At 52.0% G+C, this 230,686-nt stretch carries 176 protein-coding genes and 2 tRNA genes (2 of these 178 only partly in view); 91 read left to right on the forward strand and 87 right to left on the reverse strand.

The window, feature by feature from the left end:
* From ACO064_RS17610 to ACO064_RS17635, 6 genes are all read right to left on the reverse strand, one after another.
* Window positions 1–677, reverse strand: the 5' portion of a protein-coding gene (locus tag ACO064_RS17610) for a hypothetical protein (RefSeq protein WP_421828562.1). It extends 274 nt beyond the left edge of the window; 677 of the gene's 951 nt are visible here — the first part of the coding sequence; the start codon lies at window positions 675–677; its stop codon lies off the left edge, out of view.
* On the reverse strand, window positions 667–2,370 hold the full coding sequence (locus ACO064_RS17615) for a hypothetical protein (protein WP_421828563.1): 1,704 nt from the start codon (window positions 2,368–2,370) through the stop codon (window positions 667–669). The genes ACO064_RS17610 and ACO064_RS17615 overlap by 11 nt, the downstream gene beginning before the upstream one ends.
* Window positions 2,371–2,435: 65 nt before the next feature.
* Window positions 2,436–3,509, reverse strand: coding sequence for an NAD-dependent epimerase/dehydratase family protein (locus tag ACO064_RS17620; RefSeq protein ID WP_114404363.1), 1,074 nt, complete (start codon window positions 3,507–3,509; stop codon window positions 2,436–2,438).
* A gap of 210 nt (window positions 3,510–3,719) precedes the next feature.
* The gene (locus tag ACO064_RS17625) at window positions 3,720–3,950 is read right to left on the reverse strand and encodes a hypothetical protein (protein ID WP_421828564.1); all 231 of its coding nucleotides are present in this window, start codon (window positions 3,948–3,950) and stop codon (window positions 3,720–3,722) included.
* A gap of 428 nt (window positions 3,951–4,378) precedes the next feature.
* Entirely contained in the window at window positions 4,379–6,166 is a 1,788-nt protein-coding gene (locus tag ACO064_RS17630; RefSeq protein WP_421828565.1) for a M3 family oligoendopeptidase, read from the reverse strand.
* A gap of 82 nt (window positions 6,167–6,248) precedes the next feature.
* Window positions 6,249–7,319 (reverse strand): 2Fe-2S iron-sulfur cluster-binding protein, encoded by a 1,071-nt coding sequence (locus ACO064_RS17635; protein WP_421831034.1) that lies wholly within the window; start codon window positions 7,317–7,319, stop codon window positions 6,249–6,251.
* 239 nt (window positions 7,320–7,558) lie between these two features.
* On the opposite strand from ACO064_RS17635, the gene ACO064_RS17640 reads away from it, so the two are divergent.
* Together ACO064_RS17640 and ACO064_RS17645 are read left to right on the forward strand one after the other, a co-directional pair.
* Window positions 7,559–8,668 carry a glycosyltransferase family 4 protein gene (locus tag ACO064_RS17640; protein ID WP_421828566.1) on the forward strand — a complete coding sequence of 370 codons (1,110 nt, stop codon included), beginning with the start codon at window positions 7,559–7,561 and terminating at the stop codon, window positions 8,666–8,668.
* Between the two features lie 593 nt (window positions 8,669–9,261).
* Window positions 9,262–15,621, forward strand: a complete 6,360-nt coding sequence (locus ACO064_RS17645) for a putative Ig domain-containing protein (protein WP_421828567.1) — start codon at window positions 9,262–9,264, stop codon at window positions 15,619–15,621.
* Window positions 15,622–15,724: 103 nt separating this feature from the next.
* On the opposite strand, the gene ACO064_RS17650 is transcribed toward ACO064_RS17645, so the two are convergent.
* Both ACO064_RS17650 and ACO064_RS17655 read right to left on the reverse strand, forming a co-directional pair.
* Window positions 15,725–16,591 (reverse strand): N-acetylglucosamine kinase, encoded by an 867-nt coding sequence (locus ACO064_RS17650; RefSeq protein ID WP_421828568.1) that lies wholly within the window; start codon window positions 16,589–16,591, stop codon window positions 15,725–15,727.
* A 21-nt stretch (window positions 16,592–16,612) separates the two neighbouring features.
* Window positions 16,613–16,867 (reverse strand): cytochrome b5 domain-containing protein, encoded by a 255-nt coding sequence (locus ACO064_RS17655; protein ID WP_138995074.1) that lies wholly within the window; start codon window positions 16,865–16,867, stop codon window positions 16,613–16,615.
* A 128-nt stretch (window positions 16,868–16,995) separates the two neighbouring features.
* Here ACO064_RS17655 and ACO064_RS17660 point away from each other — a divergent pair, with 128 nt between their 5' ends.
* The gene (locus ACO064_RS17660) at window positions 16,996–17,442 is read left to right on the forward strand and encodes a hypothetical protein (RefSeq protein WP_138995073.1); all 447 of its coding nucleotides are present in this window, start codon (window positions 16,996–16,998) and stop codon (window positions 17,440–17,442) included.
* Window positions 17,443–17,534: 92 nt separating this feature from the next.
* On the forward strand, window positions 17,535–18,569 hold the full coding sequence (gene thiL / locus ACO064_RS17665; RefSeq protein WP_138995072.1) for a thiamine-phosphate kinase: 1,035 nt from the start codon (window positions 17,535–17,537) through the stop codon (window positions 18,567–18,569).
* A 109-nt stretch (window positions 18,570–18,678) separates the two neighbouring features.
* Here thiL and ACO064_RS17670 read toward each other — a convergent pair whose 3' ends face one another.
* Complete coding sequence (locus tag ACO064_RS17670) at window positions 18,679–19,752, reverse strand: mannose-1-phosphate guanylyltransferase (RefSeq protein ID WP_421828569.1); 1,074 nt, start codon at window positions 19,750–19,752, stop codon at window positions 18,679–18,681.
* A gap of 429 nt (window positions 19,753–20,181) precedes the next feature.
* On the opposite strand from ACO064_RS17670, the gene ACO064_RS17675 reads away from it, so the two are divergent.
* A complete protein-coding gene (locus ACO064_RS17675; RefSeq protein WP_421828570.1) occupies window positions 20,182–23,202 on the forward strand; it encodes a TonB-dependent receptor in 3,021 nt (1,006 codons plus the stop codon).
* Between the two features lie 54 nt (window positions 23,203–23,256).
* Here ACO064_RS17675 and ACO064_RS17680 read toward each other — a convergent pair whose 3' ends face one another.
* The 8 genes from ACO064_RS17680 to ACO064_RS17715 all read right to left on the reverse strand — a co-directional run bounded on the left by ACO064_RS17680 (window position 23,257) and on the right by ACO064_RS17715 (window position 35,684).
* Window positions 23,257–24,135 (reverse strand): MerR family transcriptional regulator, encoded by an 879-nt coding sequence (locus ACO064_RS17680; protein ID WP_421828571.1) that lies wholly within the window; start codon window positions 24,133–24,135, stop codon window positions 23,257–23,259.
* A 222-nt stretch (window positions 24,136–24,357) separates the two neighbouring features.
* Window positions 24,358–25,005 carry a carotenoid biosynthesis protein gene (locus ACO064_RS17685; protein ID WP_421828572.1) on the reverse strand — a complete coding sequence of 216 codons (648 nt, stop codon included), beginning with the start codon at window positions 25,003–25,005 and terminating at the stop codon, window positions 24,358–24,360.
* 81 nt (window positions 25,006–25,086) lie between these two features.
* Window positions 25,087–25,162: transfer RNA gene (locus ACO064_RS17690), tRNA-His, on the reverse strand.
* Between the two features lie 109 nt (window positions 25,163–25,271).
* On the reverse strand, window positions 25,272–25,880 hold the full coding sequence (locus tag ACO064_RS17695; RefSeq protein ID WP_114404350.1) for a superoxide dismutase: 609 nt from the start codon (window positions 25,878–25,880) through the stop codon (window positions 25,272–25,274).
* A 67-nt stretch (window positions 25,881–25,947) separates the two neighbouring features.
* A complete protein-coding gene (locus tag ACO064_RS17700) occupies window positions 25,948–26,385 on the reverse strand; it encodes a nucleoside deaminase (protein ID WP_150878510.1) in 438 nt (145 codons plus the stop codon).
* 47 nt (window positions 26,386–26,432) lie between these two features.
* Complete coding sequence (locus tag ACO064_RS17705; protein WP_421828573.1) at window positions 26,433–30,827, reverse strand: T9SS type A sorting domain-containing protein; 4,395 nt, start codon at window positions 30,825–30,827, stop codon at window positions 26,433–26,435.
* A 72-nt stretch (window positions 30,828–30,899) separates the two neighbouring features.
* A complete protein-coding gene (locus ACO064_RS17710) occupies window positions 30,900–33,980 on the reverse strand; it encodes a glycoside hydrolase family 3 N-terminal domain-containing protein (protein WP_421828574.1) in 3,081 nt (1,026 codons plus the stop codon).
* An 849-nt stretch (window positions 33,981–34,829) separates the two neighbouring features.
* Window positions 34,830–35,684 (reverse strand): T9SS type A sorting domain-containing protein, encoded by an 855-nt coding sequence (locus tag ACO064_RS17715; protein ID WP_421828575.1) that lies wholly within the window; start codon window positions 35,682–35,684, stop codon window positions 34,830–34,832.
* A gap of 189 nt (window positions 35,685–35,873) precedes the next feature.
* Here ACO064_RS17715 and ACO064_RS17720 point away from each other — a divergent pair, with 189 nt between their 5' ends.
* From ACO064_RS17720 to ACO064_RS17735, 4 genes are all read left to right on the forward strand, one after another.
* Window positions 35,874–37,790 carry a sensor histidine kinase gene (locus ACO064_RS17720; RefSeq protein WP_421828576.1) on the forward strand — a complete coding sequence of 639 codons (1,917 nt, stop codon included), beginning with the start codon at window positions 35,874–35,876 and terminating at the stop codon, window positions 37,788–37,790.
* 107 nt (window positions 37,791–37,897) lie between these two features.
* The gene (locus ACO064_RS17725; protein ID WP_421828577.1) at window positions 37,898–38,578 is read left to right on the forward strand and encodes a response regulator transcription factor; all 681 of its coding nucleotides are present in this window, start codon (window positions 37,898–37,900) and stop codon (window positions 38,576–38,578) included.
* 41 nt (window positions 38,579–38,619) lie between these two features.
* Complete coding sequence (gene hemB / locus ACO064_RS17730) at window positions 38,620–39,606, forward strand: porphobilinogen synthase (RefSeq protein ID WP_114404341.1); 987 nt, start codon at window positions 38,620–38,622, stop codon at window positions 39,604–39,606.
* Window positions 39,603–40,937: a dihydroorotase gene (locus ACO064_RS17735; RefSeq protein ID WP_421828578.1), complete on the forward strand. Its 1,335-nt coding sequence runs from the start codon at window positions 39,603–39,605 to the stop codon at window positions 40,935–40,937. The genes hemB and ACO064_RS17735 overlap by 4 nt, the downstream gene beginning before the upstream one ends.
* A 52-nt stretch (window positions 40,938–40,989) precedes the next feature.
* Here the strand turns inward: ACO064_RS17735 and ACO064_RS17740 are convergent, their stop codons facing one another.
* Entirely contained in the window at window positions 40,990–41,193 is a 204-nt protein-coding gene (locus ACO064_RS17740) for a hypothetical protein (protein ID WP_421828579.1), read from the reverse strand.
* 195 nt (window positions 41,194–41,388) lie between these two features.
* Here ACO064_RS17740 and ACO064_RS17745 point away from each other — a divergent pair, with 195 nt between their 5' ends.
* From ACO064_RS17745 to ACO064_RS17755, 3 genes are all read left to right on the forward strand, one after another.
* Window positions 41,389–42,741, forward strand: a complete 1,353-nt coding sequence (locus tag ACO064_RS17745) for a BatD family protein (protein ID WP_421828580.1) — start codon at window positions 41,389–41,391, stop codon at window positions 42,739–42,741.
* Window positions 42,742–42,839: 98 nt separating this feature from the next.
* Window positions 42,840–43,928: a chorismate synthase gene (gene aroC, locus ACO064_RS17750; RefSeq protein WP_421828581.1), complete on the forward strand. Its 1,089-nt coding sequence runs from the start codon at window positions 42,840–42,842 to the stop codon at window positions 43,926–43,928.
* Window positions 43,929–43,996: 68 nt separating this feature from the next.
* On the forward strand, window positions 43,997–44,974 hold the full coding sequence (locus tag ACO064_RS17755) for an FAD:protein FMN transferase (protein WP_421828582.1): 978 nt from the start codon (window positions 43,997–43,999) through the stop codon (window positions 44,972–44,974).
* Here the strand turns inward: ACO064_RS17755 and ACO064_RS17760 are convergent.
* The 3 genes from ACO064_RS17760 to ACO064_RS17770 form a co-directional block, all read right to left on the reverse strand.
* A complete protein-coding gene (locus ACO064_RS17760; protein ID WP_114404336.1) occupies window positions 44,946–45,338 on the reverse strand; it encodes an ExbD/TolR family protein in 393 nt (130 codons plus the stop codon). The genes ACO064_RS17755 and ACO064_RS17760 overlap by 29 nt on opposite strands.
* A gap of 92 nt (window positions 45,339–45,430) precedes the next feature.
* On the reverse strand, window positions 45,431–46,132 hold the full coding sequence (locus tag ACO064_RS17765) for a MotA/TolQ/ExbB proton channel family protein (protein ID WP_421828583.1): 702 nt from the start codon (window positions 46,130–46,132) through the stop codon (window positions 45,431–45,433).
* A 283-nt stretch (window positions 46,133–46,415) separates the two neighbouring features.
* Window positions 46,416–47,387, reverse strand: coding sequence for a zinc-dependent alcohol dehydrogenase family protein (locus tag ACO064_RS17770; protein ID WP_421828584.1), 972 nt, complete (start codon window positions 47,385–47,387; stop codon window positions 46,416–46,418).
* A gap of 165 nt (window positions 47,388–47,552) precedes the next feature.
* Here ACO064_RS17770 and ACO064_RS17775 point away from each other — a divergent pair, with 165 nt between their 5' ends.
* The 3 genes from ACO064_RS17775 (at window position 47,553) to ACO064_RS17785 (ending at window position 50,934) form a co-directional block, all read left to right on the forward strand.
* A complete protein-coding gene (locus tag ACO064_RS17775) occupies window positions 47,553–48,152 on the forward strand; it encodes a HupE/UreJ family protein (protein WP_421828585.1) in 600 nt (199 codons plus the stop codon).
* A gap of 195 nt (window positions 48,153–48,347) precedes the next feature.
* On the forward strand, window positions 48,348–50,750 hold the full coding sequence (locus tag ACO064_RS17780; protein WP_421828586.1) for a M1 family metallopeptidase: 2,403 nt from the start codon (window positions 48,348–48,350) through the stop codon (window positions 50,748–50,750).
* 110 nt (window positions 50,751–50,860) lie between these two features.
* Window positions 50,861–50,934: transfer RNA gene (locus ACO064_RS17785), tRNA-Pro, on the forward strand.
* Between the two features lie 98 nt (window positions 50,935–51,032).
* Here ACO064_RS17785 and ACO064_RS17790 read toward each other — a convergent pair.
* The 10 genes from ACO064_RS17790 to ACO064_RS17835 all read right to left on the reverse strand — a co-directional run bounded on the left by ACO064_RS17790 (window position 51,033) and on the right by ACO064_RS17835 (window position 62,897).
* The gene (locus ACO064_RS17790) at window positions 51,033–51,569 is read right to left on the reverse strand and encodes a DUF4199 domain-containing protein (protein WP_421828587.1); all 537 of its coding nucleotides are present in this window, start codon (window positions 51,567–51,569) and stop codon (window positions 51,033–51,035) included.
* Between the two features lie 116 nt (window positions 51,570–51,685).
* Complete coding sequence (locus ACO064_RS17795; protein ID WP_421828588.1) at window positions 51,686–52,153, reverse strand: LuxR C-terminal-related transcriptional regulator; 468 nt, start codon at window positions 52,151–52,153, stop codon at window positions 51,686–51,688.
* A gap of 42 nt (window positions 52,154–52,195) precedes the next feature.
* Window positions 52,196–53,575, reverse strand: a complete 1,380-nt coding sequence (locus ACO064_RS17800; protein WP_421828589.1) for an enolase C-terminal domain-like protein — start codon at window positions 53,573–53,575, stop codon at window positions 52,196–52,198.
* Between the two features lie 96 nt (window positions 53,576–53,671).
* On the reverse strand, window positions 53,672–54,544 hold the full coding sequence (locus ACO064_RS17805) for a sugar phosphate isomerase/epimerase family protein (protein ID WP_421828590.1): 873 nt from the start codon (window positions 54,542–54,544) through the stop codon (window positions 53,672–53,674).
* 93 nt (window positions 54,545–54,637) lie between these two features.
* Window positions 54,638–55,420, reverse strand: coding sequence for an SDR family NAD(P)-dependent oxidoreductase (locus tag ACO064_RS17810; RefSeq protein WP_421828591.1), 783 nt, complete (start codon window positions 55,418–55,420; stop codon window positions 54,638–54,640).
* A 178-nt stretch (window positions 55,421–55,598) separates the two neighbouring features.
* Window positions 55,599–57,692, reverse strand: coding sequence for an alpha-glucuronidase family glycosyl hydrolase (locus ACO064_RS17815; RefSeq protein WP_421828592.1), 2,094 nt, complete (start codon window positions 57,690–57,692; stop codon window positions 55,599–55,601).
* 98 nt (window positions 57,693–57,790) lie between these two features.
* Window positions 57,791–59,002 (reverse strand): mannonate dehydratase, encoded by a 1,212-nt coding sequence (uxuA, locus tag ACO064_RS17820; protein ID WP_421828593.1) that lies wholly within the window; start codon window positions 59,000–59,002, stop codon window positions 57,791–57,793.
* A 106-nt stretch (window positions 59,003–59,108) separates the two neighbouring features.
* Window positions 59,109–60,551, reverse strand: a complete 1,443-nt coding sequence (locus ACO064_RS17825) for an acetylxylan esterase (RefSeq protein ID WP_421828594.1) — start codon at window positions 60,549–60,551, stop codon at window positions 59,109–59,111.
* 3 nt (window positions 60,552–60,554) lie between these two features.
* A complete protein-coding gene (locus ACO064_RS17830) occupies window positions 60,555–61,823 on the reverse strand; it encodes a mandelate racemase/muconate lactonizing enzyme family protein (RefSeq protein ID WP_421828595.1) in 1,269 nt (422 codons plus the stop codon).
* A gap of 123 nt (window positions 61,824–61,946) precedes the next feature.
* The gene (locus tag ACO064_RS17835; RefSeq protein ID WP_421831035.1) at window positions 61,947–62,897 is read right to left on the reverse strand and encodes an RraA family protein; all 951 of its coding nucleotides are present in this window, start codon (window positions 62,895–62,897) and stop codon (window positions 61,947–61,949) included.
* A gap of 315 nt (window positions 62,898–63,212) precedes the next feature.
* Here ACO064_RS17835 and ACO064_RS17840 point away from each other — a divergent pair, with 315 nt between their 5' ends.
* The 25 genes from ACO064_RS17840 to ACO064_RS17960 all read left to right on the forward strand — a co-directional run bounded on the left by ACO064_RS17840 (window position 63,213) and on the right by ACO064_RS17960 (window position 88,696).
* Window positions 63,213–63,590 (forward strand): hypothetical protein, encoded by a 378-nt coding sequence (locus tag ACO064_RS17840; protein ID WP_138994959.1) that lies wholly within the window; start codon window positions 63,213–63,215, stop codon window positions 63,588–63,590.
* A gap of 110 nt (window positions 63,591–63,700) precedes the next feature.
* The gene (locus tag ACO064_RS17845) at window positions 63,701–64,876 is read left to right on the forward strand and encodes an MFS transporter (protein ID WP_421828596.1); all 1,176 of its coding nucleotides are present in this window, start codon (window positions 63,701–63,703) and stop codon (window positions 64,874–64,876) included.
* A gap of 547 nt (window positions 64,877–65,423) precedes the next feature.
* The gene (locus ACO064_RS17850) at window positions 65,424–66,257 is read left to right on the forward strand and encodes a MotA/TolQ/ExbB proton channel family protein (RefSeq protein WP_138994957.1); all 834 of its coding nucleotides are present in this window, start codon (window positions 65,424–65,426) and stop codon (window positions 66,255–66,257) included.
* A gap of 43 nt (window positions 66,258–66,300) precedes the next feature.
* Window positions 66,301–66,927, forward strand: a complete 627-nt coding sequence (locus tag ACO064_RS17855; RefSeq protein WP_138994956.1) for an ExbD/TolR family protein — start codon at window positions 66,301–66,303, stop codon at window positions 66,925–66,927.
* A gap of 48 nt (window positions 66,928–66,975) precedes the next feature.
* Window positions 66,976–67,506 carry an ExbD/TolR family protein gene (locus tag ACO064_RS17860; RefSeq protein ID WP_421828597.1) on the forward strand — a complete coding sequence of 177 codons (531 nt, stop codon included), beginning with the start codon at window positions 66,976–66,978 and terminating at the stop codon, window positions 67,504–67,506.
* Between the two features lie 40 nt (window positions 67,507–67,546).
* On the forward strand, window positions 67,547–68,374 hold the full coding sequence (locus tag ACO064_RS17865) for an energy transducer TonB (protein WP_114404319.1): 828 nt from the start codon (window positions 67,547–67,549) through the stop codon (window positions 68,372–68,374).
* 217 nt (window positions 68,375–68,591) lie between these two features.
* The gene (locus ACO064_RS17870) at window positions 68,592–69,524 is read left to right on the forward strand and encodes a PstS family phosphate ABC transporter substrate-binding protein (protein WP_421828598.1); all 933 of its coding nucleotides are present in this window, start codon (window positions 68,592–68,594) and stop codon (window positions 69,522–69,524) included.
* A 95-nt stretch (window positions 69,525–69,619) separates the two neighbouring features.
* Window positions 69,620–71,383, forward strand: coding sequence for a tetratricopeptide repeat protein (locus tag ACO064_RS17875; protein ID WP_421828599.1), 1,764 nt, complete (start codon window positions 69,620–69,622; stop codon window positions 71,381–71,383).
* A 159-nt stretch (window positions 71,384–71,542) separates the two neighbouring features.
* Window positions 71,543–72,133, forward strand: coding sequence for an adenylate kinase (locus ACO064_RS17880; protein ID WP_421828600.1), 591 nt, complete (start codon window positions 71,543–71,545; stop codon window positions 72,131–72,133).
* A gap of 29 nt (window positions 72,134–72,162) precedes the next feature.
* On the forward strand, window positions 72,163–73,164 hold the full coding sequence (gene obgE / locus ACO064_RS17885; protein ID WP_421828601.1) for a GTPase ObgE: 1,002 nt from the start codon (window positions 72,163–72,165) through the stop codon (window positions 73,162–73,164).
* Between the two features lie 102 nt (window positions 73,165–73,266).
* The gene (locus ACO064_RS17890) at window positions 73,267–75,945 is read left to right on the forward strand and encodes a T9SS type A sorting domain-containing protein (RefSeq protein ID WP_421828602.1); all 2,679 of its coding nucleotides are present in this window, start codon (window positions 73,267–73,269) and stop codon (window positions 75,943–75,945) included.
* A 338-nt stretch (window positions 75,946–76,283) separates the two neighbouring features.
* The gene (locus tag ACO064_RS17895) at window positions 76,284–78,278 is read left to right on the forward strand and encodes a sialate O-acetylesterase (protein WP_421828603.1); all 1,995 of its coding nucleotides are present in this window, start codon (window positions 76,284–76,286) and stop codon (window positions 78,276–78,278) included.
* Window positions 78,279–78,420: 142 nt separating this feature from the next.
* On the forward strand, window positions 78,421–78,792 hold the full coding sequence (locus ACO064_RS17900; RefSeq protein ID WP_114404312.1) for an NADH-quinone oxidoreductase subunit A: 372 nt from the start codon (window positions 78,421–78,423) through the stop codon (window positions 78,790–78,792).
* A 56-nt stretch (window positions 78,793–78,848) separates the two neighbouring features.
* Window positions 78,849–79,394: an NADH-quinone oxidoreductase subunit B gene (locus ACO064_RS17905; protein ID WP_114404311.1), complete on the forward strand. Its 546-nt coding sequence runs from the start codon at window positions 78,849–78,851 to the stop codon at window positions 79,392–79,394.
* 139 nt (window positions 79,395–79,533) lie between these two features.
* Window positions 79,534–80,037 (forward strand): NADH-quinone oxidoreductase subunit C, encoded by a 504-nt coding sequence (locus tag ACO064_RS17910; RefSeq protein WP_421828604.1) that lies wholly within the window; start codon window positions 79,534–79,536, stop codon window positions 80,035–80,037.
* 115 nt (window positions 80,038–80,152) lie between these two features.
* Window positions 80,153–81,400, forward strand: a complete 1,248-nt coding sequence (gene nuoD, locus ACO064_RS17915; RefSeq protein ID WP_421828605.1) for an NADH dehydrogenase (quinone) subunit D — start codon at window positions 80,153–80,155, stop codon at window positions 81,398–81,400.
* A gap of 28 nt (window positions 81,401–81,428) precedes the next feature.
* Window positions 81,429–81,869, forward strand: a complete 441-nt coding sequence (locus ACO064_RS17920) for a DUF29 domain-containing protein (protein ID WP_421828606.1) — start codon at window positions 81,429–81,431, stop codon at window positions 81,867–81,869.
* Between the two features lie 6 nt (window positions 81,870–81,875).
* On the forward strand, window positions 81,876–82,373 hold the full coding sequence (nuoE, locus tag ACO064_RS17925; protein ID WP_138994947.1) for a complex I 24 kDa subunit family protein: 498 nt from the start codon (window positions 81,876–81,878) through the stop codon (window positions 82,371–82,373).
* Window positions 82,374–82,421: 48 nt separating this feature from the next.
* Window positions 82,422–83,453, forward strand: coding sequence for a phytanoyl-CoA dioxygenase family protein (locus ACO064_RS17930; protein WP_421828607.1), 1,032 nt, complete (start codon window positions 82,422–82,424; stop codon window positions 83,451–83,453).
* Window positions 83,454–83,502: 49 nt separating this feature from the next.
* Window positions 83,503–84,843 (forward strand): NADH-quinone oxidoreductase subunit NuoF, encoded by a 1,341-nt coding sequence (gene nuoF, locus ACO064_RS17935; protein WP_421828608.1) that lies wholly within the window; start codon window positions 83,503–83,505, stop codon window positions 84,841–84,843.
* An 11-nt stretch (window positions 84,844–84,854) separates the two neighbouring features.
* Window positions 84,855–85,289 carry a DUF29 family protein gene (locus tag ACO064_RS17940; RefSeq protein ID WP_421828609.1) on the forward strand — a complete coding sequence of 145 codons (435 nt, stop codon included), beginning with the start codon at window positions 84,855–84,857 and terminating at the stop codon, window positions 85,287–85,289.
* 3 nt (window positions 85,290–85,292) lie between these two features.
* Window positions 85,293–86,378, forward strand: coding sequence for a 2Fe-2S iron-sulfur cluster-binding protein (locus tag ACO064_RS17945; RefSeq protein ID WP_421828610.1), 1,086 nt, complete (start codon window positions 85,293–85,295; stop codon window positions 86,376–86,378).
* A 57-nt stretch (window positions 86,379–86,435) separates the two neighbouring features.
* The gene (nuoH, locus tag ACO064_RS17950; RefSeq protein WP_421828611.1) at window positions 86,436–87,587 is read left to right on the forward strand and encodes an NADH-quinone oxidoreductase subunit NuoH; all 1,152 of its coding nucleotides are present in this window, start codon (window positions 86,436–86,438) and stop codon (window positions 87,585–87,587) included.
* 16 nt (window positions 87,588–87,603) lie between these two features.
* Window positions 87,604–88,167 carry a NuoI/complex I 23 kDa subunit family protein gene (locus ACO064_RS17955; RefSeq protein ID WP_114404301.1) on the forward strand — a complete coding sequence of 188 codons (564 nt, stop codon included), beginning with the start codon at window positions 87,604–87,606 and terminating at the stop codon, window positions 88,165–88,167.
* A gap of 10 nt (window positions 88,168–88,177) precedes the next feature.
* Complete coding sequence (locus ACO064_RS17960) at window positions 88,178–88,696, forward strand: NADH-quinone oxidoreductase subunit J (RefSeq protein WP_138994943.1); 519 nt, start codon at window positions 88,178–88,180, stop codon at window positions 88,694–88,696.
* Between the two features lie 273 nt (window positions 88,697–88,969).
* Here ACO064_RS17960 and ACO064_RS17965 read toward each other — a convergent pair whose 3' ends face one another.
* From ACO064_RS17965 to ACO064_RS18030, 14 genes are all read right to left on the reverse strand, one after another.
* Window positions 88,970–90,457 carry a capsule assembly Wzi family protein gene (locus ACO064_RS17965; protein WP_421828612.1) on the reverse strand — a complete coding sequence of 496 codons (1,488 nt, stop codon included), beginning with the start codon at window positions 90,455–90,457 and terminating at the stop codon, window positions 88,970–88,972.
* 26 nt (window positions 90,458–90,483) lie between these two features.
* A complete protein-coding gene (locus ACO064_RS17970) occupies window positions 90,484–91,821 on the reverse strand; it encodes a sugar transferase (RefSeq protein WP_421828613.1) in 1,338 nt (445 codons plus the stop codon).
* 304 nt (window positions 91,822–92,125) lie between these two features.
* Window positions 92,126–93,256, reverse strand: a complete 1,131-nt coding sequence (locus tag ACO064_RS17975) for a glycosyltransferase family 4 protein (RefSeq protein ID WP_421828614.1) — start codon at window positions 93,254–93,256, stop codon at window positions 92,126–92,128.
* 71 nt (window positions 93,257–93,327) lie between these two features.
* Window positions 93,328–94,407, reverse strand: a complete 1,080-nt coding sequence (locus tag ACO064_RS17980) for a glycosyltransferase family 4 protein (RefSeq protein WP_421828615.1) — start codon at window positions 94,405–94,407, stop codon at window positions 93,328–93,330.
* 27 nt (window positions 94,408–94,434) lie between these two features.
* Entirely contained in the window at window positions 94,435–95,730 is a 1,296-nt protein-coding gene (locus ACO064_RS17985; protein WP_421828616.1) for an O-antigen ligase family protein, read from the reverse strand.
* Window positions 95,727–96,467 carry a glycosyltransferase family 2 protein gene (locus ACO064_RS17990; RefSeq protein ID WP_421828617.1) on the reverse strand — a complete coding sequence of 247 codons (741 nt, stop codon included), beginning with the start codon at window positions 96,465–96,467 and terminating at the stop codon, window positions 95,727–95,729. Before ACO064_RS17990 ends, ACO064_RS17985 begins: the two co-directional genes overlap by 4 nt.
* Window positions 96,468–96,514: 47 nt before the next feature.
* The gene (locus ACO064_RS17995; RefSeq protein ID WP_421828618.1) at window positions 96,515–97,327 is read right to left on the reverse strand and encodes a hypothetical protein; all 813 of its coding nucleotides are present in this window, start codon (window positions 97,325–97,327) and stop codon (window positions 96,515–96,517) included.
* Between the two features lie 249 nt (window positions 97,328–97,576).
* The gene (locus ACO064_RS18000) at window positions 97,577–98,680 is read right to left on the reverse strand and encodes a glycosyltransferase family 4 protein (RefSeq protein WP_421828619.1); all 1,104 of its coding nucleotides are present in this window, start codon (window positions 98,678–98,680) and stop codon (window positions 97,577–97,579) included.
* Window positions 98,681–98,692: 12 nt separating this feature from the next.
* Window positions 98,693–99,679, reverse strand: a complete 987-nt coding sequence (locus ACO064_RS18005; RefSeq protein ID WP_421828620.1) for a nucleotide-diphospho-sugar transferase — start codon at window positions 99,677–99,679, stop codon at window positions 98,693–98,695.
* Between the two features lie 168 nt (window positions 99,680–99,847).
* Window positions 99,848–100,765, reverse strand: a complete 918-nt coding sequence (locus ACO064_RS18010; RefSeq protein ID WP_421828621.1) for a nucleotide-diphospho-sugar transferase — start codon at window positions 100,763–100,765, stop codon at window positions 99,848–99,850.
* Between the two features lie 232 nt (window positions 100,766–100,997).
* Entirely contained in the window at window positions 100,998–102,341 is a 1,344-nt protein-coding gene (locus ACO064_RS18015; protein ID WP_421828622.1) for a flippase, read from the reverse strand.
* Window positions 102,342–102,354: 13 nt separating this feature from the next.
* Entirely contained in the window at window positions 102,355–103,332 is a 978-nt protein-coding gene (locus ACO064_RS18020; protein WP_114404289.1) for a GDP-mannose 4,6-dehydratase, read from the reverse strand.
* A 95-nt stretch (window positions 103,333–103,427) separates the two neighbouring features.
* Window positions 103,428–104,501: a lipopolysaccharide biosynthesis protein gene (locus ACO064_RS18025; protein ID WP_421828623.1), complete on the reverse strand. Its 1,074-nt coding sequence runs from the start codon at window positions 104,499–104,501 to the stop codon at window positions 103,428–103,430.
* 67 nt (window positions 104,502–104,568) lie between these two features.
* Window positions 104,569–106,914, reverse strand: a complete 2,346-nt coding sequence (locus ACO064_RS18030) for an SLBB domain-containing protein (RefSeq protein ID WP_421828624.1) — start codon at window positions 106,912–106,914, stop codon at window positions 104,569–104,571.
* A gap of 231 nt (window positions 106,915–107,145) precedes the next feature.
* Between ACO064_RS18030 and ACO064_RS18035 the strand changes: the two genes are divergently transcribed.
* The gene (locus ACO064_RS18035; protein WP_421828625.1) at window positions 107,146–107,655 is read left to right on the forward strand and encodes a gamma carbonic anhydrase family protein; all 510 of its coding nucleotides are present in this window, start codon (window positions 107,146–107,148) and stop codon (window positions 107,653–107,655) included.
* 248 nt (window positions 107,656–107,903) lie between these two features.
* Window positions 107,904–108,404 carry a Fur family transcriptional regulator gene (locus ACO064_RS18040; protein WP_421828626.1) on the forward strand — a complete coding sequence of 167 codons (501 nt, stop codon included), beginning with the start codon at window positions 107,904–107,906 and terminating at the stop codon, window positions 108,402–108,404.
* Window positions 108,405–108,422: 18 nt separating this feature from the next.
* Here the strand turns inward: ACO064_RS18040 and ACO064_RS18045 are convergent, their stop codons facing one another.
* A complete protein-coding gene (locus tag ACO064_RS18045) occupies window positions 108,423–109,076 on the reverse strand; it encodes a DedA family protein (protein WP_421828627.1) in 654 nt (217 codons plus the stop codon).
* Window positions 109,077–109,191: 115 nt separating this feature from the next.
* Window positions 109,192–111,075 (reverse strand): ABC-F family ATP-binding cassette domain-containing protein, encoded by a 1,884-nt coding sequence (locus ACO064_RS18050; protein ID WP_421828628.1) that lies wholly within the window; start codon window positions 111,073–111,075, stop codon window positions 109,192–109,194.
* A gap of 234 nt (window positions 111,076–111,309) precedes the next feature.
* Between ACO064_RS18050 and ACO064_RS18055 the strand changes: the two genes are divergently transcribed.
* From ACO064_RS18055 to ACO064_RS18080, 6 genes are all read left to right on the forward strand, one after another.
* Window positions 111,310–112,305 (forward strand): formylglycine-generating enzyme family protein, encoded by a 996-nt coding sequence (locus ACO064_RS18055; protein ID WP_421828629.1) that lies wholly within the window; start codon window positions 111,310–111,312, stop codon window positions 112,303–112,305.
* A 66-nt stretch (window positions 112,306–112,371) separates the two neighbouring features.
* Window positions 112,372–113,697, forward strand: coding sequence for a Gfo/Idh/MocA family protein (locus tag ACO064_RS18060; protein WP_421828630.1), 1,326 nt, complete (start codon window positions 112,372–112,374; stop codon window positions 113,695–113,697).
* A gap of 478 nt (window positions 113,698–114,175) precedes the next feature.
* Window positions 114,176–115,162, forward strand: coding sequence for an FAD:protein FMN transferase (locus tag ACO064_RS18065; RefSeq protein WP_421828631.1), 987 nt, complete (start codon window positions 114,176–114,178; stop codon window positions 115,160–115,162).
* A gap of 85 nt (window positions 115,163–115,247) precedes the next feature.
* On the forward strand, window positions 115,248–116,915 hold the full coding sequence (locus ACO064_RS18070) for a 7TM diverse intracellular signaling domain-containing protein (RefSeq protein ID WP_421828632.1): 1,668 nt from the start codon (window positions 115,248–115,250) through the stop codon (window positions 116,913–116,915).
* Window positions 116,916–117,012: 97 nt separating this feature from the next.
* Window positions 117,013–117,375 (forward strand): hypothetical protein, encoded by a 363-nt coding sequence (locus ACO064_RS18075; RefSeq protein ID WP_421828633.1) that lies wholly within the window; start codon window positions 117,013–117,015, stop codon window positions 117,373–117,375.
* Between the two features lie 64 nt (window positions 117,376–117,439).
* A complete protein-coding gene (locus ACO064_RS18080) occupies window positions 117,440–117,862 on the forward strand; it encodes a nuclear transport factor 2 family protein (RefSeq protein WP_421828634.1) in 423 nt (140 codons plus the stop codon).
* 56 nt (window positions 117,863–117,918) lie between these two features.
* Here ACO064_RS18080 and ACO064_RS18085 read toward each other — a convergent pair whose 3' ends face one another.
* The 13 genes from ACO064_RS18085 to ACO064_RS18145 all read right to left on the reverse strand — a co-directional run bounded on the left by ACO064_RS18085 (window position 117,919) and on the right by ACO064_RS18145 (window position 134,086).
* Window positions 117,919–120,117 (reverse strand): PepSY domain-containing protein, encoded by a 2,199-nt coding sequence (locus ACO064_RS18085; protein ID WP_421828635.1) that lies wholly within the window; start codon window positions 120,115–120,117, stop codon window positions 117,919–117,921.
* A gap of 14 nt (window positions 120,118–120,131) precedes the next feature.
* Window positions 120,132–120,623, reverse strand: coding sequence for a DUF2271 domain-containing protein (locus ACO064_RS18090; RefSeq protein WP_421828636.1), 492 nt, complete (start codon window positions 120,621–120,623; stop codon window positions 120,132–120,134).
* A gap of 1 nt (window position 120,624) precedes the next feature.
* Entirely contained in the window at window positions 120,625–122,097 is a 1,473-nt protein-coding gene (locus tag ACO064_RS18095; protein WP_421828637.1) for an ankyrin repeat domain-containing protein, read from the reverse strand.
* A 161-nt stretch (window positions 122,098–122,258) separates the two neighbouring features.
* Window positions 122,259–123,368: a mechanosensitive ion channel family protein gene (locus ACO064_RS18100; RefSeq protein WP_421828638.1), complete on the reverse strand. Its 1,110-nt coding sequence runs from the start codon at window positions 123,366–123,368 to the stop codon at window positions 122,259–122,261.
* A 98-nt stretch (window positions 123,369–123,466) separates the two neighbouring features.
* A complete protein-coding gene (locus ACO064_RS18105) occupies window positions 123,467–124,060 on the reverse strand; it encodes a GNAT family N-acetyltransferase (RefSeq protein WP_421828639.1) in 594 nt (197 codons plus the stop codon).
* Window positions 124,061–124,072: 12 nt separating this feature from the next.
* Entirely contained in the window at window positions 124,073–124,474 is a 402-nt protein-coding gene (locus tag ACO064_RS18110) for a nuclear transport factor 2 family protein (RefSeq protein WP_421828640.1), read from the reverse strand.
* Window positions 124,475–124,737: 263 nt separating this feature from the next.
* Window positions 124,738–126,186 (reverse strand): DUF1501 domain-containing protein, encoded by a 1,449-nt coding sequence (locus ACO064_RS18115; protein WP_421828641.1) that lies wholly within the window; start codon window positions 126,184–126,186, stop codon window positions 124,738–124,740.
* Between the two features lie 106 nt (window positions 126,187–126,292).
* Window positions 126,293–129,754, reverse strand: coding sequence for a DUF1553 domain-containing protein (locus ACO064_RS18120; RefSeq protein ID WP_421828642.1), 3,462 nt, complete (start codon window positions 129,752–129,754; stop codon window positions 126,293–126,295).
* A gap of 358 nt (window positions 129,755–130,112) precedes the next feature.
* Window positions 130,113–131,624: a c-type cytochrome domain-containing protein gene (locus ACO064_RS18125; protein ID WP_421828643.1), complete on the reverse strand. Its 1,512-nt coding sequence runs from the start codon at window positions 131,622–131,624 to the stop codon at window positions 130,113–130,115.
* Window positions 131,625–131,799: 175 nt separating this feature from the next.
* The gene (locus ACO064_RS18130; protein ID WP_150878665.1) at window positions 131,800–132,867 is read right to left on the reverse strand and encodes a 6-bladed beta-propeller; all 1,068 of its coding nucleotides are present in this window, start codon (window positions 132,865–132,867) and stop codon (window positions 131,800–131,802) included.
* Between the two features lie 51 nt (window positions 132,868–132,918).
* Window positions 132,919–133,146, reverse strand: coding sequence for a hypothetical protein (locus tag ACO064_RS18135; RefSeq protein WP_421828644.1), 228 nt, complete (start codon window positions 133,144–133,146; stop codon window positions 132,919–132,921).
* Between the two features lie 4 nt (window positions 133,147–133,150).
* On the reverse strand, window positions 133,151–133,627 hold the full coding sequence (locus ACO064_RS18140; RefSeq protein WP_421828645.1) for a DUF6932 family protein: 477 nt from the start codon (window positions 133,625–133,627) through the stop codon (window positions 133,151–133,153).
* Window positions 133,628–133,678: 51 nt separating this feature from the next.
* Window positions 133,679–134,086, reverse strand: a complete 408-nt coding sequence (locus ACO064_RS18145) for a contact-dependent growth inhibition system immunity protein (protein ID WP_421828646.1) — start codon at window positions 134,084–134,086, stop codon at window positions 133,679–133,681.
* A gap of 199 nt (window positions 134,087–134,285) precedes the next feature.
* On the opposite strand from ACO064_RS18145, the gene ACO064_RS18150 reads away from it, so the two are divergent.
* The 6 genes from ACO064_RS18150 (at window position 134,286) to ACO064_RS18175 (ending at window position 146,171) form a co-directional block, all read left to right on the forward strand.
* A complete protein-coding gene (locus ACO064_RS18150) occupies window positions 134,286–134,957 on the forward strand; it encodes a sigma-70 family RNA polymerase sigma factor (RefSeq protein WP_421828647.1) in 672 nt (223 codons plus the stop codon).
* A 57-nt stretch (window positions 134,958–135,014) separates the two neighbouring features.
* A complete protein-coding gene (locus ACO064_RS18155; protein ID WP_421828648.1) occupies window positions 135,015–136,016 on the forward strand; it encodes a FecR family protein in 1,002 nt (333 codons plus the stop codon).
* Between the two features lie 28 nt (window positions 136,017–136,044).
* A complete protein-coding gene (locus ACO064_RS18160; RefSeq protein WP_421828649.1) occupies window positions 136,045–139,584 on the forward strand; it encodes a SusC/RagA family TonB-linked outer membrane protein in 3,540 nt (1,179 codons plus the stop codon).
* A 133-nt stretch (window positions 139,585–139,717) separates the two neighbouring features.
* Window positions 139,718–141,277, forward strand: a complete 1,560-nt coding sequence (locus ACO064_RS18165) for a RagB/SusD family nutrient uptake outer membrane protein (protein WP_421828650.1) — start codon at window positions 139,718–139,720, stop codon at window positions 141,275–141,277.
* Window positions 141,278–141,391: 114 nt separating this feature from the next.
* Window positions 141,392–144,595, forward strand: coding sequence for a DUF1553 domain-containing protein (locus ACO064_RS18170; protein ID WP_421828651.1), 3,204 nt, complete (start codon window positions 141,392–141,394; stop codon window positions 144,593–144,595).
* Window positions 144,596–144,725: 130 nt separating this feature from the next.
* The gene (locus ACO064_RS18175; protein WP_421828652.1) at window positions 144,726–146,171 is read left to right on the forward strand and encodes a DUF1501 domain-containing protein; all 1,446 of its coding nucleotides are present in this window, start codon (window positions 144,726–144,728) and stop codon (window positions 146,169–146,171) included.
* 96 nt (window positions 146,172–146,267) lie between these two features.
* Here the strand turns inward: ACO064_RS18175 and ACO064_RS18180 are convergent, their stop codons facing one another.
* The 3 genes from ACO064_RS18180 to ACO064_RS18190 form a co-directional block, all read right to left on the reverse strand.
* The gene (locus ACO064_RS18180; RefSeq protein WP_421828653.1) at window positions 146,268–147,203 is read right to left on the reverse strand and encodes an STING domain-containing protein; all 936 of its coding nucleotides are present in this window, start codon (window positions 147,201–147,203) and stop codon (window positions 146,268–146,270) included.
* Between the two features lie 11 nt (window positions 147,204–147,214).
* Window positions 147,215–148,258, reverse strand: a complete 1,044-nt coding sequence (locus ACO064_RS18185; RefSeq protein ID WP_421828654.1) for a hypothetical protein — start codon at window positions 148,256–148,258, stop codon at window positions 147,215–147,217.
* A 377-nt stretch (window positions 148,259–148,635) separates the two neighbouring features.
* Entirely contained in the window at window positions 148,636–149,115 is a 480-nt protein-coding gene (locus tag ACO064_RS18190) for a hypothetical protein (protein WP_421828655.1), read from the reverse strand.
* Window positions 149,116–149,857: 742 nt separating this feature from the next.
* Between ACO064_RS18190 and ACO064_RS18195 the strand changes: the two genes are divergently transcribed.
* Window positions 149,858–151,000, forward strand: coding sequence for a serine hydrolase domain-containing protein (locus tag ACO064_RS18195; RefSeq protein WP_421828656.1), 1,143 nt, complete (start codon window positions 149,858–149,860; stop codon window positions 150,998–151,000).
* 106 nt (window positions 151,001–151,106) lie between these two features.
* Window positions 151,107–152,492 carry a sulfatase gene (locus ACO064_RS18200; RefSeq protein ID WP_421828657.1) on the forward strand — a complete coding sequence of 462 codons (1,386 nt, stop codon included), beginning with the start codon at window positions 151,107–151,109 and terminating at the stop codon, window positions 152,490–152,492.
* 16 nt (window positions 152,493–152,508) lie between these two features.
* Here the strand turns inward: ACO064_RS18200 and ACO064_RS18205 are convergent, their stop codons facing one another.
* Entirely contained in the window at window positions 152,509–154,095 is a 1,587-nt protein-coding gene (locus ACO064_RS18205) for an N-acyl-D-amino-acid deacylase family protein (RefSeq protein WP_421828658.1), read from the reverse strand.
* 3 nt (window positions 154,096–154,098) lie between these two features.
* Complete coding sequence (locus ACO064_RS18210; RefSeq protein WP_421828659.1) at window positions 154,099–154,707, reverse strand: CbrC family protein; 609 nt, start codon at window positions 154,705–154,707, stop codon at window positions 154,099–154,101.
* Between the two features lie 331 nt (window positions 154,708–155,038).
* Here ACO064_RS18210 and ACO064_RS18215 point away from each other — a divergent pair, with 331 nt between their 5' ends.
* Complete coding sequence (locus tag ACO064_RS18215) at window positions 155,039–155,872, forward strand: class I SAM-dependent methyltransferase (protein ID WP_421828660.1); 834 nt, start codon at window positions 155,039–155,041, stop codon at window positions 155,870–155,872.
* 298 nt (window positions 155,873–156,170) lie between these two features.
* Here ACO064_RS18215 and ACO064_RS18220 read toward each other — a convergent pair whose 3' ends face one another.
* The 3 genes from ACO064_RS18220 to uvrA all read right to left on the reverse strand — a co-directional run bounded on the left by ACO064_RS18220 (window position 156,171) and on the right by uvrA (window position 160,513).
* A complete protein-coding gene (locus ACO064_RS18220; protein ID WP_421828661.1) occupies window positions 156,171–156,896 on the reverse strand; it encodes a YoaK family protein in 726 nt (241 codons plus the stop codon).
* A complete protein-coding gene (locus ACO064_RS18225; RefSeq protein ID WP_421828662.1) occupies window positions 156,889–157,422 on the reverse strand; it encodes a GrpB family protein in 534 nt (177 codons plus the stop codon). Before ACO064_RS18225 ends, ACO064_RS18220 begins: the two co-directional genes overlap by 8 nt.
* A gap of 211 nt (window positions 157,423–157,633) precedes the next feature.
* Window positions 157,634–160,513 carry an excinuclease ABC subunit UvrA gene (uvrA, locus tag ACO064_RS18230; RefSeq protein ID WP_421828663.1) on the reverse strand — a complete coding sequence of 960 codons (2,880 nt, stop codon included), beginning with the start codon at window positions 160,511–160,513 and terminating at the stop codon, window positions 157,634–157,636.
* A 168-nt stretch (window positions 160,514–160,681) separates the two neighbouring features.
* On the opposite strand from uvrA, the gene ACO064_RS18235 reads away from it, so the two are divergent.
* From ACO064_RS18235 to ACO064_RS18275, 9 genes are all read left to right on the forward strand, one after another.
* A complete protein-coding gene (locus tag ACO064_RS18235) occupies window positions 160,682–161,311 on the forward strand; it encodes an MgtC/SapB family protein (RefSeq protein ID WP_421828664.1) in 630 nt (209 codons plus the stop codon).
* Between the two features lie 78 nt (window positions 161,312–161,389).
* Complete coding sequence (locus tag ACO064_RS18240) at window positions 161,390–162,031, forward strand: hypothetical protein (RefSeq protein ID WP_421828665.1); 642 nt, start codon at window positions 161,390–161,392, stop codon at window positions 162,029–162,031.
* Between the two features lie 163 nt (window positions 162,032–162,194).
* On the forward strand, window positions 162,195–162,785 hold the full coding sequence (locus tag ACO064_RS18245; protein WP_421828666.1) for an RNA polymerase sigma factor: 591 nt from the start codon (window positions 162,195–162,197) through the stop codon (window positions 162,783–162,785).
* A gap of 318 nt (window positions 162,786–163,103) precedes the next feature.
* Entirely contained in the window at window positions 163,104–164,246 is a 1,143-nt protein-coding gene (locus ACO064_RS18250; RefSeq protein ID WP_421828667.1) for a FecR family protein, read from the forward strand.
* A 360-nt stretch (window positions 164,247–164,606) separates the two neighbouring features.
* Entirely contained in the window at window positions 164,607–167,966 is a 3,360-nt protein-coding gene (locus ACO064_RS18255) for a TonB-dependent receptor (RefSeq protein WP_421828668.1), read from the forward strand.
* 24 nt (window positions 167,967–167,990) lie between these two features.
* Window positions 167,991–169,433, forward strand: coding sequence for a RagB/SusD family nutrient uptake outer membrane protein (locus ACO064_RS18260; RefSeq protein ID WP_421828669.1), 1,443 nt, complete (start codon window positions 167,991–167,993; stop codon window positions 169,431–169,433).
* 132 nt (window positions 169,434–169,565) lie between these two features.
* Window positions 169,566–171,764 carry an FAD-dependent oxidoreductase gene (locus ACO064_RS18265; RefSeq protein ID WP_421828670.1) on the forward strand — a complete coding sequence of 733 codons (2,199 nt, stop codon included), beginning with the start codon at window positions 169,566–169,568 and terminating at the stop codon, window positions 171,762–171,764.
* 131 nt (window positions 171,765–171,895) lie between these two features.
* Window positions 171,896–173,566 carry an FAD-dependent oxidoreductase gene (locus tag ACO064_RS18270; RefSeq protein ID WP_421828671.1) on the forward strand — a complete coding sequence of 557 codons (1,671 nt, stop codon included), beginning with the start codon at window positions 171,896–171,898 and terminating at the stop codon, window positions 173,564–173,566.
* 24 nt (window positions 173,567–173,590) lie between these two features.
* A complete protein-coding gene (locus tag ACO064_RS18275) occupies window positions 173,591–174,799 on the forward strand; it encodes a sialidase family protein (protein WP_421828672.1) in 1,209 nt (402 codons plus the stop codon).
* 54 nt (window positions 174,800–174,853) lie between these two features.
* On the opposite strand, the gene ACO064_RS18280 is transcribed toward ACO064_RS18275, so the two are convergent.
* Window positions 174,854–175,270: a helix-turn-helix domain-containing protein gene (locus ACO064_RS18280; RefSeq protein WP_421828673.1), complete on the reverse strand. Its 417-nt coding sequence runs from the start codon at window positions 175,268–175,270 to the stop codon at window positions 174,854–174,856.
* A 202-nt stretch (window positions 175,271–175,472) separates the two neighbouring features.
* Window positions 175,473–175,940, reverse strand: a complete 468-nt coding sequence (locus tag ACO064_RS18285; RefSeq protein ID WP_421828674.1) for a hypothetical protein — start codon at window positions 175,938–175,940, stop codon at window positions 175,473–175,475.
* A gap of 612 nt (window positions 175,941–176,552) precedes the next feature.
* On the opposite strand from ACO064_RS18285, the gene ACO064_RS18290 reads away from it, so the two are divergent.
* The 7 genes from ACO064_RS18290 (at window position 176,553) to ACO064_RS18320 (ending at window position 182,019) form a co-directional block, all read left to right on the forward strand.
* Complete coding sequence (locus tag ACO064_RS18290) at window positions 176,553–177,353, forward strand: SMP-30/gluconolactonase/LRE family protein (RefSeq protein WP_421828675.1); 801 nt, start codon at window positions 176,553–176,555, stop codon at window positions 177,351–177,353.
* Between the two features lie 216 nt (window positions 177,354–177,569).
* The gene (locus ACO064_RS18295) at window positions 177,570–178,139 is read left to right on the forward strand and encodes an RNA polymerase sigma factor (RefSeq protein WP_421828676.1); all 570 of its coding nucleotides are present in this window, start codon (window positions 177,570–177,572) and stop codon (window positions 178,137–178,139) included.
* Between the two features lies 1 nt (window position 178,140).
* Complete coding sequence (locus ACO064_RS18300) at window positions 178,141–178,740, forward strand: hypothetical protein (RefSeq protein WP_421828677.1); 600 nt, start codon at window positions 178,141–178,143, stop codon at window positions 178,738–178,740.
* The gene (locus ACO064_RS18305; RefSeq protein ID WP_421828678.1) at window positions 178,737–179,639 is read left to right on the forward strand and encodes a hypothetical protein; all 903 of its coding nucleotides are present in this window, start codon (window positions 178,737–178,739) and stop codon (window positions 179,637–179,639) included. The genes ACO064_RS18300 and ACO064_RS18305 overlap by 4 nt, the downstream gene beginning before the upstream one ends.
* A 47-nt stretch (window positions 179,640–179,686) precedes the next feature.
* Window positions 179,687–180,400: a hypothetical protein gene (locus ACO064_RS18310; RefSeq protein ID WP_421828679.1), complete on the forward strand. Its 714-nt coding sequence runs from the start codon at window positions 179,687–179,689 to the stop codon at window positions 180,398–180,400.
* A 23-nt stretch (window positions 180,401–180,423) separates the two neighbouring features.
* A complete protein-coding gene (locus tag ACO064_RS18315; RefSeq protein ID WP_421828680.1) occupies window positions 180,424–181,185 on the forward strand; it encodes a hypothetical protein in 762 nt (253 codons plus the stop codon).
* Between the two features lie 21 nt (window positions 181,186–181,206).
* On the forward strand, window positions 181,207–182,019 hold the full coding sequence (locus ACO064_RS18320; protein WP_421828681.1) for a hypothetical protein: 813 nt from the start codon (window positions 181,207–181,209) through the stop codon (window positions 182,017–182,019).
* A 299-nt stretch (window positions 182,020–182,318) separates the two neighbouring features.
* Here ACO064_RS18320 and ACO064_RS18325 read toward each other — a convergent pair whose 3' ends face one another.
* Together ACO064_RS18325 and ACO064_RS18330 are read right to left on the reverse strand one after the other, a co-directional pair.
* Complete coding sequence (locus tag ACO064_RS18325; protein ID WP_421828682.1) at window positions 182,319–183,620, reverse strand: RagB/SusD family nutrient uptake outer membrane protein; 1,302 nt, start codon at window positions 183,618–183,620, stop codon at window positions 182,319–182,321.
* A 63-nt stretch (window positions 183,621–183,683) separates the two neighbouring features.
* On the reverse strand, window positions 183,684–186,731 hold the full coding sequence (locus ACO064_RS18330) for a SusC/RagA family TonB-linked outer membrane protein (protein WP_421828683.1): 3,048 nt from the start codon (window positions 186,729–186,731) through the stop codon (window positions 183,684–183,686).
* Between the two features lie 221 nt (window positions 186,732–186,952).
* Here ACO064_RS18330 and ACO064_RS18335 point away from each other — a divergent pair, with 221 nt between their 5' ends.
* Together ACO064_RS18335 and ACO064_RS18340 are read left to right on the forward strand one after the other, a co-directional pair.
* Window positions 186,953–187,378, forward strand: a complete 426-nt coding sequence (locus ACO064_RS18335; RefSeq protein ID WP_421828684.1) for an ABA4-like family protein — start codon at window positions 186,953–186,955, stop codon at window positions 187,376–187,378.
* Between the two features lie 18 nt (window positions 187,379–187,396).
* Window positions 187,397–188,251 carry a TraB/GumN family protein gene (locus ACO064_RS18340; protein ID WP_421828685.1) on the forward strand — a complete coding sequence of 285 codons (855 nt, stop codon included), beginning with the start codon at window positions 187,397–187,399 and terminating at the stop codon, window positions 188,249–188,251.
* Here ACO064_RS18340 and ACO064_RS18345 read toward each other — a convergent pair whose 3' ends face one another.
* Window positions 188,252–189,457 carry a hypothetical protein gene (locus ACO064_RS18345; protein WP_421828686.1) on the reverse strand — a complete coding sequence of 402 codons (1,206 nt, stop codon included), beginning with the start codon at window positions 189,455–189,457 and terminating at the stop codon, window positions 188,252–188,254.
* A 139-nt stretch (window positions 189,458–189,596) separates the two neighbouring features.
* Here ACO064_RS18345 and ACO064_RS18350 point away from each other — a divergent pair, with 139 nt between their 5' ends.
* From ACO064_RS18350 to ACO064_RS18365, 4 genes are all read left to right on the forward strand, one after another.
* Complete coding sequence (locus ACO064_RS18350) at window positions 189,597–190,226, forward strand: thymidine kinase (protein ID WP_421828687.1); 630 nt, start codon at window positions 189,597–189,599, stop codon at window positions 190,224–190,226.
* Between the two features lie 88 nt (window positions 190,227–190,314).
* Window positions 190,315–192,561 (forward strand): ligand-binding sensor domain-containing protein, encoded by a 2,247-nt coding sequence (locus tag ACO064_RS18355; RefSeq protein WP_421828688.1) that lies wholly within the window; start codon window positions 190,315–190,317, stop codon window positions 192,559–192,561.
* Window positions 192,562–192,589: 28 nt separating this feature from the next.
* Window positions 192,590–193,225 (forward strand): uridine kinase family protein, encoded by a 636-nt coding sequence (locus ACO064_RS18360; RefSeq protein ID WP_421828689.1) that lies wholly within the window; start codon window positions 192,590–192,592, stop codon window positions 193,223–193,225.
* Between the two features lie 46 nt (window positions 193,226–193,271).
* Window positions 193,272–194,201, forward strand: coding sequence for an alpha/beta hydrolase (locus ACO064_RS18365; RefSeq protein ID WP_421828690.1), 930 nt, complete (start codon window positions 193,272–193,274; stop codon window positions 194,199–194,201).
* Window positions 194,202–194,299: 98 nt separating this feature from the next.
* Here the strand turns inward: ACO064_RS18365 and ACO064_RS18370 are convergent, their stop codons facing one another.
* The 4 genes from ACO064_RS18370 to nuoL form a co-directional block, all read right to left on the reverse strand.
* Entirely contained in the window at window positions 194,300–195,454 is a 1,155-nt protein-coding gene (locus ACO064_RS18370; protein WP_421828691.1) for an acyltransferase family protein, read from the reverse strand.
* Between the two features lie 59 nt (window positions 195,455–195,513).
* Complete coding sequence (locus tag ACO064_RS18375; protein ID WP_421828692.1) at window positions 195,514–196,419, reverse strand: prohibitin family protein; 906 nt, start codon at window positions 196,417–196,419, stop codon at window positions 195,514–195,516.
* Between the two features lie 205 nt (window positions 196,420–196,624).
* On the reverse strand, window positions 196,625–198,286 hold the full coding sequence (locus ACO064_RS18380; protein WP_421828693.1) for a complex I subunit 4 family protein: 1,662 nt from the start codon (window positions 198,284–198,286) through the stop codon (window positions 196,625–196,627).
* A gap of 35 nt (window positions 198,287–198,321) precedes the next feature.
* On the reverse strand, window positions 198,322–200,226 hold the full coding sequence (nuoL, locus tag ACO064_RS18385; RefSeq protein ID WP_421828694.1) for an NADH-quinone oxidoreductase subunit L: 1,905 nt from the start codon (window positions 200,224–200,226) through the stop codon (window positions 198,322–198,324).
* A gap of 256 nt (window positions 200,227–200,482) precedes the next feature.
* Between nuoL and ACO064_RS18390 the strand changes: the two genes are divergently transcribed.
* Window positions 200,483–201,358, forward strand: a complete 876-nt coding sequence (locus tag ACO064_RS18390) for a phytanoyl-CoA dioxygenase family protein (protein WP_421828695.1) — start codon at window positions 200,483–200,485, stop codon at window positions 201,356–201,358.
* A 63-nt stretch (window positions 201,359–201,421) separates the two neighbouring features.
* On the opposite strand, the gene ACO064_RS18395 is transcribed toward ACO064_RS18390, so the two are convergent.
* The gene (locus tag ACO064_RS18395; RefSeq protein WP_421828696.1) at window positions 201,422–203,872 is read right to left on the reverse strand and encodes a TonB-dependent receptor domain-containing protein; all 2,451 of its coding nucleotides are present in this window, start codon (window positions 203,870–203,872) and stop codon (window positions 201,422–201,424) included.
* Window positions 203,873–203,967: 95 nt separating this feature from the next.
* Window positions 203,968–204,783: a helix-turn-helix domain-containing protein gene (locus tag ACO064_RS18400; protein WP_421828697.1), complete on the reverse strand. Its 816-nt coding sequence runs from the start codon at window positions 204,781–204,783 to the stop codon at window positions 203,968–203,970.
* 190 nt (window positions 204,784–204,973) lie between these two features.
* On the opposite strand from ACO064_RS18400, the gene ACO064_RS18405 reads away from it, so the two are divergent.
* The 6 genes from ACO064_RS18405 (at window position 204,974) to ACO064_RS18430 (ending at window position 214,181) form a co-directional block, all read left to right on the forward strand.
* Window positions 204,974–206,296: a Gfo/Idh/MocA family protein gene (locus ACO064_RS18405; protein ID WP_421828698.1), complete on the forward strand. Its 1,323-nt coding sequence runs from the start codon at window positions 204,974–204,976 to the stop codon at window positions 206,294–206,296.
* Window positions 206,297–206,558: 262 nt separating this feature from the next.
* Entirely contained in the window at window positions 206,559–207,569 is a 1,011-nt protein-coding gene (locus ACO064_RS18410; RefSeq protein WP_421828699.1) for a T9SS type A sorting domain-containing protein, read from the forward strand.
* 313 nt (window positions 207,570–207,882) lie between these two features.
* On the forward strand, window positions 207,883–208,221 hold the full coding sequence (locus ACO064_RS18415) for a PadR family transcriptional regulator (RefSeq protein ID WP_114408301.1): 339 nt from the start codon (window positions 207,883–207,885) through the stop codon (window positions 208,219–208,221).
* Window positions 208,218–210,881: an ABC transporter permease gene (locus ACO064_RS18420; protein ID WP_421828700.1), complete on the forward strand. Its 2,664-nt coding sequence runs from the start codon at window positions 208,218–208,220 to the stop codon at window positions 210,879–210,881. The genes ACO064_RS18415 and ACO064_RS18420 overlap by 4 nt, the downstream gene beginning before the upstream one ends.
* A 111-nt stretch (window positions 210,882–210,992) precedes the next feature.
* On the forward strand, window positions 210,993–213,695 hold the full coding sequence (locus ACO064_RS18425; protein WP_421828701.1) for an ABC transporter permease: 2,703 nt from the start codon (window positions 210,993–210,995) through the stop codon (window positions 213,693–213,695).
* A gap of 111 nt (window positions 213,696–213,806) precedes the next feature.
* Window positions 213,807–214,181: a permease prefix domain 2-containing transporter gene (locus ACO064_RS18430; protein ID WP_421828702.1), complete on the forward strand. Its 375-nt coding sequence runs from the start codon at window positions 213,807–213,809 to the stop codon at window positions 214,179–214,181.
* Here ACO064_RS18430 and ACO064_RS18435 read toward each other — a convergent pair.
* The gene (locus ACO064_RS18435) at window positions 214,171–215,049 is read right to left on the reverse strand and encodes an IS982 family transposase (RefSeq protein ID WP_421826662.1); all 879 of its coding nucleotides are present in this window, start codon (window positions 215,047–215,049) and stop codon (window positions 214,171–214,173) included. The two genes, ACO064_RS18430 and ACO064_RS18435, sit on opposite strands and share 11 nt — an antisense overlap.
* A gap of 72 nt (window positions 215,050–215,121) precedes the next feature.
* Between ACO064_RS18435 and ACO064_RS18440 the strand changes: the two genes are divergently transcribed.
* Window positions 215,122–217,365, forward strand: coding sequence for an ABC transporter permease (locus ACO064_RS18440; RefSeq protein ID WP_421828703.1), 2,244 nt, complete (start codon window positions 215,122–215,124; stop codon window positions 217,363–217,365).
* Between the two features lie 193 nt (window positions 217,366–217,558).
* Here the strand turns inward: ACO064_RS18440 and ACO064_RS18445 are convergent, their stop codons facing one another.
* On the reverse strand, window positions 217,559–220,069 hold the full coding sequence (locus tag ACO064_RS18445; protein ID WP_421831036.1) for an ABC transporter permease: 2,511 nt from the start codon (window positions 220,067–220,069) through the stop codon (window positions 217,559–217,561).
* A 65-nt stretch (window positions 220,070–220,134) separates the two neighbouring features.
* On the reverse strand, window positions 220,135–220,833 hold the full coding sequence (locus ACO064_RS18450) for an ABC transporter ATP-binding protein (protein WP_138994553.1): 699 nt from the start codon (window positions 220,831–220,833) through the stop codon (window positions 220,135–220,137).
* 183 nt (window positions 220,834–221,016) lie between these two features.
* Here ACO064_RS18450 and ACO064_RS18455 point away from each other — a divergent pair, with 183 nt between their 5' ends.
* The 3 genes from ACO064_RS18455 (at window position 221,017) to ACO064_RS18465 (ending at window position 224,688) form a co-directional block, all read left to right on the forward strand.
* On the forward strand, window positions 221,017–221,709 hold the full coding sequence (locus ACO064_RS18455) for an arylesterase (RefSeq protein ID WP_421828704.1): 693 nt from the start codon (window positions 221,017–221,019) through the stop codon (window positions 221,707–221,709).
* 89 nt (window positions 221,710–221,798) lie between these two features.
* On the forward strand, window positions 221,799–223,073 hold the full coding sequence (locus ACO064_RS18460) for a dicarboxylate/amino acid:cation symporter (protein WP_421828705.1): 1,275 nt from the start codon (window positions 221,799–221,801) through the stop codon (window positions 223,071–223,073).
* Between the two features lie 373 nt (window positions 223,074–223,446).
* Window positions 223,447–224,688, forward strand: coding sequence for a serine hydrolase domain-containing protein (locus tag ACO064_RS18465; protein ID WP_421828706.1), 1,242 nt, complete (start codon window positions 223,447–223,449; stop codon window positions 224,686–224,688).
* Window positions 224,689–224,697: 9 nt separating this feature from the next.
* Here the strand turns inward: ACO064_RS18465 and nadB are convergent, their stop codons facing one another.
* The 5 genes from nadB to nadC all read right to left on the reverse strand — a co-directional run bounded on the left by nadB (window position 224,698) and on the right by nadC (window position 230,424).
* Window positions 224,698–226,281 carry an L-aspartate oxidase gene (nadB, locus tag ACO064_RS18470; RefSeq protein ID WP_421828707.1) on the reverse strand — a complete coding sequence of 528 codons (1,584 nt, stop codon included), beginning with the start codon at window positions 226,279–226,281 and terminating at the stop codon, window positions 224,698–224,700.
* A gap of 2 nt (window positions 226,282–226,283) precedes the next feature.
* Window positions 226,284–227,036 carry a hypothetical protein gene (locus ACO064_RS18475; RefSeq protein ID WP_421828708.1) on the reverse strand — a complete coding sequence of 251 codons (753 nt, stop codon included), beginning with the start codon at window positions 227,034–227,036 and terminating at the stop codon, window positions 226,284–226,286.
* Window positions 227,037–227,039: 3 nt separating this feature from the next.
* A complete protein-coding gene (locus tag ACO064_RS18480) occupies window positions 227,040–228,407 on the reverse strand; it encodes an AAA family ATPase (RefSeq protein WP_421828709.1) in 1,368 nt (455 codons plus the stop codon).
* Window positions 228,408–228,468: 61 nt separating this feature from the next.
* Window positions 228,469–229,392, reverse strand: a complete 924-nt coding sequence (gene nadA / locus ACO064_RS18485) for a quinolinate synthase NadA (RefSeq protein WP_421831037.1) — start codon at window positions 229,390–229,392, stop codon at window positions 228,469–228,471.
* A 198-nt stretch (window positions 229,393–229,590) separates the two neighbouring features.
* Window positions 229,591–230,424, reverse strand: a complete 834-nt coding sequence (gene nadC, locus ACO064_RS18490; RefSeq protein ID WP_421828710.1) for a carboxylating nicotinate-nucleotide diphosphorylase — start codon at window positions 230,422–230,424, stop codon at window positions 229,591–229,593.
* Window positions 230,425–230,549: 125 nt separating this feature from the next.
* Here nadC and ACO064_RS18495 point away from each other — a divergent pair, with 125 nt between their 5' ends.
* A protein-coding gene (locus ACO064_RS18495; protein WP_421828711.1) for a hypothetical protein crosses the window boundary here: on the forward strand, window positions 230,550–230,686 show its start. Its footprint extends 238 nt past the window's final position; 137 of the gene's 375 nt are visible here — the first part of the coding sequence; its start codon is at window positions 230,550–230,552; the stop codon falls past the right edge of the window.

Raw genomic sequence — 230,686 nt, forward strand, 5'->3', positions numbered from 1 at the left:
AAATCCCCGTCTTTAATCACCGCCGGGCGACCAATGGCGTCCGTAAATTCATTGTACCCGATGCAGGTGATGCCGGTGCGTTCCCACGTAATCCCGTCTTTCGACTCGGCGTATTTCACGTTGTAAAACGGTTCCGGGTGGCCGTTGATGATTTCGATTTTGGTACACGACAGGTACCACATCCGCCAGCGTTCGGTTCCGTCGGCCTCCGTTTCGACCATCACACACGGCTGCGCAATCCAGACCTGATCGTAAATCGAACGGTCGAGCAGCGGCCCGTCGTAGGCCCGTTCAAACGTAAGGCCACCGTCGCGGCTGATGGCCAGGCCAATGCCGAGCCGATACCAGGCGGTTTCGCTTTTGTTCCAGCCGGTATAATACAGCCAGATTTCGTCACCCCGTTTGATAAACCACGAAGGCATCGCGCCGGTTTCGTCAAACATGCCGACGGCGCCTTTGCTCAGGCACGGTTTGTCGTGAACATACAACACCTTCGACAGATCGTTGGCGTCCAGTTCGACAAACGATGTAGACGAAGAGCGGTTTTCGTCGCGGGTGGCAAAATAAACCCGCAGCCGTTCGTCGCTGATCGGGTAAGCAAAGGGAACCTGCGCGTGGGTGCGGCTAAACGGAAGCTGTCCGTCAGTTTTGTAAATCAGTCCTTTTTTAATCCACATGGGTGTTGGTAGTTGAGATCGGTTGTTGGTAACGATCGGCGCGGACGTAAATGCGTGTTTTGTCCAGATCACCGGCCAGGCGGTAATGCGCGGCCACGAAATCCCGTAAGGCCGGGAACGATTCATGACCCTGCGTCGCCCGGTCGTTCAGCCAGAGCGATTGCCCGACGGCATCGACAAAAACCGGCGGCATGGAACGGCGCAGATCCGCGACGTAACGTTTGCGGTAGATGTCGCGCATCGGATGGTCGAAAACGCAGCGGATGGTGTGGTTTTCGTTTACGCCCTGCGGCATTTGCGCTTCGACGTAATACTTGCACATCCAGCCCCAAACCGCCAGCCTTTCGCCGGGTTTGGCATAATCCAGAATTTTCCGGGTAACCACCGACTGGGGCATTTTCCGGCTATTCTGCACGCAGGCATTGAATGGCGTTCGGTTTATGGCCCAGCTTATGTAGCGAACACCGTACGGAATCAAGGCTGCAGCCAGCACAACGGCGGCAATGCGGGGAGCGACCCACGGGCGGTTGCTGACGGAATGGCGGATTTCGCTCAGAAACCAGCCGTTCAGCAGGCCGATGGGACCGATCAGAAAAAGCAAATAATGGGTGTATTCCGAACCGGTTCGGGTAATGGCAATGAATGTAAAACCGATCAGCAGGAGCAAAAAAGCCCAGATTTTCCAGGTATTGATGAGCCGAAACCGTTTTCGAATCAGGAAGGCCAGAAACGTGATGCCCAAAAGCACGGAAAGCCAGACGAACCAGTTGAATTCTTCAATTTTTTGGAAAAAAGCCGGCAACCGCAGCAAATGCGCCCAGGCTTGTCCATCGCCACCGCCGTAATTGAAATTGGCGATGATGTAAAACGTGATCATGTCGTCAAAAACGCCCGTCAGGGACGTTAAAGCCACAACAAGCAACGGAAAAGTCATCCCTCCCAGCACCAGCCCGACAAGCCGGGCGGTTTTTTGGCGAACCGTTAAATTCTGGCGCGTCAGCACGTCGATGGCGACGAACAAACCCACGCAGAACATCATCGGAACCGCCTGGAGTTTTCCGAACGGAACCATCCCGGCCACCAGCCCCACCAGAAAAATCCGGCTTTGCGACGGAACGGATTGTTGCTGTAGACTCGCATACCAGAAGTACAACAGGCCCAACAAAAAGATGGGCAGGTGCTCGCTGCTGTAATGTACCAGATCGGCGTTCTGGGTCATGGCCAGCAGAATGAGGGAAGGCAGCAGAGCCCAGCGGGCCACGTCTTTGCCAAACCAGCGTTCCAGCGTCCGGAACAGCAGCCCGAGGGTGGCCAGAATCAGAATCAGGCCGGTGATGCGGGCGGCAATATAGTCGAAAGTGAAGCCCAGCCAGCCAGGAATCAGCAGCAAATAACTATCCAATGGTCCACCGGTTGTACCGTCGACCGAGCGCCAGAAAACCGGGTCGACACTCAGCGTCAGTCCCTGGGCAATGATCTGGCTTTCGTCGGGATTCAGTTCCTGATTAAAAACCACCACCGGTAACCGCATAAAGACCACAGAACCCAGCGCCAGCACCAAAAACAAAGTCCGGCTTTGCCAGACCGTATTCGGACGTAGCCAGGCCGGACCAATTGCCAGAGCGCCGGTCAGCCAGAGCAAACCGTAGCCAATTCCGAGAAATACGATGGGGTTTGAGTCAAAACTGAGCATACCTTCCGAACTAAAAAGGTCAGCCGCCCGCAGGTGGCTGACCTTTGCCTTGCTTTCAGAATACGTTAGATCTGAACCTGCAAACGCTTCACCATGCTGTCGTGCATTTGCACCAGCGTTTGACGCAGATCATATTCCCAGTTCCAGTCGGGGTAATGGCTCTTGAATTTGGAGAGATCGGATACATACCAGATGTGATCGCCGATGCGGTTGGTTTCCGAGTAGCTGAAGTTCATCTTGTTCCCGGAGATTTCTTCGCACAAAACCCGTGCTTCCAGCATCGAGCAGTTGGCGTGACGGCCACCACCGGCGTTGTAGACTTCGCCCGGGCGGGGATTCTGGTAAAAATGCCAAAACATGTTCACCAGGTCATGGCTGTGAATGTTGTCGCGAACCTGCTTGCCCTTGTAGCCAAAAATGGTGTAGTGGTTGCCGGTGATGGCGCACTTCATCAGGTACGACAGGAAGCCGTGCAACTGCGCCCCCGAGTGGTTCGGGCCGGTCAGACAGCCACCCCGGAAGACAGCGGTTTTCATGCCGAAATACCGGCCGTATTCTTGCACCAGAATGTCGGCAGCCACTTTCGACGCGCCGAACAGCGAGTGTTTGGTGTGGTCGATGGACATGTGCTCATCGATACCGTTGGCAAAATACGGGTGGTTTTCGTCAATTTCCCAGCGGGTTTCGGTTTCCACCAGCGGCAGGTAATTCGGATTATCGCCGTATACTTTATTGGTAGACGTGAAGATAAAAACCGCATCGGGGCAGTGCAGGCGGTTCATTTCCAGCATGTTCAGCGTGCCGTTGGCATTTACGCTGAAATCGGTGAACGGCTCGCGGGCGGCCCAGTCGTGGCTGGGTTGGGCAGCCGCGTGAACGATCAGTTTGATATCCGTGCCGTATTCCTGAAAGATGGGCTCGAGTTCTTCGACTTTGCGGATATCGGCTTTATAATGGCGGTAGTTGGTATACGAATCTTTCAGACGGTCGCGGTTCCAATCGGTCGAACCATCCGTACCGAAGAAATACTGTCGGAGGTTGTTATCGACGCCGATTACCAAATCGAATTTTTCTGAGAAAAAGGCAACTGATTCACTTCCGATGAGCCCGGCAGAACCTGTAACTAATGCAATATTCATATCGCTTCTTGACTAAATAAGGTTGGATACATTAAAAAAATACTATTCTTTACTCGAAATCGGGTGTAAAGTAAATCAAAAAAAGTATAATAGTCTATACCGCAGGATAAAACCGGAGGGCGAACAAAAAGCGATGCAATGACTTCATGAAGCCTTTACATCGCCTGTATCGTCTCGTCTATTTCTTTTTGCTAGGGCAGCCTCACTCGATTACTTCGCGAACAGTTTCTGACGAATCTTGTTCGTGCGGTCGGCCAATTCGGGCCGTGAAGCATATTTATACGTCGTTTGAACGGCGGCCGAATCCAGTCCGGGGCCATAAACGTATTTATCGCCATCCCGGAAATCCTTCTGACGAATGGTATTATATTTCTGGTAATCGCAGGAAGTCAGCGAACCAACCACCAGCAGGAATACTCCTATATTCAAAAGACCTTTCATACAAACGGTTTCAAAATTCAGTACAAAATTATAGACTACCGGCCAATTCGCCAATAATACTTCAAATTTTTATCATTCCGGTCTTCGCCCCGTTCCCCTAATTGTTTTAAACTAGATAACCACCGAAGTTGATGTTTATCAGCCCACTGCTTTAGCGGTGGGTAAATTGAAGTGAAACCAAATCATTCCAAAACCGTTTTAACGGTTTTGCCGGGCCATGAAACCGTTAAAACGGTTCCGCTAGCAGGGGGGTACTTTTCGCTTTACCCACCGCTAAACGGGGTCGCCTGAGCGGCAGTGGGCTAATAAGCCAAAATATGAATCTGGCGTTTATTCAGTTTAAATCAATTAGGGGACTCGGACGCACCTTATCCAGATCTAAAAGTCCCCTTCAGGCCGGGTCGACGCTTCGGGAACGCGGTAAAGGATCAGTCCTTCAACCGCTCAATTTCGTCCCAGACAAACCGGATCAGTCGTCCGATGTGCGCTTCCGAGAAGTCGAACGGCACATCAGCCGCCCGGTAAATGTCGCGGATGGGCGCGGTGTAGCCCAATTTCAGTGCGTTCATGTAGCCCTGTAATCCCTTTTGCGGGTTCTGCCGGAAATTCATCCAGACGCCGATGGCTCCCAGTTGCGCAATCCCATATTCGATGTAATAAAACGGCACTTCGTACAGATGCAACTGCTTTTGCCAGCTATAGGCTTCGTAGTTCTCCAGCCCATCCCAGCTCGTGATCGTATCCGAAAACTCTTCGAAAATACGTACCCAGGCGGTTTTGCGCGCGTCGACGGTCGCAGCCGGGTGGGCCGCCGTTTCATACACCCAATGCTGAAATTTGTCGATGGTGGCCACCCACGGCAGCGTTTCAACGATGGACTCCAGGTGCTGGATTTTGGCCCGTTTCAGGTCTTCGGGATTCTCAAAAAATACGTCCCAGTAATCCATCGTCAGCAATTCCATCGACATCGACGCCAGTTCGGCCACTTCCATCGGCGGATTGCGGAACGGTTTCAGCGGCAGATCGCGGGTCAGAAACGAATGCACGGCGTGGCCGCCTTCGTGTACCATCGTCACCAGATCGCGGAGGCTCGAGGTCGCATTCATAAAAATGAACGGCACGCCGATTTCTTCCAGCGGATAATTGTACCCGCCTGGTGCCTTGCCTTTCCGCGATTCCAGATCCAGATGGCCCATGGCCTTCATAATCCGCAGGCAGTCACTGAAGTAAGAACCGCCCACAGCGGCATCAAGCCGGTTGAAACAGGTGATGGTTTTGTTCAGTAGCTCATTACCGGTTTCAAACGGTTTCAACGCCGGTAAACCGTCGGGATCGACTTTGGCATCCCACGGGCGCAGCACCTCGAAAGATGCATCGGCTTTGGCCAGCTTCTCTTTCCGTTCCAGAGCGAGCTGATCGAGCAGCGGCACCACGGCCTTTGAAACCGACGCGTGAAAATCGAAGCAATCCTGCGGGGTGTAGTCGAAACGGCCCATCGCGGCAAACATATAGTCGCGAAAATTGGCAAAACCGGCGTTGACGGCCACATGATGGCGTAAGTCGCGCAGCCGGGTGTACAGTTCGTCGAGCTGGTCTTTGTCCTGATACCGCCGTTCCTGAATTTTCAGCCATACTTCCTCACACAGGGCGCGATCGGGCGATTGGAGTAAGGTGCCAGCTTGCGGCAGCGTGATTTCCTCCGAAACACCCTCAGCATTGTTCACCTGAATGGTCATCGCTCCGACCAGAGCGCCGTATTTGCGCTGCTCGGTCTGAATTTCGGTTTGCAGCGGAATATTCTCGTCGCGGAAAATTTCGATGGCCTTTTTCATGCCGCGCAGGGCAATGTCGAAGCCTTTTTCCCGCAACTCGACCAGATACGGACTTTCGACGGTGCGTTTATCCAGCGTGTTTTCGTAGGCGGATAGCTGCGGCTGAATTTCGGTAATGAAAAAATTGAACTGGTTGATCAAATCGGCGTCGGACGTATCGCAGGTCATCCGGATATACCGCCAGGCAAAATTTTCGGACAGATACGATTCCAGTTCACTGCGATCGGCCAGCCATTGGCGCAGTTCGTCGGCGTTGTTGAGGGGGCGCTCCACCAGGTTGTCATACAGCGGTTTCACCTCGTCCCACGTTTTTAGAACAAATTCTTCACCAATAAACGGCCGGTTCGGGCGCGTTGGCAGGGTTAATGTCGGTTCCATATTCATACAATTACTGACAGGTTTCGCAAAGGAAAGCAGCGACTCTGCTTCACTTTTTTAACTTCGCTTATCTCCGCGAAACTTTTTTTTATTCAATTTCAATCACAACATCGTGGGTCATCGGATGGGCCACACAGGTCAGAATATACCCGGCTTTCAGTTCGGATTCGGCCAAACCGTCTTCTTCGTCCAGGTGTACTTTGCCCGACAGGCAGCGCCCCATGCAGGCCGTACACATGCCTGCCTGGCACGAATAGGGCAGGTCGATGTCCAGTTCCAGCGCGGCTTCGAGGATTGTTTGGTGTGGTTCGACAATAAACTTGTATTCACTGCCTTCGTATAAAACGGTAACTTCCGGTTTCGACGACGACGGATTGACCGGTTCGGCCTCCACCACCTCGCCGTGGGTTTCGTGCGGAGCCGTGGCGAAGCTCTCCTTGTGAACCTGATCGGTCGGAACGCCCAGCAGTTTTAGGGCTCCGCGGGCTTCGTCCATCAGGCCGTCGGGGCCACAAATATAGTATTCAGCCCGTCGCTTGGCCTCAGCGGGGAGTTCTTCAAGCAGTTTCAGAATCGCCGACTGGTTCAGGCGGCCTTCCAGACCGGCCCAGTTGCTTTCCGGCTGACTGAGTATGTAAGTGATTCGAAACCGCCCGCCCGATCGCTGCGCCAGTTCGTTCAGTTCTTTTTCGAAAATAATCGACTGGCGGTTGCGATTGCCGTAGAGCAGCCAGAGTTGGGTCTGCGGTTCGACGTGCAAAATCGATTTGGCCATCGAAATCAGGGGTGTGATGCCACTTCCGGCTCCGATCAGAATGATCTGACGGCGGTTTTTGGGGTCTAGTTTCGGAACGAAAGTCCCCAGCGGTTCGAGCGTTTCGAGGACATCGCCGGGTTTGGCGTTGTCGCACAGGTAATTGGAAACCGCACCACCCGGCAGGCGCTTGATGGTAACAGCCAGCGACACATCGGTGTGCGGTGAACTGGACATCGAGTAGGAGCGACGCACTTTTTGACCTTCGAAAGGCAAAATAAATGTCAGGTATTGACCGGGTTGATACCGGACCTCTTCATTGATGGGATGCCAGAAATGGATGGTAACAGCGTCCGGTGTTTGCCGAACAACCTCTTTTACTTTCAAAAAATAACGATTTGCCATAATTCCAATATCGCCGGGGCGATTTCTCTTCATTCATTTAGTGGCGGTGAGTAAGCAGCACTGGAAATCATTCCGGACACTGTCGGCCGACGAAGCCGCAATATACTATTGAATTGCCAATCCGTCTGGGTAACAAATTGTAGTTGATTCAGGTTTGCCGTTCTTTACGCCAAATTTCAATTCGCATCGCTTTTATAATTATTTAGGCAGATATTCGCAGCCGAAGTTCCGTTCGATCCATGAAAAAAATACTATTCTTTACGCCCTACGGGTCTTTTACCGGCTCAGAAGTTGTGTTGTGGACGTATCTGCAAAATTATGACCGGCAGCAGATCCAATCGGCTTTGTATAGTGAACAACGCGGACCCCTTACGGCGCAATTACCGGCTGATATTCCGTTGTTTACCTCGCCATTCAACCGCGGTTTTGCCCGGAAAGTGTATTCGAAAGTGACCCACGCGATGGGGGTGAAAGTGTACGAAAACAACATTCGGCGTCTTCAGGAGCAGTATAAAGCGGACTACTGGTACCTGAATACCGTGCTGATGTTTCCGCTTTCGAAGCTGGCCGAGCAGTTGGGCGTGAAGGTCATTTCACAGATTCACGAACTGCATTCGTCCTTTGAATCCATTTCCTACGACGAAATGGCCCATTCCATGACGTATTCGGATCTGGTCATTGGCGTCACGCAGCAGATTTGCGAGCTGGCGACGGTGATGGGGGCCAAACGGACGGCTTTGCTGTATCCGATTGTCGATTTGAGCAAAAAGAACATATCGATGGAACGCGTGGAAGCACTCCGGAAAAAGCTGAACATCCAGCCGGGGGCTTTCGTCTGGACGATGGTCGGAACGCGCATTTACCGGAAAGGCGTCGATATTTTCCCATTCATTGCCCAGGCACTCGCCGACCAGCCCTGCCATTTCATCTGGATGGGCAATTCGAAGCCGACCGGTTTGAATTACCTGGTCGATAGCCAGATCAAAGCGCTGAACCTGCCCAACATGAGTTTTGTCGACGTGCAGACCGACGATTATTATAATTACCTGCAACTCGCCGACGGGCTGGTGATGACGTCCCGCGAGGAACCGTTTGGTAAGATCATGACCGAAGCTGCATCGCTCGGAAAACCGCTGGTGGCGCCCAACGCCGGAGGGGCCAGAGAGTTTATTGTGCCGGGCATGGGCGAACTGATCGACTACCCAACGCCCGACCAGTTCCGGAAAGCCATGCTGACGGTGATGACCAACCCGGACTCGTATGAGCCGGACCTGCTGATCGAAAAAAGCCACCAGTTTGATGCGTCCATTCAGGTAAAAAAATGGGAACAGGCCATTTTAGCCCTTTGAAAGACCGGTTTTACTTCGAAAAATGTTACCACTTACTAACATTCTGTTAACTTGAAGTAACCATTTTTGCTACCGCATAATAAATTCAGGCACGGTCTGCACAATTTTTGCGGGCCTTATTCGCTACACCTTTTGAAGAATTTGTCAGATTACGGCAAATTCAATATCTGCATGCTCTTGTGTATCAAGTATCCAACTTTCATCCATTCATTTATTCATGCTGTGACGTATGCAGCGACAAGGATGGTTCCGTCGTCATTCCCGGCGTTCAAATACATTGGAATGATTTTTGTCTTTCGTAATAATCAAAACCAAGTTACAGCCAGCTAAACGATAGCTGGTCTGGTAATCAAATCAACTCATTCGGTCAATGCGTACAGAGATTTGCTCTCGTTGAAATCGACAGACCGAACTTAGCCATTGATGAGTACGAATCGTGAGAATACGTGGATTTCCCCCGTATCTAAGATTTTTTGTATCCTTATCAAGCTGAAAAATTAAGTGAAACATAGCCCATCGCACTGATGATCAGGAATTTGACTTTAATCTTTACTTGTTTTTTGTTGCTTTTCGGATTGGTGTACACGAACGCAATGGCGAATGACGGAACTGAGCCGTCGGCCCGTCCGGCTTCAGCACCCAAAATCCCGGAACGCCAGCGTTACCTGGCCATTGTGGTTTTCAACTACGAAACCGACCCGTCGAAAGACGATGAAATAATTGAAAATGCGGGCCGGATGGGCTGTAATGCCGCCGAAATTTCCGTACACTGGGACAAGGTGTATACCAGCCGCAACAGCGCTCCCAACTGGCGGGTTGTCGATTCTCACGTCAATACGGCACTTCGGATGGGCATGAAGGTCGCCATCCGGATTCACCTGGCCCGCGAACCACAATCGCTCGGCGGATTCTATTCCAATTCTGAAGCCATGGTGGCCGCCGACAACACGGTCATGAATTTTGGGGGGGCTGTTCAGTTTAGTTTTGCCCACCAGCCCACGCTTGAACTCGCCAAGGATTTTGTTCGGCAGGTGGCGCAGCATTACCAGTATCTGCAGGATCAGGATCAACTGCTGTTTATGTCGGCCACCGCTTCCCCAATTCAGGAAGCGGAATATTCGCCCCGGAACCAACGCGGAGACTCGACCTACCCCATTCCCTTCGACTACAGCGAGCCCATGAAACAGGGGTTCCGGCAGTGGTTACAGGGGCGGTTTTCGCTCGATGCGTTAAACCGGCGCTGGGGAAGTGACTTCAGCCGCTGGGACGCGGTTACGCCAACGCCCTACAACCAGAGTGACCCCTACATCTCATTTGGCCGCGGACGCTGGGGGGAAGACTGGTACGTTTTCCGTCACCTCATGCTGAAGCGGTTTCTGGATGAAACGACGCGGACCATCAAAGAAGTAAACGGATCGATTCAGGTGGTTAACCAGCACGGTTGCGTCTGGGATCGCCAGAGCGGGTTGCGGTCGACGTTCGCTTTCAAAAATCTGGGTCAGAACTCGGATGGCCTTAAAATCAACGATGGACCCGACTACAATCACCGCTTTTCGATTGATGTGGCCCGGAGCAATGTTCGGCCGGGAGCCTGGATCTGTAATGAAGTGGATGGAATGTACCAGGCCAGTGTGCCGGTTTCACGTTTTTATGATCAGGTGGCCGAAAGTTTCGAACACGGTGCCCGGATGGTCACGCTTGCTAACTTTGCGGGCTGGGACGCCCGCCCGGCACTGAACCAGGTAATTCAGCAGGTCGTTAGCCGGGGATTGCTCACGCAGCCGGTTACGCAGGTACAACCCGCCAGCAGCACCAGCTACAAACTGTCATCGATGGTTAGAGACGACGTCTCCGACCCCGAGGGCCGCGCTGGTGACCAGTGGTCGAGGCAATATTTTCAGAACGGACGCCGGGCCGTTAACATCACCATCAACGAAGACTGGCTGGAAGACAATGCCAACCAGGATCCGCGCGTTCGGCAGACCATTCCGAACCAGACGGCTTACGTAGAAAAACCGTTTGAATTCAGCATTCCGCCGTCCACCTTCGAAGATCCGGACGGTTCGATCACTAAAGTAGAAGTTACCTCCGGCTTGCCCGCCCTGGGGCTGTCGGCCAACGGCGTCACGATTTCGGGAACGCCCAACGGCACGGGTACGATCACGGTGACGGTTCGGGCTATTGATAATAAGAATTCGCCGGTAACGACGCAGTTCCAGATTACCGTGCAGGGGCCGAATGCCAACCAGGCACCGGTGGTTTCGCAACCGATTCAGGACCGTACGGCGCTCGTTGGGCTGGACTATTCGTTCCGGATTCCGGACGAAACGTTTAAGGACCCGGATGGCCGGATTGTCAGTGTCAATGTATCGGATCTGCCGGGCGGACTTTCCTACAACGCCGAAACGCTGACGATCAGCGGAAAACCGACCAACGAAGGCGTTTCGACCATTACGCTCAAAGCCACCGACGACAAAGGAACCAGCGTTTCGACGAGTTTCAAACTGACCATTACCAAACAGGACGACGTCAATAAAGCACCGGTGGTCAGCCGAACCATTCCGGCCCAGACCGCCACCGTTGGCCAGAGTTTTAACTACACCATTCCGAACGAAACCTTCACCGATCCGGATGGCCAGATTACGAGCCTGGAAGTGTCGGGACTGACCAACGGCTTTGCGTACGAAGCCGATAGCCGAACCATTAAAGGGACACCGGTTACGGCCGGTACGGTTACGGTGAAAGTGAAAGCCAACGATAACAAGGGGGCCAGTGTAACGACCGAATTCCGGCTGACCATCAACAACGGCAGTTCGACGTCTCAACTGGTGATTCTGGAGCCAACCATGGATTGCGTGACCGGCGAAATCAAATTCCGGACGAGCGGGGGCGATGGCACGGCGGTTGAGTTCCGGGCTGCCGGTATTACGGAATGGACGGGCAACAGCACTTTCACCGTAGCGCCCTGGCTCCGGAATGGCTCTACCCTCGATATTCAGGCCCGTCAGAGTGGCAAAGAGGTGAGATTTACCTACACAACGCCCTGCAAAGGCTATGAGCCGCCAACGGTTGCCAAACCGATCAGCGACCAGTCGTATCCGATCGGCCAGTTTCTGATTCTGAAAATTCCGACGGAAACCTTTCAGACCTCAACAACCGTCGTGATGGCGGCCGGTGCTTTACCCGAAGGACTGGCATTTGATAAAAACACCCGGGCCATTTCGGGCACCCCAACCAAAGCCGGTGCAACCACCGTGACCATTACGGTTACCGACGAGCGGGGCGGCAAGGCTGAAGATGCTTTTGTGATCACCATTCGGGAGAATGCCTCCCAGCCCCTGGTGATGATTGCGCCCACGCTGAACTGCCAGACGGGACGAATCACGCTCCGCACGGAAGGCGGAAACGGGAGCGCCCTGACCTATTCGATCCCGGGTTTTGCCGACTGGAACACCAATCCGACGTTTACGCTCGCGGCTAATCAATTGAGCGGAACGGAACTCCGGTTGCTGGCTCGCCAGGGCGACCGTGAAGTGAGTTATACCTACACGACGACCTGTTCACCACCGGGTTCGTCGACGTTGGCCGACCAGACCATTTACGTGGGAGAAGCGTATTCGTATGCCCTGCCCGATGCCGGTGCCGGTGTTAGCTATGTGGTTAACGGACTACCGGATGGGTTGACATACAATGCGGCAAACCGGATCATCTCGGGTTCGCCTGCCAAAACCGGTGCGACGCGTCTGACCATCAAGGCTACGGATGACAAAGGAACCGAAATGGGATCGCTGGCTTTCAATCTGCTGGTCATTGCCCGACCGACCAATCCGACAAATGGGAGTTTTGAGGGCTACCTGGATGTGGTGAATTGTGTGAACATCGCGGGCTGGGTGTGGGATGCCAACCAGCCGAATACGCCCCTGACGATTGAGTTTTTGGTGGGCAGCACGCTGGAATCCGCCAAACTGGTCGGAACCACGGTTGCCAGCCTGTTCCGTCAGGATTTGAAAGACAGTGGCAAAGGCAACGGCAACCACGGCTATCGCTGGGATGTTCCGGAAGATCTGAAGAATAACCAGACTTATTCGATCTGGGCGCGGGTTCAGGGAACGACCTATTTGCTAAAAGGCTCACCCAAGACGCTAACCTGCACCGGTACGTCAACGCCGACGGATCCAACGACCAATCAACCGCCGGTGGCACCGAGTCTATCGACCTTAACCGCTGCGGCTAACGTGGCTTACCTGACGATTTTGCCGGTATTCATCGACGCCGGACCACTGACGTATGAATTGACGGGAATACCAGCGGGTTTACAATTTGATCGCCAGACCCGGGGATTTGGTGGAACCCCGACGGCTCCCGGAGTTTACAAGCTGACGTATACGGCAACGGATAGCCAGGGTGCTAAAACCAGCATTGAGATTACGCTGACGGTTACCGGTTCGGGTGGAAACACGCCTACAACGCCAACGACTCCAACCACACCAACGAACCCGGTGACGGGTAATTTCGAAGGATTTCTGGATGTGGTGAGCTGTGCGAACATCGCGGGCTGGGTCTGGGATGCCAACCTGCCCAATGCGCCCCTGACGATCGAGTTCCTGGTGGGCAGTACGCTGGAATCGGCCAAACTGGTCGGAACCACCGTGGCAAACCTGTTTCGTCAGGATTTGAAAGACAAAGGGAAAGGCAACGGAAGCCACGGCTACCTCTGGAATACGGCCGATGAACTGAAAAATAACCAGACCTACTCGGTTTGGGGCCGGATCCAGGGAACAACCTATTTGCTGAAAGGGTCACCCAAGACATTGACCTGCGCCGGCAATCCGACCACGCCAACCACACCCACCACACCGGCTACCAATCAGCCCCCGGTTGCGCCGACTCTGTCGAGTTTAACCGCTACCGTCAATACCGCGTATGTAACGCAGTTGCCGGTTTTCACCGATCCCGAGGGAAGCACGCTGACGTATGAATTGACGGGAATACCAGCGGGTTTGCAATTTGATCGCCAGACCCGGGGAGTAGGGGGTACCCCGACTACCGCCGGCAGCTACAAATTGACCTACACGGCTACCGATAATCAGAACGCCAAAACCAGCATCGAGATCACGCTGACGGTCAATCCAGCCGCCACCACGCCAACGACTCCGACCACGCCCACCAGCCCGGTGAGCGGAAACTTTGAAGGCTATCTGGATCTGGTGGGTTGTCAGAACATTTCCGGCTGGGTTTGGGACGCCAACCGGCCCAACACACCCCTGGTTCTTGAATTTCTGGTGGGCAGCACGCTGGAATCCGCCAAACTGGTAGGCACCTCCGAAGCGAGCGTGTTCCGTCAGGATTTGAAAGACAATGGCAAAGGAAACGGCAGCCACGGCTACCTCTGGAATACGGCCGATGAACTGAAAAATAACCAGACTTACTCGGTTTGGGCGCGGGTTCAGGGAACCACGTATCTGCTGAAAGGTTCGCCCAAGACCCTGACCTGCACCGGCAATACGACCCCAACCACGCCGACTACCAATCAACCCCCGGTGGCACCAGCCCCGCTGAGTTTGACGGCTACGGTGAATATCGCCTATTTGACGCAGTTGCCGGTTTTCACCGATCCGGAAGGAAACACGCTGACCTATGCGCTGAGCGGCCAACCGGCTGGATTGTCGTTCGATGTGAACAGCCGGGGCCTGAGCGGCACCCCGACCACCGCCGGTAGCTACAAACTGACCTACACGGCTACCGATAATCAGAATGCCAAAACCAGCATCGAGATTACGCTGACGGTCAATCCGGCCGCGACTACACCCACCACCCCGACCAGCCCGGCTCTGGTTGTGCTGGCACCGGACTACGATTGCCAAACCGGCCGAATCACGTTCCGCACCAGCGGGGGTGACAACACGCTGATCGAATACCGGGCCGTTGGTGTGACCGACTGGACGACGACCTCGACCCACACGCTTTACCTCACCATGCGGAAGGGAAGCACGTTCGATATTGAAGCCCGGCAAAGCCAGAAAGTGGTTAAATACACCTACACTACGGCCTGCGCCGACGGCAAAAGCCCCATCAGCGACCAGATCATCACCAAAGGGCTGTTCCACACGTTCACGCTGCCGGAAGCGGGAGCCGGGGTTCAGCTTGAGGTGACCGGTTTGCCGGATGGCATTACCTACAACGCGGCCAACCGGACTTCGAGCGGAAAACCGCAAACGGCCGGGGAGTTTATCGTAACGGTAAAAAGCACCGGAACCGACCAGAAAAGCAGCAGCATTACGTTCAAACTCACGGTTCGGGAGCCTCAGTTAACGGTTCAGTTGATGAAAGCCGGCAACGCAGCATCCCGCCAGGTTATTCAGGAGTTGCTCAACAACAGCTCGATCGGGATTGCCAACTTGCCGGATCGGGTCAATTTCTTCTGTACCTCGAACGTGCCGGTGGGCAGTATTTCCTTCGAATTGACGGGTACTTCGCAGAACAACTACGTTGATAACCAGACACCGTTTGGCCTCTTCGGCGACGACGACGGTTTTAAACCGCAGACTGGTGCTTACGTGCTTCGGCTGGCAGCTTTCACGGGTGCCAATGGCAGCGGGGAAACGATTATTACCAAAAACATCGCCTTCTCGTTCGTACCGGGCGGTGGCCGGATCGCCGTTCAGAGCATCACAGACAATGCCGAAACCGAAGGTGACGCGTGGCTGGTGTATCCCAACCCGGTTCGGGAAGAAATCAACCTGACCCTGCCGTCTTCCGAGCCAGCTCCTTACCGGTTTTCGCTCTCGTCAACAACCGGAAACCAGTGGGAGTTGCAGGATAATACGATCAATACTGTTCAGCGCAAGGCCGTTCTCAACGTCAAAACGCTGCAACTGCCGACCGGTTTGTATTTCCTGCGGGTCGACGATGGCAACGGGGTGTTGAAAGTGATCAAGGTTTTGAAGCAGTAGATTGAGAAGAAAGACGGTAGACAAGAGAGAAAAGATTACAAAATACAAAAGCGACTGATTTTCAGTCGCTTTTGTATTTTGTAGCAAGCGGTTTTGAGCAACTTTACTTTTCGGATAACAGCGACGCGGCATCCTGGTGATAGAGCGTCAAACCGGCGATGGGTGTTTCCAGAATGTGCCGAACGGTCAGACCTTTGTCATTGGCCACCTGCCGCAGAATATCGCTGTAATAAAAGGCCACCGAGCCGACGAAATGAATGGGCAGGGTTTTGGCATCGGCAAATTTGCGGATGTAGGTGTCGAAAAACAGGCTGAAGGCGTCGTAAACCATCTGATACGCGACTGGATGACTCCGGTTGTCGAACAGAAATTTGGAGAAGGACGCAAAATACCGGTTCGGAAAAGGTTGTTTATACGCGTGATCCAAAACCGTCAACCGGTCGACTTTGGGGTATCGTTTCCGGAATTTTTCCGCTAATTCGGGCGGGAGCTGGTCGTGGAGATACCGGACCACCAGCGTTTTGCCCAGATACCCGCCACTGCCTTCGTCGCCCAGCCAGAACGCCAGCGAACCGCTCAGTTGCACAATGTCGCGTCCGTCGTAGAGGCAGGCATTGGAGCCGGTTCCGAGGATGCAGGCAATCCCGGCGTTGTGGTGACACAGGGCGCGGGCTGCTCCCAGCAAATCGCTGCTGACCTGCACGTTCTGCACATCCGGAAAAACCGCCCGAATGGCCTTCTCGACCACCCCGCACGATTCTTCGCTGTTGCAGCCGGTTCCGTAATAAAAAACGTCCGTCACCGTTTCTTGAATGGTTGGTAACAAACTGGTTTGCAGTTCGGCAGCAATGGCGGCACTGTCCTGGTAATAGGGATTAAAGCCAATGGTGCGGGCCTGGTCTACCCGGCCGGTGGTGTCGATGGTTCGCCAATCGGTTTTGGTGGAGCCGCTGTCTGCGATGAGGATCATATTCGGACTGTGAGTTGCTGGTTAACTGATTAATTTTCCGACCGGTTTGAAACGCCCAAACACCCATTCACCGTGGGGCGCATCGGGCAGTTCGTCGGTAAGATCCTGACCGGCCCAGTGTTCGTAATGTTTTCCGTTTCGCCAGAGCCGACTTGGCGATACGTCGTAAATAATACCCTGATACGCACACCAGATTTCGTCGCGGTCGGAGCCGTTTCGGAGCGCGAGTTGCGAGCGGGTGTATTCTTTCAGCGTGTCCTCTTTGCCAACATTCATGGACTTCTAAACAGTTCAGTCGGCAAAAATGCAACTTTACCGAGAAGTTTATACAGGGATTTCGCAAAAACACTTAACTTTAACCGCTTACTAATGAACACAGTCGCGTCTTTAAATTTTTACGTTTTATGAAAAAAACTACACCAATCGCCTTTGTTGCCGTGTTGACCTTGTTTGCGGTTTTAACCGGCTGCAACAAAGACAAGACGACCCCGCTTTCGGACCGGATCAAGAAAAACTGGACGGCGCAAAAAGTGGAGGAAAACAACGTGGTGGTTTATACCAAAGGCGGAACCAGCAATGTCAAGCCGGGCTATTCGCAATATTCGCTGGATTTGAGCAACCCGCCAACCGTGGTGATCAAGCAGGTCGATGGGTTTACATCGACCGGGCAATACGAATTGCAGGGAGACACCAAGCTCATTCTGAAAAGCCTGAGCCCAGCACCAACCGATGGCCCAACTATTGAATTCAACATCGGCACGGCCACCGAAACCTCCCTGGAACTGACCCGGACGACGGCAGACCGCAAAACCGGCGGAACCACCAACAAGTATACCCTGGCCAATCCATAGATCATTACCTTCCCGCTTGGTATCAAGCGGGAATTGCTCCGTATATTTCGCCGTTTTCGAACCGAAAGCGGCTTTTTTGCTTTAGTATCTGTATGAATACACGAACCGAACTGGATTCTTTGGGCGAAATTGCCCTGATCGATCGCATCAACCGGGCATTTGGGCAAACCGCCCAGCCCGAAACCGTACGCGGAATTGGCGACGATGCGGCCGTGATCGATACCGGCGGACCGGATTACTGGCTCCTTTCTACCGACATGCTGCTGGAAGGCGTTCATTTCGATCTGGCCTATACGCCCCTGAAACACCTGGGATTCAAAGCCGTTGCGGTCAACGTATCCGACATTGCCGCCATGAACGGAATCCCTCTGCAAATCACGGTGAGTGTGGCCCTCAGCAACCGGTTTTCGGTCGAAGCCGTGGAGGAGTTATACGAAGGAATCAAAGCCGCCTGCGAAGCCTATCAGGTCGATTTGATTGGGGGCGACACCACCTCCTCGCGCTCGGGACTGGTTATTTCGGTAACCGTAACGGGCCGGGTAGAACGGGATAAAATCACCTACCGCAATACCGCCCAGCCCAACGACGTCATCTGCGTGACGGGCGATCTGGGAGCGGCCTTCTGCGGATTGCAGTTATTGGAACGGGAAAAGCAGGTTTTTCTGGCCGATCCCACCATGCAGCCCGAAATCAGCGAAGACAAATCGTATGTGCTGGAACGGCAGCTTCGGCCTTCCGCACGCACCGACATTGTGTATGAACTCCGGGATCTGGGTGTAGTGCCAACGGCCATGATCGACGTGTCGGACGGCCTGGCTTCGGAACTGATTCACATCTGTACGCAATCCAAAACCGGGGCGGTTATTTTCGACGAAAACCTGCCGATCGACGATGTGACGTATCTGGCCGCTACCGAGCTGAACATCAGTCCCATCACGGCGGCTCTAAATGGTGGAGAAGACTACGAACTGCTGTTCACGATTCGTCCGCAGGAGTTCGAGAAACTAAAAAACCACGCCCGCATCACGCCCATCGGCTATCTCACCGACAAACCGGAATCGATTCTGCTGGCCACCAAAGCCGGGCAATATACGCAGATTAAGGCGCAGGGGTGGAAACACTTTTAAAAGGGAATATCGAATATTGAATGTTGAATAACGAATGTCGAAATGGCGCTGCCTCTTTACTTCAATATTCGATATTCAACCTTCAGTATTCGATATTTATTCATTTCAACTACACAAAGTGTATTCCATGATTCTTGGCATCGGCCACGAATTCTTTCACTTTTTGCTCTTCATCTTTGGGGCAGATCATCAGAACACCGTCGAATTCGGCGACGATGTAACCTTCTAAGCCGCTGATAACGACCAGCTTACCCTTGGGTGTTTTGATGATGCTGTTGTTGGTATTGTAGAGCATGTGCGTGCCATCCGTGACGTTTTCATTTTCGTCTTTTTCGGATACTTCATACAGCGACTTCCACGTTCCCAAATCCGACCAGCCAAAATCACTCAGCACGACATAAACGTTGTCGGCTTTTTCCATAATACCGTTGTCGATGGAGATATTTTTGCATAGCGAATAGGCTTTGTTGATAAACGAATGCTCCTTTTCGGTGAAATACCACTCGTCGCCCTCGGCAAAAATCTCTGCCGTTTCGGGCATGTAACTTTCAAAAGCTTTACGAACGGCCTGCACATTCCAGACGAAAATTCCGGCATTCCAGACAAATTCACCACTTTCTACAAACTGTTTGGCCAACTCCAGATGCGGTTTTTCGGTGAATGTCTTCACTTTTTTACTGCCCTGATTGTCCGAGTCGGGGATGTATTGGATGTAGCCATAACCGGTATCGGGACGGCTGGGCTGGATGCCGAGGGTAACCAGAATGTCCTGGGTGGCCGTGGCTGCCAGCGCAATCCGGATTGTGTCGCGGAATTCCTCTTCTTTCAGAATGATATGATCAGCCGGTGCAACGACCATGTTGGCTTCAGGATCTTGCCGGGCAATTTTATAGGCTGCATAGGCAATGCAGGGAGCGGTATTCCGGCGGACAGGTTCACACAGAATCTGATCGTCGCTGAGATACGGAAGTTGTTCTTTCACCAGTTGCTGATACTCGGCGCTGGTCACAATATAAATATGCTCTTTCGGGCAAATTCCCTCGAAGCGGTCGGCGGTTTGCTGCAGGAGCGACTTGCCGGTTCCAAGAACGTCGTGAAATTGCTTGGGGTTGTTGGTACGACTAAACGGCCAGAAGCGAGTTCCGACTCCGCCAGCCATGATAACGACATACGTATGGTTCATAGTGAAGAATTCTGTGTATGGGATTAACCCTCTAAATTGAAGAAGGGGTTCCTAAACTACAAGGAATGCGTAAAAAAGTTAGTTAAGACGGGACTTTCTTATCGAAACACCAAATCGAATTATCGGACAAATATACGCAATCGCAAAATTAACGCGCCTGGATGAAGGTCATGATTTCGTTAAATGAGCACTGCGGGGTGGGCAATGGTTAAAAACCCGTGAAGAACGTATACGGATCAATCTGGTTTTCAGGGTAAAGCCGGTTTACACAAAAAGGATCTTATTTTTTTATAATAAACTGATATTCAATGGTTTGAATAATAATTTAACAATTTAATCACGGGTTTGTGCTAATTTTTAGCATTTATTGTAATTTTCTCCCGTTCCCTTTCCCGGAACGTATGAACCGTTGTTTAACTGGCCGTGATTATGAAAAAAAGCAGTACGCAACTTGCCCTTTTCGTTGGATTTTTTCTCTTGGTTACCATAAGTTGTTTTGCGCAAACAAAAATTTCAGGAACAGTAACCGAGAGTAACACCAAAATGCCCCTGATTGGGGTGAGCATCACCGTAAAGGGAACGGTGGCGGGTACAATCACTGATGCCAAAGGGCAATTTGCTTTAACGACCTCAGCTTCGGGGCCGTTGACGGTAGTGGTTTCGTCGGTGGGTTTTCAAACCCGGGAGATCGCCGTTGGCAACCAGTCGGACTTGAAAATCGAACTCAGAGAGCAGGTGATGCTGGGGCAGGAGGTGATCGTATCGGCGTCGCGGGTGGAAGAAAGTGTGATGCAATCGCCGGTTTCGGTCGAAAAAATGGACATTCGGACCATTCAATCAGCACCAGCTGCCACCTTCTACGATGCCCTGCTCAACCTGAAAGGTGTCGACATGAGCACCCAGAGTTTAATGTTCCGGTCGGTAAACGTGCGGGGGTTTAGTGCCAACGGCAACACGCGGGTGGTGCAATTGGTCGACGGTATGGACAACCAGGCACCGGGGCTGAACTTTTCGGTTGGCAATATTGCCGGTATCTCAGAATTGGACGTCGAAAGCGTCGAACTGCTGCCCGGTGCGGCTTCGGCACTCTACGGCCCGAACGCGATCAACGGTTTGCTGCTGATGACGAGCAAGAATCCGTTTCAGTACCAGGGTTTGAGCGCGTATGCCAAAACCGGTATTATGTCGGCCAGCAACCGCAGTACGGCCACCACGCCTTTCTACGACGCGGGTATTCGCTACGCCAAAGCATTCAACAACCGGCTGGCTTTCAAGCTCAGTGCTTCCTACATTAGTGCTACCGACTGGCAGGCCACCGATACCCGTGACCAGAGTTTTGCGAACGGTTTTTCGCTGGGAAATGGCAACCGCCAGAACAACCCGGGGTACGACGGCATCAATATTTACGGTGATGCCAGTGCCAATTTAAATGCTTTTCAAAGCACGGTGGCGCAGCTTTTGCCGCTTCCCGTCGCTCAGATCGCCCTGATTTCGCCGGATCTGGCCCGCATCATCGGGGGCGTCAACCAACTTTCGGCGGCTACCAATATTCCGGCTACGCAGATCGTCAACGATGTGCTGTTGCCCAACGTAACGGTTTCCCGAACGGGCTACAACGAAAGTGACCTGATTAACTACAAAGTCAGCAGCCTGAAACTCAATGGCGCGTTGCATTACCGCATCAATGACAACCTGGAGGCCATTGTGCAAGGCAACTGGGGAACGGGAACGACCGGCTACACGGGGCAGGACCGGTTTTATATCAAAGCATTCAGCATCGGTCAGTACAAAGTCGAATTGAAGGGCTCTAACTTTTTCATTCGGGGCTATACGACCCAGGAACGTTCCGGCGATTCGTTTTCCATCGGACTTTTGGGGCAGGGCATCAACGAAGCCTGGAAACCCAGCCTGGACCAGAGCAATTTAGTAGGATCGTGGTTCCCGCAGTATGCTTTCGCCTACGCTGGTGGCGCTTTGCAGACCTTCAGTACGGCGCTTCAGCAGGCGCTGGCCACCAATCCGGCCACGGCCTACCAGACGGCATTGAGTGCCGTGAATGCGGTTTCCGGCACCTTGCACACCACCGCCCGCACCACCGCCGATCAGGGGCGGTTTTTGCCGGGGACTGATCAGTTCAACCAGGCTTTGACGACAGTGACGGGGCGGCCGCTGCCCGGCTCGCTGCCCAACCTCGGGGCGAAATTTATGGACAAAACGAACCTCTACCACGGGGAGTTTATGTACAATTTCACCAAGCTGATCGATCCGAAAATGGTGGAAATTCTGGTGGGCGGTAACTACCGCCAATACGCCCTGAATTCCAGCGGAACCATTTTTGCGCTCGACGAAAACAATAACGAGTATCGAATCAATGAGTTCGGGGGCTACGCGCAGGCTTCCAAAACCGTGGCCGAAATCCTGAAGCTGACGGGTTCGGTTCGATACGATAAAAACAGCAATTTCAAGGGGCAGTTCAGCCCCCGCTTGTCGGCAGTTTTGACCCTGGCCAAGTCCCACAACATTCGGGCGTCGTTTCAGCGCGGTTTCCGGATTCCGACAACGCAGTCGCAGTACATCGATTTAAACACGCCCACGAGTCACTTGATTGGCGGGTTGAAGCAGTTCAGAGACAAGTATAATTTTGGAACCAATCCGGCCTATACACTGGAGTCGGTTCGGGCCTTCGGTGATGCGCTGCAAAAAGGAACTGCCTTGTCGCAGGCGTCTCAATTGCTGCAACGCTACAAGGATGCCCAGTGGGATCCGGAGCGGGTGGAGACCTACGAGATTGGTTATAAGGCGCTTATCAAAAATAAGTTATTCATCGATGCCTATTATTATTACAACCGCTTCCTGAATTTTGAAGGGATTCAGGCTACCATTCAGGGTACGCAACCAGCCACGGTCGACAACCCGGCCTCTTTGCTGCAGCTTCTGAGCAGTACCACACGAACCACCTACGGTTTTTATGTCAATGCGCCGGTGCAGGTGAAAAATCACGGCTGGGCCGTCAGTGCCGATTATTTGCTGCCCGGTAATTTCGTCGTAGGGGGCAATGTGGCATACAATGCGCTGGCAGATCGTGACAAATTGCCGACCGGTTTTGTGACCTTCTTTAATTCACCCAAATACCGCTACAATCTGTCGGTGAGTAACCGCAACCTTCGCAACAGCGGTTTTGGGTTTAACATTGTTTTCCGGCACCAGGATTCGTTTTTGTGGGAATCGAGTTTTGCCAATCCTGAAGCGACGCTGCTCCGGAAAACCGAGATTCCCGCATTCGGATCGCTCGACGCGCAGGTGAGCAAACGCATTCCGGGGATCAGGTCGGTTTTGAAAGTGGGCGGTACGAATGTGCTGGGAAAATTGTATACCCAGGCTTGGGGCAATCCAGGTGTGGGCGGCATGTACTACGTTTCGCTGACGTTCGACGAGCTGATGAATCGCTAAAAGTTTGGCAGGAAGAAATACCGCCAGGCAGTCACGTCAGGGCTGTCTGCTTTTTCAGGTACCGGCGATGCGAATCAGATCCTCGGCGTTGTTGACGATCGTGGTGTTGGGCGAAGTGCGAATATCCTGACCAACCACCTGATACCCCGTAAACAACAGGTGAGCGTCCGGGAAAGCGTTGGCTAATTTATCGACATACGGCTGCACCTCGTGGTTGCTGGGCGACGACGTAATGGACGCGAAGATACAGTCCGGTTTATGCAATTTGTAGGCAAATTCCAGCTCCTTGAACGGCAGACTCTGGCCCAGATAAATCACTTTGTTGTTCCGCGCCCGGATCACATAATTGGCAAACAACAACCCGATTTCATGTAACTCGCCTTCCGGTAAAAAAAGCAGGTATTTTTTAGCCAATGGGTGTTGTTTGTTCACCTGACCGTCGATGGCAACGATGATTTTCTGGCGAATCAGATTCGACATGAAATGCTCCTGCGCCGGGCCGATGGAACCCGTCACCCAGAGCGTACCGATGCGGCTGAGGAAAGGATAGATGATGTAGATCATCGTGTTTTCGAAGCCAAACTGCAGAATATTGGTACTGATTATTTTTTCAAACCGATCTTCATCCAGATCGATCATCGAAATGGTCAGGGCGTGAATCTGATCCGGGTAATTGAGCTTGCGATCCGAAATCGTCATGACCTCATTGGTCATTTCGCTCAGCGACATTTTGGAAATCTCGGAGATTTTAAAACCGTGGTCTTTCAGGAGCGAAATATTGAGGACCAGTTTCAAATCCAGGTCATCGTAGGTGCGGATGTTGGTGTCTGTCCGCTTGGGCGAAATAATATTATAACGTTGTTCCCAGATCCGAAGCGTGTGGGCTTTGATTCCGGAAAGCTGCTCCAGATCCTTGATTGAGTAATTACTCATGGGAATTGTACAAATTATAGTTGACCTAAGCCATTTGATTTGAAAAACAAGCGACGTATAAGCGTCATTATGTGCAATTCAATCAAATTAAACCCTATAAAACCAGGGACAAGATACCAAAGATTGTTAATATATTAACATCTCAGGAGACTAAAAATTGTAATAATCGGATATTGAATAAACACCGCTCAATTCTGTATAACCACTGGTGACTGGAAATGTTTATGGTTTAGTCAGGAAGAATACCAGATTCATGGCAGCAAAAAACAGAAACTGGAGAATCAGTAATGGCAGTGCGAGACGGTTTTCTTTTCGAAAGGGTAAACCGTACCAGATGCCAAGTATGATCAGCGACACGATCCACCAGCCCAGGTAATTTCGGATCGGGATATCGGCTTCGAACCAGTTCCAGAAATCGAGACGGATGGCAACCGGCTCAATCAGAAGGTCGAGCAACACCATCAGCAAGGCCGCCACAATCGTTTTCAAGTACACCCGGAGCGGCAAGGCATCGCAAATTACCCCGCAGCAATAGGTCAGCATCAGCCAGTTGATGCCAATGACAACCGGAACGTCCCAGAGCTTCCAGCCGAGCGTTTCACCATAGACGTAATTGCCGAACACAAAACCGGTATGCACGCCCAGCACCTCAATCAGAAAACCCCATAAAATGGCCAGAATGCAGTAAAACCGGAAAGACGGTTTCCAGTCGGTATGAAACGCCAGCAACAGCAGCAGGGAGCCCAGCAGGTTATACGGCACGAGGCTGCGGAAGAGCGGAGCCAGCGAAGGCGTTTGCAACCCGATGACACCTGCAGTATAGGCCAGAATGAGGAGCGTCAGCACGGGGCGGTAAAATCGATCGGGCATGACGGAGTTGCTGGGTGAAAGGATCAAAAAACGAAGCAAAAAGGCGTAAAAAAGGCCCTGTCAAAAACAGGGCCATCGGGAGGGAGAAAGACGGGTCTCGAACCCGCGACCTCCAGAACCACAATCTGGCGCTCTAACCAACTGAGCTACATCCTCCGTATTATGACGCAAAAGTAATAAAAAATGATGAATGATGAATGATGAGCGATGAAAATTTATTCGCAAACGCGATCCATCGTTCATCAGCCATCATTCATCATCGTTTCTTAAACCGCTTTCGTATACCGGTCGTCGGCACCTTTCCAGTCGACCAGGTTCCACCAGGCGGCAATGTAGTCGGGGCGTTTGTTCTGGTATTTCAGGTAGTAAGCATGTTCCCACACGTCCAGACCGAGGATGGGCGTACCTTTTACGTCGGCGATGTCCATCAGTGGGTTATCCTGATTCGGCGTTGAGGTCACGGCCAGTTCACCGTCGGCTGTAACGATCAGCCACGCCCAGCCCGAACCGAAACGCGTGGTTGCGGCTTTGGTAAATTCTTCTTTGAACGCATCGAACGAACCAAACTTCTGCGTAATGGCTTCGGCCAGTTTGCCGGTGGGCTCACCACCGCCGTCGGGCGACAGAATGCCCCAGAAAAACGTATGATTCCAATGGCCTCCACCATTATTCCGAACTGCCACCGGATATTTGCTGATGTCGGCGACCAGCTCTTCGATCGACTTGCCTTCCAATTCGGTGCCTTTCACCGCATTGTTGAGGTTGGTCACATACGCATTGTGGTGCTTGCCGTGGTGAATTTCCATCGTCTGTTGGTCGATGTTGGGTTCCAGCGCATTGCTCGGATAAGGCAGGGGAGCTAATTCAAAAGCCATATTATGATTTGTTATAAGGTTAGACATACATAAAAGTTGTCAAACGCGATAACAGCGACTTTTTCATTTATGTTCGTAAGCCTCGAAAAAAGTTACTCAGCAAGTGCATACTTTCGTCGGCCAAAATGCCCGTCGTGAGCCGGGTTTTGGGGTGAAGCAGCGACGGTTTTACGTTCGAGTACCCTCTTTTGGGATCGGGAGCACCAATAACAATTCGTCCAATTTGCGCCCAGAACAACGCGCCCGCACACATTGGACAAGGTTCCAGCGTAACATACAAGATGCAATCGGTCAGGTATTTAGAACCCAGAAATTGTTCGGCCGACGTCAGGGCGAGCAGTTCGGCGTGGGCCGTTACGTCGGTCAGCCGTTCGGTTTGATTGTAGCCTTTGGCAATAACCCGGTTTCGGCATACCACGACAGCACCGACCGGAATTTCGCCCTCCTCAAACGCATATTCCGCCTGTTGAAGGGCCATTCCCATGAAGTACTCGTCGTTGAACATCCGCCGGAACGTTTCTGGTCAGACTACCTTCGTAGCCCGACCAAAAGTTACTGTTTCATAATTTTCCGAACCGTGGTCCGGTTGCCAATCTGGATTTGCAGGAAATAGGTACCGGCAGCCTGCTGGCTCAAATCCAGTTTGGTTTGGCGTTGCCGGGTCGTCAGTTGTTTGGAAATACGACCGGTTTCGTCCGACAACTGAAGTTTCGCGGGGTCTTTTTGCAGGGGCAGGTCGATGTCGATGGTCAGGATGGTTGCGGTCGGAACCGGGAACACTTTGACGGCGGTGATGAGCGGGTCCGGCTCCAGACCCAGCACGGGCAGCACCCGTACAATGGCCGTTCCCGTCGCCGTACCATTCCCACAACCGTTCGATACCGAAACCGCTTTGTAGGTCGTCGATTTAACCGGCGTTACCGTAATCAGATGCGGGTTGGTGCTGGTTGTGATTTGGGTCGTTTTCAGGCTGTCGGAATACGCAAATGTCCAGGGACCGTCGCCCGTCAGGGCAAAGGAAAGCGGGGTGCCTTCGTTGTCATAAATGTCTTTCGAACCCGTCAGCGTAACGGTTGGCAGTGCGCGGATGTTCAGGATGGTTGGACTGCTGCTGCCCGGCACCGGCACCTGCGGGTTGGTCGCCGTAACCCGTATCCGGTATAATCCCTGCGCCAGTGTGGTCGGAATGGGGGCCGTAATCGGGCTTTGCAGGGCACCGGTCAGAATCTCCGTTTTGTTGATAAAAGCCGTATCCGCAACGGGGGCCATCTCGACCCGGAATGTATTCCCGGCGGTGAAAGGCCCGACCGCGGTGAAAGGAACCTGAATTTGCGTACCGACACAAATCGTGGTGACCGACAACGGGCTGGTTGTAACGGTCGGAACAACGGCATTGACCGTAAACGTTCCAACGGGCGTTCCGGCCCCGCAGGAATTGGTGATGTTGGTTACCCGGTAAATGGTGGTCTTGCTCGTTGGCAACAGATTGATTACCTGTTGATTGGTCTCGGATTTGCCGCTGGTGCCGTCCGACAGCGTATAGCTAAACGGCGGAACGCTGGTGAATGAGATCGTCACCGGAACCGTATTGCCCAGGTTCACCGTCGTCGTGCCTTCAATTTTCGCCGTGGGGGGGGCGTTGACAATCAGTTTGATTTCGGACTTCCGGCTTTCGCAGCCATTGGCACCGGTTTGCGTCACAAAATACGAGTCTCCTTCGGGTTTGGTGGAAATGTTGGTGGTCGGTGGAACCGGTACGGTAGTCGTTACCCCGCCGTAGGGATTGGTCCACTTCAGATTCTGACCCGTCGCTTCCAGCGGTTTGGCGGTGGCATTCTGGCAGTAAATAACCGGCGTAACAACCGTTGGTTTGGGGGTGACGTTGACGGTGTAGGTTACCGGTGCTTTCTGACTTTCACAGCCGTTGCTGGTTTGCGTGACGCTGAATGTCATTACCAGTTGTTCTTCGACGTTGGTCGTTGGTTTTGGGGCTCCTCCCAAAACAGTTCCGGTGGCATCAAACCACTTGAGGGCTTCGCCGGTGGCCGCCAAAGATTGTTCCGGCGCATCCTGGCAAACGGTTTTATTTTCTACACCCGGCAGGGCTGGCTGCGGTTTAACAACGACTTTAGCCGGAGTCCGGGGGCTTTCGCACAGATCGACCGTCTGCGTGACGTAAAACGTAAACGTTCCGGGGGTATTGGTCGTTTGGACGGGAGTTGTGCCCGTAGCAGAACCGCCGGTTTGTGCCGTATACCACTTTAAATCCTGGCCGTTAGCGGCTAACGTGACGGATGCCGTGTTCTGGCAAACTTCAGGAAGCGTGGGGACGCCGGGAACGGCGGGAGTCGGGAAAATCTTGACTTTGATCGAACCCCGGTCACTTTCACAACCGTTGGCCCCGTTTTGACTCACATAAAAAGTGAAATCCGCCGGAGATTGTGTACTGGGAGTCGGAGCGGCAGTCAATGAAGACGGTCCCGAAGCCGTACTGTACCATTTTAACGATCCACCGGCTTCAGGCACGGCTGTTAACGGAACCGAAGGTTCGCTTTGGCAATACCGAATGTCCTGCGTAGTTGGAACCGCCGGTTTTGCTTTGACGGTAACGACTACGTTAGCCCGCTCGCTTTCGCACCCCGCCAGAGTCTGGCTAAAGTAGTAGGTAAAAGATCCTTCCGTATTCGTCGATGGCGTAGGGGCATTCATCGAAGCCGTACCGCCCGTGGCACTGGTTCCGTACCAGTTTGCAATGCCGCCCGTGCTGAAAGAAGCCGACAGCGGAACCGACGGTGAACCCTGACAATAGCTGAGACTCGCACCCGCCGTAGGAGCTGCCGGTTGCGGTTTTACCGTTACGGGCAATGCCGCCCGCGGCCCTTCACACCCATTGATGATCTGGCTGACGTAGTACGTGGTTGTTCCGGTTGCACTCGTGGGTGGTGTTGGTCCGGTGTCTGATGCGGTTCCGCCGGTAGCCGCAGTACCATACCATTTTAAGGCACCCACCCCGGCTACGGTTGCCGTCAGGGCCGTTGTCGGCTGATTTTGACACACCGACAGGGGCGTAACACCGGGAGCGGTAGGGGTGGCGTAAACCGTTATGGCAATACTGGCCCGGTTACTTTCGCAGCCACCCACGGTTTGACTGACGTAATACATCGTTGTTCCGGGCGTCGTCGTTGACGGAATCGGTGCCACCGCATTGGCGGTTCCCCCGGTTGCGTTCGTGCCATACCAGTTTATGGTTCCTCCACTGCTGACCACTGCGGATAGCTGTGTGGCCACGATTCCCTGGCAATAGCTAAAGGAGGTTGCAACGGCTGGCGCAGCGGGTTTGGGGGTAACGGTTACGGCAATGGCGGCTCGTGGCCCTTCACAGCCGTTGACGGTTTGACTGACGTAATAATTGGTGGTACCGGCCGTAGTTGTCGTTGGTATGGTGGCAACGCCCGAAGCGGTCCCACCGGTTTGATTGGTTCCGTACCAGTTCAACGTGCCACCAGAGCTGGGTGTCGCAACCAAACCAGCAGCCGTAATGTCCTGGCAATAAGCGGGAGGTGTAGTGGTTCCAGGGGCGGCTGGCACACTTTTGACCGTTACAACCAGCGCAGCTCGTGGTCCTTCACAGCCGCTGACGGTTTGGCTGACGTAATACGTTGTTGTTCCTGTTGCGCTCGTGGGTGGTGTTGGTGCGGTATCAGAAGCGGTCCCGCCGGTTTGGCTGGTGCCATACCAATTTAGCGTTCCTCCATTGGATGGAGTTGCCGTTAATGCGGATGAAGGAGCAGTCTGGCAAAAACTGAGGGCACTGACACCGGGAGCGGCTGGTGCGGCTTTAATGGTAACGGCAATCACCGCACGGTCGCTTTCGCAACCGCCAGCGGTTTTCTGGCTAACGTAATAATTGGTGGTACCGGCGGCTGTGGTTAAAGGCGTTGGAACCGTAGTTGACCCAACTCCTCCTGTTGCATTGGTTCCATACCAACTCAGCGTGTTACTGCCACTTGGGGTAGCGGATAAAGCAGGAACCGGCGTACCGAGACAAACCGAAAGCGGAGTGACGACGGTTGGAGGTGCCGGTTTGGCCGTAACGGTGACCACAATGCCGGTTCGGGGACCTTCGCAGGTTCCGATGGACTGGCTGACGTAATAGGTAACGGTGCCAACGGCATCCGTCGACGGTGTCGGAGCAATGGAAGAAGCGGTTCCGCCGGTTTGACTGGTGCCGTACCAATTCAGCGTGGCACCGCCGGTTGCCGTCGCACTTAGTGGAGACGCGGGAGAACTCTGGCAATAAACCGGTGCGGCTCCGGTGGTCGGAGCGGCTGGAACACCACTAACCGTAACGGTAATATCTCCCCGTGGTCCCTCGCAACCGTTGATTGTTTGGCTCACATAATAGGTGGTCGTTCCAGCGGAAGCCGCAGAAGGCGTGGGTGCCGTTGGTGTAGAACTTCCTCCGGAGGCACTGGTTCCCCACCATCTCAGGGTGGCGCCTGCGCTGGCTGTAGCAGTCAGAGAGGCTGGTGTTGTGCCTACGCAATAGGCAATGTCGGCTGTCCCCGGCGCAGCCGGTATGGCAGTAATAGTTAAGGGGGTGGCACTGACGCTTCCGTTAACCGCCGGGCTGGTCGATACCACCCGAACGCGGTAACCGGTTCCATTGGCACTGGCAGGAATGGTACCGGTCAGGGGGCTTGTGGTGCCGGTTCCGATGTCGGTAAAGGTAGTGCCTGTTGAAGGGGCATACTGAACTTTAAATTGATTCCCGGTAGCGAAAGTCCCCGAGGCAGTGGAGGTCGTAAAAGGAACGGAAATGGTTCCTCCGGCGCATACCGCCGACACCGACACGGCTCCCGTTGTAATCGTCTGGGCTGATGCCCTCCCAAAAATTCCTAAAACCACAACCAGCAGAAGCCAATACAGACGTAATGATTTATTCATACGGAACCAGATTAAGAAGAGGAGAAGTCTTTTAACTTCGTATTATTCAGAATATTTACCCAAAAATACAAATTACATCGACTGATAAATAATCTCGTGAATTTGTCGGCGAATTTTTTGGGTATTGATCAGGGTATTACCTGCGCTGGGGTTGACGCGATTGGATAGAAAAATGAAGACAAGGTCGTAGTCGGGGTCTACCCAGACCACATTTCCGGTAAAGCCCGTATGGCCGAAAGAGCGGGGCGATACCTGCGTGGCATGATACACACTGTTGCCGTCGACTTCGGGTTTATCCCACCCCAGCACGCGGTGGCTGCGGTCGCTTTGCGTTTTGACAAAAAGCGGTACGGTGCCGGGCATCAAATACCGTTTTCCTCCATAATTTCCCCGTTGCAGGTTCATTTGCAGGATTTTGGCAATATCGTTGGCATCGCCGAAGAGACCGGCATGGCCCGATAAACCGCCCTGCAAAGCCGCCAACTGGTCGTGAACCGTGCCTTGCAACAGGGAGTTGCGGAAATACGTATCCTGCTCGGTGGGTGCAATCCGGCAGTTCGGGTGGCACTGGAGCGGATTGAAACAAAGCGTTGAAATGCCCAGGGGTTTGTATAGGTTTAAATCCAAAAACCCATCCAGCGGTTGTTGGGCCACCCGCTCGACCAGCTTTTGCAGGATCACAAAACTCAAATCACTGTAAACATAATTGTACCGGCCGGCTTCATCAACGCGGTTGGTCAGGGGCGTCCGAACAATCCACTGCCAGATCGAATCGCGCAGGGCCGGGGGCGCAAACAGATTCGGACCCACCTGCAACGAATAGAGCGTGTCGCGGGTGGAACGGAAACTCGACATGCCCGGCGCTTTCGACCGTTCGATGGCCCGCGACAAACCCGCCGGTAAACCGGTCTGGTGCAGCAACACGTCGCTGACGGTCATGTTGCGTTTGCTGTTGTTCTGAAATTCGGGCAGATAATACGCTACTTTCTGGTTCAGGTCGATGGCTCCGCGTTCGTTCAGCAGCATCACCGCCTGGAGGGTTGCCAGCACCTTTGTGAGCGAAGCCAGATCATATAACGTTTCGTCGGTTACGCGCTCGGCATTGTTGTAGGCCAGCGTACCGAAGCTTTTATCAAAAACCACCTTGCCTTTCCGCGCCACCAGCACCTGGCAGCCGGGGAAGGCCCGGTCGCGGATGGCTTTCTGAACGACGGTTTCAATGTGCCGCAACTGCCCGGAGCGCATTCCGACGCTTTCGGGCAGGCTGTAGGCCAGCCGTTGGCTGGGTGCGGTCAGCAGTCCGTTGCCGATGCGCCATTCGCCGATGGTGACCGGCATCACGCCTTTGGCCGGAACCGCCCCAAAAATAATCTGGGGAACCACGCGCTGCATTTCTTCGCCGTCTTCATACGCACACAAAACCGCATCGGCTTCTGTTCCGATAAACGGGCGAAGGGCATAGGCTGGCCCGAAGGCGCAAACCACCACCCGAACGCCTTTTTGTTTCAACCGGCTAATCAGATTCAGGGACGCGTTGGTGACGCCGTAGCTCCACTTGGCCGACGGACTCATCCGGTGGAAACTGACTACCACCAGATTGGCATCGCCCACCTGCGTCAGCATTTCTTCAACGTTGTGGTCACCCGACGGTTTTTCGCCGTAGGTAATCTGCTTGAAAGGGGCATACCGTCCCAACATTTTCTGGAACGCGTTGCCATAGTCCGTGCCGATCGAGATCGACGCCATCCGCAGCGTATCGAGCGAATGAACCGGCAGGACGTTGTTCGTATTTTTGACCAGTGTAACGGCTTGTTCGCAAAGTTCCTGTTTGAGCAACTGCGCTTCCGACGAATTCAGGTCGCGGCTGAGGTTTTCGAGTTGGATGGGCTGGTATTTGTTCAAACCCGTCCAGTATTTGGCGCGTAGAATTTTCTTGACCTTTTCGTCAATCAATTCCTGCGAAATCCGCCCTTTTTCAACCGCTTCCGCGATTTTGTGAACGGCATCGGGAACATTCTCCGGGTAAAGTAACACGTCATTCCCCGCCATCAACGCCCGCAGGTTGATTTCTTCGGCAGGGAGTTTGCCGATACCGCCCATGTTGAGGGCATCCGTGAAGACCAGACCCCGGAAGCCTAACTCTTTCTTCAGGAGGTCGGTAACAATTTTTTCGGATAAAGTAGCCGCCAGCCGGGGGGTGTTATCGACCACCGGAACGTGCAGGTGGCCCGTCACAACGCCCATCAGACTATCCGCAATCAGTTTGCGGAACGGATACAGATCAATGTCATTTAATTGCGTAACGGAGCGGTTAATGGTCGGAAGCGTGAGGTGAGAGTCGCTGCTGGCGTCGCCGTGGCCGGGAAAATGCTTGGCGGTAGCAATCACGTGGGTATGTTGCAGCCCTTTCATGTATGCCGACGCTTTCAGGGCGACGTTTTCCCGCGATTCGCCAAACGAGCGGTTGCCGATGACCGGATTCGATGGGTTGCTGTTGATGTCGGAAACGGGAGCAAAGTTGATGTGAATGCCCAGCCGCTTGCACTGGCGACCAATTTCGGCGCCCATACGGTAGATCACCGATGTATCATAAATCGCCCCCAGCGTCATTTGTTTGGGGAAATCCATCGTGCTGTCGAGCCGCATGCCGAGACCCCATTCGCCGTCGATGCCGATGAGAAGCGGGATGTTGGCGGCTGACTGATAGCGATTGGTTAAAACCGCCTGGCGGTACGGACCACCCTGAAAGAAAATCAGCCCGCCAATGTTATAGTGACGGACCAGCGTTTCGATGTATTGATAATGGGCTTCGTCCCGGTTCGAGAACGTCGCTACCATGAAGAATTGCCCGATTTTCTGCTCCTGGGTCATGCTCCGGAACACACTGTCGACCCACCGCGTCTGCTGCGGGGCAGAACCCCACACCTCCACCGGATGCGCATGGACTTTATGATGCCAGACTTCGGCTTTCGCGACGCGTGCCGGGGCTTTCTTCGAAAAAGAAGCCAGCAGATCCGTGGATGAGAAGGCATACCGCCAGCCTGATCCGTGCCACACAGGCCGGGTCGATCCGGAACGGTCCCATCCAAAAGCTGTCAAAAAACCGGCCAACAACAAAGCCAACACTACCCGAGAGACAACTTTAGTACGCATTTTGGTTAAGAAATACAGTTACGTCAGGTTGTACAGTTTATTCCATTCAAACGATAAAGTTAAGTAATTAACGAAAAGATGCCTAATAAAAACGCGTAACCCCCCGCCTATTTGTTCAAAAAACGACGGTTTTTAGGAAAATATTTTTGCCGGAAATGGTGCGATTCCCGGTCGGGAGGAGCGATTTTGTCCGTTAACGACTCCAGTTTAACCGGCAATTCCTGTGCCACAAAAAAAAGCGGTGCCACGACCCGAAGTCGTGGCACCGCTAACCCTTGAGGAAGGTATTCTATGCTGGCCTAAAGAAATTTATTCCGTATTGCAACCCACGTTTGTAGAACGGAAGGGGCAGCCACCTTGACGCAATTCGTAAAGGTACGCTTATCGGTAACCGTTGTCGTTTTGCAGACAACCGGTTTGTACTGCTTCGCCTTGCGGTGAGCAGAGAACAGGTTGTGCGGATGACCCATGGCTGAAACATTCAGGCTGGCACCAATCAACAGGAAAAAAATTACCAAAGTTTTCATACTCTTCACGGGCTTGCCCCTTGTTAAGTTCTTTACAAAGATATGGGTTTTCTATTGTACCTTGCAATACATAGTACCTTGTTTTTCTAAAATAATTTGTAAACGGTACTATTTCTTGATGAACGGTATTGACTTGCCAAACCTGGTGCAACCAATTTACTTTGAGACGTGCGTTCCCCTAAAAGGTAACCAAAGATAGACAGTCTTTTTCCCATCTTTCCAGTAAAAATAGGTGAACTGCTCAAAACAACCGATCAACCACCTGAAAGAAAGGACGAAATTTCGTCGGCGTCCGACAAATCACCTGATCCGTGGAGTGAAATCAGGGAATGACAATCCGCTTCACCGCTCCATCATCGTTTTGGGTGACGTTGACAAAGAAAACGCCTTTGGCTTTTTTGTCCACATCGATCTGTCCGGAGTAGCTTCCCGAAAAGTCTTTCACATCCTTCTTCGCCACTTCTTTACCATCGGCCGTTGTCACCCGGATGCGGATGTCTCCCTTCGACGGGGCCGTGAAACGAACGTTCAACTGGTTGGTTTCCGGATTGTTGGGGAACACCTGCAAATTGCGGATGGTCGGTGCTTTCACATCGTCGTCGAGCGACCAGCTCCAACTGCGGAACGAGTCTTCCATGCGTTCTGCGAAATTTTCCGGCCACCGGAATTCAAACCGTTTCAGCCGGTCGACCAGCGAGTCGGAATCGAAGCGGTACCGGTTTTGTAGTTTTCCATCTTTGTAATACCGGAATTCGCTCGGTCCGTGGGACGAATTTGGGCCGGTGACGCGATTGGGCCGCCGGGCCGTGAGGTCGCGTTCGCGCTGTGCACGGTTCGTAATCCGGTCGGAGTTGCGGTTTTGACGATGCTGTGAATCGCTGTTGTCGTCAATCACAATCGTGATCTGTCCTTTGTTGTTGCCCCGTTTGGTGCGGATCGAGTCGACCAGCCGGTTGACCAGCGCATCCCGCTCATCGTCTTTCAGGCCGTCCAGGCGGTAGGTGCGCTCCAGTTCGCGGACTTCTCCGGCGTTGGTGCGCTCAATAATTTTTACGTTGACGCTGTTTTTATCAGCATCCGTTTTCGTGTCGGATTGGGCCAGCACCGAGGCCGAATAACCGCAAACCAGCAAAGCAGCCAGGATGAAGCGGTAGCGGATAACAGATGGAATATACATGGTACGTTATTCGTTTTTACGGTCAGAAAACACGGCAAACCTAGGTCAAATCGAATTGTTTCGCTGTTAAAGTTTGTTAAATCAACAGGGCCGGTTTCGCCGGTGGCCCACTGGTTTCGTAATTTTAGGTGGGTTAACCAGTTAATAGATGCGAGGGAAACCGAAAATGTTGCACAGGAGGAATAAAAAATGACAAAACAACGCATACGCTGGATTGCCGTGTTGATGACCGTGGGTTTGCTGGGCCTGATTTCGCTGCAACTCTACTGGATCGACAATGCGCTGTCGTTGCAAAAAGAACAGTTTGATTATAAAGTGACCGACGGATTGCAGGAAGTGGTGAGGACTTTGGAGCGGAAGGAGATTCTGTATCTGGCCCGCCAGCGCATGAACCAGCAGCAGCAGCAACGGCAGCTCATCGCCATCTCCCGGCCCACGGTTGCGGCACAATCCTTGAGCAACCGCGACCAACTGGCCAAAGCTGCCAGCCGGTTTTCAAAAAGAAACCGCACGGAATCGTATGCGGCCAACCAGCCAAACGAAACCAAACCGGTGGTGTCTGAACCGGAAAGCACGAATGGCACGGTTCCGGTGAAAGTCTGGCAGCAAACGCAGGTTTCGCCATCGGACGCTTTTCAATCGGATGTTCAGAAATTATCGGAAGTTCAGCAGCGGCATTTTGAAGACCTGGTTCGGCAACAGGATGCCCTGGGCCCCGACGAACTCTGGGATTTGCAACTGCAACAGCAACGGCATTTCAATACGCTGGTCGATCAGGTATTTGAACGCCAGTTGCGGTTGATGTATGCCCAGCCCGACAGCGTGTTGGTGGTGCAAAAACCGCTGAAAAAAGAACAGATTTTCCGCAAACTGCGCCCCAAACGGAAAGTGCCGGTGCCACCGGCTCCGGTCGTGGCGGCTTCCGGTTCCACCGTGGGCTTGCAGAAAGTGGAACAGCAATCGGAGATGGTCAAAGGCGTGGTGCGGGATCTGCTCTTTGCCAATCGCCCCATCGAGAGCCGCATCAACCGGACCTTGCTGGATTCTCTGTTGAAAGAGTCCATTGCCGAGCGGGGCATCACCATTCCGTTTGAATATGGCGTGCGGACGAACGTGGGCATGGGACTGGCCAAACCGCAACTGCTGTTTGCGTCGCATTCGGACAACCAGATGCAGGGGAAAAAGAAGATCTACAAAGCCGTGTTGTTCCCCAACAATTTTCTGGAAAAGGGCAATTATGTCTATGTGTATTTTCCCGACCAGCAGCAGTTTATTCTGCGAAAAATGAGTGCGATTCTGGCGGGTTCGGCGTTATTGGTGCTGGTCATTATGGCTTGTTTTTACATCGCCATCAACACCATCATGCGACAGAAAAAACTCGCCGACATCAAGAATGACTTTATCAATAACATGACCCATGAGTTCAAAACGCCAATTTCGACCATCTCACTGGCAGTGGAAATGGCGCAGGAGCAACTCAGCCAGGGGATTGAGACGTCGGAAGAACCAGCCACGCGCCTGACCCGCTACATGGGCATCATCCGCGATGAAACCCGTCGGTTGGGAACGCACGTCGAGAAAGTGCTGCAAATGGCGCTCCTCGACCGGGCTACGGCCGGGAAAGGAGCCGTAAAACTGAAACTCTCGTCGGTCAATATTCACGACACCATCGGCAACGTTTTGAATACCATTGGGTTACAGATTGAACAAAAAGAAGGCGAAGTTCACCTGGATTTTGAAGCTGCCGAGGAGATCGTGGAAGCCGATGAACTCCACCTGAGCAACATTCTGTATAACCTGCTCGACAATGCCATTAAATATTCGCCCGAAAAACCGGATATTACCATTCGAACCCGAAATGTGGAAAATGGCGTGAGCATCACCGTCGCCGATCACGGCATTGGCATGACGAAAGACCAGGTCAGCCGGATTTTTGAGAAGTTTTACCGCGTTCCGACGGGGAACCTGCACGATGTCAAAGGCTTCGGGCTGGGGCTGAGTTACGTCAAGAAAATGGTTGAAGAACACCACGGTTCCATTCGGGTCGACAGCCAGTTGGGAAAAGGAAGTTCTTTTGAGTTAGTTTTGCCATACCAACACACTTAAATGCTCTGATCACCTCTGATTTTCTCTGATCCACTCTGTGTAATAGCTTTAAATTGTTACACAGAGTGGATCAGAGGAAATCAGAGGTGATCAGAGGAAAATACAAGATGCCTAAGCTCTTACTGGTTGAAGATGACCCGAATCTGGGAATGTTGCTGCAGGAATACCTGAGCTCGAAAGGATACGATACCGACCTGGCTACGGACGGTAATCAGGGCTGGCAGCGGTTTGTAGACAACGCCTACGATCTGTGTCTCTTTGATGTGATGCTCCCGAAAAAAGACGGTTTTTCACTGGCGAAGGAAGTCCGGATGTCGGGTCGGGATGTGCCGATTATTTTCCTGACCGCCAAGTCGATGAAGGAGGACACCATTCAGGGATTCCGGATCGGGGCCGACGACTACATGACCAAGCCGTTCAGCATGGAGGAGTTGCTGCTGCGGATTCAGGCCATTCTCCGGCGGTATCACAAAACCGACGAGATGCAGCAACCGGCCACTTACCAGATTGGCTCTTTTTCGTTCGATTTTGCCCACCAGCTTCTCACCCGCAACGGAACCGACGTGAAACTGACCAGCAAAGAATCCGCCCTGCTCAAGTTGTTCGCCCAGAATAAAAACCAGCCGCTCAGCCGGAGTTTTGCCCTCAAGCTCATCTGGGGTGACGATTCGTATTTCAACGCCCGCAGCATGGACGTTTACATCACCAAGCTCCGCAAATACCTGAAAGACGATGAGTCCGTACAGATTGTGAACCTGCACGGCGAAGGATTTAAACTCATGGCGTAACGTTGCCGTGTGTATCTTTGCACCCGGAAACCAATTGCGTTATGCTACGAAGACCCCGCAGAAATAGAAAATCGCCCGTTATTCGGGAACTGGTGCAGGAAAACTTCCTTTCGCTGTCCGACCTGATTTATCCCATGTTCGTGATGGAAGGCCAGGGCGTCCGCTCCGAAATCACGTCGATGCCGGGAGTTGCCCGGTTTTCGCTCGACCTGCTGCTCGAGGAAATGCAGGAATGCGTCGACCTGGGTTTGCGAACGTTTGCCCTGTTTCCCAATTTGCCCGAAAGCAAAAAAGATAAGTACGCGACGGAAAGCCACAATCCCGCAGGCTTGTATCTGCAAGCCGTAAAAGCCATCAAGACCCGGTTTCCCGAGATTGCCCTGATGACCGATGTGGCGATGGACCCGTATAGTTCCGACGGTCACGACGGGATTGTGGAGGAAAGCGCGAACGGTTTTGAAGTGGTCAACGACGAAACGCTGGTGGTGCTGGCGAAGATGGCGGTGGCGCAGGCCCGCGCCGGTGCCGACATCATCGGGCCGTCGGATATGATGGACGGACGCATCGGCTACATCCGCGAAGCGCTTGACAAAGAGGGATTTACCAACGTGTCGATTATGGCTTACACCGCCAAATATGCCGGTGCTTTCTACGGCCCGTTCCGCGATGCGCTCGATTCCGCCCCGCGTTTTGGCGACAAGAAGACCTACCAGATGAACCCCGCCAACAGCCGCGAAGCCCTCATCGAAGCCGAACTGGATTACGCCGAAGGAGCTGATTTCCTGATGGTAAAACCGGCTATGGTGTATCTGGATATCATCAAATTATTAAGCGATAACTTTGACCTGCCGATTGCGGCCTACAACGTCAGCGGGGAATACGCGATGGTGAAAGCTGCGGCTGCCAACGGCTGGCTCGACGGTGAACGCGCCATGCTCGAAATTCTGACGGCCATGAAACGGGCGGGAGCCAAAATTATTCTCACCTATTTCGCGAAAGAAGTCGCCCAACTCCGGAAAAAAGCATGAGCACGATTTTAATACGGAATGCCCGGCTGGTAAACGAAGGCGCCATTCGCGAAACCGATGTCTATTGCAAAGACGGTTTTATCGAGCAAATTGGTTCGGGGCTGAGCCAGCAAGCGGATACCGTCATCGATGCGGATGGCAATTACCTCTTGCCCGGTGTCATCGACGATCAGGTGCATTTTCGCGAACCCGGTTTGACCCACAAAGCCACCATCCATTCCGAAGCGCGGGCTGCGGTGGCCGGGGGCGTTACCAGTTTCATGGAAATGCCCAATACGGTCCCGAATGTGTTGACGCAGGAGTTGCTGACGCAGAAATACGAGATTGCCGCGCGGACGTCTCTCGCCAATTATTCGTTTTTTATGGGCGGTTCGAACGATAACCTGGCGGAAGTGCTGAAAACCGACCCTAAAACCGTCTGTGGGATCAAGATTTTCATGGGTTCCTCGACGGGCAACATGTTGGTCGATAACGTGACGGTCCTGGAAGAGGTGTTCCGGCAAAGCCCGATGCTGATTGCGACGCACTGCGAAGACGAAGCCACCATCCGGGCCAATACCGCCCGGTACAAAGAGCAGTATAGCGATGCTGCCACGGCTGAAATTCATCCGCTGGTGCGGAATGAGGAAGCCTGCCTGAAATCGTCGTCGCTGGCGGTGGAACTGGCCAAAAAACACAACACCCGGCTGCATATCCTGCACATTTCGACCGCCGACGAACTGGCCCTGTTTGACAACACGGTTCCACTGAAAGAAAAGCGGATTACGGCCGAAGTCTGCGTTCACCACCTGTGGTTCGATGCCGGCGATTACGCGCGGCTGGGCAACCTCATCAAGTGCAACCCGGCCATCAAAGCTCCCCATCACAAACCGCAACTCTGGCAGGCGTTGCTCGACAACCGGCTGGACATCATTGCCACCGATCACGCACCCCACACCTGGGACGAAAAGCAGCAGCCCTATTGGCAGGCACCCTCCGGTTTGCCGCTGGTGCAGCACCCTTTGCTGATCATGCTGGAAGCCGTTCAGCAGGGAAAACTATCGATTGAAAAAGTGGTGGAGAAAATGTGCCACGCGCCCGCCGATTGTTTTCAGATCGACCGGCGCGGCTATATTCGGGAAGGCTACTGGGCCGATCTGGTGCTGGTGGACCCGAAACAGAAAACCGCAGTGTCTAAAGAAAACATTCAGTACCAGTGTGGTTGGTCGCCCCTGGAGGGAACGGTTTTTGGCACGGCCGTCACCCATACGATCGTTTCGGGGCATCTGGCTTATAACCATGGTTTGTTTAACGATACGGTAACTGGAAAACGGTTACATTTTGTCCGATAATGAAAAAGGCCGACTTTTCAGCCGGCCTTTTTTTACCATGTATTTCGCCTGTTCACGCTAACCTTCGTCGGTAAAAACATCGGTTGAGAATAGACAAGTATAGACTACTAAATTTCTCATAACACCACGATTTTAACTGTTTTACCTCCTCGGGAATGAGGAGACCGATCGCCTTTTTTAATTCCTTCTCAAACAATTTCTTGTCAAAGCTTACTTTCTGAAGGATAGTCTTGATGTACTCCAGCATTGTTGCCATACCACATACTACGATTTTTTGGTTAGAGTTTTGAGGAGCTACTCCACATTCAAAAGATGTTCAACTGATCGGAAATGATCCGTCGGCATCTCTAAAATTGTAACGCATTCTACGTATTTTTGTTGCTCAAATTTAGAGATGAAATTTTTAAAATTCCAATTTTTAGTTGCATTATTTTTTTACGGCCTCCTGAGCATGAAAGCGTTAGCCCAGGAGCCGTCGATTTCCATTGATTTGGGTGAAACGGACATTTCGATCGAACGGCCCTTTACCATTTCAGTTGTCATCAAAAACAGTGATTCCCGGCCTGCCGTTAACTTTCCTTCCATAAAAGGCTTCATTAAAAAAGGAACGGTTACCAGCGTTTCACCCGCCGAAATGAACGGGAAAACCGTTGTTTCACAAGTGATTACCCAATCATATGCCGCTATACGTCCCGGCCAGTTCCGTCTGCCTCCATTTGAACTGACCGTGGGCGAAACGACGATCCAATCCGAAGAGGTCATCATTACCGTTAAACCGCAACCTGCTCCCGGCGATACGGTCAGGGCCATTGCTGCTCCCCCGGAAACTATCGCTAAAAATGACGTTTTTCTGTCGTTAAGTACCTCAAAAAGCTCGGTTTATACCGGCGAGGGATTTTCGCTAAAATTGTCTTTTTTTGTGGCCGAATCCTATCCGTTTGAATTAACGTTTTATGAACTTGATCAGCAGTTACAACAACTTCTGAAAATAGTGCGCCCGGCCAATTGCTGGGAAGAAAACGAAGGAATTACCGACCTGTCGCGGCATACGGTTTTCTTCAACGGCAAACGTTACGCCGAATATCGCATCTATCAGGCTACCTTTTTTCCGCTGAACAAGCAATCCATTCAGATTCCATCGGTTCAGTTGAACCTGTTGCAATACCGCCCGGCGGCTAAACCGGGGGGCGAGCGCAGGAAAGAAGTCGTCGCCTATACGACTCGCCCCCTTTCGGTGAATGTTATGCCCTTGCCGCCCCACCCGCTTCGCGATCAGGTGGCTGTCGGACAATACCGGTTGATTGAAACGAGCCTGCGGAAAAACCCCGCCGTTGGGCAGAGTGTCCAGTATAATTTTCGGATCACGGGCGAAGGCAACATCGCGTCGTTGCCCGCTCCGGTGGTACCCGACTCCACAACGTTCGATATTTTTTCTCCCGGTGAAAAGACCATCATCAACCGGGGCGGTGGTATCGTTTCGGGCTACAAAACCTTTTCCTATGCTCTTATCCCCCGCCAGAACGGCAATTTTCCGCTGGCGTCGTTTTTTCAATGGATTTACTTTGACCTGAAACAACAGCGGTATGACACCCTGCAATCGGCCATTACGTTACGGGTTGGCGGAACGGCCTTGCCCGAAGGCGATACCGTCCGGGTGAGTTTACCGGGGTCGATTTATACCGGTATCGAGCAAACAGACAGCTCGCAACAGCCGGTTAATCTCCAGGAAATGCTCCGATTGCTGGTAAATATCCTGCTGGTCGGCATGATTGTGGGAATGATGTATTTATTTTGGAGAAAATAAACGAGTCGTTTAAGGTTTGAGGTTTAAAGTTTAACGGTAATCACGGTGTTGACAGCGTTAAACCTTAAACCTTAAACTTTAAACCTTAAACGTGAAGAATGAGCAGTACATACGGAACGCTTTTTAAAATAGCCACCTTTGGCGAATCGCACGGCGCAGCGATCGGGGTCATCATCGACGGTTGCCCGGCCGGGTTGGAGGTCGATACGGCTTTCATTCAGTCGGAGTTGGATCGCCGGAAACCGGGCCAGTCGCGCATTACGACGCAACGGCGCGAGAAGGACGAATTTCAGGTGCTTTCCGGCATCTTTGAAGGGAAAACCGAAGGAACGCCCATCAGCCTGGTGATCTGGAACGAAGACCAGCGCAGCAAAGATTATTCGCACATCTCCCAGCAATTCCGCCCTTCCCATGCCGATTATACTTACCAGGAAAAGTACGGTGTTCGTGATTATCGGGGCGGTGGACGCAGTTCTGCCCGCGAAACAGCCGCGCGCGTGGCTGCCGGAGCCCTGGCCAAATTGCTGTTGAAACAACAGGGCGTCAGCATTCAGGCGTATGTATCGCAGGTCGGAAAGCTGAAGCTCGAAACCCCGTATCAACAACTCGATCTGGCGAAGGCCGAAGAGAACGCCGTTCGGTGTCCTGATCCGGAACTGGCGCAGCAAATGTTCGACTACATCGACGAAACCCGCAAACAGGGCGATTCCATCGGAGGCATCGTATCGTGCGTCATCACCGGCGCTCCGGCGGGCTGGGGAGAGCCGGTTTTCGATAAACTGCACGCTGAACTGGGCAAGGCCATGTTGAGCATCAATGCTGTAAAAGGTTTTGAATACGGTAGCGGTTTTGCCGGCGTCGAATTGCATGGCTCGGAACACAACGATGAATTCTACATCGAACCGGGCGACGAAACCGGGCGCGTTCGGACCAAAACGAACCATTCCGGCGGGATTCAGGGCGGTATTTCCAACGGCGAGGATATTTATTTTCGGGTTGCTTTCAAACCCGTAGCCACCATCATGCAAGACCAGGACAGCGTCGACGTCAACGGCGATCCGGTGGTGGTTTCGGGCAAAGGACGGCACGACCCCTGCGTGGTTCCGCGCGCCGTTCCGATTGTAGAAGCCATGGCCGCGCTGGTGCTGGCCGATTTTTACTTGCGGAATAAAGGCGCGAAAGTGTGAAGTTGAAATTTGCCCCCAACCCCCTAAAGGGGGCTAAAATTTCGTCGTTTTTAGCCCCCTTTAGGGGGTTGGGGGCAATTCTTTTTACGCTAACCAGTTGGGCAACCATCGCCCAGCCGCTCCAGCGGTACACGTTCGACCGGGGACTGTTTGGTACCGAATTCCGGCAAATTTTTTACGCGTCCAACGACAGCGTTGCGCAATACGTACGCCGGGCGGTCGATGCCCGGATGGATTCGCTCAATGTCGTCATGAGTGATTACCTGGACGGGAGTGAAATCAACCGGCTGTCAGCCACGGCGGGTTCGGGTCAATGGGTGGCGGTTTCCCCGGATTTGTTCGATATCCTCAGCCGGGCGGTTGCCATTGCCAAAGCCTCCGACGGATTGTTCGATCCCACAGTTGGGCCGCTGTCGCAACTCTGGCGCCGGGCTGTTCGACGCAAAATCTTTCCCACAAAACCGGAACTCCGAAAAGCGCACCAACGGGTCGATTACCGGTTGATCGAATTAAAAAAACCGGGCTTTGTGCGGTTGAAAAAACCGGGTATGCGGCTGGATGTGGGCGGGATTGGCCAGGGTTACGCCAATGACGAAGGGCTGAAAGTGCTTCAACAGTTGGGCATCAAATCGGCTTTGCTGGATATTGGGGGCGATATTCTGTTGAGTGACCCACCACCGGGCGAACGTGGCTGGCGGATTCTGATCGGGACTGCTGCCGATACGACGACCTTGCTGCTCCGCCACGTAGGCATCACGACTTCGGGCGCCACGCACCGGTATCTCGACCACAATGACAGGCGGTATTCGCACCTGATGAATCCGCGGACGGGGCTGGGACTGCTTTACCACGCCCAGACGACGGTTTTAGCACCCAACGGCACACAGGCCGATGCGCTCACCAAAGTTTTCAGTGTGGCAGGAATTCGGAAAAGCAAGCGGCTGATAAAGCGGTTTCCGGGCGTAACCGTCTGGATGTCGGAAGAACGAAATGGGAAACTAAAAAAATGGAGTTCAGTTACTTCGACGTCGCCATCACCATTTTGATGTTCAGTTTGGCCCCGGTTTGCAGCACATCAACCAGATCCTGAACGGCCAGGGTTTTGTCGACCCGCACCACAATCGTTGGTTCTGCCACATCCTTCAACACCGATTTCAGTTCCATCTCCAGGTTTTCGGGCGCAATAGGCGTTTTATCGATGAAATACTGCTTCTGACCATCGACCGACAACGTCACCTGTTTCTTGCTCAATTGCTGTGAAGAGGCCGCTTTGGGAAGCAGCAGCTTGATGACGTTGGGATTCGCTACCGTCGAGATGATCAAAAAGAACAACAGCAGGAAAAACATGATGTCGTTCAGGGAGGAGGTGGCCACCTCGGCGGCAAACTTATGTTTTCTTCGGAATTTCATTATTGGAGAGGAAAGACAAGAGACAAGAGATAAAAGACCGTACCCTACGTTGTCTTTACTCTCTTGTCTATTCTCTCTTGTCTGGTTAAAACTTATCTAACTCTGGCGGCCTCGGTCGGTTTTTGCAACACTTCCATGAATTCGAACGAGTTGATTTCCAGCTTCAGCGTGAATTTTTCAATGAACATGCTCAGTAGGTGGTAGCCCGTGTAGGCAATGACCCCGACGATCAGACCGGCACCGGAGGTGATCATTTTTTCGTATAGACCACCGGCGATGATACCGACACTGATGTTGTCAGACAACGAAATATCGTAGAAAATCCGGATAATCCCCGAAATGGTACCGATGAAACCCAGCATCGGCGCAATACCGGCAATAATCCCCAGATAGCCCAGGTTCTTCTCCAGACGCGACAACTCGATTTGTCCGACGGTTTCCAGCGTTCCTTCGATTTCCCGGATTGGCGAACCAATGCGGCCAACAGCTTTTTCAAAAATCCGTCCGATGGAATTCCGCTGGTTTTTGCAGAATGATTCGGCGGATTTGATATTGCCCTGCAAAACCATGTCTTTCACATTGTCGATGAAATTATCGTCGACCTTCGTGTTGCTGCGAATGAACAGCCAGCGTTCGATAATCATGTACAAGGCGAAAAAAAACAGGAGAGAGATCGGAATCATGACCCAGCCCCCTTTGGCGACCAGATCGAATAATTGCATGCTTTGGGCCGGGGCTACTGCCGTGGAATCGACGGCCGGAGCACCAGCCGTTGGAACTTGTAATAGAATCATGTGCGCTATGAATCAGATAAATCGGTTTTACGGGTTGCAATGGACCGGAGCCGGGCAAACGTCTTCGTTTTCAACGTCCTCCCCGCCGGATTTATTGTCTTCAAACCCTGTCAGCGGTCGGAGACCCTGACAGCGGTTTAGTAGTCTTTTCCCAAAGCGGTTTAGTACGTATTATGCTATGACGAAACCAAAACCCTGTCAGCGGTCGAAGACCCTGCTAAGGTTTGCGACGATTGTTCAAATATAACGAAACAATAAGCAGAATAGTCAGAAAAGTTACTGACTAGACCTTAATCAAAATCTTGCCGTGCCGGCCAGCCTGTTCGCTGTGTTCAACGGCTTTTTTAATTTCCGAAAGTGGATATGTCGCTTCAACCGGCACCTGAATCTGACCACCAACGAGCAGCGTAATCACGTTGCGGGCCACGGTCTGCCGCGTCTGGCTATCGACCCGACGCATCCAGTCGGTAAGCCAGAAGCCTTTAATGGTCAGTTCCCGGAAAATCATCAGGCCCACATTGAAAGACGGATTTTGCATGCTCAACACGCCGTAGAGGATCATGGTGCCACCTTTCGCCAGACATTTCAGCGCGTCGGAAGCCGTGTTGCCGCCCACCGCTTCCAGAACACAGGTCACGCCCTTGCCTTCGGTGAGGGCTTTGACCCGGCTGGTCAGTTTCTCTTTTTCCGTATTGACGATGGCCGTGATGCCCAAGGCTTTTAGCTCGTCATTTAGCTCGTTGTGCCGAACCGTACCGATGGTTTGAATGCCTTTGAGTTTACACAACTGAATCACGAGTTTGCTAAACGACGATCCGGCGGCTGTCAGCAACACCCATTGCCCCGCCTGAAGACCCGACTCTTCGAGCATGGCGTAGGCCGAAAACGGATTGACAAACAACTGGGCGGCCACCTCATCCGAGAGAGCGTCCGGCACCGGAATCAGACTGCGCTGGTTGGCCAGCACATACTCCGACCAGGCCCCAATGGCCGTAAAACTCACCCGAATGCCGGTGCGCATCGTAACGCCTTCTCCCAGCGCATCGACAATGCCAACGCCTTCGAAACCCGCGCCCGAGGGCAATTCGGGCTGAATACCGTACAGATTCTGCACGAACATCAGATCCGAAGGGTTGATCGGGCTGGCGATGACTTTGATCCGGACTTCACCTGGACCGGGTTCGGGCAGGAAAGTATCGATGACCTGAAGTGTGTCGGCAGGTTTTCCGATGGTTGAGAAATTGACCGTCTGCATGGATACAATAAAAGCAATGGTGTGCGAAATATCACTTATTCGACAAAAGTACAATGCATTCGGTAGTTACTGACGGGATAATAGGTCAGAATGAACAAACTTTCTATTTTTGCGGCACAATGCCGACCGGTTCTCACCGGCAACTAACCAACAGAAACCGATCTTATGAGTGAATTCTGGGCTTATCTCCAATTGGGCTTTGCGCACATTACCGATCCGGGTGGTTACGACCACATTTTGTTTGTCGTAGCTTTGTGTGCTGTTTACAGCCTGAACCAGTGGAAACAAACCCTGATTCTCGTAACGGCTTTTACCATTGGCCATTCCCTCACACTGGCGCTGGCTACCCTGCAACTCATCAACTACAGCACGGAGTTGATCGAATTGCTGATCCCGGTGACGATCCTGATTACGGCCATCAGTAATTTTTTCTTCAAAGTCCCCAAAAGCCGGTTTAATGAACAGCCCAAACAACCCCGGGGGCGGTATGTACTGGCGCTGCTGTTTGGCCTGATTCACGGAATGGGTTTTTCCAATTACCTCAGGAGTTTGCTGGGGCAGCAATCCAGCATCGTAAAACCGTTGTTCGCGTTTAATATCGGACTGGAATTTGGCCAGATTTTTATTGTGCTTGGCGTGTTGACCATTGCCTTTGTCCTCATCGAAATCCTCAAAGTCCGTCGGCACGACTGGAACCTGATTGTCTCCGGTGTCGTCGCCGGAATGGCGCTCTCCCTGATCATCAACAACCCGTATTTCGCCTGATCGAACTGGACCGTCAATCCGCCAGGCGCTGGTTTCCATGCGTTTTTACGTGAATGTGAACTAGGAAAATAACAGGGACAAATAGAAACTTTAGTAGCATTGCGGCTCCCGGCAACCGTTCAATAGATATTGTTTGGCGGTTTTTAGTAACTTCATAGCCATATTCATCTACAAATTATATTCTGATACCTAACTATGAAGTTGAGATTCTCCCTGTTGGTTGCGGGATTGACTGCAATAGTATTTGGTGCAGAGGCTCAGGCGCCATCTACACCGACCTATAAGGCCAACGATCGTTTTGAACAAATGGGCTCGATGTTACCCACGCCCAACACCTTTCGCACGGCTTCAGGCTCACCGGGCCGCGATTTCTTCCAGAACCGGGCCGACTACGATATTAAAGTTGAACTCGATGATGCCAATCAAAAGATCATCGGATCGGAAGTGGTGACGTATTTCAACCACTCGCCCGACGAATTGAAATACATCTGGCTGCAACTGGAGCAAAATTATTTCGAAAAAGGATCAATCGGGGGCATTACGCGAACCGGTGGCGTCAGTGAAACGGGAATGTCAGCGGCTTCTCTGGGAACCCTGGCATCAACGGCTGGACGGGGACGTGGCCAGACGCTCAATCGGGATTATGGCTATAAAATTACCGCCGTAAAAGACAAAGCCGGTAAGCCCCTGAAATATACCATCAATCAGACCATGATGCGGATCGACCTGCCAGCTCCGCTGAAACCGGGTCAGAATTTCGTGTTTGCTGTCGACTGGAATTACCTCATCACCGAATATTACGGTCGGAGCGGCTACGAATATTTCCCGAAAGACGGTAACTACAACTACTTCATCGCCCACTGGTTTCCGCGTCTGGCGGCTTACGACGACGTGAACGGCTGGCAACACAAGCAGTTTCTGGGACAGGGCGAGTTTACCCTGATCTTCGGCAATTACAAAGTAGCCATCACCGTTCCGAACGACCACGTTGTGGCAGCATCGGGCGAGTGCCAGAACTACAAACAGGTGCTGACGCCCACCCAAAGCCAGCGGTTGCAAAAAGCCGCCAACTCCAAAACGCCCGTTGTGATCGTAACACAAACCGAAGCCGTAGCGGCTGAAAAAGCCAAACCGACCGGCAAGAAAACCTGGATTTACAAAGCCGACAACGTCCGGGATTTCGCCTTTGCCTCGTCGCGCAAATTCATCTGGGATGCCATGCAAACCGACGTCTATGGCGATGGGAAGAAAATCTGGAGCATGTCCTTTTATCCCAAAGAAGGCAATCCGCTCTGGGAACAATATTCGACGCGGGCCGTGGAGCATACCTTGAAATCATACGGAAACCGTACCTTCAAATACCCGTATCCGGTCGCCATTTCGTGCCACGGAACCGCCGGAGGGGGCATGGAATACCCGATGATCAGCTTCAACGGCGGTCGGCCCGAACCCGACGGAACGTATTCCGAAGCGGTGAAAGCCGGGATGATTGGGGTAATTATTCACGAAGTGGGTCATAATTTCTTCCCGATGATCGTCAACTCCGACGAGCGGCAGTGGGCGTGGATGGACGAAGGACTGAACACCTTCTGCCAGTATCTGGCTGAAAAAGAATGGGATTATAAGTTCCCGACCCGGCGCGGAGAACCCCAGCAAATTGTCGATTACATGAAATCCGACAAATCAGTGCTGTCGCCCATCATGACCTCGTCCGAAAACGTGATCAGTCTGGGACCCAACGCCTACGCCAAACCGGCCACGGCGCTGAACATTCTGCGCGAAACCGTCATGGGCCGCGAACTGTTCGACTATGCTTTCAAAGAGTATGCCAATCGCTGGGCCTTCAAAAACCCAAGCCCGGCGGATTTCTTCCGGACGATGGAAGATGCTTCCGGCGTCGATCTGGATTGGTTCTGGAAAGGCTGGTTCTACGGCGTCGAACCCGTCGATCAGGATCTGGTCGAAGTCGACTGGTTTACGCTCAACACCCAGAATCCCGAAATTGAAAAAGCCCTGGCCCGCTCCGAAGCCGAAGCGAGAGCCAACACCATGAGCAAGATTCGCGACGCGGCTACGAAAGACCAAAGCGTGGTGGCGAAGGACTCGACCATGCGCGATTTCTACAACAGCTACGACCCGTTTGCGGTGACGGATGCCGACAAAAAGAAATACCAGGATTACTTGGCGTCGCTCAGCGACGAGGAGCGCAAAACGCTTGAATCGAAGAACAACTTTTATACGCTGACGCTGAAGAACAAGGGCGGTTTGCCGATGCCGGTGATCATTCGGATGCAGTTTGAGGACGGTACGGACTCGGTGGCACGGTTTCCGGCGGAGATCTGGCGGTTCAACGATGCGCAGATCAACAAGGTGATTGCGACCAGCAAGAAGGTGACGCAGTGGACGCTCGATCCGTTTCAGGAAATTGCCGACATCGATGGCGAGAATAATTCGTTCCCGAGGGTTTCGAAGCCGACGCGTTTCCAGCTTTACAAACAGCAACGCAGTCCATTTGCGCCACAGGGACCGAATCCGATGCAGCAACAGCAGCAGACCACGCAACCACCAGCCCGGCAGGGAGGAGCCAATAAGAACTAAGCGGAATACGGAACCATGCGATTGCTCCGGGGAATTTAGAGGTAAATCAAGATTCTTTCGGCGCAATTCATTTGTTCAGTATTCATTATTCATTAAGTTTGCACCCGATTCGGGATGTAGCACAGCCAGGTAGTGTACTTGCATGGGGTGCAAGGGGTCGTGGGTTCGAATCCCGCCATCCCGACTGGCCAAAGGGCAAATCAGAAGAGTTTCTGATTTGCCCTTTTTTTATGCTTTTCTATACCCGTCAGGTTTTGAAAACCTGACGGGTATGGAAAAGCATCAGGTGGCCTGAACCTGTTTGGACGTGTTTCGTTTCAGGAATAATGCACAGAGCAAAGAGACAACCAAACCAACCGGAATCACTTCTGAATAGGTTAATAAAACAACCCAAACCGGGTTTTTATACATCTCCTTATACGATTGCATTTCGTCGGCCTGCTTCGCCAATTCTGCCGATGTGGCACCTTCCAGTCGGGCTTCTTTTAAAACATGAGCGGTGTATCGATCCATGAAATCCGGTATGAAAACATAATAATCAATTAACCATACCACGACATATATCGTTGAGGCAATCAAGGTAATGTAAAGGCCAATTTTGAAGGCTTTTCCGAACGAAATAACACCGCCGTTATAATTATCCCGAAAGTTTTTAACCCCAACAAAAATAAGGGAGAAAGCCAGAACCATCGAAGCATACCCCAATACCATGTTGCTTTCGAAAGCCTGTGTGTGGTAGCATACCGCCGTGGTCGTTACCATCATGGCGGTGATGATCAAACCGGCGATGAATCCACAGACCAGAATGATTTTTTTCATAGCGATTGCGTTTAGTGTTGTCCGGTACAAAATTGGACAGGTCCACCCGTTCCAGGCTCATCCTTTCGGGTGATTTTCTGAAAGAGCAGCACATTCATGCTTAAGGGGGAGGTCGGTCAGGGAATCAGGCTGAGTCGTTTCGCTTTTTCAATCGCCTGCGTTCGGCGTTTAACGTCCAGTTTTTCAAGCACTTTTGATGAGTGGGTTTTAACGGTATTCAAAGAAACAAACAGACGCGATGCAATTTCCTGATTACTCAGTCCCTCGGCGATCAATTGCAGCACTTCCAGTTCGCGGTTACTCAAACCGACTTTCATCAGCTCAGCTTCATTTATACTAAACCCGGAAGCTTGAACATAAACGGATTTTTCGACAACGACGGTTTCTATTTTAGGATTAATTAATTTCAGAGCCAGCCAGATTCCCAGGCCTGTAAACAAAATAGCAATCGCACCAATATAAATTTCAAACGTATGGTTAATAACTAGCAATCGCATTTCGAGCCATTTTAAAGAAAACAGCAGCAACGCCAGCGAAATGCCATACAACAGAATGAGTTTATTTTGCTTTATAAAATTCACCATGAATCAAAGGAAAGATAAATCATCTCTTTCATTTACAAGTCTTTATTTTTCGGCAAAAACCGCTTCATAATGTGCTGAAGGATCGAAAATGCCCGCGCTTTGTTCATAAAATGAGGCATCGGTGAGGTAAACGCCTTTTTGGGTCCGGGTCCAGGAAGCGTTGGCTTTGGGGTGATAACCCATCATGGTGTTCCAGTTTTTGTAATACTGGTGACCGTTGGTTTCCTGCAAACCGACCGTCATGCCGGGAAAAGGCGGCAGCCGGGCCGCAACGGACTTGTTCCAGTCGACCAGAATCGGGTTAACCGTCAGGTCAGCACAGAAGCAGGGAATCTTCTTCTCATACGCCAACTGCGTGATTTTCATCGTCATGCTGAGCGTTTTGGCAATCGCTTTCACGGCAATGGCCGAGTAGCCCTGCTCAATCCGGCGGGCGGCATCTTCCACGGTATGCGCACTTTCGTCGGCGGCAACCCGCACGCCCAGATCCCCGACAAATACGTCATTATTCTCCTCAAACGGCTCTTCAATCACCGCAATCTGATCGAAAGCGCCGATTTTTTTGGCGTGATCCAGAAACCGGAGCAGCGTTTCCTTCTTTTCGTAACGGCCGTTGGCGTCGAAGTAATACGGTATTTTGCCGGTTTTGGTATACGGCGTTTCGTAATGCCCGATGGCTTTGTGAACTGCCGTCAGAAAAGCAATGTCTTTTTCAATCATTTCCGACTGCGTTCCGGCCGAACCGGTTTTCAGCTTCATGATAAAATAACCTTCGTCGGCGGCTGTCTTGATTCGTTCGGCAGTAGTGCCCACGCTGAACGACGGAATGCTGGCGACCTTCGTATGCCGGTGTGACAAACCCGGTCTATAAGCCGCCGGAATCATGTCGTCGAAGCGGGCCATTTTATTCTCCTGCGCATACAACAGCCAGGCGGCATTGTCGACACTGACCAAGGCGTTCAGGGCGAAGGTTTTGCGCAAATCGGGGTTGCGGGTGATCTGTTTGCCATAGGCCAGGACGTCGGGCAGAACGGTATCCAGCAAGTCGACCGGCGTGGTAAACGAGGTGCCCTTGATGAGTTGCAAAGCCCGCTCAGTCATCGCATACATCAGGGCGTTGCCGGCGCTTTCGGAGTGAGCGGCAAACACGCTGGAATCCGACCAGAGCACGCCCTGTGTTCCGAGACCGATTTTGCGAATACCGGAATCCGATTCCAGCAGCGAAATCGCCTGCCAGCTATCCGTAATGGCACTTCCCTTGAACCGGTAGGGATTCAGCGGTTCCCGCTCAAAATTAGAATTGACGTTCTTAATTTTGATCGTTGCCAACGGTTTTTTTGAAGCTTCTGATTTCAGCGAAAAATCAGCTAGTCCAGCGGTCACTAGTGCGCTTGTTCGTTCAACAAATTCCCGGCGATTCATAGTTTAGTAGGGTTTACAGTTTACGGTTTTCAGTTTACGGTGGCTGACGCACGAAGAGCAACGCATCAGCCACCGTAAACTGAAAACCGTAAACCTTCATGCGGTCATTTTCTCAAAAAGCTGCCGCTGCTCAATCAGGGAAGCGACTTTATCCGCCGGATTGGTGTGGCATTCGAGCAGAATCCAGCCTTTGTAATTCATTTTGGCGAACCAGTCCAGCAATTGCTGATACGGATACGTCGGATCGTTGAATTCGCGGACGTGGACCGTGTCACCAAATCGGTGTTTTACCAGATTGAAATTGTATTCCAGGCCTTTTCCGTTGAAATCCTGCTTGTTACTGTTCCAGCAAACCGTGGCGTTGCGGTTCGGCGCGTGGTCCATGATGGTTTTGATGTTCGGCAATTCCTGGGTTTCGTTACCGTGGACTTCCAGCCGGAGTTGTTGCCCCAAATCAGCCGCATACTTCGCCAGTTCGTTCAGTGATTGCCCAATCTGGGCCAGCGTTTTTTCGGTCGGAACGTCTTTGTGTAGCGCGTTGGGTTTTACTTTGACGCCCGAACCGCCCACATCGGCACTGAGTCGAATGAACTCCTTGGTTCGCTCGATGGATTGTTTCAACTGGTTTTGATCCGGATAATCGTATTGCTGGTTTGTTCCCAATCCCACGATCTGAACCGGGCTGTCGGCAAATTTCTTTTTCACTTCCAGCCGTTCGGCCGCCGACAGGTTTGGCATCACACCGTGGGCGTGTTCCACCCGCAATTCGGCCCCGGTAATTCCAGCCGTCGTACAGTTTTTGATCAGGGTCGGAACGTCCCAGTCTTTTCCCCACAAGTAGGTGACCATCCCGAGTTTCATCTTCGATTTTTTCCAGTCGGGCGAAGCGAAGGCGGTTCCCGGAAGCAGGGCGACGCCAGCGAACAGCGAAAGATCCTCAATAAAGGTTTTTCGGGTTATTTTTTTCATGGGAGAAGTGGTTTAGGTATTTGCCCCCAACCCCCTGAAGTGGGCTCAAAAAATCCGGGTTTTTAAGCTCACTTCAGGGGGTTGGGGCATTATTTAAAACCCAATCGAATTACCACCATCGACGGGCAACGAGGCACCCGTAATGTACCGGGCGGCTTCGGACGACAGAAAGACGGCGGCATTTCCAATGTCTTCCGGTTTCCCAAAATGCCCCATCGGTGTTCGGCGCATGGCACGGTCGCGACGGTCGGGATCACCGCCCATCGCTTTTTTGCTCATTTCGGTTTCAATAAAACCCGGCGCGATGGCATTGACCCGAACGTTGTGTGGTGAAAATTCCGACGCCAGCACTTTCACCATGCCCTCGACTCCTGATTTGGAAGCCGCATAGGCCACCACGCGGTCGATGCCGTAATAGGCCGCCATCGACGAAATCATCAGAATGGAACCGCTGCGCCGAGGCACCATTCGCCGGGCGCAGGCCCGGGTGAGCGCAAAAACCGCATTCAGATTAGTCTGAATAATCCGGTTGAAATCCTCGTCCGTCACTTCCAGCGCCGGTTTTTTCAGGTTGATACCCGCATTGTTCACCAGAATGTCGATGGGCGCGAGCGTGGCTTCAATCTGTTCGACCAACGCATCCAGCGCGGTTAGTTCGGATACGTCGTTGACGAAATAATGAGCGGTTTTGCCCAGTTTCTCAACGGCTTCCCGCAACGGTTCTTCCCGTCGTCCGGTGATGACCACCGTGGCTCCGGCCTGCACCATGCAGCGGGCAATGTCAAAGCCGATGCCGGTTCCTCCGCCCGTAATCAGCGCCAGTTTTCCGGTTAACGAAAATACACTTTGATTAGGTTGATTCTCTGTTGTTTGCACGTGATTATTCGTAGTTAAATGGCTAGCACTTTCGCTTTTTGCCCCTAAATCCCCTAAAGGGGACTTGGACGCAGCTTAATCCGGATGCAAAAAGTCCGGCAGCGGCCAACCGTCCTTTAGGGGATTTAGGGGCAAAAAGCGAAAGTGTATGAATTATCAGACGTAAGTCCTAATGGCATCAGCGTAACTGATAAATATTCACTAATTCTTTGACTTCCTGCAACGTTCGCTCCGGTTTTTTGAATGGGGCCGTAATAGGCTGTTTCGCAAATTCCTGGAGATACAACACCCAGGCATCGCGCCACCAGACGGCTTCTTTCTGCTGGGTCGCCAGCCGACCGGCAACACTGGCAAACGTCTCGGGATCAATGTCTTTTTTGACCGACGCCCACTGTTTTTGCATCGCGCCCACAGAATCGGCGCCGGTATAAAACCGGGTACAAAGTTCATCCCAGAGCGTCCGGCCAGTGCTTAGCTTTTTTGTCCACGCAACGTGGTGAAACCAGAGCAAATAGGGAAGTGGGCAGGTTTCCGGATTACTCCACTGGCGTTGCACTTCGGGGCGGTATTGGGCCAAAGCGTTGCTGCCGGTTGTGGTGCGGTCAAAGCCCAGGCCGACGGAATCGGCGCGGTGGTAATAAACCGCCGTCCAGTCGGGGCGTGAACTGCGGTTTTGCCAGGGTTCCGGCGCAAAGTGAACGCCCGTCCAGGGCCGCGAAAGGCCGAGGGGCGTGTTGTAATTGACGTAAATCTCCCGCGACTTGAGCAGCAAATCCGTAACGGTTTTTACCGATTGCGGCTCAGTCGTCAACGTCATTTTTACCCACTCATTTGCAAGAGCTTCTGCGGAAAGCGTATGATCCCAGGCCAGCCGCCCGAAGGCATACCAGTTGGCCTGCGCCAGCGGATGCCCCGTCCAGTTTCGGTCGGAACCCGTATTGGCCACCCCGGCAATGGCGGTCATCTTATACGCATGAAGACTTCCATCGATGACCTTCGCGACGGTTGAGCCTTTGCCGCTCACATACGTATCCGAATCCAGACACTCCTTGAAAATTGGGGCTTCGTAGACCAGATGGGTCGCAAAGCCGAGGTATTCCTGCGTGAGCTGAAATTCCATACCCAGGGGTGTTTTGGGCATCATGCCGAAAATCGGCGAAAACGGCTCGCGGGGCTGGAAATCAATCGGCCCGTTTTTGACCTGAACAATCACGTTTTTCTCAAATTGGCCGTCCAGCGGCTTGAATTCGTCATAAGCCGCTTTGAAACGGTCGGCTTTCCCGTCGGCTTTGTAGACAAACGCCCGCCAGATCACAGTGCCCTTGTGCGGAGCCAGGGCCTTGGCGAGCATGTTGGCCCCATCGGCGTGGTTGCGACCATAATCCTGCGGGCCGGGTTGTCCTTCCGAGTTCGCCTTGACCAGAAAACCGCCAAAATCCGGGATGGATTTATAAATCTCATTCACTTTATCGACCCACCACTGGTTCACTTCGGGGTCGAGCGGATCGGCGGTTTTTAAGCCTCCGATGGTTTTTGGGGCCGGGAAATAAACAGAGAGATAAATCTTAATTCCATAGGGGCGGAAGACATTGGCCAGCGCAGCCACTTTCTGCAAATATTCAGCCGTCAGAAACCGGGAACTGGCATTGACGTTGTTGACGACGGTTCCATTGATGCCAATCGACGCATTGGCGCGGGCATATTCCCGGTAGCGCGGGTCGATGCGTTCGGGCAGTTCATACCATTTCCAGAGCGACTCCCCGGCATAGCCCCGTTCGATGGAAGCATCCGTATTGTCCCAGTGATTCAGCATCCGGTGCTGGATTTTCGGACTGCTGGTCAACGACAGTTGGGCGATGGACTGCCGGGTTTGCAGGTGACGCAGCAAGGCGAAAGTGCCGTACAGAACCCCGGAACCAGTTTTTCCGGTAATGGTGATGGTAGTCTGGCGGTTTAGAATCTGATAACCTTCGTCATTGACAAACTGTAAATTCGGGTCAGAAGCCAGTACGATTCCGCCGGTTTTGCCTCCGGCACTGGGAACGATTGGTACGGTTTTTCCCAGTAATCCCTGCAAACCGGTTTGCAATTCTTCGGCGGCTGTTTTCAAAACCGGACTGGTGCTGTTCAGAACGATAAACTGCGCGGAACGGGCGTAGGCTGCTCGTTGCCCGGCGTCTTTGATCAGGTCGTATTTCAGCCACAACCGGTAACCATCGTCGGCTCTGCAAAGCGTGGAGAATAATAAGAGGAAAATGATCTTGTAATTCATGGTTTAAGAATTGTTTCACAGAGTTAATCAGAGAAAATCAGAGGTACGCAGAGGCTCCGATTAACTCTGATTTTCTCTGATTAACTCTGTGAAATAATTTAATTTTTATCCTCCAGTGATCGCACAATCCCTAACTCAAGACCCCTCAATTCAGCCAATCCGCGCAGTCGGCCAATCGCCGAATAACCCGGATAGGTTTTTTTGTGCAAATCGTCAAGCATCTGGTGGCCGTGATCCGGGCGCATGGGAATCTCGGTTACGCCCACTTCGGTTTTTGCCCGCCGTTGCTGCTCCAGCACAATTTCTTTCACCACGGCATACATATCAACGTCGCCCGCCAGGTGGTCGGCTTCGTGAAAATTGCGCGGGTTTTCTTCTCGCTTCGTTGTTCGTAAATGGATAAAATGAATCCGGTTGCCAAACCGCCGGATCATGCCCGGCAGGTCGTTATCCGGGCGAATGCCCAATGAACCGGTACAGAACGTAATGCCGTTGGCCGTCACGTCGGAAGCCGCCATCAACTGCGCCAGATCCGCTTCGGTGCTCACGACGCGGGGCAGTCCCAGCAGCGGCCTCGGCGGATCGTCGGGGTGAATGCATAGGTTGATGCCGATGGATTCGGCCACCGGCGCCACTTCCCGGATAAAGTAGTAGAGATTTTCCCGTAGTTCGCGGTCACCAATCGCAGCGTATTCGTCCAGCAAGCCCTGAAACGTAGCCAGCGTAAACGCTTCTTCGGAACCGGGCAAACCGAGCAGAACGATGTTACTCAATTCGGTAATTTGTTCCGGCGTCATTTGGGCAAATTTCGCCCGGGCCGCCTGAATTACTTCCGGTTCGTAGTCGATTTCAGCACCCGGCCGTTGCAGAATGCACAGATCAAAAACCGCAAAATCTTCCCACACAAACCGCAACGCCCGCGACCCGTCGGGCATTTCGTAGCTCAGGTTGGTGCGTGACCAGTCCAGAACCGGCATAAAATTGTAGCAAACCGTTTTGATGCCCACAGCCGCCAGATTGTGCAGCGACTGTTTGTAGGTATCGATAAAATGGGTTCGGGTGGGGCGGCCCTTTTTGATGTCTTCGTGAACCGGCAGGCTCTCCACCACCGCCCAAAGCAGGGACGAATACCGCCCGTTGTCGGCTTCGATAAGCTGTTTTCGTTTTTCGATTTCTCCCACCGGCCAGACATCGCCGACCGGAATCTGGTGCAGTGCCGTCACGATGCCACTGCAACCAGCCTGACGAATGTCCATCAGCGAAACCGGATCGTGCGGCCCGAACCACCGCATGGTTTGTTGCATTCCCATTTCTTGAACTCGTGTTTATTTTAGCCTAACCCCTATAGTTACTGGAGGAGTTTTTTGAACTCGTGTTAAGCCTGTGTCCTGCCCCTTTAGGGGTCTGGGGCAAAAGCTATTTAAAATACTTTTTGGCAAATTCCAGAAAAACCGGCCAGTCGGGCAAATCGGTGTGGCCTCCTTCGTGGTTGAGGAAAGCCAGATCGCCCGAAACGAGCGCAACATCCGGTTTGGGCATTGCGGTAGTCCCGATGCCTTTTTTACCCAGCAAGTGATACACCGGGCTGGCGGCCACGCAGGCCAGAAATTCGCCGTGTGGATCGGCCCACTGGTCCTTGGTTCCGCCGGTGATGAAAACCGGGCGGGGTGCCACGAGTGCGATCAGGTCGTGCGCATCTACGGGCATGGCCTGCCAGTTTCCACCGTATTTCAGGAAGTTGCCAGCCATCCAGTGGTATAAACCCGAACTGGCTACGTTGTCGATCGTTTCGCCAAAATTTCGTTTTTCGAGCGAAGTTCCCATCGAGCCGGAACAGGTCGTGAACACAATTGCCCAGCGCGAATCCAGCGCTCCCGCCAGCAAGGCGGTTTTGCCCCAGCGCGAATGGCCCTGAATACCAATCTGTTTGGCATTGATCGCTTTCTCGGTTTCAAAATAATCGAACGCCCGACTCAGCCCCCAGCACCAGGCCGACAAAACGCCCCAGTCGTCCGGTTTTCGGTCTTTTCCTTTGTTCATCAGCCCAATGATGCCTTCGTGCAAACCGGCCCCGCTGTCCATCTGAATGTCGCCGGTATTGACTTTGGCGTAGGCCCAGCCGGTCGACAAAACCATATCCATCGCCGTCGGCCCGGTAGGTGTCGGCCCCGTAAAATTACTTCCCGCAACGACCATCAGCGGCACCGGGCCGGCAGCATTCGCCGGAAGGTAAAGCGTAATGGTAATGCCCGGTTTCGCATTCGGATACCCGGAATTGTCGATATGCCCGACGATTGTTTTTTTGACGGCTTTCCCGTTCAGGGCATTCGCTTCGGTGCTTATCACTTCAAATGTCACTTTGGGCGTATTCGCGGGTGTTTTTCCGACCACCTCCGTCAAATAATCGGACAGAATTTCCGGACGGCGTTGGTTCCACCACGCGGCTGCGTTCCTGACGGGTTTGCCGTTTTTCAGCACCAGCGGATCGGGCAATTTATACGAATTGGCAAGGGCTTCGTCGTAATTCGTCCAGTTTCCCCAACCCGAGCGGGTGTGCGTATTGCCTGCTTCGTCGTACCAGTTGGTGGACCCCGCCCGTTGTTTAAGGTGCTGGGGTCGTTTTGGGTCGTCGGCGGGTGGAGGCAGTTGCGGTAGTTTCAACTGGAGCGCATCCATCATTTTCTGCCAGTCTTCCTGAGCGGCCGCGCGCATTTTCGCCATATACGCCGTTCGTTCTTCCGGCGTCATTTTCTGAAAATCCGGACTTTGGGCGATTACCGTTCTACTGACTAAAAACGAGATCAGCAGAAACGCGAAACTTGCGCGGAAAGGGTGGCAAGAAAAGATGCGGTTTTTCATGCGTTATACAAAGAAAGGTACGTCTTTCGGAGCGTATTTTTTCATACCTGCTTCGTTGATTTCGACACCGATACCCGGTTTTTCGGACAGCGGAATAAAACCGTCTTTGACCATTGGCCCGTCGAAGGTGACGATTTCCTTGAACATCGGATCTTCGTGGAAATAAATCTGCCATTCCAGAATCATGAAATTGGGCACTGATGCGCAAACGTGACTGGACGCCATTGCGCCCAGATACGATGCCACCATGTGGGGCGCAAACGGCACGTAATACAGGTTGGCCAGGTTGGCAATGCGCTGACCCTCGCCCAGACCACCGGCTTTCTGCAAATCGGGCATGATGATGTCCACCGCGCCAATTTCCAGCATCCGCCGGAAACCGTGGGCCAGATAGTGGTTTTCTCCCGCGCAAATGGGCGTGCTGGTCGATTCGGAAATGATCTTGTAGGCGTCGACGTTTTCGGCCGGAATTGGTTCTTCCAGAAACATCAGGTTCAGCGGTTCCATCATTTTGGCCACCCGTTTGCCCGTTGTCATGTCATACCGCCCGTGCATATCGACGCAAATGTCGATCTTGGGACCCACGGCTTTGCGAACGGCGGCAATCTGGTTATACATCCGCTCCAGTTCGCCGGGGCTGGCGGTCCAGTTATAGCGGTCGTATTTGTTAGGATCACCGGCCTCGTCGATGTCGTATTTTACGGCGTTAAAGCCCATCTTGACCGCTTCGACGGCACTTTGCGCAAAATTGTTCGTGCTTTTATCCGTATCCCGGTAGGTTCCTGTGTCGCAATAGACCCGGATTCGATCCCGGTATTTACCGCCTAACAATTGGTAAACGGGCAGTCCGAGGGCTTTTCCGGCCAGATCCCACAGGGCGGTTTCGACGGCGGATAAAACCGCGATGAACATCCCGGCCTGAGCACCTTCAAAAAAACCGGATCGGCGGATGTCTTCAAATAACCGGTTTACATTCAGTGGACTTTTGCCCTTGATGCGCTCGGCCATCAGTTTCACCAGGTGGTAGGTTCCGGGCGTGGCATCGACGCCTTCCCCGCAACCCCAGATACCCTGGTTGGTGTGAATTTTGACAAACAGGCTGTGTCCACCGCGAATGAAACCGCATTTAATGTCGGTAATTTTCAGATCGGAGGGCGCTGAGGACATCGGGGTTCGCTCAATGGCGGTTTCCAGGCCGTTGCCGTAGCTGGCGGTGGCGGCAAACACACTGGCGATGGCACTTTTCGTCAGGAAAGATCTTCGTGAGGTCATGGGCGTTTAGGATGGGGGTTGTTACACAGAGTTAATCAAAGAGGATCAGAGTTTATCAGAGAAAAAATTAATAAACTCTGTGTACCCCTGATTTTCTCTGATAAACTCTGTGTAATGGCTCTTTTACCACGTACGGGTTTTTAGATATTCCTGAATCTGCTCTTTCGGAACCGGCAATTCGCTCAGGTGGGCATTGAGCCATTGGGAGAAATCCTTTTCGATGACATCCGACCAGCGGGTGTCGATCTGGCCGGGCGTGTATTTCTGCTCCCGCAACCGCTGGTGGCCAAACATATCCCGCAAGCGGACAATTTCGGAGGTTTTAACCACTTTTTCGGCCAGATGAGGGGGAATGAAACTTACGCCCCCGTCGCGGCCCAGCACAATGTCGCCGGGTATCACCATCACTTTGCCGATCCGGGTCGGGCGGTTAATGCCCACCAAAGTCGTGTTCAGCTCGCCGTCGGCGTTGTTGAGGTGGTGGGAGGGGTGATAGCTGCGGAAGTAGGACGTAAAACCGCCGATTTCCTTCAGTCCGGCGATGTCGCGGACGGCCCCTTCGTAAACGATACCGTTACCGGTTTTGGCGTAGATCGAATTGCCGAGGTTGTCGCCGATGGTTGGGCCGTCTTCGTGCATATCGAACTGATCGACCACGTATACGTCGCCTTTGACGAGCATATCGATGGGCCAGGAATTTTGGGATTTAACGCGACCGTCTTTTTCGTGTCCTTTTTTATCCGTAACCCGCTGCACATCGGGTCGCCCGGGCATAAACGTGGCCGTGAGCGCACGACCCACCAGCACGCTGTCGGGATTGATGGTTTGCCAGCCACCGGCATATTGATACTTGTAGTTTTCGCCTTTCAGGGTGGCCCAGGCTTCTTCGTGGGTCACCAGTTTCATGCGCTTCAGAATGGCATCCGGCACTTTGGGCCGCCCGTCCGGAAAGCGTTCTCCTTTCCATTCCGGGGTGAGAAAGATCAGTTCTTCGCGGGAGATTTGTTGCCCGAACGATACCGTCGCCAGTCCGAACAGAACGAGCGATGCGATTAATAGAGATACCCGTTTCATCATGAAATTCAAGAACAGCTAATTGGTTTTGGAATTAAAGGAAAGAAGGCGAATGGCAAAAACATCTACCCTTTAGCCCGGATTGAATTTACCGGACACGGTATTCGGCGGTGGTTGTGCCAAAACCGTGTCCACCATGTCCGCAACCGAACAAATAGTGTCCGGCTTCGTACACTTTTAAAATTTTTCTAAAAAATAAGCACTGATTATCAGTATGTTAATTTGTTGGCATGGCAATTGGCATAGAGTAAGCAGAACAGTAACAACAACAGAAACAGAAACAACAACAACAACAACAACAAATACGAACAAGCCATGAAAGCATTATTTGGTACTTTGATCTGCACTGCGCTATTGAGCGCCAACCTCGCAACGGCCACGCCGAACACGCCCAAAAACCGTTCGTTTGAAACGAGCACATTTGTGACGAATCAAAACAAAATCTGGGTGGCCGTTGAAAAGTCCTCGTCGACACCGGTAACGGTCGTCCTGCGTAACAAGGACAATGACGTTTTCTTCAAACGGTTTATTGGCAAAAACGAGAGCAAATTTGCGGCAAAACTGGACGTCAGCGGTTTGGCAGACGGACAGTATGAACTGGAGTTTATCTCGTCGGAGGGAAGTGTAAAAAAGACGGTCAACATTGGAAAACCCGCGGTGGTGGAACCAACCCGGATGATTTCCATGAAATAAATGATTCTGTAGGATTAGTTTAGGTTAAGAAAGCGCAGGAAAGCTACTTCTGATTCGGAAGTAGCTTTTTTTTGGTTTATCGAAAACCGTAAATCTGATTAATTTTGCGGATGCAACAGCCGCGTACCATTTATACTCCTGCTTTTTTTCTTCTCTGCCTGAGTTCCTTTCTTTTTTTCGCCAGCTTCAACATGCTGATTCCCGAATTACCGGGTTATCTAACGGACCTGGGCGGGGCCGAATACAAAGGCTACATCATCAGCTTATTTACCATAACTGCCGGGTTATCAAGACCATTCAGCGGCCGGTTGACTGATACCATCGGCCGGGTGCCGGTGATGGCTTTCGGGTCGCTGGTCTGTTTTGTATGCGGTTTTTTGTACCCGCTGGTTCCGCTGGTCTGGTTCAACGGGGTGGCGGCTTTGCTGCTGTTGCGGCTGGTACACGGTTTTTCGACCGGATTCAAACCGACCGGCACCTCGGCATACGTGGCCGACATTGTTCCTGATGCACGGCGGGGCGAAGCGATGGGCGTTTTAGGCTTAAGCGGCAGCATCGGGATGGCATTCGGCCCGGCTTTGGGGAGTTGGCTGACATCGCTTTTGGGTCTGAATGCCCTGTTTTATACGTCTTCGGCGCTGGCGCTGCTTTCCATCATCATTTTGGTGAACATGAAGGAGACGCTGACCAATCGCGTGCCGTTTCGCTGGCGTTTGTTGCGGATTTCCCGTCGGGATGTATTCGAACCTGCGGTTTTTGCGCCATCGCTGGTCACTTTTCTCAACTCCTTCAGCTTTGGTGCGGTCATCACGCTGGCTCCCGACTTCAGCCAGGCGTTGAATGTGGGCAACAAGGGGTTATTTTTTACGGTTTTCACCATTTCCTCCCTGGCGATTCGCTTTCTGGCGGGTAAGATATCCGACGAATACGGGCGTCGTCCAGTATTGTGCCTGGCTTCCCTGATCATCACGGCGGCTATGGTTTTACTGGCCCTTAGCACCTCTACCACGTCATTTTTGCTCGCAGGCGTGGTATTTGGCATTTCGATGGGGATGTATTCGCCAACGGCGCAGGCCTGGACCGTTGATCTCAGCCATTCGGAAAATAGGGGGCGTGCGCTGGCAACCATGTACATTGCGCTGGAGGCCGGAATCGGGCTGGGCGCTTATCTTGCGGCTTTTCTTTATGACAACAAAACCGATCGGTTCCCGCTGGCTTTCTTCAGCATTGCCGTCTTTTCATCAGTTTCCTTTCTATTTCTTTTGGGGAAACCGAAAAAAAAATAAACAATTTTTGAGGGCTTGTGACTATGATTTTTGCAAAAAAGGCAGAATCAAGGGCTAAAAAACGGGTTTTAAGCTGTTGATCACCCAAACATAATTTTTCTGAACGATATTTTTAGTTGTATATTTGTAAGCGGTTTAGGGGAATAACATCCTGATTAGTAGGTAGAAATCCTAAAAGCAGAGAAATCTTCGCCACTCGGGCAGATTTACTCGTACAAATCTTTCATTCACAAGCGTCCAAACTGGCTTTTATATGCAAACAAATAATATTTCGTATAATGGCGTGAAAAAGAAATAGTTACTAATTTTTTTATAAATTTAATATAATGGTAAAAACTTGGAAAAATCTAAAAATCGTGGAATAAATTCCCGAATTAACAAAAAAATGACCCACCCATTTGTATAAATTCAGATAGAAAATTGATACTTTTGTAGTAGGCTTCGCGAAAAGTCTTCCGAAATTTTATTCTACCAAAACGTTTCAATTTGAAATTTTCGTTTTCTTTACACAAAAAACCAGTTTCAATTTAACCCTACAGTTAGTCTAATGAAAACACAATCTCCAACTCCAGCACCAGCTAAAGCAGCAGCTCCCAAGAAAAAGTCGAGCGGTCTGAACCCGGTGTTTGTCATTCCCATTTTGTTTGCCATCGCTTTGAGCACGTACATGTTTGTATTTGGCGATGCCAGTCACTTTCAAGGTGGAAATAACGAAAACCTACCGATCGACGGCGATTATTTTGGGATCATCTACAAAGGTGGTTCAATTGTACCTATTCTGTTTACCTGTTTCTTAATTGTGCTGGTTTTCTCAATTGAGCGTTTTATTACGATCGGTCGTGCCAATGGTTCCGGTTCAATCGACGAGTTTGTTCGGAAAGTGAAGGGTCAGCTTGACCGCAATGAAGTTGAAGCCGCTATCAAAGAGTGTGACCGTCAGAAAGGCTCTGTTGGAAACGTTGTGAAAACAGCACTGGTAAAATACCAGCAACTGAGAACCGACACAGAACTGACGAAAGAGCAAAAACTGGTTGCGCTTCAGAAAGAAGTTGAAGAAGCAACAACGCTTGAATTGCCGATGCTGGAGAAAAACCTGACCATCATTGCTACGCTGGCTTCGGTATCGACGCTGGTCGCCCTGTTGGGTACGGTATTGGGTATGATCCGCGCCTTTAGCGAATTGGGATCGACGGGTCAGCCGGATACGGCCGCTTTGTCAACGGGTATTTCAGAAGCCCTTGTCAACACGGCTTTGGGTATCGGTACGGCCGCTATCGCAACGATCATGTACAGCTACTTTACGAGCCGCATTGATGAATTGACTTACAACATCGATGAAATCGGTTTGAGCATTCAGCAAAACTTTGCCGCACACAATTAATTGGGGTTCGGTACCGTTTTTACATCACAAAAAACAATAAACTATGCCTATCGTTAAGCCTAAACGGTCGAGACCTCACATGGACATGACGGCGATGTGTGATGTAGCATTCCTTCTTCTGACCTTCTTTATTTTGACGGCTCAGATCCGCGTACAGGAGGCTGCTGAAATCAATCCGCCGACCTCGATTTCCGGTATAAAAGTTCCCGATACGGATATCATGACGATCAGTCTGGATAAAGAGGGGAAAGTGTTCTTTGGTATCGATGGGCAACCCAATCGGATTGCCATGCTCGAAAACATTGGAGAAACCTACGGGATTTCGTTCTCCGATCGGGAAAAGAAAGCGTTTTCTCTGCTGCCAAACTTCGGGATTCCGGTCAACCAATTGAAGTCGTTTTTATCGCTGAAATCAGATCAGCAGGCACAGGTGAAACAACCGGGCGTTCCGGTCGATTCAACGGCCAGCCTGCAAACGAACCAGTTGTCGCAATGGGTATTCAATGCCCGGAAAGCGAATAACAAACTGCGTATCGCTGTGAAAGGTGATAACCTGGCGAAATTTCCGAACTTCAAAAACGTGTTAAGTTCCCTGCAATCGCAAAACATTAACAAGTTTAACCTGATTACCGGGACTGAAGCTCCGCCGGCTGGCTGGACAAATGATTAATTATTAACCACAAACTCACGCGATTCATCGCCTTAGATTCATAATACAATGGCAGATATCGACGCTGGTGGGGGTGGTGGTGGTAAACATAAAGGTGGGAAAGTCCGCAGTAAAAAAGGGTCTACCCGGGTCGATATGACCCCGATGGTTGACTTGGGCTTTCTTCTCATTACGTTTTTCATTCTTGCTTCCACCTTAAGTAAACCGTCTTCGATGACACTAAACGTGCCTGACAAGACCGAGAAAGTTGAAACGGAGCCCATCAAGGCATCCAAGGTAATGACGATTTTCCTGGGGAAAGAAAACCAGATCCATTACATTTTCGGAAAAGCGGCTAACGAAAACCCGGAATTAAAAACGGTTCAGTTTGGTCCCGAAATTCGGAATGCACTTCAGGAAAACAAGCAAAAAATCGGAGAGAAAGACTTCGTCGTGGTGATCAAGCCAACCACAGAATCTACCTACAAAAATCTGGTGGACATGCTGGACGAAATGGCCATTACGAAGACGAAACGCTACGCATTAGTAGATCAGTTGACTCCGGATGAGAATAAGCTTATTGCCGACAAAATGAAGTAATGAACGGCTGTGAAGCCAACCCAATAATTATTTAATCGCCATGGCAGAAGTAACGACTAATCCTGCAACACTCGATGATATCGTGTTCGCAGATCGTAACAAGGCGTATGGTGCGTATGCATTACGGAAAGACTATTCCAGGACGGTTTACCGGGCTCTCATTATCGGGTCGGTACTGTTTCTTCTGGCAATGGCTACTCCTTCAATTATTTCTGTTCTGACTCCGAAAGAAGATGAGCAGGCAATGGTTGAAGTGGACCTGATGAAGTTACCACCTCCGCCGATTGACCCCAATGAGCCACCACCACCACCGCCACCACCGGTTGAATTGCCGAAGGTGAACACGGTGAAGTTTCTTCCTCCGGAAGTAAAACCGGATGAGGAAGTTCCTGAAGAAACTCCTCCGCCGACCGTGGAAGAGTTGAAAGAAGCCGTTGCGGCCGAAAAAACGCAGGAAGGTGACCCCAACGCCGAAGAGGTGATTGTGGCTCCGGAAGAAACCGCCGGTCCTACCAAAGTGGAAGCTGCCGTTGAAGCGGCTCCCAAAGAAGACCAAATCTTTACCGTTGTTGAACAAAATCCGGAATTTCCGGGTGGTATGGCTGCGCTTGGCCAGTTTCTGGGCAAGAACATTCGCTACCCACCCGCAGCCTCCCGGGCTAACATTTCAGGCCGGGTGTTCGTGAGCTTCGTCGTTAATACCGACGGAAGTATCCAGGATGTCACGGTTCTGAAAGGACTCGGGTTTGGTACGGATGAAGAAGCAATGCGCGTTGTGAAGGCCATGCCAAAATGGAGACCCGGTAAACAATCTGGTCGTCCGGTACGGGTAAAATACAACTTGCCGATCAACTTCCAGTTGGAGTAAGATTGCGAATGAAAGAAAAACCATCTGCCGATCTTTTCAGCCTGACTGTTACGGTGCTGATGGGATTGTTATACCTGGGAGGGGGCATCTACCTGATTGCCTCCTCCCAGTCTTTTGGACTGTTGCCCACCGGGATTTTTCGATATCTGTTGGCAGGCTTGCTAATCATTTATGGGCTGTTTAGAGCATACCGGGGCATACAACGTTGGCTTTAGTGATGAAGAATCTGATTACGATTGGAATAGGGCTTGCATTGACCGGCCTGATTTCCTGCTCAAAACCTCCGCCGGATAACCCGAGCCACGGAACGATCAATGTCACGGCTGATGAATCGCTGGAGCCGATGGTCGAGTCGATCTATAAGGCCTATGAAGGCGTTTATCCGGGGGCAAAATTCAACGTCGCATTCAAGCCCGAGCAGGAAGCTATAACGACGATGTTGCGGGACAGTGCCCGGCTGGTGTTTTCGACGCGGGAACTGAATGACAACGAGAAGTCCGTTTTTACGAAGGAAAAAATCAAATACAAATCGGAGTTTATTGCCACAGACGGTATCGCGCTGATCGTTGGCCGGGAAAATCAGGACAGCCTGATTACGATGCCGGAGTTGAATGCTATTTTCCAGGGAAAGATTACGCGCTGGGAACAACTGAAAACCGGGAGCCAGAAAGGACAAATTGTGCTGGTATTTGATAACAATAATTCCAGCAATCTGAACTTTGCCCTGAAGCAGTTTAACGTTTCTGATCTAAGCCGCATCAAAATTTTTACGGTAAAATCAAACAAACAGGTTATTGATTACGTTCGTAAGAATCCGACGGCATTGGGATTTATCGGCGTCAACTGGATTAGCGACGGCGATTCTCCTTTAGCGGCCGAGTTGTCAAAAAATCTGCGGGTGATGGGCGTGTCGGAGAAGGCAAATCCAAATTCAATCGACGATTTTTTCCAACCATTTCAAAAGAATTTAGGTTTAAAGTTATATCCCCTGCGTCGAAACGTATACGTGATCAGCCGTGAAGCCCATGCGGGTTTAGGTGGTGGACTGGTCAATTACATTGTTCGGGATGTGGGAAGCTTACTAATCGAAAAAAGTGGTCTTTGGCCTGCCAAACCGTATATTCGGGAGGTATATTTGGAAAAGAAATGAAAAATTTTCTGTTTCTGGCGCAATTGTATAATTTTGCATTTTGTTTTTTACTATAATAAACTATTTTTTCACCTATTTCTCAACCTGAAATTGGCATGAATTTCCAAAAGAAAGCTCTGTTGACAGTGGTAGCCGCCGGTTTGTTTGGCTCATTGCAAGCGGTTGCCCAAGACGCACAATCGGGAGTGAAGGATCTGGAAGCAGGCCGTTATACCAAGGCTCTCCAAACGTTTCAAAGTTTGGCAACCAGTGCTCCTTCTGCCGAAAACTTTTTCTATCTGGGATATGCTCAGTTGAAATCCGGTAATCCGGACGCGGCCAAACAAGCCTTTGAAAAAGGCGCGGCTGCCGATCCTAAAAACCAACTCAACAATGTGGGATTGGGTGCTGTTGCCCTGGCCAAGAAGGATCGCGCTACGGCGAAAACCCTGATTGACAATGCGCTGAAAGAAACCAAAAATAAGAATATCGATGTGTTGCTGCGCGCTGGTGAAGCCTACACGATGTTCAAAGATGCCGGTATGAATGATCCGGCCGAAGCACTCCGGATTCTGGCAATTGCGGACGAGCGGGACAAGAAGAACGAAAACGCCGATATTGAAATGGCGTTAGGCGATGCGTACTCACTCAAGAATGATGGCGGTAATGCGGTTACGAAGTACGAGAACGCCCTGTCGATCCGTCCAAACGATGCGGAAGCCAAATATAAAATCGGGAACACCTTCCTGCGTGGGAAAAACTACGCGGAAGCGCAAAAATTCTACGGTCAGGCGATTGAAGCTGACCCTGAATTTGCACCTACATACGAGGATTTAGCGGAAGCTTTTTTTGGGTCAAGGGCCTACAAAAATGCGTCCAAAAACATGGACCTGTACATTCAGAAGAGCCAGACTACGGATGTTGACAAACTGTTGCGTTCCGCTCAGTTCGACTTCCTGGCGGGTGATAACCTGAAAGCCATTCAAAAACTGGATCAGTTGAAAGGGAAAGTAAACAACCCGGTTATTCAACGGATTTATGGTTGGGCCTATTCAGGATCCGGCAAATATAATGAGGCTATTGAGTCATTGAATAACTTCATCAGCACTGCTCCTGACAAGGTGATCTACGATGACTATAAGTACTTGGGTCGGGCTTATGGGCAGTTGGGAACACCGGAAGGCGATTCATTGTCTATTGTGAATCTGGAAAAGGCAGCTCCACTGGATTCAACGGAAAACCTGTACCGGGAAATCGGAAAAAATCTGTATGGTGCTAAACGGTATGACCGCGCCATTACAGCTTACCAGAAGGCTATCGCGCTGGACACCGGGAAAGCAACAACGAACGACTATTTCCAATTGGGGATGGCAAACTATCTGCTCGGAAGCCGTGTAGGAAGAGACAGTACCATGATGATGGGTGGTGATACGGCAGCCATTCGTCAGGCAAAGGAGAAATTCTACGCTGCTGCTGACTCGGCGTTCCTGAAAGTAAATCAGATTACCCCTGATTGGTCACCCGGTTATTATTTCCGCGCTTCTGCTAATTATTTCAGCGATACCAAAGGGGCAATGGCGACCGGTGAGCCCGTACCGCTGTATGAAAAATATCTGGAGGTTTCCGACAAGGAAATCGCTGCCGATGCGGCTAAGAAAGAAGCCAACAAACGGTATATGATGACCGCCTATAAGTTTCTGTCGTCGTACTACGCTAACAAAAACGATGCCGTTAAATCGAAGGAATACTTGACGAAAGCTGCTGAGCTTGATCCGAACGATAAGGATGTGCAAAATGCACTGAATCCGCCGGCACCCCAGCCCGCTGCCAAACCGGCCGCCAAGCCAGCCGCTAAAAAGCCGGTGAAGGCTACGAAATAACCGGTAATAACGAATTATTGACGAAAAGAGGAACCCCCGAAAAGGTTCCTCTTTTTGTGCGTAGACACCTATTGATAAATACTTCGGCCGGAAAATGCTGTTTTCCTGCCAACAATTGTAATTTTGTGCGTAAACCTGCGTGTATCTTGCTATCACTCTATGCTTAACCTTGTACTATTTGGCCCGCCGGGTGCCGGAAAAGGCACACAAAGTGAAAAATTAATTGCCCAATATCAATTGGTGCATTTGTCAACCGGCGACCTGCTGCGCTCCGAAATACGGGGGGGCACGGAACTGGGCCTGCGAGCCAAGATGCTCATGGACCAGGGCATTCTGGTGCCTGATGAGGTCGTGATCGGAATGATTGAGAATAAGTTGAAAGAGAATCAGTCGGCGGCTGGCTTCATTTTTGATGGATTTCCCAGAACAGTTCCCCAGGCGGAAGCGCTTGATGAATTGTTGGCCCAGCACAATACCCAGATCAAGGTCATGGTGGCTCTGGTGGTGGATGAAGACGAACTGACCAAACGACTGCTGATTCGGGGGCAGTCGTCGGGACGTCCTGACGATCAGAACGAAGCATTGATCCATCGCAGGATTAAAGAGTACAATGATAAAACGGCACCTGTCGCCAGTTACTACGAGTCGCAAGGGAAGTTCAAGGCCATTGATGGAATCGGAAATATTGAAGAAATATTTCAGTCCATCTGTGCCGAAATTGAAACGGTCACTGCGAATGTTCGCCAGTAAAATACAAGCGATAGGCCTAAAACAGTAGCATGGCTTCATCAAATTTTATAGATTACGTAAAAATAAACATTCGATCCGGTGCAGGTGGTGCGGGTTCCATGCATTTTCGGCGGGAAAAACACGTCGATAAAGGCGGGCCCGATGGGGGCGATGGCGGTCGGGGTGGTCACATTATCCTGAAAGGAAGTTCGCAGCTCTGGACCCTGCTGCATCTGAAATACCAGAAACACATCAAGGCAAAACCCGGAAAAGGGGGCGAAGGAGGTCGGCGAACCGGAGCCGAAGGCGAAGACGTTATCATTGAGGTTCCGCTGGGAACCATAGCCCGTCATGCTGAAACCGGCGATCAAATGGCCGAAATTACGGAGGATGGTCAACAAATCATTCTTTTACCCGGCGGCCGGGGCGGTATGGGAAATACCCATTTTAAATCTGCGACCAAACAGGCCCCTGATTATGCCCAACCGGGCGAACCGGGGCTGGAAGAATGGGTCATTTTAGAATTGAAACTGCTCGCTGACGTTGGGTTGGTTGGGTTTCCAAATGCGGGTAAATCAACGTTGCTGTCCGTCCTGTCGGCGGCTAAACCCGAAATTGCAGACTATCCCTTTACAACCCTTGTCCCCCAGTTAGGGGTCGTTGCTTACCGGGATTACAAATCGTTTGTCATGGCTGATGTGCCGGGAATCATTGAAGGCGCATCACAGGGAAAAGGCCTGGGATTGCGTTTCCTGCGGCATATTGAACGGAACTCCATTCTGTTGTTCCTGGTACCGGCCACGAGTGAGGACTGCGGGGCTGAATATGAGACCTTGTTGAATGAATTACGGCAGTATAATCCTGAATTGCTTGATAAACAGCGCCTGTTGGCAATATCAAAATTAGATTTAATCGAGGATGCCGATCAGAATGCGATTTTGGATCGTTTACCGGCCGATATCCCGGCGGTGTTTATTTCGTCCGTCCGTCAGCAGGGATTGACTGAACTAAAGGATCTGATCTGGAAAGCGTTGACGCAAACTGAAAATTAAGTGTAACCAACCCGACAAGCGACCATCGCGATTGACACAATCGGACGCTCAGCTATGAATAAAATCCGGATTTTTACAACGTTATTGAACTTCCTTTTCTTCTTGCTTCCTGCGCTGGCTCTGGCGCAGATTCAAATTACGTTTCCGAAATCCAGAATGGTTTTTCAGCGGAATGGCGGTAACGAAGCGAGTCTCTGGATTGGCGGTTATTATTCCCAGCCCTTTACCCGCATTCAGGTTCGGGTCGAACCGATGGATGGCGGCACCCTGGTCGACTGGACTACGATTCAGGAAAACCCGAAAGGAGGAGCATTCTCCGGTTCTGTAACGGTAAAAGGCGGCTGGTATCGTTTGAAAGTCCGGGGTTTGCAGGGCGAACAATACATTGAAGGAGGAGGTGTTGAACGCATTGGCGTAGGGGAAGTGTTTGTCATTGCCGGACAATCAAACGCCCAGGGTATTGATAACTACGGAGGTCCGGGAGCGAGCAATGACCGGGTGAACTGTGTCAATTTTGGCTCCGGTACGGATCAGGTTCCGTTTGATCCGAATTTTCCCGACTTTTCGCACCTGGATGCGGGCAACCGAATTTTTCCGCGCGGGTATTCCGCCTGGTGCTGGGGACGTCTGGGCGACCGGCTGGTGGCGCGTTTGGGCGTACCGGTTTTATTCTTCAATGCGGGCTGGACCGGATCTTCTTCCAAAAACTGGCGCGAGAGCGCCGATGGCATTCAGACCACGGAAGAATATACCAACACCGAAAAATACCCCGTAGGACAACCGTACGGAAACCTCCGGACAGCCCTGAATTATTACGTTCAGACGCTGGGCGTCCGGGCCATCCTGTGGCACCAGGGCGAAGCCGATAATCAATTCAATCGTTCGTCCGATGACTATGCCGCGAACCTGACGAAAGTCATTCAGCGCAGCCGGGAACACAGTGGGAAGGATATTTCCTGGCTGGTTTGCCGGGCTTCCTATTCTGATGCCAATGGCATCGACGGAAGCATTCTGGCGGGGCAGGATAAAACGATTCAGAGCGCCGGTAATGTGTTTGCGGGGCCGAATACCGATGGCATCCAGATTCCGCGCGGAGCCGGTGCGCGTCGTGATGACGTGGGTGTACACTTCTTCGACAACGGGTTGATTCAATTTGCCGAAGCCTGGGATGCCAGCATGAACGATAACTTCTTCCAAAATTCCAAACCCCAGTCACCGGCCGCCGGGGTGAGTATTTCGGTGGCGTGTGGAGCGGCCAATACGTTAGCACTGCGGGTAGAAGGGGGATTTAGCTCGATTAACTGGAGTTCCGGTGGAAGTTCCCAAAGCATAACCGTTGGCAGCGGTCAGTATATGGCAACCGTCAAAGATGGACTGGGCAATACGCTTTTTTCGGCCCCTTACCAGGTTCCAAACCGCCCCACCATCACAACCAGCGGGCCAACGACGTTCTGCGAAGGGGGCAACCTGACCCTGACATCAAGCTACGACAACACGGCCTGGAGTAACAACACTACCGGGAAAAACATTACGGTTTCGACGGCGGGCAACTACCGGGCGGTTTACCGGGATGTTGGCAATTGCGAATTCACGTCGGATGAAGTCGCCGTGAAAGTGAATCCGCTACCCGCTGCGCCAACGGCCACAAACCTGGGACAGGCTCGTTTTTGCGATCGTTTGTCCACCACCCTCCAATCTACTGACGCACTGGTGTACAACTGGAGTACCGGTGAGAAAACGAAACAGATCGAAATCCGGAGAGGAGGCAACTATTCCCTGACCGTTACTGACCAAAACGGCTGTACTTCCCGGGAATCGAACCAGATTGCCATTATTGTCGATCCCCTGCCCAGCCGTCCCACGGTATCGGCCGGTGGCCCGACAACGTTTTGTGCGGATCAGAACGTAACCCTGACATCGACTGCCGAAGCGGGGTATGTCTGGGAAGGTGTGGCGAACCAGACCGCACGGAGTGTCACCATCAATCTGGCGGGTAATTACCTGGTCAGAACCCGTAACATCTACGGGTGTCTTTCGGATCCATCCAACACGATTTCGATTCGGGTTAACCCGCTGCCAGCACCACCGACGCTGACGGCCAGCGGCTCCACTACGTTCTGCGATGGCGAGCGCGTGACCCTGACGGCCAGCGGAGTACTGAAAGCCTTCTGGAACGTTGGCGATTCGACCCAGAGCATCGTGGCTACCCAATCCAATACGTATACCGCCCGCGTCCGCGACGCGAATGGTTGCTTCTCTCCGCCGTCGGCGGGTCTGCTTGTCGATGTGAAACCCGTACCGACAGTCCCGATTCTGAAGCAAATCGGAACCTATACACTGGAAGCCGCCGGAACCCGGCAGGGCGATTATTACCGGTGGGAGCGGGACAATGCCGTGGTGGAACCCCGGACCGCCATCATCAAGGCCAACCAGACCGGTTCCTACCGCGCCCGGGCTTTTCTGGCCTACGACAATGGGCTGGTCTGCGCATCCGATTTTTCGGCACCCATTGCCTTTACGCTTATTATCGACAATGATGGATTGAGCATTTATCCGAACCCCAGCCCCAACAAGGAAATTACCATTGAAACGCTGGAAGATATTACCAACGCAACGGTTACCTTAGCGACCCTGAGTGGACAGGTCGTATGGCAGGGAACCGTAGCCAGCTTTAACGAACGTAAGACCTGGAATCTGTCAACCGTTCCTGCGGGACATTATGTTCTGGTGGTTCGTTCGGCCACTTTCAACGTGTCGAAACGCCTGTTGATTGGTTTATAAGAAGTTAATTCAGAAAACCGCCCCGTGAAATGCGTTTCGCGGGGCGGTTTTGTTTTCCCGGAAAAAAGCCGAATCTTTGTTAGCAGACAACGGAAAATAACGCCGTTCTCTTTCGTTTTGCCAGGTTAACTACACAAGAATCCGATAACTGACGATTAAGCGCGACTGCATTGAGAACGATTACTTGTTGACGAATGAAATCCACCGTATTTACCCGAGTGCTTGGCATGGCGGGATTTTTGCTTTTTTGGTACCCTGCCGTTGCCCAGCTGAAAATAACCTATCCTTCGAGTCGCGCGGTTTTTCAGCGTGATCAGAGTGATAACAGTACGATTTACGTGGCAGGCACCTACGCCCAGCCGATTACGAAAGTGGAAGCCCGGCTGGTAAAAATGAACGACGGGCAAGGCATCGACACCGAATGGCAAACCATTCAGACCGATCCGAAAGGCGGTATCTTTCAGGGCCCGCTCAAAGGAAGGGGCGGCTGGTACCGGCTGGAAGCCCGCGCCTGGCAGGGAAATACGCTGGTGGGGCAGGATAATGTCGTTCGGATCGGAATTGGCGAAGTCTTCATCATTACCGGGCAGTCGAACGCCCAGGGCTTTCAGCAGCGGGGAGCCGAAGGGGCCACCGACGACCGGGTCAACTGCATCACCTACGATAACTCAGTTGCCAGCTCCCTCGAAAATCCGCCTTCGCCCAGCTTCCGGCAATTGGGTGCCGACGCCCTCGTGGGGCCGCGGGGCCAGAGTGCCTGGTGCTGGGGTCAGCTAGGCGATCTGATTTCCCGAAAATACAACGTCCCGGTTTTGTTCATCAACACCGCCTGGGCCGGAACCGCCATTCAGAACTGGATTGAAAGCTTCGACGGCGGAACGTCGAAAAATGTGTATATCGACCAGAATTTTCCGGCCGGAATGCCCTACGGAAATTTATTGATTTCGTTGCGGTATTTCAGTTCACTCCAGGGCCTTCGGGCCGTTTTGTGGCAGCAGGGCGAGACTGATAATCACCTGCGACTCCAGCAGGAACAATACCGGCTTTGGATGCAGTTGCTAATCAATAAAACCCGGGCCGACACCCGGCGCTATCCCTCCTGGATGCTGGCTCGGTCGTCCTACAACCTCGGCCGTGTTGACCCCGGAATCATTGCCGCTCAGAATCAGGTAATTGGTACCTTCAATAACAATGTTTTTGCCGGACCGGAAACCGACCGCATTCAGATTCCGCGTTTTGATGCCGTCAACAACGACGGTGGGACGCACTTCGGTGGCGACGGCCTTCGCCAGTATGCCGAAGCCTGGTTTGCCAGCATGGACGAGCGGTTTTTTACCGGAGCCATTCCCTTGCTGCCGTTGCCGACTCCGGAACTGACCGTTGCCTGTGCCTCCACCAATCAGGGGATTAATCTGAGCCTGCAGTCGGAAGTCCGGGACCGGGACAATACCCCATTCAAACTCACGAATGTAACCTGGAGCAACGGACAGAAAGGAAGCACCTTGGCCGTCACAGCCCCCGGAACCTATTATGCCATTGCCAAAGACGACGGTGGAACCACCTTTATTTCTCCCTCGGTGACCATAGCCGCTCCGTTGGTGCCGGTCGCTCCAACCATCACCCAGTCGGGAACACAGCAGGCTTGCGCCGATTCAACATTCACGTTTTCAACCGATAGCCCCGTTGCCAACAGCATCGTCTGGAGCACCAATGCCACAACCCGGCAACTGACCGTCGGAACGGCGGGTTCCTACACGGCCCGGGCCGTTAATCTCTATGGCTGCACCTCAGCGGTTTCTGCGCCTGCCAGCCTGATCATTCAGCCGAAGCAGGCCCCGCCCACCATTGCACAGCGGGGGCCGTTCTCATTGCAGGCTTTTCCGCCCGCGGGGGCTGCCGCAGCCCGGCGGCAATATGACTGGAGAACCGGCGGGAACGTGGTCGGTGGTAATTCCGATATTATAAAAGTTACGCAAAACGGAGAATATTCGGCCCGCTCCAAAACCACATTTACCGTCGGCAGCAGTTCGCTGGTGTGTTATTCCCTGTATTCAAACAACGTCAGCTACATCGGTAACGATAATGCCAGTACCGGGATCATTGCATTTCCCAACCCGTCGGCCGACGGTATTGTCCGGCTGGAAATCAAGGAAAACATCACCAATGCCAACGTAACGGTCTCAACCCTAAGCGGTCAGGTGATTTATACAACGCTGGTGCCGGTTTTTGATAACCAACTGGCCATCAATCTGTCAACGTATTCGCCGGGGAATTACATCATTCGGGTGAAAGCCGACGGCTATAAGGCCACCCGGCGGGTTTGGATCAAGTAACCAACGAAACCGAAACAAAGCGGGTCTTTCATTCCGGTGGAAGACCCGCTTTGTGTTGATAAATCCGCGCTTATGTGGTAAATTTGAAAGATAATTTCGTGTTTGAAATATCGCTAACTTGCGGTGCTTTCTGCAACCTCGTATGGACACAACCTATTTGCCTTCAGATTACCTGCCGATTTTTATCCAATTGGGATTGGCGCTGGGATTTATTGTTACCACGATGTTTGTCACGCACAACATCGGACCCAAGCGGAACAGCCAGAAAAAAGACGCTGCATTTGAGTGCGGAATCCCCTCCGAAGGTGACGCCCGGACCCCGATCTCCATCAAGTACTTCCTGATTGCCATCCTTTTTGTACTTTTTGATGTGGAAGTGATCTTTATGTATCCCTGGGCCGTCAATTTCAAAAGCCTGGGCATGGCGGGATTTCTGGAAATGATTCTCTTTATGGGATTGCTGCTGTCCGGCTTCTATTACATCCTGAAAAAAGGCGTATTGAAGTGGGAGTAAACTGAAATGCAGTATAAAATGTTAATTTGTTGTTATCAACAAACAACCAACACAGCATGGCAAGTGACATCAAGATAGCCGAAGCCCCCGCCAGTTACGAAGGCCCCGGTTTTCAGGCAACTTCATTTGATAAAATAATTGGTCTGGCCCGCGCGAATTCGCTGTGGCCTTTGCCGTTTGCAACCTCCTGTTGTGGCATCGAGTTTATGTCGACCATGGCATCGCGTTATGACATTGCCCGGTTTGGAGCCGAACGCCCGAGCTTTTCGCCCCGTCAGGCCGATGTCCTGCTGGTGGCCGGAACAATTGCCAAAAAGATGGCTCCGGTTCTGAAGCAGGTGTATCTGCAAATGGCTGAACCCCGCTGGGTGATCGCCATCGGCGCTTGTGCGTCGAGTGGCGGTATTTTTGACACTTATAGCGTTTTGCAGGGCATTGACCGCATCATTCCGGTCGATGTGTATGTGCCGGGCTGTCCGCCCCGCCCGGAACAGATTCTGGATGGGTTGATGCAAGTGCAACAGTTATCGATCAACGAATCCCTGCGCCGGCGAAATTCACCGGAGTATCAGCATCTGCTGGAATCGTATAATATTCAATGATTGAATGGGTATACGGTTTTAATGGCTAAATGGTTTTTAATGGTTAAATGGTTATCTGAAAATTTGTAACCATTTTAACCATTTAGCAATTTAACCAGTCAACCATCAGAACCATTCAGCAATTTGATGATCAATTTTCATGACTAACGAAGAAGTTGCTAAAGACCTGATCCGCCAGTTTGGAGAAGACGTTTACGATTTTGATGATCCGTACGGCATGCTCACGTTGTCGACCACGCGGGAGCAGATCATTCCGATGCTTCAATACCTGAATGCTCATCCGATTTATCAGATTAGTTTTCTGACCACCTTGTGCGGTATTCATTACCCGGACGATCCGAATCCGGAGCGCGAGTTTTGTGTCGTCTATCAACTTCACAGCCTGGTCAATAACTTCCGGATTCGCATCAAGGTTTTTCTGGCCGAAGCCGATTTGCACATTCCGACGGCCACGACGGTTTACCTGAGTGCCAACTGGATGGAACGCGAAACCTACGATTTCTTCGGCGTCATTTTCGACGGTCATCCGAAACTGACCCGGATTCTGAACATGGAAGACATGGATTACTTTCCGATGCGGAAACAATACCCGCTCGAAGATCCGACGCGCGAAGACAAGATTGATGCACTTTTTGGAAGATAAGGTGGCTTCAATGGTTGAATGGTTTTAATGGTTAAAGGGTTGACTGAAATCGTGATCGTTTAACCATCTAACCCTTTTGAACCATCAAAGCCATCCAGCCCTAATTCAAAGTTTCATGAGCACTGTACTTGATATATCGAATAAAAACGCAGCGGGGAGTGATTTACCGGCTAAACCCGAAGAATCGGTTCAGTACGTCAACGAATTAACGACTCTGAACCTTGGTCCGACGCACCCGGCCACGCACGGTATTTTCCAGAACATCCTGCAAATGGATGGCGAAAAGATCGTGTCGGGCGAGCAGACGATTGGCTACATTCACCGGGCGTTCGAAAAAATTGCCGAACGGCGGCCATTCTACCAGATTACCACGCTGACCGACCGGATGAACTACTGTTCGTCGCCGATCAACAATTTTGGCTGGCACATGACGGTCGAAAAGTTGCTGGGCGTGACGGTGCCGAAGCGGGCGGAATACATTCGCGTGATCATGATGGAACTGGCCCGAATTGCCGATCACCTGATCTGTAACGGGATTCTGGGCGTGGATACGGGCGCTTTTACCGGTTTTCTGTATCTGTTCGAAGAACGCGAAAACATCTACGAAATCTACGAAGAAGTCTGCGGAGCACGTCTGACCACCAACATGGGCCGGATTGGCGGCATGGAACGCGATCTGTCGCCGGAAGCCATTCGTAAAATCCGGGCGTTTATCAAGCGGTTTCCGCCGATCATGCGCGAGTTTGAGAAACTGTTCAACCGCAACCGGATTTTCATGGATCGTATCATCGACGTGGGCGGGATTACGGCCGAACGCGCGCTGAACTACGGTTTTACCGGACCCAACCTGCGGGCTGCCGGGGTCGATTACGACGTTCGGGTCATGAATCCGTATTCATCCTACCAGGATTTTGAATTTGATATTCCGGTTGGCAAGAGTGGCGACACCTACGACCGGTTTATGGTGCGGAACGAGGAAATCTGGCAGAGTCTGCGGATTGTGGAGCAGGCGCTTGAAAACCTGCCCGAAGGACCGTATTTCGCCGATGCGCCGGAGTATTACCTGCCGCCGAAGAAAGAAGTATACCGCAACATGGAAGCCCTCATTTATCACTTCAAAATTGTGATGGGTGAAATCGATGCGCCGGTGGGCGAGGTTTATCATGCCGTTGAAGGCGGCAATGGAGAACTCGGTTTTTACCTGATCAGCGACGGAGGCCGGGCGCCCTATCGTTTGCACTTCCGTCGGCCCTCGTTCATTTACTACCAGGCCTATCCGGAAATGTGTGTGGGAACGACCTTGTCGGATGCCATTGTGATTATGAGTAGCCTGAACGTTATTGCGGGCGAATTGGATTCGTAAAACCCGGTTAAAGGGGAAAGGAGGGATTATGAAACCCGACTGGCAGGATTTAGTCATAACGTCTCACCTGGATACAGTTGAAACCATTCGGAAACTTATCGAAGATAAGGAGTATGAAGAAGCCATGGAAGGGTTGGATGAACTGTACGAAAATATGTCGAATGCTGACAAACGGGCCTTGGAAAGTCAGCTTGTTCGGCTGATGGTTCATATCTTAAAATGGCGTTATCAACCCCAAAAACGGTCAACCAGTTGGGTACGAACGATTGTCAATGCCCGGAGAGAAATTCAAAAACTCCAGAAATACATGCCGTCTTTGAACGCGCAGTTTATTGAGAATAGTTGGCAGGAAAATTTTAAGGACGCAACTGAAGAAGCCAAGGCCGAAATGAACCTGTCGCGTAAAGATAAATTTGAACCTGCTCCATTAACGTGGCAGGAAGTTTTTGAAGATGAATACCTGCTGTAAACCGATATGACGGAAACGCAAAATACCGTAGAATTTACCCCTGAGCGTCTGAAAATAGCGCAGGAAATGATTGACCGTTACCCGGCTGAACGCCAGAAATCGGCACTGTTGCCGCTCTTGCACCTGGCGCAGGAACAATGGGGCTGGCTGAGTCCGGAAGTGATGGATTACGTCGGCCGGATGCTGTCCATTCAGGCGATTGAAGTGTATGAAGTCGCTACGTTCTACACCATGTTCCACCTGGACCCGGTTGGAAAACACGTCATTGAATACTGCCGGACGGGGCCTTGCTGCCTGATGGGCGGGGAAGAAATCTACGATTATCTGAAACAGAAGCTCGGTATTCAGGCGGGCGAAACCACCGCCGATCAAAAGTTTACCCTGAAAGAAGTCGAATGTCTGGCCGCTTGTGGGATGGGACCGGTTTTTCAAATTCGGGAACAATACTACATGAACCTGACGCGGGATAAAGTCGATGAAATCATTGCCGAATTGAGCCGATAAAATACCAGTACACACATCAACCTTAAATTCAACGAAGAACAATTACGCATGGAAAGCAAGTTGAAAGATAAGCTTCGTCGGTTGTACCGGATGGTTAAGTTCCGGATGAAAAATTCACCGCTTGATTTTGAGGAAGATACACTGCCCTGGATTGATCGATCCGATGCCAACATCGACGCTTTTGTCAAGACTTTTAAAACGCCGAAAGATTTTCCCTACGATTTAGCCAAACTACTGCGCGACTGGCGTGATAACGGCTACGTCATTCTGGAAAAGGCCATACCGCCCCAGTGGCTCGACAATCTGTGGCAGGAAGTGGAAGAGGTGGTTGAAAACAACGAAAAGTATTCCGTCAAATCGTTGGTGTACCAGTTCAACGATGGAAAGGAAACGCCCGTGAAGGAAGTTCCCAAAGAAAAACTGAGAGGCATCGGGTCGCGCTTGCTGGAATACCACAACAGTTCGATTGGGGCCAAGAAAGTGATGACGCACCCCCATCTGGCCACGTTTCTGGAAGCTGTTTTTAACGAAAAAACGACGGTTTTTCAGAGTCTGATTTTTAAATACGGGAGTCAGCAGGGGACGCACCAGGATTATCCCTGGGTGCGCTCGAAGATCGCCAGCCACCTGGCAGCCGCCTGGATTCCGCTCGAAGACGTCAGCCCCGACTCGGGTCCGCTGGTATATTACCCGGGTTCGCACCGCCTGCCCAAATTCGATTTCGGCACCGGAATTCTGTTTAGTGAACAGGACTCCTTCTACACGCCCGACGAATTCACGAACTACCTCAATAAGACGTGTGCGAAAAACGGCATTAAAGGTACCATATTGCTCTTGAAAAAGGGAGACGTCCTGCTCTGGCACGGTGCCCTGGCGCACGGTGGCAGCCGGATTAATAAACCGGAACTGACGCGGAAATCGTTTGTTTGTCACTATTCGACCCTGCGTTCGTATCCGAAACACCGTTTTGAAGAAGGGGAGAAATCCATCGCCCAACTTCACAACGGTATTACAATTTATGCAAACCCAACCAATCTGGCCGAAGAGGATGTGATGACGGCCGGAAAAGAATGGAACTAAGTGTCTGGAGATTCACGGTTATATTTTAACCCGTTATTGAGATAAAGCTATGGGCAAAAAGATTCTGCTCGAACATATTGACGTTCCCGGCATCGAAACCTACGATGTATACCGGAAACAGGGCGGCTATACGGCGGTTGAAAAAGCCATCAAAACCATGAGCCCGGAGGGCGTCGTGGAAGAAGTGAAGAAAGCCGGTATTCGCGGTCGGGGTGGTGCGGGTTTCCCGATGGGGATGAAATGGAGTTTTCTGGCCAAGCCGGAAGGCGTACCCCGCTACCTGGTGTGCAACGCCGATGAATCGGAGCCGGGTACGTTCAAGGACCACTACCTGATGAAGAACATTCCGCACCTGCTCATCGAAGGCATGATCGTTTCCAGTTACGCACTGGGCGCGAACAAGTCGTTCATTTATGTGCGGGGCGAGCTGATGTACGTGATTCGCATTCTTGAAAAAGCGATTGCCGAAGCAAAAGCAGCCGGTTTTCTGGGTAAAAATATTCTGGGTTCGGGCTATGATCTCGAACTGGTCGTTCACCCGGGAGGAGGAGCCTATATTTGTGGCGAAGAAACCGCCCTGCTGGAGTCGCTGGAAGGTAAACGGGGCAACCCGCGCAACAAACCGCCTTTTCCGGCCGTCAAAGGCTTGTATCAGTGTCCGACGGTGGTCAACAACGTCGAATCCATTGCGACAGCAGCCTGGATCATCAACAATGGCGGGGATGCTTACGCAGCCATTGGCATTGGCCGCAGCTCCGGAACCAAACTGATCTCGGCTTCCGGACACATCAAAAAACCGGGGGTTTACGAAATCGAACTGGGCGTTCCGGTCGAAGAGTTTCTCTATTCTGACGAATGGTGTGGCGGCATTCGCGACGGCCATCATCTGAAAGCGCTCGTGGCCGGTGGTTCGTCGGTACCGATCCTGCCCGCTAACCTGATTACGAAACTGGCCAACGGCGAACCACGTCTGATGACCTACGAATCGTTGTCGGACGGCGGTTTTCAGACGGGTACGATGCTGGGTTCGGGCGGTTTCATCGTGTTTGACGAAACGGCCTGTGTCGTTCGCAATACGTGGAATTTTTCCCGGTTCTACCACCACGAGTCCTGCGGGCAATGTAGTCCCTGCCGCGAAGGAACCGGTTGGATGGAAAAAGTGCTGCACCGGATCGAACACGGTCACGGCAGCATGCACGACATCGATTTGCTGGTCGATGTGGCTAAAAAAATTGAAGGAAATACCATTTGTCCGTTGGGCGACGCAGCGGCCTGGCCGGTCGCGAGCGCCATTCGCCATTTCCGCGACGAGTTCGAGTGGCACATCACGCACCCCACTGAAGCCACGCAACCGGGTGCGGTGTTCAAGGGCGAAATGGCGCTGGTGTAATTAATAAGAAGATGGAAGAGTTAGAAGCACTCCGGAAGATGATTGAGGAGCACGACTATTCGAGCGCGCTGGCTCTCATCGACGAAATGGATGAAATAGCTAAGGACGACAAAATAGTTAAAATAGAAAGTTTTCTGGTCGTACTTTTAGTGCATATCATCAAACAGCAAGCTGAAAAAAGAACGACAAGCTCTTGGGAGCGTTCGATTGACCATGCCTTATTTAGTGTTATCAAATCAAATAAACGGCGCAGTGCAGGTGGGTATTATTTGAAACCTGAAGAGTTGCAGGCGGCTATTGATGAAGTATTCTCTTATGCTTTAAAAGAAGCCGCAGGAGAAGCTTTTGGCGGAGCATTTTCTCCTAAACAGCTTCTCGACATGATTAATTCTGAGCAGATCAAGGCTGAAGTCCTGAATAAAATTTTAAATTACGAGTTACCGTAATTCATGGAAGATATAAAACCGCAGTTAGTCAAAGTTACCATCGACGGAATCGAAGTCGAGGTAGAACCGGGAACGACGATTTTGCAGGCGGCCCGGAAAATCGGTGGCAATGTGGCCCCGCCGGCCATGTGTTACTATCAGCCCCTGAAAGGCAGTGGCGGCAAGTGCCGGGCGTGTCTGGTGCGGGTAGCGGCTGGCTCGGCGAAAGATCCGCGTCCGATGCCCAAACTGGTCGCGTCGTGCATCACGCCCGTACAGGACGGCATGATCGTTGAAAACTCGACCAACGAGCAGGTGCTGACCACCCGGAAAGCCATCGTTGAGTTTCTGCTCATCAACCACCCGCTCGATTGCCCGGTTTGTGACCAGGCCGGTGAGTGCGATCTGCAGAACTTCGCTTTCAACCACGGCATGGCAACCACCCGCTACGAGGAAGAACGCCGGACGTTTGAAAAGCAGGACATTGGGCCCTACATCCAGTTGCACATGACGCGTTGCATTTTGTGCTACCGCTGTGTATACACCGCCGACCAGATCACGCAGAAACGCGTGCATGGCGTGTTAGGCCGGGGCGATGCCTCCGAAATCAGTACGTACATCGAGAAAGCGGTCGATAATGATTTCTCGGGAAACGTTATCGATGTTTGCCCGGTGGGCGCGTTGACGGATAAAACCTACCGCTTCAAAAACCGGGTCTGGTTTACCAAACCGGTCGATGCCCACCGCGATTGCCCGACCTGTTCCGGCAAAACCACGGTTTGGTACCGGGGCGATGAGGTGATCCGGGTAACGGCCCGCAAAAACGAGTGGAACGAGGTCACTGAATTCATCTGCAACACCTGCCGTTTCGAGAAAAAGAAAACCAGCGACTGGGTCATCGAAGGGCCGACAAAAATATCGCGCAGTTCGGTCATTTCGGCCAACAAATACCGGGGCGATGTGATCAAGCCGGATTTCCAGCGGAAACTGGCCGCGGCTACGTACACCCACGTCGACGACGAACGGGATACCTCGCAGTTGGGCATTCAGCAATTGCCGCCGGAGCGGTTTGCCCCGGTTTTGCCCCACGCCAACGACCCTGAACCTTGAAAAGGTTAATTGACCATCGTCAATCGTCAATGGCCAATCGTCTCATTTCTTAAACATATGGAACTGACTGAACTCATTATCAAAGGTATTCTCATCGTGGTTCTCTTCGGAGTGACCTTGCTGATTGCCATGTATTCGACCTGGGCAGAACGGAAGGTAGCCGGTTTTATTCAGGATCGTTTTGGACCTCACCGGGCGGGACCGGGTGGTATTTTTCAACCGCTGGCCGATGCCGGGAAAATGTTTTTTAAGGAAGATTTTATTCCGTCACAGGCCAACAAGTGGCTTTTTATTCTGGGTCCCTGTCTGGCTATTCTGACGGCTTTGATGTCGAGTGCGGTTATTCCGTTTGGCGAAAGCATCCGCTATGAAGACTTGCTGATCCCGGTTCAGGGCGTCGAAATCAACATCGGCATTCTGTACGTGTTCGGCGTCGTGTCATTGGGCGTCTACGGGTTGATGGTGGGCGGATGGGCCTCGAATAACAAGTTTTCGTTATTGGGTGCCATTCGGGCGGCTTCGCAGAACATCAGCTACGAAATCGGGTTTGGTCTGTCCATCATTGCCATCCTGATGATGACGGGGTCGCTGTCAATTCGGGCCATTGTGGAACAGCAGCACGGTTTTGCCTGGAACCTCTTTAACCAGCCACTGGGATTCATTATTTTCCTGACCTGTGCGTTTGCTGAGTGTAACCGGACACCCTTCGATTTGCCGGAGTGCGAAACAGAGCTGGTGGGCGGTTATCACACCGAGTACAGTTCCATGAAACTGGGTTTCTACCTGTTCGCCGAATACATCAACATGTTCGTTTCGTCGGCCATTATTGCATCGCTGTATTTTGGCGGCTACAATTATCCCGGTATGGACTGGGTACGCGAAACCCTGACGGGGTCGTTGGGGGCGGCAACCGGCCACAACCTGGCAACGCTTGTCGGAACCATCGTGCTGTTCGGCAAGATTTTCTTCTTCATTTTCTTCTTCATGTGGGTGCGCTGGACGTTGCCGCGTTTCCGCTATGATCAGTTGATGAACCTGGGCTGGAAAACCTTCATTCCGCTCTCTATTCTGAATGTTGTCGTAACCGGTTTCGGCCTGTTATTCGATGTTAAATACGCCAGTTGGGCCATTGTCATCGTGATGGTGATCATGGCGATGGTATCGTCGGCCCGCGCCCCGAAACCCGTCGTTCAACCGCAACGAACCTGATAACGCACTGATAGTTATGCAACTAACCAATCGATCCAAAGAGGTCAGCAACAAGGAAATGACGATGGCGGAGAAGATGTATCTTCCGGCGATCGTTCAGGGACTGGCCATCACGATAAAACACTTCTTTGCCAAGAAAGTGACCATTCCGTATCCGGAAGTGAAACGGTACTTAGGGCCGGTTTTTCGCGGACACCACATTCTGAAACGCGACGAAGAGGGGCGGGAGCGTTGTACGGCCTGTGGGCTGTGCGCCGTGGCCTGTCCGGCCGAAGCCATCTCAATGGTGGCTGCCGAGCGTAAAAAAGGCGAAGAAAACCTGTACCGGGAAGAAAAGTACGCAGCGGTTTATGAGATCAACATGCTGCGTTGCATCTTCTGCGGATTGTGCGAAGAAGCCTGCCCGAAACAGGCGGTTTATCTGCGCCACGACAAACTGGTGCCGATTTTCACCGAACGCGATCAGGTCGTTTATGGCAAAGAAGAACTGGTTGAGAAGATGAGCGACCGGTATATCCGCACCAACCCGGATGCGCAGGCAACTCCCACCGAACCGTCGTTTTCGCGATCCGTCTCGTAAAATTGAAAAAATGAAACCTACTGAAATTTTATTTTACGCCTTAACCGCCATCACCCTCCTGAGCGCATCGTTCGTGGTGACGGCCCGAAACCCCATTCACAGCGTTCTGGCACTGATTCTGACGTTCTTCTGTCTGTCGGGACATTACATCCTGCTGAACGCCCAGTTTCTGGCGGCCGTCAACATCATCGTCTATGCCGGTGCCATCATGGTCTTGTTTCTGTTCGTGATCATGTTTCTGAACATGAAAACGGAGGACGAAGAAGCCAAAACCACCATCACCAAACTGGCGGCCGTGGTCGTCGGTGGCGTATTACTCGTCGTAATGGTGGCGGTGTTTCGGGCGGCTTCGATGGCTACCTACAACCCATCGACCTACAGTGCGAAAGTGGGGCTGGTCGAGAACCTGGGCCTTGTGTTATACCGCGACTATTTGCTGCCGTTCGAACTGGCGTCGGTACTGCTGCTGGTCGCCATGGTGGGGGCCGTAATGCTGGGAAAACGTGAACCGGGCGACCGGCACTTCTAGACCGGGATTCGTGTGAAAAGATTGGACAGGTTGTACTGGAAGCAGTACAACCTGTTTTTTTTGGATCTACCGCACTGTTTTCAGTTTCTCAGGCGGGTCTGATCAACAACCTGAACGATGGCATGTCATGGGGCGTTTTTCCACTGCTTTGTGCGGCTGCCGGGATCATGGTCTGGATAACCATGAAAGAAACCCTGCTACAAAACCCTTCCGCATCTGCGAAATCGGGCAGCGAAACAACGCAGATCCCGCAATAAGACGGCAGGAAACAGATTACCGCGATGAGATGATTTTCCGAATCCCGAGGTAACCGCCCGCCGAGTCGTAGAGCAGTCCGCCGTAATCGTTTGCAAAAGACGCGTTGATCTGAAAGTCGCCCAAACCACCCAGACTGACCGGAGCCATCAGGCTGAACAGCGTTGACCACTGCCGGGGATTGTTGGTATAGGGTTCATTGTAGGTTCCGATGTTGCTGCTATACGACAATTTGCCCAGCCACTCGACCCGGCCAATGGTGCCGGACAGGCCAAAATGTAGCAAGCTCACCCGGTTGTTGCCAATGGCGCCGTTGGGTAGCCCCGCCCGAACATCGCGGCCCGGGGTCATAAACGGTGAGCCAATGGTGCGGTTTCCATACAGCCAGCCATCGACATACTGGGAGTGGTTGAAGTAATTATCGCGTCCCCGTTTGGCGGGATTGTTGATCAGAAACGTGGCACCCCCCTGATGCTTGGTATACAGAAACTCGAACAAGGCTTCATGGATCGAAACAAACGCTTTTTCGGGTCGGGTATTCCTCAGCCGGATTCCATTCAAACCGTCGCGGATGTTGGTCAGATAAAACAGGGAGCCGTCGTCGTAGATGCTCTGGCGGTACATGAAAAGATTCAACGAGCCCAGATCGGCTTCCAGCGCCACATCAACCGTACCCAGGTGATTGCCGACCCGGTTTTCTTCGAAACTGGGTAGGGTCGTATCGATTTTGTTCGGATTGCGGTGGGAGGTAACCACAAACCAGTAGTTTTTCAAACTGCGGGGCAGATACCCGTTGTTCGTAAAATCCGGTGAGATCTGATCCGAATAGCCCGCCCACTGCACCTGGTGGTTGATTCCGGCGTATAGTTTCAGTTTGGAGCCCGGTCTTCCCATGCGCCCATACAGCACCTTCTGATGCAGGTATGTGTTGCGGACAATCCGGTTGTTGTCGAACCAGCCGTGGTTGTAGAAAGCATAAATGGCGAGAAAATTTTTGGTCAGCGGAACGGGAACAAACCCCTGGGTTCCGATCTGAATCACCGGAATGGGCAGCGCATTGCCCGACCAGGCAAACGAGCCGGAGGTCAGCGTCGTATCCATCAGACCGATAACGTTCCGACGGCGACCGGCGTAGAACTCGATGCGCCCGTAACGCGCTTTTACGTAGGCTTCCGGGAGCAGGATTTTTGTGTTACCGGCTACATTGGCAACCAGATCGACGCCATAACCCCAGTCGACTTTTTTCTGGCGAATGATGCCGCTGTCGATGACCGGTTTTCCATAATCAGACGAAATGCCGAGCCGAAAGGTGGCCGCGGGTGTGGTCGTGGGAACGATACCGAATTGGTTGGCCCGCAACCAGAACGGCGTGCGGTCGCCCGAAGAGAGATAAGCGCCTGCCTGCAGATCATACCGCGTGGTCTTCGGGAAGTAAGCCCGCTGACCCCAAACCGGGTATAAGCAGCAGCAGGACAGGAGAAACACCAGCCCGGCTTTTACGTTCATAGATATAATAAGTGACCTCTACACGTTTACTTTCCTCTACCCTGCACCATGACGCGGACGGTTTGGACAATGAGCCACACGTCGGTCGAGAGAGAAACATTTTGCAGATATTCAAGGTCGTACCACAGCCGCTGCACCATCTGCTCAACATTTTCGGCATAGCCGAATTTGATTTGTCCGATGGAGGTAATACCGGGTTTGACCATCAGCAAATACTTGTATTCCGGCGATTTCTCGACGATTTGATTAATGAAATACTGCCGCTCCGGCCGAGGCCCCACCACCGACATATCCCCCTTCAGCACATTGTAAAACTGGGGAAATTCGTCGAGACGCGTTTTTCGCATAAATTGCCCCCAGGGGGTAATGCGGTCGTCGTTGTCGCCCGACGAAAGAGCGGGTCCGCCCCGTTCGGCGTCGGGATACATGCTGCGAAATTTGTAAATCCGGAACGGTTTTCCCCACTTCCCAATCCGCTCCTGCGAATAAAAAGCGGGGCCTTTCGAACTGAGTTTGGTAATGAGTGCAATAATAAGAAAAAATGGCGCACCAGCCGCGAGCACACTCGCCGAGAAAGCGATATCGAAAGCCCGTTTGAATACGTTTACCTGCAAATCGTCCAGATAATGGGTCGACAGGCTAATCACCGGCTGCACGTCGTGGTATTCAACCGTCACGCCTTTCGTGAGAAACCCTTTGAAGTCGACAATCAGCTTCACCTGGTAGCTGGCTTCCTCCGAAAAATTCATGACGTCACGCAACTGTTCTGTCTCGATGTAGGGCAAGCAGCAATAAACGCAGTCGATTTCGTTGCGGGTAATGAATTCTTTCAGATAACTGTAATCTCCCCGCAGGGCGGTGGCATTTTCGGCATTCATTTTATCGAAATACCCGTAAAATTTGAACCCAATTTCCGGATACATCTGGTAGAACGTCTGAATGCTCCGGGAAAGCGGCCCGTAGCCAACCACCACAAACCGCCGGGTGTTGTAGCCCATCGCGCGGTAGACTTTCAGCAGAATAAGCACCACCGAGCGCCAGAGCGAACCGGCACAAAGAAACAGGACATACGTCAGGGCAAGCTGCTCGCGGGAATAATCAAAGCCACCCTTCGTAAACACCCAAAAAACCGACACCAGGGCGATGTGAAGCCCAACCAGCTTGGCAAGACCCACCAGCAGATTCTGGATCGTAAACGTTAACCGGGAAAAGTTATAGGGCTTATTCAGTAGTAAAATCAAAAACCAGGCGGCATTCATAAACCAGAACAGCGTCACGTAGGGAGCATCGAAGAGAGCCGCTGTTGAACCAAATTTAAGCCGGTAAGCAAGGGCAAAACAGATATCCAGAGAGATGATATCCATCGTTGCACTAAAGGGACGCAGTAAAAAAGAAAACCGGTGTTTCATAAGCAATTCGTTTGGAACAGCCGCTGCACATGCAGATTACTATACTGCCAGACCGCTCCCTCGCTTGAATTCGTGACAAATGAAAGACACTTAGTATAAACAGAGCGTATAAACCCTAACTGTTTATTAACTCCAAGTTCATGTTATTTGTACGATTTTCGGCAAAAATTTATTGAAAAATGCGCTATTATTTATCCTAAGGACCCGTTATTTTATTTATTCTTGCGATTATTCTATTTAATAATCAGATCGTTACAGGTTACTGATTCGCCGAAAACCATTCGGTCGTTTTGCGGGCCACATAACGATCAAATTCCTGACGAAAGGTTTCCCGGCTAAACCGTTGCGCGTGCCGGTGAATGGCAACCGGGTCGAACAGGTCGGCGCTTCGTTCAAACCGCTGCACGCATTCGGCGAGTGAATCGACCTGTTGCCGGTCGAAAAACAGGCCGGTTTTCTGATCCACCACCGACTCCAGAACCCCGCCTTTCCCGTAGGCCAGCACCGGCGTTCCGCAGGCCTGCGCTTCTACGGGCGTGATCCCGAAATCTTCTTCGGCAGCAAACAGAAATGCTTTCGCTTTCTGCATATACGAAATCAGCACAGCGTCGGATTGGTAGCCAACCAACTCAATGTTGGGCGTTGCCAGCCGTTTAATTTTTTCAAAGTCCGGGCCATCGCCCACCACCACCAGGCGTTTGTCGGGCATGGTCGCAAATGCTTCTACAATCAAATTTATTTTTTTGTAGGGAACCATCCGCGAAGCCGTCAGGTAGTAGTTTTCTTTCTGCGCACAGAGCGCAAATTTCCTGGTATCGACGGGCGGATAGATCACATCCGCATCGCGACCGTACACTTTCCGGATTCGGCGGGCAATATAGCGGGAGTTGGCGACAAAATAATCAACCCTTTGGGCCGATTGATAATCCCACAGCCGGATGTAGTGCAAAATCAGTTTGGCGACGGCTCCGCTCACCCCGGTTTTAAGGCCGCTTTCGCTTAGGTATTGGTGATACAAATCCCAGGCATACCGCATGGGCGAGTGGCAATAGCAAATGTGGAGCTGGTTGGGGCCGGTCAACACGCCCTTCGCCACGGCATGGCTGCTCGACACCACCACGTCGTAGGCGCTCAGATCGAACTGCTCGACGGCCATCGGCATGAAGGGCAGGTAGGTCCGGTATTTTTTTTTCGCCCACGGCAGTTTCTGGATAAAACTCGTCGTAGCGGTTTTATTCAAAATCAGGGGCCGTTGCGAGTCGGGCAGAAAGTCGACCAGCGTGAACAGATCGCTGTGCGGATAAAGCTGCAGGATTTGTTCGACCACGCTTTCGGAACCGGCAAACGTAACCAGCCATTCATGAACCAGGGCGACTTTTTTGTCAAGCATGATTTTTTTTGTGATAAAAGAAATGAGACAAGAGATGAAAGACTTCTGGAAATGAATCTCTTGTCTTTTCTCTAACCTCTCTTGTCTACTTCCGCAATAATTCCGGCCAGTTTCTCCGCGGATTGTTGCCAACTGAACCGTTCGACCCGCGCGCGCCCTTTCTCCACCAGCGTTTTGCGGAGCGATTCATCACGGTACAGCTTCGTTAGCCCGTCGCGGATGCTGCCAATGTCGTAGGGGTCGACGTAGACGCTGGCGTCGCCACACACTTCGGGCAGGCTCGTGGTGTCGGACACCAGCGTGGGACAGCCACACGACATGGCTTCGAGTGGCGGTATGCCAAAGCCTTCAAAAAAGGACGGGTAGGCAAAAAACAGCGCGTTCTGATACAGATTGACCAGTTGCGCATCGCTGAGGTAACCCGTAAAAATAATGGACGGGTCGTTCTGAATCATTTCTTTCAACCCGTTGTCGGCGAATACCTTGTGGGCCGCTCCGACAATCACCAGCTTCGTGTCCGACAAATTCGCTTCCTGAAACGCCTGAATCAGCCCTTTGAAGTTCTTGCGCGGATCGAGCGACGAAACCGCCAGAATGTATTTTCCGTAGGGATTTTCGCCTTTCACCGCAGGCGGATAGAGGAAAATATCCGAAATGCTGGGGTAAATAATGTCCAGCGACGAACGCGGAACCTGATAAAATTGATTCAGATCATTCAGAGAATATTCGCTGATCGTCAAAACTTTGTGGGCCGACTTGACAATGCGGGGAACGGTAAAATTATAGAGTAGCGAGAATTTTTTCGAAAACCATTCCGGGTGACGGTGAAAGGATAAATCCAGAACCGTGACAATCTTGTTGTCGTAAACGATGGGGGCAGTATTGCAGAGGTTCAGCAAGAGCGGACTACCCTGACTCTTGAGGTAGAGCGGCATTTCGATCTGCTCCCAGAGATACCCTTTGCTGCGGCCATACACCGTAGCGCCTAAATCCTTTGCAATGTCTTCCTGAAGTATGTTATAAGGCGTTAAAAACGTAATGTCCGGCAGCAAGTTTTTCAACCGCATTCCGAGTTCAATGCCAACCCGCTGCGTTCCCGTAACGGGTTGCGTGAGAAACCGGGCGTTGACAACAACTGATTTATGGTTCATAGAAGGCGTAAATGATCGGTCGTAAAATTAGATTGGGCTTTCCATACTACTAGTACTAACCACAGAGTTTCTCTTTTTAGTATCGAAATTTCGTTTCAGCATGTATAAACACAACGCAATCACCAGCGGCAAGGCGTTGGACGGAGAGGTAATGCGGTGTTCGGTAAAGCTCATGACCGACAGGTTGAAATACGAAACCAGCAGAAATTTCTGCACGATGCTGTCTGCCCCTTTTTTCAGATACCGATACAGCGCGTGCCAGAACAGCAGGAAGATCGCCAGCCCGACCAGGCCCTGTTCCCCCAGAATGTGCAGATATGAGTGGTGAGCATGCGCATCGTTGAAGACCTTTTTAGGTTGGTCGTTGAGACTGACCACATACGGAAGACCCTTGTAACGCAACGGAACGTCGTTGACCGAGCCAAAACCGGTTCCGATCAGGGGCGAATGCAGAAAACAGTCGACGGCGCGGGGCCAGGTTTCGACGGCGCGGATGGCGATGTTGGCCGATTTGGTGCTGACTTCGCCAAACAGGGGCGAAATGTAGGTGCTGGCCCCCGCTTCGCTCAGGTCGGCGTCGCGGACATACATCGTATAAAGCGGGTAAGTATACGTCAAAACCGCACACTGGACGGCGACAATGGCGAAAAGCGCCAGCCGAATCAGGTAGGCCCGGTTGGTGCGGTCGAAGAAGTAAAAGGCAAAACCGGCAATCAAACCCAGCAGCGAACCGCGGGAGGTCGTGGCGATCAGAAAGACGAAATTGATGAAGATCATCAGCAGCCATTTCCGCTTGCGTTCCTGCAAAAACAGGACGATGTTGAGCGACAGTACGATGCTGATGAAACCGCCTGCGCCGTTGGTGCTTTTGAAAAAACCGTGGAAGTACGTTTCCGGATTGCCCCAGTCGGTAATGGCCGCAAAATTGGTCAGCACCAGATTCAGGCCGAATGCAACGCCATTGACCAGGGTAGCAAAGACCAGAAACCGTTTAAAAAGGGAATCGACGGCGACATTGTACGAAAAAAAGGCGATCAGCAGCAGCGGCAGATACGATATGATGAAGTTGCCATCGTACCGGTAAAAACCGAAAGCGAGCAGAGACGGCGGATAGTAGATCAAAATACCCGCCAGCGAAAACAGAAAGTAGATGTACAGGTAATAAATGAACCGGGGAATCACGAAAACCGAATGCCTGAAAAACAGATAGGGCAAAACCGCCAGCGCCAGAATCGACGGCAACGGGCTGATGAAGATCAGGTTGGTGACGGTTCCGAACAGGCCGATCAGCAGGGCGATATAGAATAACGTCCTGATTTTCATGGGGTTCGGCTGGTGAGCCGTTTGGTGAATACTTTCAGTTTGTCTTTGTAGAGCCAGGTCAGGTATTGACGGCGGCTCAGCAGGCCTTTTTTGTGCCAGAGGTGCAGGTTTTCCCAAACGGCTTCGGCCCGGTGCGACGCCCCGCCCTGCCGGAAGTTACTGAGAACAGCGTTGAGGGGAATAAACGGGCGCTGGTTCGCGGCCAAACGCAGCATCAGTTCATAATCGCTCACATAGCGGTATTGTTCGCTGAACAGCCCGTCGGTTTGGTAAAAGGCCGCCGGTACAAAGCAGGTGGGGTGTTCGATGTTGCCTTTGGGAAGCTGGCTGGCGTGCGTCTGGATCAGAAAGGCTTCCTGCTCGTCGAGGAACGTCCGCTGAATGCCGTGGTAAACGGCGGGGCCGAACTGTTGGTAAGCCTGCACGACCCGTTCGACAGCGTCGGTTTCGTACCAGTCATCGCTGTTGATGATGCCGATCAGTTCGCCGGTGGCCCGCCGGATGCCCTTGTTCATGGCGTTGTAAATACCGCTGTCAGGTTCAGACACAAACTTGATTCGGTCCGGAAAATGCCGGGCATATTGCTCGATGATCGCCACCGTCCGGTCGGTCGATTTTCCGTCGATCAAAATGTATTCAATGGGCGCATAGGTTTGATTGACAACCGATTGAATGGTTTGTTCGATGTGTTTTTGGCTATTGTAACAAACCGTAATGACGGAAACCAATGGCGGCATAGACAGCTCCGGTGAAGGACGTGAAAGAAACACTCCAGAAAAGCGATTTAAAACGGTTCTACCGACTGGGTTCGGGTGTTGAAAACCGGCAACCCGCGAATCACGGCGATGCGATCATCACCCGTCGCATAGGTCAGATTACCGTCCGGGTCACGCCCTTCGCGAAACTTGGAATACACATAACCCTCAGCGGCTGTGAGCGGTTTTAAAGATCCCAGTTGAGTATTTTTTACAAAATAAGCATTCACCCCGGTGCTGTTACACCCCACAAACGAATAGCCCTTCTCGGTGGCCAGATCGCAAAGGGCCGCCAGCGATGCGCCGAAATACAGGTAGCTATAATGAGCCTTACTGCGTACAAAATCCGGCTGGTAAGGAACCGTAATGGGCCTTTCGGGACCGAAAAGGCTATTGTATTCCACCACGACAATGTCCGCATCCACCGCATCGATGGCTTTCCAGACCCAGTAGTCATTGCCGTCGATGTCGATGCTGAGCAAGCCCAAAGGTCCTTTAAACCCCGCGTCGGTTAGCAATGAATTGATATTTTCGGCGGTGATAAAAGCCTGGTTGGCAATGAGATGGTGTTGCCAGAAAAAGGGGTCTGACCGAATGTAGGCAATATTTTGGTCGCTGCCGTCCAATACCAGCCCGCTCCAGTTGTTATTGATCAACAAAAAGCGGGTGTTCGATTCCACGTAGGTCTCCACGCCGAATTCCACGAAGCTGTGGGAACGGATGGTAGCCGCTTTGATCAGGTACTGGATGATGCCATCGTCTCCGTATTGGGAGAATACTTTAAATTCAGCATCCTGAATGGAATTGATTTCCCGGGCCTGCATCGAAAGGAGTTTTCCCATCAGGACGCGGTTTTCGTATACTTCGTGCCGCGTTTCCCGAAGCATCGCCGAAAAAAACTGAAATTTCTTTAGTATTTTCCCAAGGATCATAACAGAGCGTAAGATAGAAGCCGCTAAAAAAGGGAAGGCTCCGCGAACGGTGCCCTTCTTTTCCGGTGTGTAGTTCATTCCGTCGAAGCCGCAAAGATAGGGAATTGCGGTTTGACTACCGGGCGGATCGGTCCGGACTCCTCTTGAAAGGGAAAAATATTATTGTAGAGACTGGTATAAATCAAGTGTTTCCCGAACGGTTCTATCCCACGAGAACTGTTGCAACTGGAGACGTCCCTGCCGGGCGAGTTGAAGCCTTAAAGCCGGATTATTCAGGAAAAGTTCGATGGCGTGGTGGAGGGAATCCCGGTTCTCGGGGTCGAAGTACAGCGCGGCTTCACCCGCCACTTCGGGTAGTGAACTGCGGTTGCTGAGCAGGCAGGGACATCCACAGGCAAACGCTTCCAGCACCGGAATGCCGAATCCTTCGTAGAGTGAAGGAAACACAAAACCCAGGGCCTGGCGGTATAACCGGCGCAGCGAAGCATCATCAATGGGTTGTTGTTCAACGAGATCATGGATGTTCAATTGTTGGATGACGGTTTCTTCTTCGGGAGAAAAAGGGCCGCCACCAGCACAAATGACCCGAATTTGATGGGAAAGCAGCAGGGGCGCAACGGCCTGAATAAAGGGCAGGAAATTCTTATACATACCCCGGTTTCCAACAAAGAGCAGATACGGCACTTTGGACGCGGGTTCTGACTGGGTTTCATCCAGAGAAACCGACGAACCGTGGTGAATGACCCGAACGCGTTCGGGTGGAATGTCATAATATGCCAGCAAGTCGCGTTTGGTATTTTCTGAAATGGCAATAATTGCCGTCGCGTGGTAAATAATTTCCTTCTTCCAAGCCATAACCTGATGATCAGCGGCCAATTCAGGAAAAACTGTGTGATATTTTTCGTGAATAAGGTCATGGACAGTGATGACAACCGGCCGCTTGCGGATGAATTTTAAGAAGTAAGGTTCGTAATAGGTGGCATGAAAAATGTCGTACGACCGGGTTCTCATTTCTACCTGATTGAAGGCTTTGTTAATGTGGTAGAGGTAAGGCTGGGTTCTGGCAAAAGGCTGGCCAGGGAAAAAAGGCAGCGTGGGGAGACTTTTTTCTTTCAAATAAACATTGTTGGAAACCAATAGTGACAAATGAGCCTGATGTTTGTTTCGGAATTGGTTGATGCCGGCAATCAATTCGCAGAAATACCGGGAAATTCCGCCGTAATTTTGCTGGGAAAAGGTTTGATGATCAAAGAAAATCTTCATGCAGGGATGCTTTCAGGGAAGCAGGTGCTTTTTGAAAGTGGTTTTCATGTTCGTTAACCCAGTTCGCTTTTTAATATCCTCCACGCGCTGTTTAATGCGGGTTAGTTTCCGAAAATAGTGATGCAGCGAGTATTCGGTGGCCTGACGATTCTCGATGATAAACCGGGGATGAATGATTTCGTTTAGCGGGTAGACCGGTTTATTCGCAAACGTCTCATTGTTGTCTTTGGTATGCGTGGCCTCACCGCCAAAACCGATGTTGGAAATAAGATTCTGATTGGGGTTGACACACATTCCATTATTAGTCCAGATGGCATAACACCACTGGAAATCCCAGGTGTTGATCAGCCCATTGTAGGTACCATCAAAGGAATCGTTCCAAAATTCCTGAACCTGGGGATCGGTGAAGATATCCGAAATCAGCTTCTGGTTTCTAAATTCCGGATAAGTCGACATTGTCACGTCATACTTTTCCCAGGCCCGGCGCCAGCTTGCCCACCCCCAGACGTGGCAAATTTTGGAATAAAAATAGGAACCGTCGCCATATTGCCGCCCATTTTGCAAATTAATACCCCCAATGTGCATAATAGCGGTATTATTCAGGTGGTACCAGAGATTTTCGCGGCAAAAGGTAAAAAAGGTTGGGTCGGGCAAACAATCATCCTCCAGAATAATGCCCATTTCTACCTGCCGGAAAAACCAGGTGATGGCCGTACTGACGGCATGTTTGCAGCCCAGATTCTGCTCCTGAATCAATTGCTGAACCTGACAGGGCCAGTCGATTTCGTCCAGCAGGGCCTGGCATTGGGCCACTTGTTCCGCATCGGTGGGGTGGTTGGGGCGGGGGCCATCGATCGATACAAACAATTCCCGGGGTTGGACCTGACGAATGCGTTCAAAAACCCGTCGGGCATGATAAGGCCGGTTAAACAAAATAAAGAGAACTGGAATATCAAATTGAAGGGGCGCGTCGAACAGAGAGGCCTGAAGCGTTGTCACTGTATTTTGTTTATTTTGACGATATAAGGTACAAAATAAACGATAAACTGATCAAAAAGGTTATTGAGCGGCAATTTCTGAACAAGCCGTAAATTTCCCAAACCATGATCCGCATTGACCCGGCTCAAAAGTGTAGAATTTCGCGTAAGACAGCAACGGTATTCGGGGCTACAGTTTCAGGCCAAGCCGTCTTTTCAAGCCTTCGGTTTTCAGGCTTACCCAGGTTGGTTTCTTAAAATATTGGTTATTGGAATATTCCGTTGCCGGAAGGTTTTCAATCAGGAAACTGGGATGTCGGATCTCGTTCAGCGGTTCCAGAGGCACGTTTGCCAGTGAGCCACCGTCGTCCAGCGTATGGGTGGCGGCAGTGCCAAACCCGATGTTGGAAACCAGATTCTGGTTGGGCGAAATGCAGAGGCCATTGTTGATCCAGATGGAATAACACCAGGGATAGGCCCAACTGTTGACCTGGCCCGCATATACGCCGTCGAACGCTTCCGTCCAGTACTCCTGAACTTTGGGATCGGAAAAAAGGTCGGCGATGCGGTTTTGCTTTCTAAATCCCGGATAGGTCGACATGCTTCCGTCGTATTTTTCCCAGGCCCTTCGCCAACTCGCCCACCCCCAGACATGGCAAATTTTGGAATAAAAATAGGAGCCATCCCCGTGCCATTGGCCATTCTGGAGGTTGGTTCCCCCAATGTGCAGGATCGAGGCATTGTTGCGGTGGTAATGCAGGTTTTCGCGGCAAAAGGTAAAAAAACTGGGGTCGGGCAGGCAGTCATCTTCCAGGATGATTCCCATTTCAACCTGCTGAAAAAACCAGCTAATCGCGGTGCTAACGGCTTTTTTGCAACCTAAATTCTGATCCTGGATGAGCCGGTGTACTGAGCAGGGCCAGTCAATGTTGTTAACCAAATCCAGGCATTCGGCAACCCGCTCCGCATCGGTGGGGTGGTTGGGGCGGGGGCCGTCGATGGAAATAAACAATTCCCGGGGTTGAACCTGACGAATGCGTTCGAGTACCTGACGGGCCAGGTCAGGTCGATTGAACAGGAGGAACAGGATGGGAACGTCTAACGGCATCTTTTCACTACGTTTAGGGTGGTTACTGGAGGGGTGCGATGCTTCTCCCCGTTAAAAACAACGCCAAGGGTAAAGAATTCGGTATGGAATTGGGGCATTTTTGGCGAAATGAAGTTCAGGGCCATCCATCGAATTCATACTTCAGAAGACAACATCTGGCGTAAAAGCGTTGTCAGGGCTGACTTCAAAACCGCTTTTTGCGTACCGCAGGGGCCTGGAAAAACGGGTAGGATTACCGGGAGCGCCGTAAAAGATCCTTCAGGAAAGTCAGCTTTATCACGTCAATGAGTGCCGCAGACTGAGCGAAAAAAACCGGGCGGGCTTCCTCGATGAAGTAGTTCATGAAGTAGGCCGACATCATCTGGGCGAGCAGGGTGGCAATGGAGGTGCCGATGGCACCATAGTGAGGAATCAGAATCAGATTTAACAGAATATTTACCGTCGCTCCGGCGATGGTTTTCAACAGCAGCAGGCGCTGCCGATCGTGCAGAATGAACCAATAGCTGCTGCCAACGCCAATAAAAACAAATACGGCCGACCAAATGTGAATAACCAGAATGTTGTCTACGCCGGTATACTGCTGCCCATAGAGCAGATTAACGAGAAAAGAAGACGAAAAGGTAATGAAAACCGCGATCAGGATGCTGATGGCAGCCAACAGGCTCAGCAGTTTTCGAAAAGCCCGCTGAAAGGCTTCCTCATTCTGGGTTTTCAGGGCAACAATGGTTGGGTAAAACGAGGAGGTGATGGCCGTAGCGATAAAATACCATACTTCCGACAAACGCAGGGCGGCACTAAACTTGCCTAACTCCAGGTCTGTAGCCAGTTCTTTCAGCATAAACTGGTCGGAGCGCATGTATATAAAAATGAAAAACTCCGAGATCATGAGCGGCCAGGACAACCGGAGCAAGCGGATCGCCAGTGCCCGGTTGAACCGCCATTGCAAAATGTGCTGCCCTTCTTCCCGGTTATAAATGAAAATCAGAATCAGGGCCGAGAGGGTGGCTTCCACGAAAACAACCGAGGAGAACGCTAGTAAACTGAAGTTATTGGCCAGAAAATAAACCCGCAGCAGCGTCGATAGGGCAAAGGCAACGGATTTGGCAACGACCGACAGCCGGGATTTGACGCGCGACTGGAAATGCAGATCGATGACGTCCACGCTCTGGCAGATCAGCACCGAACTGGTGAACAGAACCATGGCCTGCAAAACCGGCTGATCGCTGTAGAGAAGCCGAATGGTAACTGCAATTACAAACAGGGAAACCGCCCCGGCAATGAGCCGGAGAATGAAAGCCGTGCCGAGCAGTTGATTTTCGGCGTACTCACCTTTCCGGACAATTTCCGTAATCAGGATGTTTGCCAAACCCAGCCCCGCCAGCGACATCAGCACCGTTGGAAAAACATTGGCAAAGTTGAGCAGACCAAACTGGGAAGGCCCCAGATACCGCGCCGACCAAACGCCAACCAGCAAAGCGGTAGCCATCCGAAAAATGCGGTCGAAGAAAACCCAGCCGGCATTGGCAAACGCTTTGCGGGCGGTTGCACTCAGCTTTTGGGGGCTTAGTTCAATCATACCGGTTCGACAATCAGGAGACGGTCGGATGAAGGACTCCGGTGAGCTGGGCTTCGACCATCAACCGGGCCACGTCCTCCATCTTGTGTTGGGCCTTCCAGCCAAAATGCCAGAAGGCTTTGGCGGGGTTCGCATTGCCTTCGGCCAGATCAGTAGGGCGGAAAAACGAGGAGTCGATCTGAACATGCTCTTCCCAATCCAGATTCACCTGTTCGAAAACGATTCGGATGAAATCTTTCAGTTTCCGGGTGTGTCCGGTCGCAATCACGTAGTCGTCGGGCTGGGGTTGTTGCAGCATCATCCACATGGCTTCCACATAATCGGGCGCCCAGCCCCAGTCGCGGGCAATGTCGATGTTTCCCAGCGTCAGTTTCTCGTTGCTGCCCTGCGCAATCCGGCAGGCGGCTGCCACGATTTTCCGGGTGACAAACCGCTCGGGGCGCAGGGGCGACTCGTGGTTGAACAGAATCCCGGTGCTGGCATACAACTGGTAGGCTTCGCGGTAATTAGCCACCTGCCAGAAAGCCGCGGCTTTGGCCACGCCGTAGGGGCTGCGCGGGCGGAAAGGCGTCTCTTCGTCGGCGGCCAGGCGGCCCGTATCGCCGAACGACTCGCTTGATCCGGCGTTGTATAACCGGATCGGAAGTTCACTAAACCGGATGGCTTCCAGCAAATTCAGCGTTCCGATGCTGATGCTTTCCAGCGTTTCGACGGGTTGTTCGAACGACAATCCCACCGAACTTTGCCCCGCCAGATTATAGACTTCGTCGGGCCGGACTTTCAGTAACGTCTGCAAAACACTGCGGAAGTCGTTGATGTTGACCGACACCACCGACACCTGCGACCGGATGTTGAGTCGGGTCAGGTTGTTGAACGACGACATCTGGGCATCGCGCGAACCGCCGTAAACTTCGTATCCTTTGGTCAGCAGCAGATGCGCCAGATAGGCTCCATCCTGTCCTGAAACCCCACAAATCAATGCTTTTTTCATACGAATATTCAGTTTACGGTTTACGGTTTTCAGTTTACGGTTGCTGACGCATACGAGCTACAGGACGCGTCAGTAAACTGAAAACTGAAAACCGGTTATTCCAGGCGATTCATATTCCCCAAAACGGTTTTTCCCAACGTCCAGCCCAGGCCGACAACCGCACCGGCCACTAAACCGGCCACCACAATCAGCGTGCGTCGGGGGCCGTTGGGCCGTAGTGGTATGCGCGGAGGTTCCAGCATTTTGAAAACCGGCGTTTCTTCCTGCACCCGAATTTTGGCCTGTTCCAACTGCCGGGACAGATCGTTGTACACGGTTTGCGCCAGCAGAAATTCGGCTTGCAGCCGTTGCTCGCTGATCCGGGCCAAACCGCTGTAAAGGCTCCGGTTCCGGTCGCGGTAGCTTTCCAGGTCATACTCCGCCGTCTGGTACCGGCGCCGGGATTGCTCGACCTGCTGGGTCAGAAACCGCTCCTGATTCTTGACTTTCTGCGTCCGGTAGCTGGTGATGTAGTTGGTCAGGTATTCAAGTGAAAACCGGGCGACAGTGGCCGCTACCACCGGGTCGGGCATGATTACTTCAATGGTTACAACGCCGGTCCGCCGTTCGTAGGTGGTCGTAATGCGGCTGGTTAACAGAGCCGCCAGACCTTCCTGTTCGGGCGTAACCTGCAAGGCTTTGCTGTAGTTTTTAGGATCGGGCAACACCACCGGAACCGGTTTTGAGTCGTCGGCGGTGGTTTGTTCCGTGTTTCCGGTTAGTCGTTGGAAAGCCGTTTCCTCCCTCTGCCGTTTCAGGTAAGCCTGCAGCGGCAGCACGGTTTTGTAGGTTTTGGAATAAACCGGTTGCTTCAGAATCTGCAGGGCAAACGGAATGCTTTGGAGAACCTCCGGGTAGAGATCGGGCCGGATGCCATCACCGGCGGCATTGTCCATGCTGATGCCAGCCAGCCCGGCCAGCGATCCAAGATTGCCCATGCCGCCGGGGCTGCCTGCCGACACTTCAGGCATGACGGTAACCTCAGCCTTGTAGTCGTCTGGTTTGGAAAAACCGTAGTACAGCCCTGCCAGCGCGCCCAGCACGGCAAAAGCCAGCACGGCCAGACGGCTGCGCTGTAGAAATTTCCAGAGGTCACCGGGGCGGATCCGGATGAGATCATCATCGTCCATTTCTGACCCTGCTGATGGTTTGTGCGTTGTTACTGACATGAAGCACGTACTAAATGGGGCGCTTTACTTAAAACAAGCGAGCCAGATTGATAATAACGGTGGTCAGAGTCACGGTCATTGTGCCAATGACCGAAATAAGTCCAATTCGTTCCCCCGCCGTCAGCCGTCGGTCGTCGGTCAATGGCCCAAATGGCACGATAACGCGTGAGCCGGGTTCGATTTTGGGGTATTTCCTGAAAAACAAAAACCGCTTGGTTCGGTCTTTCAGTCCGTTGGCGTAGATCACATACGCTCTTTTCTGCCGGGCATTGTCGGTATAGCCCCCGGCCTGCGTCACATAATCCTTAAAATGAAAGCCTTCCGTAAAACTAACGGTCGACGGATTCAGAACGGCACCCTGAATGCTGACGGTTTCGGGGCGTTTCGGAATGATCAGCGAATCACCGACTTCCAGCAACAGGTTTCCCGATACGCCCGGATCTTCCAGAATGGCTCCCAGATCGGTCGCAATGGGAATGCCGCGCCGGGAAAACCGGGCTCCCGGCAGAAAAGCCCCCGATTTCAGGCCACCCACGCGCCGAAGCACATCGGAAATCCGTTCGGAGCGCGACTCGATGGCGTAGTTGCCGGGGTGCATCACTTCGCCCAATACCGCCACATTCTGCTGAAGTTCGTAGCGGGGCGACGTTCGGACATACACCACATCGAACGGCTTGAGCGGAAACCGCGCATCGGCGGGTTGAAGATTCAGGGAGCGATCGATCGAAAACTGAAAAACCTGAACGGTTTCGCCACCGGTCATTTGGGTGCTATCTTCCCGAATCCGCCGGGCCACTTCAATCCGGGTGGGTGTGGCACCTTCCTGAAAACCGCCCGACAGCGCAATCAAATCAGTAACGGTCAGATTGGTTACGTACGGAATGGTGTCCGGCCGGTTCACGGCTCCCTCGATGCTGACGTAATACGGCTCGCGCAAATCGCGGACCGAATAAATATGCACACTGTCCTGCCGCGCCAGCGGAATGTCTTCCGTTTCGTTCCGCATCAGCCGCCCCACATCGAACGGAATGGCTTCCAGATCGGTGTTTTCGCGTTCACGGTACAAAACCGCCCGGTTCAGAAAAGCGTCTTTCCGCAGTCCTTCGGCCCGGTTGATGAGCGAACGAACGGACGTGATTTCGTCCCCCAGCGCATAATCGCCGGGCCGCATCACGGCACCGGATATCTGAATCCGGTTTTCATACCGGTTCAGGATTTCACCAGTCGTGTATCTGTCGCCAGACTGCGGAATGAAGGTCGCAATCTGCTCCTGCGTGATGGTTGAAATTCGCAACTCGCGGGGCGTGTTACGGCGCAGGGTGATCGAAAACGTGTAGGCCCGGTCCGTAAAACCGCCCGCAAAACTCAGAACATTCTTGAGCGTTTCGCCGGGTTTCACTTCATAAATGGCTGGCCGTTTGACCTGCCCGACCATTTCAACGCGAACCCCGTAATCGTTGACCCGAATCACATCCTGATCCAGCAGCCGGATGTCGTCTTTTTTGTCGGCCCGCAAAAGGTAGTCGTACAGGTCGATGGTGCGAATGACGCGGTTGTTGCGGATTACCTGAATATCGCGGAAAGAGCCGGTTTCGGGGTTTGGGCCGCCCGCCAGATACAAGGCGTTGAAAGCCGTCGACAGCGACGAAAGCGTGTAGGTGCCGGGCATCACGACTTCGCCCACCATCGTGACGCGGATGCTGCGGATGTTGCCCAGGGTCACGGAGGCATAGGTGCCGCTGTTGGGGCGGTTCAGACCCTGAAAAGCCTGCCGTAGCCGTCCGACAATCCGCTGTTCGGCCTGTTCGATGGTCAGACCACTTACAAAAATGGGTGCCAGGTTCAGCATCCGGACCGAGCCTTCGGGGCTGACACGCAGCCGGAAACTTTCGGTGGAATTTCCGTAAATTTCCACCACCAGTTCATCGTCTGGTCCCACCACGTAATTCCGGGGCGTGGCAATGCGGAGATTCGGCTCAAAGGTGAGGGATGTTCCCTGAAACAAAGCTGCGCCAAAAATATAGGGTCGCCGGATGGTATCACGTCGCAGCATATTCAGGCTGTCGCCCGGCGCATACGACCTTTGCGACAGTGTTCCCTGCTGGCTTCGGTTGATGAGGGTATCGCCGGAAATCTGCCCGGTGCGGTTCGATTGCTGGCGAATTTTTGCCATGCGCTGCCGCATTTTGGCAATATCGGTCAGCGTATATCCCTGAGACATAGCCGCCTGCTCGATTTGCATTTCGGTGAGCCCGCTGCTTTGCGCCCGCTGATAAAATTCAATAATCTGTTCGTCGTTCAACTGATCGGCCCGCGAAGGTTGCTGGGCAAAACCGGCGGTGACAGCTACCAGCAGGAAGAATAAAGACAGCACGGGCAGTTGTCGAAACAACAAAAACGGGGAGTCACAAAGTGTAAACCAGTATGATTGTGTTCTGCTACGGTTCATGCAGTGAGAAAAATCTGACCCACAAAGTTACGAATTGATTGATTCTCTGCCGCTTTTTATAGTCAATGGTCCAAAAGTGGCTTTTTATTTGAAAAAACCGCTATTTAGCCGAACTGTTTTCCGAAATAATAACCGAACAAATAGAATATATCCAAGATGGCTTTGATAAAATCCGTTCGCGGGATTCATCCGAAAATGGGTGACGAATGCTGGTTTGCCGATAACGCAACGATCGTTGGGGAAGTCGTGATGGGGCGAAATTGCACCGTCTGGTTCAACGCCGTGGTGCGGGGCGATGTGAACTCGATTACGATGGGGGATTATTGCAACGTTCAGGATGGAGCCGTTATCCACTGCACCTACCAGAAATTCAGGACGACCATCGGCAGTTATGTCTCGATTGCCCACAACGCCATTGTCCACGGCTGCACCATCGAAGACCAGGTTTTGATCGGCATGGGTGCCATTGTGATGGATGGGGCCGTGATTGGAACCGGTTCCATCGTTGCTGCCGGGGCCATTGTGACCCAAAACACCGTCGTGCCGCCGGGAACCATTTATGCCGGTAATCCCGCCCGGTTTTTGAAAGCCGTAACGCCCGAACTGGGCGAGGTTTTTATGCGGACGGCCAACAATTATGTCATGTATGCCAAGTGGTATGAGTAATGAAATTGCCCCTAAATCCCCTGAAGGGGACTTGGACGCGAAATTCCACCAGATGCTAAAATTCCACTTCAGGGGATTTAGGGGTAACCAATAAAAGTCCTTTTAAACAAGTATTGCATCGCATTTATTGCGGTCGTATATTTGTTTGAAATTAGTCTAAATAATTTTAGGATTATTTTTTTGTTGGTCAGCGGCCGGTTTCCACGCGCTCTGCGTGGTGATGTAGAAGCCGTCACGGCCTTATTCTTATGGCGAACCTAACTCCATTGATTACGACAGCCCGAACGAAACTGGAAGAATATTTACTCATGAAAGGGCTGCGCCGGTCGTCGGAACGGTTTGCCATTCTGGAAGAGGTGTATTCGCGCAATGACCATTTCGACGCCGAAGAATTGTATCAGGCCATGAAGGACCGGTCGTTTGCCGTTAGCCGGGCCACGGTATACAACACCCTGGATGTGCTGGTCGATTGCGGTCTGGTGAGCCGACACCAGTTTGGTGATGAGGATAATACGAAAAGCCGGTTTGAAAAATCACTCGGTCGGCAGCAACATGCGCATTTGATTTGTGTCAACTGCCACCGCGTTATGGAGTTTTGTGATCCGCGTTTGCAACTGATCAAAACCACGGTTGGCAATATGCTGCAATTCCACGTCGAATCGCATTCACTGGTTTTTTACGGCGAATGTGCGGACGAAGTTTGCGTGGCCCGGACGAAAGCCGCTGCGGCCAATGCCAGCGTACACTAGCAGAAACGCATTGTTGGATTATTCGCTGACGGTTTCTTTTTCCTGTTTCATTTCTTTCCGGGCGTTGATGTAGCCCCGAATGACCGTGAAAGTAGTAACGGCCAGGAAGAAGATGATGATGTAGTGGACGTAATCGACGATCCAGGGGAATTTTTCGCCAAAATAATAACCGCCCCCCACCAGCGAGACCACCCAGATGGCTCCACCCAGAACGTTGTAGAGCATAAAATACCGCATGTCCATTCGGATTAAACCCGAAAGAATGGGCGCAAACGTGCGGACAATGGGCAGAAACCGGGCTACGATCAGCGTTCGGCTGCCGTATTTCAGGAAATATTCGCGGGTGGTTTCGATGTATTTTTTCTTGAAAAACAGTGAATCCGGGCGGTTTTGCAGCCGTTCACCGAAATACCGCCCCGTCAGATACCCCACCAGCGACCCCACCACCGCGGCCCCGAAAATGCAGAGCAGCAACAGCCACAGGGGAACAGCCAGAATTTTGGTGCCGGCAAAAACGCCCGACAGAAACAGCAGGTAATCGCCCGGCAGGAAAAAGCCGAAAAAAACACCGTTTTCGATGAAAATAATGAGGGTAATCAATACCAGCCCGCCCGTCCGAATGATTTCCTCGGAATTGAGTAAGTATTGGAAAAATTCGGCGATCTGGTTCATCTTTGCAATGAGTGAATGAGTGAATGAGCGAATGAGTGAATAAATCGAAGATCACGCTTTGAACCAATGGCACTGCGTCAGCTATTCACTAAATCACTCATTCGCTCATTCACAATTAAATATAGTCCGCCAGTTCAAGCCAGCGGTCGGATTTTAGGGAAATTTCCTGTTCGATTTGCTCAATTTGCCGGGCCCAGGATGTCAGTTCTTCGTGACTTTCGGAACCGGTATTCAGTTGATCCAATAAACCGCTTTTTCGTTGTTCCAGTTCCTCAATTTCTTTTTCTAACGTTTCATATTCCCGCTGCTCTTTGAAAGACAGTTTGCGCTTGCTTTCCGTCACCGGAGCAACGGGTTTACTTTCTGGAAATGAGACGGTTGGCGTTGCCTTTGGTTTGTCGGCGGTTTTGCGATCGGCGGGTTGACTGGCTTTCCGCTCCCGGTAATCGGTGTAATTGCCCGGAAAGTCGCTGATTTTACCGTTGCCTTCAAAAATAAAGGCGTGATCGATCAGCCGATCCATAAAATAACGGTCGTGGGATACGAGCAGTATGCAACCGGGAAAATTCAGCAGAAATTCTTCCAGTACGTTGAGCGTCGTAATGTCCAGGTCGTTGGTCGGTTCATCCAGAATCAGGAAGTTGGGATTTTGCACCAGCACCAGCAACAACTGCAACCGCCGTTTTTCACCACCCGACAGTTTGTGGACGTAATCGTACTGCTTGTTGCGGTCGAACAGGAAATGCTGCAAAAACTGCGATGCCGTCACGGTTTCGCCCGTTCCGAGTTTCATCACTTCAGCCACATCCTGCACCACGTCGATCACCCGCTGGTTGTCGGGCAGCACCAGATCCGATTGGGTGTAATAGCCAATTTTGACGGTTCCGCCGGTGCTGATGATGCCGGAGTCGGGGCGCAGTTCGCCCGTAATCATGTTGAGCAGGGTGGTTTTGCCCATCCCGTTTTTCCCGATGATGCCGATGCGGTCGTTCCGGCGGAAGGTATACGTAAAATGGTCGAGCAGCACCTTTTCGCCAAAGCGTTTGCTGACATTTTCCATTTCGATGATTTTGCTGCCCAGCCGCGTCGTCCGGATGTTCAATTCCAGTTGGTCGTTGCCCAGTTTGGTGTGCGCTTTGGCGTTCACCTCATCGAACGCATCGACCCGGTATTGCGCTTTGGTGCCGCGGGCTTTGGGTTGCCGACGCATCCAGTCCAGTTCGCGCCGGAAAAGATTTTTTGCCTTGTCGACCTCAGCCGCCAGAATGGCCTGCCGCTCGGCTTTCTTTTCCAGGTAGTAGGCATAATTGCCTTTGTAACTGAACAGCGTTTGCTGGTCGAGTTCGACAATCTGATTGCAAACCCGGTCCAGAAAATACCGGTCGTGCGACACCAGCAGGAGGGTAGAATTGTTGGTCGACAAAAAGTTTTCCAGCCACTCGATGGTTTCCAGATCGAGGTGGTTGGTCGGTTCATCCATGATCAGCAGATCCGGTGCTTCGATCAGCACCTGCGCCATGGCCACCCGTTTGCGTTGGCCACCCGAAAGGGTCGAAACCCGTTGCGTGACGTCGTGAATGCCCAATTGCCCCAGAATCTGCTTCAACTGCGTTTCATAGTCCCAGGCCTGAAGCGTGTCCATCTGCTGCATGGCCCGGTCGAGCGCGTCGTGATTTTCGGACAGCAGGGCTTTTTCATACTGCTCAATGGCGAGCAAAGCTGGATTGTCGCCGGTCAAAACGACTTCCATCACCGTCAGATTGTCGTCCAGTTGCGGTTGCTGTTCCAGAAAGCCGACGGTAATGTCTTTGCGGATGCTGACCAATCCTTCGTCGGAAGGCATCAACCCGGCCAGAATGGATAATAAGGTAGACTTGCCCGTACCGTTGGCACCAACGATGGCGACTTTATCCCCCCGGCTCATTCCGAACGTTACGTTGCGGAATAACCATTTGTCGCCGAAGGATTTGGAGAGATTTTCTGCTGATAGATAATTCATTGTCCGCAAAGATACGCATCCTGAACCGGATCGCCGAAGTAAACTATGGGATGGGAACGCGGATTGAACGGATTGAAACGGATTTTATCAGTGCAAATCCGTCCCAATCCGTTCAATCCGCGTTCCCATCTCCACCAGACAAGCGGCTCTACAATAGAATTTCCGGTCTAAATGTGGTAAATTTCCGCTCTGGTTTTCTTTATAGATTTTAGAGCTTAATTCAGTACCTAATTCATGCAAAAATTCATTGCTCTGTTCGGTGCCGCGTGTGTGATCTCAGCGAGCAGTCTGGCCCAGGTAACCGACGATGTAACCAAATCCTATACCCAACCCATTCCGGGCAGCACCCAGGTCTATGATCTGGTGGCGATTCCGGGCGGGGAATACATGATGGGGAGTCCGGCGGCTGAAAAAGGCCGCAAACCCGATGAAGGGCCGCAGCACAAAGTGACCATCGAGCCGTTCTGGATGGGAAAGATGGAGGTGACCTGGGACCTGTTCGATCTGTTTGCCTTCAAGAACATGGAAAAAGAGATGGCAAACCGGACGCCCGGTTTCGATTTAGCCAAAACCGATGCCGCCACGCGACCAAGTCCACCGTACGTGGATATGTCGTTTGGGATGGGTCGGGAGGGGTATCCGGCCATTAACATGACGCAATATTCGGCCATTCATTTCTGTGCCTGGCTGTACGCCAAAACCGGTATTTTCTACCGTCTGCCCACCGAAGCCGAGTGGGAATATGCCTGCCGCGCCGGAACCAAGACACCGTATTCATTCGGCGCTGATGCCAAACAATTGGGCGAATATGCCTGGTTTACCGGCAACAGCGACGGTTCGTATAAGCAGGTTGGCAAGAAAAAACCCAATCCCTGGGGCTTGCACGACATGCACGGTAACGTGATGGAGTGGACGCTCGACCAGTATTACCCGGATTATTACGCCAAGAAAGCGAAAGGCGAAGTGAAGGAGCCGTATGCCAAAGTGAAGGAGCTTTATCCAAACGCCGTGCGGGGTGGCTCGTGGGACGATGATGCGCCCGTGTTGCGATCAGCGGCCCGGACGCCGTCGGCTCCGGCCTGGAAAATGCTCGACCCGCAGGCTCCCAAAAGCGAGTGGTGGCTGACGAGTGCGTCGTTTGTTGGTTTTCGGGTGGTTCGTCCGGCTAAAAAACCGTCGGAAGAAGAAATTAAGGCGTATTATAATCCGCCGTTGATTGAGGAGTATTGATTACCAGTTGCTTTTAGAATGCCTGTTAGTAGACGCTATTTATCTTATTTCTAAACCTTGTTTCCTATGTCAAACGAATCAAACCGCCGGGAGTTTCTGAAACAATCCGGCCTGCTCACGGGCGGAGCCCTGTTGACGACTCTGCCTTCTTTTGCATCTTCTTATGGTTTCAACAACTCGGCTGATGATACCATCAAAGTAGCACTCATTGGCTGCGGTGGCCGGGGAAAAGGTGCTGCGCTTCAGGCCCTGAAGTCCAAGCAGAATGTGAAGATCGTAGCGATTGCCGATGCGTTCCGCGATCGCCTGGACGACGCGTATAAAACTTTAAATCAAAATCCAGAACTGGCGAAGCGGGTCGATATTCCGGAAGAACGCAAGTTTGTCGGATTCGACGCGTATCAAAAAGCCATTCCCCTGGCTGATGTCGTGATTCTGGCAACTCCTCCGGGTTTCCGGCCGATGATGTTTGAAGAAGCCGTGAAGCAAAACAAACACATCTTCATGGAAAAACCGGTGGCCACCGATGCGCCGGGGGTTCGCCGGGTGCTGGCGGCTGCGGAAGAAGCCAAGAAGAAAAAACTGAACGTGGTGGTGGGTTTGCAACGCCATTATCAACCCAATTACCGCGAGATGGTTAAGCGGATTCACGACGGTGCACTGGGCGACATCATCGGAGGCTCGGTCTATTGGGTGAGCGGGGGCGTTTGGGTAAATCCGCGCAAGCCGAACCAGACCGAAATGGAACACCAGATGCGGAACTGGTATTATTTCAACTGGCTCTGCGGGGATCACATCAACGAGCAGCACATTCACAACATCGACGTCGCCAACTGGGTGAAAAGAGGCTATCCCGTGTCCGCGCAGGGAACGGGTGGCCGTCAGGTGCGTACCGGAAAAGAGTACGGCGAAATTTTTGACCACCACATTGTCGATTACGTTTACGAAGACGGAACGCTGATCAACAGCCAGTGTCGCCACTACGAAGGCACGTTTAGCAAAGTGGACGAAGCTTTCCTGGGCACCAAAGGCCGCGTTGATTCCTTCGGGCGACAAAGCATCCTGAAAGACCACAAAGGCGGTTCGATTTATACCCACAACGGCAAAGGCGACGGCGATCCGTACCAGATCGAACACGACGAACTGTTTGCGGCCATTGCCAAAAACGAATACAAATTCTGGGATGCCGAAAACGGCGCAAAAAGCACGCTGACGGCCATCATGGGCCGGATGGCGACGTATTCGGGCAAAGTGGTGAAGTGGGATGAAGCTCTGAACTCAAACATCAACCTGTTTCCCGACAAACTGGCGTGGGATGCGAATCCGAAACTGTTACCAAACGCAGACGGTTTTTATCCGATTGCCGTTCCGGGCAAAACCGTGGCGGTTTAATCGCTCAACAACTGATTTTGAATCCAAAAAGGGAGCCGACGGCTCCCTTTTTTTCGTACCCATGGTCGAACCTGCCGCTTCAATACGTGTTTTTTAGCGGGATCACACGGACTAATTGATTGAAAAAAATAACCGCTGGACTACTCGTTTGGCTTATCAGCCCACAGCTTTAGCTGTGGGCTGATAAACATTCATTTCGGCGGTTATTAAATTTAACACAAACTGTGAGATTATTGACCCCGGAGCGGTCCGATGTTAATAGCAAATCGGTATTTCAAGAGTTCCCGGCGTGCCGGAGGTACGCGATACAGGCTTAGGTGCGTACCTCCGGCACGCCGGGAGTGCTCAGCATACTCATTTGCTATTAACATTACGTGCCGCTGGCACTCAAACAACTGTTAGGCAAAGCCATCATCTCATAGATGGCGTTAAATTTAAATCAATAAGTCCGGGGTACGTAAGTTTCGATTTTTGCAATATGAAACAAGTCCTATTCCTCGTCTTCATTTTATCAGGATTCTGCGCTACAGCGCAGGTGTTGCGAAAACGAACCGTCAAATTAATGGGCAGCCGGTTCGACATCACGATTGTTGCCCGGGATTCCCTCTCGGCGGAACAAAACATTGATGCCGTAATTGCCGAAGTGACGCGGATCGAAAATCTGATTTCGGACTGGAAGTCCGATTCCCAGATTTCGCAGGTGAACCAAAATGCCGGGATCGGCCCGGTGCGAGTGGATGCTGAAGTGTTTGCCCTGACCGAGCGGGCGCTCCGGTTTTCGAAAATCACGAAAGGCGCTTTCGACATTAGTTTTGCCGCAATGGACCGAATCTGGAAGTTTGACGGCTCGATGACGGAAATGCCCAGCCCGGAAGCGGTTAAGAAATCGGTGGAGAAGGTCGGCTATGAAAACATTGTGTTAGACCGTAAGCATTCTACTATTTTCCTGAAGAGAAAAGGCATGAAAATTGGCTTCGGTGCGCTGGGCGAGGGCTATGCCGCCGACCGCTGTCGCGACCTGATGCTGGCCAAAGGCATCAAAGCCGGGATTGTCAACGGTTCCGGGGACATGAGCACCTGGGGAAAACAGCCGGACGGCAGCGACTGGGCCATCGGCATCACCAACCCGATCCGGAAAGACACGGTTTTCGCCATCGTGCCGCTGCGGCAGAGTGCCGTGGTGACCTCCGGAAGTTACGAGAAATTCGTGGTGTTCAACAGCAAGCGGTATGCCCACATCATCAACCCCGTTACGGGTTATCCGGCTACGGGCGTTTGCAGCGTGACGGTTTTTGGCCCCAGTGCCGAAACCGCCAACGGGTTCAGTACGTCGCTGATGGTGCTGGGAAAAGACGCGGGCCTGAAACTGATCAATCAGTATCCCGACTACCGCTGCATCCTGATCACCGACGAAGGCCGGATTTTTTCTTCCCGAAATCTGGATGTGAAGGCATACAGTTTGTAGATTCCTGGCTTGATTTTATTGGCGTACTATCTGTTTTTGTGTCAAAGTTTTCTATTTTGCTTTGCACAAATCCTCCCGAGCTTTCATGCGGTTTTTTCATGTTTTCTTATGCCTGCTCGTTGGCTATTCTGCTGTTGGGCAAACGTTTTTTAGTTATAAACCCAGTGAGGAATTACAGTCTGTCGAATCGGCGGCTTATTATTACGTTGACTCAATAAAAAATCTGACGTTTTCGCAAATTCGCCAATTACCCGATTCAGTTTTTCAATTAAATACCAGGCGTTTTCTCAATTTTGGCAATACTGACTATCCGGTTTGGTTACGGATCGATCTGAAAAATCAATCTAATGAGGAATTGTATCTCCTCCAGCAACTTCATGATGTAAGGATGCTGGATGTATATGCTTTTGACACCAACAATGTCTTAAAGTCTTGGTTCACAGGGGCCATGAGGCCTTTTGGTACTAATTTTCTCAAGCGGAATCAAACCGTATTTGACTTGGGAAAATCGCCGAAGAGAGTGTATATGCGTGTGGTCAATACCGCCATGTACATTCCTTTGAAAATTGGAAATATTCAGGCAATGGCAACTTATTTCCACCACTATGACCTTTTTTACGGATTTATCTGCGGTATTTTAATTGCCCTCATTCTTTATAATCTTTTTGTTTATTGGGTGGTGCGGGATACTCTTTTTCTGTATTATTTTCTATACATTTTCTTTTCTTCCCTGATTATTTTCAAAGCTGATAACCATCATCATGAATTCATATTTAAGCAGATTTCAAATTTTAGTTTTGATATTAATTTTATTTCGACAATCACTATATTTTTCGTCCTGGTTTTTTCCAACAGTTATTTGCGAATCCGGGAATTAGCACCCAAACTTTTCTGGTTGTTGGCCGGTCTTTGGTCGGTCGGATTGCTGCTTCTGCCCAGTGACTGGCTACCGTACCGAGCCTGGGTGAGTGATGTGTACCAGTTACTCTACATGTTCTTTATGCTCGTGCTGTTCGTCACCAGTATTTACATTTATTTTTTGGGATTTAAACCCGCTCGTTTCTTCATCCTGGCCTTCGGGTTTTACACATTCGGTGTGGTATTTATCCTGCTTGGTTTTCTGGGCATAACGCCCATGAATACGTTATTATCCGCTTATACCTATCACATTTGCTCGGTCCTGGAAGCCTTATTTTTTTCGTTTGCAGTCGCTCATCGTTTTAACACATACCGCAAAGAAGCCCGGGACGCCAAAGAGCTTGTCCTTAAACGAGCGCAGGAGCAGGAAGAACTTTGGATTAAAAACAACCAACTGCTGACCGAAAAGCTGCAAATGGAGCAGGAAATGAATCACATCAAGTTAAATGAAGGCCTGCTTACCCTGCTGCGGCAAGCACCGTCCGCCAACCCGCTTATCAAGAAAATATCGATTCCAACCGTAGAAGGGGTAATTATGTTTCCTGAACAGGACATCAACCGCCTGGAAGCCATGGGTAGCTACTGCACGATTCACCTGACCGATCATAAAAAGATTACGACGTCCAAGCCCATGTCGCACTTTGAACAACTGGTGGATAGCAAGCAATTCATGCGAATCCATAAGTCGCATATCATCAATCTCAATAATGTGGTTCGGTATATTCGGGGGGAAGGCGGCTGGATCGAAATGAAAGACAAAACGGAACTACCGGTATCGAGAAGGCTTAAAAACGAATTACTGCAACGCCTGTCGCTCACGCAGCCCGCCGTTTAGAAACTAGATGTCGCCGTTTAGAAAGTAGAGTTGTCCGGAGGAAATTCGGTCGAATACTTTGGGGTAAATTTCTGATCACTCCCATTCGTTCATCGCTATGTCTAAATCGGCCAAAACCGTTCTCTATTTCAGCTACTACCTTTTTATCATTGGATTAGAGCTGACCTTCATTCCCAACCTTTTCACCAAAATCGCCCAATTACCCGACGCCCATGAACCGTATATCCGGGTGGTGGGCGTTCTGGCCTTCATCCTGGGCTTATATTATTATCAGGCTGCCAAAAACGACCTCACACCCCTTTTAAAAGTTACGGTTCTGGGCCGTTCGATCTACTTCGTGGCTGCGGTGGGATTCGTGTTTTTTTCCATTGCTCCACCGGTTTTTATTGCATTCGGTTTCATCGATTTACTCGGTGCGCTCTGGACAGGGCGGGTGTTGAAACAGGAAGGTAAACGCTGAATCGTATTTCCGTTAAATAAGGACAAATCTTCGCAACACTTATTCCCTCAAACCAATCACTCCCATGAAAAGATTCCTGTTTACAGCTCTCGGCCTGTTGATCATTTACGGGACGGCCTTTGCTCAAACCCAGACCGAGAAACTTTTTCAGACAATGACTGAAAAATACCAGGCAAATCCGCTGGCAGAATTACAGAAAAATGCGTCCGAAGACTTTGTGCTGATTTCGGGGAGCGGTTATCTGATTGATAAGGCCAAAACGCTGGCGATTTTCAAGAATGTAAAAAACGTAGAAGCCAGCCTTGAAAATTTAAAACTTCGCCAATTCGGCCCTATCCTAATTGCTACGGGCAAAGAGCACTCGGTGAGGCATTACAACGATGGCACACCGGATTACACGACCGATTATTTGGTCACGTATGTCTATGAAATCAAGGATAACAGATTGATCCTTCTAAGCGCACAACACACTTCCTTGGCAAAATAAACGGCTCAACAAAGTCCGTTTTTCGAGCCGTGTGGTCACTTCAAAAATCAATTGCCTCAGTAACAGTCCATCAGAATCTGGCCGTGCGACTGATAGAAGCTGACGCTTTGGCCCGTTTTCGTTTGGCAGATGGTTTCCAGCAGCTCGATGACGTCTTTTTGCATTGCCAGAGAACCGCAAATCATAATCACCCCATTACTAGCCAGCACATTGCCAATAAAATCGGCATCCCGCGCGATCAGGTTGCTAACATATTGTTTTTCGCCTTCGCGCGAATACGCCAGGTGGAGATTCGTGAGTTTTTGCGCCGACCGGCTTTCTTCCAGAAAATCCCGGTAAAGGTCGAACGAGGCACGTTGACGAAAACCGCCGTACAAATGGCAGGGCGTTTTCTGTGTATTCTGGCCGATCATCCCCAGAAACGGCGCAATGCCGGTGCCGTTGGCGATCATGACCACGACCGGGGATTTTTTGGGGAAATGGAAATGGCCGTTGTTGACAATCCGGGCGCGAACGGTTTCGCCGGGCGTCAGGGCGTGTAAAAAGCCGGAACCCAGCCCGCCCGGGTGCAGCCGGACACTCAATTGCAGCTCATCGTCCAGGACACCAATCGAATAGAGCCGTTCGCGGTGGTCGTTGGCGGGATAAAGGGCCAGCAGATCGCCCGAAGTAACACCCAGCCTTTGCTTGCGCTGTAAACGGATTAAAAACGTGCCGTCGGATTGGGCGGTTCGGGTATTGCTGGTGACGGTCAGCGTTTCAAGTTGGTGTGCCGGAGCCTGTAGCAATTCCGCCGAAACCGGCATCGGCAGATTGGTTTGCTGCGACCAGGCTTCGGCCCACAAGCCAAACTCGGCCGGTGACTTGTCATTGACAGTATGAATATCGACCAGCGGAACGGCCCACGATTGTCGGGCCAGCACCTGATTCACCTCGAAGGCAAACTGACAGAAATCGGGGTAAGCGTGCGACCCAAAACCGAGGACGGAATAGCGGATGGGATGCGGTTGTGGGTACTTTTCAACCCGTTTCATAAACCGGGTAGCATTGGTCGGCGCGTCGCCCAGCCCGTAGGTGGCTGTCAATGCGATCAGGTAGTCGGCTTTTGGAAAAACCGTGTAGTTGTTGAACTCGGTCAAAAACGATTTCTGTCCAAGTTGAAGCAATTGCTGGTGAATGAGTTGCGCAAACCGGAAGGTGCTGCCGTTCTCCGAGCCGACCAGAATAATAAACCGGCTCTCGTCGGCGGAATACGTATTCCTTTTGACGCGATTGGCCCGTCGTTTCCAGGTGATGGCAAAACCGGAATAGATGAAAAAAAGGATATTTCCTGAGGCCACGGCCAGAATGACGGCCCAGATGGCGCTCGTGCGGCCGGTGTGTAAATCCAGGCTGAGGTTGGTGAGCAGAACGGCGGTGGGGTACCGGTTTTCGCTCAGAATGTCGCCGGTAATCTGATTGACCGTTAGCTCGCGGTCCTTGAGTTTCAGCGTGTAATAATCTTCGACGTCTTCTGAAAACGGAAATTCGAGGGTCTGTACGTCCGCCAGTCGGGTGTTCTGAAAAACCGCAAAGTCGGCCAACTTTCTTTCGGGCTTTGCTTGTATGGCGTCGAAGTCGATTTGGGGAGAAACTTTCTCCGTTCCGACCCGACCAAACCGGGCGAGGGAAAGGTAGGTTCCCGAAAGCGCAATAACGAAGATCGGGATTAGCGACAGCCGCCCCAAAACGACGTGGTAATACTGGGCAAAATTGTCCCGGACAATCCGGGTAAAAAACCGCCTGACACCCCGTTGACGCTGAATGATAAGCATGGTGCCGGAAACCGTAATCAGCAGCAGCAGAAACGCGGTCAGCCCGATGAAAAACCGCCCGGCTTCGTGCAGAAACAGCGAGCGGTGGAGGGCCGTAACCCACTGGAAAAACTCACTTTGTGGGGTGGGAGTCCCCAGAGCTTTGCCCGTCTGCGGATCCACGTAAGCAGTAACACTTTTACCATCGGCATCGCTGCCTTTGATCTGCACAAACTGGTTGGCGTCGACGCTCAGCTCAGTAATTTCAGCATAGTTTTTTTTGAGAACCGTCAGCGTCTGCGCCAGCGTCAATTCGCTGATGGCATCGACGCGGTACGGCTGCATTTTCTGCGACACGGGTTCGAAAGCCAGTATAACGCCCGTTGCGGAAGCTAATAGTAATAAAAGAAAAGAAGATACCGCCAACGCTAAGTGGCTGTATCTCCACACAGAAATGGTCATAAATCCGGCCGCTGTTAATTGGGGCTAAACCGTACGTAACGAATAAAACCCGTGCCTTCACTCTTGGCCGAAAGCCCTTCCGTCGTGAGCGGTATTTCGACGTCTTTGGCGTGGTCCTCCTTATCTTCCACGGCACTTTCAAACCGCAGTTTGTAATTCTTATTGAGTTTCGAATTGTCGATTTCCAGCACGATCACGCTGCGATCGCCACCGGCCACCGACGCTCCGGAAATGGCGCTGATGTTGGGCGTTTTTTTGCCCAATGCCTTGTACCAGGCTTTAACATCCTTGTACCATTTTTTATCGGCACCGAGCACATACAGGGTTTTCTCGTAGGCACCTTGTCCATTCATCAGCGAAACGGCGATATACGCTTTTTCGCCCATGTAATTGGTCATCTGGATCATGCACTTATACTGGGTGGTGCCGGACTGAGCTACCGAAACCGATGATCCGGCAACAGTCAGGGCCAGAACCAGCAAGCCGATTTTATGCAAACAAGTCATACTATTTCAGGAAGTTAACGGATACGTTGCTTTTCGCGAGCGATTCATTTTCGCTCGCCAGATCGAAAGCGGTTTCTTTAAAGTTAGTCGCAATATCCTTTTTGGCGCCGATGGACAACAGGTATTTCAGCATGGCGTCATCTTTCGATACCATCGCGGCTTTGTGCAGGGCGGTGATGCCTTCCTTGTTTTTGCTGTTTATATCAATCTGGAGCGGCTCCAGCTTTTTCACCAGCGAAAGGTCATTTTTGGCCACAGCCAAATGATAAAGCGTATTACCGTTTTTCTGAGCTGCCTTGATGTCCAGTCCTTTGTCCTGAAGCAGTTTCAGCTTCGCATCAAATTCCTCAGCTCGTGTCGGATTATAAGACTGCACCAGATAAGCGACCAGGTTATCGCCGGTTTTGTCGGCAACCTTTACATCGGCGCCTTTGCTCAGTAGATAACCCACCACTTCGGGCGAATTACTCCGAACGGCCAGCGTCAATGCCGTTGCGCCTTTCTCATTGCTTTGGTTGATGTTTTTTACTTTCGGTTGCAACATTTCGAACACGCTCAGATCCCGGTTCGCGGCAGCCGCGTACATAAAAACCGTGTTGCCTTCGTCGTCGGCCTGGTTGACATCGACACCTTTGGCCAGAAAATACTGGATGATTTCGTTCTGTTTGGGTCGGCGAACCAGCGCGTGCAGGGCGTTTTCACCCGCCTTGTTGGTCGCCGTCGGTTTGAGGTTCAGGCTTTCCAGGTACTGAAACACCTCCATCGAATTTCCACCTTGACGTCCGCCCTGGCTGGCCATGATGATGGCATTGTCCGTGGCCGGAACGCCCCGTTGCAACAGCGCTTTCAGGAGGTTGATGTTACCACCCCGGGCCGCATAACTGAACGCATTGTTGCCAATCGCGTCCGTACTTTTCAGGTTCAGCCCTTTCGAAACGAAATAATCGGTGAGCTTGAGGTCCTTGTCGTTGGCAACCGCAATCAGTAAGGCATTCGCACCGTCGTGATTCAGGTCTTTTTTTAAATCGGCACCGTTCTGGAGACACAGGTCATACACCCGCGTGTTTGTCTGCCCGTTACCGGCAGCAAAATTCAACACCGTCATGCCGTGGCTGTCTTCCACGTTGGTTTTGGACCCTTTCGCCAGCAGGTACTCCATCAGTTCCACATTACCCCGACTGGCGGCCCAGTGCAGATAAATCCGGCTATCGTGGGTGATTTTGCTGACCTCGTTGCCAGGTTGCGACAACAGATATTTGATGGTCTCGTTGGGAGCCTGGGCATTGATCGCCATCACGACGGGATCAAAACTGTTGGAATTGAACTGCGATGGGCTATTTCCTTTCTCAATTTCGGCTTTCACCTGACTCACATCCGGCTTCCCTTGCCAGAACGACGGTTCCAATAGCACGTTTTTCTGGGCCTGGGCGGAAAGAACCGTGCCGAACAGAAGAGCGATGACTAATTTTTTCATACGAATATACTGGAGATAATAAAGCGGGTACAACACGCTCAGGTTCTTGTAAAAAACCGAACGGATTGCAAATTAATAAGATTCAGTCTAGATAAGCGCCGTTTGCAGGTATTAAATTTGAAAGAGACTAAATACAGCCCTTTATGAAATTGAGGGGACAATTAGACGGATTGGGTTGTTTCGGTAAACTGAAAGCGGGTTTTGGGCAGGCTTTCGGGGTATTCATCCCGCAGAAAAGCGACGATATTTTCCCGCAGAAAACACCGCAGATCGAAACTTTCCGGGGCATTGCGGGAGGAGGTCAGGATGCGAATGACGACGCAGGTCGGCTGGGTATCGGTCACCTGAACCACGCACACTTCCCGGTCCCATAGGGGATTGTTTTCCACCAGTTCTTTCGCTTTTTCGCGGATGCGGTCGACCGGCACGTTGTAATCCAGGTAGAGCATGACCGTTCCCAGAACCGATGCGTTCGACCGGGTCCAGTTCTGGAACGGTTTTTCGATGAAATAGGTAATGGGCAGAATGAGCCGACGGCGGTCCCACACCCGCACGACGACATTGGTCAGGTTGATTTCTTCAATCCGGCCCCATTCATTTTCCACCACCACGGCGTCTTCGACCCGAATCTGTTGCGTGAAGGCAATCTGAATGCCGGCCAGCAGGTTGGCGATGGTGCGCTGGGCGGCAAAACCGATGACCACCGACGCGATCCCGGCAGAAGTCAGGAAGCTCAACCCGATTTTTCGCCCGCCATTAAACGACAGCAGCAACACGGAAAACCCGACGACAATGACCAGGATGGAGACAAGTTGCCGGACAAAAACAATCTGGGTCACAAACTTCCGCAGGTGCAGATTCACATCGCTGGCCGTGTCATACCGGCGAATGATGAGTCGTTCCAGCACTTTCAGGAGTTGAACCACCAACCAGGTCGTGGTGATGACAAAGACAACTTCAGCGGCTTTGGAAGCATACGGAAACCGCTGAAAAGAACGCTCCTGAATGTTGGTAATAATCAGAAAGAACAGGGAAGGCACGAAGAAATAAAAGGCATTGCGGACGTACTGACGCAGAAAACCCAACGCTTCGACATGGCGACGGCGAAGAATCATCCGGATTGTTTGCGCCACAATCATATTGACCAGCAACCCGGCTCCAACGGCCACGGTCAACAGCAGCCAACCCGAAATTTTCCGGTTGTGCCGCAGCCAGCGATCGATCTCCGAGCCGATCTGGCTGAAATTATCCCAAAAATCCGTCCAGTTCATGGTATACGAAGAGAGAAGTTAGCTATAAAAGGCGATGAAGACGGAAATTGTTGCCCGGTTTCCGGAAAGATTTTTCAGCAATGCGCCTTTAGCGGCATTTACAACGCCCGCATCCAGTAGACCATCGGTTTGGGCGTCGAAATCACCTCGCCAAGATCGGGCCAGGCGAAGCTGCTCCGCAAAGACGGTTCTTTGTGATACCCTCTTTTGAGCCAGAACGCATCGTTGGGTCGGTAATCGAACGGTTTGGCGGGGTGGTTTTCCTCGCGTTCAACCGAGCAGAAGCAGGTGAGTTTGAACGTGCCAAACCGGCGGGCGTGGGCCTCCCGTTCGTCGAAAAACCGGTGGCCCAAACCCCGCCCCCGATAGGCCGGAAGCAAAATACTTTCACCGAAATAAAAGATCGTATCCAGTTCAAAACCAGCCTGTTCGAAGGGAAGCCGGATGTCGGCGGTTTCGTCCCGCAACGGAATGCAGGTGGTGGCTCCGACCATTTTTGATCCGTCGTATACGGCGAACAAAAAGGATCGTTCCGACCGCGCGTAAGTTTTCAGGTAGTCTTTTTCGTAGTCGATTGTGCCTTCGTAGAGATACGGATAGTCACGAAAAACCGCAATCCGCAGAGCCGCCAGATCATCAAAGACCGATTCGATTTCCGGGCCCTTTTTTGTCAGAAAAGAAAGCGATTGCATGGAATGCGGTTTTTAGTTTGAAACCGCTTGAATCCACTGAGGCAGGTTGTAATAAGTCGTTACACGGGCTATTTTTTCGTCAGACACTTCCAGAAAAGCCGCTGCCGGAACGACGTAGGTCTGGTTATTCGCTGGTGGTAAACCGTCTTCGGCTTTTTTATAAACGCCATTTACCACGAATTCAACAGCGACGCGGTTACCGGTTGGTTCGGTAAAGAAAACCAGGTCGGTCAGCGTTTCTGCGTACGATTCGTCCATGTGTTGCAGAAACGCAGTAAATTTTTCCAGGCCAATGCGCGCTTCGCCCTGATTGGGTTCGTGCCGGATGTCGGGGTGTACCAACGCCAGCATCCCGTTCCAATCCTGGCGGTTAAAGCAATCGTAATAATTTTTGACAACGTCGAGAGCGGTCATTGATTCAAATAGTTTTTTGTGGAGAGAAGTAGCCTCGCAAATATAGGAAGGATAATGCAGTTCCGGCAGACATCTAACGAGAATGGATTCCAGCAAATCCACAAAAATAGCCCACGATTTCAATCGTGGGCACGTGCGGAGAATTCATGACTCGCAACCGTTTTAACGGTTTTGAAGTCTTAAACCGTTAAAACGGTTGGGGTATATTCGTTTGTTTTCGTATTCCCACGGTTAAAACCGTGGGCTATTAATGGAATGATTTCTCACGCCAAAACCGGCTTCACTACTTTTCCGTGCACATCCGTCAACCGATACCGCCGTCCCTGGTGTTTGAAAATCAGCTTCTCGTGATCGACACCCATCAGGTGCAGAATCGTGGCCTGAAAGTCGTGAACGTGGACGGGATCTTTGACAATATTGTACCCAAATTCGTCAGTTTCGCCGTAAACCATGCCTTTTTGAACCCCCGCACCGGCCATCCAGACCGTGAAGCAACGCGGGTGGTGATCGCGACCGTAATTCTCTTTCGACAGTTTGCCCTGCGAATAATTGGTGCGGCCAAACTCACCGCCCCAGATCACGAGCGTATCATCGAGCAGTCCGCGTTGTTTCAAATCCATGATCAAAGCCGCCGACGGCTGATCGACGCTTTTCGTCTGAATCTTGATGTCGTTCGGCAAATTCCCGTGCTGATCCCAGCCCTGGTGATACAACTGCACGAATTTGACGTCCTTCTCTATCAGCTTCCGGGCCAGCAGACAGTTGGCGGCAAACGTTCCCGGTTTGCGCGAATCGGGGCCATACAGGTCGAAAATGTAATCCGGTTCTTTCGAAATATCGAGGGTTTCGGGCACTGACGTCTGCATCCGGTACGCCATTTCGTACTGCGCCATCCGGTTGTTGATCTCCGGGTCCAGCACCTGCTTGTATTGTTCCTGATGCAGTTTTCCTAAATAATCCAGCATCCGCCGACGACTGGTTTTGTCGATGCCCGGCGGGTTGTTGAGGTAGTAAACCGGGTCGGGGCCGGAGCGAAAAACCACGCCCTGATGCACCGAAGGCAGAAAACCGTTGCTCCACAGCTTGGCATACAACGGCTGATCGCCGTCGCGCCCTTTCGAGAGCAGCACGACAAAGGCGGGTAGATTCTGGTTATCGGAACCCAAACCGTAACTGGCCCAGGAACCAAATGAAGGCCGCCCGGCCTGCTGCGAACCAGTTTGGAAAAACGTCACCGCTGGGTCGTGGTTGATGGCTTCGGTGTTCATTGAACGAATGAAGCACAAATCATCTGTAATGCGGGAAGTATAAGGCAACAACTCACTGACCCACATCTGACTGTGGCCGTGTTTGGCAAACTTGAACCTGGAAGCCGCCAGCGGAAACCGGCTTTGTCCGGCGGTCATTCCCGTCAGGCGCTGGCCTTTGCGAATGGATTCGGGCAAATCCTGGCCCCACATCGTTTCCAGTTTGGGTTTGTAATCGAACAAATCCAACTGCGAGGGCGCTCCACTCTGAAACAAATAGATGACCCGCTTCACCTTTGGTGAAAAATGCGGTTTGCCCGGCGCGCGGTTTTCTTCGCTCCCCGCCACCCCTTTCGTGGGGTTGAGCAAGGATGCCAGGGCAATGGCTCCCAAACCGGCGCTGGTTTTGCCCAGAAAGGTCCGGCGGCTGAGTTGATCGTGCAGTTCGTCTTCCAGGTTGTTCATAGCCTTCTCATTTTTCTCTGATAACCTCTGATGCTCCCTGATAACCTCTGTGTAACAAAAGTTATTTCTCAGAGCTAATCAGGGGAAATCAGAGTTGATCAGAGTTTTATCGTTTGATAATCGCTTCGTCAACGTTCATAATCGTGCTGGTCACCACCGTCCAGGCAGCCAGTTCGGCAGTCGGCAGGGTTTTATCGACCGGATATTCACCAACACTTAACAATTCGGCCGCCCGTTTGGGGTTTTTCCTGAAATCAGCGAGCTCTTCGGTATACAACTGCTTCATCAGCGCCACTTCAGCGGGCCGAACCGGGCGACTGGTCACGGCTTTAAACACGTAACTGATCAATGGCTCATCCCGCAATCCTTTCTCCAACGCCTTTTGCCCCAACACCCGCGCGGCTTCCACAAACTGCGGGTCGTTCAGCGTCACCAGAGCCTGCAGGGGCGTCGAGGTTTTCTGCCGTTTCACGATGCAGGTATGGCGTTCGGCGGCATCGAAATTGAGCATCATTGGGGGCGGTGACGACCGCTTCCATATCGTATACAGGCTCCGGCGGTAGAGGCTGTCGCCGTGACTTTGTTCGTAACTGATGGCATTCCGGGTGGCCAGGGCTTCCCAGATACCGGAGGGTTGATACGGTAATACGCTGGTGCCGCCAATTTTCTGGGATAACAAACCGCTGGCAGCCAAAGCATTGTCGCGAACCTGCTCCGCCGACATCCGGTAGCTGGGGCCACGCGAAAGCAACGAATTATCCAGATCGGCTTCCAGCTTTTTGGCATCCGCCACCGACGACTGGCGATACGTAGCCGACATTACAATCATTTTCTGCAAGGCTTTGGTATTCCAGATTCCCGACCGATTGGTGCCATCCCGGAAGCGAACGGCCAGGAAATCCAGCAGTTCGAGGTGGGAGGGAAGGTTGCCCTGATTCCCGAAATCATCGCTGCTTTTCACCAGGCCCTGACCAAAATACTGCTGCCAGAACCGATTGACCATTACGCGGCTGAACAGCGAATGGTCCGGATGCAATAGCCACATCGCCAACCCCAGGCGGTTTTTCGGATAGTCGTCCGGAAAGGGCATGAATTGCTCGGGTGTTGCGGGTGTCACCTCTTCGTCGGGGGCGTCGTAGGCTCCCCGTTTCAGCAGGAAGGTTTTGCGGGGGAATTTCCGCTCCTTCATCACCATCACCTGGTCAGAATTGTTGTACAGCATCACTTCTTCTGCCCGGTTTTTCTGAAATTCCGCAAACGCTTTTCGGTAGGTCGAGTCGTGAGCGGTAACGTAATAGGTGTACAACCCGGCGCGTTGTGCCGCCGTCCGTTTGGCGGCTGGCGTAAACAAAGCCGTCGTCAGTGCATCCGGCTGACCCGCCAGTTTCGGAATTTCCAGCGGGGTCAGGGCGCGGTTATAAATCCGTAATTCGTCAATCGCGTAATCTTTGATGTAATGATCGTGAATCCGGCCAATCAGGAACGGCGAACCAGACCAGTTTTTGCCATTCTTCCCGCGGTCGATGCTGTGAACCAGGTGGTCGGTAACGATTTGAAGTTGAGTCTGTTGTCCGTTCAGGTAGAGTTTAATGCCGCCCGCCCGGCCCGAGCCGTCGTAGGTCATGGTCAGGTGAAACCACTGTTTGTAGCGGATTTTGGCGACGGTTTCCACATCGAGGCTGTTGTCGGGCCAGACGTGGTTGATCGTGAGTTTAAACCGGCCGTCTTCCAGCAGACCAATTTCGTAGCCCCGGTTTCCGTCAAACGGCCCGTTCGATTTGCCCATCAACATCCCTTCCAGTACCGGTTTGGCCACATTGAACCATGCACTTACCGAAAACGGCTCGTTTTGTTCAAAAAAACCGACTTTTCGGGGCAATTCAATGTTGCTGTCGCCCTTCAGATACCGCGCCATCCCCACTTTCCCTTTGATTTGGTAGGGGAAACTTTCCGGGTCGCCAGCCAAACGCGCGGGTAGCGTGTCGTTCACCTGATTCCAGAAGGCATTGCGGGGATCTTTTTCCAGTTCTTCACGGGTTTTCGGAACGGCGGGTTTCTTCACTTCCGGCAATCCCAGTTTCTTGCGCCGTTCTTCTTCTTTCTTTTTAAGTTCGTCTTCTTTTTTCCGTTCAGCGTCCTTCAATTTCTTTTCCTCCGAACTTTCGTAGGCTTTAAAATCCCGCCGATCGGCTTCGTCAAACGTATAATGCGCCACCAAACCGACGTTGGCCGACGAAGCAGGATTTCGTTCCGCCTGGCTCAGCCACTGGCCAAAAGCCTGCTGGTATTCGGGTCGATTAGGATTTAGTCGCTGTTGTAACGGTTTGATTTTCTGGTGAATGAATTTCAATTTGGCATCGACATCCGACGAGGTGAGCGTGATTGTGGGGGCGGGTTCGCCGTTGTACGGAATCTGGCCGCGCTCGTTGTTGTTATTGAAAAACGCAAACAGCGAATAATAATCTTTCTGGCTGATCGGATCGTATTTGTGGTCGTGGCAGCGGGCGCACTCGACGGTCATACCCAGCATCGCTTTCCCAAACGTATTAACGCGGTCGGCGACGTATTCCACCCGGTACTCTTCGTCCACAATACCGCCTTCCTGGCTCTGTTGGTGGTTGCGGTTGAACGCCGTGGCCAAGAGCATGTTTTTCGTCGGATTTGGCAGCATATCGCCCGCCAATTGCCAGGTGATGAACTTGTCAAACCGCAGATTTTTGTTGTACGCCCGAATCACCCAGTCACGGTAAGGCCACATCGTGCGTAAACCGTCGTCCTGGTAGCCGTGCGTGTCGGCATACCGGGCTGCATCCAGCCACTCAACGGCCTGGCGTTCACCATAATGCGGACTGCTGAACAAGCGGTTGACCACCTTCTCGTAGGCATCCGGCGATTGATCGGCCAGAAACGCATCCACTTCGGCCACCGTCGGCGGTAAACCGGTCAGGTCGAGCGAAACCCGGCGCAGCAAGGTCGCTTTATCCGCTTCAGCATTCGGCGATAAGCCTTTCTCTTCGAGCTTTTTAAGGACAAAATAATCAATCTCGTTTTTGGCCCACTTCTCATTTTTAACCTTCGGCACCTCCGCCAGTTGGGGCGCAATCAGTGACCAGTGCGGTTTGTATTCGGCCCCTTGCTCAATCCAGCGAACGAGCAGCGCCTTTTCTTCCGTCGTCAGAACGAGGTTGGACTCCGGCGTTGGCATCCGGTATTCGGGGTCATCAGAAATGATGCGGTGGTAGGCTTCACTTTTGGCCAGATTACCGGGAACAATCGCTTTTTTACCACTTTCGGCTAAGGCTTCGTAGGCACTTTCGGCAATGTCCAGCCGCAAACCGGCTTTTTGCTTGGCCTTATCCGGGCCGTGGCAGGCAAAGCAACGGTCGGATAAAATGGGTTTGATATGGAGGTTGTAATCGACTTTTTCGGGCAATTTGCTTTCAATCGCCAGCAGTTCGGCCGGCTTCTCGACGCTCGTTTCACATGAGCTTCCAACGGCCATCGAAAACAGGCCGATGGCGGTGCTGAGCAGGAGGGATTGAACTCGTATGTCGGTTAAATGACGCATACGAACAGAGGGGGTTAAGGGAAAAACACAATGAATTTACGAAAATCAACCGGGTTTGTAAAGAAATAAACCAATTCAGGTTTAAAAAAGTGCAACGTTTCCACGGACTTATTGATTTAAACTAAATAACCGCCGGATTGATATTTTGGCTTATCAGCCCACAGCCGCTCGGGCGGCCCCGTTTAGCTGTGGGTAAAACGAAAAGCAACCTCATACTAACAAAACCGTTTTAACGGTTTCATCATCCGGCAAACCGTTGAAACGGTTCAGTAATGATTCGGTTTGGTCCGCTTTACCCACAGCTAAAGCAGTGGGCTGATAAACATCATTTCGTTAAATCAATAAGTCTGTGGGTACGTTACTTGGCTTTGACCGAATCCGCTTTGGCAAAGGCCGCAATGGAATTCTCGCCCAGTCCCATGTTGATTTCCAGCCCCGGCAATGCTTTTTTCAATTCCGCTACGCCTGCATCCGTCACTTTGGTTTGCCAGAGGTAAACGGTTTTGAGGTTTTTGATACCGGCCAGTTCGGCCAGCCCGGCGTCGGTTACGGCGGTTCCGTACAGATTCAGGTATTCGAGATACGGCAGGTTTTTCAGGTTTTTCAAACCGGCGTCGGTCACTTTCGTTTGTTCCAGGTGCAGTTTTTGCAGGTTTTTCAACTGGGCCACCTGCGCCAGTGTCGCGTCCGAAGCCTCCGTATCCCCCAATTTCAGCCAGACAATTTGCTGGCTCAGTTTCGGCAGCGAAACCGCCTGCGCATCGCTGAAAGTCCGGGCGTTGACCGCGCTGACTTCCAGTTGATTCTGTTCTTTCGACAACGGCAAAACCAGCAACCCGGCTTTCTTCAACTCCTCGATGGCCTTCGGGTCAGCGGCTGGCAGTTTCATCGTCAACACCGGCGACTCGGGTGCCGGACCGGTGGCAACCTGCTCACCGCCCACGTTTCCGCCACCCGTTCCGAGTGCGGCCAGGGCCGGTTTGATGGTGTCGGAGACTTTCAATTCGGCCACTTTTTTGTCGAACGGTGCACCCTCGTTAATCCACCAGGTGAGCAGCGCAATTTGATTTTCGGTGAGCTGGGTTTTGCCTTTGGGCGGCATGTGGTGGTCATCTTCTTCCGGTAACAGACACACTTTAACCAGTTTGCTCTGGTCCGCTTTCCCAGCAACCAGAACCGCCCCGTCTTCGCTGCCTTTTTTGATCATTTCGGGCGAATCCAGCCGCAGATCGGCCTTCGATTTTTCGGGATTATGACACTGAATGCAGCGGCTTTTCAGAATCGGATGCACAATTTGCTGATACACCATCGCCTGATTGACGTCTTCGATGGGTTTCGCGGCTTCTTCTGCTTCCTCGCGGGGCGGAATGCCCGCCAGCGACCGGAAGGGTTCCGGGGTGTGTTGAGTCAGGAAGTCGGAACCGTGGGTGAGCGAACCGCCTTCGTGACCAGCCGCCAGCAGCAACAAAACCGCCACGCCCAGCGCGGGGTAATACAGCAGGGGACCAAAGCGGATTTTGGGGCCAATCCGTTCGTGTTTGATGGCCCAGGCCACCCAGGCAAAAACCGCCACCCCGATGCCTTCCCACATGTGGTTGTTCAGCGTTTCTTCTTCGTAGCCACCGCCCAGCGAAAGCAGATAACCGAAAACGCAAGCCATCGTGGCACTGACGGCCGACCAGAACAGAATCAACGTAATTGTGTGCGAGCTAACGGTTTGGCGACGCGTCAGCCGGTCCAGTTCGAGCAGACCCGCAATCAGCAGAAAACCAATCGGCAAATGGACGATGAGCGGGTGGAAATGTCCGAAGAACAAAGCCCACTCGGAGGGTTGCGGTGCGGTAGCCTGTAAGAGAATAAAAGGAGTCATTGAATCAATCGAATGTTCAATTTTGGGAGGAACGTCGGCCTGAGCAGAGCCTGACTGGTACGCGTATGATTTCAAGTCGGGCCGGAATGAGTTCCGGCCCGGCAAACGGTATGGTTGAGTTCAGTAAGCAGGCCGTCATTGCGGACGTTTGGACTTGCAACGACGGCCGGTTTTATCAGCTAACGCGCTGCAGTTTCACCGGATAGGTTTTTTGAGAAGCCCATTGCGGTACATACACATTTTCGTCGCCATCGACCAGAACGTCATGCGGGTGCATAAAGGCCGTAAAGCTTGTGTCTTTCCGCTGTTCTTCCAGTTTGCCGTCTTTGTAAACCGGTGCCGAACCGCCCGGCGTGGAAACCACCTTGTCGTTTTTGTCCAGAATCTGGATGTAGCCCGAGTTCGGGTAGGCATCGGACGTACTGCGGAACACCGCACCGTAAATCATGTCGCCGTGCAAAACCGGGCGGCAGATGTACGAACCGGGTAAGGCGATGGTCGAAAGGTATTTGCCGTCGAGCGTAAACCGCTTCAGGCAGTTGTGACGGCGGTCGGTAATGAGCAGGGTTGGGTTGGCCTTGTTGCGGGTATCGACCAGAATGCCGTGACAACAATCGAACTGACCGTTTTCGGAGCCTTTGCCGCCCCAGTGCCGGATGTATTTGCCCTTGGCGTCATACTGCGTGATGTAATTCAGGCCGTAGCCGTCGGCGATGTAAATATCGCCGTTGGCGGGGTTGATGGCGGTTTCGGTCGGCGTAAACTGCGTCGGGTAATCGTATTTGCCGGTTTCTTTCGGGTAATCGATTTTCAGCAGTTCTTTGCCTTTCAGGTCGGTTTTGATGACCTGATGCCGGTTGTTGTCGCAAATAAACAGGAATTGCTCTCCGCCTTCATTCGCCAGCGTCAGGCCGTGGGCACCGGGGTACGTTGTCCCCCAGGTTTCGAGCAGTTTGCCCGATTTATCATAGATGATAACGTTGTTTTTTGTCTCGTTGGTCAGCAGAATCAGGCGGCCTTTGGCGTCTTCTACCATTTCGTGGCAGTCGTTGACCGGGTTTTTGCCCGCATCCAGAACGCCCCAGTTTGGCACGACCCGGTAGCGGTGCGAGCCGTGTCCGACGGTTTTTTCATCGGCTTTGGGTTGGGCACCGAAATTAATATGGGGAATCGTTAATCCGACAGCAGTGGCGGCTGTGGCCTTCGTAAGAAACGTGCGTCGGTTTACAGGTTGTGAATTCATAAGGTCAATTACAAAAGGTTTAGGGAATTGGGTTTTTAGTTACAAAGAAATTTAAGCGGCCTGCCGAATGGAAAGATGAGCTTCAACGCCCAGGTCCTGCATCAATTCGGTTAAGAACGCCAAATGATTTTCAAGGATTGTACGGTATTGATCAATAGAAAATTTATCCGGCGTACCATAGGATTGGTGCACCGCTATCGCCTTATTTGTCCGTTCGATCAATTCCAAGGTGCTCACTATAAGTAAATTCCGTTCTTCTGCGTTCGCTGGCTTATCCATTGATTTAGTACGTTAATTCAACAAAGCCTTTGTTCCGTTTTGGTGTTCCAGGTTTTGGAAATGTACGGGTAAAATTAAATAACCACTCTGCCCGGTCGTATTGATAAAGCGGAAATAAGCGGTGGTTTTCAGGATAAACCGTTATAAAATAACAATCTATTTCTGCTCGTCGCTTAAAGCGAAGCTCTCGTAGTCTACGAAAATGCTCATCTTTTTCCTGAAGCAAATCATAATTTACAAAAGTTACTAAATCAATATCCGCTGGATTCTGCTTTTTTGTTACAAAACTGCCATTTACCCATTGGATAAAGCCATCCGGTATTAATTCCTTTAACATTTCATTGTATTCCAGATACCGTTCAAATAACCGTTGTCGGGTTGACGAGGTCGTGAATGCTTCGACAAATAACTCCTGAAATGGTACCAAATCCATTTTTGTGGCTTTGTACGGAGCCAAATAGCCATACGGATCAAAATTCATTCTATTGGTTACGGTGTGGATCGCTACCAAATAGTAGCCTAAAAAAATAGTTCAGGACAATTCGAGAAACCGCTCCGGATTGATGCCCCGGTCTTCCAGCTCGAACGAATTGTTTATAATAAGTTGGTGAATATACTGCCAAAACGGGCGATTTGTCAACCAAAAATTCAAATCGACGTTCAGAACGCTCTGAAAAAGGTCGCCGGGGTAATATTCTCCTTCGACAAACGGGTTTTTTGTGAGCCTTTCCAGCGCCAGCGGAATCAGATACGGCAGCGAAATTCCTTCGGCAATCAGCAACCGGATGTCTTCCGTGCTAAACTGGTTCAGGGGCGTCTGCCGCAGGGCGTAGATCTTCTGACTCCGGTTGTCGCCAAAATCCGGCTCTTCTCCACTTGTTTTCTCCAGATTGTCAAGGGTTTGCTGCTGCCAGTTTTCCTCCATTGATGTATGGTTCATATCAGACAGGAGACGCTTTCAACCGCAAATTTACCGCGTCCGAAACCGCTTCTGTACGTGTAAAGGTATCTTTTTTATTGGCGGAAAATCGCGGGGAATGGTGAAAAAAACACTAAAAATTTATTTTTCATCCGCCATGTGAGGTAATAAAGTGCAAACTTGTCTACGTTAAATACCACCTGGTTTAGCAACACGCTGCATGCAACAAGTACCCTTAGACGATACCGAAAATAGCGGAGATTCTTTGCCGCATTTTTTGGGAAGTCACCAGCCGCTTCAACCCGGCAAAGTGACGGACGATGAATTGATCTTTCGACAACTCTTCGCTCAGGATCCGAAGCGCGGTTGCGAACTGCTGTTCCGGCGGTATTATACCAATCTGGTCAACCACGCCGTTCGGTTTGTCTACTCCAAGGAAGTGGCCGAAGATCTGGTGGCCGAAGTCTACACGGCTTTCTGGCAGGACCGTGTCTTTGAACGGATTACGACGTCCTACCGGGCGTATCTCTACCAGACGGTTCGCCATCGGTCCTACAACTATCTGCGGTGGGAGTTGCATCCGTCCGATTCGCTGGATGCGCTATACACCCAGGGCATTTCACCGGCCCTGCAACCCGATGAGGTGCTGCATTACAGCGAACTGCACCAGAAAATTGAAGACGCCATCCAGAGCCTGACTCCGCAGTGCAAGCGGGCGTTTCTGCTGAGCCGGATTGAAGGGAAGAAGTACCTGGAAATTGCGCAGGAGATGCAGATCAGCAACAGTGCCGTCGAGAAACTGATGATCAGGGCACTTAACCAGTTACGTCAGGAATTGAAAGGAGAATGGTTTATCAGTCTGCTGCTGGGGCTGGTTACCTATGCTTTCTAATGGGCCGATGACACCTTTCTTTCTCCAGTTGACTAACCGGCAAAATTTGAATCTGCTATGGAACCCTTACTCATAAAACGCATTGTATTCGACTTTTTTGATGGAAAAGCGACGGCGATCCAGCGAAAATACCTCGAAGAATGGCTGACGGACGAAAGTAACTCCGAAGCCTATTACCAATACCTGGACGAATGGGAAAGCCAGCGACCCCAGTTTTCGGTCGACGCCGACAAAGCACTGACCGCCTACCAGCGGGTGCTGGCGGACGACCAGCCGACCATCACCCCATCGAAAGTGCTGCCGGTTTCCCGGTCGGGTCTATTTCAAAAATGGCTCCCCTGGGGCGTGGCGGCTTCCATTACCTTGCTGGGCCTGCTGGGTGCCTACGTTTACCGGGCACAAATCCTGTATGAAACCCACCGGACGGCTTTCGGACAAACCAGCGTCCACCAACTGGCGGATGGAACGGAGGTGACGCTGAATGCCAATTCCAGCCTGCGCGTTCCCCGGTTTGGGTTTGGGAACAAAACCCGGGAAGTATATCTGGAAGGCGAAGGTGAATTCAAAGTGACCCATACCGTTAACAACCAGCGGTTTATTGTCCGGACGGCGGATCGTTTTCAGGTCGAAGTGCTGGGAACCGAGTTCGTGGTGTATGCCCGGGCCAAAGGCAAGCGCGTATTTCTCAGCAAAGGCAAGGTGAAACTGGATCTACCTCAGGGTCAGCAGCTTTATATGCGCCCCGGCAACGTGGTGACGGTGGCCAATTCCGGCCGGTACCAGCTCACCCAGACCAAAACCGCCCGCCCCTATGTTGCCTGGAAAGACCACTGGTTTTATTTCGACAACACCTCCCTGACCGAAGTCGCCGATCAGATTCAGGAGCAGTTTGGAATCAAAGTCGTAGTGCCCGAACCCAAGCTGGCCCAACGGCGGATTGCCGGTAATTTCCGGGCCGAGCAGGCCGACGATCTGTTCCAGATTTTAGCCGAATTGCTGAATATCAACGTGGTGAAAAAACGCCGTTATATTGAATTGACTACCCCTAAACACCCTTAACCATTCCTATTTCTAAATCCTACTGAAGATGGTAATCTCATTTTTACAGAAAACGGCCCTGGTTTCGCTGGCAGTGCTCAGTCACCAACTGACGCAGGCGCAACCGATTGCCCTGGCCCGGCAACAAAGCCGATCGACGGAGGTGATTCAGACCGTTCCGGCGGCAGGCCAGAAAATGAAAGAAGTGTTGACGGAATTAAGCCGCCAGCATCAGGTCAGTATTCTGTTTGAAGAAACGACGGTGAACGGTATTGTCGTTCCGGCCAACGTCCGGCTCCGTTCCGGAAAGCTGGAAAAGCAGTTGGAAACCCTGCTGAAACCGTATGACCTGATGTTTAAAAAAGTGGGCAATCAGGCCTACTACATCATTAAAAATCCGGCCAAAACCAGCGCTCCGGCCACCCAGGTGCTGGAGTCGTTGAATACACCCGTTCCACTGAAGGAGCCTACCACGGCAGGGAACCCGGTTTTTTCGCCGAATGCGCCATCGGTCACCATCGCCGACTTTACGGTGAGCGGGAAAGTTTCCAGTGAAAACGGCGAAGGACTGCCCGGCGTTAGCGTCGTGATCAAAGGAACCCAGCGTGGAACCGTGACCAATGCAGAGGGCAACTACACGCTTTCTGTTCCGGAAGCCGCCAATGGGGCCACACTGGTTTTTAGCTTCGTGGGGTATTTGTCTCAGGAACTGACCGTGAAGGCATCGACAACCGTGAACGTTTCGCTGAAACCGGACGACAAGGTTCTGGAAGAAATCGTGGTCATTGGATACGGTACGGCCCGAAAAAGTGACTTGACCGGGGCCGTCGGTTCCGTGAAAGAAGCAGAATTGAAAGAACGCCCGGCGGCTTCGCTGACGCAGGCGTTGTCGGGCCGGATGCCGGGGGTGCAGGTCAACACCAACTCGGGTCGGCCCGGCGGTCGAACCACCATCCGTGTTCGCGGATTTAGCTCCATCAACTCCTCGAATAACCCGCTCTATGTGGTCGACGGCGTGATGTTGCCGCAGGGAACCCAAAACCAGTTCAGTTCGGCCATCGACTACATCAACCCGAACGACATCGTTTCGGTGGAAGTGTTGAAAGATGCCTCCTCGACCGCCATTTACGGGGCGCGGGGCGCCAACGGCGTGGTGCTGGTGACGACCAAAAAAGGGAAATCGGGAGAAGGTCAGGTGACTTACAACGTCGATTTCAGCGTGAACACCATCGGACCCAATCGCCCCCGGGTGCTGAATTCCCGGCAGTATATGGCCGTAGAAGATCTGGCCTGGGCCAATATGGAAAAATACGATCCGGCGGGCTGGGCGGCTGGCAAATGGGCGTATCTGAATCCCAAACTGCGCCGGATCGACCCCCGCGTCTGGAATTCCGACGGCAGTCCGAAATACGATACCGACTGGTTCAAGGAAACCACCCAGAATAAGCTGTCGCAAAACCACCAGTTGGGTTTCAGCGGAGGCAACGACCGCACGCAGTATTCGATCTCACTGGGCTACCGCGACGACCAGGGCTTGCTCAAGACTTCCTACATGAAACGGTATTCGGGCCGGTTTACGATCGACGATCAGGTGAAATCGTGGCTGAAAGTGGGCGGTACGCTGAGCTACAACAACCAGACGGAGAACCTGGTGGACGTCAATGATGCCGTGGCCCGCCAGATTGTGGAAGATTTTCCTTTCCTGCCGGTTCAGTACGAAGACGGTTCCTTCGCCAACAACCGGGATTTCCCGTTTGCGGAAGGAACCATGAGTTCGTACCACCGCCTGATGGGTCGGAAATACATTCTGAACACGCAAACTACCACCGGAAGCCTGTATTCCAACATCAGCCTCGCCAAAGGACTGGAAATGCGGACGGTTTTGGGAGCCAATGTGCAGACCCAGGAAGTGAACCAGTCCAGCACCCGGACGCTGGAAATTGGCGCAAACGGGACGGCATCGGCCAACAATTTCAGAGACTCGTTCTGGTCGCTGGAAAACTACCTGACGTATAACAAACAGATCAACGATAAACACGCCATCAACGCGCTTTTGGGGGTGTCGTGGCAGGAATCAAATTTCTTTTCGATTGGGGCCAGTGTCCGCAACTTTGCAACGGATTATTTTGGTTTCAACAACCTGGGTGCGGGTGCCACCAACCCGGCGGTCACTTCGGGAGCCTCCCGGTTTTCGTTCAATTCCTATTTCGGTCGGATCAATTACAGCCTGATGGAGAAGTACTTACTGACCTTTACCGGCCGGGCCGATGGCTCTTCGAAGTTCGGGAACAACCACAAATTCGCGTTCTTCCCCTCGGCGGCTCTGGCCTGGCGGGCATCGGAAGAGGAGTTCCTGAAAGGCAATGCGATCATCTCGAACCTGAAAGTGCGGACGAGCTTTGGTTTGACGGGGAACTCCGAAATACCGCCTTACTCGTCGTTGTCGCTGCTTAGTTCGAACTACGCAACCATTTACGGCGATGCCCGGGTGTCGGGTACGGGAATCAGCCGGTTGGCGAACCCGGATCTGCGCTGGGAAAAAACCGCCCAGACTGATATTGGCGTGGAACTGGGTCTGCTGAAAGGCCGGATCAATCTGGAGGCCGATTACTACTACCGCAAAACGACGGACATGCTGCTGGATGCGCCGGTTCCCCGCACGAGCGGCTACGGCACGATTCGCCGGAACGTGGGGTCGATGCAGAACAAAGGCTTTGAGTTGGGTCTGAACACGGTCAACATCGACGCGGGCGGTTTTCAGTGGAACTCGACGTTCAACGTCTCGTTCAACCGTAACAAAGTCTTGTCGCTGGCAACGCCGTCGGACATCTTCAACGTGGGTGGGCCGAACTTTACGAATCCAACCAACGTGATCCGCGTGGGCGAACCGGTCGGATCGTTCTGGGGACTGACCCGGGTGGGCATCTGGAGTGAAGCGGAACGCGAAGAAGCGGCCCGGTTTGTGAGCTACCGGAACGGGTTGACCATGTTGCCGGGTGACATCAAGTACCTGGATGTGAACGGCGACCGCGCCATTACGGATGCCGACCGGAGCATCATCGGAAACGGGAGCCCGAAAGCCTGGGGTGCTTTTTCCAATACCTTTCGCTACAAAAACTTCGATCTGACGCTGGAATTGCAGTTTTCCTACGGCAACGACGTCATGGATCTGAACATCTCGACCAGTGAAGACCGCCAGGCCTTGGCCAACAGCTACACTTCGGTGTTGAATGCCTGGACGCCGACGAATCAAAACAGCCAGATTGCCGAAATCCGCGATACGCGGGCCGGTTATGTGCTAAACGTAGACAGTTACTGGATCAAGGACGGTTCGTTTCTGCGGGGGCGTAACCTGCTGTTTGGGTATACGTTTCCGGGTGTTGTCACCAACAAACTCAAACTGAACCGTTTGCGGGCGTATGCCACGGTGCAGAATTTCTTCCTGCTGGTGAAAGACAAAATCATTGGCGACCCGGAGGTAACGCCGACCAACCAGGGCGACAGCAACAGTGCATTTTCACAAGGGATGATCTGGCACAATTACCCCAAACCGACGACGTTCATGTTCGGGTTGCAGATTGGGCTGTAAGTTTACGGTATTCGGTTTACGGTATTCGGTATTCGGTATGAACATGCGTCAGCTACCGTATCGACGGCCCGGCGAAAACGGAAAACCGTGTACCGAATACCAGATTTCAATAATTCAAAAGCACTTTCAAAAAATGAAACATATCCTTTATAAAGTGAGCAAAATCGCTCTGCTGGGGGCGGTGCTGCTGGGTCCGGTGGGTTGTTCCGATTTCCTCGATGAGCAGGCGCCTTCCAACCTGACCCCCGACAATTTTTACACCATTCCCGACCACGCCGAAGCCGCCCTGGCTTCGGTCTACGCCGACCTGCGGTTCATGGGCGACGGCGCCGGGATCTTCTCTTCCAACTGGCAGTTGCTCGAAGCCCTCACCGGCACCTCGACCACCGAAACCGCCCAGAACTCGGATTTGAACAACCTCTACGGGCTGGTTCACGATGGCAACACCGCCCACGTGGTCAACTACTGGAACGGACTCTACAAGGTCATCGCTCAGGCCAACCAGGTGCTCGACCGCGTACCGGCCATCACGCCCATGCCCGATGCCCAAAAGGCCAAGATCCTGGGTGAAGCCCGGTTTCTGCGCGCTTCGGCCTACTTTACGGCGGTTCGGTTGTGGGGTGATATTCCCCTGATTACCAAACCCCAAACGGCCACTTCGGAAGATTTTCAGCCGGGTCGCGCAACGCAGGAAGAAGTTTACAAACTGATCGTGGAAGACCTGGTGGCGGCCGAAGCGGCTGGCCTGGCGTGGATGGATGTCAGTGGCCGGGCCAACCTGGCGGCTGTCAAAACCCAACTGGCGAAGGTGTACCTGACGATGGCGGGTTTCCCGCTGAGCAAAGGGGCGACGCACTACAAACTGGCGGCCGACAAAGCCCTGGAAGTAATCACCTACGCCAATGCCAACCCAACGGTGATCAACCTGTTCACGACGTATGAAGACGTCCACCGGGAAAGTACCGAAAACCGGCTGGAGCACCTGTTCATGCTGCAATACAACACGCTGGTTGCGGGTAACCCGATGGACAACATGTACCCCAACTTCAAACCGGTGACCTTCAACGGGCCGTCGGGCACGGGCAGTACGGTGCCGGTGCCGTCGTTCTACGCGTCGTATGAAGCGGGTGACCTGCGGGCGAAAGATCAGGAAGGCTACTTCTACTCGACTTATTTTACGAATGGAGACGGTGCCCGTTTCGCATTGGGGGCCAACTACATTTTCAAGCATTTCAACCGGACGGCCAACGGGACGTCGGGGGTTCCGGGCACGCGTCAGAACAACCTGAACGTTCCGCAGATCCGGTTTGCCGAAACGCTGCTGATCTATGCCGAAGCGCAGAACGAACTGGGGGCACCCACGCAGGCGGCTTACGATGCCTTCAAGCGGATTCGGGACCGGGCAAAGCTGACGACCCCGGCGCTGGGGACGTACACGCAGGCGACTTTCCGGGAAGCGGTTTGGCGGGAGCGGTGGCACGAACTGGCTTACGAGCAGATCACGTGGTTCGACATGGTTCGTTTGCGGAAAGTGTACAACGACAAGACGAACGGCTTCGACAACTTCGTGGGCCACGTGAACCCGAGTTCGAACCAGGCGTTGCAGGAGAAGCATTTGCTGTTGCCGCTGGGCAAGCAGGAGATGCTGAACAACCCGAATCTGAAACCGCAGAATCCGGGGTATCCGAACTAAAAGTGGGTAAATTCTTGTATAATACTGGAATAGCACAAAATAAAAAATCCGAACTTGCGGTGAAAATGGTCTTACTGGTTCTGTTCGGAGTCAATGATTAGAATGAAGCTAAAAATGACGAGCCGTATTGGGATGTGGATGGCGGGATTGGCGTGCTTCTCCGGAAGTGTGCTGATTCAAAGCTGTGGTGGCGTGGAAAAACCGGCTGAAATTGAAGCGGTGGCAGATCAGCTTCCCGAGAAGGTGGATTACAACCTGCACGTGAAGCCGATTCTGTCCGACAAATGCTTTTTCTGCCACGGTCCCGACAAGGCCAGTCAGAAAGGCGGTTTGGAACTGGCCACGCGGGAGGGAGCCATGGCGGCTTTGAAAAAAGCGAAGAATAAAAAACACGCCATTGTCCCCGGCGATCTGTCGGAAAGCGAAGTGTATTACCGGCTGGTGACGACGGACGAAGACGAGATGATGCCTCCCAAGTCGTCCAACCGCGTTCTGACCCCGTATGAAAAAGCCGTTCTCCTCAAATGGATCGAAGATGGTGCGGAGTACAAACCGCACTGGGCGCTGATCAAACCGGAAAAGGCGAAACTGCCGACCGTGAAAGACGCCAGTTGGCCCAAAAATCCGATCGACTATTTTACGCTGAGTAAAATGGAAGAAAAGGGACTGAAACCGTCTCCTGAAGCCGACCGGGAAAATCTGCTGCGCCGGGTTACGCTGGATCTGACCGGTTTGCCGCCCACGGTGGAAGAGCAGCAGGCTTTTCTGGCCGACCGTTCGCCGAATGCCTACGAAAAGGTGGTGGACCGGTTGCTGAAATCACCGCATTACGGCGAGAAAATGGCCGTCGATTGGCTCGATTTGTCCCGCTATGCCGACACCCACGGCTACACCGTCGACCGCTACCGGCCGATGTGGCCCTGGCGCGATTGGGTGATCAAGTCGTTTAATCAGAACCAGCCATTTGATCAGTTCGTGACCTGGCAGTTGGCGGGCGATTTGTTGCCCCGTGCCTCGCGCGAACAGCGGCTGGCGACGGCCTTCAACCGCAACCACTCCCAGAACATGGAAGGCGGGATTATCAACGAAGAATTTCGGGTGGAATACGTTGCCGACCGCGCCAACACCGTCGGAACCGCCCTGATGGGCCTGACGGTGGAATGCGCCCGCTGCCACGACCACAAGTTCGATCCGTTTTCGCAGAAAGACTATTACAGCCTCTTCGCGTTTTTCAACAATGTGGACGAAGCCGGGCAAATCTCCTGGGACGACGCCATGCCGGTGCCGACGATGCTCCTGAGCCAGCCGAAACACGACAGCCTGCTGACCTTCCTGGATACCAAAATCAAGGCGACAGAAACCGCTCTTCATCAGACCGTTCAGAAAGAGCAAGCGGCTTTCGCTCAGTGGCAGACTAAAAACGGCGCGGCTATTCCGTTCGATTACCGGAACGGATTGCAGGCCCATTTCACGTTCGACAAACTGGCTAATGGCAAATTCCTGAATGCCGTTAGCCAAAAAGACAGCGGCAAAGTGCTCGATCCGGTGTTGGTGCCGGGCAAACGCGGCAACGCGTTTCAGTCCAACGGCGACGATATTCTGACGCTGGGCGATGTCGGTATTTTCAACCGCTCGCAGCCGTTTTCCATTGGCGTCTGGGTCAACATTCCCAAAGACGTTTCTAAGGCGGCTCTCGTTCACAAAGGCAACGGCGATATTCTGTACAATTTTCGGGGGTATTTCCTGAACCTGCGCGACGGCAAACCGGAACTGCTCATGGCGCATACCTGGCCTTACAACAGCATCATCCGGCTTGGCAAACAGGTGTTGCCGAAAGAAAAATGGATTCAGTTGACGATGACCTACGACGGTTCGAGCAAAGCGAACGGCCTGCGGCTGTTTGTGGATGGGAAAGAAACCGCTTTGGTGACCGAGAAGGACAATCTCTACAAAGACATTCTGTTCAAAGGCAAGCAAAGCGGGTTGATGGTGGGTGCCGACATGCGCGGACCCGGTTTCAAGAAAGGACTGGTTGATGAGCTCGTGGTGTATAACCGTGCCTTGTCGGCTCCGGAAGTGCAGGCACTGGTTCAATCGGCCCAGACCCTGCCCACCGTCCAGGGCGAGCCGCTGAAGGCGTATTATCTCAGCACGGTTTCGACGACCTACCAGCAGCAGCGCGACGAATTGCAGAAACTGCGGGCGGAGCGAAACCGGATTGCGGAGGAAATTCCGGAAATTATGGTGATGGAAGACATGAAAACGCCCCGGCCAACGCACATTCTCAAACGGGGTGTGTACGATGCGCCCGGCGACCCGGTTCAGCCCGACGTGCCGGCCAGCGTGTTGCCGTTTCCGAAGGAATACCCGCGAAACCGGCTCGGTCTCGCCAAGTGGCTGTTGCATCCCGACAACCCGCTGACGGCCCGGGTGACCGTGAACCGCTACTGGCAAACGTACTTCGGAACCGGTCTGGTGAAATCGGCCAATAACTTCGGCAATCAGGGCAATCTGCCCACGCATCCCGAATTGCTCGACTGGCTGGCGGTTCAGTTTAGAGAATCAGGCGGTCCGTCGCACGGCTGGAACGTGAAAGCTATGCAGAAACTGCTGGTGATGTCGGCGACCTACCGGCAATCGTCGCGCGGACGACCGGACTTACAGCAGAAAGACCCCGAAAATACGTGGCTGGCCCGTGGCCCGATGTTCCGGTTAACCGCCGAAATGATTCGGGATAATGCACTGGCATCGAGCGGTTTGTTGTCGGGCCGGTTGGGCGGAGAAAGCGTAAAACCGTACCAGCCGGAAGGACTTTGGGCGGTGAACAACACGACGTATGAGCAGGATACCGGCGAAAAACTGTATCGCCGGAGTCTGTACACGTTCTGGCGCCGGACCAATCCGCCCCCATCGATGAACACGTTTGACGCGCCGTCGCGGAGTTATTGCGTGGTGCAGCGGCAGAAAACCAGCACGCCCTTGCAGGCGCTGGTGTTGCTCAACGATCCGCAGTTTGTTGAAGCCGCCAAAGTGGTGGCCGCCCGGTCGATTGCGCCCGGCAAACCGTTGCCCGACCAGTTGACCCAGCTTTTCCGGCTGCTGACCAGCCGAAAACCGGTCGAAAAAGAGTTGACGATTCTGACGAAACTATACCAGCAGGAATACCAGAAATTCCGAAAAAGTCCCGCCAAAATGCAGGGATGGATTAACGCTGGTGAATACAAACTGACCCAAACAACCGAGAAACCCGCCCTTGCGGCCGGTGCCGTCGTCGCCAGTGCGGTGATGAACTCGGAAGCGTTTATTACGAAACATTAAATAGTTTACGGTTTACAGTATACGGTTTTCGGTGGCTGACGCGTGCTTGCTGACGCGTTTTTGTTCAGCCGCAGCCCAAATGCGTCAGCCACCGAAAACCGTATACTGTAAACCGTATACCGGTAAACTTATGAAAGAGAAACTCGCGCAGAGTCTGGCGGATACCTTTAACCGGCGGTCTTTTCTGAACAAAGCTTCCTGGGGCCTTGGCTCGCTGGCGTTGGGATCGTTGTTGCCTTCCCAGCTTTTCTCCAACCCCGCCGAACGCATTGAAACCGTGCCGAACCGCGCGCCGAAAGCCAAGCGGGTCGTGTATCTCTTCCAAAGCGGGGGACCGTCGCAACTGGAGACGTTCGATTACAAACCGTATCTGGAAAAAATGCATGGCAAAGACCTGCCCGCGTCGGTGCGGAAAGGCCAGCGGCTGACGAGCATGAGCGCCCAGCAGTCGGCACTGCCGCTGGTGAGTTCGCCCTACAAGTTTGCCCAGTACGGCAAAAGTGGCGCGTGGGCGAGTGAACTGATGCCGTATACCGGGAAAGTGGCCGACGACCTGTGTTTCATCAAATCGATGTATACCGAGCAGATCAACCACGACCCGGCGCTGACGTTTTTCCAGACGGGCAATCAACTGGCCGGGCGGCCCAGCATTGGTTCGTGGGTGAGCTACGGGCTGGGATCGGCCAACGAAAATCTGCCCGCGTTCATCGTCATGGTATCGAAAGACGCCCCGCAGGATCAGCCGTTGTATGCCCGGTTGTGGGGCAACGGTTTTCTGCCGTCGAAACACCAGGGCGTGCAGTTTCGCTCCGGCAACGACCCGGTGTTGTATCTGAGCAATCCCAACGGCTACAGTTCGTCGGATCGGCGGTCGATGCTCGACGCGCTGAAGGATCTGAACCAGGTGCAGGAAGAGATTTACGGCGATCCGGAAGTGTCGAATCACATTGCGCAGTATGAAATGGCGTTTCGGATGCAAACGTCGGTGCCGGAAGTGAACGATTTGTCCGACGAGCCGGATTGGGTGTTCGATCTGTACGGTGAATCAGCCCGAAATCCGGGGACGTATGCGGCCAACTGCCTGATGGCCCGCCGGTTACTGGAACGGGATGTGAAGTTTGTGCAGTTGTATCACCAGGGCTGGGATCAGCACGGGAACTTGCCCAAGAGCATCACCAAGCAGTGCAAAGCGACCGATCAGGCGTCGGCGGCATTGGTGCAGGATCTGAAACAACGCGGTTTGCTGGACGACACGCTCGTGGTGTGGGGCGGTGAATTTGGCCGCACGAACTACTCGCAGGGCAAACTGACGAAAGACAACTACGGCCGCGATCACCACCCGCGCTGCTTCACGATGTGGATGGCGGGGGGCGGTGTCAAACGCGGCATCACCTACGGCGAAACCGATGAGTTTGGCTACAACATCATCAAAAACCCGGTCCATGTCCACGATTTTCAGGCGACGCTGCTCCACCTGCTGGGCGTCGATCACGAAAAACTGACCTACGAATTTCAGGGTCGCCGGTTTCGGTTGACGGATGTGGAGGGTAAGTTGGTGAAGGGGATTTTGGCGTGAAAAACCATTCTGGTGACTAGTCGCAGTTTATGATGACTTCGATCACAATTCCGAAATGCTAACTATCCTATCATTCTACAACCATCCCTTATTTTTTTAAAATTCATCAACTATTTGCACGGTTGCTTGCGCATATGGGCTTTTATCAAGTTGTAATTGAAGAACTCTTCTGAAATTATTAAGTTCTCTTTGTTCAATAATTTCTTGAAGCTTAGTTCTTCCCTGATATCCCTTTTGTAAAATCATTTCAATTGCATCATCAATGCCGGTTAATGTGCTTGGCATATCGTACATAATAGCATGTGGAGCATTTTTGGGGTCTAGTTGAAACCAAGCCGGATGTCTACGAAACTTAGTTTTCATTGCATTTTCTAAAAATCCATGACGTCTATAAAACTGAGAAGCTTTTTCTCTTATCATGCCCTTAAGGTCATTAGGCATAACTACCTTTAGACTAAAATCAGTAAATTTTACGCCATCAAATACAAGTTCATCAGCATCCTGCATACTTTCTACTAAGCCTGATACAAAATTTTTATAATATCCAATTGCTAATGCCGTTGTTGGATATAAACTCAAGTGTCCCAATCTGTAATGCTCATCTATTACATTAGCATATTCCTGACAGGCCGCTTCAATACTAGCATCATTTGATTTATCAAATCGGGGCATATAAATACCGTTAAAATCAGTAGGTAATTTTATATCACTCTCAACTAGTAGAAAGGATTTTTCGCGACCCATTGCTCCCAAAAAAAGAGCCATTTCTAATATAACGTTGTCTCTAGGTTCTATGACTAGATTGTTATTCGTTAAAGTTAAATCATCGGCTGTAGCGACAAAAATACCAAAGTCAAAGTAACTGGCCATACGAAGAAGGTTATCGAAAGTGCTTTTATTTGGTTCCCAAACACCACGATCATTCCATAAAAAGCAATCTCCTATGTCAACAAGGTAAGATTTTACTTTTTCAGCAATTTGGTACCCTGCCTTAGAGGAACCAATAAATATTTTTGGTTTTAAATCAGTCATAATTATTCCTCTTAATAAGATAGTATTGCTCTTTCGATAGCATAGCTACCAACAATGTCTTTTGTTGCGTCTTCAATTAGGGTATCTAAATCTCTTTTTAAATTAATAATGTCAGGAACTAAATCGTCATTAGCTAAAGAGTATTCTGTGCCGTTTGGGCTTTTAATCGATTTTCTATATGCAGGATTTTCAATAATTTTTTGCATTTGATTAGATACTGATTTAGCAATATGTAATTCATTACCAGGTTTGTATGTTAGATCTTTTTCATCGATTGGATATGCAATTGAAGTTATTTGAAAACTTTTAAGGTTTTTTATTTCAACTTCACTATCAGCTTTTAAGTTCTTTAGTAATCTAATAGCACGTCTTAAACCATCTTTGGTGGAATCTCCTTTTTCATTAACTTGGTATATGTGTGCAAAGGGGAAATCTGCTTTAGAATATTTAGGGCCATTAGGGAATTTGTAAAAATATATTCCTCTATAATACTCATCATTCCTTTCATGTTTAGTTTCTTCATACTTTTCTGAATTGTACCAATACCCAAATACAATATCTACTTTTCTATCAAGAGATTTATTTATTATAGATATGCATTTTTCGTGACTATCATCAACTTTATCGTATATTTTTTTTAAAATATTTGTTGCTTGAATCCTCAATTCTTTTATGTCTACATTTGGATCGGATTGCGTATAGGGGTTGCTTGGATATATTTGAGGATAGAAGTATTTATCAATAATAGTAAGTAGATCGAAATCACTGTGAGCTCTAATGTTTGTATCTGTTTTTACAGAGCCCTGCGTCCTGTAGACTCTATCGAAATGAAGTTTAAGCCCGCTTTCCAAGTGGGTTTGCACTCTAGAAGCAGCAAGAAGTGTTTTATCGTTGTATTTCTTATCAATGGGATGCATTGATTCAAGTAAATATTTTACGTCTTCTGGAACCTGACCAGTACCAAAAGATCTGGAAGTTACAGATTCCTTTAATTCTCTGTCAAATTTTCTATTCTGCAGGTTTGCTAATCTGGTTGTATAATTCAGGGAAGCCATTTTTGTCTATTGAATAATTTTAAGTGTTTAGCGAGTTGTTGTATTGTTGGTTTGTAAAATTATAAATTTTTTTGAAAAAACAATATACTATTTTCATGTACAACAATTATATTGCAAAATATTATAATTTACTAATTCGAGGCCTATGTTTTCATGTGTCGTAACCAAGAATGAAGAACTATACGGGCATAGAAATCGGATTGAATTAGAAATCTAAACTAAAAGCTCTCGATATTTTCCATGATATATCTCCTGGCTGTTTGTCATTTTGAAAAATCTGAATATTGTTGACTGAGAGTAAAGTTGGGATAATATTTTCGATTTGCCGTGATCTGGAAATAATGATCAAATATTCAAACAATATTAGTTTATATAAACTAATATTGTTTAGTTAACACAACTATTTCTATATTATCATTTCTAGATATATTAAATTTATAGTTAAAGCCATCTTTTTTAAAGCCATATACTTGCGAGTTGTTCTCTTCTCTTACGTAATATTTTTCAAGTTCATTGTATAGATCATCTAAATAAGTGGAGGATGGGATTTTAGAGTGCATTGCTGCAATTGTTATTTGTCTGGGGCCTTTTGAGATCGATAACATTCCATAAGGGTTTGAAAGTGAGCTCATATACATAAATTCAATAGCTCCATTTTTGAGCTGCCTTGTTGGATAACCCGCGTTCTTAACTTGTTCTTCCCAAACAGGAGTAGGCATATCCACCATTTTAAGCATATTTGAAATATTAGGTATAACAACATTGACACCTTTGTAGTTTTTAAAATCAATGTCCTGAGAAAGGCAAATGGTTGAAGTTACTAAACTAAAAATGAGTGCTTTAGCTAAAATTTTCATAAAATATTTGATTCGTTATGTAGGTATTAAGTATTTAACTTGAAAATTATTTGGGCGATAAATGATGTGAGCTTTAAAAAAAACCAAATTTTCCCGATAACCTCTCTTTCTATTTGATGACCAAAAGGAGAGAATAATTTAACAATATAAAAATCATCATATTGGTTCTTTGGAAATATTGACAAATAAACCATATATTTTCTACTTAATTAGCTGCTATTTGTTAAATTCTTCCTTGTAATTCTTGTTTTATGTAATTCGTCCGTTTCTGAATTATGATCATTAGTCAGCGAATGACCATTATCTGAAGGATCCGTACCGGATGATAATCTTTTTCTGATTCTTCGATATTTTTATGGAGGTGTTAAGATATGTCATAAATTATGTAATTAAGTAATTTTCTGCGATTTAATTTTTGTGAGTTACATAAATTCCGATAACTCCTTATGAACATGAAACCAATTACTGGATCTTCCCTTATAACCCTTCCCCTTAAACATCTATCTTGGACGTTTGCCGTTGTATTTTCCACTTTCAATGACCGCAATCCCGTTGTCCAGCACGTGTGTAAAAACCGCACAACCATTCGCAAACCAATAGCCGTTTTACTGAACGGTACGGCACCAACCCTAGTATTAGCCAATCCCAATCCCCTCCAACCCAAAATTTCCCCCAACCCTACTCCCCTCTGCAACCATCCAACCCAATTCGTCATCTTTCGTCCATTAATCGGACAAATAGCATGACCGCGACCTCTCTACTTTCCTGCGCCCGCATGGCGTTCGTGACCTTATTCAGCCTGCTGGCGGCTTCCAGCCAGGCCCAGAACAAACCGGCTGATCCGGCTTTTCACCGGCTTGACCGGGCCGTTGGGCATCTCATGGATAGCGCGAACGTACCCGGTTTGTCGCTGGTGTGGATTCAGAAGGGGCGGCTTGCCTATCAAAAAGCCTACGGTTTCACCAAATCCGACTCAACCCAACGCGTGGATTCCAATACCGTCTTCGAAGCCGCTTCACTGACCAAGCCGCTCTTCGCCTATGCGGTTTTGCAATTGGTGGAAGAAGGGCGTCTGGATCTGGACAAACCGCTGGTTGACTACCTGCCGTATCCCGACGTGGCCGACGATGAGCGGTATACGAAAATCACGGCCCGGCTGGTGTTGAGCCACCGCTCGGGCTTGCCAAACTGGCGTAAAAACCGTCGCTCCTCCCAACTGGCGATGGTTCGTGCACCCGGCGAACGGTTTGGCTACTCCGGGGAAGGATTCGTCTATCTGCAAAAAGTGGTTGAAAAAATTACGGGCCAACCGATCAACGCGTTCATGGAAAATCGGGTCCTGAAACCGCTGGGGATGGCGCACAGCAGCTTTGTCTGGCAACCGGCCTTTGCCGCTAACTACGCCCAGCCGCACGACGAGTCGGGAGAAGTCCAGCAAAAAGGCAAACCGGCACAGGCCAATATGGCCTATTCCCTGCACACTACGGCTTCGGATTATGCCCGGTTTGTGCTGGCGCTTTTCAATGCAACAGGGCTGCAACCCGCCACGGTCGATCAGATGCTCAGTCCGCAAAGCCAGTTGACCACCCGTTTTTCCGGCTCCGATACGCTGGCGTCCGGTTCACATTGGGGGTTAGGGATTGGCCTCGAACAAACGCCCGCTGCAACCTATTTCTGGCACTGGGGCGATAATGGGGCCTTCAAATGTTTTGTCATGGCGAACCGCACGCGCAAAGACGCGGTGGTCTATTTTACGAATGGGTCGAACGGCCTGGATTTCGCTGACGAGATTGTCCGCCAGACGGTGGGTGGTCAGCATCCGGCCTTTGCGTTTCTGGGAATCAACTGGCGGGCGCAGGCGGGCAAAACCGCCAAAAACCGTTGATCAGCACGTAGGAAAAACCGGCTAACCTCAAACGGGTGGCTAAAATGCGTACTTTTAGGAACGAAGAAAACCGTTTTCCTGAATTCGACCCGTAAACCATCTGAGTATGAAGAGCAAACTGGCCCTTCCGGCATTGATATTCGTGCTGTGCAGCAGCTTTGGGACTTCCCTGCCAGCTTCTGAGCAGAAGCCAGTCAACCGGCCTCCCAACATCATTCTGATTCTGATCGATGACATGGGGGCGGCCGATGTGGGCTGCTACCGACCCCGCTCTTCGGCCAGTTCCTTACCGCCTACGCCCCACATCGACCGGCTGGCCGCCGAGGGCATTCAGTTTACGAACTACTACAGCGCGGCCCCCATTTGCTCACCTTCCCGCGTCGGCCTGATGACCGGAAACGTCCCCGGCAAGTGGCGAATTACGTCGTTTCTCGCGGACCGGAAACACAACCGCACCTGTGAACAGGCTGATTTTCTGGATGCTTCGGCGCCATCGGTCGCCCGGGAACTCAAAGCCGCGGGGTATGCCACGGCACACTTTGGCAAATGGCACATGGGCGGGGGGCGCGATGTCGACAATGCGCCCGGCATCCGGCAATACGGTTTTGATGCGTACGCCAGCACTTGGGAAAGCCCCGACCCTGACCCGCTATTGACATCTACGGACTGGATCTGGGCCAAATCCGATAGTGTGAAACGCTGGAACCGAACGGCGTACTTCGTTGACAAAACGCTCAATTTTTTGAAGCGGAACCCCGACAAGCCCTGCTACATCAACCTCTGGCCCGATGACGTGCATACGCCCTGGGTACCCGACGAAACGACCCTCAACGAGTTTCCGAAGGGAACCGAAAAACCGCGCGAATTCAAGACCGTTCTGGCCGAACTCGACGTCCAGATTGGCCGGCTGATGGCCGGTTTGAAGGACCTGGGCATGGATGAAAATACGCTCGTGGTGTTTACGAGCGACAATGGGGCCTTGCCCACTTTTCAGGGGAGTCGGTCGGGGCTGTTCCGGGGCAGCAAGCTCTCGCTGTACGAAGGGGGCATTCGGATGCCGTTTATCGTTCGCTATCCGGCCCGGACGCCCAAAGGCCGGGTTGATAATCAGTCGGTAGTGAGTGCGGTCGATCTGTTGCCCACGTTCGTGAGTCTGGCGGGCAAAAAAGGGCGAAGCACCGGCGCTGACGGCGAAAACCGGGCCGGGGTTCTCCTGGGCAAACCGACCGCTCGCAAGACACCCCTTTTCTGGGAATATGGTCGCAATACCGAATCGTTCCGTTATCCGGCTGGCCGGGACAAAAGCCCGAATCTGGCCATGCGGCAGGGCCACTGGAAACTGCTGGTCAATGCCGACGGTTCCGGAACTGAACTCTATGATCTGGCCACTGACCCTGCTGAACAGAAGGATGTAGCCGCTCAGCATCCCAAGGTGGTGGATGAAATGCGACCCAAACTAGTGGCCTGGCGAAACGGGCTGGCAAAAGAGTAAGGGAACAGCGAACGACTCACTCCGATTTTCCCGTATATCCTTTCCCCATCAACACCTGACCCGGCCGTTTCCCGTTGTGTTTGCCGCGCTCGATCACCGGAACTCCGTTGACCAGCACGTAGGAAAAACCGGTCGAATAGGCGTGGGGAACATCGTAGGTCGATTGATCGGCGACGGTTTTTTCGTCAAAAATGACGAGGTCGGCGGCATAACCGGGTTTCAGAATGCCGCGATCGTCCAGTTTAAACCGCTGGGCGGGGAGCGACGACATCCGCCGGACGGCTTCCTCCACCGGAATCACTTTTTTGTCGCGCACATAGCGGCCCAGCACCCGGGCGTTGGTGCCGTAGCCGCGTGGGTGCGGCATGCCGGATTGGTAACGTGCCACGCCCGCATCCGAGGCAATCATGGTGTTGGGGTAGCGCATGATCGTGGCCACATCGTCTTCCGACATCGTGTGGTAGACCATCTGAATGCGTTTCATGGCGGTTTTGTCCATCAGTTCCAGCACCAGATCAGCCTCGGTTTCGGCGTTGTTTTTTCGGCCCAGTTTCTGGTTGATTCTGGTGATGCTCAGGCCGTTGAAGGTGGTGTCGGCCGGGTAATACGCCACCACGGCGTAATCGTAATTTTTGCGGTCGTTTTTCTTCAAACCGGCGAGCATTTCCTTCCGGATCTTGGCGCGGGTGTTGGGGTCGCGGAAACGGAGGAGCGTGGCCGAGTCGCCGTCGGCGAGCGCCCAGGCGGGAACGATGCTGGCGAGCGAGGTACTTGAAGCGGTATACGGATATTGATCGACGGTTACATCAAGCCCCTCGCGCCGGGCGGCCTCCACCATCGCCACGGTTTCGACGCTGGAACCCCAGATCGGTTTACTGGCCACTTTAAAGTGCGAAATCTCGACCGGAATCCCGGCTTCCCGGCCAATCTGAATGGCTTCTTCGATGGCTTTTTTGACGTCCTGCCCTTCGTTGCGCATGTGCGACGCGTAGACGCCCCCGTAGCGCGACGCCATTTTGGCCAGATTGACGATTTCGGGCGTGCGGGCGTAGGTGCCGGGTGTGTAGATCAAACCGGTCGAAATCCCGACAGCACCCTCTTTCATGGCCTGTTCCACGAGCGCTTCCATCTCGGTCTGTTCTTTGGCGGTCGGTTCACGGAACGCCATTTTCATCACTTTCAGCCGCACGGTATTGTGTCCGATCATCGACGCCAGGTTGGGCGAAAAACCGCCGATGCGCAGCGAATCGAAGAAGGTGCGCAGGTTGGTGGCTGAAGCCCCGCAGTTGCCGGTGACGAGGGTCGTAACGCCGTCGTAGAGAAAATTCTCGGCACCGGGACGATCCTGCAAACTGCCTTCCACGTGGGTGTGAACGTCGATAAAACCGGGGGCCACGATCTGGTTTCTGGCGTCGATCACGGTTTTGCCCTCCGTGGCCGGGATGCTGCCGATTCTGGCAACTTTCCCGTTCTGGATGGCCACATCGGCGTAGTACCACGGATTGCCGGTTCCGTCGACCACGCGGCCGTTTTTGATGACCAAATCGAACGACTGGCCATAGGAGAACGTGCTGATGAAGAGGACGTAAAGCAGGTGTTTCATGAGTTAATCAGAGTCCCAAAGGGTGATGATCTGGCCGGAATGAAGACTTTTTAACACGTAAAAAAGCGTACTGTAATTGCTGCTGTCGGCGTAATCTCGAATGCGTTTTCGCGGCACATCTTCCCATAATTCCTCCGCATCGGTTTCTTCGGCCAGCGTGTAATAGAGTGATTTTTCGAACAAGGATTGAGCCTCAGAACCGTCGGCCAGTTGCTTATAGAGCGGTTTTGAACCATAACCGATAAACCGGGCATAGTCACCGTCGGCGCAGGGCCATTCCCAATCCTGCCAGGTAATGAGTTGCGGGGTGGTTTTCTCCAGTTCAAGCGTTTTCTGGTCGGCCAGATCGTCGATGTCAGCTTTACTCAGCGCCGGATTGGCTTCGTTGAGCTGCCGTTTTAATTCCGCCACATCGCCCTGGCAGGTATAGCTATCCCGTTCGTAAAGCCGGCCGTTCGATAAACATTCCGGGCAAACAAAAGCAAGTTCGTCTTCGCCGAAAAATCCAGCCGCGTCGAAACACGGTTTTTGCTGGTGGCACAGATCGCAGCGCGAATTTTCGTTGCTGACGCCCACAAAAAGCTCCGGTTGATCGAGGTAGGTGAAGGTCATAACAGGTTGCCCTTTTGTGATGCCAGACACTAACTTAGCGAACAAATGCCGAATTTGCCAGCGAAGGTGGTCTGCAAACGAAGTTTCGCCCGATTCAATTACGCCCGTTGGGATGCGGATTGAAGGAGTAGTGTAAGAGCCGGAAAGGGAGAAATCCGGTACTTCGCACCAGAGGTTACAGATTGAGGGGGTAGTATGTAACTCTATTTATTAAAAAAGTTACAAATTTTGCCCGGATTTTAAGTCTACCAATAAGGATAGTTCAAAACGGGGATGAAGGCAATCCCGACATTTTCCCTATATTGCAAGCTTACCAGTAGAAATCACCACGATGGGATTAAAAAGTTTGCTGCCTAATTCGCTCAAAACCTCCTTAAAAAAGGTCATTCCAATCGAAATGATCGACCGGCTGGAGTTGCTGACCGGTGAACGCGACGCGTTGACGCCACCCTCCCGCATGATCTTCATCGGCGACGGTGATTTCAAGGCTGTTGGGGTGAAGTCGGTTGATCATATCAAGGAACTGGTTGGATTACATTCAACGGATAATGTTCTGGATGTTGGCAGTGGAATTGGCCGGGTTGCCATCCCCTTAACGGACTACATCTCCGCCCCGGGCAGTTACGACGGGATCGAGATCGTTAAAAGCGGTGTGGATTGGTGTACGAAAGAAGTAACGAAGCGGTTTCCGCATTTCCGTTTTCACCACCTGAATGTCTACAACAAGATGTATAACCCACTCGGAACCATGCAGGGCCATGAACTGCGGTTTCCGTTTGAGTCGTCGACGTTCAGTCTGGTAATTCTGAATTCGGTGTTTACCCACATGCTCGAGAACGATTTCGAGCAGTATCTGGCCGAAATTTCGCGGGTCATGAAAAAAGGGGGTAGAGCCTATATAACCATGTTTTTGCTCAACAGCGAGTCGCGCAAAGCCAACGCGGAAGGGAAAAGCCTGTATGGCCGTCAGTTGACGCCGTTTACGGAACGAACCATGGTTCATATTCAGGACCTGCCCGAAAGTATGATTGCCTTTGACGAAGTGTATGCCAAAGAAGCTTTTCAGAAAGCGGGCCTGACGATTCGCACGATCAATTACGGGAGTTGGGTTGGCCGCACCGGCACCATCGACTACCAGGATCTGCTGTATGTGGTGAAGTTGTAGGAAATCTCTATCGGCTCGTCTGATCGCAAAACCTTATCACTTGGCTATCATTTTTAATGATACGCATTTCAAATCATATACTTAGGACTTGCGCTTTTTGCCCCTAAATCCCCTAAAGGACGGTCGGCCGCTGCCGGACTTTTAGCATCCGGATTAAGCTGTGTCCAAGTCCCCTTTAGGGGATTTAGGGGCAAAAAGCGAAATTACAATGAATTATCAGACGTAAGTCCTAATACCAATCTCCGTTTTTACTCATGGCGCGCTTAGTAAGCTCGCAAAAGAGGCCATGCTTTTTTCGTCAGCTACTTTTGAGTTTTCGTCTCAATTGAATGAGTCTGAATTTTATATTGTCATAAATTAAGCCTAGAACCAAGGCCACCGCAGCAAAAATTAAGGCGTGAAGTCCCACTTTTGAATATAAAATACCACCGATGATGCCGCCGATAAAAAAGAAACTGATGATGGTCAACCGAAGTTTTATTGATGATAGGAGTTTATGCTTTTGTTCCTGCTCTTTGTAAAAGAACAATTGCGATAATTCAATGCCCAGGTCGGTAAAAAGCCCCGTTAAATGGGTTGTCCTGACGCTTGAATTTGAGATAGTAGTAACCAGGGAGTTTTGTAAACCCATCGCAAAGAGCAGACTACAGGCAATGGTGTTTGGGTTTCTCATTAGTAAATCCTGTCCGAAAAAGCCAATAAAGAACAGTATTAAACATTCTATCGAAGCAGGAACTACGTAAACATAATGGTCGTCTTTTCGTGAAATAACTTCAATGAGAAAACTGGAAACAAAGGAGCCCAGGAAAAAGAAAAATATATACAGGAAATAAACAAAGCCTTGCCAAAAGTTGAGCTTAAAAACTTCTTCTACAAAAAAAGCAAAATGTCCGGTTACGTTCGTTGTCAATCTCTGAACGGCAAAAAAACCGGCTACGTTTACAACACCGGCGACAAGAGATAACAACGAAGCAATTTTTAAATTATGGCTTAACGTTCGGGTCTTCCCCTGGTGTCTAAACATGGTGCATTTTTTCTGCTTCTATAATTGAGTCGATAAAATCATTACTATAAAGTTCTTTCAATATAGCATAGGTCTTTCTATCTTGATTAGCCTTCTCGGCTAAATCGTATTTCATTTGCTGGTATTTTAACCTTGCCCATTCATTTTTCCTTAAAAAATTTCTGGATAGAATGTGTCGTTCCAGGGCTTTACTACCAACTGGGCAAACATAGAGATGGTGCTTTATTGTGTCCAATACTTTATGAGTCAAATTGCCATTTCTTTTAAACACGTCCCGGTCCTGGATTCCCTGATTGCCATTATGGTAATATCCCAATTGTTCGAGTCTTATTTTTATTTTTTCGAAATCTGAGGTGTCGGAATAGATAATATCAATGTCTATAATTGGTTTTGAATCCAAATATGGCACAGAAGTGCTTCCTACATGTTCAATACAATAGTCAATCTCGTCAAGGTAAATTTCTATCTCACGTTTTATATCCGCAAAATTATTAATCCAAGTTGAAGTATATTTTTTGAGTATCATTCTGTTGTTTTAAATATGATGTATAGCTCTGAAATATGCGAAAATTGTGCTGTATTAAATGCATATATTTGAGTTGTTGTCGACATGCAGATTGTTTTATGAGTTTGATTTTAATCTTCTCTTTCTCCCAGGCTGCGGCATACAGACCGAACACAACAATAGCCGGACAATTAAGCCCGGCTATCGCAATAGAATCAATCTCCGACGACCCTTACACCTTCCCCCGCAAAAAATCCGCCGTATAATTCTCGCCCTCCGGCAGTTTCACCAGCTCTTCCGGGGTGCCGGCAAAGGTGACGTAACCGCCCGTATCCCCACCTTCGGGACCGAGGTCAATGAGGTAGTCGGCCGATTTGATGATCTCGGTATTGTGTTCGATGATGATCACACTGTCGCCCTGATCGACCAGCGCGTTGATGGCTTTCAGCAGTTTGCGGATGTCGTGGAAGTGCAAACCGGTGGTCGGTTCGTCAAAAATGAACAGGGTTCCGCCTTTGCTGGTGTTGCCTTTTCCCAGAAACGACGCCAGCTTAACGCGCTGGGCTTCACCACCCGACAGCGTATTGGATGATTGCCCGAGCGTAATATACCCCAAACCGACCTCCTGCAGGGGCAGCAGTTTTTCGACCATCTTCGGTTCGGCTTTCCGGAAATAATCAATGGCTTCATCAACGGTCATTTCCAGAATATCCGCCACGTTTTTGTCGTTGAGCGTCACTTCCAGAATTTCCTGCTTAAACCGCTTGCCGTTGCAGCCTTCGCATTTCAGGAAAATATCGGCCATAAACTGCATCTCGATCTTGACCTCACCTTCGCCCTGACACACCTCGCAGCGCCCGCCATCCACGTTGAACGAAAAGTGCGACGGTTTATAACCCCGCGCCTTCGACACGGGCTGTTCCGCCATCACCTGCCGCAGATAATCGTAGGCTTTGATGTACGTCACCGGGTTCGAGCGCGACGATTTACCAATCGGGTTCTGGTCGATCATCTCGATGGAGTTGACGCGGTCCAGACTGCCACCCAGGCTGTCGTGCTTGCCCGCTTCTTCCGAACCGTCGCCCTTCAAACGCGTCAAGGCCGGATACAACACCTTGCGAATCAGCGTCGATTTGCCCGAGCCACTCACGCCCGTCACCACGGTCAGCGTGTTCAGCGGCAGCCGCACATCCAGATCCTTCAAATTATTCTCCCGCGCGCCGTTCACCTCCAGCCAGTGCGTGGCTTTCCGCCGGAATTTCGGCACCGGCACGGTTTCTTTCCCCGTCAGAAAAGCGAGAGTGTGAGAATCTTTGCTGTTTAACGTTTCACTCTTCACTTCCTCCCAGGTGCCCTGAAACACCAGGTGACCGCCGTTGACGCCCGCATCCGGGCCGATGTCGATGAGTTGGTCGGCGGCCCGCATCACCTCTTCTTCGTGTTCGACCACAATGACGGTATTGCCCAGATCGCGGAGGGTTTCCAGCACACTTACCAGTTGCCTGGTGTCGCGCGGGTGGAGGCCAATGCTGGGTTCATCCAGAATATACATGGACCCAACCAGCGCGCTACCGAGCGAGGTCGCCAGTTTAATACGCTGATATTCACCACCGGACAGCGTGTTGGTCAGGCGGTTTAGCGTTAAATAGGTCAACCCGACGCGCTCCATGTAGTCCAGGCGGTTGCGGATTTCGGTGAGCAGCCGTTTGCCCACTTCCTGCTGGTGCGGGGGGAGTTCCAGACTCCGGAAAAAACCGGCGGCTTCGCCGATCGGCATCAGAACAATGTCGGTAATGGATTTTCCACCGGCAATTTTTACGTAGCTGGCGTCCTTCCGCAACCGCGAACCCCGGCATTCGGGGCAGGTGGTTTTTCCCCGGTAGCGCGACAGCATCACGCGGTATTGGACCTTGAACGTCTGGCTTTCGACGAAATCGAAAAACGCGTTCAGGCCCTGAAAGTATTTGTTGCCCGTCCAGAGCACTTCCTTCTGTTCCGGGGCCAGATCTTTATACGGGCGGTGAATCGGAAAGTCGAACCGAATGCCATTTTTGAGCAGCGGTTTCAGAAATTCCTCGTTCATTTTCTCGCTCCGCCAGGGTGCCAGCGCGCCTTCAAAGACCGACAGATTTTTGTCGGGAATGACCAGATCCGGGTCGATGCCCAGCACTTTGCCAAAACCGTCGCACCGGCGGCAGGCACCATACGGGTTGTTGAAGGTGAACAGGTTAACGCTCGGTTCTTCAAAAACCAGCCCGTCCAGTTCAAATTTATCCGAGAAAACGCGCGACTCTTTGCCCACGACATCGACCCGGCAAACGCCCTCGCCTTCGTTGAATGCCGTCTGGATCGAGTCCGAAAACCGGTATTGACTGTCTTCATCGGGCTGCCCTTCCGCGTCGAACTGTACTGTACTCCGGTCGATCAGGATTTCGAGATCAGCACCCGGTTTCGGTTCGTCCACGGTTTTATCCAGAATTTCCTCGATAAACAGCACTTCGCCATCGGCCACAATCCGGGTGTAGCCTTTCTGGAGCAACACTTTCAGCTCGTCGGCCAGCGTCCGGTCGGGGCGGATGTGCAGCGGGGCCATAACCAGCACGCGCTGCCCCTGTTCATAGGAATACAGGTATTTGACGACGTCCGTTACCGTATCTTTGCGCACTTCCTGCCCCGAAACGGGCGAGTAGGTGATGCCCACGCGGGCAAAAAGCAATTTCAGGTAGTCGTAAATTTCGGTGGTCGTTCCAACCGTTGAGCGGGGGTTGCGGGTCGTTACCTTCTGTTCGATGGCAATGGCCGGCGACACGCCTTTGATGTAATCGACCTCGGGTTTTTCCATCCGGCCCAGAAACTGCCGGGCGTAGCTGCTCAGGCTCTCGACGTACATGCGCTGACCTTCAGCAAATAACGTATCGAATGCCAGGGACGATTTGCCGGAGCCCGAAAGACCGGTGATCACCACCAGTTTGTTGCGCGGAATGGCGACGTCGATGCTTTTCAGGTTGTGAACCCGGGCACCCTTAATGATGATATAGTGTTTGGGATCAAGATGTTCAACGTTGGGTTGCTGAAAGGAGCCGTCAGGCGGCAGACTAACCGATAAATTCATCCTATAAATTTAGCAAAACTCTATCTTTGGACTAACGGTTTTTTTGAAAGGATGGTTTCTTTTTCAATAACGATTGCACCCAACCCCCTGGAGGGGGCTAAAAATTACTGAATGCTTAAAGCCCGGCACCGGCCTTCAGGGGGGTGGGGGCACAGATAGCTAAACGACATGGATTCAATTGTTCAGGAAGACATTCTGAAACTCCTGCTGGCGATGGTGCTGGGCGGTTTGATTGGCGCGGAACGCGAATACCGCAGCAAATCGGCGGGGCTCCGGACCACGATTCTGATCTGTGTCGGATCGGCGCTGTTCACCATCGTTTCGCGCCGTTTCAGCGACGACGACCGGATTGCGGCCAACATCGTCAACGGCATCGGTTTTCTGGGGGCAGGCATCATTTTCCGCCAGGAGACCAGCGTCAAAGGCCTGACTACAGCGGCCACGATCTGGGCGGTAGCGGCCATCGGGATGGCGGTCGGGGGCGGTTTTTACGATCTTGCCGTGGGCGGTTTTATCATCATTGGGGCTACCTTGCTGGTGTTACCGGCGCTGGCGGCCCGCATTGCCCGCAACAACCAGGCCCGACAATTCCGAATTGTTACTACCTTTAAACACCAAACAATGCTGGCGTACGAAACGCTGTTTGAGGAATGTGGCCTGCATCCCCGGTTGCAGAGCCAGCAGCGCATCGGCAACGAAATTATTGGGATCTGGCGGGTTACGGGGTCCGAAAAAGCCCACGAGCGCTGCATCCAGCAGTTGCTGAATGATCCGGAAGTAAAAGAGTTTGGGTTTTGAGTGAAGGCATTACTTACTAAAAACCACTATTTTTTCGTTTATAATTCAAGTGTCCATTTTTGTTCATTAATCAACTCTATGAACCTCATACAGAAAGGCTTATTGGCAATTATGCTGATAAGCAGCAGTGCAGCCTTCGGGCAAATTACCGAAGATCCCGAAGAACGACGTGAAGAAGGGAGAGATCCGTTGAAAACCAAAACGCCGGAAGGAGATCCGCTACCTTTTTCGCAGCGGTTGCGGTTTGGGGGCGGCATTAGCAACGTTTCCATTGGGAATCCCTTCAGCATTGGGGTCTCTCCTGTCATCGCCTACCAGGCTTCCGAGCGGGCCATTCTGGGCGTCGGCATCAATTATGTCTATTACCGGGCCAAATTATACTACCAGGGTGGAGCCACCGAAATCTACCGGGCCAATCAGTACGGCGGGCGGGTGTTCGGGATGTATGAGATCGTTCCCAATATTGTGAAAAACCTCTACGTTCACGGGGAATTCGAAAATACGAATGTTGGCTACACGAACTACAACATCATCCCCTACGAAACGCAGCGACGCTGGGTGAGTGCCGGGTTGGTCGGGTTGACGTATTCACAACCCATTAGCCGACGGTTTGGTGTGAATTTAACGGCTCTATACAACCTGAGTTACAACGCCGATCCGACGTTTTCGTCGTTTGTTTACGGCGGCAGCCCGTGGGTGATTCGGGTGTCGTTTTTTTAATGGAGAGAGAAGACGAGAGCGTAGAGAATAAAGACAATCGCAGGAAAGGTTTTTCTTTATTCTCTACGCTCTCGTCTTTTCTCTCCTTTTTAGCATTAATGCCATTAGAATTATAAAAATTTCTACTTAATTCGGGTGGATTTTTCAAAACCGGATTAAGACCTTGACCACCGAACGGCAACCCGACCCAATTCTCTGGAACGCCCTGAAACAAGGCGACCGGCGGGCTTTTGCCGAACTCTACGAGCGGTATTACCGCATTCTATACAACTACGGATACAAACTACTGCCCGACGCGGCTCTGGTGGAAGATGCCATTCAGGATTTGTTCGTGGATCTCTGGCGGATTCAGCAGAATCTGGCCGAAGCCGACTCGGTCAAGTTCTATTTGTTTCGCTCCCTGCGTCGAAAAATTCACCGCTTGAGTGAGAAAGAAAACCGGTTTTTGTCCGTCGATCCGACGGCTTTCCCGTTTCAGACTGACACCACGCCCGAGCACTCCTTTTCCGACGGAGAGCAGGAGCAGCAATTGACCCGTCAACTGGCTCATGCCTTGAAGCAACTGCCTGATCGTCAGTTGGAAGTGGTTACGCTGCGGTTTTACGAAAACTTTAAAACCAGCGAGATTGCGGCCATTATGGGCATCACAGACAAGTCCGTCCGGAACACGCTGCACAAAGCCATGACCCACCTCCGCGAAAATACCCGTTATCTGGCTCCGTTTCTGGGGCTGTTGCTTCTTCTTTTGTCATAACATCACACCGTACCATTTAATCTCTATAGGATTTTTTCCAGCCCACGGTTTTAACCGTGGGTCAGGTTGGAATAATTCCGAACGCCATACCAACCGTTTTAACGGTTTCTGGCACAAAACCGTTAAAACGGTTCATCATTTCGTTCAAATTTGGTCGCTGATCCCACGATTCAAATCGTGGGCTACGGGCGTCGGCCATAATGCAGCCCGTAAATCCAGCGTCAAATAAAAAAATGAGAAAAGGAGGGGACACTTCGCCGTTTCCCGGCTCTTGGTAGAAGAGAGCGGAATATTCATCTATTTTATTGCCCGGATGCAATGAATGCCTATACGGATTATACCACTGAAGACTTTGCCGAAGATGATTTCTTCCGGCGTTGGGTGCTGGCACCCGATGCCGAAACTGATTCGTTCTGGCAGGATTTTCTGGCTGAGCATCCGGAAAAAAACACGGTTATTCTGACGGCCCGTTCGCTCTTGCAAGCCATCGTGCAAGTGCAGACCATGCCCACGGAAACGCAAGGTCAACGGATGTGGGCCGCCATCGAGCACCGCACCGCCGGGCTTCCGGGGCTGGAGGAACAGCCGGATGCTGACGATGAAAACCGTTGGGTATGGCCCAAAATCAGACGCCCGGACTGGTTGCAGTTGGCGGCTGCCGTAACATTGCTGGTGGGAATTGGCTGGTGGTATATGCTGCGGTCCAAACTGGCGGAACAGCCGGGAACCTATTCCGAACTGGTGGCTCAGTCGACGATTGATCTGGTCGAAAAAATAAACAACACCCCGCAGCCGCTGACCGTCCGGTTTGAAGAAGGCAGCACGGTGGTTTTGCAACCCGGCAGCCGGGTGAGTTACACGGCCACGTTTACGGGCGAAAAACGGGAAGTATATTTGTCGGGCGAAGGTTTTTTTGAGGTCTCCAAAAATCCTGAGAAACCCTTCATGGTGTATGCCAATGGGTTGGTTACCAAAGTGCTCGGAACCAGTTTTATGGTCCGGGCGCTGGAAGAAGCCAGGGGCGTAACGGTCATTGTGCGAACCGGAAAAGTAGCGGTTTTTTCGATCAAATCGCTTGATCGAAACCAGCCCGAAACCGGGCAACCGGCGGGAGCGCTCTTGCTAACCCCCAACCAGCAGGCCTTTTTTGATACCGACAGCGACCGGCTGACCCGCAAACTCGTGGAGGCTCCGGTTCTGATCAAAACCCCCGAAAACAACCAGAACTTTGTTTTTGAAGATACGCCGGTTGCGGACGTGTTCAGAACGCTGGAAACTTCGTATGGCGTGTCGATTGTCTACGATGCGAAGACGCTGAAAAGCTGTAACCTGACCGCTCCGCTGGGCGATGAGCCCCTGTTCCGAAAACTCGACATCATCTGCCAAACCATCGACGCCACCTACGAAGTCTGGGATGCGAAAATTGTAGTAACCGGAAAAGGCTGCCAGCCAACGGAATAAGGCTTAGGTGTAAGGTAATCTTTTGATTTATAAATAATTATGATTAAAATAATTCATAATTCATAATTCATAATTCATAATTCATAATTCATAATTCATAATTCCATTTCCTAAACCCTGATTGCATGACGAAACGCCAACCAGTCTACTAAAAAAGCCGGAACAGAACCGTACTGTTGCGACCAGTACGGCTCCATCACCCCGGCGACTCAGTGCCCTCCCTTGCTTTACCGGTATTGCGACTACCCTGAAAAACGGGGACGGGGATTGTTTTTGCCTCCACTTCTGATTTTGTCGAACAAAAACACTGCTAAAAGTATGAAAAAACTGCGGGATTATTCCCCAACTCTTTGCCAGATTATGAAGATTACTTGCGTACAGTTGGTGCTGGCCGTAGTCTTTGCCGGGCTGACCCTGGCCCGAAATGGAATGGCGCAGGAGCTGCTCAATCGATCGATCTCTGTTCAATTGGAAAACAAGGACTTACGGACCATTCTGAACCGGTTGGAGAAAGCCGCGAACGTGAAATTTACGTACGTTCCGCAACTCATTTCGGTCGGCAATAAAGTGACACTCCGGGCCGAAAACGACCGGCTGGAAGTGGTGCTGAACCGCCTGCTGAAACCGCTGAACATCACCTACCAGGTTTCGGGAAACTACATTGTACTGAAAAAAGAACCGACCAGCGCGGTTTTGCCCGAAGAAACTTCGCTGGAAGCGCCCATGCTACTGGCTGAGATACCGATTACGGGCATGGTTACAGACGAAAAAGGCGAAGGACTTCCGGGCGTCAGCGTGTTGCTGAAAGGAACCCAGCGCGGCACGTCGACCAACAACAAAGGCGAATTCCGGCTGGCGGTGCCGGATAATTCGGCGGTTCTGGTCTTCAGTTTTGTGGGTTACCGAAACCAGGAGATTACGGTCGGTTCACAAACGACATGGACAGTTCGGCTGGAAGCGGACGAAAAATCACTCAACGAAGTCGTGGTGGTTGGCTACGGTGCCGTGAAGAAACGCGATTTGACGGGAGCGGTGTCATCCATCAGTACGACGGAAGTAAAATCACAGCCCATTTCGGCCCTCGATCAGGCGTTGCAGGGCCGCGCTGCCGGGGTGCAGGTCACCCAGTCGTCGAACTCGCCGGGCGGGGGCGTCACCATCCGCGTGCGCGGAGGAAACTCAATTTCGGCCAACAACGAACCGCTGTATGTCATCGACGGTTTTCCGGTTTCGAGTTCCACTTCGTTTCCCGGCGGTCCGAGTAATACCGGAACGAACCAGAACGTGCTGGCGACGATCAACCCCAACGATATTGAATCCATCGAAATCCTGAAAGACGCTTCGGCCACGGCCATTTACGGTTCGCGGGGCGCGAATGGCGTGGTGCTGATTACGACGCGACGCGGAAAAGAAGGGCAATCGAAGATCGACTTCGAAGCGTATTACGGCGTTCAGCAAATCACGAAAATGATGGACATGGGAACGGCGGCAGAACATACGGAACTGAAAAATGAGCAGTTGCGAAACCTGGGCTTTGCCGAACGCTACGGCTATACGACACAGTACCCGAAAAAACCGGCCGAATACGGCGTCGGCACCAACTGGCAGAAAGAAATCTACCGCCCGGCTGCGGTGCAGAACTACCAGCTTTCGTTTTCGGGTGGAAATGACAAGCTGCGCTACTTTGTCAATGGCAACTATTTTGGCCAGGACGGTATTGTGATCAACTCCGATTTCAAGCGGTATTCGTCCCGGATCAACCTGGATGCCCGCATCAGTTCCCGGCTGAAAATTGGTTCCACCTTTACCATCAGCCGGAGCCTGACCAACGCCATCAACGAACAGGGGACCAACGCACCGGTGGGGGCCGCGCTCGTGTTTTCACCGGCGAATCCCATTTTCGACGCGACTGGCAATTACCAGTTGCTGAACGTGGGACCAAGCTCCGGTTTTAGTGCGTACCCGAATCCGGTGGCGCTGGCGAAAACTTCGACCAATCTGCTGACCAGCGACCGCGTGCTGGGCAACCTGTTCGGCGAACTGCTCCTGGCACCGGGCCTGACCGCCCGCGTCAGCGTTGGGGCCGACATTCTGAATGCCCGGCGGGATGTCTTTTATTCACCCCAAACCGTGATGGCGAACACGCTGAATGGCTACGGAAGCAACGCTACCAGCACCAATACCAACCTGCTGAACGAGAATACGTTATCGTATAACCGCACGATCAATGCGTTGCACAGCTTCGACTTGCTGGCCGGGTTAACTTTCCAGTCGGCTAAGGGTGTTAGTACCTACCAGGAAGCGCAGGATTTTCCGAATTATGCACTGGGTGCCAACAACCTGGGGTTAGCCAATAACCCGCGTCCGCCTGTTGGATCGGCTAGCCGCTGGGGACTGAACTCGTACCTGGCGCGCGCCAACTACCGGTTTAAAGACCGATACCTGCTGACGTTTACGGGTCGGGTAGATGGTTCCTCACGGTTTGGAGCCAATCACAAATACGGTTTCTTTCCGTCGGGAGCGTTTGCCTGGCGGGTTTCGGACGAGCCATTCCTGAAAGATGTGAAGGCGTTTTCTGACCTGAAGTTCCGGCTGAGTTATGGCATTACGGGCAACGACGGCATCGGGTTATACAATTCCCTCTCGCAGTATGCGACCGAACGCACGGTTCTCAACAACACGGAAGTGCTAATGACGCGGGCCGACCGGATTGCCAACCCGGATTTGCGCTGGGAGAAAACCGCCCAGTTTGACGCCGGATTCGATGTCAGTCTGCTCAATAACCGCTTGCAGTTGACGGCCGATTATTACATCAAAACTACCACTGATCTGTTGCTGAGCGTTGAACTGCCGGCAACGACCGGTTTTACGACGGTTACGCGGAACGTGGGAAGTCTCGAAAACCGGGGCTTCGAACTGGCGATCAACACCATCAACATTGATGGGAAATTGCAGTGGACCACCAGCGGCAATGTGGCCTTTAACCGCAACAAAGTGTTGAAACTGGCCGATGCCGAACAGTTTTTTTCCGGGGCCACCATTGTAAAAGTCGGCGAGTCCATTGGGTCATTTTACACTACAGTGTTCGACGGAATCTGGCAGAATGCCGAGGAGATCAAACAGGCCGGACTTCGGGCCAGAACCAGTGATTTACCCGGTGCGCCCCGTTTCAAAGACGTAAACGGCGATGGAGTTTTCAACGAGAGTACCGACCGCGCCATCATAGGCAACGGTTTGCCCAAATTGATTTACGGTCTAACCAACAACCTGTCGTTCAAAGGTTTTGACCTGCTGGTCTTTTTCCAGGGTGTTTACGGCAATAAGTTGTATAACGCCACCCGGCAAACCATCGAATCGACCGATCCGGCGCAGAATCAGCTTCGCACCGTGATTGAAGGTTCGTGGCGTCCCGACCGGCCCTCCAACCGGATTCCGGCCATGCGCCAGTGGTCGAAAGGAACCACCTCGGACTTCATTGAAGACGGCTCGTTCCTGCGGCTTAAAAACGTTTCGCTGGGGTATCAACTGCCCGTGCTGCCCACCTTCATCAAACGGGCCAGAGTTTACGTGAGCGGCCAGAATCTGTTGACCTTCACGAAATACCTCGGCTACGATCCGGAAGTCAATTCTGACGGCAACAGCAACACGCTCTACGGTTTCGACCGCTTTGCGTATCCGGCCGCGCGAACCATCACGGTTGGTGCAAACCTCACTTTCTAAACGGTTTAATCTGTTCGTAAAGCTATGAAAACAAGACTTTTATCCCTTCTTTCGTTCAGTTTGCTCCTGTTGGTCGGCTGCGAAAATAACCTGGAAGAAAAGCCGCTGAGCTTTTTTGAAGAATCCAATTCGTTCAATACCGATAAAGACGCAACAGCCGCGATCAACGGGGTTTATCATGCCCTGCGCAGCGGCAATTATTACGGCATGAACATCATCACGTTGTCCGATGTCAGTGGTGAAGAATGCTTCATTCGGGCCGACGGCGGCAGTGCCGAAGGCATCGAAATCGACCAGTGCCGGTATACCTCCGCCAACTCCAATTTCGACAATTTTTACACAGCGGTTTACCAACTGATCAACCGGGCCAACCGGGTGATCGACAAGGTGCCGGGTATTACGATGGACACGAAGCTGCGCGATCAGATTGTGGGCGAAGCCAAGTTTCTGCGCGCTTTGGCCTATTTCGACCTGGTTCGGGCCTTCGGCGATGTGCCGCTGGTCACGACGGTTTCCAATGATGTGGTCAATGTCAAAATTCCGCGCGATCCGGTCGATAAAATCTACCAGCAGATTACGCAGGATTTGCTGGATGCCGAAAAAGTGGTGCCGGTTAAATACACCGTCGTGAGCGAAATTGGCCGGGCCACGTCCGGAGCCGTGAAGTCGATTCTGGCCAAAGTCTATCTCACCCGAAAAGACTGGACCAATGCCGCGGCCAAAGCCAAAGAAGTGATAGACTCGAAAGCCTACACGCTGTTTCCGGATTACAAAAACATCTTTCTGCCCGAAAACAAAAACGGACCCGAGCATATTTTCTCGGTTCAGTTCAGTTGCGTTCAGCAAATCTACGGCAGTGCCTTTGCCAAAAACTTTTCGATCCATTTCACCTATCCGACCGATCTGGGTGGCGGATCGTATCAGGCAACCGACGCCCACGAAGCCTCGTATCTGCCGGGCGATTACCGCAAGCAGGTGACCATTATTCGTGAAAAGAAACTCGCTAACGGAACCGTGGTGCAATCCCGGACGGGCGCATTCGCCGATAAATACTGGGATTGGACGCCCTGTGGCAATAGCCAGGCGCGCAACAACTTCATGGTGATTCGCTATGCGGATGTGCTGCTGATGTATGCCGAAGCCCTGAACGAACTTAACGGCCCGACTGCCGACGCTTTTGCCGCCATCAACCAGGTTCGGGCGCGCGCCCGGAACGGTGTTGCAACGGCTGTCCCCCGGGACCTGGCCGGTCTGACCAAAGAACAGTTTCGGGACGTGGTTTTGCAGGAACGGAGCTGGGAGCTTTGCTTCGAAGGCCACCGTCGGTGGGATTTGCTCCGCACCGGCAAGTACCTGGACGTAATCCGAAAATCCGGTATTCAGGCCGAGGAAAAGCATTTGCTGTATCCCATTCCACAAAACGAGATCGACGTCAATCCGGCCCTCGTTCAAAATCCGGGGTATTGAGGAATTGCTGGTCCAGACCGGGCGGCCGACGCCGTTGAAATCTGGACTCTCTCTGTCGCGAATTTGCAATTCGCACTCTTCGCACTTCGCGAAGGACCATAAACGCAGTTTTACCCTTTATTCCGTCTTGAAATGAATAAAACCCTATATTCTTACCGGCAAATTAGATTCCGGCTGCTCGGGTTTCTGAGCCTCACCGGAGTCATCATCGTACTGACCAGCAGCACCATCCCGTCCACCGTAGCTCCACCCGTTGAATCCTACGATGTGGTGGTCGTGGGCGGTAGTTCGGGCGGGATTGGGGCTGCCATCGGTGCCGCCCGATCCGGCGTTTCGGTCGTACTGATTGAGGATACACCCGTGTTGGGCGGGATGATCAGCAACGGGATTTCCAACGCCGATTGCTTCTCTTACGAATCGCTCAGCGGGGTTTTTGACGAGTTTCGTTACGCGGTGAAAGCTCATTATCTGGCCGATAAAGCCGAAATGGAAACGCCACTTTTCAAAGCCCGGAAAAAGTCGAATCACATCGACGGGCGGGCGGTGCAGTCGAACGAAGCCGCAGCCGGTGGGCGCTGGGAGCCGCACGTGGCCGATGAAATCTTCAAAAAAATGGCCGCCAGCTATCCGAATTTAAAGATTTACTACCGCCGGTTTGCCACGGGCGTTCTGAAAGAGCAAAACCGGGTGACGGGCGTGACGACCGATACGGACGACAAGCAGCCCATTACGTTTCTCGGAAAAACGATCATCGACGCGACGCACGAAGCCGATATTGCCGCCTGGGCGGGCGTTCCCTACCGCGTGGGCCGCGAACCGCGTTCTCCGCTGGAACCGCACGCGGGCGAGATTTACTACTTCAACGACTCGGGCGAAATACTGCCGGGAACCACGGGCCGTCAGGATGCGGGCATTGTGTCGTCGGGCGTGCGGTTTTGCGTCAAATTCTTCAAACCGGAGGAGGGAACCGCTCATTTACTGAACACGCCCCCGCCGGGCTACGATCCGGCCAAGTATGAACATTCGCATTACGGAAGCGGCAAAAATCCGTCGGTGCCGAAGCAGAAGTCGGAAATGAACGTCAACCCGATTGGCAACGAGCTTCAGGAAGCCAACTGGCCCTGGCCGGACGCCAACCGGACGGAACGCCAGCGGCTGTACGAAGTGTATAAAAATCACGCATTGGGATTTCTGTATTACCTGCAAACCGTGCGTGGCGAAAAACACCTCGGGCTGGCCCCCGATGAATTCAGGGACAACGGCAATGTTCCTTACCGGGTTTTTATCCGGGAAGCCCGGCGCATCGAAGGCGAGGTCACGATGACCGAAGCCGACATCAACCCGTTTATTCTCGGCAATTCCTTTGTTCCGCCGTTTCAGCCCACGAGCATCGCGATTGGTCATTACCCGATGGATTCCAAACCGGTACATCCCAAAACCGATGTTTCGAGACCGGACAAAGGCGAAGGTGATTTCTTTCTGGCCAATGCCATGACGGCTTTTCAGGTTCCGTACGGTTCCATCGTTCCCAAAAACATCGACGGTTTGCTGGTTCCGGTGGCCCTTTCGGCGACGCACGTGGCTTTCTCGTCCATTCGGATGGACCCCACCTGGGTGGTTTTGGGTCAGGCTGCCGGGGTGGCTGCCAGCATCAGTGCGCGAACGGGTGTTCCGGTACGTCAGGTTAATGTGACACATATTCAGGAAGAATTGCTGAAACAGAAATGCAAGCTGGTGTTCTACTGGGATGTGCAGAGCGATCATCCGCATTTCGACGTCATTCAGAAAGCGAGTCTGAAAGGTTGGATTTCGGGGAGCGACACCCGCGATTTTCGCCCCGATTCCCTGCTAACCCGCGCCGAAGCGGCCGCCCTGCTAACCCGCGCGCTCCAACTCTGGCCCAGTGTGAGTAATTCCCATTTTACCGATGTACCGTTCAGTCACCCGGCTTTTCGCGATGTGGAGACGTTGTTCGATCGGGGGGCGCTCAAGGTGTTGGGCGTCGAACCGCGCTGGCCCCAGGCGGGTGGGTATAATGCGCAGAAACACATGGGATTTGGTCAGCGCAGCAACTTCGGTGCATTCCGGCCCAACGCGCCCATTTCGGCGACGGAGTTCCAGCAATTGATTCAGGTGCTGAAAGCCGGAAACCCGACGGTTTTGCCGTCGGGCGAGCTGGTGGCATCAGCTTCAAACGCGCTGCCTCCTGCGCCGGAGAGCCTGACCCGGGCCTCGGCCGTGAACTATGTCGATCAGATTTTGAACCCGAAACCCAAAATGGAAACACCAGCACCGACTTCGATTAACAAGCCGAAAGGCAAACGGAAATAAGTTCAGAGACCTTCCTACACCTGTCAGGTTTTAAAACCTGACAGGTGTAGGAAGGTCTCTGAACTTATAGATTTCTAAACACTGTATTTCAAACCGATTTACTACTTAATAGAATGATAAAGCAATTGTCTATGAGGTACTTAGCGCTTCTTTTTGTACTAATCGCTCCTTTTTTAAGCCAATGCCAGAACGCTTCGGATGCGCCGTATGACGTGGTGGTTTATGGCGGTACACCCGGCGGCATCATCGCGGCCGTTTCCGCAGCCCGGGAAGGGGCAAAGGTGTTGCTGATCGAGCAGACTAAACACGTGGGCGGACTGAGTACGAGCGGAATTGGAACCGCCGAAACCGAGCACATGATTGAAGAAACGTTCTCGGGGCTGGCATTGGAATTCTACCAGCGGTTGGGCCGGTATTACCTGAAAACCCTGCCGAAACCGGAAGAATATCCATCGCCGTTTCGGCCAACGAGCAAAATTTACGGTGAAAACCGCCCGGTGGCCTTTTTCGAATCGAAACAAGCCGAAAAAACGTATCTGGACATGCTGAAGGAAGCGAAGGTGGAAGTCTGGTACGAGCGGTTTGTGTCGGAAGTGACCAAAAATGGCCCGGCGATTCAGTCGATCAAATTGGACGATGGCCGGACCGTGGCCGGAAAAGCGTTCATTGATGCTTCGTACGAAGGAGACTTGATGGCAAAATCCGGAGTGTCCTACACCTATGGGCGCGAAAGCAAGGATCAGTATGGCGAGTCGCTGGCCGGGGTGCGGTTTATCGACGAACCGATCGACGCGTCGCCGTATGACGACAACGGCAAGTTGCTGCCCGGTTTTGTCGAACGCAGTACGCTGACGGAAGGTCAGGCCGACAAACGGGTGATCAACTATAATTTCCGGCTAAATTTTACGAAAAAGCCGGATCGGACGCCCTTCGCCAAACCGGTCAATTACAGGCCTGATCGCTATATTTTGCTGACACGCTTACTCAAAAACAAGCCTGAAACCAAATTGGAAGACATTATCGACCTGTATAAATGGCGGAGCTGGAGCGGAACGTTTGAGACCAATAACAAACAGAAATCCGTCATTTCGCTGGGTCACTTTGGCGGAAATGTCGACTATCCGGATGGCGATTATGCCCAGCGAAAAGTGATTTATCAGGATCACAAAGACTGGACGATGGGCCTGATGTATTACCTGGCCAACGACCCGGCGGTTCCTGCAAAACTCCGCGCCGAAACGAACGAATACGGTTTGGCGGCTGACGAATTTACCGACAACGTCAATTTTCCGTATTACCTCTACGTGCGGGAAGCCCGGCGGATGGTGGGCGCTTTTGTCCATACCCAGAAGGATATTCTGGTGGATCGCACAAAACCGGATGTGATTTGTTTGGGGTCACACTGGATTGATAGTCACCACGTTCAGCGGGTCGCCATATCGAAAACCCAGTTTGTCAACGAAGGCCGGATTTGGGAACCGATTGCAAAACCGTACCAGATTTCGTACCGGATCATTACGCCCAAAGAAGAGCAATGTACGAATCTGCTGGTGCCGGTTTGTGCCTCGACTTCACACGTCGGGTTTTGTTCCATCCGGCTGGAATGTACCTGGATGCAACTCGGCGAAAGCGCGGGTCTGGCGGCCGTAATGGCCGGTAAACAGGGGCTTCCGGTTCAGAAAATTAACGTCAAAAACTTGCAGGACGCGCTGGTCAAACGGGGCATGATCATTAATCTGGACCACCAGGTTTGGGACGGGATGCGCGACATTCCGAAAACCACCCAATTGTTGAGTAAATAACAGGCGGTTTTTTCTTCCTGTCATATGACTACCAGCAGGATCAAACCCCTCCTTTTATACGCTATTCTTTTCCTTTCGTGGCCCGGGAACGGAGTTGGGCAAACGCCCGACTTCTCCCGGGTGCCGGGAGCGATTGTTGCCCATAGTCCCGCTTCTTCCGGGCTATACATCGGTTCGCCCAGCCTGTGCGTGTTGCCCAACGGCGATTATCTGGCGTCCCACGACCTATTTGGTCCGCAATCCAACGAGTTCGTGAAACCCAATTCGCGCATTTACCGCTCGACCGACAAGGGCAAAACCTGGACGCAGATCGCGGAAATCAACGGGCAGTTCTGGTCGAAACTCTACGTTCACCGCAACGGTTTGTATTTCTTTGGCACCGACAAACACCACGGCAACACCATCATCCGGAAATCCGGCGACAACGGCGTGACCTGGACCAACCCGACCGACGGCGACAACGGCCTGTTGCTGGCGGGTGAATACCACTGCGCCCCGGTGCCGTTTATCGAGCACGACGGGCGGCTCTGGCGGGCGATGGAAGACGCCATGGGGCCGATCAAAAAGTGGGGCAAACGCTACGGTGCTTTCATGCTGTCGATGCCGCTGGAGGCCGACCCGATGAAAGCCGCCAACTGGACCAGCAGCAACGTGCTGCGGTATGATTCGACGTATCTGAACAACGGTTTCGGCGGCTGGATCGAAGGCAATGCAGTTTTGAGTCCGGATGGTGAAATGCTGGATATTCTGCGTGTCGATCACAAAGCCTCGCTCGACGAAAAGGCCGCTTTTGTCCGCATCAGCCCGGATGGCAAAACCGCCAGCTTCGATGTGACCACCGGTTTTGTGCCGTTCCCCGGCGGCAGCAAGAAGTTCACGATTCGCTACGATCCGAAATCAAAACTCTACTGGACACTGACGAATTACATTCCGCAGGAGTTCAGGCAGGCCAATGCCGGAAAAAATCCGGCCAGTTTGCGGAATACGCAGGCATTGTGCAGCTCGAAAGACTTGAAGACCTGGGAATTGCGACAAGTCGTGTTGCAGCATTCCGACGTTGCCAAACACGGTTTTCAGTACGTCGACTGGCTGTTTGAAGGGAAAAATATCATTTTGTTATCCCGGACGGCCTACGACGACGGTTTGGGCGGGGCACACAACAACCACGATGCCAACTTCCTGACGTTTCACCGAATCAAAAATTTCCGGAAAAAACCGGTGGCGAGTTTATAATGAAGATCGATCTGGCAGATTTCCCTGGTAGAACCGATCCGTACGAAGGCGGTTTTATTCTTTTTTTGCACCTGTCGATACCCATTTTCTATTCTTAAAACGCAGAAAGGTACTCTGACTGACGGGTTGCGGAAGTTGCCGGTTGAGTTCTGCCAAAGCCTGTCGCGAATCGTGAGGGTATTTGGACAGGGCTTTCTGAACGGCTTCTACATGGCGGGGATTGGCCGGGTTTAATTTGGGCTTTAATCCCCGCCCCGTCTTGTCATACAATCCGGCCATTCCCCTTTTTTTCCACCGGTTTAACCAGTTATAAATACTCCGCTGATCTACGTTAAAAATCTTGGAAAGCTCCGAAACATTCATCCCATAATAATGATAAAGAACACATTGGCATCGCTTTTCAAAGGGTTTTTCGGTGCCAACGCGCACGATTTGACGGAGTTGCTGAAGATCTTCTTTATTGATATACATAGAAACTACAGTCTAAAAATAATTCATTGAATAGTTTGATAAATCCGTGCTTTGGCCCTGAACCAGGCCGTCTTTTTCACTCAATACGGTTTGATCAAATGGGATGAAACGTAAATGCCTTTTCGGCTTTTTACGGTGTTTTTAGACAGAGAATCAGAAGAGCTAAAAAGATAAATAAGTGGTGGCTATTGAACGGTGTACATTATACGTTTATCAATTGCTGCCATTCCTGCTCCAATTGCCACAGATGGCAGCGAATGGGCGATCCGTCAAATGCTTCGACCGGTAAGTGAATACAACTGACGGGGTCGGATAGAGAGGCCGATAACAGCAAAGCCCCTCCCCGGACATACTGATTAAGCACTTCCAGCGCTGATCCCAGATCCGGTCGTGTGAAACTGATTTGTTGATAACCCCACACAGGAGACAGTAAATAGGCGCAAATGGTTGTTTCCATAATCCATTGAAGTTTGCAGCGGGTTTGAAAAGGGTATGTGCTTGCCGGGCCAGATTTTTGACCAGTGTCATACGGACGATCCCGTACTTTTTTTGCCAATCGATTGCGGGCATGGATTGCATGGAGCAGGATTACATCATGCTGTTGAGTGAATTCGTCAAAGATTTTAATATCTTTTTCATTCCAGAAAAACGGTGGAATTAATTCGAGCATACGATGGGATGGGGTTAGGCTTATTATAGCACTTCAATAAGTATATATTGGTTCAGGATTTATGCTTAGCGATAGGAGATATAGCTAAGCATAAATCCTTCTCTATGCACTAATAATTAGACATAAATATTAGAATCTCTTTGATTTAATCCATTATTTGTATTGTTATAGTTCAATATTTTATTGTTATTATTTATATATTATTGCATTTATGTTAAAATAATCATGTTTTTTTTAGAAATAATCTAGATTGATTCATAATTATTTTCAGACAAAATTATAGTAGCCAATATTCTTTGGTTATTTATATAAATTTTGAGTTGTATACAGGATCAGTTTACGGATTGAATAATAGTAGCACCGGCAAAAATCATGTAGAGGATCAGTCAACTTTATTGGACTGATTTTGCCATATCTTACTCAGTAAGATAGCTGTCTAACGATAGAATAGTCAGATCATGAAGCACTTTTGTGGTTACTGAAAATTTTGCTGTCGGGTATTTTACTGTAAACGTATCGGTAAAGGATCGGGTCGCCGACTGCTTGACCTCTAACCAGATGAGCGGTTTTCGTGTTTAGCTCCTACACCATTTCATCAACACGGCTCCTACTATGAAAAACAGGGATGTTATTGCTACCGGCCTGCAATTTCCGGAAGGTCCGGCTTTCACCTCCGACGGAACGCTCTGGTGCGTCGAACAGGAGGGAGCCAGCCTGTTCTGGCTCAAACCGGATGGAACGAGTGGTCGGGTTCACGTAGGCATTGGGAGCCGCCCGAACGGCCTGTATATCGACGACCGCGACCGGCTGTGGTTTTGCGATTCGGGGCTGCACGCCATCCGGTGCATCAATTACCCCGGTCAGGAACCCGAAACGATTGTCGATCAGATTGATGAAGAACCGCTCAACTGGCCCAATGACCTGATTTTCGACCCGGAAGGCAACTTGCTTTTCACCTGTCCCGGTTCGCCCGACGACGACGAACCGGGTTCTGTCTGCGTGTGTTCGCCCGTGGGCGAGGTGAAAAAAATCTCCGATCACCTCTTCTACCCCAATGGTTTGGCCTTTTTGCCAAATGGCCGAACCTTGCTCGTGGCCGAAACCCACCGCCAGCGCATCTGGGCCGGCCGCTGGGATGCCGTCGGTCTGAACTGGATCAATCCGACGGTTTGGGCCGAGACCGGACCCGACGGTTTTGGCCCCGACGGATTGACACTGGGGCCGGATAATCTGCTCTACGCGGCCATTTACGGCGGTAGCTGCCTGAAAATATACAAGCCCACCGGCGCTTTCGTGGATACGCTCCCGCTCCCCGGCCCCAATCCCACCAACTGCGCCTTCGATCCCACCGGGCGACTGGGGCTGGTAGTGACAGAAAGTGAAAAAGGGCAGGTGATTCGGATAGAGATGTAAAAAGTGTAAACTAAATAACGAATATTGAATAACGAACACCGAATAACGAAGCAACTTCGCCTGGCACCTACTTCGTTATTCAGTGTTTGTTATTCAGTGTTCATTATTCAATATTCGTTATTTAGTGTTCATTATTCAGTGTTCGCTATTCAACATTCGATATTATTTCCCCCTCCCATTCCAACCTTTCCCCTTCTTTTCTGCCCTTTAGGTTGAATGTTCAACCCAAGCCTGGCTCCTTTGACGCTGACGCCCGATATATCGGAAAGTGAACTCGTTGACTTCTGTCTGCGACGGGATCGGCCTGTGGAGCAGCGGATGGCGCAGCGGCTGTTGTTCGAGCGGTATAAACGGGCGATGTTTTCGGTGGCGCTGCGGATTTTGAACGATTCTGACCACGCCAACGATGCCTTGCAGGATGCGTTTGTGGAGGTGTTCCGGCATCTGGCCTCGTTCCGGTTCCAGTCGACGCTGGGAGCCTGGATCAAGACGATTGTGGTTCGGCAGGCGCTGCGAAAGCAGCAACTCGAATGGCGGTTTGAAACCCTCGACGAACAGTGTCACGATCAGCCCGTTGAGGTGCCGGACACGATCACCGGGGCGGATTTGGATGCGGCCATTCGATCCTTGCCAGACGGCGCCAGGGCGGTTTTTGTGCTGGCCGAAGTCGAAGGGTATAAGCACCAAGAAATTGCCGCGATGCTGAACATTTCGGAAGGTACCTCCAAATCGCAGGTCAGCTATGCCCGGAAATTATTACGAAAAAAGTTATCCGAATTCAGTTGACATGAACTGGAAGAAAGCACTGCAACAACTGCCCGAACACGAACCCCGGCCCGATCTGTGGGATCGGATCGACGCGGATTTGCGGGCGGATGAAACCATCGACCGGGCGCTGGACGACTTGCCGGTTTTTGAGCCGAAAGCTGACGCCTGGGAACACATTGCCGGAAAACTGGAAAAACCGGTCGTTCGGCCGCTCTGGAAGCCTGTGTTGCGTTGGACAGCCGCAGCCGCCGTCGCTGCGGTGGTGATGGGAATCTGGCTGGTGCTGCAACCGGCTTCGGACGAAAAAGTCACAATTGCGTATGCGACTGAAACCGTTGAAACGGAATTGACGGTGGCGTCGCAGCCGCTGCAATCGGCTGTTGACCAGAAAGTTGAACGCTTTATTAACGAGCAGTGTGCGCAGCAAACCCTTGTCTGTCAGAAACCGGAGGTGAAGGAATTGAAGCAGCACCTGAACGACCTAAGCAGTCGGAAAGAAGCCGTCGAGCAGGAATTGCTGGTGTTTGGCAACGACCCGGCGCTGGTACAGGCGCAAATCAAAATTGAAAACGAACGCGCCGAGGTGACCAAAGAACTCGTCCGGATTTTAACGATATGAAAACGCTGCTTTTTCTACTGGCTTTTGTAACCATTTCCGTCTTTGCCGTTGCGCAAACCCGGTTGCAGGTGGTGACGAAAACCGTGGAAAAAGAACTGGCCTACAGCGTCGGCCAGCGCGTGAATCTGACGGCCCAGAAAGCCGACATTACGATCAAAGGCTGGAGCAAAGCGACGGTTCTGGTGCGGCTGAAACTGATTGCCAAACACCTGGAGCGCGAAGTGGCCGAACGCGAACTGGGGTACCTGAACTACGACATTCAAACCCGCAACCACGTGATCGACCTTTCCAACCGCTTCACGATTCCGCAGCGGGCGGGCGCGATCAAGGGCAATCTGAAGGCGGTTTATGAAATCTGGGTGCCGACGCGCTGCACCATAAGCCTCCAGAATACGTTCGGCGATGTAAGCCTCAGCGATCTGGCCGGCGACACGAGTTTGAAGGTGGAATTTGGTAAACTCTCTATTTCCAACCTGAACGGAAAAACCACGGTGGTTTCCGATTATGGCGACATTGACGCCACGGAGTTGGGCGGTTTTTTCACCATCAAAGCCGAAAAAGCTGAAATCACCCTCCGTGACCTGAGCGGAAACGGTACCATTCAAAGCCGGTATGGCAAACTCTCCATTCAGCCCGTCGCCAGCCTGACGGCTCTGACCGTTCAGGCCGCCCGCACCGAGGTTTTTCTGTATCCCAAACGGCTGGACGATTTTCAGTATGAGATCGAAACGACGTATGCAACGGTTCAGGTACCGGAACTATACAGCGGATACCTGAGTGCCAACAAGCGACGCTTTCGATACGCATCCAGCGGCAGTAAAGGCACCATTTCCGTAACGAATTCATACAGCCCGGTGATCATTCAGCCAAGCGTAGGCGGGGTGACGCTGGCGAAGTAAACGGTTTTTGCAACGAAGAGATATTCCTAATTCACAAAGAAATCGGTATGAAACGTCTGTACTTTTTCGGTTTTTTATGGATCTGTTCGTATGGTGCGCAAGCTCAGGGGCGTGATTCCGTACGGGTAGACTATTCGGTTGAACACGTGGACACTGCCCACCGGAACATCCGCGAAACGTTTCGGTATGTTACCCGCGCCACGGTGGAGGAAAAAACGCTGATCAAAGCCGGAGCCGTTGTTCCCCTTCCATTGGTAGGAAGATATTATGCAACGTACAGGTATGGCGTTGGTATTGGCGTGGAACAAAAAATATCGCCCGCTTTTTCCGTGCAGGGAGTTGTAATTGGACGGTATTACCGCACCGGCACAATTATCAATACGAAGGTCCTGGAAATGCCCATTGCGGGGCGGTATTATTATTCGATCAAAAAGCGAATGCGGAAGGGACTGAGTGCTAACAACTTTTCAAATGATTACGTCAGTATTCAGCTTGAAAACATTCTCTACGGAACCGGACGGTATTATTCGACTTCAACCAGTGGTAACCAGACAACTATTCTGTCTGAAAAAAATGTAAACCGCCAATTCGCTATGCTGAGTGCGGTCTCCCTGCAATGGGGAATTCAGCGACGACTTGGTTCAAAGGGGTACATGGATTTTAACCTTTCTTTTGCCGCTTTACCGGTATTAACCCAACAGAGAGTGCCTGATTTTGTAACGCCCATTAAAATCAATTTTAATCTGGGCTTGGGATGGTAATAAGCTTTTTTAATATGAAATATATGAAAACCGCTACCATAATTGGTCTGGTGTTGCTAACGATTTCTTCCGTTTTTGCTCAGCAAACCACCTATTCCCAGGAAGACAGCACCATTACCACCAGCGAACTCAAGCGGTTTTACCGCTACATCACGCGGGCCAATATAGAGGAGAGAACTTTGCTGAAGATTGGGATTCGACCGAATTCTTTCTCGCCTTTTTCGAGCGATGATATAAACTCGCATTTCGGTCTTAATTTAGAAATGGCCGTAGAGCATAAAATACATCCCTCGTTTTCCATCCTGGTTGGGATAGATTATGTTCCTCTCTATAATTCAATCAAAAGGCGTGCAACCTCTCCTCAATCGGGTTCAAAACTGATCTTTCGGTCTATCAGCCATAACGTAAAAGCTCGCTTTGGCACTCGTTACTATTACGCAATGGCCAGGCGTATTCGTGAGGGAAAAACGGCTAACAATTTTTCAGGAAACTATGTCGGATTACAGATTAGTCGCCCGGTTCTTTATCAATTTACTCGTCACGACTACGATTCTCAAACAGGAGCGCCTACCACCTCTAAACATACAACTCCTTTCTTCAGATTAGATCAGCCATCCTTCGAACTCAATTGGGGTTTACAGCGACGGTTATGGCGATTGGGGTATGTGGACGTGAGTGCTGGTCCCAGAATTACTTTTATCAGCGACAGTTCCTCACCCGTGAATATCGGAAAATACACCACGTTCTCTTTTCAATTCAATGCGTTGATTGGTATAGGCTGGTAATTGTCAACACCTTACTGGAATATGATTCTTATGAAAACTATATCCACTACCATTCTCTTTTTACTGACCGGTTTCGCACCGCTCCACGCCCAGCAAACCACCTATTCCCAGGAAGACAGCACCATTACCACCAGCGAACTCAAGCGGTTTTATCGCTACATCACACGGGCCAATGTGGAAGAAAAAACGCTGTTCAAACTGGGATTCTGGCCTAACGCCGGGGATCGGGATTTTACGGGAAGACCTTCCTTTCGGATTGGACTGAATGCGGATGTTTCGGTGGAACGGAAATTGACGCCTTCTTTTTCGGTGATGGCTGGGTTTGATTTTATGCTTCGGTACAATAAGTATGATCAATTTGCGGTGCCTTATTATAATAATGGAACTTATATTGATACCGATAGAATGTTCAGAGGATTTGTTTATGCCAAAGTAGGAACTCGGTTTTATTACGATATGGCAAAACGCATTCGGGAAGGAAAAGCGGCCAATAATTTCTCGGGAAACTACATTGGTATTCAATATACTCGGGCGCTTTCGGTTCGAGTCATCGAGCACCGCTATGATACAAAAACTGGATCATCCGAAGGGACGAATAATTATGATATAGGGGGGGCGTATGGTGCACCACTGCTTTCAGCTATGTGGGGATTTCAACGCCGGATCGGGCGACGGGGTTTTGTCGACCTCAATGTTGGGCCAGAAGTTACTGTTCCAAAACGGGAGAAAAAACATCTTTACGGGCCGGGTCGTGCACTCGGGGACTTTTATAAAAATACGTATCAGCCCAGCCTTGCTCTCCGCGTCAATGCCGTCATCGGTTTGGGCTGGTAATCTACGAAATGATCAATCGGTTATTCCTGCCGGTATTTAAACTTAACGCGAACTATGGGATTGTTGGCCGCGTAGCGGACTGATGTTTGTAGCAAAACGGATCACCCGGTTCCTCCGGCGTACCTTTGGGTACGTAATCTGATGCACTTGTTGCGTACCCAAGGGCACGCCTGAGGAACCGGGTGATCCGTTTTGCTACAAACATGTCGTGCCTATGGCACTTAATTAGCTCATAATCAATTAATAAATCCCATAGTTCGCGTTAATCTTAATACCGGCAGGAGTAAAACCGCTTCGCATCAAATCGCCGGATCAGCCGGGGTGTTGGGATTCGTTAACCGCTCCTGGTCGGGATAGGGGTAGAAATTCCGGTTCCGTTCCGTCAGGCTGGTCGGCGGGGCCGGGCGTCCGAACCGGCGGCTGTCTTCGAGTCGCAGCCCGGTCAGGAACAGTTCGGTTCCGCGTTGCTTGTAAATCTCCGTCAACAACGCATCGGCGGTAATGGCTCCGGCGTAAGCGGCCAGTCCGGGATACACCCCGAACGGATCTCCGGTTCGCTGCGTCCGAACGGCGTTGATGTCGGCCACGGCCGCCGTCAGGTCGCCATTGCTGCGCACCAGGGCCTCTGCCCGAATCAGCCGCACCTCGTCCGGCATATACACCGGAATGGGCCGGTCGATGGCGTCAAAAAAGCCTTTGAGTGTTTTCAGCGCTTCGCCATTGACGGTTTTATCGGGCGTTGACAAATAGAACGCCAGCCGACCGTCGCCCGCTTCGAGCAGCGTGGCCGGTAAGCCCAATGTAGCCCGGGGCGCGTAGTTCGCCGAAATCTGCACCTGCTGGTAAATCGGATTCGGGCTTTGCGTATTGTACACAAACTGCGAACGAGCCGTCAGATTCACCGCATTGGCCGCGGCCAGTGCCGCCGGGTAATTGCCTGCCGCCAGATTATACCGCGCCCGGTAGGCCTGGATTGTGTTGACCAGATCGAAATCGGCACCTGTCACCTGCGTGGTGAACGTCGCCGTTGGCGGGTTGGTTGCCACGAGCGAAGCGGCTTCGTCCAGCAGCCGGATGGCTTCGGTCAGGGCGGCTTTGCGGTCGGAGAACGTCACAGACCCGGTTTTGTTGGTTTGCAGCGGCACTTGCTCAAAGGCCGTGGCGAGTCCGCCGAGGGCCATCGCCTTGAACAGATTGGCGTGGGCGACAATGCCAGCGCGCAGAGCCGGTTCGTTGGCCAAAACCGTGGGCGCATTGGCGATCAGATCCTCGGCCATGCCCATCACCCGCAACATCCGCAGCCAGAGGCCCAGCACGTTCCCGTTGAACGTGGGCAGGCCCGTACCGCCCGCTTCCAGTTCCAGAATGTTCGTAAAGGTCGTAATGCCCTTGATTTCGCGGGTGGTGGTGCCGGGAGCCAGCAGCAGCGATTCGAGCGCGGAAGTTGAGTAAAACTGCCGCATCCCGATGCTGAGCGTAATCATGCCGTCGCGGGTGCTCAGTACCTGCGCGTCGGTGGGGCCGTTGGGGTTGGTGATGTCGAGCTTACAGCCCGCCAGCAGCAGAAAAACGAAGAAAATGATTAATCGTGTTGGCTTCATATCAAATGGATTGGAAAGAACGGGCGAGGGCCGAAACCGCTCCCGGTTTACCAGATAAAATCGTTAAAACGTTGCGTTGATGCCTACCGTCAGCGTGCGCGGAATGGGAACCTCCACAAAATCGAAGCCCCGAACGGCATTGGATTGACCAGCCGCGTTCGTCTCCGGATCATAACCGCTGTAGTTGTCGATCGACAGCAGGTTGCGACCCGCTACGCTAAACCGCACGTTGCGGAAGCCCCAGAATTTAGGCGTCACCGTATAAGCCGCCGACAACTCCCGGAGTTTAACGAACGAACCGTCTTCGATCCAGTTTTCAAAAATACTGAATAGGGCGGCACTCGTGCCTTTCGGAACTTCTCCGCGCAATTCGGGCTCGTAGCCTTTCAAACCGCCGTACAGATCCCGGTCGCCCACGCGCTTGGTGAAGTTGAACACATCGAAATTCTGCATCGCATCCCACTGCATCCGGAACGACCAGCGCGATCCCAGCGACACTTCGTTGATCAGCGAGTAGATAGCGGTCGGGTTCGGGTTGCCGATCACTTTGCTTAGAATCGTACCGCTCGGCTGGCCGTCGGCGGCCCGTTGAACGGTGTACGTGCCGTTGGCACCCTGAATCCCCCGCTCGCGCTGGGGCAAACCGCCGGGCGTTAGCAACAGGCTTCCGTCGGGATTGCGGGCAAAAAACGTGGCGTAAAAAGCCCCCAGCGGATAGCCGTTGACCGCAGCCACCTGTCCAAAACCGCCCGCGAAGGGCAGAACGCCGTTGCCTTCGACGCCGTCGGTGACGTTTTTGTTCTGCGTGTAGGTTGCGGTAATGTTCCAGCGAACGTTTTTCGTCTCGACCGGAATGGCCCGCACCAGCACTTCAAAACCACGGTTGGTCATCGTACCAATGTTCACAAACCGGTTGTTGTACCCAGTGCTGGGCGACAGTGTGCGGTTCAGAATCAGGTCTTTCACTTCCTTGTGGTAATAGGTAAACTCCACACCGATGCGGTTTTTGACCAGACTGAAATCCGTTCCGATTTCAAGCTCGGTTTGTCGTTCGGGTTTCACGCTGAAGTTGCCCAACTGTGCGGGAGCGGCATAACCCACCTGTCCACCCACCGAAACCGGTGAATAGTTGGTAAACCGGTCGTAGGGACCGATGGCGGTCAGGTTACCCGCCTGTCCCCAGGCTGCCCGGATTTTGAAATCCGGTAAGGCATTCGCCAGTGACGAGTTTTTCCAGAACGGTTCTTCCGATACCACGTACGAGCCACTGACTTTGGGGTAAAACTGCCAGCGGTTGTCGATCCCGTAGACCGAAGCCGCATCCACCCGACCGGCGGCCGTCACGAAAAACCGGTTGAACAGACCGAAGGTTTGCTGCGCAAATACACCAAAGAAACTCCGTTCGGTACGGCTTTCGGCTGCGAGGATGTTGGCCCCGTTGTTGATGGTCTGGCCGAAAACGCCCAACTGCTGGGCGGTGATACCCGTCGTGAAACTGCGGTCGTATTGAAGCGTGGCTCCAATACCCGTCGTGGATTTCAGCCATTCGGTGGGGCTGGCCTGGTAGCGGATGTTCAGGTCGTTGTTCAACTGCAAAATCGACGCTTCGCTTTTGCGTGAATACCCGGCGTTGTACGAGGGCGTCGTGTTGTTGGGCGGAATGTAGCCCGTGGCCAGTTGCGAATACGTATCCAGACCGAACGTAAAGTCGATGCCTAAACCGGGCAAAGGCGTCAGGTTTAGCTGGGCATCACCAATGTAACGGCTGGTCCGCTGGCGAAAATCGAAGCGGGCAATGGCTTCCAGCGGGTTGGTGCGACGCACCACCGAAACCGGGGCCGTCGAGGGATAAACGCCCGTGGCCGGATCGGGTTGCGGATTGATGAAGTTGTTGCTGAAAATAAAACCGGTCAGTGCGCCATACGCTTCGTTGATCCCGCCGTTCGGAATTTCCTGGCTGTTGCTGTAGGTATAAGCCGAACCAATGCTCAGCGTGGCCCACTTGGTCAGCGTCTGCTGAATGCGCATCCGGCTGGAAGCCCGGCTAAATTCCGACCCCTGAACGATGCCCTGGTTGGCAAAGAGCGAGCCGGAGAAAAAGTACTGGGTTGTGGGTGTTCCGCCCGAAACCGACAGATATTGCTCATGACCGGTGGCGGTTCGGAAAATATCTTTCTGGAGATCGTAGCGCGTAACCGGCGTCTGTGTTTTGTCCGTTACGGTCGCGTTGGCAAACGTCGCTGGGTATTCATTGTAGGGCAGCGTTTTCCGAATGTCACTCAACCGAAACTGGGTAGAAAACGTAATCGTCGGGCGGCCTTCCTGACCCCGTTTGGTGAAAATCTGCACGACCCCGTTGTTGGCCCGCGACCCGTAAATGGCCGCTGCGGCTGCGCCTTTGATGATTTCGATGCGCTCAATATCGTTCGGGTTGATGTCGACCAGGCGGTTTTGCGAGTAGCCCCCCAAATCGATCAGTTCCCGAGAGTCGTTATTGACAATCACGCCATCGACAATGTAGAGCGGATCGGACGAGCCGACGATGGTGCTGGGACCCCGCAGCCGGACGCTGATACCACCGGCCGGGTTACCGGAGTTCTGGGTAATCTGCGCACCGGACACTTTCCCTGCCAGCGCCTGATCGATCGAGGTGGCGGCCGAGAGTTGCAGGTCTTTGGCCTGCACTGTCGCAATGGTATTGCCGAGTTGCTTCCGGCTGGTCGCGCCGGACGTTCCGGTAACGACCACTTCGTCGAGACCCAGGGCATCATCAGCCAACGTTCCGTCGGTCGAAACGGTGGTAGTCTGCGACAAGGTAACGGTCTGCCGCTGGGTCTGATAACCAATGGAACTGAACTGGAGCGTGTAGGTGCCGGGTGCTAAACTAGCCGTAAAACGATAGGCACCATTTTGATCGGAAATCCCGCCGGTGGTGGTGCCAATAATACCTACCGCAGCGCCGGGCATCGGCTTGCCGTCGTTTTTTGTCGTTACTTTCCCTTGAAACGTATACGTTGTCGTTTGGGCTTTAATTTCCCAACCGACCAGCAGAAAAAGGACAAAGAGTAGCCCACGAAAGCCACTTTTCACATGAAATAGTTTTGATTTCATAGAATGTTGATAAAAAACCTGTAAATAAGACGAGGACTGATCGTCCATTGAGTAAGTAATGGATTTTTCAGGAAAGAAAAAAGACGTCTGTGACGAATGGAAGGTGCTTTTGAATCGGTTCGCGACGTACGATCATTTTTTGAAACGGCGCGGCAGATTGGGGCGGTTTTTGTGCCGCTATCGATTACTTTCTATAATTTGTCCTGTCCAACACCAAACCGATGTCTACCGAAACTGCTTTTCAGATCCTCAATGCGCTCGTGCTGCCGCAATGGCTGCTGATGCTGGTTGCGCCCCGTTGGAAACCGACCGATTTCCTCACCAAAATGCTGCCGATTCCGGCTCTGCTGGCGGTTTTTTACATTTATTATCTTTTTTCCGGAAATAGTGGCCTGGATTGGCAATCGTTTAGCACGCTGGCGGGAATAAAATCGTTATTTAGCCAGGATGCCGCCTTGCTGGCTGGCTGGATTCACTACCTGGCGTTCGATCTGACCGTGGGAAGCTGGATGTTGCGCGACAGCAAACGCCGGAAAGTGCCGCACGGCTGGATGATTCCGTGCCTGCTGTTCTGTTTTCTACTGGGCCCGGTCGGTTTGCTACTGTACCTTGGCGTTCGATCCATGAAACAGCAGACCATTTATTGACACGCTATGTTTACACCGATGAAAACGCTTTCTTTTTTACTCGTCCTGGTTTCCACGACCACTTTCTCGCAGTCCCTGCTGTGGAAGGTATCGGGGAACGGGCTGAAAAAACCGTCCTATCTCTTTGGTACCTACCACATTATGAAGGATAGCTACCTGAAACAGAACCCAAAGATCAAATCGGCCTACGAAGGGGCGGAGGGCGTGGTGGTCGAAACCGAAGTCGATTCGTCGGCCATGCTGTCGATGGCCATGCGGGGGCTGATGCTCGACAAAAGCCTGGACAAACTGCTGTCGCAAACGGATTACCAACTGGTGGCCGACGAATTCAAGAAGGGGACGGGCTACGATCTGGCCCTTTTCAACCAGATGAAACCCATCGTAACGGCCACCATGCTCAGTCTGGCTTACGTTCAGAAAGAGTCCGATACGCTCAACAGCTTCACGGGCTTGCCGCTCGATCTGTATTTTGCCAGCGACGGTCGCAAACGCCAGAAAACCGTCAGTGCGCTCGAAACGATGGAGGAGCAGATGGCTTTTTTGTTCGACCACGATCCGGTGGAAAAACAGGCGCAGAACCTGGTGGAAATGGTGAAGGAAAAGGACGATATGCACGACATGAGCAAATCCGTGACGGAGCTCTATCTGAAACAGGATTTGCAGGGTATGTGGAAAATGAACGAAAAATCCGGGAATAGCTTCGGCAACATGACCTACCTGCTCGATGAACGCAACCACAACTGGATGAAGCGTTTACCGGGCCTGATGGCTTCACGGCCCACCTTCGTCGCCGTGGGCGCACTGCATTTGCCCGGTCCGCAGGGACTGATCGAGTTGCTGAAAAAAGAAGGCTACCAGGTAGAACCGCAGTAATTACACCGCAAACCGGCGTTTTATAATATCGACCAGCATCGCCACTTCGTCGCTGCTCATGTCCCACAGATACTGGGCGGCATATCGGTATGAAACCAGGTCGCGGGCCTGATCGTAGCTCGTTGCGCGGTTCAGTTCTTCAATCGCTTCGTTGTATGAAGCCGCGTTGCCGTTGAACAACTGATTGATAAACATGAACTTCTGATTCAGCGAAATGCTTTTGCTGATGCTTTCGATGGGCGCACGGTAAAACGTTTCGCCAATCGTTGACGGTCCGGTCGATTCCGTATCCACTTTCAGGCTTTCTTCGAGCGTCGACGTTTCGTTCAGATGGGCGGTGGCCTGGCTGGGCTGCATCGACGGTGCGGGCGGTTCGACCGAGGAACCCGAATCCGACAGAAAAAGCGGTTTTACCGGCGCATCGTCATCCACCGGGGTGCCATTGACGGTCAGGCCCGAACCGTTGACGGGTGGTGGAACAGCGGACGTTGCCGAAACGGCGGTATTCTCCACTTCGGTATCAAAAAAGGACTTGTTCGCCGTTGATACGGGTTGCGGGGGCGAAAACTCGTAGGAGGATTTACGGAGTAAAATCACCGGATCGAGGAGCAGTTTCTCGGAAAACAACGGAATGTATTTCTCCGGTTTTTCCAGCTCACGGCCCCGTTGCATCAAAATTTCATCGAGCCAGTTCAGCGCCTGGTTGACATAAACGACACTTTTGCCTTTCATGCGGTCTTCAATAGCCGCCGGAACAAACTTGTTGATCTGGGTATAGCGGGTCAGTTGGTGGGCGGCTTCGGCCGTCAGGGAGAAGTCAGGCTGGTTGCGCAGGGCTTCATCGAAATAGTGGCGCGGGTCGAACAGCAGAATCAGCGTCCGGCGGGTGGCTTCGGTCAGCAACGGCTCCAGATGTTCCCGGCGCACCGAAATGTGTTGCGACACGGTATTCATAAATACCTGCATCGCCTGCCGCACGTCCGGGTGTTCAAAATCAAAAAAAGGACTGCGAAAACGCTCCGCATCGCTCCGCCATTTGTCGGACAGGCTGCTGATCACGAACAGATTAACCTGACTGACGGGGCTTAGCTTTAGGAGTTCCTGCCCGCTGATGACGGTGTGATGGGCAAAAAAATCACCCGCCACTTTTCGGGCGTATGATTTGCAATATTCAGTAAGGGAGGAGGCATTGAACTTGTTCGACATATCAAAATATCTTTGCTTTGTAAAGATATGGTTTTCGCTTAGAATATTCCGATCAGACATTGGTGAAATTCTCGTTAAAGCCAGTTTGGCCACTACAAGAAAGGTGCCAGATTAGTAATCTATTCAACGCTACGAACGTATGTTTATTGAACCGAACCGCCGGCGTGAACCGCCCCACCTGCGCACGGGTTGGATTGAAGTGATTTGCGGCTCCATGTTTTCCGGAAAAACCGAAGAACTGATCCGGCGCATCAATCGGGCCGTGATTGCCCGGATGAAGGTGGTGATTTTCAAGCCGTTGGTCGACACCCGGTATCACGAAGAAAACATCGTTTCGCACAACGCCAATGCCGTTCGGTCGCAGCCCGTTCAGACGGCCCACGAAATTCGGTCGCTGGCCGGTGATAGTGAAGTCGTGGGCATCGACGAAGCCCAGTTTTTTGACGATAAAGAGCTGATCGAGGTGTGTAACTACCTGGCCGACAGTGGAAAGCGCGTCATTCTGGCCGGGCTGGACATGGACTTTGAAGGCAACCCGTTCGGCTGTATGCCGCAGTTGATGGCCATTGCCGAATACGTCACGAAAGTCCACGCCATCTGCGTCGTCTGTGGCGACATCGCCAGCTATTCCTATCGCCTGAATCATTCCAAAGAAAAGGTGCTATTGGGCGAAACCGACAGCTACGAAGCCCGCTGCCGCCGGTGTTATAATCTGGGCAGTCAGGTGGTTAGCAAGGAGTGGGTGTATGAAGATAGTAATAATGAATAGCGCGGACGATTCCGAATGAATAATGATCAATGAATATCGAATATTGAATCTTGAATATCGAATAGCGAAGGGTGGGAGCGTGGTGGGAGTGGAAAACCGCTTAGGAAAGGCATTCGTTATTCGTTATTCGTTATTCAAGGTTCGATATTTAATACTGTTTATTCATTGTTTATTATTCACGGCTCCCTGCGCAAAGGCACAGCCTGGCATCTGGCATTCCCACCCCAGTTTTCTTTCTGCCCAAACGCTGGCGACTGTTCAGAACAAAATCTACTGCGCGTCGGAGAACGGTTTTTTCTACTACGATCCGGTGGCGAATGAAGCCACGCGGCTGGGTCGCGACGACGGTTTTAGCGAAACCGGCATCAGCCAGTTATTTTATGTAACGGACCAGAAACTGTTGCTAATTGGGTACCGCAGCGGCACCATCGACCTGCTATCCGTCAGTGACTCCGGCGAGCCCGGAACCCTGACTACGATTACCCTTATACGCGACGCCACGCAGATACCCGGCAGCAAACGCATCAACCACGTGTCCCGCACGGGCAACGACGCCTATTTGGCCTGCGATTTCGGGATTGTGGTGCTGGATGTCGTCAAATCCGAAATCCGCGATACCTACCGGAACATTGGCCCCAACGGAACGCCGGTGGTGGTGTTTGCCACGGCCCTGGCCAATGATTCCATCTACGCATCCACCTCGCGTGGGCTGCTGGCGGCCCGGTTTGCGCCAACGGTCAATCTGGCATTTTTTGGCAACTGGAAAACCGTCTCCCTGCCGTCTGGCGCTTCCGTTCAATCAGTGGTGGGCGTCAACAATCACTTGTATGTGGCCTGGCCGCGGCAGGGCATAGCCGAGCGGCAGGGCGGGCGCTGGACGGTAGTCAAACCGCTAGTGACGATCACCGGTTTGCTGGCAACGGCGACCGAGTGGGTTGCCACTGCGCCGGATCAACTTGAGCGCGCATCGGGCGTTCTGCTGCAAAATGCGTTGCTGGGCGAACCGAAGGAAATGACCGAAGCCGCCGGTAGTTTCTGGGTGGCCGATTCGTTGTCGGGATTGCTGCGCCTAACCGGCACCGCCGTTCAGTCCGTTAGTCCTGACGGCCCGGCTTCGGATGTGTTTCAGCGGCTGGCTGCCGACCCGTCGGGTCAGGTGCTGGCGTTGCCGGGTGGTTTTACGGATGATCTGAAACCGCTCCGTCGCCGTCGGGGCTTCGATCGGTTCAGCGATGGCCGCTGGCAGAACTTTCTGGCGTCGTCACTTCCCACCGATTTCGTCACGGCGGCTTACAACCCGACCGATCAGCGGACGTATCTGGGTAGTTTAGGGGGCGGATTGTGGTCGTCCGACAACTCCAATTCGGCAGAAGTCGTGAACCGGGTTTTTGCCAACATCAGCAGCCTGGCGGTCGATCCAAACGGTGATGTCTGGCTGGCAACGCCAACGCTGGATTTCGGAAAAGCTACGGTTCAGGTCCGGCGGAAAACCGGGCAGTTCGAATCGTTCATTCCGGGCCGGGGCGATATTCACCAATTGATTCTGGACGACAACGGTTTTTTGTGGATGCGGCTGAGTGCAACCAACGGCGGGGGACTGCAGGTTTTTGACCCGAAAACGAACCGGACCCGGCTTTTGTATAACCAGTCGGGCGAAGGCGATTTGCCGGATCGGAACGTTCGGTCGCTGGTGAAAGACCGCGATGGGCTGATCTGGGTGGGTACGGATAATGGCGTGGCGGTTTTTGATAATCCGGCCGCGGTTTTTACCGGAACCGTCAACGCGTACCGGCCGGTTTTCGACCGTCGGCGGTTGCTCAGTGGCGAGTCGGTGACGGCGCTGGCGGTCGACGGCGGCAACCGGAAATGGATCGGAACCACCAACGGAATCTATCTTTTCAACGAAGATGGGACGGTTTTGGTTGAAAATTTTACCGCCGACAACAGTCCGTTGCCTTCTTCCCAAATCACCGATATTGCGGTTGAACCCACGCGTGGCGAAGTTTTTATGGCTACGCCCAACGGCCTGGTTTCGTACGGTGGAACAGCCAGCGAACCCGCCCCGGTTTTTGCAGGCATCACGGTTTTCCCGAACCCGGTCCGGCCCGATTTCGGCGGGTTGGTCAGCATTCGGGGGCTGGTCGAAAATACCGTGGTCAAAATCATGGATGCGGGGGGGCAACTGGTCTACGAAACCCGGTCGCAGGGCGGAACCGCCACCTGGAACCTGCGCGACTACCGGGGCCGATCCGCCGAAACCGGGGTCTATTTTGTTTTTGCGGTTTCGCCCGATGGCAAAGAAGGATTGGCGGGGAAATTGGCCGTCGTGCGGTAATTGTGGTTTCAACGTTTATTTTTGTAGGATGACCACCAAACCATTCATTGTCGGGATCACGGGCGGGAGCGCATCGGGAAAGACATCGTTTTTGAAAGGACTCATCTCCGCATTTTCGGAAGACGAAATTTGCCTGATTTCGCAGGATAATTATTACAAACCACTGGATCAGATTCCGCGTGATGACATTGGGGTGCACAACTTCGATTTGCCGCAAACCATTGATCACCTGCGGTTTGCCTGGCACATCCGGCAGCTTCACGAAGGCCAGGTGGTCGAAACGATGGAGTACACGTTCAATAACCCGAATGTGGTTCCCCAGAAGCTGATTTTCAAACCAACACCCATCATTGTGGTGGAAGGAATTTTCGCTTTTCACTTTGACGAAGTGGCGGAACAGCTTGATTTAAAGGTGTTTATCGATGCCAAAAACAAGATTAAATACGAACGGCGGATGGTGCGCGATCAGGCCGAACGCGCCCTGACCCCCGAAATGATCAAACACCAGTGGGATTACCACGTCAAGCCAACCTACCAGGAATTTATCAAACCCCATAAAGCAATGGCGGATATTGTCATTCCCAACAACCTGCACTACCAGAAGGGGCTGGAGGTGGTGATCGGGTATTTGAAAGGGAAAGTCGCTACTTTCGAACCAAAATAACAAAAACCGGTCGCCGGATGCGGTGACACTACTTCCTGAACCCCTTATGAATTTCACCCTAACGCTGCTTTCAGCGACGCTCTTACTGACCACTTCTGCGATGGCTCAAAAACCGGAAACCGTTGATCTCTGGCCCAAAAACCAAATTCCGAATGCGATCCCGAACGAGGCTGTTCAGGAAAAATCGGAGCTGGGCAAAGACGGTATTTTACGAATCAGTGATGTGAAAGTGCCGACGATAACGGCTTTTCTGCCGCCGAAAGACAAGGCCACCGGAGCGGCCATTTTGGTGATTCCGGGCGGAGGCTACGGCATCCTGGCCTACGGCCACGAAGGCGAAGAAATGGCGAAATGGTTCAACGAACGCGGTGTGGCGGCTTTTGTACTGAAACACCGCCTGCCCGACGACCGGACACAGACGAACAAACACGAAGTGCCGCTGGCCGACGCCATGCAGGCCATGAAGCTAATCCGTCAGCATGCGGCCAAATGGAATATCAACACTGACCGGCTGGGCGTGATCGGTTTTTCGGCGGGCGGTCACCTCGCTTCGACCTTGTCGACCCATTACCACCGGGGCAATACTGCCAGCGAAGACGCCAAGCCAAATTTCGCGATTCTGATGTATCCGGTGGTGACGTTTGGGGCCAAAGCGCACGGCGGTTCGCGCGAGAAACTGATCGGGAAAACGCCCAGCGCGGAGCAGATTGCGTATTATTCGAATGAATTGCAGGTGGATGGCAAAACCCCGCCGACATTTCTGGTACACGCGCAGGACGACAAGGGCGTGCCGGTGGAAAACAGCATCGACTACTACCTGGCACTGACCAAAGCCAACGTCCCCGCCGAGATGCACATCTACCCGAAAGGCGGCCACGGCTACGCGCTCCGGGTGCAGGGCAAAGGCTCCATCGAAAACTGGCCCGCGGCCTGTGAAGGCTGGCTGAAGTCGATGGGGTTGCTGGAGAGGAAATGATTATTACACAGGGTTGATCAGAGGAAATCAGAGTTACACAGAGTTTTTTTCTCTGATAACCTCTGATGTTCTCTGATCAACCCTGTGTAACAACTCTTTTACACTCTTAGAAATACCTTCTTTTTGTACAGGAAATACAGAAACGCCCATTTCACGGCCAGGAACGCCAGCACGGCACCCACCGCCCGGATGGGTTCGGAGAAGAAACTGAGGATGCCTTCGAAGAAGAATTTGGCGGCATACTCGAAATCGATGAACTCCCCGGCGATGTAGATCAGGATGGAATTCATGCCGATCACCGTGAAGAAAAACGCCCAGCCGCTTACTTTTCTGACGTCGATGATCCAGTAAAACAACGCCAGCATCAGGATGCTCCAGCCCCCGGCTACGAGCGTGAACGAGCTGGTCCACAGGTTTTTATTGATCGGAAACACCAGCCCCCAGCTATAGCCCAGCACCAGGCAGGAGATGCCGCCCAGCACCAGCCACAGCGTTTTCTGATCGCGGTGGGCAGATGGGCCGTCGCTGCGGAGCAATTTTCCGGAGAAAATACCGAGCAAGGCCGTCGCGATGGCGGGAATGGTGGAAAATAGCCCCTCCGGATCATGCACTTTGAGATACAGACGACCCGGCAGCACCGACCGGTCGACGTAACCCGCCAGGCTGCAATCCAGCGTTAAGACGCCCGCTCCGCAGCCCGGTACCGGAATCAGTTTCATGGCGGCCCAGTAGCCCAGCAGTAACCCGGCAAACCAGGTATACTGAACTTTCGGATTCGGGAAATAGAGATAAATCAACTGGCCAAACATCCCGGCCAGACCGATCCGGGCCAGCACGCTCGGAAACCGCATGTCGCTGATGGGTTTGGTGAACAAACCGTTGTTGTAAATGATGCCCAGCACCACCAGAATCAGACCCCGGGTGATGATTTTTCGGGCCAGCTCGCTTTTGGGAACGCCCCGTTCCAGCCGACTTCCGACGGCAAAAGGCGTGGAAACGCCCGCCATGAAAAGAAAGAGCGGAAAGATGCAGTCATAGGGCCGAAAACCGTCCCACTCGACGTGGGTGAACTGTTCGGCCATGAAGAAGGCCCAGGCCCAGCCGGTGGTTTTGGCCAGAACGTGAAAAATTTCTTCTCCCCCGGCAATCCAGAACATGTCGAAACCCCGCAGGGCATCCAGGGACATCAGACGCCGGACGGGCGCCGGTTGGGCAAGGGCAGGCTCTGAAGCAGCCGTAGAAGTTGATTGCATACCAGTTTGTTGAATAGACCGTCTATATTACTGCATGGGGTTTAGAATGGACTATCAGATTACTTATCATTCAGAATCAGCGGCACATTTCCGCGTCCGCCCAGAACGATGATTTTGGCATTGGACGAAGCGGCCAGTTCGCGCTGAGCCTTGATCTGTTCATAGACCAACTGTTTGTCGGATAAGCCCGTTGCCAGAATTTTCTGGTAATCGGCGATACCCTGGGCTTCGACGCGCTTTCGCTCGGCTTCCTGCCGCTCTTTTTGCAAAACAAACTGCATTTTCTGGGCGTCCTGCTCGGCATTGATTTTCGACTCGATGGTGGTTTTTACGGACGCGGGCAGGTTGATATTCCGGATCAGCAGTTGTTCCAGCATCAGCCCGCGTTTCGTCAGGTCAGATTCGATGGTTTTGTAGATGCGGTTTTGGAATTCATCCCGTTTGGTGGAATAGAGTGCGACGGCATCGTAATAAACAGCGTTGTCCCGAATGCGGGTCCGGGTAATGGGCCGAACGACTTTGTTGGAATAATCCGTACCGATGCTGCGGTAAATCTGGGGCGCTTCGGAAGGATTGACACGGTATAAAACCGTCAGGTCGATGACCACTTCCAGACCGTCGGCGGTCAGCACCCGGATGGCATCATCGCCCTGTTGTCCGCTCTCGTCCTGCGTACCGGACATGGTGTAATTCTGCGTCTTGATGTCGAATTCGGTAATGGAAACGAGTGGATTAACGAAACTCAGACCACTTTCCAGTACGCGCTCCTGCACGCTCCCAAACAAACTCTGAACGCCCACCGTTCCGGCATCGATCTGGCGAACCGAGGAGGAAAGAAACCCAATGACAATCAAAATAATACCGACGACTTTAAGTGGTCGTGAGAAGCGGGCAACGGCCAGCGAAGGAGTATTTACAGCAAACCCAATAATGAGAGCTATAACACCAAGAATCAGCAGAAACATAGTTTTAAGTAGAATGGGCTTTGGCCCGTGGTGAGTTTGGAACAGCAGCCTGTAAAGCCCTGAAAGGAAGGGGGCTAACGGCTAGTAATGATACAAACTTTTAGCCACAGATTTTGATAGGAACGCGGATTGAACGGATCGAGCGGATTAAAAAATGATTGATCCGTGAAAATCCGTTGCATCCGTTTAATCCGCGTTCACATCACTATTCCACACTAAACCGCTGAATCCACTGGGCAACGGTGGCGTTGGACAGATTGAACAGCAGATTGGGGAATAAACCCAGCAGCAACGCCAGAACCGCCAGCGGAATCAGCATGAGCCGTTCGCGGGTGTCGAGATCCGTAAGCTGACCGGTGAGTTCGGAACGCGACCAGAGGGTTCCGAAAAACATGCGCTGGAGCGTCCAGAGGAAATACGCGGCCGCCAGAATGATGCCCAGCGTGGCGACGGCGGTCATCCAGCCGGGGAGCCAGAGCGATTGGAAACTGCCCATCAGTGTAAAGAGTTCACCCACGAAACCGGAAAAACCGGGTAACCCCAGCGAGGCAAAAAACGCAATGGCGGTCAGGGCGGTGTAAGCGGGCATGGTGCTGGCCAGACCCCGGTAGCTATCGATCCGCCGGTCGTGGGTACGGTCGTAGAGAACGCCGGTGTGCAAGAATAGCATAGCCGATAACACGCCGTGGCTCGCCATTTGGTAGACGGCTCCGTTAACGCCTTCGGAGGTCAGGGAAGCTATACCGAGCAGTACAAAACCCATGTGCGAGACGGACGAGTAGGCAATCATTTTCTTGAGATCGCTCTGCGCCAGCGCGTTGAAACCGCCGTAGACAATCGAAATAACCCCTAAACCGGCTAATAGCAGCGCATATTCGGCGGCTCCGTCGGGAAACAGTCCCCAGCCGATTCGCAGAAAACCGTACCCCCCGATTTTGAGCAACACCCCCGCCAGCACGACCGAAACCGGCGTTGGTGCTTCCACGTGGGCGTCGGGAAGCCAGGTGTGAAAAGGCACAACGGGCAGTTTGATGGCAAATCCCAGAAAAACGCAGAGGAAAGCCAGCATCCGCGACGGAAGGCCAAACACGATGATTTCGCCGGTTGGCCCCAGAAACGAATCGGGCAGGTAATTGCCGCCGTGGGCCATGTAGCGCAGGTCGAAGGTGTGCACCAGTTGCTGAGACTGGATTTTGTAGTCGGCCAGCAGAAACTGGACCTGGCGGATGATGTCGTCGGTGATTTCCGAGCGGTCGCCGATCAGGCCGATGTTGATAGCGGTTTCGACCGGGTCCATGACCGATAAATACAGGCTGATCATCACCAGCAGAATAAGCACCGAACCCGCCAGTGTGTACAGGAAAAACTTGATGGACGCATATTCCCGGCGCGGCCCACCCCACAAACCGATGAGAAAATACATCGGCAGCAGCATGAATTCGAAGAAGAGGAAAAACAGGAAAAAGTCGAGGGCAATAAAGCAGCCAATGATCGTGGCCGTCAGCAGCAGATACAGAGCGTGGTAGGCTTTTAAGCGCTTATCGATGGTCCAGGAGGAGAGGGCACCGACGAGCATGACGGCACCCGTCAGCAAAACCAGCGGCAGGCTTATGCCGTCAATGCCCACCAGATAATCGATGGAAACGACGCCAAGCGAACCCAGCGGCAGGCTGATCCAGTCGAAGCGTTCGAGGAGTTGGTAGTCGGCCAGCGTGGGGTCGAAAGCGGCATAAATCGCTCCGCAGACCAGCAGTTCCAGGCTACAGGCAACCAGGGTAATCCACTTATAAACGTTTTTTCGGCTGTCGGGTAAAAGAACCACGAGCAGCGAACCGAGCAAAGGAATGAACAGGAGTGATGACAGCATAATAGTTTGCCGGAAACCGCCAACGCGGCAACCGACTAGATCAAAAACCAGAGAATGACTAATAAACCCACCACTGCACTCGCAATGTAGGATTGTACCCGGCCGTTTTGCACCGATCGGGTCAGGTTGCCCAGCCGCTGCGCCAGCCACGACGCTCCGTTGACCAGCCCATCGACAATCATGCGATCGGCCCAGCCAATCATGTGCGACAGCACAACGGTGCTAATACCGACGAAATCAACCAGTTTGTCGATGACCCGGCGATCGAAACCGTACGAAAGATACGCCAACCGAACAAACGGGCGGATGATCAGCCGTTTGTAGAAGCCGTCGAGATACCAGTTGTGTTCCGACAACCGGCTCAGGGAACTGGATTTTGTCAAAACCGGCATTTGCCAGCCCAGCCACAAGCCCAGCGCAACGACCGAAATAGAAAGCAGCGCAATCCACAGATGGCCCCCGTGATCGCCGACGGCGGGGAATAATCGAAAAAACCAACCCTGTTCCGCTGAAAACGGGTTTCCGGCAAACACAAAGCCGATGGATAAAGTCGCCAGCATCAGGACCGGAACCGTCAGCAGCCGATCCGATTCGTGCGCCCGGTTTTCCGGGATTCGGGCGTCACCGAAAAACACCAGCCGACCTTGCCGGGCCATGTAACAGGCTGTTAAGCCGGACGATAAAACCGCGAGGATGGGAATGATATAGGCCAAACCGCCCTGCCCACCAGCCCAGTCGAATGCGCCGGTCAGAATGGTTTCTTTCGACAGAAAACCGGAGAAAAAGGGGATTCCGGCCAGCGCAGCCGCGCAAACCGCCCAACCGATAAAGGTGATCGGCATCGCTTTGCGTAAACCGCCCATCTGCCGCATGTCCTGCGTATGAACGCCGTGAATGACCGACCCGGCCGCCAGAAACAGTCCGGCTTTGAAAAAGGCGTGGGTCGTCAGGTGAAAAAGCGCTCCGCTTACATTGCTGGTTCCCATCCCGATCACCATCAGGCCGAGTTGCGAGACGGTGGAATAGGCCAGCACTTTTTTAATATCGGTTTGATAGAGTGCCGAATAAGCTGCCATTAGCATCGTGATTGTGCCAATGCCAGTGATGATCAGAAGGGCGTCGGGCGTCAGTAAAAAGTGGATGCGGGCGAGCAGGAAAATACCGGCGGCCACCATTGTGGCGGCATGGATCAGGGCCGAAACCGGCGTCGGACCTTCCATCGCGTCGGGGAGCCAGGTGGTGAGCGGAAACTGGGCCGATTTGCCGATACAGCCGCAAAAGAGGCAAAAACCGGTCAGCGTCGCCAGCGGCCCGTTGGAAACAAACAGGTCCGGGAGTTCGGCCAGGTCGGTGGTTCCCGCTTGAAAAAGCAGCAGAAAAATACCGAGGAGAAAACCCGCATCGCCGATGCGGTTCATGATAAACGCCTTTTTGGCCGCGGCAGCCGCAGCCGGTTTTTGAAACCAGAAACCGATGAGCAGATACGACGACAGGCCGACCAGCTCCCAGAAGGCATACAGAACGATCAGATTACCCGCCAGCACAATGCCGAGCATGGAACCGATGAAGAGACTCAGAAACCCGAAATACCGGTAGCGGTCTTGTTCGTCGTGCAGATAGGAAATGGAATAAAGCTGCACCAGCAGGGCGATGAAATGCACGATGACCAGCATCAGCAGGGTGAGCGAATCGAGCCGGAAAGTGATGGGAACCGCCCGACCCGGAATCAGGAGCCAGTCTGTGCGGAGGGTCAGCACATCGGTGCCGGTTTGGGTGGCCACGAAGACCGACAAACCCAGTCCGGCCAGTGTCAGAGCTGCGGCTGCACCCCCGGCCCAAAGATTGATTCGCCGACCCGCCAACAGGCTCAGGGTGCCGCTCAGAAAGGGCAGAACGATGAGAAGCCAGAGAAGTGTATGGATGGTATTTTCGTCGAACATCGCGCAAGATAACGCCGGACGTTTGCCGGGGCAAATATCCTGAATAAACCAACCAATAAAAATAATTAGTTACTTTTATAGCATATTAGTGACGTGCTAATCAATCGCATTACAAATTTGGTTCACACCCTTAATCCTCTTTATTCCGATGGCCGTGGCAACCTCACAATCTACCGAAAATTACAGCATGAATCTTCCGTGGACGGAGTCTCCTTTTTTTCGCTCCGAATTAAAAAAAGCGAATTTAAGTCCCGAAATGGAACGCATTGTAACGCAGTATGCGGAAGGCGGTTTTGTGGTTTTCGACCCGGATATTGACGAGTCGATTCTGAACACGGCCCTGGAAAAACTGGAACCTAAACACCTGGCAGTCAAGGATGACCGGATTCAGGATGCCTGGCGGGATGTCGACGCTGTGCGGCAGATTGCCATCGCTCCGAAGGTGCTGGACGTGCTGCGGACACTCTATCGCCGGGAACCGATTCCGTTTCAGACGCTGAACTTCAAACTGGGTACGCAACAACGGACCCACAGCGATTCGATGCACTTTCATTCGATTCCGCAGCGGTTCATGTGTGGCGTCTGGGTAGCGCTGGAGGATGTCCGCAACGACAACGGTCCGCTGCACTATTACCCCGGTAGTCACAAGCTGCCATTTTATGATTTGTCAGACATCGGGATTCGGGCCACGTCGGCCAAAAGTCTGGATGAAGCCTACGGGAAGACCTATCCCAAATACGCTGATTTTTTGAGCGATATGATTGAAGCCCAGGATTTGAAGAAAGCCGTTCTGAACATGAAAAAAGGCCATGCCATCATCTGGGCCGCCAATTTGCTGCACGGTGGCGAGAAGATTCTGACCCCGGGTTCGACCCGCTACAGCCAGGTAACGCATTACTTCTTTCAGGATTGCGTGTATTACACGCCGTTACAGTCGGACATGCCGTTGGATAAATTGTATCTGCGCCAGATTACCAACATCATCACCGGCGAAAAGGTCGCCAACAAATACATCGACGAGTATATCAAACAGGACAACGAAGGCTACGCGATGCGCATCACGATTCCGACGGCAGTGCGCCGGATCGGTGGGCTGATTCTGAAACCGTTCCGGAAATTGCTGGGGAGATAGGGCCGCGCTGTTTGGGTCAAATTGATCGTATGCCGTTCGGAGTTCACCCCGCCGTCCGCCTGTTTAAAACTCCTTCTCCCCAAATTCGCTGGCTGGCAGCCGGGCCTTTTTAGACGTTTGGTTGAAGGTGTAGCTGAGGTTCAACAGGAAAATATCGGTTTCCTGAATGTAGTTGGTTGTGGTATAAAAATTCCGGCCAAAGGTCGTGATGCGTTGCTGGTTGGTGCCCAGCATGCCCAGGTCGATGTTTTGCCATTGCAGGGTGGCCGTCATCCGGCCCTTCAAAAAGGTCTTTTTGGCCGATGCACCCGGAATGATAAACCGGGAATCTTCACCCTGGGCTGTGATTCGTTTCGAGAGGTAATTCAGGGTGGCCTGGACCTGAAACGTGGGCGACAGCCGGACCGTCGTATTGGCATTGATGGAATAGACCATACTGGACGTATTCACGATCACGGCGTTGTTGAACAGCGCCCCCTTGATCTGGTAGCGGTACACGTTTCCGCCCGCATACACCTGCCAGGCTTTCGTCAGATTCAGGGTCGTTCCGGCTTCCAGTCCCCAGGACGTGGCCAGCCCGGCATTCGTATAAATCCGGTTCAGAATCGTGTCGTTGTAGACGCTGTTGACGCGGTTGACCACATTTTTAATCCGCTGATTGTAAAGTGTTACGAAGAGATTGCCCTTATCAAAATCCTTAATCAGTCCGATTTCCGAGAGGTCGATGAACTCCGGCAGAATGTTGGGATCGCCGGATTCGAGGGTTTCGGAGTGTTCGCGCTCCGGGAACGGATTCAGTTCGTTGTTGGTCGAGCGTTGCACCCGTTTGCTGTATCCGGCTTTGGCCCGCAGCGTTTTGCTGATCGCGTACTGGACATTCAGCGACGGGAACAGGTTAGATAAATTCAGGTTCCGGGTTTCCTGATTCCCCGCCGTAAAGGCCCGCGTGGCGTATTCATACCGCAGCCCGCCGATGTATTCCAGCTTCCCGGTTTTGGCCGAATACTGCCCGTACACCGAATGAATCTCGTTGAGAACCTTCGTTGTGCTGCTGAACTGGGGAACCACAACAAACGCGCCGGTTTCCAGATTCTGGTCGAGGTACTGAAAATTGCCTTGCTGAACCTGGTTGCGGTATTGGTAACCGGTTTCGAGCTTGCCCTTGCCCACCGTAACGGCGTAGTCGGCCTTCAGCCGGTAGGCATTCAGCGGATTCTGGCTGGGGTTGCGGGTGTTTTGCAAAACCGTCTGCCGGTCGGGCATCCGCAGGTTTGCGTTGGTCGTCAACCCGTCCAGATCGGCCTTTTCGAAGAGCCCGGAAACCGTAAGGAGGGATTTATTGGAAAAAGTGTGGCTATAATCCAGGTTGCCGAGCGTAATGGCGCTGGTCTTGCGGGCAATGTTCGAATTAAAATACGAGATCCGGCCGATGACATCCCCCGTAACAAGGTCGGTTTTGGTGTTGTCGTAAACGATGTCGGCCCGGCGCGACTGGGAGCGAAAACCAGTGTAGAACCCCGCCGAAAACGCGTTGTTTTCGTTGGGCGTGTACGTCGCCGACGCCCGGCCCGTGTAGTTATACCGGATAAAACTCCGCTCGCCCACCGAGGGGAAAGACGTAAAGCGATTTCCGATGGTGGTGTTGACATCCCCCACCCGCCGACCGGCGATGTCGTTGCGGAAATAATTACCGCTCACCGTAACATCCCATTTGGCAGACCTCATACTGAACGTGGCATCGGCGCCAAACCGGACGGGCTTGTTCAGGTTGTCGTAGGTATACAGCGAAGGCAAACCGCCCTGGATATTGGCCGAAAAAGACCGCTGACCGGCCTGTGCGGTTTTTGTCGTAATGTTGATGATGCCGCCCTTGCCGTCCGGGTCAAACCGGGCCGAGGGGGAGGTGATCACTTCGACGTTTTCAATCGAATTGGCGGGAATCTGGTTTAAGATCAGGGCCGGATCGGTCTGAACCGGTTTTCCGTTGACCAGCACCAGAAAGCCCGACGACCCCCGGAGCGTAATGCCGCCTTCGCTGTCGACCGTGACGGAAGGCGTGTTTTTCAGGACGTCGACGGCCGTTCCACCCTGGCTGTTGATAAATTTATCCGCCCGGTAGACCTGCCGGTCAATTTTATTGTCGACGGTTTGCCGTTCCCCCTGCACATTCACCTGCTGAAGCGTCTGCGTATCAGCCTGTAATGCAATGGTTTGAGAAACGGTTGACTGGCCCGAAACCGGAAAGTTGAACCGTTTTTTGCGGTAGCCGATGTACTGGGCTTCCACGTAATACGGCACAGCGGGAATGTTTTCGAATTTGAAATTTCCCGCGTCATCCGTCAGCGTTCCATTCACCAGGGTCGAATCCTGGCTTTTATAGAGTGCTACCGAGCCAAACGGCAAGGGGCGGTTGGTTTCCTGATCGACCATTTTGCCGGTAACCGATCCGGAACTTTGGGCCTGGGCAAATGAGATCGCCAGAAATGCGGCCAGCAGGGTTACAAAAAATTTCATTGGAAGTATACCTTCGCCTTGTGAGTTAGTCAGAGGCAAAGGTATATCCCGCTATGTCAGGCGGTTTTGTAGATTACAGCCGTAAACTGGTACATTTAGGAAATTCCTTTCCGGTAGACGCTCGGCAAAACGCCCGTCTGGCGTTTAAAGAACTTGTTAAAATGGGAGGGGTCCGTAAAGCCCAGCTCATACGCCACTTCTTTCAGGGTTTGGTACGAATACAAAAGGAGCTTTTTCGATTCGGTCGTCAGCCGTTCGTCGATGATTTCGCCCGCCGTCCGGTTCACAATTTTCCGGCAGGTGTTGTTGAGCGTTTTAGACGTAACATTCAATTGTCGCGCGTATTCGCCCACTTCGCGGTTGATTCTGAATTGCGCATCGACCAGCGCGAAGAACTCTTTTAAGAGGGCCGGAAGCACCTGGCTTTCATCCGATTTGATTTCCCGTTTCAGCAGGTTGAGCAGCAACTGGAGGTAGGTCTGGATGATGGCCTGGTAGTTACTGTTCTGCTGTTCATATTCGACCTCGATGCTCCGGAAGAGTTCAACGATGGTCGGATGGACATGGCTCAGGTCAAAACCGCTCGGAAACGCCAGTGGGAACGTCTGAAACAGCGCTTCGTAAAAAGGGTGATCCAGCAAAAAATCCTTCTGCACCATCACCACGTATCCCTTCGGAATCTCGGTCAGTTCCCAACTGTGAATCTGCCCGGGCATCACCAGATACAGGCTATGCGGTTTTACGGTAAACCGGTTGAAATCAATCTGGTGCGTACCGGCACCGGCGTCCAGGTAAATGATTTCGAGGTAGTCTTTGTGACCATGCGGGTTGGTGGTTTTAATCACCTCCTTCATCCGTTTGATCCTGAACAGTTCGCGCTGGTTCAGCTTGTTTTTGATCGTAATCTGCATGGTTTAAGGGTCGTATGCGTTACAACAAACGCTAAAATTACAATGAAATTGGCAACGTTGATTCTGGCCTTTTTCAACCGGAGAATCGTAAGTTCCTCCGGATGTGGGCCTGTTTCGGAAAACCTGCCGGAAGAATGATAAAATTAGTCTGTATTGTACTAATTTGCTGCTTTCCTATTCCTGAATCGTGATGACCACTTCCCGCAGAAAATTTCTTCAGAAATCGTCCCAAATCGCCACCGGCGTTGGCCTGACGACGGCTTTGACCGAACTCGTTGCCGCGCCCTTAAAAACCGCCCCGACCGATGAGGTGGTGGTGGCCCTGATTGGTTGCAACAGCATGGGCTGGTCCGACCTCAACTCGATGCTCAAACAGCCGGGTGTACGGTGTGCCGCCTTGTGTGATATCGACAGCAACGTGCTGAACAAACGCGCGGCTGAACTGGAAAAATCGTCGGGCAAAAAACCGCTTCTGTACAGCGACTTTCGGAAACTGCTGGAAAACAAGGACATCGACGCCGTGATCATCGGAACGCCCGACCATTGGCATTGTCTGCAAACCGTCTACGCCTGCCAGGCGGGTAAAGATGTGTACGTGGAAAAACCGCTCGCCAATTCCATCGAAGAGTGCAACCTGATGGTGGATGCGGCCCGAAAACACAACCGCATTGTGCAGGTGGGGCAGTGGCAACGCAGCGGTCTGCACTGGAATGCGGCCCTGGATTTTGTGCGCTCTGGCAAAATTGGGCGGATTCGTTCGGTGAAAACCTGGGCGTATATGCCGTACGGGAAGACTTTTCCGGCCATGCCCGATGGCCCCGTTCCGGCGGGTGTCGATTACGACTTCTGGCTGGGACCAGCCCCCAAACGCCCCTTCAATCCGAACCGGTTTCACCGCAGTTTTCGCTATTTCTGGGATTATGCAGGGGGGCTGATGACCGACTGGGGCGCCCACATGATCGACATCGGGCTGGCGGGCATGAACGTCAGTTCGCCCAAAACCGTCGTGGCGCTGGGCGGAAAATACGGTTTTCCGGACCATGCCAGCGAAACACCTGATACGATGCAGGTGATTTATGATTACGGCAATTTCACGCTGCTTTGGGAACAGTCGCTCGGCACGGGGCGCGGCCCGTTCGACCGTGAACACGGCGTGGCTTTCGTCGGAAATCTGGGAACCGTCGTGATCGACCGTTCCAAATGGGAGCTTTTTCCGGAAACCGACGCGGGGAATTATTTGGTTCCGGCCATGCCGCCAAAATTCGGGAATGGCAAGGATCTGGACAACCATACGCAGAACTTTGTGACCTGCGTCCGGACCCGGCAGCAGCCCAACTGTCCGGTCGAAGTAGGTCGGGATGTGGCCCTTCACGCGCATCTGGGCAACATTGCTTATCGAACCGGTGAGAAGCTGGTCTGGGATGCTGAGAAAAAACAGATTGTTGGCAATGCGAAGGCCAACCTGCTGGCTCAGGCCCATTACCACGGCAACTGGGTCGTTCCCCGCTCGTAGCGAATGCCTTTCAATCTTTTTTGCTCTTCAAAATAGTGACTTTCGGGAGCAAAAAACTTCTAAAGTAGTATTACGACTTTCGCTTGTTGCTCCTAAATCCCCTAAAGGGGACTTGGACACAGCTTATACCGGATGCAAAAAGTCCGGCAGCGGCCGACCGTCCTTTAGGGGATTTAGGGGCAAAATGTGAGGGCAACAAAAACATAGACGTAAATAATAATGTTTGTACAATAATAAAAATGAACACACCGAAAGACCGCTTATGAAAACGACTACGCGCCTGATGAAGATTCTGCGAAATGCTTCTTTGATCCTGGGATTGGGATTGTTGGGAGCCCGTGTGACGGTGGCGCAATGCACCCATAAAAACGCGAAGGATCAGACTGTTGACTTTCGGCTGACATATGACAAAGCCACCCAGCGCTTCACGGCCTGGTATGTGCCTTCCATATCCAATACGCACCGGCTGGTAACCGCCCAGTTCAGCATCATAACCCCCAATGGATTTACGGCTCCGGAGGCCGGTTCGGGGCGGGATTCTCCGCTTGAAATCACGAGCATAAACGGGTCCTGGCAGGATTTTGTGTTTGACAATGAACTGTTTACGTCAAAAGCCCTTTCGCCCCTGGCGTCGATGGAGAATGTGGCGGTTCATCAGGTGGGCATGGCTCCACAGGCCACGGATGTCGGGGCCGTTACGGCGGGTGTGCCGGTGCCGCTCTTCTCCTTTGTTTCAACCGAACAGGAGGGCGTGGTGCGGATTGCAGAAACCGGAGAAAAAATTCAAAAGGATATTTTAAGCCGATTCGGCAGCAACATCAGCAACGAAATGGCCATTCAATCGCCCGTTAAAGCCTTTGTCCGGGCCGAAGAGCGGTATTGCAAAAATGACGTTCAGAAAAAAATCGAGTTTACAAAACCGGTTCTGATCGATCCCAGTGCGGCCGCTACCGTCAAACCAACGGCGGGCGTGCAAACCGTGGGCGTGGCCGGAACGGATGAGTTGCTGGGCAACGAGCAACTGATGGTGACGCCGAATCCGGCCACGGTCGAACTAACGGTCTTGTACCAATTGCTGTCGGCTGGCAATGCCGGTATCGATCTGGTGGATGGACAGGGCCGAATCATTCAGACGCTGGTGGCCCGCAAACACCACGCGATTGGCAAATACCACCTGAAAGTGACTTTGCAGGATGTGGCCGCCGGGTTGTATTTCTGTTCCCTGAAAGGCGAAAATGTTCAGAAAGCCGTTAAAGTGATCATTGCAAAGTAGTTAAAAATGTCCCTGGAAGTAAAAAGCCGGAAACTGCCTCGTTTCCGGCTTTTTTGTTTGGGCAATCGTATCCTGGGTCTTTGACCGTTTCCGACATTTTCTGTTCATTCCGTCTTTGCAACCGCTGACAGGGTCTTCGACCGTGGCGACGGTCCGACGCTGTCAGCGGTTGTAACGTGTCCGTTTCGGGACGAAAACTGTCCGTATTTGGACACCCGTTCGGTGAGAATACGCTGAAATAGAACAGAAATAGCTTATTAACGGATTTGGCAAAGGATTTGTACGATAAAATAGAGACTAATGCCGAAACCCGATGCGTCGTACTTATTTAGGAGAGTTTGAAGAGATCGTTTTGTTGATGGTGGCCATTCTCGACGGCGATGCCTATGGCGTAACCGTCAGCCAGGAGATTGAGCAGCATACGGGCCGCCAGGTGACGTTCGGAACCGTTCACAACACGCTCATCCGCCTGGAAGAAAAAGGGTTTGTGACTTCCCTGCTCGGCGGGTCCACCGCCGAACGGGGTGGCCGACGCAAGCGGCTGTTCAAGGTCACGGCACTGGGCAGCCGGGCGTTGCAGGACATTCAGCAACTCCGCAACGAACTCTGGCAACTGCTTCCTCCCAACACCCTGAAACTCGGCGGCTCATGAAACCGCCTATCCACCCACAACCGCCCCGCTGGGCGCAGCGACTTCTGGCCTGGCTTCATCCGTCGGAAACGCTGGAGGAAGTCGGGGGCGATCTGGATGAACTATACACCTACTGGCATCGGCGGACGGGCAAAACCGAGGCTACGGTGCGGTATGTGCTCAATGTCGTGTCGGTTTTGCCGCCGTTCGTGCGCCGACGGCAACGTAGAGAAACGAACCAAACCCCTTCAAACCTTCACCCTGCCATGCTTCAGAGCTACTTCAAAATTGCGCTCAGACATCTGATCAAAAACCGGGTGTATTCGTTCATCAACATCGGCGGTTTGGCCCTCGGCATGGCCTGCTGCCTGCTGATTTCCCTATACGTATACGATGAACTGAGCTACGACCGGTTCAACACCCACTACGAGCACATTTACCGCCTGGTCGAAAAGCAGCACCAACCGGGCGGAATTTTTGATGTAGCCGCCACGCCCGGTCCGTTGGCGGCCACCCTCACGAAAGATTTTCCGGACGTGCAGCAGGTCACCCGCGTCGGGCGGTGGTCGGGTTTGCTGAGCCAGGGCCGCCAGTCAGTCGAATCGAATCAGATGCTGGTGGTTGACCCCGGTTTTTTCAAAATGTTCAGTTACCGGCTTCTGCTGGGAAATCCGCTGACGGTTTTCCGGGCGCCCCATGAAGTGATTTTCAGTGAGGCCATGACCGAGCGGTTTTTCGGAGCCAACTGGCGGCAGCAGAACGTGCTCGGGCAGTCGGTCAAACTCAACAATGAGCAAACGCTCATGCTGGTGGGCGTGGCGGCCAATCCGCCGGTTCAGTCGCACATTGAGTTTGACGTCCTGCTGCCCTTCAAATGGCTCGAACGGAACGACGAATGGAGCATGAAATGGAACAGCAACAGCTACCATACCTACGTTCAGCTCAAACCCGATCCGTCGGGCGATCCTGCCGACCCGACCGCGTTTGCGGATAAAGTCCGGCACCAGCTCAAACGGTATGATGCGGGCAACGAAACGCCCCTGCTGCTGCAACCACTGTCGGAAATCTATTTATACTCGAAATTTGCGTTCGAAACCGACCACGGCCGGCGCAGTGATATTGCCTACATCCGCATCTTCGTCACGGTGGGGCTGATGGTGTTGCTCATTGCGGTGATCAATTTCATCAACCTGGCCACGGCGCGGGCTTCGCAGCGGGCCAGAGAAGTGGGCGTTCGGAAAAGCGTCGGGGCGCAGCGGGGGAGTCTGGTGACACAGTTTCTAGGCGAAGCCCTGCTGATGACCGTATTGGCCGTGGCAGTATCGCTGGCACTGGCCCAATTGCTGTTGCCGCTGTTCAACGATCTGGCGAACAAAAACCTGGAGGTTCCGTATCGGCTTCCGGTTTTCTGGCTCACGCTGGCCGGATTCACCGCTTTTGTCAGTTTGCTGACGGGCCTCTACCCGGCTTTTTTCCTCTCTTCTTTCCGGCCCATCCGGGTGCTCAAAGCTGGCGTTGCGGGCCATTTTTCGAACGTCAAAGCCGGGCGGGGTTTTCGGCAAACGCTGGTGATCGGGCAATTTGTGTTGTCCATCGTGCTGGCAATCAGTACCATCGTAATCTATCGGCAGTTGTCCTACATGCAGAATACCAAATTGGGATTCGATCAATCGCAGTTGTTGTACGTGCGACTCAAAGGCGATTTGCGCGGAAAGTCGCAGCTACTCAAAAGGGAAGTGGAGCAGTTGCCGGGGGTTGAACAGGTATCGACTGCGACGAGCAATCTGGTCAATATGAACAACAGCTCGACGATTGAATGGGAGGGGCAGGTGCCGAAAGATGAGTTTCTGATTACCAACATGAATGTCGATGCCGATTTTGTGAAAACCGTCGGCATGTCGCTGGTTGCGGGCCGGAATTTCTCGGCCCAAATCACCAGCGACACCTTGTCAAAGCTGGGAGCCTACCTCATCAACGAAACGGCCGCCAAACGCATGGGGTGGACACCCGTGCGTGCGGTGGGAAAACGGGTCAAATTCTGGGGGACGGATGGCACCATCGTTGGCGTGGTGAAAGATTTCCATTTCCGGCCTTTGCACGTCGGTATCGAACCCTTCATTTTTCGGTTCCGGCCCAAAGAGTTCTATTTTACGCTGCTGGTCAAAACCAAACCCGGTTTGGTGGCGCGAACGCTGAGCGACATCACGAGCGTATATAAAAAAATCGATCCCGATCATCCCATCAGCTACGGTTTTGTGGACCAGGATCTGGATGCGCAATACCGCTCCGAGCAGCGCATCGGGCGCATTATTCTCTGCTTTGCCATCCTGACGATTCTGGTGTCGTGCCTCGGTTTGTTTGGTCTGACGGCGTTTACGGCGGAGCAGCGCACCAAAGAAATTGGCGTTCGGAAAGTGCTGGGGGCCTCCGTTGCCAGCATCGTGGCGCTGCTTTCCAAAGACTTCCTGAAACTGGTGGTGATTGCGTTGGTGATTGCCAGCCCGCTGGCCTGGTACGCCATGAACTACTGGCTGGAGAGTTTCGTCTACCGAATCGAAATGCAGTGGTGGATTTTCGCCTTGGCTGCCCTTCTGGCTGTCGGCGTTGCGCTCCTGACGGTCAGCTACCAAAGCATCAAAGCCGCGCTGATGAATCCGGTGAAATCACTTCGTTCAGAATGAATACCAAAGGAATATCGAATCATGAACGCTGAATAACGAATATCGATGTAACCCCGCCGAATTTCGATATTCGTTATTCAGCGTTCGGTATTCATTATTACTACTTGGACTATGAACTTCTCAAATCCCCCACATCCGCCCCGCTGGGCGCAGCGGCTTTTGGTCTGGCTTCATCCGTCGGAAACGCTGGAGGAAGTCGAGGGTGATCTGGATGAATTGTACACCTACTGGCATCGGCGGGCGGGCAAAACCGAGGCCACGGTGCGCTATGTGCTCAATGTCGTGTCGGTTTTGCCGCCGTTTGTGCGCCGACGGTCTTTTAAAAACGAGTATTCCCAACCCTCATCGCTTCGCCCGGATATGATCCGCAATTATCTCAAAATCGCTTTTCGCAACCTGCTGAAAAACAAGGTTTTTTCGTTGGTCAATCTGACCGGATTGGTGGTCGGCATAACGGCTTGTCTGATGATTTTGCAGTATGTCAGTTTTGAACTGAGTTTCGACCAGTTTCATACCGACATCGACCGGATCTACCGCGTCACGAACGACCGTTTCCAGCAGGGAAAACGCATTCAGCACGGTACCATTACGTACCCGACCATCGGCAAAACGATGGCGCAGGATTACCAGGAGGTGGATGCCTACACCACGATGGTCAACGGCGGGACGGTGAAGATTCGGAGGGAGAAGTCGATTTTTCAGGAAGAACAGCTCTTTTACGTGGATGATCATTTCCTGACTTTTTTCAACTTCCCCCTGCTGGCTGGCGACGCAAAAACCGCCCTGAAAGCGCCAAACAGTATGGTGTTGACCGAGAGCAATGCGAAGCGGATTTTCGGCGTGGAGCCCAAAGAGTACGCCCGGCTGATTGGCCAATCCCTGTATGTCGATCTGGACACCGAACCGTTTCGCATCACGGGCATCATGAAAGATATTCCGGCCACGTCGCACCTGCAATTCAATACGCTGATTTCGTACGAAACCCTGGTCAGGACCTGGGGCGACTGGGTGAAAACCAGTTGGGACGGGTCGGATATGTGGCATTACCTGAAGCTAAAACCTGGCAGCGACGCGGCAGCTTTGGAGCAAAAATTTCCGGCCTTCAGTAATCGGTATTTCCAGGGTGACAAGGTGTCGGGAAGTGTGGAGAAATTCGCTCTGCAACCCCTGCGGAAAGCGCATCTTTACTCCGATTACGAGTACGAAATTGGCATTGTCAACAACGGAAAGGCGGTTTGGACGATGCTGATTATTGCGGCTTTCATCCTGCTCATTGCCTGGATCAATTACATCAATCTGGCCACGGCGCGGTCGCTGGAGCGGGCCAAAGAAGTGGGCGTACGAAAAGTGGCCGGGGCCACGTCGGGGCAACTGATCGGGCAGTTTTTGTCAGAATCGGTTTTGCTGAACCTGTTTGCGCTGGTTCTCGCTTTGTTACTAACGGTTTCGCTGCAACCGGTTTTGAATGAGCTGGTTGAGAAGCCGCTGTCACTGTCGTTGCTGATGGGTCAAGGCTATGGCGGAAGTGCCATGGCATTGGCGTTGGTAGGCGTGTTTGCGCTGGGGCTGTTCTTATCCGGTTTTTACCCGGCTTTTGCCTTGTCGGCTTTTCAGGCCATTCAGGTGCTGAAAGGCAGTTTCAAGCGGTCGGCCAAAGGAATCTGGGTTCGGAAATCGCTGGTGGTTTTTCAATACACGGCTTCGGTTGTCCTGATTATCGGGACGTTTATCGTATTTCGGCAGCTCGAATTTATGCGCAGAGAGAACCTTGGTTTCAACATGGATCAGGTGTTGGTCGTTTCCGGCCCCGATCTGACCCGCTGGGATTCGACCGCCATCGATCGGATCAATACCTTCAAATTGGAAGCAAAACAGTATCCCGCCATCAAAGCCGCTTCGGCTTCCATGAACCTGTTTGGAAAGCGCCTGCCGCGTTCGTTCAACGTGAAACGGGTTGGGTCGAATCAGGAAACGGGCGTAGCCGTCAGCCGAATGGCGATTGACCTGGACTTTTTCGACACCTACCAGATCAGGGTGCTGGCAGGTCGAAATTTCATCACAACCGACGCCAACCCGGATGGTCGAAAAGTGAAAAATACGGTGATCAATCTCTCTACGGCCAAATTGCTGGGCTTGCCCGATGCGGCTTCGGCCATTGGTCAGAAAATCACGTTTTTTGGCCGGGATTGGGAAATTGTCGGCGTGGTCAGCGATTTTCACCAGCAGTCGTTGCGGCACCCGATTGAACCTATTGTTTTCCAGCCTTTCTACACCAACGGCGGTTATTATTCGTTCAAAATCGCATCGACCGATCCGGAAAAGACGATTGACCAGATCGAACAGAAATTCCGGGAATTTTTCCCCGGTAATAATTTCTCGTACTTCTTTATGGATGAGCAATTTAATCACCAATACCGGGATGATCAGGTGTTTGGTAAAATCACCACGTTCTTTTCTTTCTTAGCGGTTTTGATTGCTTCGCTGGGTTTGTTCGGATTGTCGTCGTATACCATCGCGCAACGCGCCAAAGAAATCGGGGTTCGGAAAGTATTGGGCGCATCGGTGGGCAGCATTGTGGCCCTGTTGTCGAAAGACTTCCTCAAACTCGTGGGGATCGCCATCGTCATTGCCGCGCCCATCGCCTGGTATGCGGTTTCGAGCTGGCTGGACGACTTTGCCTATAAAATCGATCTGTCCTGGTGGATTTTCGCGCTGGCCGGCATCCTGGCCGTCGGAATTGCCCTACTGACCGTCAGTTTCCAAAGCATTAAAGCGGCCTTGATGAATCCGGTGAAGACGCTTCGTTCAGAATGAATACCAAAGGAATAGCGAATATTGAACGCTGAATAATGAATATCGAAATTCGGCGGGGTTACATCAATATTCGTTATTCAGCGTTCGGTATTCATTATTATTACTTTGACTATGAACTTCTCAAATCCCCCACATCCGCCCCGCTGGGCGCAGCGGCTTCTGGCCTGGCTTCATCCGTCGGAAACGCTGGAAGAAGTCGAGGGTGATCTGGATGAATTGTATACGTATTGGTATAACCGAGCGGGGGAAACTCAGGCGGTTTTACGGTATTTGCTCAATGTGCTGTCAGTTTTGCCGCCGTTTGTGCGCCGACGACAACGTAAACATCACTATAGTAACCCTTCAAACCTGCGTATTTCTATGATTCGGAATTATCTAAAAATCACCTTTCGCAACCTGAAACGACAAAAAGTTTCCACCGGCATCAACATAGTTGGGTTAGCCATCGGATTGGCTACCTGCATACTAATGCGAATCAAGAGATGAAAGCCATCATGTACAGCCCTGCGGCCAGCCTACCCAGACAGTGCAGTAGCAACCCTTTCTGAGAACGAACTTTGGAAGCCGTTTGGATGTGAGTTTTTTCAATTAGCCAATTAAAGAACGATTCCACCGGCTGACGGATCGAACTGACATAACTCGAATAAAGCTGGTCGGCGGCATCCAGCCGTTTTTGACCCTTTTTAAGTTTAATGGGCGTCACCATTTCGACCTGCTGCTGACAAAGCTGCGCTTGCAAAGGGGCCGAAGCATAGATTTTGTCTCCGACCAGGATCCGTTGCTCTACATAGGGCAACGTGGTCTGTTTGAGAACCGTCAGGTCATTGGCCGATGCGGGAGTAAAGTAAAAATGCTCCGGCAAAGGAATCGTCTCCCGGCGATCAAAGCCCACAAAGTGCAGTTTAAGGCCGTGGTAGTACAGCTTTTTAGTCGCGCAGAATCCTTTATCGGCCCAGTCCCGAGCTACTTTAGCTTGATAAGGCCGTTTGGAGACAATGATCGGCAGGGAATCGACCAGGCTAATGTGGTGATGACAAGGTCGGGTCTGCAACTGATGAACTAGCTCATCGATCAATACCTCGAATTGCCAGCTCACTTGATTGAGTCGGTAGTTGAAGGCTTGATAAGAGGGTAGTTTAGGAAACCAATCCAGCCAGTGATCCACGATGTAATCATAACTCTGTCGCATGGTGTAGCGTTGTTTAAGCAGCCCAAACAGATAAATCGTTATCAGTTCCTGGTCAGTAAAATCGGGTTGTCGATTATTACTTTGCCGTTGGAAATGTAAGCACAAGTGCCTATCATAGCACCGGCAAACGTAGTCGTAGAGAGCAATAAGTTGTAGTTGTAGCATTCTACAAACTTACATCTCAGACTGCGTTTGTCCATTTTAGTCTAATTCAACTCTTGATTCGCATTACTAATAATGCTATACGTGCAGGATGAATTATCCTACGACCGGTACAATGAGAAAGCAGATCGGATTTTCCGGGTCAGACTCAACCTGCGGTTGAACGGTAAGGACCTTGGTGGAGACGGTTTAGGCCAGAATGCCGCCCGAAATTTGAAACAGGAATTCCCCGAAGTAGTAAACGCAACGCGTATCCGCGGGGGAAGTGAGTTCGTCAGCTATGGAACCACCTCATTCCGACAAGATAACCTGCTGCTTGCCGACTCCTCTTTTTTCGAAGTATTCACCATTCCGTTCCTGAAAGGGAATCCGAAGCGGGCGTTGACAGAGCCAAACACGGTGGTATTGACCGAAGAAACCGCCAGGAAATACTTCGGTAATCAGGAGCCGATCGGAAAAATCCTGTCATTCGGCAGCGACAAGACGCCCTATCGGGTTACAGGCGTGGTCCGAAATGTACCGACGAACTCTCATTTTCAGTTCGATATGCTGGCGACGCTGGTCGGTCGTGACGAAATCATTGATGGGTCGGGCTGGTTGTATAACATGAGCTATCAAACCTATCTGCTTCTGCCCGAGCGCTACGATTATAAACGGCTGGAGGCCAAACTTCCCCAACTTGCCGAAAAACAGATTGGGAGTGAAATACAGCAATTCCTGAAACTGACCCCAAAACAGTTTCGCGAGCGGGGTGATGATTTCGGCGTTTTCCTGCAACCACTCACCGAAATCCATTTGTATTCCAGGACAGAATCGAACAAGGGGAGGGATATCATGTACCTATACGTGCTGACAGCCATCGCCGGCTTTATGTTGCTGATTGCCTGTGTAAACTTCATGAATCTGTCGACGGCCACGGCGGTCCGTCGTTCGCGTGAGGTTGGGGTACGTAAGGTGATGGGGTCGGTGAAAGGACAACTGCAGCAACAGTTTCTGCTCGAATCGGTTCTGTTGGCGCTGTTGGCACTGTTGGTTGGTTTGCTGGTTGTTGGTATAGCACTTCCTTACTTTAATCAACTCACTGGCAAGACCCCGACAATCCATTTATTGACCGAGCCTTACATAGCGGCTGGTTTGGTAGCGGGAACGGTATTGGTGGGACTGCTCGCCGGTAGCTACCCGGCTTTTTACCTGTCTTCCTTTAAGCCGGTTTTGGTCTTGAAAGGGCGGTTTAAAGCCGGAAAAGGGAGTTTCAACCTGCGAAGCGGTTTGGTGGTCTTTCAGTTTTTCATCACCATTTCAATGATTATTGCCACCGTTACGGCAGATCGACAACTGCGCTACATGCAAAGCCAGAAAGTGGGTTTTAATCGCGAACAGGTACTGGTGATTCATGATTCGAACATGCTTCGGAGCAACGAAGCCGTATTTCGCGATCAGATCATCCGATCTCCGCAAGTCGTCATGGGGAGTATTTCGGGGCAGGTTCCTGTCGGGAAAACCAACCTGGATAACACCACCGTCAGGGCTAAGGAAAATCCGGAGCAGGGCGTCATGACCCGGTTCTACTTTGTTGATCCGGAGTACATTCCTACTTTGGGAATGCATATGGTCCAGGGGCGCAATTTTTCAAAACAGTTTCCTACTGATGCTTCAGGGGTTATTCTGAATGAAACCGCTGTTCAGGCATTGGGCTGGCAGAAGAATCCGATTGGAAGGGAGTTGATCGGCTCCACGGATGATAAGGGCGCCTATGTAATTTACCGGGTAGTTGGCGTGGTAAGCGATTTCCATTTCGAATCCCTGCGGCAGAAAATCGGGCCATTGGCCATGTTTTTGGGTAGAAACTCCGGCAACATTCTGGTCAAAACCCGTACAGATAACCTTCCGCAGCTTCTCACTTCCTTAAAGCAGCAATGGGAGGTATTTTCGCCCGCAGCCCCTTTTTCCTATTCGTTTCTGGACGACCGGTTTGAACAGGTTTATGTCGGTGAGCAAAAAATAGAACAAGTATTAACTCTCTTCTCCAGCCTGACGATCTTCATCGCCTGTTTAGGGCTATTCGGATTGGCAACCTACAACGCCGAACAACGTACGAAAGAGATTGGCGTTCGGAAAGTGCTGGGCGCATCCGTGGGCAGTGTGGTAGCCTTACTCTCCAAAGACTTTCTCAAACTCATTCTGATCGCGCTGGTACTGGCTTCTCCGGTTGCCTGGTGGGGCATGACCAATGGCTGGAAGAATTTGCCTACAAGGTTACAATCGACTGGTGGATTTTTGCTTTGGCCGGGCTTTTGGCGGTCGGAATTGCCCTGCTGACAGTCAGTTTCCACAGCATCAAAGCCGCGTTGATGAATCCGGTGAAGACGCTGCGAAGCGAGTGAAAATTAAGGGAATATCGAATAATGAATATTGAACACTGAATAACGACGTCGGTCCGTGTGATTTTGATTCTGGTCGACCATTTCGATATTCGTTATTCAGCGTTCAATATTCATTATTAAAACCGTTGTTACCCTTCCGCCCGCAACACTTCCAGGGGCGGCCGCACCAGCACCCCGCGGCTGTTGAGCAAACCGATGACGATGGTCAGGCTGGTGACGATGCCCACAACCGCCAGCAAGGGCACGAAATTGGGGCTGAACGGCACTTCGAAGACGAAGTAAGCCAGCGCCCAGGTGCCAAACAGCGACAGCACAATACCCGAAAAAGCAGCCAGCAGGCCCAGAAACAGGTATTCGATCAGCGTAATGAGCAGAATCTGACGGCGGTTGGCGCCCAGTGTTCGGAGCAGAACGCTTTCCTGAATCCGCTGGTATTTGCTGATAATGACCGAACTGCTCAGCACCAGCAAACCGGTAATGATGCTGAACAGGGCCATAAACCGGATCACGAACGAGACTTTTTCCAGCACTTCATCGATGGTTTGCAGAATCAACCCCAGGTCAATGGCCGACACGTTCGGAAAATTAGTGACCAGATCGCGCTGAAACGAGGCCGATTGCTGCGTGTCGCCAACGCGTGTCATCAACACGTGGAACTGCGGTGCCTGATCAAGCACGCCTTTCGGAAAAACAATCAGGAAATTGGTCTGAATGCGGTTCCAGTCCACCTCGCGGGTTCCGCCCACGATGGTTGGCACGATCAAACCCTGCACGTTGAACGTCAGTTTATCGCCCAGCTTCAGTTTCATTCGCTCCAGATACCCTTTTTCCACCGAAATGTAGACCTGGTTATTGGTCTGGTAAGGTGCTTTTCCGGCGGTTAGTTTTTCGGAACTGATCAGCGAATCGCGGTAGGTCACGCGGTATTCGCGGGTCAGCGCCCAGTCGGGAATTTTGGCACTCGTATCTTTCTGAATGGCTTCCACCGTCCGCCCGTTGATTTCGGTCAGCCGCATGGTCACCACCGGAACGTTCTGAAGAACCGGCAAACGGTGGTTTTTGACCAGTTGCTGAACCCCGGCTTTTTGCTCATTCTGAATATCGAACAGCACCATATTGGCCTGATTGCCGCTGGACGAGAGTTGCACCCGGCTCAACAACAGCGTCTGGGTCAGGTACAGCGTCGCAATCAAAAAGGCCCCTAATCCAATCGAAATTACCAGAATAAGTGTCTGATTCTGGGGTCGATACAGGTTCGCCAGACTTTGCCGCCAGATGTAACTCCACGAAACCGGGAAAAACCGGCGTACCAGAACCATCAGCAGTTGGCCGATGCCCGTCAGCACGCCAAAGGCAAAAGCCAGCCCGGTCGTAAAACCGACGGCCATTTTCCAGTCGCGGATCTGCCAATAGGCAAAACCGGTAATCGACAGCACAATCAGGAAATAAACCGCCCACTGGAGCGGATCACGGCCGGTTACATCGTCGTCGTACGAACTGCGGAGCGTGCGGAGGGGCGACACCTTCCGGATCACCAGCAACGGCAGCAGCGCAAACAAAATGGCAATGATCAAGCCCGCACCGACGCCCTGGGCAACGGCTTTCCACGATACTGTTGTGACGACGTCGACCGGCAGAAAACTACCGAAAACCGTCGGCAACATCAGTTGCACCACCGAACCCAGAATGGCCCCGACGACGGCCCCCAGCAGGCCCATCAGCGAGGTTTGAATGAGGTAAATCAAAAACGCCTGCCGACCCGTGGCCCCCAGACAGCGCAGCACGGCCACCGAAGCCACTTTCTCTTTCACGTAGAGATGCACGGCACTGGCCACGCCCACGCAACCGAGTAACAAAGCAACAAAGGCGACGAGGTTTAAAAACTTGGTCAAGTCCGCGAAAGCCCGGCCGGTTTGCTCTTTGCGTTCCGTCACCGTGTCGGAATTGATGCCCAGTTTGTCGAGCCGGGACGAAATCGTTTTGAGGTATTTGTCAACATCGGTACCGGGAGCAAACTGGTAATACGACCGGTAGGTGGCCCGGCTGCCGCGTTGGAGCAGGCCGGTTTCCGGCAGAAAACCGTACGGAATAAAAACCGTCGGCGCCACCGTGGTCGTCACCGCCGACTGCCCCGGAATTTTCATCACCCGACCGGCTACGTAAAACATCAGCTTCCCGACTTTCACCGAATCGCCGGGTTTGGCATTCAGTTGCACGAGCAGCGCATCATCGACCAGCGCAACCCGCTGCCGGTTTTGATTCGCTTTCCGAAAGAGCGCAACCGCATCGGCGGGCTGAGTGTCCCAAGCCCCGTAATACGGAAATTTCCCCTGAATGGCTTTCACCTGCGCCAGCCGGACGCCCTGGGAGCGCGGAAACAGAACCATCGACGGAAACGCCACCTCCCGGCTACGTTCCGGGCTGATTTTGGCCAGAAACTGTTCCGTGCTTTTGTTGATTTCCTTGTTGGACGACAGCACCAGATCGGCACCGATCAGTTCGCGGGCCTGCTCATCGACGCTGCGCGAGAGGTTGTCGCCAAACGAATTGATGGCGACCAGGGCCGCAATGCCGAGCACAATGGCCGACATGAATAAAAACAGCCGCTGTCGGCTCCGGCGACTGTCGCGCCAGGCCATTTTCCACAGCCACGGATCGAAAATCGAGGCAGCCTGCGGTTTTAGGTTGGGAAGTTCACGATCCATCAGTTGGTAGCGATGCGGTTTCCGGTTAATGTATCTGACACCAGATTGCCGCCTTTGATCCGGATGATGCGCTGGGTGCGGGAGGCCAGTTCGAGGTCGTGCGTCACCAGCACCAGCGTCGTTCCGGCTTCGCGGTTGAGTTCGAAAATCAGGTCGACCACCGTGGCGCTGGTGTCGGTATCCAGATTGCCGGTTGGCTCATCGGCAAACAGGATTTTGGGCCGGTTGGCAAAGGCCCGCGCCAGCGAAACCCGTTGCTGTTCGCCCCCCGACAGTTGGGTGGGGTAGTGGTGACCGCGCTGGCCCAAACCCACCCGTTCGAGCAGCTCCTGAGCGGTTTTGCCCGCCCGTTTCTCACCCCGCAATTCGAGCGGAACCATGACGTTTTCGAGGGCCGTCAGCGTGGGCAGCAACTGAAAGTTCTGGAAAATAAAACCGACGTATTGGTTGCGAACGGCAGCGCGCTCGTCTTCGCTGAGGGTATCTAATTTGATGTTATTCAGATAGATGCTACCCGAAGAGGCCCGGTCCAGACCGGCACACAGGCCAAGGAGGGTGGTTTTACCGCTGCCCGACGGGCCAACGATGGAAAAGGTATCACCGGGCTGGATTTCGAAACTCACGGAATTCAGAACGGTTAATGTTCGACCTCCGCTCTGGTAGGTTTTTGTCAGATTCTCGGCACGCAGAATACTCATAAGTCAGTAGCTTAACGGAATGCTTAGATAACCAATTCGTTGCCGTTTTATTCACCGCAACGGACGGAATATTTGATAAAGGGAAGGAAATGGGTCTAAATGGATAAAATACCCTTATTTTTGTTGGTAATCGGCTGAAACTTCATCCTGAAAATTGCGTAAACAATGAATTTATTGAAAAGCATGGCAAATTATAAGGTCTGGATAGCCGGTTTGTCGCTGCTGGCGTCGGTGGTGGGCTGTACTTCTAAAACGGAAACCAGCCAGGCGCAGGAAGAAAAACCGGCTGCGGCCGACAGCACTCAATCGGCAGGAAACCCGAAGAAAACGATTTTGTTCTTCGGGAACAGCCTGACGGCAGGCTACGGCCTGGACCCGGCGGAAGCCTTTCCGGCCCTGGTTGGCGAAAAAGCCAAAGCGGCAGGCTATGACTATCAGGTTATTAACGCCGGGGTGAGTGGTGAGACAACAGCGGGTGGAAAAAGCCGCATCAGTTGGGTGTTGCGAAAACCGGTCGATGTGTTTGTGCTCGAACTGGGTGCCAACGACGGGCTGCGCGGTATTCCGCTCGATGATTCTGGTAAAAATCTACAGGCGATTATCGATACGGTAAAATTGAAAAATCCACAGGTTCAGATCGTGATTGCCGGCATGCACATTCCGCCCAACCTCGGAACCGATTATTCGAGTCAATTTTATAAGCTTTTTGTGACGTTATCCCGGAAAAATAAAGCCGAACTGATTCCTTTTCTGCTCGAAGATGTCGGCGGTGTTCCCAAATTGAACCAGGCAGACGGCATTCACCCCACGGCGGAAGGTCATAAAATCGTGGCCGAAAATGTCTGGAAAGTGCTGGAGCCGGTGCTTCAGAAATAGCCCTTGTGAGTGAATGAACCTATAGGCCTATTAGGTTTTAAAAACCTGATAGGCCTGCTCCCCCAACCATTTCATAAACCTACCCTGCTGTGCGCAAACTTCTCAACAACCTGACCTTTCGCGTTCTGCTCGCCATTACGCTCGGGATTCTGATCGGTCACTTTTTCCCCACTACGGCGGCTAAACTCAAACCGCTGGGTGACCTGTTCATCAATCTGATCAAGATGGTGATTGCACCCATCATCTTCCTGACCATCGTGTTGGGAATCAGCAACATGGGCGATCTGAAGAAAGTGGGTCGGGTAGGAGGAAAAGCACTACTGTATTTTGAAATCGTGACGACCGTCGCGCTCGTGATCGGGATCGTCATTGCCAACTGGGTGAAACCGGGGGCCGGGGTGGATGCTTCCTCGGTGCAGGGTGGTGATATTTCGGCGTATGCGTCGCAGGGAAAAGACCTCGACTGGGTCAAGTTTTTCATGCACATCGTTCCCGACAACGCCATTAAAGCCTTCGCCGAGGGTGAAATTTTGCAGGTGCTGGTTTTTTCCGTGTTTTTCGGCATCGGGCTGACGCGCATGGGCGAGCGCGGGCATTCGCTGATTGTGACCTTCGAAAAACTGTCGCGGGTGTTTTTCAACATCCTGAACGTGGTCATGACGCTGGCTCCGCTGGGCGCGCTGGGCGGTATGGCCTACACCATTGGCAAATTCGGCCTAGCCACGTTGCTGCCACTGGCTAAACTGATGGGGACGGTTTATCTGACCATGTTCCTGTTCATTTTCGTGATTCTGAACCTGATTCTGCGCTACTACCGCGTCAGTTTGTGGAGCGTTTTGAAATACATTAAAGAAGAACTGCTGATCGTTTTTGGAACCTCGTCGTCGGAGTCGGCCTTGCCACAGGTGATGGATAAACTCGAAAACATGGGCTGTTCGCGGTCGGTGGTGGGGCTGGTGATTCCGGCGGGATATTCGTTCAACCTCGACGGCACGACCATTTACCTGTCGATGGCGACCATTTTTCTGGCGCAGGTGTTCAGTGTGGATCTGACGCTGGGGCAGGAACTGACCATCATCGGCATTTTGATGATTACGTCGAAAGGAGCCGCGGGCGTAACGGGCAGCGGTTTTATCGTGCTGGCTTCCACGCTGACAGCCGTACGGGTGATCCCGGTCGAAGGGCTGGCGTTGCTGCTGGGCGTCGATCGGTTTATGTCGGAAGCCCGTTCCATTACCAACATCATCGGCAATACGGTTGCTACGATTTTCATCGCCAATAATGAGAAAGAATTTGACCGGACGAAAATGCAGAAAGCCTTCGGTAAGATGGAGAAAGAAGAGTTGACGGATTATAAATACTAATCCGTATGCAAACTATGAGATTTACTATTTGATTGTGAGATAATTACGTGCCATAGGTACGAAATGTTTGTAGCAAAAAAGGTTACCTGATCCCTCCCGCGTGCCTTTAGGTACGCAACTGATCCAGGGAATTGCGTACCTAAAGGCACGCGGGAGGGATCAGGTAACCTTTTTTGCTACAAACATCAGTCCGCTATGCGTCCAATATCTCATCGTTTATCTCATCGTTCGCGTTAATCCGTGTTCCCATCCACACACTTTCGCGGACGGTACGATAAAAAAGCCCTGCGGTGTCGGGAGAAAAAATGTATTTTTGTTTTATTCGGTGCAAAAAATAGTTCAGGGGCGCGTCAGTGCATATCAACGTAATGGAATGAGAGTTTCGGGAATTTGGGCGGGAATTGTTGCCATTTGTATTATCGTCGGGTGCGATTCGAGTGAAGAGAAAAAGTTGAAGCGTTCGGCGAATGCGATGCATAATTGCGCCGAGGAACAGACCCTGAGTTCGGCGGAGGAGCGTGCCATCCGGCAGCAAATCGGGGCCGATGCGAAAATTGAAAAGATCGAAGCCATCATCCGCGGCAAGGTGCGGGCGGGTTTCAACGGCAACGTCTTGATTGCGCAGAAAGGCGTTATTCTTTACAAAAACACGTTTGGGCTGGCCCATTTCGAAAGCTCTTCCCGTGACTCGCTGAACGAAAACTCCAAATTTCAACTGGCGTCGCTTTCCAAAACTTTCACGGCGGTCGCTACCCTCAAACTGATCGAAGCCGGAAAACTGAAGCTGAACGACACGATTCAAAAGTTCTTTCCGAATTTTCCGTACCACGGTATTTCGGTCGAAAACCTGCTGTCGCACCGGAGCGGTTTGCCCAACTATGCCTACGCTTTTGAAGACAGCATGCGGACGAATTTTTACAAGTTTGAAAAACCGTATCCAACCAATTCCGAGATCATGTACTGGTTCGCCAATGTGCATCCTACGCCCCAGCGTTACAACATTCCGGGCCGCACGTTCAGCTACAGCAACACCAACTACTGCGTGCTGGCGGCCATCATCGAGAAAATTACGGGCATGTCGTTCGATCAGTTTGCCAAGAAAAATATTTTCGAACCGCTGGGTATGAAAAATACGTGGGTGGCCACCACCCGCAACGATTCAATCAACCAGTATCGCACGGCAGGCTACCAGTGGAACCGCCGGATTCCGAAGGATTATTACGATAATGTGGTGGGCGACAAGGGAATCTATTCGACGGTCGGCGATTTGTTCAAGTGGTATCGTGCGCTGAACGGCGACTGCCTGATGCGGAAATCCCTGCTGGCCGAAGCCTTTTTGCCCCGCAGTTTTGAGCGCAAAGGCACGAAGAATTACGGCTACGGTTTTCGAATGTACGTCAACAACCAGAACCAGCCGGAATACATTTACCACACAGGCTGGTGGAAAGGCTACAACAGCCTGTTCTGGTTCAGCCCGAAAGACGATTTTGTGATCATTCTGCTGGGCAACCGCTACAACAAGTCGATTTATCAGGTCAAGGAACTGCTCGAAGTGTTGCACGGTCATCCCTCCAACGCCGAACCGGAAGCCGAAACCGGCGAAGTAGACGTTTAGCGGTTTTATTTATTTTTCCAGATCCAGATTGAAATGCAGTCCCCGGTTGTCGTGTCGGGCCATGGCGGCTTTGATCACCAGATAGGCCACCTCGATCATATTCCGCAGTTCGCAGATCCGGTTCGAGACTTTCGACTGCCGGTAGAGTTCTTCGTGTTCCAGATAAATCAGTTCCAGCCGGTCGAGCGCCCGTTTCATCCGCCGGTTGGTGCGAACGATCCCGACGTAGTTCGACATGATCGACTCCAGTTCGCGCTGCATTTCCGTCACCAGCACGAGTTCTTCGGGGTGCGTCGTTCCGGCATCGTTCCATTCCGGCAGATTATCCGGGATCGCGGCTTCGTTGAAGTTTTCGACGGTTTTCAGATAGGCCCGGTGTCCGAACACGACGGCTTCCAGTAAAGAGTTGGAAGCCAGTCGGTTGGCTCCGTGCAAGCCGGTACAGGAGCATTCTCCGGCGGCATACAGGAAGTTGATATTCGTCTGGCCGTATTCATTCACCTTGATGCCTCCGCAGAGGTAATGCTGCGCTGGCACGACGGGAATGTAATCCTTCCGAATGTCGATGCCCAGATTATCCTGGCAATAGGCGGTAATGTTGGGGAAATGCTCGACAAATTTCTCGAAATCACAGTGCGTCACGTCCAGATAGACGTGCGGATCACCGGATTTTTTCATCTCGGAGTCGATGGCGCGGGCCACAATGTCGCGCGGAGCCAGCGATAGACGATCGTCATAGTTTTCCATGAATGTCTCGCCCTTGATCGTTTTCAGAATCCCGCCAAACCCGCGCACAGCTTCGGAAATCAGAAAGCTCGGTTTTTTGCCCGGTTCATACAAAGCCGTCGGGTGGAACTGGATGAATTCCATGTCTTTACAGATCGATTTGGCGCGGTAGGCCATCGCAATGCCGTCGCCCGTGGCAATGGTCGGGTTGGTGGTGCTTTGGTAGACGTTGCCAATGCCGCCCGTGGCCAGCAGTGTGGTTTTGGCCAGAAACATCTCGACCTGACCGGTATGCGTATTCAGCACGTAAGCCCCGAAACAGCGGTTGTCGTTGTCGTAGCGGTGGACGGTTTCGCCGAGGTGGTGGCGCGTGATGAGGTCGACGGCGTAGTAGTGCGTAAAAATCTCAATGGCTGGCAGCGACTGGGTTTTTTCCAGCAATGCCCGCTCGATTTCGGCTCCGGTGATGTCTTTGAAGTGCAGAATCCGGTGGTCGGAGTGGCCGCCTTCGCGGGCGAGGTCGTAGTCGCCATCGTCTTCCTTGTCGAACCGGGTGCCGTAGTCGATCAGCTCACGAATCCGTTCGGGGGCTTCGCGCACCACGATTTCGACCACCTCGCGTTTGCTCAGAAAGTCGCCCGCAATCATCGTATCCTCGATGTGTTTTTCGAACGAGTCCTCCTCAGCCCACACAGCAGCAATGCCGCCCTGGGCATACTTGGTGTTGGTTTCGTCGGCCCGGACTTTGGTAATGACGGCAATCCGGACGGGCTGGCCGGTTTCTTCAAAATGAATCGCCAGTTTGGTAGCGTAACTCAGTCCGGCAATTCCGGAGCCGATCACGAGGAAATCGAAGTGTTGGGGCATGGTTAAGGGGCGGTGTCTAATCGTAGGTTAGTGAGTTCCTGTTCCAAAAGTTGTAGTTCATCGGACCAGAGATCATTACTCATTATAAAATTTTTGATGAGGCTGAAATGCGGGTCGGTTAGTAAAACCGTAGCTACAGTAGCACTATACTGTTCTTTAGCTCTTCCCTGAATCATTAAGTTTTCAAGGGCAGAAACGATCCTAAGTTTTTCATCTGATGTTAAGCCATCAGCGGACAGTTCATCGATTTTTTCAAATTGTTTGTATAGTTCTCCTTGAACGGCAAGTCCAATTTTACGCCGAGGCTCTACCAGGTGCTCTACATCATTGAGCTTTAAAATAATAACTGAACGTCTCCCTTTCTTCGTCCGCCCCCTTAGTATATAATCAACTAGGTAGAAATGCTCCTTTGGCTCATCATTTATTGGGTGGACAATATCGTGTTCATTGGGATCGCGCTCTAGTTTAGCGTTGTTGCAGTGGCGACTGGAAGGTAGAAGATTACTCCAATCCAGTACCTGTTTTGAATAAACCGATTTAGGGAGAAAATGCTCAACTTCCATGATTTTACCTTCTTCCTGCAAGCGAATTTCGGAGTAACAACATTTGTAATTACTCATTTGCAGCAACGCTTTTTTAAGAAAGCTTTCATTCCAAACGCGTAACTCTTTATTTAAAATGAATTTAGCGGTTTGCTTCTCAACCCATTCAGCCGTCATTTCGACCGGTGGCTCCGTGCGTACTAATCGAATCATATTTTAAGCGGGAATCAGCGAAGACATTTGAATTTGCAATACTTTTCGTTGGTGACTGGAAGGAGAAAGGATTTTGTCAAGTTCTTCGTAGGCGGTTTTAGCACCTGCGTAATTTTCTTCCAGTAACGAATCTTCAAATTCTCGCATTAATTCTAAGTAACGATCTGAACGGGTTTTCTCGCCCAGATCCATCAATTCCCGCAAAATTTCTTCCACCGTCCAGCCTTGAAAAGAACCAAATTGTTGGCGAACGTTTATACTTCCCGTCGCTTCATCTTTTTCCAACATAACCAGATTTACATTCTCGGCTGATTGGACAATGAGCGGACTATGCGCAGTTACGATAAACTGGGTATTAGGAAATAAATCACTGAGGTATTTAATGATTTTACGCTGCCATTCCGGATGTAAGTGTAAATCGATTTCATCTATTAGAACGATTGCTGGGCCGTGAAGAGGGTTTTCTAACTCTGGATACCGGTCAAACATGCGTTTAGCTAAATCGGCAAGCCAGGCAATGGTTGTTTGATATCCGTATCCTAAGTCTCTAAATTTTACCCATCCATAGTCAGTTTTTATTTCAAGAAAATTCTGAAAATCTTTTGTAGTTCGGAATCTTATATCATTGATATCAGGTAGTATTTCACTTGTTAAAATTGATTTTACTTTACTAAATACTTTTTTGGCATTTGCTGCATTATTCTTAGTTGCGTAATCTAATTGTAATAACCATTCTTCAACATTAAGTAAAAATTGAGTGTCCGAAAATAATCCGATTGTAGTATCAAATAATTCTGACGAGTTTATGTTATTACTTGCTGAAGATTTTCGTGATGTTCCATAACCATAAATTTTAAATAATGGATATATTTTCTGGAAATCGATCTTTTCATTATTACTACTTATCGATGCAGCAGTCAATGAATAAGTGTTGTTTTTTATGCTTATATTCCCATATGCTTTTCTTTCTCCAATAAAATGGATAGGATTTTTATATGTTTTAAGCTCGAAATACGTATTTTTTGAGATATTTCCTTTAAAAGCAGATGAGATAAATATATCAATTCCAATTAAAAAATCTTTGTTCCAAACTTCTCCTTTGGAGGAATATCTGGGTTGATAACGTGTATGGTTATTATACAACTTTTTCTCTTCAGAATCTGTCACTACTCTTTCTTTTACTTCGAGGTTTGCAATAGCTTTTAGTATAGAAGTTTTGCCGGTGTTATTATTGCCAAGGAAAACCGTCCATTGAGCTGGCTTACCTTGTTTATCAGTCAAAGAAATCGTATACTCATCCTTAAAACACCTAAAGTTTTCCAAGTATAAGCTTTTAAGATAAATCGCTGGGATTTCTTCGTTAGACGCCATAGTTATATCATATTAAATCTATTTGCAACCACTGTATATAGTGGTTGCAAATCCATAAATCTTACAATCCCTTACTCATTTCCAGCATCCGCAAAACCGATGCTTCGGCTTTCACGCGAGTGTCTTCCGGCACAAAAATCTCCGGCTTTTCGTAATACAACGTATTGTACAGCTTTTCGAGGGTGTTCATTTTCATATACGGACACTCCGAACAGGCGCAGGTGTTGTTCTCACTGGCCGGAGCCGGAATGATTTTCTTGTTCGGAACCGACTGCTTCATCTTGTGCAGAATACCGGCTTCGGTGCCCACAATGAACACCTCGTCGGGCTGCTCTACCACGTATTTCAGCAGCGCTGTGGTCGAACCCACAAAGTCGGCCTGACTCAGGATGTGTTCCTGGCATTCGGGGTGGGCGATGAATTTGGCTTGGGGGTATTTCTGCCGTAACGCCGTCAGTTTTTCCTGCGAAATATCGATGTGGACAATACAGGCCCCATCCCACAGCACCATCTCCCGACCGGTTTTCTTGGCCACAAACCGCCCCAGATTGGCATCCGGCGCGAAGATGATTTTCTGGTCTTTCGGCAGACTTTCGACAATTTTCACCGCGTTCGACGACGTACAGATGATGTCCGACAAGGCCTTGATTTCCGCCGAGCAGTTGATATAACTGATCACGATGTGGTCCGGGTGTTGGGCCTTGAAAGCCGCAAACTCATCGGCCGGGGCCGAGTCGGCCAGTGAACAGCCGGCGTTCATGTCGGGAATGACGACTTTCTTGTGGGGCGACAGGATTTTGGCGGTTTCGCCCATGAAATGCACCCCGCAGAACACAATCATGTCGGCACTGGTGGCGGCTGCCTGCTGCGACAAACCGAGGCTGTCGCCGATGTAGTCGGCCAGGTCCTGAATGTCGCTATCGACGTAGTAGTGAGCCAGAATCACGGCGTTTTTCTCCTTCTTCATCCGCCGGATTTCTTCCATTAAAACGTCTTTTTCTTTCGGCGTGGAGCGGCTGATGTAACCGATTTGCCGAATTTCTTCATCTAAAGTGAGTGGGATCGTTGCCATAGTGTATAAAAAACTACCTCTGATTACCTCTGATGTTCTCTGATCAACTCTGTGTAACAAATTTAACTATTACACAGAGTTGATCAGAGAACATCAGAGGTAATCAGAGCGTTAATATGCTTTTAAACTCATATCTAAACTTTTGACCTGGTGCGTCAGGGCACCGGACGAAATGTAATCGACGCCGGAATCCGCGTAGTCGCGCAGGTTGGTTTCGTTGATCCCGCCCGATGCTTCCGTAACGATACGCCCATCGATCAGTTCCACCATCCGTTTCAGTTCCGCCGGTGCAAAGTTGTCCAGCAACATCCGGTCGATCTGCCCGATGCGCAGCACTTCTTCCACTTCCTTCTGATTCCGCACTTCCACTTCAATCGGCAGGGTGCGGCCGGTGGTTTTCAGATACTGAACGGCTTTGGTAACGGCGGCTTCGATCCCGCCCGCGTAGTCGAGGTGGTTGTCTTTAATCAGAATCATGTCGAACAGGCCGAAACGGTGGTTGATGGCACCGCCAATCTTGACCGCCATTTTTTCGCAAATCCGGAAGTTTGGCGTTGTTTTTCGCGTATCCAGCAGCCGGGTTTTGGTACCTTCCAGCATGTTCACCATCGTTCGGGTGTGGGTCGCAATGCCACTCATGCGCTGCATGCAGTTCAGTACCAGCCGCTCCGCTTGCAGAATCGACTGCGCCCGACCGCTGACCGTCAGCACGATGTCGCCGTAATGAATGGCCGCGCCATCCTGAATATTGATGTGAACCTGCAAGTCCGGGTCCACTTCCCGAAAAACCGCTTCGGCCACTTCAACACCCGCCAGCACGCCGTCCTGCTTCACCAAAAGCCGGGCGCGCTTCTGGGCATCGGCCGGAATGGTCGAGAGCGAGGTATGATCGCCATCGCCGATATCTTCGGCTAGGGCCAGTTTGATAAACTCCTGTAATGTCATTTTTAATTATTTCGGCGAAAGTTAGTGGACTTCTTGAAAAAATACCCGAAAAAAACCGATTTGCTTTCTTGCCGAACTATCACGAAATTTGTTCCCCTCGTTCCGGCGAACCATTTTAAACGTCCATGAAGCAACAGCGTAACGATTATATTCGTTTGATGAGCCTCTTCCTGACTGGCTTGCTACTCCTGGTGGCATCGGGCGGGCCTTCGTGGTTGTCTGTTGAACAACTGCCGGCAAAGCAAACTGTTCAAACGCCGAA

The organism is Larkinella sp. (genome assembly GCF_965227735.1).
Taxonomy (GTDB): Bacteria; Bacteroidota; Bacteroidia; order Cytophagales; family Spirosomataceae; genus Larkinella.

Bases quoted from the DNA above. Each gene is read 5' to 3' on its own strand.
- ACO064_RS18190 (WP_421828655.1), bottom strand. From the start codon at position 149,115: ATGAAAATTTTAGCTAAAGCACTCATTTTTAGTTTAGTAACTTCAACC.
- ACO064_RS17920 (WP_421828606.1), top strand. From the start codon at position 81,429: ATGAAACCCGACTGGCAGGATTTAGTCATAACGTCTCACCTGGATACA.
- ACO064_RS17710 (WP_421828574.1), bottom strand. From the start codon at position 33,980: ATGCGTACTAAAGTTGTCTCTCGGGTAGTGTTGGCTTTGTTGTTGGCC.
- ACO064_RS17945 (WP_421828610.1), top strand. From the start codon at position 85,293: ATGGAAGATATAAAACCGCAGTTAGTCAAAGTTACCATCGACGGAATC.
- ACO064_RS18260 (WP_421828669.1), top strand. From the start codon at position 167,991: ATGAAAACAAGACTTTTATCCCTTCTTTCGTTCAGTTTGCTCCTGTTG.
- ACO064_RS17700 (WP_150878510.1), bottom strand. From the start codon at position 26,385: ATGTTCAACGACGAGTACTTCATGGGAATGGCCCTTCAACAGGCGGAA.
- ACO064_RS18315 (WP_421828680.1), top strand. From the start codon at position 180,424: ATGAAAACCGCTACCATAATTGGTCTGGTGTTGCTAACGATTTCTTCC.
- ACO064_RS18295 (WP_421828676.1), top strand. From the start codon at position 177,570: ATGTTCAACCCAAGCCTGGCTCCTTTGACGCTGACGCCCGATATATCG.
- ACO064_RS18000 (WP_421828619.1), bottom strand. From the start codon at position 98,680: ATGAAGATTTTCTTTGATCATCAAACCTTTTCCCAGCAAAATTACGGC.
- ACO064_RS17645 (WP_421828567.1), top strand. From the start codon at position 9,262: ATGGCGAATGACGGAACTGAGCCGTCGGCCCGTCCGGCTTCAGCACCC.
- ACO064_RS18130 (WP_150878665.1), bottom strand. From the start codon at position 132,867: ATGAATTCACAACCTGTAAACCGACGCACGTTTCTTACGAAGGCCACA.
- ACO064_RS18480 (WP_421828709.1), bottom strand. From the start codon at position 228,407: ATGGCGTCTAACGAAGAAATCCCAGCGATTTATCTTAAAAGCTTATAC.
- ACO064_RS18395 (WP_421828696.1), bottom strand. From the start codon at position 203,872: ATGAAATTTTTTGTAACCCTGCTGGCCGCATTTCTGGCGATCTCATTT.
- uvrA (WP_421828663.1), bottom strand. From the start codon at position 160,513: ATGAATTTATCGGTTAGTCTGCCGCCTGACGGCTCCTTTCAGCAACCC.
- ACO064_RS18020 (WP_114404289.1), bottom strand. From the start codon at position 103,332: ATGAAAAAAGCATTGATTTGTGGGGTTTCAGGACAGGATGGAGCCTAT.
- ACO064_RS17680 (WP_421828571.1), bottom strand. From the start codon at position 24,135: ATGAGTAATTACTCAATCAAGGATCTGGAGCAGCTTTCCGGAATCAAA.
- ACO064_RS17650 (WP_421828568.1), bottom strand. From the start codon at position 16,591: ATGATCCTCATCGCAGACAGCGGCTCCACCAAAACCGATTGGCGAACC.
- ACO064_RS17660 (WP_138995073.1), top strand. From the start codon at position 16,996: ATGAAAAAAACTACACCAATCGCCTTTGTTGCCGTGTTGACCTTGTTT.
- ACO064_RS18195 (WP_421828656.1), top strand. From the start codon at position 149,858: ATGACCGCGACCTCTCTACTTTCCTGCGCCCGCATGGCGTTCGTGACC.
- ACO064_RS17795 (WP_421828588.1), bottom strand. From the start codon at position 52,153: ATGGTGAATTTTATAAAGCAAAATAAACTCATTCTGTTGTATGGCATT.
- ACO064_RS18370 (WP_421828691.1), bottom strand. From the start codon at position 195,454: ATGCAATCAACTTCTACGGCTGCTTCAGAGCCTGCCCTTGCCCAACCG.
- ACO064_RS17630 (WP_421828565.1), bottom strand. From the start codon at position 6,166: ATGAATATGGAACCGACATTAACCCTGCCAACGCGCCCGAACCGGCCG.
- ACO064_RS18055 (WP_421828629.1), top strand. From the start codon at position 111,310: ATGCAAAAATTCATTGCTCTGTTCGGTGCCGCGTGTGTGATCTCAGCG.
- ACO064_RS18365 (WP_421828690.1), top strand. From the start codon at position 193,272: ATGAATTTCACCCTAACGCTGCTTTCAGCGACGCTCTTACTGACCACT.
- ACO064_RS18335 (WP_421828684.1), top strand. From the start codon at position 186,953: ATGTCTACCGAAACTGCTTTTCAGATCCTCAATGCGCTCGTGCTGCCG.
- ACO064_RS18290 (WP_421828675.1), top strand. From the start codon at position 176,553: ATGAAAAACAGGGATGTTATTGCTACCGGCCTGCAATTTCCGGAAGGT.
- ACO064_RS17760 (WP_114404336.1), bottom strand. From the start codon at position 45,338: ATGAAATTCCGAAGAAAACATAAGTTTGCCGCCGAGGTGGCCACCTCC.
- ACO064_RS17720 (WP_421828576.1), top strand. From the start codon at position 35,874: ATGACAAAACAACGCATACGCTGGATTGCCGTGTTGATGACCGTGGGT.
- ACO064_RS17685 (WP_421828572.1), bottom strand. From the start codon at position 25,005: ATGCCCGATCGATTTTACCGCCCCGTGCTGACGCTCCTCATTCTGGCC.
- thiL (WP_138995072.1), top strand. From the start codon at position 17,535: ATGAATACACGAACCGAACTGGATTCTTTGGGCGAAATTGCCCTGATC.
- ACO064_RS18075 (WP_421828633.1), top strand. From the start codon at position 117,013: ATGTCTAAATCGGCCAAAACCGTTCTCTATTTCAGCTACTACCTTTTT.
- ACO064_RS17790 (WP_421828587.1), bottom strand. From the start codon at position 51,569: ATGAAAAAAATCATTCTGGTCTGTGGATTCATCGCCGGTTTGATCATC.
- nuoD (WP_421828605.1), top strand. From the start codon at position 80,153: ATGAGCACTGTACTTGATATATCGAATAAAAACGCAGCGGGGAGTGAT.
- ACO064_RS18045 (WP_421828627.1), bottom strand. From the start codon at position 109,076: ATGAACCAGATCGCCGAATTTTTCCAATACTTACTCAATTCCGAGGAA.
- ACO064_RS17880 (WP_421828600.1), top strand. From the start codon at position 71,543: ATGCTTAACCTTGTACTATTTGGCCCGCCGGGTGCCGGAAAAGGCACA.
- ACO064_RS18100 (WP_421828638.1), bottom strand. From the start codon at position 123,368: ATGAACTGGACGGATTTTTGGGATAATTTCAGCCAGATCGGCTCGGAG.
- ACO064_RS18095 (WP_421828637.1), bottom strand. From the start codon at position 122,097: ATGAAAAAATTAGTCATCGCTCTTCTGTTCGGCACGGTTCTTTCCGCC.
- ACO064_RS18065 (WP_421828631.1), top strand. From the start codon at position 114,176: ATGAAACAAGTCCTATTCCTCGTCTTCATTTTATCAGGATTCTGCGCT.
- ACO064_RS17875 (WP_421828599.1), top strand. From the start codon at position 69,620: ATGAATTTCCAAAAGAAAGCTCTGTTGACAGTGGTAGCCGCCGGTTTG.
- ACO064_RS17910 (WP_421828604.1), top strand. From the start codon at position 79,534: ATGACTAACGAAGAAGTTGCTAAAGACCTGATCCGCCAGTTTGGAGAA.
- ACO064_RS17930 (WP_421828607.1), top strand. From the start codon at position 82,422: ATGGAAAGCAAGTTGAAAGATAAGCTTCGTCGGTTGTACCGGATGGTT.
- ACO064_RS18330 (WP_421828683.1), bottom strand. From the start codon at position 186,731: ATGAAATCAAAACTATTTCATGTGAAAAGTGGCTTTCGTGGGCTACTC.
- ACO064_RS17980 (WP_421828615.1), bottom strand. From the start codon at position 94,407: ATGAACCATAAATCAGTTGTTGTCAACGCCCGGTTTCTCACGCAACCC.
- ACO064_RS18210 (WP_421828659.1), bottom strand. From the start codon at position 154,707: ATGACCTTCACCTACCTCGATCAACCGGAGCTTTTTGTGGGCGTCAGC.
- ACO064_RS18325 (WP_421828682.1), bottom strand. From the start codon at position 183,620: ATGAAGCCAACACGATTAATCATTTTCTTCGTTTTTCTGCTGCTGGCG.
- ACO064_RS17740 (WP_421828579.1), bottom strand. From the start codon at position 41,193: ATGGCAACAATGCTGGAGTACATCAAGACTATCCTTCAGAAAGTAAGC.
- hemB (WP_114404341.1), top strand. From the start codon at position 38,620: ATGCTACGAAGACCCCGCAGAAATAGAAAATCGCCCGTTATTCGGGAA.
- ACO064_RS18150 (WP_421828647.1), top strand. From the start codon at position 134,286: ATGCAACAAGTACCCTTAGACGATACCGAAAATAGCGGAGATTCTTTG.
- ACO064_RS17985 (WP_421828616.1), bottom strand. From the start codon at position 95,730: ATGAAAATCAGGACGTTATTCTATATCGCCCTGCTGATCGGCCTGTTC.
- ACO064_RS17675 (WP_421828570.1), top strand. From the start codon at position 20,182: ATGAAAAAAAGCAGTACGCAACTTGCCCTTTTCGTTGGATTTTTTCTC.
- ACO064_RS18140 (WP_421828645.1), bottom strand. From the start codon at position 133,627: ATGAATTTTGATCCGTATGGCTATTTGGCTCCGTACAAAGCCACAAAA.
- ACO064_RS17965 (WP_421828612.1), bottom strand. From the start codon at position 90,457: ATGAACGTAAAAGCCGGGCTGGTGTTTCTCCTGTCCTGCTGCTGCTTA.
- ACO064_RS18040 (WP_421828626.1), top strand. From the start codon at position 107,904: ATGGCGAACCTAACTCCATTGATTACGACAGCCCGAACGAAACTGGAA.
- ACO064_RS17850 (WP_138994957.1), top strand. From the start codon at position 65,424: ATGAAAACACAATCTCCAACTCCAGCACCAGCTAAAGCAGCAGCTCCC.
- ACO064_RS17995 (WP_421828618.1), bottom strand. From the start codon at position 97,327: ATGGGAAAACTCCTTTCGATGCAGGCCCGGGAAATCAATTCCATTCAG.
- uxuA (WP_421828593.1), bottom strand. From the start codon at position 59,002: ATGGGAATGCAACAAACCATGCGGTGGTTCGGGCCGCACGATCCGGTT.
- ACO064_RS18255 (WP_421828668.1), top strand. From the start codon at position 164,607: ATGAAGATTACTTGCGTACAGTTGGTGCTGGCCGTAGTCTTTGCCGGG.
- ACO064_RS18110 (WP_421828640.1), bottom strand. From the start codon at position 124,474: ATGACCGCTCTCGACGTTGTCAAAAATTATTACGATTGCTTTAACCGC.
- nuoE (WP_138994947.1), top strand. From the start codon at position 81,876: ATGACGGAAACGCAAAATACCGTAGAATTTACCCCTGAGCGTCTGAAA.
- ACO064_RS18125 (WP_421828643.1), bottom strand. From the start codon at position 131,624: ATGACTCCTTTTATTCTCTTACAGGCTACCGCACCGCAACCCTCCGAG.
- ACO064_RS18445 (WP_421831036.1), bottom strand. From the start codon at position 220,069: ATGGCCTGGCGCGACAGTCGCCGGAGCCGACAGCGGCTGTTTTTATTC.
- ACO064_RS18180 (WP_421828653.1), bottom strand. From the start codon at position 147,203: ATGACTGATTTAAAACCAAAAATATTTATTGGTTCCTCTAAGGCAGGG.
- ACO064_RS17735 (WP_421828578.1), top strand. From the start codon at position 39,603: ATGAGCACGATTTTAATACGGAATGCCCGGCTGGTAAACGAAGGCGCC.
- ACO064_RS17815 (WP_421828592.1), bottom strand. From the start codon at position 57,692: ATGAATTACAAGATCATTTTCCTCTTATTATTCTCCACGCTTTGCAGA.
- ACO064_RS18285 (WP_421828674.1), bottom strand. From the start codon at position 175,940: ATGCTCGAATTAATTCCACCGTTTTTCTGGAATGAAAAAGATATTAAA.
- nuoF (WP_421828608.1), top strand. From the start codon at position 83,503: ATGGGCAAAAAGATTCTGCTCGAACATATTGACGTTCCCGGCATCGAA.
- ACO064_RS17655 (WP_138995074.1), bottom strand. From the start codon at position 16,867: ATGAATGTTGGCAAAGAGGACACGCTGAAAGAATACACCCGCTCGCAA.
- ACO064_RS18410 (WP_421828699.1), top strand. From the start codon at position 206,559: ATGAAAACGACTACGCGCCTGATGAAGATTCTGCGAAATGCTTCTTTG.
- ACO064_RS17860 (WP_421828597.1), top strand. From the start codon at position 66,976: ATGGCAGATATCGACGCTGGTGGGGGTGGTGGTGGTAAACATAAAGGT.
- ACO064_RS18450 (WP_138994553.1), bottom strand. From the start codon at position 220,833: ATGAGTATTCTGCGTGCCGAGAATCTGACAAAAACCTACCAGAGCGGA.
- ACO064_RS17865 (WP_114404319.1), top strand. From the start codon at position 67,547: ATGGCAGAAGTAACGACTAATCCTGCAACACTCGATGATATCGTGTTC.
- ACO064_RS17825 (WP_421828594.1), bottom strand. From the start codon at position 60,551: ATGAAAAACCGCATCTTTTCTTGCCACCCTTTCCGCGCAAGTTTCGCG.
- ACO064_RS18160 (WP_421828649.1), top strand. From the start codon at position 136,045: ATGGTAATCTCATTTTTACAGAAAACGGCCCTGGTTTCGCTGGCAGTG.
- ACO064_RS18350 (WP_421828687.1), top strand. From the start codon at position 189,597: ATGTTTATTGAACCGAACCGCCGGCGTGAACCGCCCCACCTGCGCACG.
- ACO064_RS18340 (WP_421828685.1), top strand. From the start codon at position 187,397: ATGAAAACGCTTTCTTTTTTACTCGTCCTGGTTTCCACGACCACTTTC.
- ACO064_RS18200 (WP_421828657.1), top strand. From the start codon at position 151,107: ATGAAGAGCAAACTGGCCCTTCCGGCATTGATATTCGTGCTGTGCAGC.
- ACO064_RS17715 (WP_421828575.1), bottom strand. From the start codon at position 35,684: ATGTATATTCCATCTGTTATCCGCTACCGCTTCATCCTGGCTGCTTTG.
- ACO064_RS18155 (WP_421828648.1), top strand. From the start codon at position 135,015: ATGGAACCCTTACTCATAAAACGCATTGTATTCGACTTTTTTGATGGA.
- ACO064_RS17725 (WP_421828577.1), top strand. From the start codon at position 37,898: ATGCCTAAGCTCTTACTGGTTGAAGATGACCCGAATCTGGGAATGTTG.
- ACO064_RS18220 (WP_421828661.1), bottom strand. From the start codon at position 156,896: ATGTTTAGACACCAGGGGAAGACCCGAACGTTAAGCCATAATTTAAAA.
- ACO064_RS18305 (WP_421828678.1), top strand. From the start codon at position 178,737: ATGAAAACGCTGCTTTTTCTACTGGCTTTTGTAACCATTTCCGTCTTT.
- ACO064_RS17960 (WP_138994943.1), top strand. From the start codon at position 88,178: ATGAAACCTACTGAAATTTTATTTTACGCCTTAACCGCCATCACCCTC.
- ACO064_RS17845 (WP_421828596.1), top strand. From the start codon at position 63,701: ATGCAACAGCCGCGTACCATTTATACTCCTGCTTTTTTTCTTCTCTGC.
- ACO064_RS18035 (WP_421828625.1), top strand. From the start codon at position 107,146: ATGGCTTTGATAAAATCCGTTCGCGGGATTCATCCGAAAATGGGTGAC.
- ACO064_RS18090 (WP_421828636.1), bottom strand. From the start codon at position 120,623: ATGACTTGTTTGCATAAAATCGGCTTGCTGGTTCTGGCCCTGACTGTT.
- ACO064_RS18440 (WP_421828703.1), top strand. From the start codon at position 215,122: ATGCTATACGTGCAGGATGAATTATCCTACGACCGGTACAATGAGAAA.
- ACO064_RS18080 (WP_421828634.1), top strand. From the start codon at position 117,440: ATGAAAAGATTCCTGTTTACAGCTCTCGGCCTGTTGATCATTTACGGG.
- ACO064_RS17940 (WP_421828609.1), top strand. From the start codon at position 84,855: ATGGAAGAGTTAGAAGCACTCCGGAAGATGATTGAGGAGCACGACTAT.
- ACO064_RS18215 (WP_421828660.1), top strand. From the start codon at position 155,039: ATGGGATTAAAAAGTTTGCTGCCTAATTCGCTCAAAACCTCCTTAAAA.
- ACO064_RS18420 (WP_421828700.1), top strand. From the start codon at position 208,218: ATGAAACCGCCTATCCACCCACAACCGCCCCGCTGGGCGCAGCGACTT.
- ACO064_RS17855 (WP_138994956.1), top strand. From the start codon at position 66,301: ATGCCTATCGTTAAGCCTAAACGGTCGAGACCTCACATGGACATGACG.
- ACO064_RS17800 (WP_421828589.1), bottom strand. From the start codon at position 53,575: ATGAATCGCCGGGAATTTGTTGAACGAACAAGCGCACTAGTGACCGCT.
- ACO064_RS18475 (WP_421828708.1), bottom strand. From the start codon at position 227,036: ATGATTCGATTAGTACGCACGGAGCCACCGGTCGAAATGACGGCTGAA.
- ACO064_RS18360 (WP_421828689.1), top strand. From the start codon at position 192,590: ATGACCACCAAACCATTCATTGTCGGGATCACGGGCGGGAGCGCATCG.
- ACO064_RS18105 (WP_421828639.1), bottom strand. From the start codon at position 124,060: ATGCAATCGCTTTCTTTTCTGACAAAAAAGGGCCCGGAAATCGAATCG.
- ACO064_RS17975 (WP_421828614.1), bottom strand. From the start codon at position 93,256: ATGCTTGACAAAAAAGTCGCCCTGGTTCATGAATGGCTGGTTACGTTT.
- ACO064_RS18270 (WP_421828671.1), top strand. From the start codon at position 171,896: ATGAGGTACTTAGCGCTTCTTTTTGTACTAATCGCTCCTTTTTTAAGC.
- ACO064_RS17835 (WP_421831035.1), bottom strand. From the start codon at position 62,897: ATGAAACGGGTATCTCTATTAATCGCATCGCTCGTTCTGTTCGGACTG.
- ACO064_RS17870 (WP_421828598.1), top strand. From the start codon at position 68,592: ATGAAGAATCTGATTACGATTGGAATAGGGCTTGCATTGACCGGCCTG.
- ACO064_RS18390 (WP_421828695.1), top strand. From the start codon at position 200,483: ATGGAACGCATTGTAACGCAGTATGCGGAAGGCGGTTTTGTGGTTTTC.
- ACO064_RS18235 (WP_421828664.1), top strand. From the start codon at position 160,682: ATGGATTCAATTGTTCAGGAAGACATTCTGAAACTCCTGCTGGCGATG.
- ACO064_RS17905 (WP_114404311.1), top strand. From the start codon at position 78,849: ATGGCAAGTGACATCAAGATAGCCGAAGCCCCCGCCAGTTACGAAGGC.
- ACO064_RS17830 (WP_421828595.1), bottom strand. From the start codon at position 61,823: ATGACCTCACGAAGATCTTTCCTGACGAAAAGTGCCATCGCCAGTGTG.
- ACO064_RS18345 (WP_421828686.1), bottom strand. From the start codon at position 189,457: ATGTCGAACAAGTTCAATGCCTCCTCCCTTACTGAATATTGCAAATCA.
- ACO064_RS18300 (WP_421828677.1), top strand. From the start codon at position 178,141: ATGAACTGGAAGAAAGCACTGCAACAACTGCCCGAACACGAACCCCGG.
- ACO064_RS18455 (WP_421828704.1), top strand. From the start codon at position 221,017: ATGGCAAATTATAAGGTCTGGATAGCCGGTTTGTCGCTGCTGGCGTCG.
- ACO064_RS17615 (WP_421828563.1), bottom strand. From the start codon at position 2,370: ATGCTCAGTTTTGACTCAAACCCCATCGTATTTCTCGGAATTGGCTAC.
- ACO064_RS18380 (WP_421828693.1), bottom strand. From the start codon at position 198,286: ATGCTGTCATCACTCCTGTTCATTCCTTTGCTCGGTTCGCTGCTCGTG.
- ACO064_RS17695 (WP_114404350.1), bottom strand. From the start codon at position 25,880: ATGGCTTTTGAATTAGCTCCCCTGCCTTATCCGAGCAATGCGCTGGAA.
- nadC (WP_421828710.1), bottom strand. From the start codon at position 230,424: ATGACATTACAGGAGTTTATCAAACTGGCCCTAGCCGAAGATATCGGC.
- ACO064_RS17990 (WP_421828617.1), bottom strand. From the start codon at position 96,467: ATGCCGCCATTGGTTTCCGTCATTACGGTTTGTTACAATAGCCAAAAA.
- ACO064_RS17640 (WP_421828566.1), top strand. From the start codon at position 7,559: ATGAAAAAAATACTATTCTTTACGCCCTACGGGTCTTTTACCGGCTCA.
- ACO064_RS18280 (WP_421828673.1), bottom strand. From the start codon at position 175,270: ATGTATATCAATAAAGAAGATCTTCAGCAACTCCGTCAAATCGTGCGC.
- ACO064_RS18320 (WP_421828681.1), top strand. From the start codon at position 181,207: ATGATTCTTATGAAAACTATATCCACTACCATTCTCTTTTTACTGACC.
- ACO064_RS18050 (WP_421828628.1), bottom strand. From the start codon at position 111,075: ATGAATTATCTATCAGCAGAAAATCTCTCCAAATCCTTCGGCGACAAA.
- ACO064_RS17670 (WP_421828569.1), bottom strand. From the start codon at position 19,752: ATGAACCATACGTATGTCGTTATCATGGCTGGCGGAGTCGGAACTCGC.
- ACO064_RS17970 (WP_421828613.1), bottom strand. From the start codon at position 91,821: ATGGATATCATCTCTCTGGATATCTGTTTTGCCCTTGCTTACCGGCTT.
- ACO064_RS18185 (WP_421828654.1), bottom strand. From the start codon at position 148,258: ATGGCTTCCCTGAATTATACAACCAGATTAGCAAACCTGCAGAATAGA.
- nadA (WP_421831037.1), bottom strand. From the start codon at position 229,392: ATGGAAGAAATCCGGCGGATGAAGAAGGAGAAAAACGCCGTGATTCTG.
- ACO064_RS18435 (WP_421826662.1), bottom strand. From the start codon at position 215,049: ATGCTACAACTACAACTTATTGCTCTCTACGACTACGTTTGCCGGTGC.
- ACO064_RS17765 (WP_421828583.1), bottom strand. From the start codon at position 46,132: ATGATTCTATTACAAGTTCCAACGGCTGGTGCTCCGGCCGTCGATTCC.
- ACO064_RS17625 (WP_421828564.1), bottom strand. From the start codon at position 3,950: ATGAAAGGTCTTTTGAATATAGGAGTATTCCTGCTGGTGGTTGGTTCG.
- ACO064_RS18465 (WP_421828706.1), top strand. From the start codon at position 223,447: ATGAGAGTTTCGGGAATTTGGGCGGGAATTGTTGCCATTTGTATTATC.
- ACO064_RS18265 (WP_421828670.1), top strand. From the start codon at position 169,566: ATGAATAAAACCCTATATTCTTACCGGCAAATTAGATTCCGGCTGCTC.
- ACO064_RS18430 (WP_421828702.1), top strand. From the start codon at position 213,807: ATGAACTTCTCAAATCCCCCACATCCGCCCCGCTGGGCGCAGCGGCTT.
- ACO064_RS18170 (WP_421828651.1), top strand. From the start codon at position 141,392: ATGACGAGCCGTATTGGGATGTGGATGGCGGGATTGGCGTGCTTCTCC.
- ACO064_RS18275 (WP_421828672.1), top strand. From the start codon at position 173,591: ATGACTACCAGCAGGATCAAACCCCTCCTTTTATACGCTATTCTTTTC.
- ACO064_RS18175 (WP_421828652.1), top strand. From the start codon at position 144,726: ATGAAAGAGAAACTCGCGCAGAGTCTGGCGGATACCTTTAACCGGCGG.
- ACO064_RS18015 (WP_421828622.1), bottom strand. From the start codon at position 102,341: ATGATTGAACTAAGCCCCCAAAAGCTGAGTGCAACCGCCCGCAAAGCG.
- ACO064_RS18415 (WP_114408301.1), top strand. From the start codon at position 207,883: ATGCGTCGTACTTATTTAGGAGAGTTTGAAGAGATCGTTTTGTTGATG.
- ACO064_RS17805 (WP_421828590.1), bottom strand. From the start codon at position 54,544: ATGAAAAAAATAACCCGAAAAACCTTTATTGAGGATCTTTCGCTGTTC.
- ACO064_RS18405 (WP_421828698.1), top strand. From the start codon at position 204,974: ATGACCACTTCCCGCAGAAAATTTCTTCAGAAATCGTCCCAAATCGCC.
- ACO064_RS17635 (WP_421831034.1), bottom strand. From the start codon at position 7,319: ATGGCAAATCGTTATTTTTTGAAAGTAAAAGAGGTTGTTCGGCAAACA.
- ACO064_RS18310 (WP_421828679.1), top strand. From the start codon at position 179,687: ATGAAACGTCTGTACTTTTTCGGTTTTTTATGGATCTGTTCGTATGGT.
- ACO064_RS18070 (WP_421828632.1), top strand. From the start codon at position 115,248: ATGCGGTTTTTTCATGTTTTCTTATGCCTGCTCGTTGGCTATTCTGCT.
- ACO064_RS18025 (WP_421828623.1), bottom strand. From the start codon at position 104,501: ATGGACGATGATGATCTCATCCGGATCCGCCCCGGTGACCTCTGGAAA.
- ACO064_RS17900 (WP_114404312.1), top strand. From the start codon at position 78,421: ATGGACACAACCTATTTGCCTTCAGATTACCTGCCGATTTTTATCCAA.
- ACO064_RS17840 (WP_138994959.1), top strand. From the start codon at position 63,213: ATGAAAGCATTATTTGGTACTTTGATCTGCACTGCGCTATTGAGCGCC.
- ACO064_RS18400 (WP_421828697.1), bottom strand. From the start codon at position 204,783: ATGCAGATTACGATCAAAAACAAGCTGAACCAGCGCGAACTGTTCAGG.
- ACO064_RS17620 (WP_114404363.1), bottom strand. From the start codon at position 3,509: ATGAATATTGCATTAGTTACAGGTTCTGCCGGGCTCATCGGAAGTGAA.
- ACO064_RS18225 (WP_421828662.1), bottom strand. From the start codon at position 157,422: ATGATACTCAAAAAATATACTTCAACTTGGATTAATAATTTTGCGGAT.
- ACO064_RS17775 (WP_421828585.1), top strand. From the start codon at position 47,553: ATGAGTGAATTCTGGGCTTATCTCCAATTGGGCTTTGCGCACATTACC.
- ACO064_RS18165 (WP_421828650.1), top strand. From the start codon at position 139,718: ATGAAACATATCCTTTATAAAGTGAGCAAAATCGCTCTGCTGGGGGCG.
- ACO064_RS18250 (WP_421828667.1), top strand. From the start codon at position 163,104: ATGAATGCCTATACGGATTATACCACTGAAGACTTTGCCGAAGATGAT.
- ACO064_RS18240 (WP_421828665.1), top strand. From the start codon at position 161,390: ATGAACCTCATACAGAAAGGCTTATTGGCAATTATGCTGATAAGCAGC.
- ACO064_RS18085 (WP_421828635.1), bottom strand. From the start codon at position 120,117: ATGACCATTTCTGTGTGGAGATACAGCCACTTAGCGTTGGCGGTATCT.
- ACO064_RS17770 (WP_421828584.1), bottom strand. From the start codon at position 47,387: ATGCAGACGGTCAATTTCTCAACCATCGGAAAACCTGCCGACACACTT.
- ACO064_RS17705 (WP_421828573.1), bottom strand. From the start codon at position 30,827: ATGAATAAATCATTACGTCTGTATTGGCTTCTGCTGGTTGTGGTTTTA.
- ACO064_RS18425 (WP_421828701.1), top strand. From the start codon at position 210,993: ATGAACTTCTCAAATCCCCCACATCCGCCCCGCTGGGCGCAGCGGCTT.
- ACO064_RS18115 (WP_421828641.1), bottom strand. From the start codon at position 126,186: ATGAACAACCTGGAAGACGAACTGCACGATCAACTCAGCCGCCGGACC.
- nuoL (WP_421828694.1), bottom strand. From the start codon at position 200,226: ATGTTCGACGAAAATACCATCCATACACTTCTCTGGCTTCTCATCGTT.
- ACO064_RS18375 (WP_421828692.1), bottom strand. From the start codon at position 196,419: ATGTTTCTGCTGATTCTTGGTGTTATAGCTCTCATTATTGGGTTTGCT.
- obgE (WP_421828601.1), top strand. From the start codon at position 72,163: ATGGCTTCATCAAATTTTATAGATTACGTAAAAATAAACATTCGATCC.
- ACO064_RS18145 (WP_421828646.1), bottom strand. From the start codon at position 134,086: ATGAACCATACATCAATGGAGGAAAACTGGCAGCAGCAAACCCTTGAC.
- ACO064_RS17745 (WP_421828580.1), top strand. From the start codon at position 41,389: ATGAAAGCGTTAGCCCAGGAGCCGTCGATTTCCATTGATTTGGGTGAA.
- nuoH (WP_421828611.1), top strand. From the start codon at position 86,436: ATGGAACTGACTGAACTCATTATCAAAGGTATTCTCATCGTGGTTCTC.
- nadB (WP_421828707.1), bottom strand. From the start codon at position 226,281: ATGCCCCAACACTTCGATTTCCTCGTGATCGGCTCCGGAATTGCCGGA.
- ACO064_RS18135 (WP_421828644.1), bottom strand. From the start codon at position 133,146: ATGGATAAGCCAGCGAACGCAGAAGAACGGAATTTACTTATAGTGAGC.
- ACO064_RS18205 (WP_421828658.1), bottom strand. From the start codon at position 154,095: ATGAAACACCTGCTTTACGTCCTCTTCATCAGCACGTTCTCCTATGGC.
- aroC (WP_421828581.1), top strand. From the start codon at position 42,840: ATGAGCAGTACATACGGAACGCTTTTTAAAATAGCCACCTTTGGCGAA.
- ACO064_RS17780 (WP_421828586.1), top strand. From the start codon at position 48,348: ATGAAGTTGAGATTCTCCCTGTTGGTTGCGGGATTGACTGCAATAGTA.
- ACO064_RS18120 (WP_421828642.1), bottom strand. From the start codon at position 129,754: ATGCGTCATTTAACCGACATACGAGTTCAATCCCTCCTGCTCAGCACC.
- ACO064_RS18060 (WP_421828630.1), top strand. From the start codon at position 112,372: ATGTCAAACGAATCAAACCGCCGGGAGTTTCTGAAACAATCCGGCCTG.
- ACO064_RS18010 (WP_421828621.1), bottom strand. From the start codon at position 100,765: ATGCCGTTAGACGTTCCCATCCTGTTCCTCCTGTTCAATCGACCTGAC.
- ACO064_RS17955 (WP_114404301.1), top strand. From the start codon at position 87,604: ATGCAACTAACCAATCGATCCAAAGAGGTCAGCAACAAGGAAATGACG.